This window comes from Amycolatopsis benzoatilytica AK 16/65 (assembly GCF_000383915.1).
Taxonomy (GTDB): Bacteria; Actinomycetota; Actinomycetes; order Mycobacteriales; family Pseudonocardiaceae; genus Amycolatopsis; species Amycolatopsis benzoatilytica.
Map to the genome: position 1 here is coordinate 2492653 of NZ_KB912942.1, position 220615 is coordinate 2713267.

General features: G+C 70.7%; 227 protein-coding genes and 1 pseudogene (2 of these 228 running past the window's edge). 105 read left to right on the plus strand and 123 right to left on the minus strand.

Going from position 1 to position 220615, the window contains the following annotated elements:
• Positions 1 to 447 carry the 5' portion of an alpha/beta fold hydrolase gene (locus AMYBE_RS0111320; protein ID WP_020659486.1) on the minus strand. It extends 402 nt beyond the left edge of the window, so only the first 447 of its 849 coding nucleotides appear in the window; the start codon lies at positions 445 to 447; its stop codon lies beyond the left edge, outside the window.
• Positions 448 to 557: 110 nt separating this feature from the next.
• On the opposite strand from AMYBE_RS0111320, the gene AMYBE_RS0111325 reads away from it, so the two are divergent.
• The gene (locus tag AMYBE_RS0111325; protein ID WP_020659487.1) at positions 558 to 1034 is read left to right on the plus strand and encodes an anthrone oxygenase family protein; all 477 of its coding nucleotides are present in this window, start codon (positions 558 to 560) and stop codon (positions 1032 to 1034) included.
• An 18-nt stretch (positions 1035 to 1052) separates the two neighbouring features.
• Here the strand turns inward: AMYBE_RS0111325 and AMYBE_RS0111330 are convergent, their stop codons facing one another.
• The 5 genes from AMYBE_RS0111330 to AMYBE_RS0111350 all read right to left on the minus strand — a co-directional run bounded on the left by AMYBE_RS0111330 (position 1053) and on the right by AMYBE_RS0111350 (position 4876).
• Positions 1053 to 1541: a GyrI-like domain-containing protein gene (locus tag AMYBE_RS0111330; RefSeq protein ID WP_020659488.1), complete on the minus strand. Its 489-nt coding sequence runs from the start codon at positions 1539 to 1541 to the stop codon at positions 1053 to 1055.
• A 29-nt stretch (positions 1542 to 1570) separates the two neighbouring features.
• Positions 1571 to 1894 carry a YciI family protein gene (locus AMYBE_RS0111335; RefSeq protein WP_020659489.1) on the minus strand — a complete coding sequence of 108 codons (324 nt, stop codon included), beginning with the start codon at positions 1892 to 1894 and terminating at the stop codon, positions 1571 to 1573.
• 8 nt (positions 1895 to 1902) lie between these two features.
• Positions 1903 to 2709, minus strand: coding sequence for an alpha/beta fold hydrolase (locus AMYBE_RS0111340; protein WP_020659490.1), 807 nt, complete (start codon positions 2707 to 2709; stop codon positions 1903 to 1905).
• The gene (locus AMYBE_RS0111345) at positions 2706 to 4022 is read right to left on the minus strand and encodes an RNA polymerase sigma factor (RefSeq protein WP_020659491.1); all 1317 of its coding nucleotides are present in this window, start codon (positions 4020 to 4022) and stop codon (positions 2706 to 2708) included. Before AMYBE_RS0111345 ends, AMYBE_RS0111340 begins: the two co-directional genes overlap by 4 nt.
• Positions 4023 to 4096: 74 nt before the next feature.
• Positions 4097 to 4876: a TetR/AcrR family transcriptional regulator gene (locus tag AMYBE_RS0111350; protein WP_020659492.1), complete on the minus strand. Its 780-nt coding sequence runs from the start codon at positions 4874 to 4876 to the stop codon at positions 4097 to 4099.
• Between the two features lie 166 nt (positions 4877 to 5042).
• On the opposite strand from AMYBE_RS0111350, the gene AMYBE_RS0111355 reads away from it, so the two are divergent.
• On the plus strand, positions 5043 to 7460 hold the full coding sequence (locus tag AMYBE_RS0111355; RefSeq protein ID WP_084470375.1) for a DEAD/DEAH box helicase: 2418 nt from the start codon (positions 5043 to 5045) through the stop codon (positions 7458 to 7460).
• Positions 7457 to 8104: an SWIM zinc finger family protein gene (locus AMYBE_RS0111360; RefSeq protein ID WP_020659494.1), complete on the plus strand. Its 648-nt coding sequence runs from the start codon at positions 7457 to 7459 to the stop codon at positions 8102 to 8104. Before AMYBE_RS0111355 ends, AMYBE_RS0111360 begins: the two co-directional genes overlap by 4 nt.
• 194 nt (positions 8105 to 8298) lie before the next feature.
• On the opposite strand, the gene rox is transcribed toward AMYBE_RS0111360, so the two are convergent.
• The 5 genes from rox to AMYBE_RS41485 all read right to left on the minus strand — a co-directional run bounded on the left by rox (position 8299) and on the right by AMYBE_RS41485 (position 13455).
• Positions 8299 to 9726 (minus strand): rifampin monooxygenase, encoded by a 1428-nt coding sequence (gene rox, locus AMYBE_RS0111365; protein WP_020659495.1) that lies wholly within the window; start codon positions 9724 to 9726, stop codon positions 8299 to 8301.
• 173 nt (positions 9727 to 9899) lie between these two features.
• Positions 9900 to 10544 carry a class I SAM-dependent methyltransferase gene (locus AMYBE_RS0111370; RefSeq protein WP_027927578.1) on the minus strand — a complete coding sequence of 215 codons (645 nt, stop codon included), beginning with the start codon at positions 10542 to 10544 and terminating at the stop codon, positions 9900 to 9902.
• Positions 10545 to 10596: 52 nt separating this feature from the next.
• Positions 10597 to 12213, minus strand: a complete 1617-nt coding sequence (locus AMYBE_RS0111375; protein WP_020659497.1) for an acyl-CoA dehydrogenase family protein — start codon at positions 12211 to 12213, stop codon at positions 10597 to 10599.
• Positions 12197 to 12799 (minus strand): TetR/AcrR family transcriptional regulator, encoded by a 603-nt coding sequence (locus AMYBE_RS0111380; RefSeq protein WP_020659498.1) that lies wholly within the window; start codon positions 12797 to 12799, stop codon positions 12197 to 12199. The genes AMYBE_RS0111375 and AMYBE_RS0111380 overlap by 17 nt, the downstream gene beginning before the upstream one ends.
• A 62-nt stretch (positions 12800 to 12861) precedes the next feature.
• The gene (locus AMYBE_RS41485; protein WP_154676171.1) at positions 12862 to 13455 is read right to left on the minus strand and encodes a hypothetical protein; all 594 of its coding nucleotides are present in this window, start codon (positions 13453 to 13455) and stop codon (positions 12862 to 12864) included.
• Between the two features lie 61 nt (positions 13456 to 13516).
• Between AMYBE_RS41485 and AMYBE_RS0111390 the strand changes: the two genes are divergently transcribed.
• The 3 genes from AMYBE_RS0111390 to AMYBE_RS0111400 all read left to right on the plus strand — a co-directional run bounded on the left by AMYBE_RS0111390 (position 13517) and on the right by AMYBE_RS0111400 (position 16385).
• Positions 13517 to 14227, plus strand: coding sequence for an SDR family NAD(P)-dependent oxidoreductase (locus AMYBE_RS0111390; RefSeq protein ID WP_020659500.1), 711 nt, complete (start codon positions 13517 to 13519; stop codon positions 14225 to 14227).
• A 690-nt stretch (positions 14228 to 14917) separates the two neighbouring features.
• Positions 14918 to 15922 (plus strand): tyrosine-type recombinase/integrase, encoded by a 1005-nt coding sequence (locus AMYBE_RS0111395; RefSeq protein ID WP_020659501.1) that lies wholly within the window; start codon positions 14918 to 14920, stop codon positions 15920 to 15922.
• 4 nt (positions 15923 to 15926) lie between these two features.
• A complete protein-coding gene (locus tag AMYBE_RS0111400; RefSeq protein WP_020659502.1) occupies positions 15927 to 16385 on the plus strand; it encodes an SRPBCC family protein in 459 nt (152 codons plus the stop codon).
• Between the two features lie 286 nt (positions 16386 to 16671).
• Here the strand turns inward: AMYBE_RS0111400 and AMYBE_RS0111405 are convergent, their stop codons facing one another.
• On the minus strand, positions 16672 to 17055 hold the full coding sequence (locus tag AMYBE_RS0111405) for a hypothetical protein (protein WP_020659503.1): 384 nt from the start codon (positions 17053 to 17055) through the stop codon (positions 16672 to 16674).
• A 66-nt stretch (positions 17056 to 17121) separates the two neighbouring features.
• Between AMYBE_RS0111405 and AMYBE_RS0111410 the strand changes: the two genes are divergently transcribed.
• Positions 17122 to 17904: a glycerophosphodiester phosphodiesterase family protein gene (locus tag AMYBE_RS0111410; RefSeq protein ID WP_020659504.1), complete on the plus strand. Its 783-nt coding sequence runs from the start codon at positions 17122 to 17124 to the stop codon at positions 17902 to 17904.
• A 44-nt stretch (positions 17905 to 17948) separates the two neighbouring features.
• Positions 17949 to 18944, plus strand: coding sequence for a helix-turn-helix transcriptional regulator (locus tag AMYBE_RS0111415; RefSeq protein WP_020659505.1), 996 nt, complete (start codon positions 17949 to 17951; stop codon positions 18942 to 18944).
• Here AMYBE_RS0111415 and AMYBE_RS0111420 read toward each other — a convergent pair.
• Positions 18877 to 19578, minus strand: coding sequence for a transglycosylase family protein (locus AMYBE_RS0111420; RefSeq protein WP_051124681.1), 702 nt, complete (start codon positions 19576 to 19578; stop codon positions 18877 to 18879). The genes AMYBE_RS0111415 and AMYBE_RS0111420 overlap by 68 nt on opposite strands.
• 250 nt (positions 19579 to 19828) lie before the next feature.
• Here AMYBE_RS0111420 and AMYBE_RS0111425 point away from each other — a divergent pair, with 250 nt between their 5' ends.
• The 6 genes from AMYBE_RS0111425 to AMYBE_RS43960 all read left to right on the plus strand — a co-directional run bounded on the left by AMYBE_RS0111425 (position 19829) and on the right by AMYBE_RS43960 (position 24561).
• Positions 19829 to 21229, plus strand: coding sequence for an MFS transporter (locus tag AMYBE_RS0111425; protein ID WP_020659507.1), 1401 nt, complete (start codon positions 19829 to 19831; stop codon positions 21227 to 21229).
• A 22-nt stretch (positions 21230 to 21251) separates the two neighbouring features.
• A complete protein-coding gene (locus AMYBE_RS0111430) occupies positions 21252 to 22013 on the plus strand; it encodes a thymidine kinase (RefSeq protein WP_020659508.1) in 762 nt (253 codons plus the stop codon).
• Between the two features lie 225 nt (positions 22014 to 22238).
• Complete coding sequence (locus tag AMYBE_RS0111435) at positions 22239 to 22586, plus strand: RNA polymerase-binding protein RbpA (RefSeq protein ID WP_009078445.1); 348 nt, start codon at positions 22239 to 22241, stop codon at positions 22584 to 22586.
• Between the two features lie 310 nt (positions 22587 to 22896).
• Positions 22897 to 23064, plus strand: a complete 168-nt coding sequence (locus AMYBE_RS41490) for a hypothetical protein (RefSeq protein ID WP_020659509.1) — start codon at positions 22897 to 22899, stop codon at positions 23062 to 23064.
• A 79-nt stretch (positions 23065 to 23143) separates the two neighbouring features.
• The gene (locus tag AMYBE_RS0111445) at positions 23144 to 23488 is read left to right on the plus strand and encodes an ArsR/SmtB family transcription factor (protein ID WP_020659510.1); all 345 of its coding nucleotides are present in this window, start codon (positions 23144 to 23146) and stop codon (positions 23486 to 23488) included.
• Complete coding sequence (locus AMYBE_RS43960; RefSeq protein ID WP_020659511.1) at positions 23485 to 24561, plus strand: SRPBCC domain-containing protein; 1077 nt, start codon at positions 23485 to 23487, stop codon at positions 24559 to 24561. The genes AMYBE_RS0111445 and AMYBE_RS43960 overlap by 4 nt, the downstream gene beginning before the upstream one ends.
• Positions 24562 to 24568: 7 nt before the next feature.
• On the opposite strand, the gene AMYBE_RS0111455 is transcribed toward AMYBE_RS43960, so the two are convergent.
• Genes AMYBE_RS0111455 through AMYBE_RS0111465 form a run of 3 tightly spaced genes read right to left on the minus strand, consistent with a single transcriptional unit; the run spans position 24569 to position 28574 of the window.
• Positions 24569 to 25336 carry a polyprenol monophosphomannose synthase gene (locus tag AMYBE_RS0111455; protein WP_020659512.1) on the minus strand — a complete coding sequence of 256 codons (768 nt, stop codon included), beginning with the start codon at positions 25334 to 25336 and terminating at the stop codon, positions 24569 to 24571.
• A 24-nt stretch (positions 25337 to 25360) separates the two neighbouring features.
• The gene (gene lnt / locus AMYBE_RS0111460) at positions 25361 to 26959 is read right to left on the minus strand and encodes an apolipoprotein N-acyltransferase (protein WP_027927580.1); all 1599 of its coding nucleotides are present in this window, start codon (positions 26957 to 26959) and stop codon (positions 25361 to 25363) included.
• A 10-nt stretch (positions 26960 to 26969) separates the two neighbouring features.
• On the minus strand, positions 26970 to 28574 hold the full coding sequence (locus tag AMYBE_RS0111465; protein WP_020659514.1) for an amidohydrolase: 1605 nt from the start codon (positions 28572 to 28574) through the stop codon (positions 26970 to 26972).
• 119 nt (positions 28575 to 28693) lie between these two features.
• Here AMYBE_RS0111465 and AMYBE_RS0111470 point away from each other — a divergent pair, with 119 nt between their 5' ends.
• Complete coding sequence (locus AMYBE_RS0111470; RefSeq protein WP_020659515.1) at positions 28694 to 30085, plus strand: KamA family radical SAM protein; 1392 nt, start codon at positions 28694 to 28696, stop codon at positions 30083 to 30085.
• Positions 30086 to 30139: 54 nt separating this feature from the next.
• On the opposite strand, the gene AMYBE_RS0111475 is transcribed toward AMYBE_RS0111470, so the two are convergent.
• Genes AMYBE_RS0111475 through AMYBE_RS0111500 form a run of 6 tightly spaced genes read right to left on the minus strand, consistent with a single transcriptional unit; the run spans position 30140 to position 32598 of the window.
• Positions 30140 to 30712: a hypothetical protein gene (locus AMYBE_RS0111475; RefSeq protein ID WP_020659516.1), complete on the minus strand. Its 573-nt coding sequence runs from the start codon at positions 30710 to 30712 to the stop codon at positions 30140 to 30142.
• The gene (locus AMYBE_RS0111480; RefSeq protein ID WP_020659517.1) at positions 30709 to 31236 is read right to left on the minus strand and encodes a DUF6286 domain-containing protein; all 528 of its coding nucleotides are present in this window, start codon (positions 31234 to 31236) and stop codon (positions 30709 to 30711) included. Before AMYBE_RS0111480 ends, AMYBE_RS0111475 begins: the two co-directional genes overlap by 4 nt.
• Positions 31233 to 31640 carry an Asp23/Gls24 family envelope stress response protein gene (locus AMYBE_RS0111485; protein WP_020659518.1) on the minus strand — a complete coding sequence of 136 codons (408 nt, stop codon included), beginning with the start codon at positions 31638 to 31640 and terminating at the stop codon, positions 31233 to 31235. Before AMYBE_RS0111485 ends, AMYBE_RS0111480 begins: the two co-directional genes overlap by 4 nt.
• A 3-nt stretch (positions 31641 to 31643) precedes the next feature.
• Complete coding sequence (locus tag AMYBE_RS45420) at positions 31644 to 31820, minus strand: hypothetical protein (protein ID WP_020659519.1); 177 nt, start codon at positions 31818 to 31820, stop codon at positions 31644 to 31646.
• Positions 31817 to 32143 (minus strand): hypothetical protein, encoded by a 327-nt coding sequence (locus AMYBE_RS0111495; protein ID WP_020659520.1) that lies wholly within the window; start codon positions 32141 to 32143, stop codon positions 31817 to 31819. The genes AMYBE_RS45420 and AMYBE_RS0111495 overlap by 4 nt, the downstream gene beginning before the upstream one ends.
• Complete coding sequence (locus AMYBE_RS0111500) at positions 32140 to 32598, minus strand: Asp23/Gls24 family envelope stress response protein (RefSeq protein WP_020659521.1); 459 nt, start codon at positions 32596 to 32598, stop codon at positions 32140 to 32142. The genes AMYBE_RS0111495 and AMYBE_RS0111500 overlap by 4 nt, the downstream gene beginning before the upstream one ends.
• 128 nt (positions 32599 to 32726) lie before the next feature.
• Here AMYBE_RS0111500 and AMYBE_RS0111505 point away from each other — a divergent pair, with 128 nt between their 5' ends.
• Positions 32727 to 33008, plus strand: coding sequence for a CsbD family protein (locus AMYBE_RS0111505; RefSeq protein ID WP_245573184.1), 282 nt, complete (start codon positions 32727 to 32729; stop codon positions 33006 to 33008).
• Between the two features lie 213 nt (positions 33009 to 33221).
• Here AMYBE_RS0111505 and AMYBE_RS0111510 read toward each other — a convergent pair whose 3' ends face one another.
• Positions 33222 to 33938, minus strand: coding sequence for a GntR family transcriptional regulator (locus AMYBE_RS0111510; RefSeq protein ID WP_020659523.1), 717 nt, complete (start codon positions 33936 to 33938; stop codon positions 33222 to 33224).
• Positions 33939 to 34140: 202 nt separating this feature from the next.
• On the opposite strand from AMYBE_RS0111510, the gene AMYBE_RS0111515 reads away from it, so the two are divergent.
• From AMYBE_RS0111515 to AMYBE_RS41500, 8 genes are all read left to right on the plus strand, one after another.
• Positions 34141 to 35310 carry an acyl-CoA dehydrogenase family protein gene (locus AMYBE_RS0111515; RefSeq protein ID WP_020659524.1) on the plus strand — a complete coding sequence of 390 codons (1170 nt, stop codon included), beginning with the start codon at positions 34141 to 34143 and terminating at the stop codon, positions 35308 to 35310.
• Complete coding sequence (locus AMYBE_RS0111520; protein WP_020659525.1) at positions 35307 to 36146, plus strand: HpcH/HpaI aldolase/citrate lyase family protein; 840 nt, start codon at positions 35307 to 35309, stop codon at positions 36144 to 36146. The genes AMYBE_RS0111515 and AMYBE_RS0111520 overlap by 4 nt, the downstream gene beginning before the upstream one ends.
• Entirely contained in the window at positions 36146 to 37294 is a 1149-nt protein-coding gene (locus AMYBE_RS0111525) for an acyl-CoA dehydrogenase family protein (RefSeq protein WP_020659526.1), read from the plus strand. Before AMYBE_RS0111520 ends, AMYBE_RS0111525 begins: the two co-directional genes overlap by 1 nt.
• 6 nt (positions 37295 to 37300) lie before the next feature.
• Positions 37301 to 38026 carry a 3-oxoacyl-ACP reductase FabG gene (gene fabG / locus AMYBE_RS0111530; RefSeq protein WP_020659527.1) on the plus strand — a complete coding sequence of 242 codons (726 nt, stop codon included), beginning with the start codon at positions 37301 to 37303 and terminating at the stop codon, positions 38024 to 38026.
• The gene (locus tag AMYBE_RS0111535; protein WP_020659528.1) at positions 38023 to 38886 is read left to right on the plus strand and encodes an HTD2 family dehydratase; all 864 of its coding nucleotides are present in this window, start codon (positions 38023 to 38025) and stop codon (positions 38884 to 38886) included. The genes fabG and AMYBE_RS0111535 overlap by 4 nt, the downstream gene beginning before the upstream one ends.
• Complete coding sequence (locus AMYBE_RS0111540; RefSeq protein WP_020659529.1) at positions 38879 to 40093, plus strand: acetyl-CoA C-acetyltransferase; 1215 nt, start codon at positions 38879 to 38881, stop codon at positions 40091 to 40093. The genes AMYBE_RS0111535 and AMYBE_RS0111540 overlap by 8 nt, the downstream gene beginning before the upstream one ends.
• Before the next feature lie 182 nt (positions 40094 to 40275).
• Positions 40276 to 41088 (plus strand): enoyl-CoA hydratase/isomerase family protein, encoded by an 813-nt coding sequence (locus AMYBE_RS0111545; RefSeq protein ID WP_020659530.1) that lies wholly within the window; start codon positions 40276 to 40278, stop codon positions 41086 to 41088.
• On the plus strand, positions 41085 to 42236 hold the full coding sequence (locus AMYBE_RS41500) for a CoA transferase (protein WP_020659531.1): 1152 nt from the start codon (positions 41085 to 41087) through the stop codon (positions 42234 to 42236). Before AMYBE_RS0111545 ends, AMYBE_RS41500 begins: the two co-directional genes overlap by 4 nt.
• A 61-nt stretch (positions 42237 to 42297) precedes the next feature.
• Here AMYBE_RS41500 and AMYBE_RS0111555 read toward each other — a convergent pair whose 3' ends face one another.
• Positions 42298 to 43323 carry a glycosyltransferase family 9 protein gene (locus tag AMYBE_RS0111555; protein WP_020659532.1) on the minus strand — a complete coding sequence of 342 codons (1026 nt, stop codon included), beginning with the start codon at positions 43321 to 43323 and terminating at the stop codon, positions 42298 to 42300.
• Entirely contained in the window at positions 43320 to 44780 is a 1461-nt protein-coding gene (locus AMYBE_RS0111560) for an HAD-IIIA family hydrolase (RefSeq protein WP_020659533.1), read from the minus strand. The genes AMYBE_RS0111555 and AMYBE_RS0111560 overlap by 4 nt, the downstream gene beginning before the upstream one ends.
• Before the next feature lie 98 nt (positions 44781 to 44878).
• Between AMYBE_RS0111560 and AMYBE_RS0111565 the strand changes: the two genes are divergently transcribed.
• The 3 genes from AMYBE_RS0111565 to AMYBE_RS0111575 are packed head-to-tail and all read left to right on the plus strand — an operon-like array spanning position 44879 to position 48409.
• Entirely contained in the window at positions 44879 to 46249 is a 1371-nt protein-coding gene (locus AMYBE_RS0111565; protein WP_020659534.1) for an aldehyde dehydrogenase family protein, read from the plus strand.
• Entirely contained in the window at positions 46246 to 47322 is a 1077-nt protein-coding gene (locus tag AMYBE_RS0111570) for an FUSC family protein (protein WP_020659535.1), read from the plus strand. The genes AMYBE_RS0111565 and AMYBE_RS0111570 overlap by 4 nt, the downstream gene beginning before the upstream one ends.
• Before the next feature lie 28 nt (positions 47323 to 47350).
• The gene (locus AMYBE_RS0111575; protein ID WP_034286939.1) at positions 47351 to 48409 is read left to right on the plus strand and encodes an NAD-dependent epimerase/dehydratase family protein; all 1059 of its coding nucleotides are present in this window, start codon (positions 47351 to 47353) and stop codon (positions 48407 to 48409) included.
• 50 nt (positions 48410 to 48459) lie between these two features.
• Here the strand turns inward: AMYBE_RS0111575 and AMYBE_RS46100 are convergent, their stop codons facing one another.
• The 8 genes from AMYBE_RS46100 to AMYBE_RS0111615 all read right to left on the minus strand — a co-directional run bounded on the left by AMYBE_RS46100 (position 48460) and on the right by AMYBE_RS0111615 (position 56647).
• Positions 48460 to 48999 carry a flavodoxin family protein gene (locus AMYBE_RS46100; protein WP_245573378.1) on the minus strand — a complete coding sequence of 180 codons (540 nt, stop codon included), beginning with the start codon at positions 48997 to 48999 and terminating at the stop codon, positions 48460 to 48462.
• Positions 48923 to 50359: a UDP-glucose dehydrogenase family protein gene (locus AMYBE_RS41505; RefSeq protein WP_084469962.1), complete on the minus strand. Its 1437-nt coding sequence runs from the start codon at positions 50357 to 50359 to the stop codon at positions 48923 to 48925. Before AMYBE_RS41505 ends, AMYBE_RS46100 begins: the two co-directional genes overlap by 77 nt.
• Positions 50352 to 51296: a glycosyltransferase family 9 protein gene (locus AMYBE_RS0111590; protein WP_020659539.1), complete on the minus strand. Its 945-nt coding sequence runs from the start codon at positions 51294 to 51296 to the stop codon at positions 50352 to 50354. Before AMYBE_RS0111590 ends, AMYBE_RS41505 begins: the two co-directional genes overlap by 8 nt.
• On the minus strand, positions 51287 to 51973 hold the full coding sequence (locus tag AMYBE_RS0111595) for an SDR family oxidoreductase (protein ID WP_020659540.1): 687 nt from the start codon (positions 51971 to 51973) through the stop codon (positions 51287 to 51289). The genes AMYBE_RS0111590 and AMYBE_RS0111595 overlap by 10 nt, the downstream gene beginning before the upstream one ends.
• Positions 51974 to 52000: 27 nt before the next feature.
• Positions 52001 to 53362 (minus strand): PfkB family carbohydrate kinase, encoded by a 1362-nt coding sequence (locus AMYBE_RS0111600; protein ID WP_020659541.1) that lies wholly within the window; start codon positions 53360 to 53362, stop codon positions 52001 to 52003.
• Positions 53359 to 53919 (minus strand): D-sedoheptulose-7-phosphate isomerase, encoded by a 561-nt coding sequence (locus AMYBE_RS0111605; protein WP_020659542.1) that lies wholly within the window; start codon positions 53917 to 53919, stop codon positions 53359 to 53361. Before AMYBE_RS0111605 ends, AMYBE_RS0111600 begins: the two co-directional genes overlap by 4 nt.
• A gap of 21 nt (positions 53920 to 53940) precedes the next feature.
• Positions 53941 to 55575: a carbamoyltransferase family protein gene (locus tag AMYBE_RS0111610; protein WP_020659543.1), complete on the minus strand. Its 1635-nt coding sequence runs from the start codon at positions 55573 to 55575 to the stop codon at positions 53941 to 53943.
• Positions 55576 to 55699: 124 nt separating this feature from the next.
• Entirely contained in the window at positions 55700 to 56647 is a 948-nt protein-coding gene (locus tag AMYBE_RS0111615) for an NAD-dependent epimerase/dehydratase family protein (RefSeq protein ID WP_020659544.1), read from the minus strand.
• A 62-nt stretch (positions 56648 to 56709) separates the two neighbouring features.
• Between AMYBE_RS0111615 and AMYBE_RS0111620 the strand changes: the two genes are divergently transcribed.
• The 3 genes and pseudogenes from AMYBE_RS0111620 to AMYBE_RS0111630 all read left to right on the plus strand — a co-directional run bounded on the left by AMYBE_RS0111620 (position 56710) and on the right by AMYBE_RS0111630 (position 59323).
• Positions 56710 to 57579 (plus strand): polysaccharide pyruvyl transferase family protein, encoded by an 870-nt coding sequence (locus AMYBE_RS0111620; protein ID WP_027927582.1) that lies wholly within the window; start codon positions 56710 to 56712, stop codon positions 57577 to 57579.
• Positions 57576 to 58430, plus strand: a pseudogene (locus AMYBE_RS41510) (glycosyltransferase family 2 protein). Before AMYBE_RS0111620 ends, AMYBE_RS41510 begins: the two are co-directional and overlap by 4 nt.
• A 2-nt stretch (positions 58431 to 58432) precedes the next feature.
• Positions 58433 to 59323: a glycosyltransferase family 2 protein gene (locus tag AMYBE_RS0111630; protein WP_020659548.1), complete on the plus strand. Its 891-nt coding sequence runs from the start codon at positions 58433 to 58435 to the stop codon at positions 59321 to 59323.
• A gap of 118 nt (positions 59324 to 59441) precedes the next feature.
• Here the strand turns inward: AMYBE_RS0111630 and AMYBE_RS0111635 are convergent, their stop codons facing one another.
• From AMYBE_RS0111635 to AMYBE_RS0111650, 4 genes are read right to left on the minus strand one after another with little or no spacing between them, the layout of a single operon-like run.
• The gene (locus tag AMYBE_RS0111635; RefSeq protein WP_020659549.1) at positions 59442 to 60653 is read right to left on the minus strand and encodes a glycosyltransferase; all 1212 of its coding nucleotides are present in this window, start codon (positions 60651 to 60653) and stop codon (positions 59442 to 59444) included.
• Positions 60650 to 61588, minus strand: a complete 939-nt coding sequence (locus AMYBE_RS0111640; RefSeq protein WP_020659550.1) for a glycosyltransferase — start codon at positions 61586 to 61588, stop codon at positions 60650 to 60652. Before AMYBE_RS0111640 ends, AMYBE_RS0111635 begins: the two co-directional genes overlap by 4 nt.
• Positions 61589 to 61646: 58 nt before the next feature.
• Positions 61647 to 61823 (minus strand): hypothetical protein, encoded by a 177-nt coding sequence (locus AMYBE_RS44790; protein ID WP_020659551.1) that lies wholly within the window; start codon positions 61821 to 61823, stop codon positions 61647 to 61649.
• The gene (locus AMYBE_RS0111650) at positions 61820 to 63031 is read right to left on the minus strand and encodes a zinc-dependent alcohol dehydrogenase (protein WP_020659552.1); all 1212 of its coding nucleotides are present in this window, start codon (positions 63029 to 63031) and stop codon (positions 61820 to 61822) included. Before AMYBE_RS0111650 ends, AMYBE_RS44790 begins: the two co-directional genes overlap by 4 nt.
• A 125-nt stretch (positions 63032 to 63156) precedes the next feature.
• On the opposite strand from AMYBE_RS0111650, the gene AMYBE_RS0111655 reads away from it, so the two are divergent.
• Complete coding sequence (locus AMYBE_RS0111655) at positions 63157 to 65544, plus strand: molybdopterin oxidoreductase family protein (protein ID WP_020659553.1); 2388 nt, start codon at positions 63157 to 63159, stop codon at positions 65542 to 65544.
• A 6-nt stretch (positions 65545 to 65550) separates the two neighbouring features.
• On the opposite strand, the gene AMYBE_RS0111660 is transcribed toward AMYBE_RS0111655, so the two are convergent.
• Positions 65551 to 67581, minus strand: coding sequence for a CocE/NonD family hydrolase (locus tag AMYBE_RS0111660; protein WP_020659554.1), 2031 nt, complete (start codon positions 67579 to 67581; stop codon positions 65551 to 65553).
• A gap of 72 nt (positions 67582 to 67653) precedes the next feature.
• On the opposite strand from AMYBE_RS0111660, the gene AMYBE_RS46105 reads away from it, so the two are divergent.
• Positions 67654 to 68013 (plus strand): alpha/beta hydrolase family protein, encoded by a 360-nt coding sequence (locus AMYBE_RS46105; protein ID WP_245573185.1) that lies wholly within the window; start codon positions 67654 to 67656, stop codon positions 68011 to 68013.
• A gap of 34 nt (positions 68014 to 68047) precedes the next feature.
• On the plus strand, positions 68048 to 68611 hold the full coding sequence (locus AMYBE_RS46110) for an alpha/beta hydrolase fold domain-containing protein (RefSeq protein WP_245573186.1): 564 nt from the start codon (positions 68048 to 68050) through the stop codon (positions 68609 to 68611).
• 47 nt (positions 68612 to 68658) lie between these two features.
• Here the strand turns inward: AMYBE_RS46110 and AMYBE_RS0111670 are convergent, their stop codons facing one another.
• The 4 genes from AMYBE_RS0111670 to AMYBE_RS45750 all read right to left on the minus strand — a co-directional run bounded on the left by AMYBE_RS0111670 (position 68659) and on the right by AMYBE_RS45750 (position 71506).
• Entirely contained in the window at positions 68659 to 68895 is a 237-nt protein-coding gene (locus tag AMYBE_RS0111670; RefSeq protein ID WP_020659555.1) for a DUF2188 domain-containing protein, read from the minus strand.
• Positions 68896 to 68911: 16 nt separating this feature from the next.
• On the minus strand, positions 68912 to 70183 hold the full coding sequence (locus AMYBE_RS0111675; RefSeq protein WP_020659556.1) for an ATP-grasp domain-containing protein: 1272 nt from the start codon (positions 70181 to 70183) through the stop codon (positions 68912 to 68914).
• A gap of 3 nt (positions 70184 to 70186) precedes the next feature.
• Positions 70187 to 70747, minus strand: coding sequence for a hemerythrin domain-containing protein (locus tag AMYBE_RS0111680; protein WP_020659557.1), 561 nt, complete (start codon positions 70745 to 70747; stop codon positions 70187 to 70189).
• A gap of 111 nt (positions 70748 to 70858) precedes the next feature.
• Positions 70859 to 71506: a DUF2267 domain-containing protein gene (locus AMYBE_RS45750; RefSeq protein ID WP_020659558.1), complete on the minus strand. Its 648-nt coding sequence runs from the start codon at positions 71504 to 71506 to the stop codon at positions 70859 to 70861.
• A 113-nt stretch (positions 71507 to 71619) separates the two neighbouring features.
• Between AMYBE_RS45750 and AMYBE_RS0111695 the strand changes: the two genes are divergently transcribed.
• The 4 genes from AMYBE_RS0111695 (at position 71620) to AMYBE_RS0111710 (ending at position 74651) form a co-directional block, all read left to right on the plus strand.
• Positions 71620 to 71982 carry a hypothetical protein gene (locus AMYBE_RS0111695; RefSeq protein WP_020659559.1) on the plus strand — a complete coding sequence of 121 codons (363 nt, stop codon included), beginning with the start codon at positions 71620 to 71622 and terminating at the stop codon, positions 71980 to 71982.
• Positions 71983 to 72050: 68 nt separating this feature from the next.
• Positions 72051 to 72452 carry a hypothetical protein gene (locus AMYBE_RS0111700; RefSeq protein WP_020659560.1) on the plus strand — a complete coding sequence of 134 codons (402 nt, stop codon included), beginning with the start codon at positions 72051 to 72053 and terminating at the stop codon, positions 72450 to 72452.
• A gap of 176 nt (positions 72453 to 72628) precedes the next feature.
• A complete protein-coding gene (locus AMYBE_RS0111705; protein ID WP_020659561.1) occupies positions 72629 to 73555 on the plus strand; it encodes an anti-sigma factor RsbA family regulatory protein in 927 nt (308 codons plus the stop codon).
• A gap of 97 nt (positions 73556 to 73652) precedes the next feature.
• Positions 73653 to 74651, plus strand: a complete 999-nt coding sequence (locus tag AMYBE_RS0111710) for an SDR family oxidoreductase (protein WP_020659562.1) — start codon at positions 73653 to 73655, stop codon at positions 74649 to 74651.
• A gap of 3 nt (positions 74652 to 74654) precedes the next feature.
• Here AMYBE_RS0111710 and AMYBE_RS44800 read toward each other — a convergent pair whose 3' ends face one another.
• The gene (locus AMYBE_RS44800; RefSeq protein WP_020659563.1) at positions 74655 to 74825 is read right to left on the minus strand and encodes a hypothetical protein; all 171 of its coding nucleotides are present in this window, start codon (positions 74823 to 74825) and stop codon (positions 74655 to 74657) included.
• Between the two features lie 99 nt (positions 74826 to 74924).
• On the opposite strand from AMYBE_RS44800, the gene AMYBE_RS0111720 reads away from it, so the two are divergent.
• From AMYBE_RS0111720 to AMYBE_RS0111730, 3 genes are read left to right on the plus strand one after another with little or no spacing between them, the layout of a single operon-like run.
• Positions 74925 to 75365: a hypothetical protein gene (locus tag AMYBE_RS0111720; RefSeq protein ID WP_020659564.1), complete on the plus strand. Its 441-nt coding sequence runs from the start codon at positions 74925 to 74927 to the stop codon at positions 75363 to 75365.
• Positions 75362 to 76171 carry a SigB/SigF/SigG family RNA polymerase sigma factor gene (locus tag AMYBE_RS41525; RefSeq protein ID WP_020659565.1) on the plus strand — a complete coding sequence of 270 codons (810 nt, stop codon included), beginning with the start codon at positions 75362 to 75364 and terminating at the stop codon, positions 76169 to 76171. Before AMYBE_RS0111720 ends, AMYBE_RS41525 begins: the two co-directional genes overlap by 4 nt.
• Before the next feature lie 2 nt (positions 76172 to 76173).
• A complete protein-coding gene (locus AMYBE_RS0111730; protein WP_020659566.1) occupies positions 76174 to 77994 on the plus strand; it encodes a glycoside hydrolase family 15 protein in 1821 nt (606 codons plus the stop codon).
• Positions 77995 to 78027: 33 nt separating this feature from the next.
• Here the strand turns inward: AMYBE_RS0111730 and AMYBE_RS0111735 are convergent, their stop codons facing one another.
• The gene (locus AMYBE_RS0111735) at positions 78028 to 78489 is read right to left on the minus strand and encodes a hypothetical protein (RefSeq protein ID WP_020659567.1); all 462 of its coding nucleotides are present in this window, start codon (positions 78487 to 78489) and stop codon (positions 78028 to 78030) included.
• Between the two features lie 107 nt (positions 78490 to 78596).
• Between AMYBE_RS0111735 and AMYBE_RS0111740 the strand changes: the two genes are divergently transcribed.
• Positions 78597 to 79388, plus strand: a complete 792-nt coding sequence (locus AMYBE_RS0111740; protein WP_020659568.1) for a SigB/SigF/SigG family RNA polymerase sigma factor — start codon at positions 78597 to 78599, stop codon at positions 79386 to 79388.
• A gap of 14 nt (positions 79389 to 79402) precedes the next feature.
• A complete protein-coding gene (locus AMYBE_RS0111745; protein WP_020659569.1) occupies positions 79403 to 80005 on the plus strand; it encodes a hypothetical protein in 603 nt (200 codons plus the stop codon).
• On the opposite strand, the gene AMYBE_RS0111750 is transcribed toward AMYBE_RS0111745, so the two are convergent.
• Positions 80002 to 80913: a universal stress protein gene (locus AMYBE_RS0111750; RefSeq protein WP_020659570.1), complete on the minus strand. Its 912-nt coding sequence runs from the start codon at positions 80911 to 80913 to the stop codon at positions 80002 to 80004. The two genes, AMYBE_RS0111745 and AMYBE_RS0111750, sit on opposite strands and share 4 nt — an antisense overlap.
• Before the next feature lie 100 nt (positions 80914 to 81013).
• Here AMYBE_RS0111750 and ku point away from each other — a divergent pair, with 100 nt between their 5' ends.
• Positions 81014 to 81916 (plus strand): non-homologous end joining protein Ku, encoded by a 903-nt coding sequence (gene ku / locus AMYBE_RS0111755; protein ID WP_020659571.1) that lies wholly within the window; start codon positions 81014 to 81016, stop codon positions 81914 to 81916.
• Positions 81917 to 81923: 7 nt separating this feature from the next.
• Here the strand turns inward: ku and AMYBE_RS0111760 are convergent, their stop codons facing one another.
• From AMYBE_RS0111760 to AMYBE_RS41530, 4 genes are all read right to left on the minus strand, one after another.
• A complete protein-coding gene (locus AMYBE_RS0111760; RefSeq protein WP_020659572.1) occupies positions 81924 to 83753 on the minus strand; it encodes a transketolase in 1830 nt (609 codons plus the stop codon).
• Positions 83750 to 84868 carry a transaldolase gene (tal, locus tag AMYBE_RS0111765; protein ID WP_020659573.1) on the minus strand — a complete coding sequence of 373 codons (1119 nt, stop codon included), beginning with the start codon at positions 84866 to 84868 and terminating at the stop codon, positions 83750 to 83752. The genes AMYBE_RS0111760 and tal overlap by 4 nt, the downstream gene beginning before the upstream one ends.
• A gap of 237 nt (positions 84869 to 85105) precedes the next feature.
• Entirely contained in the window at positions 85106 to 87067 is a 1962-nt protein-coding gene (locus tag AMYBE_RS0111770; protein WP_020659574.1) for an aconitate hydratase, read from the minus strand.
• Between the two features lie 67 nt (positions 87068 to 87134).
• A complete protein-coding gene (locus AMYBE_RS41530) occupies positions 87135 to 88196 on the minus strand; it encodes an ANTAR domain-containing protein (RefSeq protein ID WP_020659575.1) in 1062 nt (353 codons plus the stop codon).
• 127 nt (positions 88197 to 88323) lie between these two features.
• Between AMYBE_RS41530 and AMYBE_RS0111780 the strand changes: the two genes are divergently transcribed.
• Together AMYBE_RS0111780 and mbp1 are read left to right on the plus strand one after the other, a co-directional pair.
• The gene (locus AMYBE_RS0111780; protein WP_020659576.1) at positions 88324 to 88659 is read left to right on the plus strand and encodes a hypothetical protein; all 336 of its coding nucleotides are present in this window, start codon (positions 88324 to 88326) and stop codon (positions 88657 to 88659) included.
• Positions 88660 to 88700: 41 nt separating this feature from the next.
• Positions 88701 to 88943 (plus strand): microaggregate-binding protein 1, encoded by a 243-nt coding sequence (mbp1, locus tag AMYBE_RS0111785; RefSeq protein WP_020659577.1) that lies wholly within the window; start codon positions 88701 to 88703, stop codon positions 88941 to 88943.
• 276 nt (positions 88944 to 89219) lie between these two features.
• Here mbp1 and AMYBE_RS45425 read toward each other — a convergent pair whose 3' ends face one another.
• On the minus strand, positions 89220 to 89618 hold the full coding sequence (locus tag AMYBE_RS45425; protein WP_020659578.1) for an STAS domain-containing protein: 399 nt from the start codon (positions 89616 to 89618) through the stop codon (positions 89220 to 89222).
• A gap of 223 nt (positions 89619 to 89841) precedes the next feature.
• Between AMYBE_RS45425 and AMYBE_RS0111795 the strand changes: the two genes are divergently transcribed.
• Genes AMYBE_RS0111795 through AMYBE_RS0111820 form a run of 6 tightly spaced genes read left to right on the plus strand, consistent with a single transcriptional unit; the run spans position 89842 to position 99580 of the window.
• Entirely contained in the window at positions 89842 to 91635 is a 1794-nt protein-coding gene (locus AMYBE_RS0111795; RefSeq protein WP_020659579.1) for a thiamine pyrophosphate-requiring protein, read from the plus strand.
• Positions 91632 to 92735 (plus strand): enolase C-terminal domain-like protein, encoded by a 1104-nt coding sequence (locus AMYBE_RS0111800; RefSeq protein WP_020659580.1) that lies wholly within the window; start codon positions 91632 to 91634, stop codon positions 92733 to 92735. Before AMYBE_RS0111795 ends, AMYBE_RS0111800 begins: the two co-directional genes overlap by 4 nt.
• A gap of 9 nt (positions 92736 to 92744) precedes the next feature.
• On the plus strand, positions 92745 to 95696 hold the full coding sequence (locus AMYBE_RS0111805) for an FAD-binding and (Fe-S)-binding domain-containing protein (protein WP_020659581.1): 2952 nt from the start codon (positions 92745 to 92747) through the stop codon (positions 95694 to 95696).
• An 8-nt stretch (positions 95697 to 95704) separates the two neighbouring features.
• Positions 95705 to 96052, plus strand: coding sequence for a DUF6292 family protein (locus AMYBE_RS41535; protein WP_154676173.1), 348 nt, complete (start codon positions 95705 to 95707; stop codon positions 96050 to 96052).
• A 40-nt stretch (positions 96053 to 96092) separates the two neighbouring features.
• Complete coding sequence (locus tag AMYBE_RS0111815; RefSeq protein ID WP_020659583.1) at positions 96093 to 98189, plus strand: catalase; 2097 nt, start codon at positions 96093 to 96095, stop codon at positions 98187 to 98189.
• 38 nt (positions 98190 to 98227) lie between these two features.
• Positions 98228 to 99580: a cytochrome P450 gene (locus tag AMYBE_RS0111820; protein WP_020659584.1), complete on the plus strand. Its 1353-nt coding sequence runs from the start codon at positions 98228 to 98230 to the stop codon at positions 99578 to 99580.
• A 92-nt stretch (positions 99581 to 99672) separates the two neighbouring features.
• On the opposite strand, the gene AMYBE_RS0111825 is transcribed toward AMYBE_RS0111820, so the two are convergent.
• Positions 99673 to 100179: a type 1 glutamine amidotransferase domain-containing protein gene (locus AMYBE_RS0111825; protein ID WP_020659585.1), complete on the minus strand. Its 507-nt coding sequence runs from the start codon at positions 100177 to 100179 to the stop codon at positions 99673 to 99675.
• A 27-nt stretch (positions 100180 to 100206) separates the two neighbouring features.
• Entirely contained in the window at positions 100207 to 101064 is an 858-nt protein-coding gene (locus AMYBE_RS0111830) for an SDR family oxidoreductase (protein ID WP_020659586.1), read from the minus strand.
• A 92-nt stretch (positions 101065 to 101156) separates the two neighbouring features.
• On the opposite strand from AMYBE_RS0111830, the gene AMYBE_RS0111835 reads away from it, so the two are divergent.
• Genes AMYBE_RS0111835 through AMYBE_RS0111865 form a run of 7 tightly spaced genes read left to right on the plus strand, consistent with a single transcriptional unit; the run spans position 101157 to position 105169 of the window.
• Entirely contained in the window at positions 101157 to 101591 is a 435-nt protein-coding gene (locus AMYBE_RS0111835; protein WP_154676174.1) for a hypothetical protein, read from the plus strand.
• Complete coding sequence (locus AMYBE_RS0111840) at positions 101588 to 101839, plus strand: hypothetical protein (protein ID WP_020659588.1); 252 nt, start codon at positions 101588 to 101590, stop codon at positions 101837 to 101839. Before AMYBE_RS0111835 ends, AMYBE_RS0111840 begins: the two co-directional genes overlap by 4 nt.
• Positions 101836 to 102108, plus strand: coding sequence for a monovalent cation/H(+) antiporter subunit G (locus tag AMYBE_RS0111845; RefSeq protein ID WP_020659589.1), 273 nt, complete (start codon positions 101836 to 101838; stop codon positions 102106 to 102108). The genes AMYBE_RS0111840 and AMYBE_RS0111845 overlap by 4 nt, the downstream gene beginning before the upstream one ends.
• Positions 102105 to 102347 (plus strand): Na(+)/H(+) antiporter subunit B, encoded by a 243-nt coding sequence (locus AMYBE_RS0111850; protein WP_020659590.1) that lies wholly within the window; start codon positions 102105 to 102107, stop codon positions 102345 to 102347. The genes AMYBE_RS0111845 and AMYBE_RS0111850 overlap by 4 nt, the downstream gene beginning before the upstream one ends.
• Complete coding sequence (locus tag AMYBE_RS0111855; protein ID WP_020659591.1) at positions 102344 to 103072, plus strand: MnhB domain-containing protein; 729 nt, start codon at positions 102344 to 102346, stop codon at positions 103070 to 103072. Before AMYBE_RS0111850 ends, AMYBE_RS0111855 begins: the two co-directional genes overlap by 4 nt.
• Positions 103069 to 103407, plus strand: coding sequence for a sodium:proton antiporter (locus AMYBE_RS0111860; protein WP_020659592.1), 339 nt, complete (start codon positions 103069 to 103071; stop codon positions 103405 to 103407). The genes AMYBE_RS0111855 and AMYBE_RS0111860 overlap by 4 nt, the downstream gene beginning before the upstream one ends.
• A 4-nt stretch (positions 103408 to 103411) precedes the next feature.
• Positions 103412 to 105169, plus strand: coding sequence for a complex I subunit 5 family protein (locus tag AMYBE_RS0111865; RefSeq protein ID WP_020659593.1), 1758 nt, complete (start codon positions 103412 to 103414; stop codon positions 105167 to 105169).
• Positions 105170 to 105173: 4 nt separating this feature from the next.
• Here the strand turns inward: AMYBE_RS0111865 and AMYBE_RS0111870 are convergent, their stop codons facing one another.
• Entirely contained in the window at positions 105174 to 106004 is an 831-nt protein-coding gene (locus tag AMYBE_RS0111870) for an aldo/keto reductase (protein ID WP_020659594.1), read from the minus strand.
• A gap of 39 nt (positions 106005 to 106043) precedes the next feature.
• Positions 106044 to 106508 carry an SRPBCC family protein gene (locus AMYBE_RS0111875; RefSeq protein ID WP_020659595.1) on the minus strand — a complete coding sequence of 155 codons (465 nt, stop codon included), beginning with the start codon at positions 106506 to 106508 and terminating at the stop codon, positions 106044 to 106046.
• A 115-nt stretch (positions 106509 to 106623) separates the two neighbouring features.
• Between AMYBE_RS0111875 and AMYBE_RS0111880 the strand changes: the two genes are divergently transcribed.
• Both AMYBE_RS0111880 and AMYBE_RS0111885 read left to right on the plus strand, forming a co-directional pair.
• Positions 106624 to 107916 (plus strand): NAD(P)/FAD-dependent oxidoreductase, encoded by a 1293-nt coding sequence (locus AMYBE_RS0111880; protein WP_020659596.1) that lies wholly within the window; start codon positions 106624 to 106626, stop codon positions 107914 to 107916.
• Positions 107917 to 107945: 29 nt separating this feature from the next.
• Positions 107946 to 109037 carry an Rv2629 family ribosome hibernation factor gene (locus AMYBE_RS0111885; RefSeq protein WP_020659597.1) on the plus strand — a complete coding sequence of 364 codons (1092 nt, stop codon included), beginning with the start codon at positions 107946 to 107948 and terminating at the stop codon, positions 109035 to 109037.
• A gap of 69 nt (positions 109038 to 109106) precedes the next feature.
• Here the strand turns inward: AMYBE_RS0111885 and AMYBE_RS0111890 are convergent, their stop codons facing one another.
• A complete protein-coding gene (locus AMYBE_RS0111890) occupies positions 109107 to 109535 on the minus strand; it encodes a CBS domain-containing protein (protein ID WP_020659598.1) in 429 nt (142 codons plus the stop codon).
• 83 nt (positions 109536 to 109618) lie between these two features.
• Between AMYBE_RS0111890 and AMYBE_RS0111895 the strand changes: the two genes are divergently transcribed.
• Positions 109619 to 110239 carry a UdgX family uracil-DNA binding protein gene (locus AMYBE_RS0111895; RefSeq protein ID WP_020659599.1) on the plus strand — a complete coding sequence of 207 codons (621 nt, stop codon included), beginning with the start codon at positions 109619 to 109621 and terminating at the stop codon, positions 110237 to 110239.
• Positions 110240 to 110296: 57 nt separating this feature from the next.
• The gene (locus tag AMYBE_RS0111900; protein ID WP_020659600.1) at positions 110297 to 110881 is read left to right on the plus strand and encodes a hypothetical protein; all 585 of its coding nucleotides are present in this window, start codon (positions 110297 to 110299) and stop codon (positions 110879 to 110881) included.
• 111 nt (positions 110882 to 110992) lie between these two features.
• Here AMYBE_RS0111900 and AMYBE_RS0111905 read toward each other — a convergent pair whose 3' ends face one another.
• A complete protein-coding gene (locus AMYBE_RS0111905) occupies positions 110993 to 111955 on the minus strand; it encodes a TIGR03557 family F420-dependent LLM class oxidoreductase (protein WP_020659601.1) in 963 nt (320 codons plus the stop codon).
• A 124-nt stretch (positions 111956 to 112079) separates the two neighbouring features.
• Between AMYBE_RS0111905 and AMYBE_RS0111910 the strand changes: the two genes are divergently transcribed.
• Genes AMYBE_RS0111910 through AMYBE_RS0111925 form a run of 4 tightly spaced genes read left to right on the plus strand, consistent with a single transcriptional unit; the run spans position 112080 to position 114266 of the window.
• Complete coding sequence (locus tag AMYBE_RS0111910) at positions 112080 to 112493, plus strand: phage holin family protein (RefSeq protein ID WP_027927587.1); 414 nt, start codon at positions 112080 to 112082, stop codon at positions 112491 to 112493.
• Positions 112490 to 112813 (plus strand): DUF3618 domain-containing protein, encoded by a 324-nt coding sequence (locus AMYBE_RS0111915; protein ID WP_020659603.1) that lies wholly within the window; start codon positions 112490 to 112492, stop codon positions 112811 to 112813. The genes AMYBE_RS0111910 and AMYBE_RS0111915 overlap by 4 nt, the downstream gene beginning before the upstream one ends.
• Complete coding sequence (locus AMYBE_RS0111920) at positions 112810 to 113133, plus strand: DUF3040 domain-containing protein (RefSeq protein ID WP_020659604.1); 324 nt, start codon at positions 112810 to 112812, stop codon at positions 113131 to 113133. Before AMYBE_RS0111915 ends, AMYBE_RS0111920 begins: the two co-directional genes overlap by 4 nt.
• The gene (locus tag AMYBE_RS0111925; RefSeq protein WP_020659605.1) at positions 113130 to 114266 is read left to right on the plus strand and encodes a glutathione-independent formaldehyde dehydrogenase; all 1137 of its coding nucleotides are present in this window, start codon (positions 113130 to 113132) and stop codon (positions 114264 to 114266) included. The genes AMYBE_RS0111920 and AMYBE_RS0111925 overlap by 4 nt, the downstream gene beginning before the upstream one ends.
• A 40-nt stretch (positions 114267 to 114306) precedes the next feature.
• On the opposite strand, the gene AMYBE_RS0111930 is transcribed toward AMYBE_RS0111925, so the two are convergent.
• Both AMYBE_RS0111930 and AMYBE_RS0111935 read right to left on the minus strand, forming a co-directional pair.
• Positions 114307 to 115311: a Ppx/GppA family phosphatase gene (locus AMYBE_RS0111930; protein ID WP_027927588.1), complete on the minus strand. Its 1005-nt coding sequence runs from the start codon at positions 115309 to 115311 to the stop codon at positions 114307 to 114309.
• Between the two features lie 47 nt (positions 115312 to 115358).
• Entirely contained in the window at positions 115359 to 116327 is a 969-nt protein-coding gene (locus AMYBE_RS0111935; RefSeq protein ID WP_020659607.1) for an Lrp/AsnC family transcriptional regulator, read from the minus strand.
• 120 nt (positions 116328 to 116447) lie between these two features.
• On the opposite strand from AMYBE_RS0111935, the gene AMYBE_RS0111940 reads away from it, so the two are divergent.
• Positions 116448 to 117860 (plus strand): carboxylesterase/lipase family protein, encoded by a 1413-nt coding sequence (locus AMYBE_RS0111940; RefSeq protein ID WP_020659608.1) that lies wholly within the window; start codon positions 116448 to 116450, stop codon positions 117858 to 117860.
• Here AMYBE_RS0111940 and AMYBE_RS0111945 read toward each other — a convergent pair.
• The 11 genes from AMYBE_RS0111945 to AMYBE_RS0111995 all read right to left on the minus strand — a co-directional run bounded on the left by AMYBE_RS0111945 (position 117818) and on the right by AMYBE_RS0111995 (position 128180).
• Positions 117818 to 118897: an MAB_1171c family putative transporter gene (locus AMYBE_RS0111945; RefSeq protein WP_020659609.1), complete on the minus strand. Its 1080-nt coding sequence runs from the start codon at positions 118895 to 118897 to the stop codon at positions 117818 to 117820. The genes AMYBE_RS0111940 and AMYBE_RS0111945 overlap by 43 nt on opposite strands.
• Positions 118890 to 119360, minus strand: a complete 471-nt coding sequence (locus tag AMYBE_RS0111950) for a hypothetical protein (protein WP_020659610.1) — start codon at positions 119358 to 119360, stop codon at positions 118890 to 118892. The genes AMYBE_RS0111945 and AMYBE_RS0111950 overlap by 8 nt, the downstream gene beginning before the upstream one ends.
• Positions 119357 to 119782 (minus strand): helix-turn-helix domain-containing protein, encoded by a 426-nt coding sequence (locus tag AMYBE_RS0111955; RefSeq protein WP_020659611.1) that lies wholly within the window; start codon positions 119780 to 119782, stop codon positions 119357 to 119359. The genes AMYBE_RS0111950 and AMYBE_RS0111955 overlap by 4 nt, the downstream gene beginning before the upstream one ends.
• A gap of 205 nt (positions 119783 to 119987) precedes the next feature.
• Entirely contained in the window at positions 119988 to 120698 is a 711-nt protein-coding gene (locus tag AMYBE_RS0111960) for a TetR/AcrR family transcriptional regulator (RefSeq protein ID WP_020659612.1), read from the minus strand.
• The gene (locus AMYBE_RS0111965) at positions 120695 to 121942 is read right to left on the minus strand and encodes an MFS transporter (protein WP_020659613.1); all 1248 of its coding nucleotides are present in this window, start codon (positions 121940 to 121942) and stop codon (positions 120695 to 120697) included. The genes AMYBE_RS0111960 and AMYBE_RS0111965 overlap by 4 nt, the downstream gene beginning before the upstream one ends.
• Before the next feature lie 51 nt (positions 121943 to 121993).
• Positions 121994 to 123232 carry a hypothetical protein gene (locus tag AMYBE_RS0111970; RefSeq protein ID WP_020659614.1) on the minus strand — a complete coding sequence of 413 codons (1239 nt, stop codon included), beginning with the start codon at positions 123230 to 123232 and terminating at the stop codon, positions 121994 to 121996.
• Entirely contained in the window at positions 123229 to 123477 is a 249-nt protein-coding gene (locus AMYBE_RS0111975) for a hypothetical protein (protein WP_020659615.1), read from the minus strand. Before AMYBE_RS0111975 ends, AMYBE_RS0111970 begins: the two co-directional genes overlap by 4 nt.
• Positions 123474 to 124124, minus strand: coding sequence for a VOC family protein (locus tag AMYBE_RS0111980; protein ID WP_020659616.1), 651 nt, complete (start codon positions 124122 to 124124; stop codon positions 123474 to 123476). Before AMYBE_RS0111980 ends, AMYBE_RS0111975 begins: the two co-directional genes overlap by 4 nt.
• Positions 124125 to 124217: 93 nt before the next feature.
• Entirely contained in the window at positions 124218 to 124958 is a 741-nt protein-coding gene (locus AMYBE_RS0111985) for a maleate cis-trans isomerase family protein (RefSeq protein ID WP_020659617.1), read from the minus strand.
• Positions 124955 to 126634 (minus strand): (2,3-dihydroxybenzoyl)adenylate synthase, encoded by a 1680-nt coding sequence (locus AMYBE_RS0111990; RefSeq protein WP_020659618.1) that lies wholly within the window; start codon positions 126632 to 126634, stop codon positions 124955 to 124957. The genes AMYBE_RS0111985 and AMYBE_RS0111990 overlap by 4 nt, the downstream gene beginning before the upstream one ends.
• A 25-nt stretch (positions 126635 to 126659) precedes the next feature.
• Complete coding sequence (locus AMYBE_RS0111995) at positions 126660 to 128180, minus strand: FAD-dependent monooxygenase (protein WP_020659619.1); 1521 nt, start codon at positions 128178 to 128180, stop codon at positions 126660 to 126662.
• A gap of 196 nt (positions 128181 to 128376) precedes the next feature.
• Between AMYBE_RS0111995 and AMYBE_RS0112000 the strand changes: the two genes are divergently transcribed.
• From AMYBE_RS0112000 to AMYBE_RS0112010, 3 genes are all read left to right on the plus strand, one after another.
• Complete coding sequence (locus AMYBE_RS0112000) at positions 128377 to 130497, plus strand: hydantoinase/oxoprolinase family protein (protein WP_020659620.1); 2121 nt, start codon at positions 128377 to 128379, stop codon at positions 130495 to 130497.
• Positions 130494 to 132809: a hydantoinase B/oxoprolinase family protein gene (locus AMYBE_RS0112005; protein WP_020659621.1), complete on the plus strand. Its 2316-nt coding sequence runs from the start codon at positions 130494 to 130496 to the stop codon at positions 132807 to 132809. The genes AMYBE_RS0112000 and AMYBE_RS0112005 overlap by 4 nt, the downstream gene beginning before the upstream one ends.
• Positions 132810 to 132878: 69 nt before the next feature.
• Positions 132879 to 133139, plus strand: coding sequence for a hypothetical protein (locus AMYBE_RS0112010; RefSeq protein ID WP_020659622.1), 261 nt, complete (start codon positions 132879 to 132881; stop codon positions 133137 to 133139).
• Here the strand turns inward: AMYBE_RS0112010 and AMYBE_RS0112015 are convergent.
• The gene (locus AMYBE_RS0112015) at positions 133136 to 134821 is read right to left on the minus strand and encodes an AMP-binding protein (RefSeq protein ID WP_027927591.1); all 1686 of its coding nucleotides are present in this window, start codon (positions 134819 to 134821) and stop codon (positions 133136 to 133138) included. The two genes, AMYBE_RS0112010 and AMYBE_RS0112015, sit on opposite strands and share 4 nt — an antisense overlap.
• Positions 134822 to 134835: 14 nt before the next feature.
• A complete protein-coding gene (locus AMYBE_RS0112020; protein WP_020659624.1) occupies positions 134836 to 138021 on the minus strand; it encodes an acetyl-CoA carboxylase family protein in 3186 nt (1061 codons plus the stop codon).
• 78 nt (positions 138022 to 138099) lie between these two features.
• Here AMYBE_RS0112020 and AMYBE_RS0112025 point away from each other — a divergent pair, with 78 nt between their 5' ends.
• A complete protein-coding gene (locus tag AMYBE_RS0112025) occupies positions 138100 to 138720 on the plus strand; it encodes a TetR/AcrR family transcriptional regulator (RefSeq protein ID WP_034286941.1) in 621 nt (206 codons plus the stop codon).
• A gap of 38 nt (positions 138721 to 138758) precedes the next feature.
• The gene (locus tag AMYBE_RS0112030) at positions 138759 to 139616 is read left to right on the plus strand and encodes a BPL-N domain-containing protein (protein WP_020659626.1); all 858 of its coding nucleotides are present in this window, start codon (positions 138759 to 138761) and stop codon (positions 139614 to 139616) included.
• An 83-nt stretch (positions 139617 to 139699) separates the two neighbouring features.
• On the opposite strand, the gene AMYBE_RS0112035 is transcribed toward AMYBE_RS0112030, so the two are convergent.
• Positions 139700 to 140293 (minus strand): TetR/AcrR family transcriptional regulator, encoded by a 594-nt coding sequence (locus tag AMYBE_RS0112035; RefSeq protein WP_027927592.1) that lies wholly within the window; start codon positions 140291 to 140293, stop codon positions 139700 to 139702.
• Between the two features lie 142 nt (positions 140294 to 140435).
• Here AMYBE_RS0112035 and AMYBE_RS41540 point away from each other — a divergent pair, with 142 nt between their 5' ends.
• On the plus strand, positions 140436 to 141059 hold the full coding sequence (locus AMYBE_RS41540; RefSeq protein ID WP_020659628.1) for a chorismate mutase: 624 nt from the start codon (positions 140436 to 140438) through the stop codon (positions 141057 to 141059).
• Positions 141060 to 141084: 25 nt separating this feature from the next.
• Here the strand turns inward: AMYBE_RS41540 and AMYBE_RS0112050 are convergent, their stop codons facing one another.
• Both AMYBE_RS0112050 and AMYBE_RS44805 read right to left on the minus strand, forming a co-directional pair.
• The gene (locus tag AMYBE_RS0112050; protein ID WP_020659629.1) at positions 141085 to 141921 is read right to left on the minus strand and encodes an SDR family NAD(P)-dependent oxidoreductase; all 837 of its coding nucleotides are present in this window, start codon (positions 141919 to 141921) and stop codon (positions 141085 to 141087) included.
• Complete coding sequence (locus AMYBE_RS44805; RefSeq protein ID WP_020659630.1) at positions 141918 to 142076, minus strand: hypothetical protein; 159 nt, start codon at positions 142074 to 142076, stop codon at positions 141918 to 141920. The genes AMYBE_RS0112050 and AMYBE_RS44805 overlap by 4 nt, the downstream gene beginning before the upstream one ends.
• 70 nt (positions 142077 to 142146) lie before the next feature.
• Between AMYBE_RS44805 and AMYBE_RS0112060 the strand changes: the two genes are divergently transcribed.
• Positions 142147 to 143064: a LysR family transcriptional regulator gene (locus AMYBE_RS0112060; protein ID WP_020659631.1), complete on the plus strand. Its 918-nt coding sequence runs from the start codon at positions 142147 to 142149 to the stop codon at positions 143062 to 143064.
• Positions 143065 to 143133: 69 nt separating this feature from the next.
• On the opposite strand, the gene AMYBE_RS0112065 is transcribed toward AMYBE_RS0112060, so the two are convergent.
• Positions 143134 to 143577, minus strand: a complete 444-nt coding sequence (locus AMYBE_RS0112065; RefSeq protein ID WP_020659632.1) for an anthrone oxygenase family protein — start codon at positions 143575 to 143577, stop codon at positions 143134 to 143136.
• A gap of 91 nt (positions 143578 to 143668) precedes the next feature.
• Here AMYBE_RS0112065 and AMYBE_RS0112070 point away from each other — a divergent pair, with 91 nt between their 5' ends.
• Complete coding sequence (locus AMYBE_RS0112070) at positions 143669 to 144247, plus strand: TetR/AcrR family transcriptional regulator (protein WP_020659633.1); 579 nt, start codon at positions 143669 to 143671, stop codon at positions 144245 to 144247.
• Between the two features lie 52 nt (positions 144248 to 144299).
• On the opposite strand, the gene AMYBE_RS0112075 is transcribed toward AMYBE_RS0112070, so the two are convergent.
• Complete coding sequence (locus AMYBE_RS0112075) at positions 144300 to 145472, minus strand: epoxide hydrolase family protein (RefSeq protein WP_020659634.1); 1173 nt, start codon at positions 145470 to 145472, stop codon at positions 144300 to 144302.
• 82 nt (positions 145473 to 145554) lie between these two features.
• Between AMYBE_RS0112075 and AMYBE_RS0112080 the strand changes: the two genes are divergently transcribed.
• Entirely contained in the window at positions 145555 to 146127 is a 573-nt protein-coding gene (locus AMYBE_RS0112080) for a CGNR zinc finger domain-containing protein (RefSeq protein ID WP_020659635.1), read from the plus strand.
• Between the two features lie 30 nt (positions 146128 to 146157).
• Here the strand turns inward: AMYBE_RS0112080 and AMYBE_RS0112085 are convergent, their stop codons facing one another.
• Positions 146158 to 146454, minus strand: coding sequence for a DUF1905 domain-containing protein (locus AMYBE_RS0112085; RefSeq protein ID WP_020659636.1), 297 nt, complete (start codon positions 146452 to 146454; stop codon positions 146158 to 146160).
• Between the two features lie 244 nt (positions 146455 to 146698).
• On the opposite strand from AMYBE_RS0112085, the gene AMYBE_RS41545 reads away from it, so the two are divergent.
• The 3 genes from AMYBE_RS41545 to AMYBE_RS0112100 are packed head-to-tail and all read left to right on the plus strand — an operon-like array spanning position 146699 to position 149078.
• Positions 146699 to 147070, plus strand: coding sequence for a hypothetical protein (locus AMYBE_RS41545; RefSeq protein ID WP_154676175.1), 372 nt, complete (start codon positions 146699 to 146701; stop codon positions 147068 to 147070).
• Between the two features lie 11 nt (positions 147071 to 147081).
• Positions 147082 to 147477, plus strand: coding sequence for a hypothetical protein (locus AMYBE_RS0112095; protein ID WP_020659638.1), 396 nt, complete (start codon positions 147082 to 147084; stop codon positions 147475 to 147477).
• A gap of 50 nt (positions 147478 to 147527) precedes the next feature.
• Positions 147528 to 149078 (plus strand): N,N-dimethylformamidase beta subunit family domain-containing protein, encoded by a 1551-nt coding sequence (locus AMYBE_RS0112100; protein WP_020659639.1) that lies wholly within the window; start codon positions 147528 to 147530, stop codon positions 149076 to 149078.
• Between the two features lie 27 nt (positions 149079 to 149105).
• Here the strand turns inward: AMYBE_RS0112100 and AMYBE_RS0112105 are convergent, their stop codons facing one another.
• Genes AMYBE_RS0112105 through AMYBE_RS44810 form a run of 3 tightly spaced genes read right to left on the minus strand, consistent with a single transcriptional unit; the run spans position 149106 to position 151239 of the window.
• Positions 149106 to 150275 (minus strand): 4-hydroxybenzoate 3-monooxygenase, encoded by a 1170-nt coding sequence (locus AMYBE_RS0112105; protein ID WP_020659640.1) that lies wholly within the window; start codon positions 150273 to 150275, stop codon positions 149106 to 149108.
• A gap of 45 nt (positions 150276 to 150320) precedes the next feature.
• Positions 150321 to 151070, minus strand: coding sequence for an IclR family transcriptional regulator (locus tag AMYBE_RS0112110; protein WP_020659641.1), 750 nt, complete (start codon positions 151068 to 151070; stop codon positions 150321 to 150323).
• 13 nt (positions 151071 to 151083) lie between these two features.
• Entirely contained in the window at positions 151084 to 151239 is a 156-nt protein-coding gene (locus tag AMYBE_RS44810) for a hypothetical protein (protein WP_020659642.1), read from the minus strand.
• 136 nt (positions 151240 to 151375) lie between these two features.
• Here AMYBE_RS44810 and AMYBE_RS0112120 point away from each other — a divergent pair, with 136 nt between their 5' ends.
• Positions 151376 to 151831 (plus strand): enoyl-CoA hydratase-related protein, encoded by a 456-nt coding sequence (locus AMYBE_RS0112120; protein WP_020659643.1) that lies wholly within the window; start codon positions 151376 to 151378, stop codon positions 151829 to 151831.
• A gap of 236 nt (positions 151832 to 152067) precedes the next feature.
• On the opposite strand, the gene groL is transcribed toward AMYBE_RS0112120, so the two are convergent.
• The 11 genes from groL to AMYBE_RS0112175 form a co-directional block, all read right to left on the minus strand.
• Positions 152068 to 153714, minus strand: coding sequence for a chaperonin GroEL (gene groL / locus AMYBE_RS0112125; protein WP_020659644.1), 1647 nt, complete (start codon positions 153712 to 153714; stop codon positions 152068 to 152070).
• A gap of 27 nt (positions 153715 to 153741) precedes the next feature.
• A complete protein-coding gene (locus tag AMYBE_RS0112130; RefSeq protein WP_020659645.1) occupies positions 153742 to 154767 on the minus strand; it encodes an NAD(P)-dependent alcohol dehydrogenase in 1026 nt (341 codons plus the stop codon).
• Entirely contained in the window at positions 154764 to 155495 is a 732-nt protein-coding gene (locus tag AMYBE_RS0112135; protein ID WP_020659646.1) for a metal-sulfur cluster assembly factor, read from the minus strand. Before AMYBE_RS0112135 ends, AMYBE_RS0112130 begins: the two co-directional genes overlap by 4 nt.
• Positions 155492 to 156499 (minus strand): amidohydrolase family protein, encoded by a 1008-nt coding sequence (locus AMYBE_RS0112140; RefSeq protein ID WP_020659647.1) that lies wholly within the window; start codon positions 156497 to 156499, stop codon positions 155492 to 155494. The genes AMYBE_RS0112135 and AMYBE_RS0112140 overlap by 4 nt, the downstream gene beginning before the upstream one ends.
• 87 nt (positions 156500 to 156586) lie before the next feature.
• Positions 156587 to 156925, minus strand: coding sequence for a propane 2-monooxygenase effector subunit MimD (mimD, locus tag AMYBE_RS0112145; protein ID WP_034288438.1), 339 nt, complete (start codon positions 156923 to 156925; stop codon positions 156587 to 156589).
• Between the two features lie 5 nt (positions 156926 to 156930).
• On the minus strand, positions 156931 to 158034 hold the full coding sequence (locus AMYBE_RS0112150) for an aromatic/alkene monooxygenase hydroxylase subunit beta (RefSeq protein WP_020659649.1): 1104 nt from the start codon (positions 158032 to 158034) through the stop codon (positions 156931 to 156933).
• Positions 158035 to 158052: 18 nt separating this feature from the next.
• Positions 158053 to 159096, minus strand: coding sequence for a 2Fe-2S iron-sulfur cluster-binding protein (locus AMYBE_RS0112155; protein ID WP_020659650.1), 1044 nt, complete (start codon positions 159094 to 159096; stop codon positions 158053 to 158055).
• 78 nt (positions 159097 to 159174) lie between these two features.
• Positions 159175 to 160812 carry a ferritin family protein gene (locus AMYBE_RS0112160; RefSeq protein WP_020659651.1) on the minus strand — a complete coding sequence of 546 codons (1638 nt, stop codon included), beginning with the start codon at positions 160810 to 160812 and terminating at the stop codon, positions 159175 to 159177.
• A 162-nt stretch (positions 160813 to 160974) separates the two neighbouring features.
• Entirely contained in the window at positions 160975 to 161301 is a 327-nt protein-coding gene (locus AMYBE_RS0112165) for a putative quinol monooxygenase (protein ID WP_020659652.1), read from the minus strand.
• 43 nt (positions 161302 to 161344) lie between these two features.
• Entirely contained in the window at positions 161345 to 163120 is a 1776-nt protein-coding gene (locus tag AMYBE_RS0112170) for a sigma-54-dependent Fis family transcriptional regulator (protein WP_020659653.1), read from the minus strand.
• Positions 163121 to 163391: 271 nt separating this feature from the next.
• Positions 163392 to 165101, minus strand: a complete 1710-nt coding sequence (locus AMYBE_RS0112175) for a CocE/NonD family hydrolase (protein ID WP_020659654.1) — start codon at positions 165099 to 165101, stop codon at positions 163392 to 163394.
• Positions 165102 to 165374: 273 nt separating this feature from the next.
• Between AMYBE_RS0112175 and AMYBE_RS0112180 the strand changes: the two genes are divergently transcribed.
• Complete coding sequence (locus AMYBE_RS0112180) at positions 165375 to 167171, plus strand: hypothetical protein (RefSeq protein WP_154676176.1); 1797 nt, start codon at positions 165375 to 165377, stop codon at positions 167169 to 167171.
• A 110-nt stretch (positions 167172 to 167281) separates the two neighbouring features.
• Here AMYBE_RS0112180 and AMYBE_RS0112185 read toward each other — a convergent pair whose 3' ends face one another.
• The gene (locus AMYBE_RS0112185; protein ID WP_020659656.1) at positions 167282 to 168355 is read right to left on the minus strand and encodes an alkaline phosphatase family protein; all 1074 of its coding nucleotides are present in this window, start codon (positions 168353 to 168355) and stop codon (positions 167282 to 167284) included.
• Entirely contained in the window at positions 168352 to 169605 is a 1254-nt protein-coding gene (locus AMYBE_RS0112190) for an alkaline phosphatase family protein (RefSeq protein WP_034288441.1), read from the minus strand. The genes AMYBE_RS0112185 and AMYBE_RS0112190 overlap by 4 nt, the downstream gene beginning before the upstream one ends.
• Positions 169606 to 169804: 199 nt before the next feature.
• Here AMYBE_RS0112190 and AMYBE_RS0112195 point away from each other — a divergent pair, with 199 nt between their 5' ends.
• Both AMYBE_RS0112195 and AMYBE_RS44815 read left to right on the plus strand, forming a co-directional pair.
• Positions 169805 to 170413, plus strand: coding sequence for a DUF2231 domain-containing protein (locus AMYBE_RS0112195; RefSeq protein WP_020659658.1), 609 nt, complete (start codon positions 169805 to 169807; stop codon positions 170411 to 170413).
• 31 nt (positions 170414 to 170444) lie between these two features.
• Positions 170445 to 170600: a hypothetical protein gene (locus AMYBE_RS44815; protein WP_020659659.1), complete on the plus strand. Its 156-nt coding sequence runs from the start codon at positions 170445 to 170447 to the stop codon at positions 170598 to 170600.
• A gap of 7 nt (positions 170601 to 170607) precedes the next feature.
• Here AMYBE_RS44815 and AMYBE_RS0112205 read toward each other — a convergent pair whose 3' ends face one another.
• On the minus strand, positions 170608 to 170904 hold the full coding sequence (locus AMYBE_RS0112205) for an EthD family reductase (protein WP_020659660.1): 297 nt from the start codon (positions 170902 to 170904) through the stop codon (positions 170608 to 170610).
• 114 nt (positions 170905 to 171018) lie between these two features.
• Between AMYBE_RS0112205 and AMYBE_RS0112210 the strand changes: the two genes are divergently transcribed.
• Both AMYBE_RS0112210 and AMYBE_RS0112215 read left to right on the plus strand, forming a co-directional pair.
• A complete protein-coding gene (locus tag AMYBE_RS0112210; RefSeq protein WP_020659661.1) occupies positions 171019 to 171699 on the plus strand; it encodes a response regulator transcription factor in 681 nt (226 codons plus the stop codon).
• Positions 171700 to 171704: 5 nt separating this feature from the next.
• Positions 171705 to 173009, plus strand: a complete 1305-nt coding sequence (locus AMYBE_RS0112215) for a sensor histidine kinase (RefSeq protein ID WP_020659662.1) — start codon at positions 171705 to 171707, stop codon at positions 173007 to 173009.
• Here the strand turns inward: AMYBE_RS0112215 and AMYBE_RS0112220 are convergent.
• From AMYBE_RS0112220 to AMYBE_RS0112240, 4 genes are all read right to left on the minus strand, one after another.
• Positions 172998 to 174221, minus strand: coding sequence for a DUF1501 domain-containing protein (locus tag AMYBE_RS0112220; RefSeq protein ID WP_020659663.1), 1224 nt, complete (start codon positions 174219 to 174221; stop codon positions 172998 to 173000). The genes AMYBE_RS0112215 and AMYBE_RS0112220 overlap by 12 nt on opposite strands.
• Positions 174222 to 174227: 6 nt before the next feature.
• Positions 174228 to 175526 (minus strand): DUF1800 domain-containing protein, encoded by a 1299-nt coding sequence (locus AMYBE_RS0112225; RefSeq protein WP_020659664.1) that lies wholly within the window; start codon positions 175524 to 175526, stop codon positions 174228 to 174230.
• A gap of 83 nt (positions 175527 to 175609) precedes the next feature.
• Positions 175610 to 176113, minus strand: coding sequence for a helix-hairpin-helix domain-containing protein (locus AMYBE_RS0112230; RefSeq protein WP_020659665.1), 504 nt, complete (start codon positions 176111 to 176113; stop codon positions 175610 to 175612).
• 287 nt (positions 176114 to 176400) lie between these two features.
• Entirely contained in the window at positions 176401 to 176910 is a 510-nt protein-coding gene (locus tag AMYBE_RS0112240) for a GNAT family N-acetyltransferase (protein WP_020659667.1), read from the minus strand.
• Positions 176911 to 177058: 148 nt separating this feature from the next.
• On the opposite strand from AMYBE_RS0112240, the gene AMYBE_RS0112245 reads away from it, so the two are divergent.
• A complete protein-coding gene (locus AMYBE_RS0112245) occupies positions 177059 to 177973 on the plus strand; it encodes an AurF N-oxygenase family protein (RefSeq protein ID WP_020659668.1) in 915 nt (304 codons plus the stop codon).
• Between the two features lies 1 nt (position 177974).
• Positions 177975 to 179477 (plus strand): FAD-dependent oxidoreductase, encoded by a 1503-nt coding sequence (locus AMYBE_RS0112250; RefSeq protein ID WP_020659669.1) that lies wholly within the window; start codon positions 177975 to 177977, stop codon positions 179475 to 179477.
• A 56-nt stretch (positions 179478 to 179533) separates the two neighbouring features.
• Here the strand turns inward: AMYBE_RS0112250 and AMYBE_RS0112255 are convergent, their stop codons facing one another.
• The 3 genes from AMYBE_RS0112255 to AMYBE_RS0112265 all read right to left on the minus strand — a co-directional run bounded on the left by AMYBE_RS0112255 (position 179534) and on the right by AMYBE_RS0112265 (position 181482).
• Positions 179534 to 179797, minus strand: coding sequence for a hypothetical protein (locus tag AMYBE_RS0112255; protein ID WP_020659670.1), 264 nt, complete (start codon positions 179795 to 179797; stop codon positions 179534 to 179536).
• Entirely contained in the window at positions 179794 to 180213 is a 420-nt protein-coding gene (locus tag AMYBE_RS0112260) for a hypothetical protein (RefSeq protein ID WP_020659671.1), read from the minus strand. Before AMYBE_RS0112260 ends, AMYBE_RS0112255 begins: the two co-directional genes overlap by 4 nt.
• Positions 180214 to 180279: 66 nt before the next feature.
• On the minus strand, positions 180280 to 181482 hold the full coding sequence (locus AMYBE_RS0112265; RefSeq protein WP_020659672.1) for an MFS transporter: 1203 nt from the start codon (positions 181480 to 181482) through the stop codon (positions 180280 to 180282).
• A gap of 157 nt (positions 181483 to 181639) precedes the next feature.
• Between AMYBE_RS0112265 and AMYBE_RS43345 the strand changes: the two genes are divergently transcribed.
• Entirely contained in the window at positions 181640 to 183175 is a 1536-nt protein-coding gene (locus tag AMYBE_RS43345) for a recombinase family protein (RefSeq protein WP_020659673.1), read from the plus strand.
• Between the two features lie 90 nt (positions 183176 to 183265).
• Here the strand turns inward: AMYBE_RS43345 and AMYBE_RS44820 are convergent, their stop codons facing one another.
• The 6 genes from AMYBE_RS44820 to AMYBE_RS0112300 all read right to left on the minus strand — a co-directional run bounded on the left by AMYBE_RS44820 (position 183266) and on the right by AMYBE_RS0112300 (position 188899).
• Entirely contained in the window at positions 183266 to 184447 is a 1182-nt protein-coding gene (locus tag AMYBE_RS44820; protein ID WP_154676178.1) for a hypothetical protein, read from the minus strand.
• A 520-nt stretch (positions 184448 to 184967) separates the two neighbouring features.
• The gene (locus tag AMYBE_RS0112280) at positions 184968 to 187319 is read right to left on the minus strand and encodes a hypothetical protein (RefSeq protein WP_020659675.1); all 2352 of its coding nucleotides are present in this window, start codon (positions 187317 to 187319) and stop codon (positions 184968 to 184970) included.
• On the minus strand, positions 187316 to 188044 hold the full coding sequence (locus AMYBE_RS41555) for a hypothetical protein (RefSeq protein WP_051124683.1): 729 nt from the start codon (positions 188042 to 188044) through the stop codon (positions 187316 to 187318). Before AMYBE_RS41555 ends, AMYBE_RS0112280 begins: the two co-directional genes overlap by 4 nt.
• A complete protein-coding gene (locus tag AMYBE_RS0112290; RefSeq protein ID WP_020659677.1) occupies positions 188041 to 188376 on the minus strand; it encodes a hypothetical protein in 336 nt (111 codons plus the stop codon). The genes AMYBE_RS41555 and AMYBE_RS0112290 overlap by 4 nt, the downstream gene beginning before the upstream one ends.
• Positions 188373 to 188708 carry a WhiB family transcriptional regulator gene (locus AMYBE_RS0112295; RefSeq protein ID WP_020659678.1) on the minus strand — a complete coding sequence of 112 codons (336 nt, stop codon included), beginning with the start codon at positions 188706 to 188708 and terminating at the stop codon, positions 188373 to 188375. The genes AMYBE_RS0112290 and AMYBE_RS0112295 overlap by 4 nt, the downstream gene beginning before the upstream one ends.
• Positions 188705 to 188899 carry a MerR family transcriptional regulator gene (locus tag AMYBE_RS0112300; protein WP_020659679.1) on the minus strand — a complete coding sequence of 65 codons (195 nt, stop codon included), beginning with the start codon at positions 188897 to 188899 and terminating at the stop codon, positions 188705 to 188707. Before AMYBE_RS0112300 ends, AMYBE_RS0112295 begins: the two co-directional genes overlap by 4 nt.
• A gap of 168 nt (positions 188900 to 189067) precedes the next feature.
• Here AMYBE_RS0112300 and AMYBE_RS0112305 point away from each other — a divergent pair, with 168 nt between their 5' ends.
• Together AMYBE_RS0112305 and AMYBE_RS0112310 are read left to right on the plus strand one after the other, a co-directional pair.
• Positions 189068 to 189448 carry a helix-turn-helix domain-containing protein gene (locus AMYBE_RS0112305; RefSeq protein WP_027927595.1) on the plus strand — a complete coding sequence of 127 codons (381 nt, stop codon included), beginning with the start codon at positions 189068 to 189070 and terminating at the stop codon, positions 189446 to 189448.
• Between the two features lie 182 nt (positions 189449 to 189630).
• Positions 189631 to 190764 (plus strand): NsdA family TPR-like regulatory protein, encoded by a 1134-nt coding sequence (locus tag AMYBE_RS0112310; protein ID WP_027927596.1) that lies wholly within the window; start codon positions 189631 to 189633, stop codon positions 190762 to 190764.
• Here the strand turns inward: AMYBE_RS0112310 and AMYBE_RS0112315 are convergent.
• Together AMYBE_RS0112315 and AMYBE_RS0112320 are read right to left on the minus strand one after the other, a co-directional pair.
• Positions 190711 to 191298 (minus strand): NUDIX hydrolase, encoded by a 588-nt coding sequence (locus AMYBE_RS0112315; protein ID WP_020659682.1) that lies wholly within the window; start codon positions 191296 to 191298, stop codon positions 190711 to 190713. The two genes, AMYBE_RS0112310 and AMYBE_RS0112315, sit on opposite strands and share 54 nt — an antisense overlap.
• 9 nt (positions 191299 to 191307) lie before the next feature.
• Positions 191308 to 192474 carry an NsdA family TPR-like regulatory protein gene (locus AMYBE_RS0112320; RefSeq protein ID WP_034286952.1) on the minus strand — a complete coding sequence of 389 codons (1167 nt, stop codon included), beginning with the start codon at positions 192472 to 192474 and terminating at the stop codon, positions 191308 to 191310.
• A gap of 162 nt (positions 192475 to 192636) precedes the next feature.
• Here AMYBE_RS0112320 and AMYBE_RS0112325 point away from each other — a divergent pair, with 162 nt between their 5' ends.
• The 8 genes from AMYBE_RS0112325 (at position 192637) to AMYBE_RS0112355 (ending at position 198623) form a co-directional block, all read left to right on the plus strand.
• Entirely contained in the window at positions 192637 to 192897 is a 261-nt protein-coding gene (locus tag AMYBE_RS0112325; RefSeq protein WP_020659684.1) for a hypothetical protein, read from the plus strand.
• The gene (locus AMYBE_RS0112330; RefSeq protein WP_084469970.1) at positions 192894 to 193802 is read left to right on the plus strand and encodes a Scr1 family TA system antitoxin-like transcriptional regulator; all 909 of its coding nucleotides are present in this window, start codon (positions 192894 to 192896) and stop codon (positions 193800 to 193802) included. Before AMYBE_RS0112325 ends, AMYBE_RS0112330 begins: the two co-directional genes overlap by 4 nt.
• 103 nt (positions 193803 to 193905) lie before the next feature.
• Positions 193906 to 194118: a hypothetical protein gene (locus AMYBE_RS0112335; RefSeq protein WP_020659686.1), complete on the plus strand. Its 213-nt coding sequence runs from the start codon at positions 193906 to 193908 to the stop codon at positions 194116 to 194118.
• Between the two features lie 132 nt (positions 194119 to 194250).
• Positions 194251 to 194562: a type VII secretion target gene (locus AMYBE_RS0112340; protein WP_020659687.1), complete on the plus strand. Its 312-nt coding sequence runs from the start codon at positions 194251 to 194253 to the stop codon at positions 194560 to 194562.
• Entirely contained in the window at positions 194562 to 196280 is a 1719-nt protein-coding gene (locus AMYBE_RS41560) for an alpha/beta hydrolase (protein ID WP_020659688.1), read from the plus strand. Before AMYBE_RS0112340 ends, AMYBE_RS41560 begins: the two co-directional genes overlap by 1 nt.
• Positions 196281 to 196299: 19 nt before the next feature.
• Positions 196300 to 196896, plus strand: a complete 597-nt coding sequence (locus tag AMYBE_RS43970) for an LppA family lipoprotein (protein ID WP_158691351.1) — start codon at positions 196300 to 196302, stop codon at positions 196894 to 196896.
• 227 nt (positions 196897 to 197123) lie between these two features.
• Positions 197124 to 197978 carry a LysR family transcriptional regulator gene (locus tag AMYBE_RS0112350; RefSeq protein ID WP_020659689.1) on the plus strand — a complete coding sequence of 285 codons (855 nt, stop codon included), beginning with the start codon at positions 197124 to 197126 and terminating at the stop codon, positions 197976 to 197978.
• Between the two features lie 102 nt (positions 197979 to 198080).
• Positions 198081 to 198623 carry a cysteine hydrolase family protein gene (locus AMYBE_RS0112355; RefSeq protein WP_027927598.1) on the plus strand — a complete coding sequence of 181 codons (543 nt, stop codon included), beginning with the start codon at positions 198081 to 198083 and terminating at the stop codon, positions 198621 to 198623.
• Positions 198624 to 198631: 8 nt separating this feature from the next.
• Here the strand turns inward: AMYBE_RS0112355 and AMYBE_RS0112360 are convergent, their stop codons facing one another.
• Both AMYBE_RS0112360 and AMYBE_RS0112365 read right to left on the minus strand, forming a co-directional pair.
• A complete protein-coding gene (locus AMYBE_RS0112360; protein WP_020659691.1) occupies positions 198632 to 199255 on the minus strand; it encodes a hypothetical protein in 624 nt (207 codons plus the stop codon).
• A gap of 37 nt (positions 199256 to 199292) precedes the next feature.
• On the minus strand, positions 199293 to 200129 hold the full coding sequence (locus AMYBE_RS0112365; RefSeq protein ID WP_020659692.1) for a lysozyme: 837 nt from the start codon (positions 200127 to 200129) through the stop codon (positions 199293 to 199295).
• A 231-nt stretch (positions 200130 to 200360) separates the two neighbouring features.
• Between AMYBE_RS0112365 and AMYBE_RS0112370 the strand changes: the two genes are divergently transcribed.
• The 4 genes from AMYBE_RS0112370 to AMYBE_RS0112385 all read left to right on the plus strand — a co-directional run bounded on the left by AMYBE_RS0112370 (position 200361) and on the right by AMYBE_RS0112385 (position 205025).
• Entirely contained in the window at positions 200361 to 202169 is a 1809-nt protein-coding gene (locus AMYBE_RS0112370) for a hypothetical protein (RefSeq protein ID WP_020659693.1), read from the plus strand.
• A 184-nt stretch (positions 202170 to 202353) separates the two neighbouring features.
• Positions 202354 to 202692 carry a YciI family protein gene (locus AMYBE_RS0112375; RefSeq protein WP_020659694.1) on the plus strand — a complete coding sequence of 113 codons (339 nt, stop codon included), beginning with the start codon at positions 202354 to 202356 and terminating at the stop codon, positions 202690 to 202692.
• Entirely contained in the window at positions 202689 to 203894 is a 1206-nt protein-coding gene (locus tag AMYBE_RS0112380) for an RNA polymerase sigma factor (protein ID WP_020659695.1), read from the plus strand. Before AMYBE_RS0112375 ends, AMYBE_RS0112380 begins: the two co-directional genes overlap by 4 nt.
• Positions 203895 to 203948: 54 nt before the next feature.
• The gene (locus tag AMYBE_RS0112385; RefSeq protein ID WP_027927600.1) at positions 203949 to 205025 is read left to right on the plus strand and encodes a GDSL-type esterase/lipase family protein; all 1077 of its coding nucleotides are present in this window, start codon (positions 203949 to 203951) and stop codon (positions 205023 to 205025) included.
• Between the two features lie 16 nt (positions 205026 to 205041).
• Here AMYBE_RS0112385 and AMYBE_RS0112390 read toward each other — a convergent pair whose 3' ends face one another.
• The 5 genes from AMYBE_RS0112390 to AMYBE_RS0112410 all read right to left on the minus strand — a co-directional run bounded on the left by AMYBE_RS0112390 (position 205042) and on the right by AMYBE_RS0112410 (position 207756).
• On the minus strand, positions 205042 to 205341 hold the full coding sequence (locus tag AMYBE_RS0112390; protein WP_020659697.1) for a hypothetical protein: 300 nt from the start codon (positions 205339 to 205341) through the stop codon (positions 205042 to 205044).
• On the minus strand, positions 205328 to 205555 hold the full coding sequence (locus tag AMYBE_RS0112395; RefSeq protein WP_027927601.1) for a hypothetical protein: 228 nt from the start codon (positions 205553 to 205555) through the stop codon (positions 205328 to 205330). The genes AMYBE_RS0112390 and AMYBE_RS0112395 overlap by 14 nt, the downstream gene beginning before the upstream one ends.
• Positions 205556 to 205645: 90 nt before the next feature.
• Positions 205646 to 206098: an Lrp/AsnC family transcriptional regulator gene (locus tag AMYBE_RS0112400; RefSeq protein ID WP_020659699.1), complete on the minus strand. Its 453-nt coding sequence runs from the start codon at positions 206096 to 206098 to the stop codon at positions 205646 to 205648.
• Positions 206095 to 207237 carry a M24 family metallopeptidase gene (locus AMYBE_RS0112405; protein ID WP_020659700.1) on the minus strand — a complete coding sequence of 381 codons (1143 nt, stop codon included), beginning with the start codon at positions 207235 to 207237 and terminating at the stop codon, positions 206095 to 206097. Before AMYBE_RS0112405 ends, AMYBE_RS0112400 begins: the two co-directional genes overlap by 4 nt.
• Positions 207238 to 207273: 36 nt before the next feature.
• Entirely contained in the window at positions 207274 to 207756 is a 483-nt protein-coding gene (locus tag AMYBE_RS0112410) for a MarR family winged helix-turn-helix transcriptional regulator (protein WP_020659701.1), read from the minus strand.
• Between the two features lie 75 nt (positions 207757 to 207831).
• On the opposite strand from AMYBE_RS0112410, the gene AMYBE_RS0112415 reads away from it, so the two are divergent.
• Together AMYBE_RS0112415 and AMYBE_RS0112420 are read left to right on the plus strand one after the other, a co-directional pair.
• Complete coding sequence (locus AMYBE_RS0112415; protein ID WP_020659702.1) at positions 207832 to 209907, plus strand: MMPL family transporter; 2076 nt, start codon at positions 207832 to 207834, stop codon at positions 209905 to 209907.
• 31 nt (positions 209908 to 209938) lie between these two features.
• Complete coding sequence (locus tag AMYBE_RS0112420; protein WP_027927602.1) at positions 209939 to 210883, plus strand: 5'-3' exonuclease; 945 nt, start codon at positions 209939 to 209941, stop codon at positions 210881 to 210883.
• A 23-nt stretch (positions 210884 to 210906) separates the two neighbouring features.
• On the opposite strand, the gene AMYBE_RS0112425 is transcribed toward AMYBE_RS0112420, so the two are convergent.
• The 5 genes from AMYBE_RS0112425 to AMYBE_RS0112445 form a co-directional block, all read right to left on the minus strand.
• Entirely contained in the window at positions 210907 to 212124 is a 1218-nt protein-coding gene (locus AMYBE_RS0112425; protein ID WP_020659704.1) for a GNAT family N-acetyltransferase, read from the minus strand.
• A gap of 41 nt (positions 212125 to 212165) precedes the next feature.
• On the minus strand, positions 212166 to 212555 hold the full coding sequence (locus AMYBE_RS0112430) for a DUF4333 domain-containing protein (protein ID WP_020659705.1): 390 nt from the start codon (positions 212553 to 212555) through the stop codon (positions 212166 to 212168).
• A 36-nt stretch (positions 212556 to 212591) separates the two neighbouring features.
• On the minus strand, positions 212592 to 213788 hold the full coding sequence (locus AMYBE_RS0112435) for a GNAT family N-acetyltransferase (protein WP_020659706.1): 1197 nt from the start codon (positions 213786 to 213788) through the stop codon (positions 212592 to 212594).
• Positions 213789 to 213845: 57 nt separating this feature from the next.
• Entirely contained in the window at positions 213846 to 214544 is a 699-nt protein-coding gene (locus AMYBE_RS0112440) for a DUF4333 domain-containing protein (protein ID WP_020659707.1), read from the minus strand.
• Positions 214545 to 214686: 142 nt separating this feature from the next.
• Positions 214687 to 217455: a DEAD/DEAH box helicase gene (locus AMYBE_RS0112445; protein WP_020659708.1), complete on the minus strand. Its 2769-nt coding sequence runs from the start codon at positions 217453 to 217455 to the stop codon at positions 214687 to 214689.
• A 275-nt stretch (positions 217456 to 217730) separates the two neighbouring features.
• Here AMYBE_RS0112445 and AMYBE_RS0112450 point away from each other — a divergent pair, with 275 nt between their 5' ends.
• On the plus strand, positions 217731 to 218894 hold the full coding sequence (locus AMYBE_RS0112450) for an IS30 family transposase (protein ID WP_020659709.1): 1164 nt from the start codon (positions 217731 to 217733) through the stop codon (positions 218892 to 218894).
• Positions 218895 to 219003: 109 nt separating this feature from the next.
• Here AMYBE_RS0112450 and AMYBE_RS0112455 read toward each other — a convergent pair whose 3' ends face one another.
• Complete coding sequence (locus AMYBE_RS0112455) at positions 219004 to 219894, minus strand: diacylglycerol/lipid kinase family protein (protein WP_020659710.1); 891 nt, start codon at positions 219892 to 219894, stop codon at positions 219004 to 219006.
• A 2-nt stretch (positions 219895 to 219896) separates the two neighbouring features.
• Positions 219897 to 220615, minus strand: the 3' portion of a protein-coding gene (gene tatC / locus AMYBE_RS0112460) for a twin-arginine translocase subunit TatC (protein ID WP_020659711.1). Its footprint extends 259 nt past the window's final position; only the last 719 of its 978 coding nucleotides appear in the window; its start codon lies off the right edge, out of view — the gene reads right to left on this strand; the stop codon is at positions 219897 to 219899.

Genomic DNA, 220615 nt, shown 5'->3' on the forward strand with positions numbered 1-220615 from the left:
GAACAGGTTCTGCATCGCTGACCGGTGGTGGTCGGGCAGGTCGGCGTCGACCGGGCCGGGTGCGACCGGGCGGGTGCCGACGAGGGTGAGCGCGGAGAACGCCTCCGGGTGGTCGAGCGCGGCGACCTGTGCGACGAACCCGCCGACCCCGATGCCCGCCAGGTGCGCGGGCCGGTGGTCGAGACGGCGAGCCAGCGCGGCGGCGTCGGCGGCGAGGTCACGCAGGGTGTAGCCGGGCTTGTCCGGGTTCAAGGTGGTCGAGGCGCCCGCGTCGCGCAGGTCGTAGCGGACGACATGCCGTCCGCCTCGGGCCAATGCGGCACACAGCGCGTCGGGCCAGGACAGCATGGTCACGGCGCCGGCGAGCAGCACGAGCGGGTCGGCGGGATCGCCGAAGTGCTCGACGCCGAGTTCGAGGTCGTCGGCAAGACGGACGGTGGACGGCACAGGGACCTCCGGTGAGACGATCGCGCATGACATCGAGCGGACAGCCGATGGATCGTCCAGGGCTGGCTGGGTTGAATGAATTCCGTTCCCGACGGACGGAAGGCCGGGCGATGGTGTTGGCGTCGAAGGTGGTTCTGATGGCGGCGCTGGTCGCGGCCGGGCTGATCGCGGGGGTGTTCTACGCGTACACGGTGTCGGTGATGCCCGGCCTGTCCCGCGCCGACGACCACACGTTCGTGATCGCGATGCGCGAGATCAACGCCGCGATCCAGAACGTCTGGTTCATGCTGTCGTTCCTGGGTGCGCCGCTGCTCGCGGTCGCAGCCGTGGTCCTGCACTGCACGAGCGACGCGCACGGCGGGTTGCCCTGGCTCGTCGCCGGCAGCGTCCTTCTGGTGGCGACGCTCGCGGTGACCGGCGCGGTCAACGTGCCGATGAACAACGCCCTCGACCAGGCCACCGCCGACCTCGCGGTGCTGCGTGCCCGGTTCGAGAAGCCGTGGGTGCGGTGGAACACGGCGCGGACGGTGTTGTCGGTGGCCGGATTCGGTTGTCTCGTCGGTGCGTTGGCGAACCGGGGCGCGTGACCCCGGCCCGCCGGCGGGTCAGTCGGCGAGCCGGAAGCAGAGGTCGGTGTCCCAGTTGTTCGGGTCCGGCTCGATCTGCGGGTGCGTGCGGTAGATCTCCAGCCGGGCGGCCCAGTGCTCGCCGTCGGGCTCGACGGCGCGGTCCCAGCGCACGCCCTCCTTCTCGCCCCAGGCGAGCAGATCGGCGGTAGCCGCGAAGAGGCCCTCGGGCGAGCCGTGGTGGGTGGCCTGCGCGTATTTCCCGGCGGGCAGCACAGCGTTGAAGTACTCGTCGCCGAGGTCGAGCGGGTCGACGACAGGCACTCCTGCTTCGACGGTGACGGTCCGCATGTCCGTGCCGAGAACCAGGTACCGCAAGAACGGTGCGCAGGCAGGCTCGAGGCCGCGTTCGGCGAGTTCGCCGATGATCGCGGCGATCCGGTGCGCTACGTCGGCCATTCCGTCGAAGGCGACCGTCGCGCGGTAGCCGACGTAGCGCTGTTCGCTTCTGTCCACAATGGTGGGCATGGGGTCCTTTCCGGGCTGGGGCGCGGGAGTCAGCCCAGGAGCGGGCGGACTTCGATGGTGCCGTAGGTGGCGGCGGGATGCCGGGACGCATGGCCGACCGCCTCGTCGAGATCGGCGCACTCGAGGACCGCGTATCCGCCGATCTGGTCCTTGGTTTCGGCGAACGGCCCGTCGCTGAGCAGGACGTCGCCGCCGCGGACTCGGACCGAGGTGGCGGTGCTCGGCGGATGCAGGCCGCCCCCGCCGAGCAGGATGCCGCGTTCGAGCAGGTCTTCCGACCAGCCGCCGCAGCCGAGGGCGAGCTGTTCCGGGGTGGGCTCCTCGGACCCGGCGATCATCAGCAGGTAGCGCATCGGTCCTCCTAGTGCTGAGCGAGCGTTTCGACGAGACGGGCGGCGAAGGCCTGAGGTTGCCCGGCGAAGCCGGCGTGGTCGCCCGGGAACGTGACGGGCTCGCTGCCGAGCGCCCGGGCCAGGCCGAGCCCGGCGGTGTGCGCCGGAGTTCCGGCCGCCGCTTCGCCGACCGCGACGACGATGCGGGTGTCGGCGGCGGTGAGCGCGTCGAGGTCGGGTTCCCAGGCGCCGATGGCGGGCATCAGCGTGCCGAAGAACAGGTCGAAGTTGCCGCGCATCCGCTTGCCCTGTTCGATTTCCTCGGCAGTCGGCTGCTCCGGCGCGGGCGGGATGTCGAACCCGCTGGCGGCCATGAACGCGCCGATCGCCGCGTCGACGCCGCGCTCGCGGTGGATCGCCGGAATGTCCGGGAAGTCGGCCAGGAGATCGCCGAGGTAGCGGCTGACCGGTGGTTCGTGCGCGATCAGCGTGCGCACCGCGCCCGGGTAGCGCACGGTGTGCTCCAGCATGGTGATCGCGCCGCCGCTGTTGGCCAGCACCGAGACCGGCCCGGCGTCCAGTTCGGTCAGCAGCCGGTGCACGTCCTCGGCGTGGTCGCCGACCGGGTCGTCGCCGGGCTCGCCGGTGATCGGGCTGCGCGAGATCCCGCGCGGGTCGAACGTGACGACGGTGTGCCGGTCGGTCAGCCGGGGGCGCAGCGCGGCGAATCCGGTGGCATCGGCCGGGCCGCCGGGCACGAGCAGCAGCAGCGGCCCTGCTCCCGCGACGTCGTAGGCGATTTCCGCACCGGGCACGCGGAGGGTCTTGGTGATCATGGCGGTCCTTCCTGGGTTCGGGCCGGTTCGTACTCCCGACGAACGGGCACGGCCGGGACAGACACCTCCGGCGAAGAAATTTCCGAGATTCTCCGGCGCAGGTAGCTGCGCTCGGCTCCGGTGCGGGCGAGAGCGACCGCTTCGGCGTACGCGACCTGGGCTTCTTCAACGCGGCCGAGGCGGCGCAGGAAGTCGGCGCGAGTGGCGGGCAGCAGGTGGTAGTCCGGCAGTTCCCCGGCGAGCCGGTCGGCCAGGGCGAGGCCGGCCGCAGGCCCGAAGGCCATCCCGACCGCGACCGCCCGGTTCAGCTCCACGACCGGCCCCGGCCGGAATCGCAGCAGCTCGGCGTACAACGCGGCGATCTGCGCCCAGTCGGTGTCTTCCGCGCGCGCGGCGGTGGCGTGACAGGCGGCGATGGCGGCCTGCACCTGGTACGGGCCGGGGTCGCGGCGGCGGAGCGCGTTGTCCAGCAGCTCGGTGCCCTCGTCGATCGCGGAAGCGTCCCAGCGGGCGCGGTCTTGTTCTTCGAGCGGGACGAGCTCGCCGCTCGGCCCGGTGCGGGTGCCGCGCCGCGCGTGCTGGAGGAGCAGCAGCGCGAGCAGTCCGGCGGCCTCGGGTTCGTCCGGTAGCAGCCGGACCAGCAAGCGGGCCAGCCGGATGGCTTCGCCGGCCAGGTCGGGTCGTTGCAGGTCGTCGCCTTCGCTTGCCGAGTAGCCCTCGTTGAACAGCAGGTACAGGACGCCGAGGACGGCCGCGGTGCGTTCGGGCAGCAGGTCCGCGGGCGGCACCCGGTACGGGATCCCGGCGGCGCGGATCTTGCGTTTCACCCGGACGAGGCGTTGCGACATGGTCGATTCGGACACCAGGAACGCGCGGGCGATCTCCGCGGTGCTGAGGCCGGCGAGGGTGCGCAGCGCGAGCGCGACCTGGGCTTCGAACGCCAGGGAGGGGTGGCAGCAGGTGAAGATGAGCCGGAGCCGGTCGTCCTCGAGCCCGCTCTGCTCGGCTGGTTCGGAAGGCTCGTCCGCGACGGCCAGGCGCGCGGCCTCCCGGAGCTTTCCCGCTCCGGCGGCTTCCCGGCGGAGCCGGTCGACCGCGCGGTTGCGGGCGGCGGTGGTGAGCCAGGCGCCGGGACGGCGCGGGATCCCGTCGCGCGGCCAGACGCGCACAGCGAGCGCGAAGGCGTCCTGGGCGCATTCCTCGGCGAGGTCCCAGTCGCCGGTCACCCGGATGAGGGTGGCCACGACCGCGCCCCACTCGTCCCGGAACGCCTGCGCGACCGCGGCTTCCACCGCGTCGTGCTGCCCCGTCACCGCGTGCTCCCTTCTCTGGCCGGACCGGTCCCGGCCTTCGCACCGTAAACCGGGGAGCCGACAATTTCTCCCGCTCAGCCGTGTTCGCCCGGTCGGTCTTGGGGCGGCTGGCCGGCGAGCTGCCCGATCCCGTCCAGGATCCGGCCGAGGCCGAACCGGAAATGGTGCTCGGGATCCGACGGCCCGCCGTAGGCGTTGCCCGCGGTGGTCCCGACGCGGCTCGCGCGCGGGAAATGGTCCGGATCGGCGGCCGGGATCTCGGCCAACACCGGGGCGGCACGGCCCCACCAGACCAGATCGGTCATCCCGCTCGCGCGGGTGGCGGTGGCCGTGTCGAGCGCACCGCGCACCGCGCCCGCGACGAGACCGTTGACCAGGCTCACGATCGCGTCCAGCTGGACGTCGGTGAGATTCAGCTCGTCCATCGCGGCGAGTTCCCGCTCGTACTTGGCGAAGGTGTGCGGTCCGAGCGTCGGACGGCCGCCGCGCAGTTCGAGCAGCCACGGGTGCCGGTGGTAGAGCCGCCACAGGTCTTCGGCGACCGCGGTGAGCCCGGCGCGCCAGCCTTCCGGCAGCTCACCGGGCAGTTCGCCGTGCGCGTGGTCGAGCATCAGCTCCAGCAGTTCGTCCCGGCCGGGGACGTAGGTGTAGAGCGACATGGTGGCGACGCCCAGCTCGTCGGCGACCCGGCGCATGGTGACCGCGGCGAGGCCGTCGGCGTCGGCAATCCGGACACCGGCACGGACCACGTCCGGCACGGCGAGTTTGGGTTTCGGGCCGCGTCGAGGGGGACCGGGCACGGCCCACAGCAGCTCGATGGTCCGCCGCGGATCGCCCGGCGCGTCGCCGCCCATTTTTCTCCTCGTACGTCGTACAGGGTTTTCCGGTATAGTAGCCCGGACAGAGCTGCCAGGGGAGGGCGGAGCACTGAATACAGCAATCTCAGCCGTGGTCGAGCCAGGACAGATCGTGTTCTGGCGAGCCGACGGCGCGGAGCCGGCCGTCCCCGGTGCGCCGGGGATGGCCGAGGTCGTGCTGCCCGAAGGCGTCCGCACGGTGCCCGCGCTGCGGCTGCCGACCGCGGAAGCGGTGCCGGTGCTGCGGACGCTGAACAGTCCGGCGGCGCAGTTCTGGGCGCGGGCCGCCGAGGCCGCCGAGCGGCTGGCCGCGGCGGGCTGGACCGGCACGCTCGACCCAGGCGAAGAACGCTGGCTGCGTCGGCTCGCCGACGCGATGCCGCCGCACGCGCACGCGGCCCCGATCCCGGGCGATCCGACCCGGCTGCCCGAACCGTATCCGCTGCTGATGCGGTTCCTCGCCGACGTCACCGGCGTCCGGCCGGCGCTGCGGGTCTCGCTGCGCATCGAGTCGGACGACTTGGCGGGCGGCCGGTTCCGCGCGGTGGTCCAGGTGCACGGCGGGGCCGAGCCGCTGGTCGACGCCGAGGAACTGTGGCGCGGCGACAGCCAGGAGGCACGGCACGAGGTCCTGCTGGCGCTGCGGCACGGCGCCGGGGTCTGGCCGGCGCTGGCGCCGTTGCTGTCCGCAGCCGTTCCTTCGTCGGTGCCGCTGGGCGACCGCGAGATCGCCGAACTGCTCGCAGGCGCCCTCGACGCCGCGGAGCTGTCCGTGCACTGGCCCGCGGAGCTCACCGGGCTCGCGGCGCGGGCGGTGGTCCGGCACGGGGACGCGCCCGCGGACGTGCGGTCCTTCTTCGGCGGCGACCAAGTCCTGCAGTTCGACTGGCAGCTCGCGCTCGGCGACCACGAGCTGAGCGTCGCGGAGCTGGACGCGCTGGCCGAGGCCCAGCGCCCGGTGGTCCGGCTGCGCGACCGGTGGGTGCTGCTCGATCGCACGACCGCCGACCGGGCTCGCGACCGCGCGCTGAAACCGCTGACCGCGATCGAGGCGCTCGGCGTCGCGCTGACCGGCCGGACCGAGATCGACGGCGAACAGGTGGAGGTCCGCGCCGACGGCTGGCTCGAGAAACTGCGCGAGCGGCTGTCCGCCGATCCGGTCCCGGTGCCGCAGCCGGCCGGGCTGGCCGCGCACCTGCGGGACTACCAGCTGCGCGGACTGCAGTGGCTCGACACGATCACCAGCCTCGGGCTCGGCGGATGCCTCGCCGACGACATGGGGCTCGGCAAGACCGTCACGCTCATCGCGCTGCACCTGCATCGCGCCGGCGGCCCGACGCTGGTCGTGTGCCCGGCCTCGCTGCTGGGCACCTGGGAAACCGAAATCCGCCGGTTCGCACCCGGCGTCGCGGTCCGCCGGTTCCACGGCGCGTCGCGGTCGCTGGACGACCTCGACCGCGGCTTCGTCCTCACCACCTACGGCACCCTGCGCACCGACCCGGGCCCCCTCGCCGGGATCGGCTGGGACCTGCTGGTCGCAGACGAGGCGCAGCACGTCAAAAACCATCGCTCGGACACAGCCAAAGCGCTGCGACTGCTGCCTTCCGCGGCGAAAGTCGCGCTCACCGGCACGCCGGTGGAGAACACGCTGACCGAGCTGTGGGCGATCCTCGACTGGACCACGCCCGGTCTGCTCGGCCCGCTCGCCGACTTCCGCCGCCGCTGGGGCAAGCCGGTCGAATCCGGAGCCGACCCGGCGGCCGCCGAGCAGCTGTCCCGGCTGCTGCGGCCGTTCCTGCTGCGCCGCCGCAAATCCGACCCGGGCATCGCCCCCGAGCTGCCGGCCAAGACCGAGACCGACCGGCCGGTGTCGCTCACCTCCGAACAGGCCGCGCTCTACGAGGCGACGGTGCGCGAGCTGATGGCCGACATCTCCGCGAGCGACGGGATGGCCCGCCGCGGCCGCGTGGTCAAGCTGCTCACCGCGCTCAAACAGATCTGCAACCACCCCGCCCAGTACCTCGGCGAGCCGGCCGGCAGCACGCTCGCCGGCCGGTCCGGGAAGCTGGAGCTGCTGGACGAGCTGCTCGACACGATCCTCGCCGAGGACGGCGCGGTGCTCGTGTTCACCCAGTACGTCGTCATGGCCCGGTTGCTCGAACGCCATCTCGCCGCGCGCGGGATCCCGTCCCGGCTGCTGCACGGCGGCACCCCGGTGGCCCGGCGAGAGGAGCTGGTCCGCGCGTTCCAGGACGGCGAGGCTCCCGTGTTCCTGCTGTCGCTCAAGGCGGCCGGCACCGGACTCACCCTCACCCGCGCCGACCACGTCGTGCACTACGACCGGTGGTGGAACCCCGCGGTCGAGGACCAGGCGACCGACCGCGCGTACCGGATCGGGCAGACCCGGCCGGTGCAAGTCCATCGGCTGATCGCGGAAGGCACCGTCGAGGACCGGATCGCGGTGATGCTGCGCGAGAAACGAGCGCTGGCCGACGCGGTCCTCGCGTCCGGCGAAGCCGCGCTCACCGAACTCACCGACGCCGAACTGGCCGAACTCGTCACCCTCCGGAGGCAGCGATGACCGACCGGGTCCGCGGATTCCCCGCGTTCCCCGCCCGCCCCGGCCGCGGCGCGTTCGCCCGCACGTGGTGGGGCCGGGCCTGGGTGCAGGCGATGGAAGACACCGCACTGGACCTGCAGCAGCTCAAGAAGGGCCGCCGGTACGCCGCCGCCGGGATGGTCGGCCCGATCACGGTCAGCCCGGGCCGGATCACCGCGACCGTCGAAGACGCCGACGACGGCCCGTACCGCACCGGCGTGCAGCTGTCCGAACTGTCCAAGCCGGACTGGGACTTGCTGCTCGACCGCGCCGCCGAGCACTCCGGCCACCTGGCCGCGCTGCTCGACCGGCACCTGCCCCCGGAACTGGCCGAGGTGGTGCCGCTGCTGCCCGGCATCGGCGATCTCGACCCGGACTGCGACTGCCCTGGCTGGGAACTCCCGTGCCGGCATGCCGCGGCGCTGTCGTTGCAGGTGGCGTGGCTGCTCGACGAGGACCCGTTCCTGCTGCTGCTCGCCCGCGGCCGGACCGAGCAGGAAGTCCTGGACGAACTCGGACGGCGGACGGCGACCCGGGTCACCACCGGCGCGCCGGCGGCCGAGGCATACGCGAGGAAGGTGCCTCCGCTGCCAGCGCTGGCGGAGTTCGTGCCGCGCACCCGCTGAGGTTCACCCGGCCACGGTGAGCCGATCCGGGCGGCGGTCGCCTGGGCACGCGGGGGATGCGTGCGGGGACATCATCCGTCCCCTTCCCGCTCGTTTCCGGCGACCATGCCTGGCAGCGCCGCTCTTCTGCCCGGTGCTGGCCGCGCCCATCGCCTGGTTCTGCGGCCAGCACCGGACAGGACGGGCAGCCCAGGTCAGCTCGCGCTGCCGAACCACCGAGCCAGCGCCTGGGCCAGTCCCGGTTGGTCCTCTCCGGCCCAGGCGACGTGCCCGTCCGGCCGCAGCAGCACCGCCGGCGCGGCCAGGTCCTCGCTGACGTCCACGGTCAGATCGACCCGGTCCGCCCAACCCGTCACCGAAAGCCGCCCAGTCTGGTCCAGCACCACGCCGCGCCCCCGGTGCAGCAGCTCGTAGAGCCGTCCGTGCTTGAGCACCAGGTCCGGCATCCGCCGGCCGAGCAGCGGATGCCCGGCGCCGAAGTCGTAGCGAACGTCGAGCGCCAGCACCTTCTCCAGCAGGAGCCGGTTCACCTCCTCGAATTCCATCAGCTCGGTCATCAGCCGGCGCATCGCCCGGCCGTCCGGGTCGGGCGACATGAGCACCGACTGGGCACGCACGTTCGTCAGCACCGAGTCGGCGACCGGGTGGCGTTCGGCCCGGTAGGTGTCCAGCAGCCGGTCCGGCGCCCAGCCGTTGACCGCCGCGGCCAGCTTCCAGCCCAGGTTCACCGCGTCCTGGATGCCGAGGTTCAGCCCCTGCCCGCCCAGCGGCGGGTGGACATGCGCGGCGTCCCCGGCCAGCAGCACCCGGCCGACCCGGTAATGCTCGGCCTGCCGGGTGGCGTCGCCGAAACGCGACAGCCAGCGAGGGGAGTGGACGCCGAAATCCGTCCCGGCGTACCCGCGCAACTGCTGTTTGACCTCGTCCAGCGTCGGTGTCCGCGCGGACCGGTCCTCGACCACGCCCGCCGCGGGCACCACGACGCGGTACCGCCCGTTGCCCACGGGTCCGACACCGAACCACAGGTTCGTCTTGCGGATCTCCATCACCACCGCGGTGATCTCCGCGGGATCGGCGGTCGCCTCCATCTCGCCGAGCAGCATTTCGCGGCGCGCCGGTTCACCCGGGAACGCGACACCGAGCGACTTCCGCACCGTGCTCCGCCCACCGTCGCAGCCCACGGCATACCGAGCGGTCAGCTCACTGCCGTCGGCCAGCGCAACGGTCACCCGGTCGGCGTCCTGCCGCAGCCCCGCGACCTCGCAGCCGCGCCGGATCTCCGCGCCCGCCGCGACCGCGTGCTCGGCGAGCAGCCGGTCGGTAACCGGCTGCGGAAGCCCCAGCACATACGGGTGGGTCGTGTTCAGCTGCTCCGGCGCGGGCTTCGCGATGCCGGCGAAAAACCCGCCCGCCGGATGCGTGCTGCCCGCATCGAGGAACGGACCCAGCATGCCGCGCTGGTCGAGCACCTCCATGGTCCGCGAGTGCATCCCGAGCGCCCGCACGAACTCCGGCGGCCGCGCCTCCTTCTCCAGCACCACGACACACACCCCGTGCAACCGCAACTCGGCCGCCAGCATCAGGCCGGCCGGACCCGCCCCGACCACGATCACGTCTGCCATCTACCTGTCCGCCCCTGTCCGGGAGCCGATCCCGCCTGCAGCGTTTCCGCAGGCAGCGGCCCCGGCGAGAGATTCTGGGCGATCACCCGGGTCTTGCCGCAAGCCCTGGGGTGCGCTATACGTTGGAGGGGGCGAGGAAGACCCACGCCCCCTCCAGTTCTCGCCGGGCTCTCTCACCCGGCCTTGCGCGCCACCAGGTACGCCTGGTCCGTCGCCTCGTACTCCGGCCCCGGCTCCCGCACCGTCCGCGCCTCAACGACGAAACCGGCATCAGTCAGCAACTTCACCATGAAATCGACGTCCAGCCGATACGCATCCGCGGAAATCGCGTGACCGTACGCGTTCTCGATCCGCCGACGCACATTCTCGCCGACCTGGAACGCGGTCAGCAGCCGCCCGCCCGGACGCAGCACCCGCGCCAATTCCTTGGCCAGCACCGGAAGCTGCTCCGGCGGGGTGTGGATCAGCGAGTACCAGGCGAGCGCACCGGCCAGCGATCCGTCCGCCAGGTCGAGCGCGGCGATGCTGCCGACCTCGAACCGGATGTCCGGATGCGTCCGCCGCGCCACCGCGACCATTTCCGGGGACAGGTCCACCCCGAACACGTCCAGCCCGAGCGACTTGAGATACCCGGTCAGCCGACCCGGCCCGCAGCCCAGATCGCCGACCGGGCCCTCGCCGGTCAACTCCGCGAACGCGGTGATCATCGCCCGGTCCCAAGTGGCGTTCTTAAGAAAATCCTTGAGCATCTCGGCATAGGACTCGGCAACAGTGTCGTAGGCGGTCCGGGTCTCGGACACGTAAACAGGTTCGGTCACGGGCACGGACCCTAGCCCGCGCCGGCCCGGCCGCACCGCCGAAACACGCCGCCTACACGCGGGCGCGGGCGATGATCGCGGAAGTGTCGGTTCCAGCGGGCAAAGTACCGAAAGCCACGCCCCAGTCGCCGCCGAACCGCGTGCCGCAGAACGCGTCCGCCACCGCACGCGGCGCATGCCGCACGAGCAGGGAACCCTGCAGCACCAACGCCATCGACTCGACCACCCGGCGCGCCCGGAACTCCAGATCGTCCACATCGGACAGATCCTTCTTCAGCATCCCGACGGCCTGGTCCAGCCGCGCGTCGCCGCCCGCAGCCTGCTCGACCTCCGCGAAGAACGCCGCCACCGACTCAGGCTGCCGTCCCATCGCCCGCAACGCGTCAAGCGCGGCGACGTTGCCCGAACCCTCCCAGATCGACATCAGCGGGGCCTCGCGATACAACCGCGGCATCCCCGATTCCTCGACGTACCCGTTGCCGCCGAAGCATTCCAGCGCCTCCGCCGCATGCGCCGGAGCCCGCTTGCACACCCAGTACTTGGTGACCGCCAGCCCCAACCGCCGAAACGCCTGCTCCTGTTCGTCATCGCGCCGATCGCCCGCGGCGGCGAGCCGCATCGACGCCGCCACCGCCGCCTCCGACTCGAGCACCAGATCCGCCAGCACGTTCGCCATCAACGGCTGATCCACCAACGCCTTGCCGAACGCATGCCGGTGCGTCGCATGATGCACCGCACGCACCACGCCCAGCCGCATCCCGGAAGCACTGCCGAGCGCGCAGTCGAGCCGGGTGTTGTTCACCATCTCGATGATCGTGCGCACCCCACGGCCCTCTTCGCCGACCAGCCACCCCACCGCGTCCTCGTACTCGATCTCCGACGACGCGTTCGACCGGTTGCCCAGCTTGTCCTTCAACCGCTGCAACCGGATCGGATTCCGGCTGCCGTCCGGGAGAACCCGGGGGAGCAGGAAACAGGACAACCCGCCGGGCGCCTGCGCGAGAGTGAGGAACATGTCCGACATCGGCGCGCTCGTGAACCACTTGTGCCCCACGAGCCGGTACGTGCCGTCCGCGACCGGCAGCGCCGTCGTCGTGTTCGCCCGGACGTCCGAACCGCCCTGCTTCTCCGTCATCGACATGCCCGCGATCAGGCCGCGCTTCGTCCGCGGCTCACGCAGGCCGAAGTCGTACTCCGTCGAGGCCAGCAACGGCTCGTAAGTCGCCGTCAACTCCGCGTTCGCGCGCAGCGCCGGAACCGCCGCGTAGGTCATCGAAATCGGGCAGGTGTGCCCCGCCTCGGACTGGCTCCAGACATAGAACTTCGCCGCGCGCGCCGCGTGCGCACCCGGCCGCTCGTCGCGCCACGGCGCCGCCTGCAGCCCGTGCGACACCGCCACCTGCATCAAGTCGTGCCAGTGCGGATGGAACTCGACCTCGTCGACCCGATGCCCGTACCGGTCGTGCGTGCGCAGCACCGGCTCGTTCTCGTTGACCAGCCGGCTCCACTCCTGCACCTGCTCGCTGCCGGCCAACCGGCCCAGCTCGTGCAGCTCCTCGGGCACCCAGGCCGCCTCGGTGCGCGAGACCGCCTCCGCCAGCGCCGGATCGGCGGCGACGTCGTACGCCAACGGCGGCACCTGATTGACGACCTCATGCGTGGCGGACATCCGAACCTCCCAAAGACCGCACGACGAACGTGCTCAACTGGCTGACCTCCGCCGACCCGCCGCTGGTCAGCGGGCCGATCAACACCTCCGCCGCGGCGCCGACCAACGCCGCCGCGCTCACCGCCGCGTCCTGCCCGGGCAGCAGCCCCGCCCGGACCCCGGCCGCGACATGCTCGGCCACGACGTCTCGGAACACCCGCCGAAACTCCAACCGCTCGGCCTCGATGACCGCGTCCACCGGCTCCGCCAGCAACGCGTACGCCAGCCGCGGTGCCTTCAACGCCCGTACCGCGAACGTCTCGAAAACGGCGACCACCCGCGCCACCGGATCGTCCGGTCCCGCCGCCGACCGCACCGCGTCCACCTCATGCGACACGACCTGCCGGAACACCCGCACGACGAGATCGGCTTTGGTGGGGAAGTGGCGGTACACCGTCCCGACCGCGACCCCGGCCCGCTCCGCGACCGCAGCGACCGAGCAGCCGGCGTACCCGTGCTCAGCGAGTTGCTGCACGGTGGCGTCGAGAATCGTGTCGCGGAGCGCGTCGAGCCGCTCCTGCACTTTGGGCGTTCGGCGGTAGGCCACGGCAAGAAGTGAACCACCGATTCACAGCTTCCGTCAATGAGCCGGCCATGCGGAGGTGCGACCTACACCTCCACCACGAGCACGCCGCTCAACTGCTTCAGAAACGGCCGCAACGACTCCGCGGATACTTCGCCGAGCAGATCCGGCGCCGGCAGGAACCGGACAGTAGTCCCAGTCGTCCCGTCCGACGGAACCGCCACCAGTTCGCCCGCCGGCACGCCGTAGTGATACCGCTGCGTCCACGCGCCCTCGGCCCGCCGATTCGTGTGCACCAACCACTCGCTCAACGCCGCGACCACCGACAACCCGCGGCGCGGATGACCATCCGGGAGGGGAGTGGCCGGCGGAGAATCGAAGTACCGGAAGTCCTTCGTCGCCATGACCGGCTTCCGGACCGGTCGCCCGTCGTCGTCGAAGACCGTCTGCGTACCGCGGCCGTAGTCCGTCACCGAAACCGAGCCGTCCCGGTGGAACTCGACCACCGCGCGGCCCTCGCCCAGATCCTCCGCCTCGTCCGCGGCATAGGCGAGGACTTCCCAGATCAGATGACATCTCCCGGACGGCGCGTAGCGATCCGGGTTCTCCCGGATCAACCGCAGATGCGCGGGATCGTGATCGCGGGACCAGTCGTGCGTCGTCGACGAGGGGAGAGGCATTCGGTGATCCTTCCACCGCTCCTTGACCTTGTCCGCACTCCAGCTCATAGCGTTGATTCCCATGACCACAACACTGATTTCCGGTGCCAACAAAGGACTCGGCTACGAAACCGCCCGCCGGCTCATCGCCGCCGGGCACACCGTCTACCTCGGCAGCCGCGACGCCGCCAAGGGACAGCGCGCAGCCGAAGAACTCGGCGCACGGACCGTCCAGCTCGACATCACCGACGACAGCTCGGTGGCTGCCGCAGTCAAGATCATCGAAGCCGGCGGGGGACTGGACGTACTCGTGAACAATGCCGGAATCGCCACCGAACTGCTCGACAGCGGCGAGGTGATCGGAGCCGAGGCCGTCACTGCCGACGTACTGCGCGAGACCTTCGAGACCAACACGTTCGGCGCGGTCCGGATGATGCACGCGTTTCTGCCGCTCCTGCAACGCTCAGCCACGCCAGTCGTCGTCAATGTGAGCAGCGCTCTGGGCTCGCTGAGCAGAATGACTGATCCAGCCTCGCATCAGTACGGCTACGCCGGCATCGCGTACCCGGCGTCGAAGGCGGCCCTGAACATGGTGACCGTGCAGTTCGCGAAGGCATTCCCGCGAATCCGGATCAACGCCGTCGAGCCTGGCTACACGCAGACGGACATCAACCACCGCAGCGGAGGCCAGTCGGTCGAGCAGGGTGCCGAGGTGATCGTGCGGATGGCGCAGATCGGCGCGGACGGGCCGACCGGGACGTACGTCGACCTCGCCGGACCGTTGCCGTGGTGAGGGCGGGATCCGGCCGGGGCAGCGCCTGATCTCAGTTACTTGACATAATGTACATTATCGGCGTTAGGTCGACCTGCGAATCAGGAGCTTGAAGAGGGGTTCTCCAAGGCTCTGCGGCGGTCGCGTCGCGCCTTCCGCAGTCATCCGGCTCGCTCACGACACGGCCACGAGTTGAACCGCCGGAAGTCTCGCGACTCGCCTCGGACCGAGCCGCGCCGCGAGGTTTTGCGGCGGCCTGCTTCGGGCCCGCCTGATGTCCGCCGCGGAACGCGTCGGGCTGACGGAAACCTGGCATCCCCGACAGGAGCAGGTGCGACCAGCCAGGCTTAATTCGTCACCGTGACGAATTAAGCCTGGCTGACAGGACGTCGAAGGTGGAGCCGAGACACGTTTTCGGTGCGCTCAAGGAAGATTCAGCCGACCAGAACATCCACTCGAACAGCTGATTGAATGCTGCTGGCCAGCCTGGAATCGACCGCCCGCGCCTTGCCATAGAACCGCCCGGGCGCTGGATGCGCCTCTGGGACGAGTGCCCCGGAGGCGACGGAAAGTGTGATCCCCCAAGGGGATCCGGGCTCCCCTTGACCCTTCTCGAGCCCCTTCCGGACCTCCGTTTCATGCATAATCGCTATTATGCATGATATATGAGATAGCGGCAGTGGTGGAGCGCTGACAGGAATTGTCGGTGCCGTGCGGTACAAGATCCGTATGCTCGTTTCCGAGGCACAGCAAGCGTTCTTCGCGGCACGGCGGCCGCGCAAGGACTCGCCGCACACCACTGCCGCCTATCGGCGGGATCTCGCCGGGATCACCGCTCTCCTGCTGACCGAGTCGGGGCGCGACGAGCTCGAGGTTGAGGAGCTCACCGCGACCGCGCTCCGAGCTGCCTTCGGCGCATTCGCGGACAGTCACGCGAAAAGCTCGGTGTTGCGGGCCTGGTCGACGTGGAACCAGTTCCTGACCTTCTGTGTTTCGGACGGGCTGCTGGCAGGCAATCCGATGGGTGCCGTCGCCCGGCCCAAGACTCCCCCGCTGACCCCGAAACCGTTGCGAGGAGAGGAAACCCCGGAGCAGCTTCTCGCCGCCGCGGCGGACGGGGCGCGGCGCGCGCGGGATCCGTGGCCGGAGCGGGACGTCCTGGTGCTGGCGCTCGGGCTGGTGGCCGGGCTGCGGGCGGCGGAGATGCGGGCGCTCACGCCACGTTCGGTGGTGGGCCGGGACGGCGAGCTGCGGTTGCATGTTCACGGCAAGGGCAGCCGCGACCGGTCGATCCCGGTGCAGCCGGCGATGGCGAAGCTGATCGAGGGTTACACCGCGTCCTGTCGGCGCCGGTTCCCGCAGCAGCGGTTTCCGGCGGGCGAACCGTTGCTGCGAGACCGGGCTGGCAATCCGATTGGACGCGGCGCGCTGGAGTACCTGGTGAAGTCGTGTTACCGGTGGGCTGGCTTGAACGACCGGGTGCCGACCGGCGCGAACCTGCACGCGTTGCGGCACACGTTCGCCACGCGGCTGGCGGAGGACGGTGCGACCGCGTCGGAGATCATGTCGCTGCTCGGGCACGCGAGTTTGGCGACGAGCCAGAACTACATCGAGGCGACTGGCCGGGAGCAGCGGGCCGCGGCGGCGAGCAATCGGACGTACCGGGCTCTCGACGGTTTGACGAGCGCGCAGCGGGAGGCTGATGTGGTTGCATGAGCGGGTGACTGACGAGATCGCGCGCGTGGTGCGCGCCAGCCGGGAAATCTCCGCTCCCGCGGAGCGGATCTTCGAGCTGATCGCCGATCCGGCGCAGCAGCCTTCTTGGGACGGCAACGACAATCTGGCCGAGTCCGCGCCTGGGCAGCGGGTGCGTGCGGTCGGCGAGGTGTTCTCGACGACTCTGACGAACGGCAATGTCCGGTCGAACCATGTCGTGGAGTTCGTGGAGGGCAGGCTGATCGCGTGGCGTCCGTCGGAGCCGGGTGCGGAGCCGCCGGGGCATCTGTGGCGGTGGGAGCTGGTGCCGCTGGCGGGCGGCCGGACCGAGGCGACGCACACCTATGACTGGTCCGGGCTGAACCCGAACGACACGATGCGGGTGGCGCGGGCGCGGGCGACGACGGAGGACGGATTGCGGGCGTCGTTGGAGAATCTGGCGAAGGCTTCGGAGGGCAGGTAGGCAGGCACGCGGCAGCCGGGGACGCCGCGCCGCGAGCGTGATTCGCCGGGGCAGCGGTCGAGTGCGCATCCCGCGCGCGGCCGTGGTCGGGGTTTCCCAGGACTGCCGCTCCCCTGGGCTTCGGGACGCTGAGCGATCGCTCATGGGCCTAGTTGCGGTTCTGCGGGCTTCCTGGGGTGAAAGCAGGGTCGCGGAGGCTCGCCAGACAGTTTGGCACCCAGACTGACCGGGCAGTCTGGGTGCGCTCGCCGGTCGGCGGAGCGGGCCGGAAAGCCCGAGTCCGCCGTCAGCGCAGCTGTTCCAGATCCCGCGCCGATGCCGCGATTTCCGCTGCTAGTTCTCGCAACTCCCCTGCCGACGCGCCGTCCTGCGCTGCGGTCACGATGTCTTCCGCCGCGCAGCGGAGCTGGAACAGCCGGTCCTGCAGGGCGGCGATCTCGGTGTCGGAGAGGACCACTGCGTCCTCCGGCAGTCCGCTGCGCTGCAGCGCGGTTCGCCGTTCGTAGGCGCGCTGGCGGCAGGATTGGCCGCAGTAGCGCCGGCGGCGGCCGACGTTGCCCGCTTCGGGCAGCCGGCGGCCGCACCAGCCGCAGTGTTTCGGGGCGTTGCTGCGGCGCGGGACGACGCGTTCGTCGCCGGTCAGCGGTGGGTCTTCGGCCAGTTCCCTCACCCGCCGGACTCTAGCTGTCCATCACGTTCTCACGACGGGGCCACACCGATAGCGCAGACTGTGGACATGCGACCGCCGTTTCCCTACCTTGCCGACCCGCTGCCTCGCGCCTTCGCTCACCGCGGATGGCATCTCGGCGAACTGGAGGGGCTGGAGAATTCCCTGCCGGCGTTCCAGCGTGCCGTCGCCGAGGGATATCGCTACCTCGAGACCGACGTGCACGCCACGTCGGACGGGGTGGTCGTCGTGCACCACGATGCGACGCTGGACCGCACGACGGACGGCCGGGGCCCGATCGCGGCGCAGAGCTGGGCGCAGATCAAGGACGTGAAGGTCGGCGGGCGGGCTCCGTTGTCGCGGCTGGAGGATCTGCTGGAGGAGCTGCCGGAGGCGTTTTTCAACGTCGACGTGAAGGCGGACAGCGCGGTGGTGCCGTTCGTGCGGACGCTGGAGCGGACCGGTGCGATCGGACGGGTCGCGGCGGCGTCGTTTTCGGACTCTCGGCTGGCTCGGTTGCGGCGGCTGGCCGGTCCGGAGCTGCTGACGGCGATGGGGCCGCGGTCGGCGTTCCTGCTGTGGGCGAACGGGTGGGCTCCGCTGCTGGGGGTGAGCAGGCTGGCGCGGGGCTGGCTCGCGCAGGTGCCGGTGAAGCAGGGTCCGTTGAAGGTGGTCGACCGGGCTTTTGTGAAGTCCGCGGTGCGCAGCGGCTTCGAGGTGCACACCTGGACGATCGACGACCCGGATCAGATGCGGACGTTGCTGGACCTGGGTGTGCACGGCATCGTCACGGACCGGCCGGATCTGTTGCGCGAGGTGTTGCGGGAGCGCGACGCGTGGCAGGCGGTCTGAGGTAGCGGACCAGAGCTGACCTCTTCCGCGGGCAGGATGGACCGGTGCCGAAGACTTCCGGGCGGTTGCTGTCGCTGCTTTCCCTGCTTCAGGCTCGGCGGGACTGGCCGGGTGCGTTGCTGGCGGAGCGGCTGGAGGTCAGTCCTCGCACGGTGCGGCGGGACGTCGACCGGTTGCGGGAGCTGGGGTATCCGATCGTCACGGCGAAGGGGCCGGACGGCGGCTATCGGCTGGGCGCCGGTGCGCGGCTGCCGCCGTTGCTCTTCGACGACGATCAGGCGGTCGCGTTGGCGATCGCGCTTCAGTCCGCGACCGGGGCAGGCATCGAGGAGGCGGCCGGGCGTGCGCTGAACACGGTCCGGCAGGTGCTGCCGGCGCGGTTGCGGCATCGGGTGGACGCGTTGAGTTTCACCGCGGTAGAGCGTCCGGTGCCGAGCGCGGATCCGCGGACGCTGGTCGCGGTGAGCGCGGCGGTCCGGGCTCGGGAGGTGCTGCGGTTCGATTACCGGGACCGGGACGGTCCGCCGCGGCGCGCGGAGCCGCATCATCTCGTGACCTGGGGTCGGCGCTGGTATCTCGTCGCGTGGGATCTGGATCGCGACGACTGGCGGGTTTTCCGCGCGGACCGGATGGGGCTGCGCACGCCGAACGGGCCTCGGTTCGTGCCGCGCGAGTTGCCGGATGTCGCGGCGTTCGTAGCGGCGCGGTTCCAGGGCACTGACGAGAACGGCGACTGGCCGTGCCGGGGCGAGGTGGTGGTGCATCTTCCCGCGTCGGAGGTGGCGAGCTATCTGGCGGACGCGGTGGTCGTGTCGCTGGACGAGGAGCGGTGCCGGGTGAGCATGGGGGCCTGGTCGTGGCGGGGGCTGGCGGGCGCGTTCGGCCGGGTCGACGCCGCGGTGGAGGTCGTCGGCCCGGCCGAGCTGACCGAGGCGTTCGGGGAGCTGGCGGCCCGGTATGCCCGGGCGGGCCTCAGCGCGGAGCCTTGCCCTCCCACGCCGCCGTCCACGTCTTCGGGCCCAGGCGGCCCGAGTCGTTGATGCCGTTGGCGCGCTGCAGGTCCAAGACGGCGGTGCGGGTCTTGTCGTAGTAGCAGCCGGTGCCGTCGAAACCGTAGCCGTAGGCGTTCATCCGCAGCTGGAAGGTGCGCAGGGCCGGGGCGCAGTCGCCGTAGGCGTAGACCACTCCGGGCCACGGGGGCTGGGCGCCGGGCGGCGGTGGCGGCGTGGGCTTCGGGTTCGGGGCGGGCGGAGCGGGCAGGCCGCCGCCGCCGATGTAGGCGGATTCCTCGTAGGAGGGGACGCGCTTGCTGCGTCCGTCGCCGTCGTCGGACAGGCCGAGCATTCCGCCGCACTCCCACGGCTGCCAGCCGCGCATCCGGTAGAGGTAGAGCGCGCGGTAGTCCTGTTCGCCGGGGCTGGCCTGGTCGGGGCGGCCCTGTCCGCCGACGCTGCGCCAGGTTGACAGGTCGAACTGGTAGGCACCGTAGTAGCCGTTGCCGGTGTTGATGGTGTAGCGGCCGCTCGACTCGCACATCCGCAGTTTCGCCCAGGTGCCCGATGCGGGGTCCGCGGAGGCGGCGCCGACGACGGCGAGCTCCATGCCGAGGACGGCGACCACGAGCAGCAAGGCTCGAGCGGCGGCGCGTCTGGCGGTGCGAACACGTGTGGTCATGGCACGCACACTAAGCACGTGACCCATTGACCACAAGAGTCACACCACGCTCACGAGTCTCACATGACACGCCCGGGGAACCCGGCAGCGACACGCCCGGACCGGCGTGTCGCGTTCTCCCCCGCGCGGCGCGCCGCGCGGGGGAAGCGACGAACCGGACACGGTTTGCCCCCTTCGGCGGTACCGACCGGCTCTGAGCCAGTAATCTCCGGCGCGACCTGGAGATTCCTGACCGTTTGAGGAGCCGTGGATGACGCTGGCCGAGACCCGGGACAGCAAGCGGGAGAGGTGGGGCTGGTACTTCTACGACTGGGCCAACTCGCCGTTCTATTCGTCGGTGACGACGGTGTTCGGCGCCCTGTACATGAGCACGGTGGCGGCCTCGGACGCGAAGCAGAACATCACCCTTAACGGGGATCGGGCTTGTCTCGACGCGTCCGGTGTGGACGACAAGCTGAACCACTGCGACGTCTCGCTGTTCGGTTTGCATTTCCCGGCCGGTTCGATGTGGGGCTATCTGCTGTCGGTCGCGACGGTCGTGCAGGTGCTCGTGCTGCCGATCGCGGGCGCGGTGGCCGACCGCAGCCGCAACAAACGGCGGATTCTCGGCTGGTTCGCCGGGCTCGGCGCGGTCGCGTCCGCGCTGATGTTCTTCATGGCCGGTTCGGACTGGCAGCTGGGCGCGGCGCTGTTCATCGTCGCCAACATCGGCTACGGCGGCTCGCTGGTCGTCTACTACTCGTTCCTGGGCGACATCGCGACGCCGGACGAGCGCGATGACGTGTCTGCGAAGGGCTGGGCATTCGGCTATCTCGGCGGCGGGCTCGCGCTCGCGCTGCAGCTGGCGTTCTACCTCAGTCGCGACACACTCGGCGTGGACACCTCGACCGCGGTGCGGATCTGCTTCCTGACCTCGGGTATCTGGTGGGCGGTCTTCACCGTCCCGACGCTGCGGCGGCTCCCCCGGGTCCATGTCCCGGCCGGGGTCGAGCCGGGGGTGTCGGTGCTGCGGTCCGGGTTCCGGGAGCTGCGGCAGACGCTGCGCGAAGCGAAGGCGTATCCGCTCACGCTCGCCTTCCTCGGCAGCTACCTGCTCTTCGCGGACGGGATCAACACGGTGGTCACGGTGTCGGCGCAGTACGGGAAGGACGAACTGAAGTTCGGCGACGAGGTGTTGATCGTCACCATCCTGGTCATCCAGTTCGTCGCCTACGCGGGAGGTGTCCTGCACGGGCTCGCCGCCCGCCGTCTCGGTGCGAAGCGGACGATCCTGGTCAGCCTGGTGCTGTGGGTCGCGGTGCTCGGCGGCGCGTATTTCGTGCAGGCGCGCAAGCCGGTGGAGTTCTTCGCGGTCGCGGTGGGCATCGGGCTGGTGCTGGGCGGGACGAACGCGCTGGCCCGGTCGCTGTTCAGCCAGATGATCCCGGCGGGCAAGGACGCCCAGTACTACTCGCTGTACGTGGTGGGCGAGAAGGGCACGTCCTGGTTGGGGCCGCTGGTGTTCGCCGGGGTCGGGCAGGCGACCGGGTCATTCCGGCTGGCGATCGTCGCGCTGGTGGTGTTCTTCGTCGCCGGGTTCGTGTTCGTGGCGTTGGTGCCGGTCCGGCGCGCGATCGTGGCTGCCGGCAACCGTCCGCCGGAGGTGCTGTGAGGCCCCGATAGGGTCGGGCGTCGTGACCGCTGCAGACGACGTTGTTCTCGACGACCCCACCGACGCGCTTTCCGCGGCCCCGCCGGCCGGGGCCCGGCGCAACGGTCCGGCCCGGGGACGGCTGAAGTTCTGCTACGGCCCGATGGACTGCGGGAAGTCGACGCTGGCGCTGCAGATCGATCACAATCACGCGCGCCAGGGCAGGCGCGGCCTGGTGCTGGTCCGGCACGACCGGTCCGGGGCGCCGCAGATCACCAGCCGGATCGGCATCACCCGGCAGGCGACCGAGATCGCGCCCGGCACCGACGTGCGGGACCTGGTGCGCGAGCAGTGGGCGCGCGGGCAGCACGTGGACTACCTGATCGTGGACGAGGCGCAGTTCCTCTCCCCCGGGCAGGTCGACCAGCTCGCCGATCTCGCCGACGAGGCGGGTATCGACGTGTACTGCTTCGGGATCGCGACCGATTTCCGCAGCAGGCTCTTCCCGGGCGCGGCCCGGCTGTTCGAGATCGCCGACGAGCTGCAGCCGGTCCAGGTGGAGGTGCTGTGCTGGTGCGGGCTGCCGGGCCGGTTCAACGCGCGGGTGCGCGGCGATGTGATTCTCCGTGACGGAGACACCGTTGTGGTGGCAGATACCGAACACTCCGTAGTTGAACCTTCAGCTTCAGCACGATCCGATGCTGAAACGATCACGGTCCGTTATCAGGTACTGTGCCGACGCCACTTCCGCTCGGGTGATCTGGGACCCACTGTGGCCCAGCACGGTCAGTTACGGTTGTCCTAGCGCTAACCTAACTAGCCCGACTGGGGGATATCCGCACTAGGAAGGCGGTATTCGCGTCACGTCGGGCGGCGAAAAGACTCCCTCTGGAGGAAGCTGAAGACCACGGGTGACGCAGCTCATCGTAAGCGGCGACACGGTGCTCCGGGAATCCTTCGGACACCTTGTTCGTTGCATAGGGTGAGCATCACCCTGGCTCCACCCGGAGCTGACTGAAAGGATCCCACTATGGCCGACCGTGTTCTCCGTGGAAGCCGGCTGGGAGCGGTCAGCTACGAGACCGACCGCAATCACGACCTCGCCCCGCGCCGTACCGTGCGTTATTCCTGCCCCAAGAACCACGAGTTCGAGGTGCCGTTCTCCGACGACGCCGAGATCCCGACGGTGTGGGAGTGCCGCCTGCACGGCAGCGAGTCCGAGATCGTCGATGGCGGGCAGCCCGAGCAGAAGAAGGTCAAGCCCCCCAGGACGCACTGGGACATGCTGCTGGAGCGCCGCTCCATTCCCGAGCTCGAGGACCTGCTGAACGAACGTCTCGCCGAGCTCAAGGGACGCCGGACCAGCCGGTCCGCTTGAGTCTTGGCCAGTAGCTGGCTCCCACCAAGAAGAGGAACGGCCCCCGCGACCTCCCCCCGCGGGGGCCGTTCCGCGTCCTCGGCACGATGTCTTCAGCCACGATGACGCCGAGCTGGGCTGGCGGACGGCCGCTGGGCGGCGGCTCGCTGCCCACACCAGGAACGCGCAGGATGCTCGCGCCGGCCCAGCCTGCCGCGGCGAACGCGGCGGTCGTCCCGGCCGCGCCGAGTGCCGAGCCGAGCGAGAGACGGCCGCTTCGGGCAAACGGCAGGTCTACGCCCTGACGTCGGCCGGGCGCGACCTGTTCACGATGGTCGCGGCACTGCGCCAGCGGGGCGAGCGGCACGCGTTCGCTCCGGGCGAGGAGCACTCCGTCCTGGTCGACGAGGCCGGGCAGCCGGTGCCGCCGTTGCGAGCGGCCGGAGCGGACGGCGGCCGAGTCGGCGTCGCGACGACGTCGGTGCGCAAGGTCCGCTGAATCCGCCCGACCTCTTGCTCGACCCTATCGACCGGCTTACAGTCAATGTATCGCTTGATAAAGAGATCGGTTGATAAAGATGCCCGTTGACAATGTCGAGGACCGGCTGGACCGGGCGTTCACCGCGCTCGGCGACCCGATCCGGCGCGCGCTCATCGCCCGTCTTTCCCGCGGCGAAGCGACCGTGAACGAGCTCGCCGAGCCGTTCGCGGTGACGAAACAGGCCGTTTCGCGGCACGTCCAGGTGCTGGAGGCGGCCGGGCTCATCACCCGAAGCCGGGACGGCCAGCGCCGGCCGTGCCATCTCAACGCGGCCGCACTCGAAGAACTCACCAGCTGGATCGACGCCTACCGGCTGACCCGGGAACGCGAGTACCGCCGGCTCGACGACGTCCTCAGCGAGATGAAGGAGCAAGACCGATGACCCCCACCACGATCACCGCCCAGCCCGGCAGTCCGTTCATCGAGGTCGTCCGCGACTTCGACGCGACCCCGGCGCAGCTGTTCCGCGCCTACACCGACCCGGAACTGCTCACCCGCTGGCTCGGCCCGCGCGACGTCGGAATGCGGCTGCTCGAGTTCGACCCGCATTCCGGCGGCGGCTACCGCTACCTGCACCGGGACACCGACGGCGGCGAACACTTCTTCCACGGCGTCTTCCACGCTGTCGTGACGAACGAACGGATCGTGCAGACCTTCGAGTACGAGGGCGCGGCGGGTCACGTCTCGCTCGAAACCGTGTCCTTCGAAGACCTCGACGGCCGGACCCGGGTGCGCACCCAGTCGGTCTACCCGAGCGTCGAAGCGCGGGACGCGATGGTGGCCAGCGGCATGGAGCGCGGGATCCGCGACTCGATGGACCGGCTCGCCGAAGCGGCCGGGCAGCCGGGCACGTCCCGGGTGGTGGTGGACATTTCGATGTCGCTGGACGGCTACGTCACCGCGCCGGGGGCCGGTCCGGAGCACGGTCTCGGCATCGACGGGGAGGTGATCCACGCCTGGGTCCTCGACCAGCGCACGCCGCGCGACGCCGAGATACTGGAGCGTTCCTTCGCCGATACCGGCGCGGTCATCATGGGGCGCAACACTTTCGACGTCGTCGACGGCCCGCAAGGCTGGAGCGACGAGGTCGGCTACGGACACGATCAGGACCAGAGCGCGTCGCCGCCGGTGTTCGTGCTCACCCACACGCCGCCGGACAAGGTGCGCCTCGGCGAGCGGTTCCGCTTCGTCACCGACGGGCTCGAGAGCGCGATCGACCAGGCCCGCGCGGCCGCCGGCGACAAGGACGTGGTCGTCATGGGCGGCGGCTCGGTCTGCGGACAGTACCTGGCCGCCGGGCTCGCCGACATCCTGCGCATCCACCTCGCGCCGGTCGTCCTCGGCGCCGGGACTCCCCTGTTTCCCCAGGGAATCCCGGCGGTGGTGCGGTTCGAACCGCTCGGCTCGGTCTCGACGCCGGGCGCCGAGCACCTCACCTACCGGGTGCTCAAGTAAGGCCGCGTCACCCTCGGCCCAGCAGCCGCTTCAACTGGGCCAGGCGGCGCTGCACGCCCCACTCCGCGACCCGGAAGAACGCCTCCGACATGATCCCGCCGCTCATCTTCGACACGCCGATCTCCCGGTCGGTGAAGGTGATCGGCACCTCGACGATGTCGAACCCGGCGTCCGCGGTGCGGCGGGTCAGGTCGATCTGGAAGCAGTACCCGTGCGAGGCCACCTCGGACAGCGCCAGCTTCTCCAGCACCGGACGGCGGTACGCACGGAACCCGGCCGTCATGTCCGAGACCTTGATGCCCAGCGCGATCCGCGAGTACAGATTCGCGCCGCGCGAGAGCAGCGTGCGGCGCAGCGGCCAGTTCACCGTGCTGCCGCCGGGCACGTACCGGGACCCGATCGACAGGTCCGCGTCGCCGACCGCGTCCAGCAGCCGCGGCAGGTCCTCCGGCGCGTGCGAGCCGTCCGCGTCCATCTCCACGAACGTCGCGTAGCCGCGTTCCAGTCCCCAGTGGAACCCGGCGATGTACGCCTTGCCGAGGCCCTCCTTCGCGGTGCGGTGCAGCACGTGCACCCGCTTGTCCGCCTCCGCGCGCTCGTCCGCGAGGTCACCGGTGCCGTCCGGGCTTCCGTCGTCCACCACGAGCACGTCGACGTCCGGGAGTGCCTTGTGCAGCCGGTCGAGGATCGGGCCGAGGTTGTCCCGTTCGTTGTACGTCGGGATCACCACCAGCACCGGCTCGATCGTTTCGGCCCCCCGCGGCGCCTGCGCCATCCCTATCCTCCGCATCCGGCGGGTTCAGCCCGCCGATTCCCCTGCTGTCGTGCCGCGAGTGCGAAAACGGAGCACGAACCCGCCGACGACACCCGCGATCGCCAATGCCAGCAGTCCGTACTCCGTCCACACGCCTAGTCGATCCGACAGCGTAGTCTGCGTGCGCAGCGGCACTCGGCCGACCAGGGCATCCGCCGTGAAAAGCCCGGTCGAGCTGGTGATCGTCCCGTCCGGGGCGACGATCGCGCTGACCCCGGAGATCGCCGACACCACCACCGCGCGCCCGTGCTCGACCGCGCGCAGCCGTGCCATCGCCAGCTGCTGGTCGCTCATCTCCCCCGGCCCGTACCACGCGTTGTTCGTCGGCACCACGAGCAGCTCGCCGCCCTCCGCGGTCGCGTCGCGGGCCGGGCCGTCGAACGCGGTCTCGTAGCAGATGAACACGCCGACCTTGGTGCCCGCGACCGACAGCGCTGCGTTGGAGCCGTCGCCGGGGCGCATGTCCCGGGTGTCGTCGATGAACGGCGTCACCAGCCGCGCGACGGCGCGGGCAGGCACGTACTCGCCGAACGGCACCAGATCCTGCTTCACGTAGCGCTGGCCCGGCCCGGTCTTCGGGTCCCAGACGACGGCGGAGTTCTCCGCGGCGCCGTCCGGGGTGCGCACGAGCGCGCCGATGATCGCGGGCACCCCGTAGGCCGCGACCATCTGGTCGACGCCCGGGTCGCCGCCCTCCAGCGGCGTCGCGGTTTCCGGCCACAGCAGCAGGTCCGGCTTCGGCACCTGCCCGGCTTGGATCTTCTCCAGGAGCCGGGAGCTCTCGACGAGACTGTTGTCGCGCAGCACCCCGCGCTGGCCTTGCAGCGCCAGCCCGATGTCCGGCGCGTTCCCCTGCACCGAGGCGATGGTGCGGGAACCGTCCTGCGCCTGGGTGCCGACCGTCGGCCAGACCGCGAGCCCGGCCGCGGCCGGGAGCACCGCGAGCAGAACCGGCCACACCAGCGCGCGGTCGCGCAGCTGCCGGGTGTTCCAGAGCTTCGCGAGCACCGCGGCGAGACCGAAACCGGAGAGCACCACGGCGAGCCCGACCAGCGGCGCGCCGCCGACCGACGCCAGCGACAGGAACGCGCCCTCCGGCTGGCTGAACGCGACCCGGCCCCACGGGAACCCGCCGAACGGGAACCAGGTGCGAGGCGTTTCCAGCGCGACGAACACCAGCGCGCCCCAGAGCGGCGCCAGCGGCAGCCGGGACACGACCCGGATCAGGAGCCCGGCGAGTCCGAAGTAGAGCGACAGCGCGATCGACAGGGCCACCCACGGCACCGGCCCGAACTCGCGGCCGAGGAAGTCCTGCAGCCAGACCAGCAGCGGCAGGAAGAACGCGACGCCGAACACGAAGCCGTAGCCGAACGCGCCGCGGAACGACCGTCCACGAAGGACCAGCGCGAACGACGCGAACGCGAGCGGCGCCAGCCACCACAGCGGGCGCGGCGCGAAGCTCAGGTAGTAGCCGTAGCCGGTGGCGGTCGTCACTGCGACGCGGGCGAGCCACGGTTTCCAGGCGCGCTTGCGCTTCTGCTTGTGCGATACGCCCGATTCGACGCCCGCCACGTTCACTGCCACACCCGGAACTCTAAGCGGCCGGTGTGAACTCGTCGTAGATGACCGTCCCGCCGCGGACCGTGCGCAGGCAGCGCGGCAGCGGCGTGCCCGGCTCCAGTCTCGGCAGCGGGGGCACGCCGGAGCGCGGATCGGTCGACCAGCGCTGCACGCGGGTGTCGGCGGTGGCGACGACGAGGTCCGCGGCGTCCCAGATCGCGTAGTGCGCGGGCGCGCCGGGGACGAGGCTCCCGGTCACGCCGTCGTTGACCCCGGCTGCGCGGTGTCCGGCGCGGGTGTGCGCGGTGAAGGCGGCACGGGCGGACAGGCGCGCTTCGGGGGTGTGGTGGTGCACGGCGGCGCGGACCGCGGCCCACGGATCGAGCGCGGTGACCGGGGCGTCGCTGCCGAACGCGAGGACGACGCCCTCGGCGGCGAGCTGCGCGAAGGGATTCAGCGCGGCGGCGCGTGCGCCGAGGCGTTCGGAGTACATCCCGGACCCGCCTCCCCAGGCCTCGTCGAACATCGGCTGCACCGACGCGACGACCCCCCAGCCGGCGAGCGCGCGGGCCTGCTCGGCGGTGACCATCTCCAAGTGCTCCAGCCGGTGGTGGCGCGCGGCGAGCGCGCGCTGGCCGACCTGCTTCTCCGCTCGGCGGAACCCTTCGACGACCTCCGCAGCGGCCGCGTCGCCGATGACGTGGAAGCCCGCCTGCAGGCCGGCCTCGGTGCAGGCGACGAGATGGTTCGCGATGACGGTCGCGTCGGCGTAGAGCGAGCCGGACGTGCCGGGCTCGTCGGAGTACGGGCTGCTCAGCGCGGCCGTGCGGGAGCCGAGCGCGCCGTCGACGAAGAGGTCCCCGCCGACGCCGTGCGCGCCGAGCCGGCGGGCGGTTTCCAGGCCGTTCAGCTCGCCCCAGTAGCCGACCACCTCGGGCAGACCGGGCTCGGCGGCGAGAGCGAGCAGGTCGGCGAAGTCTTCCGGGCCGGAGATGTCCGGGCCGGCGCATTCGTGCACCGACACGATCCCGCGCGCGGCGGCGGCGGCGAGGAAGGCGCGTTGCGCTTCCTGCCGGTGCGATCGGCTGACCGCGTCGCGGACGGCTCCGCGGACGCGATGGTGCGCGTCGCGGGTCAGCGGGCCGTCGGCGGACCAGCCAGCGGCCGATTCGACGCCCGGCGCGAGCCGGGCGAGAGCGCTGGACACCAGCGCGGAATGGACGTCGACGCGGCTCAGGTAGACCGGGGTGTCGCCGGCGGCCGCGTCCAGTTCGGCGCGGCTGGGCAGCCGGGGTTCGGACCACGCGGACTCGTCCCAGCCGTGCGCCAGCAGGACCCGCCCGGGAACGACGGCCTCGCGGACCGCGGCGAGCAGGTCGGCGGCGCTGCGGGCGGCGGTCAGGTCGAGGCCGGTGAGGTGCAGTCCGGTGGACGTGGCGTGCACGTGCGCGTCCACGAACGCCGGTGCGACGAACGCCCCGCCCAGGTCGACCACCTCGGCGTCCGGGTGCAGCGCGCGGGCGGGCGCGTCCTGCCCGACCCATACGACGGTGCCGCCGGAAACCGCCATCGCGGTCGCGTCCGAGGACGACGGGGTGTAGACGCGGCCGCCGAGCAGAAGCGTGGTGCTGTCGTTCACGCCACGAGTCTGCCCTGATCGTCCAGGCCGGCCCGACCGGGTCGTCGTGCGAAAAGATTTACGGTCGACTAACGTTGTGACAGGATATTTTCACGTGTTTCCGACGACGAGGAGTACAGATGACTGCGATCCAGGAACCTGTGCCGACTGCCGCCGCCTTCGACCAGCCGTATGAATACGCGCGCGCCGAGCTGGTGGAACCCGACTGGCGCCGCTTCCCCGGCTGGCACGACGTCACCGAAGCGGAGTGGCGCGACGCCCAGTGGCAGCGCGTGCACTGCGTGCGCAACGTGAAGCAGCTGCGCGCCCTGATGGGCGATCTGCTGGAGGAGCGGTTCTACGAGGACCTGGTCGCCGACCAGCGCGAGATGGCCACCATGTCGATGCTGCTGCCGCCGCAGATGATCAACACGATGGCCCCGCACGCGGGCACCGACCCGGCGAAGGTGACCGAGGCGTTCTACGCCGACCCGATCCGCCGGTACATGCTCCCGGTCCGCAGCGACCGGCACGCGCAGTGGCCGAGCCACCCGCACGCCGAGCGCGACTCGCTGCACGAGGCCGAGATGTGGGTGGTCGAGGGGCTCACCCACCGCTACCCGACCAAAGTGCTGGCCGAAATGATCTCCACCTGCCCGCAGTACTGCGGCCACTGCACCCGGATGGACCTCGTCGGCAACTCGACCGAACAGGTGGAGAAGCACAAGCTCTCGCTCAAGCCGGTCGACCGCCAGGACGCGATGATCGACTACCTCAAGCGCACGCCCGGCGTGCGCGACGTCGTGGTATCCGGCGGCGACGTCGCCAATGTGCCGTGGCCGCAGCTGGAGTCGTTCCTGATGCGGCTGATGGACATCGAGACCGTCCGCGACATCCGCCTCGCCACCAAGGCGCTCGCCGCGCTGCCGCAGCACTGGCTCCAGCCGAAGGTCACCGAAGGCCTGCAGCGGGTGGCGCTCACCGCGCAGGCCCGCGGTGTGAACCTGGCGATCCACACGCACGTGAACCACGCGCAGTCAGTGACCCCGCTGGTCGCCGAGGCGGCGCGCACGGCACTGCAAGTGGGCGTGCGGGACGTGCGGAACCAGGGCGTGCTGATGCGCGGGGTGAACGCGACGCCGGCGGAGCTGCTGGACCTGTGCTTCGCACTGCAGGGCGAAGCGAACATCCTGCCGTACTACTTCTACATGTGCGACATGATCCCGAACGCGGAACACTGGCGCGTCGCGGTGTGGGAGGCGCAGGAACTGCAGCACTCGATCATGGGATACCTGCCCGGGTACGCGACGCCGCGCATCGTGTGCGACGTCCCGTACGTCGGGAAGCGGTGGGTGCACCAGCTGGCCGAGTACGACCGGGAGCTGGGGATCTCGTACTGGACGAAGAACTACCGGACCGGGATCGAGCACGAGGACCCGGAGGCGTTGCAGCGGAAGTACCCGTACTACGACCCGATCCAGACTCTGCCGGAAGCCGGGCGGAAGTGGTGGGCCGAGCAGCCACGAGGCTGAGGTCCGGTCAGCAGAGGGACTCGTGACGAACGCTCACGGGTCCCTCTGCTTCGCTCAGCCCACGCGGGAACGCGCCCGCCGGGTGAACCGGAATTCGAGGGCCACCGGCACAGTGTCGAGTTCCAGCGCTTCGGCCAGCCGGGGAAGTGCGTCCTCGGTGATGCGTTCGCGGATCGCCCCGAGGTCGGCATCCAGCTCCGCAGTGACGACAAGGGCCAGCGAAGGAGCCTCTCGCGGTCCGGCCAGCGCGGCGCGGACCTGGTGCACGCCAGGGTATCCGCGCAGTTCTTCGGAGAACGGCGCGACGGCGGTGTCGGCGCGCAATTCGGTCCGCCCGTACTCGGGATCGGCCTCGAAACGCCAGGTCCTGGTGCGCGGCCGGTGCGCGAACTGGGCCAGCAGCCAGCGCAGTGCGAGGAGCCCGACCAGCACCGCCGCCGCGGCGACTCCGTAGAGCGCCCACACCGGCGGTTCGGCGGTCTTCGGCACGAGCGGCGCCGCGGGATCGAGCAGCCGCAGCACGCGAAAGTGCGTCGCCAGCCCGAATCCGCCCCCGGCGAGCAGCACGAGCCCGATCAACCCGAGCAGAGACCGGTTGAGTCCCGCCGGGCGGTTGAAGCCGGTCATGACGCCTCCCTCGTCGCCCGGACCCGGACGCGCACTGAGGGCCGGCGGGAGGGCGCGATGCTGTCCAGCCGCGCCTCCACCGCGGAGCGGACGGCTTCGGCCAGTCCCTCGGTCCGGGTGCGCGCCGTCTTCACCCGGACCTTCACCGTGCGCCCGCCCGGCGAGAGCCGGGCCTTGTCGACTCCGTCCACCGCGGCGGCGGCAGCGTGCAACGCCGTTCGGTAGCTCGCGCTGTCGGCGCCGGAATCCGGTGTCCCCTCCAACGGGAGGACCCGGCGCTTGCCTGGAAGGAGCGCGGCCAGCAGCAAGATCAGCCCGACGGCGACGACAGCGGCCGAGACGATCGCGGTGAGCGGATCCGCCCAATGCGCGTCGTGCACAGCCGACGCGACCGAGCGGTAGTCCAGCCACGGCGGATGTCCGGTGAGCCGCTGGATCGCGGCGACGGCGAGCAGAACGCATGCCGCCAGCAGGACGCATGCGGTCAAGGTCGCCGGCACGGACCGGCGGGTGCGGCGTTTCATTCGATCCTCCTTCGCACCGGGGCCGGATCGTGCAGCGCGGTCACCGTGATGTCGACCCGGCTGACCGGCATCCCGGTGAGCTCCTCCACTCGCGTGCGCAGGTGTGCGCGAACCCGCTCGGTCGTCGAGGCGACCGGTGCCGGGTAGCTCAGCGACAACCGCACTTCGAGATCCACCTCGCCGCCCGCGACCCGGGCCGTGGCCTTCGCGGAGCGGTCCAGCGCTTCGCCGCCGACGCTGATGCCGAGCGTCCGCCCGGCCGAACCGCCGACCCGGTCGATTTCGTTCACCGCGCGGGCGGCCAGCCGTTCCACCGCGTGTTCGCTGATGGCGAGACTGCCTCGCTCATCCGGTTCCGGCGCGGGCGCGGTCACCGCGCCCGGCGCCTCCGATACGGCGGCCACGGCTCAGCCCCGGCCCCGGCCGATGAGCTGCGACAGGTCGAGCCGGCCGTCCAGCACCCGCCCGACGAGCAGCCCGACCGCGCCGAGCACCAAGACCAGCAGAAATGCGCCGAATCCGCCGATCACGGCGGCCAGGCCCAGCGCGAGGCCGGTGAGCAGCCCCAGAGCAGTCGCGTTCACGACACCGTCTCCTTCCGGTTTTCCGGTTCCTCCGCGCCAGCCCCGGACGGGACCGGCTCTTCCACGCCGGCGATGAGCACGTGCACGGGACGCCCTGGCACGTCGGCCGCGGTCCGCACCGCGGCGGCCACCTCGCGAGCCGAGAACGGCAGGCGGACTGTCACGCCGACGGTGACGTCGTCTTCGGTCACCCGCACCCCGGGCACCCGGCCGCTCGCGCCGAGCGTTGCGAGGTGGCCGAACCGGCCGCTGTGCACGTCCGCCACTTCCGGCGAGGCGAGCACAGCGGCGGCGATCCGGGCCGCCTCGGCGGTCGGGCTCACTGCACCCGGCCGCTCTCGGCGGACGTTTCGTCGTCCTCGTCCGGCAGGTGCAGGTCGCCGACGTTGATGTTGACCTCGACCACTTCGAGGCCGGTCATCCCTTCCACCGCGCTGATGACGTTGCGCCGGATCGAGCGAGCCACGTCCGCGATCGAGACGCCGTACTCCACCACGATCTGCAGATCCACCGCGGCCTGCTTCTCGCCCACCTCCACCGAGACGCCCTGCCCGGCCGACGCGGTGGCGCCCGGGATCCGCTCCCGCAGAGCCGAGAACGCCCGCGCCGCGCCGCCTCCGAGGGCGTGCACCCCGGGGATCTCCCGCGTCGCCAGCCCGGCGATCTTCTGCACCACCACGTCCGCGACCGTGGTCGTCCCCTGCGAACTCGTCAGTGGTCCGGCGTCGATCTTCGCCACGTCCTGGGACTTTGCTGCCGAGTCAGTCGTCGAAGCCATCGTTTTCTCCTCCGGTCGTCATTGCGCGGCCCGCATTCGGCAGGCCGTCTGCGCATTCACCGGTTCGACTCCGCGGACGCGGAAAAGTCACGCCACGAACGAGTGACGACGATCACATGATCGGGTGCGTGACGATCCTGATTCCGCTCGGTCTATCCCACCGACCTGCTTTTCATCTGAGTTCCGAAAAGGAGAAATCCATGTCGGCAGAAGACAAGATCGGCGCCAAGGCCGATGAGCTCGGCGGCAAGGCCAAGGAAGCGGCCGGAGCACTGACCGGCAACGAAAACCTGGAGAACGAAGGCAAAGCCGACCAGGCGAAGGCCGGGATCCGGAAGGCGGCCGAGGACGTGAAAGACGCTTTCGGCGACGCTGCCGACAAAGTCAAGAACGCGCTGAAAAAGGACTGATTCAATAGTGGAGCGCCCGCTGACTGGCCGCACTGGCGTCGCAGGTTAACGGGCTCTCCGGCGAAAGGTGGGATTACCGCCTCGTGAGCCGGATTCCGCGGGCTCGTCGGCCAGGTCGGCCCGGCGAGCCCGCGGGCATTTCCGGGAAATTCATTGCCTGTTCGCGGCGAGTCCCGTACCCGGCGGCCGCGACATCGACCCCGGGCGGCCCGGTCAGTGGTCCCAGAACCCCTGCTTCTCCAGCAACGCCACCGCGCGTTCGCCGGCTTCCGCGAAGTGCTTCTCCACCAGAGTCCGCGCCCTCGCCGGCGATCGTGCCGCCAGCGCGTTGAGGATCAGCCGGTGGTCGTCGTCCGCTTTGCCAGACCAGTCCTCGTGCGCCTCGTAGAACCCGTGCGACACCGTCTTCGACAACATGCCCAGCAGCGAGACCAGCCGCCGGGAGTCGGCGGCGTAGTTGATCCTGCGGTGGAACTCGAAGTTGAGCCGCTCTTTCGCCGCCGGGTCGGGTTCGGCTTCCATCCGCTCGGCGTGATCGGCCAGCGCCTGTAGGCTCGCCGGCGAGAGATTCTTCGCCGCGCGCTCGGCGGCCAGGCCGGAGACCAGGCCGAAGACCCGGAAGTGGTCGCGGATGTCGTCGCGGGTCATCCGGGCGACGAACGCGCCGCGGCGGGCGATGTGCTCGACCACACCCTCGTGGTCGAGCGTGATCAGGGCTTCGCGGATCGGCAGCTTGCTGATTCCCAGTTCGTCGGCCAGCGCGTCCTGGTCGATCTTCGCGCCCGGGCGCAGCCGGCCGGAGAACACCCGCCGCCGGATCTCCTGGGCGGCCATCGCTTTGAGGTTCGCCGGGCCGGTGCGGCGCGGTCCGGCGCCGGCGGTCTCGGGCATCGCCACGACCATCTCCCATCGCTGCGCGGACGACTCCATCCGATGAAGTATTACACAGCTGCGGCAACCGTTCGCCGCCCCGGAACCTCGTCGGCCGCCCGCTCGGTCGCGCGTAGTCATTCGCGTTGAACTGCGGATTTGTCATCCAAGGAGATCATCTTCGAACCAGTCGGCGGGTGAGCTAGCCGATGATTTCTGATAAAGTATTTTCTCAGCGGGTCGGCTGGGTCATAGTGGGGGCATGGCAGCTGCGGTGACTCCCGAGGACTTCCGGCCGATTCTGGAACTGGTGCGCGACTTCGTTCGCGCGAAGGTGCTCCCCCGCGAGCAGGAGATCATGGACGCCGACGCGATTCCGGACGATCTGCGGGCGCAGGCGGCGGAGATGGGCCTGTTCGGCTACGCGATCCCGCAGGAGTGGGGCGGGCTCGGGCTGGACCTGACCCACGACGTCGAGCTGGCGATGGAGTTCGGCTACACGTCGCTGGCGCTGCGGTCGATGTTCGGCACGAACAACGGCATCGCCGGGCAGGTGCTGGTCGGCTTCGGCACCGACGAGCAGAAGGCGCAGTGGCTGGAGCGCATCGCCTCGGGCGAGGTCGTCGCGTCGTTCGCGCTGACCGAGCCCGGCACCGGATCGAACCCCGCCGGGCTGCGCACCAAGGCGGTGCGCCACGGGGACGACTGGGTGATCGACGGCCAGAAACGGTTCATCACCAACGCCCCGCTGGCGGACCTGTTCGTCGTGTTCGCCCGCACCCGTCCGGCCGACGATTCCGGTCCTGGCATCGCGGTGTTCCTCGTGCCCGCGGACACCCCGGGGCTGGAGGTCGGACCCAAGGACAAGAAGATGGGCCAGGAAGGCGCCTGGACCGCCGACGTCACCTTCAGCAATGTCCGAGTGCCTGCCTCCGCGCTCGTCGGCGGGGACGAGGACTCCGGGTACCGCGCCGCGATGACCTCGCTGGCGCGCGGCCGGGTGCACATCGCCGCGCTCGCGGTCGGGACCGCCCAGCGGGCGCTGGACGAATCCGTCGCCTACGCCGCTTCGGCGACGCAGGGCGGTCAGCCGATCGGCGAATTCCAGCTGGTGCAGGCGATGCTGGCCGATCAGCAGACCGGGGTGATGGCCGGGCGGGCGCTGGTGCGCGAGACCGCCGCGCGCTACGTCTCCGGCGAGGACCGGCGGATCGGTCCGTCGGCGGCCAAGCTGTACTGCACGGAGATGGCGGGCAAGGTCGCCGACCTGGCGGTGCAGATCCACGGCGGCACCGGCTACATGCGCGACGTGCCGGTCGAGCGGATTTACCGCGACGTGCGGCTGCTGCGGCTTTACGAAGGCACCAGCGAGATCCAGCGTCTCATCATCGGCGGCGGGCTGGTCCGGCAGGCGAAGAAGGCGCAGAAATGACCAGCCGCGCGGTTGCGCGCGCACGGGAAGCGACCACCCTCCTGTTCGTCCCGGGCGACCGCCCCGAGCGCTTCGGCAAGGCTGTGGCCTCGGGGGCGAGCCTGGTCGTGCTCGATCTGGAGGACGCTGTCGCGCCGGAGCGCAAGGTGTACGCGCGGGAACAAGTGGTCGCGTGGCTTGAGGAGAACCCCGAGTGCGCGGTGCGCGTCAACGCCGCCGGCACCGCTTGGCACGACGAAGACCTCGCCGTGCTCAGGCGGCGCCGGTGCACCGTGATGCTGCCCAAAGCCGAGCCGGCGACGACACGCGCCGCGGCCGAGCAGCTCGGCGTCCTGCCCGCGGTGATCGCGCTGGTCGAAACCGCGCGCGGGATTCTGGACGCGCGGGAGACCGCGACCGTGCCGAACGTGCAGCGCCTCGCGTTCGGCAGCTTCGACCTGGCCGCGGAACTGGGCGCCGATCCGGCGGACCGGGACGCGTTCGTCGCCGCCCGGGGCGCGCTCGTGCTCGCCTCCGCCGCAGCAGGACTGCCCGGGCCGATCGACGGCGTCACCGCGGACCTGGACAACGAAGCACACCTCACCGACGAAGTCCGCTACGCGCGGCGGCTCGGGTTCGCCGGAAAGCTGTGCGTGCACCCGAAACAGGTCCCCGTCGCCGCCGCGGCGCTGCGTCCGACGCGCGAGGAAATCCGCTGGGCGCACTCGATCCTCGACGCCGGTGCGGGCGGGGCGGTCGCGGTGAACGGGCAGATGGTCGACAAGCCGGTGCTGGAGCGCGCGCAGCGCGTTCTCCGGCAGGCACGAGAAGGGAACGGGCAGGTGTCAAATTCCTGATGACGCTCACCGACGACGAACAGCAGATGGTCGCCCTGGTCGCGGAGTTCGTGGACGAACGGGTCCGGCCCCGGGTCCGCGAGTTCGAAGCCGACGACGTCTACCCGGCCGAGTTCATCGACGAGATGAAGAAGCTCGGCTTCTTCGGCCTGCTCGCCCCGGCCGAGTACGGCGGGGTGGACGTCAGCACGGCGTGTTTCGCCCGGGTCACCGAGGAGCTGGCGCGCGGCTGGATGAGCCTCGCGGGCGCCATCGGCGGGCACTCCGTCATCACCTATCTCATCAAAACCTTCGGCACACCCGAACAGCGCGAGAAGTACCTGCCTGCCATGGCTGAAGGCCGAATCCGGGCGACGATGGCGCTGACCGAGCCCGGCGGCGGCAGCGACCTGCAAGCCATGCGCACCCACGCCGACCCCGACGGAGACGGCTACACGATCACCGGCTCGAAGACCTGGATCTCCAACGCCGCGCACTCCGGCCTGATCGGGCTGCTGTGCATCACCGACCGCGACGCGGAACCCGCCCACCGCGGCATGAGCGTCCTGCTGGTCGAACCCAGCGACGGACTCGCCATCTCCAAGAAGCTGCCGAAGCTCGGCTACCGCGGCGTCGAAGCCTGCGAACTCGTTTTCGACGGCCAGCAGGTGCCCGCGGACGCCGTGCTGGGCGGCACGCCGAACGAGGGCTGGTCGCACATGATGCGCGGGCTGGAAGTCGGCCGGATCCAGGTCGCCTCGCGCGCCCTGGGCGTCGGCCAGGCCGCTCTGAACGACGCCATCCGCTACGCCCAGGAACGCGAATCGTTCGGCAAGCCCATCTGGAAGCATCAGTCCGTCGGGAACCTGCTCGCCGACATGGCCACGAAGATGCGCGCTGCCCGGCTGCTCACTTTGGACGCGGCGGAGAAGCTCGACGCGGGCGAGCGCGCGGACATGGAAGCCGGGATGGCAAAACTGTTCGCCTCCGAGACCGCGATGCAAGTCGCGCTCGACGCGATCCGCGTCCACGGCGGCTACGGATACTCCAAGGAATACGACGTCGAACGCTACTTCCGCGACGCCCCGCTCATGATCGTGGGCGAGGGAACCAACGAAATCCAGCGCAACGTCATCGCCGCCCAGCTCATCGCCCGCAACAAGATCTGAGGAACCATGACTCTGCTCAACGGCCGGACCGCCGTCATCACCGGCGGCGCGCAAGGCATCGGACTCGCCATCGCCCAGCTGTTCGTCGCCCAGGGCGCCCGGGTCGTGCTCGGCGACATCGACGGCGAGGCAGCCGCGAAAGCCGCCGAGAGCCTGGACGGGGAAGCGGTCGGCGTCGCCTGCGACGTCACGAAGGGGTCCGATGTGGACAATCTGCTGGCCGCGGCTCCCTCCCCGGTCGACGTGTTCGTCAACAACGCGGGCATCACCCGCGACGCCACCATGCGCACCATGACCGAGGACGACTTCGACCAAGTCATCGACGTCCACCTCAAGGGCACCTGGAACGGCACCCGCAAAGCCGCCGCCATCATGCGCGAACGCAAGAGCGGCTCGATCGTCAACCTGTCCTCGCTCTCGGGCAAAGTCGGCATGGTCGGGCAGACCAACTACTCCGCCGCCAAGGCCGGCATCGTCGGGCTCACCAAAGCCGCCGCGAAAGAGATGGCGCATCACGGCGTGCGGGTCAACGCGATCCAGCCGGGCCTGATCCGGACCGCGATGACCGAGGCCATGCCGCAGAAAGCCTGGGACCAGAAAATGGCCGAAATCCCGATGCGCCGTGCGGGCGAAGTCGGCGAAATCGCCTCGGTCGCGCTGTTCCTCGCCTCCGACCTGTCGTCCTACATGACCGGCACCGTCCTCGAAGTCACCGGCGGACGGTTCATGTGACCGGCTGGGAACCGCGCGCCCTCACCACCGCGGAACTGGTCGACCCCGCCCCGGTCGCCGCGCTGGCCGCCCTGTTCGACAACGGCCTGCCCGCACCGCGCCCGGGCGACGACCTGCCGCCGCTGTGGCACTGGGTCGCCCTCCCCCGCTGGCCCGTCTCCTCCGAACTCGGCCCCGACGGGCACCCCGCCCGCGGCACGTTCCTCCCGCCGGTCGACCTGCCCCGGCGCATGTTCGCCGGCGGCGAGGTGACTGTGCACCGGCCGCCGAAGATCGGCGAACCCGTCAGTCGACGGTCCATTGTGGACTCCGTGACGGAGAAGACCGGGCGCTCGGGCCGGTTCGTGATCGTCGTCGTGCGGACTGTCCTGTCCGGAGCGGACGGCACGCTGCTCGTCGAGGAACGCCAGAACCTGATCTACCGCGGAGCAGGAGCGGTCGCCGAACCCGCACCGGCGGCACCCGCAGTCCTGGCTGGCACACCATTCCGCCGGGCCGACCCGGGCTGGGACTTCGCCACCGACCCCACCCTGCTCATGCGCTTCTCCGCCGCCACCGCGAACCCGCACCGCATCCACTACGACTGGCCGTATGCGACGCAGGTCGAGGGTTATCCCGGTCTCGTCGTGCACGGGCCGCTGATGTCGCTCGCCCTGGCCGAGGTGCTGCGCCTGGACCACCCCGCCGCACGGGTGACCCGGCTGGCGCACCGCAACCTCGCGCCGCTGTTCTGCGGCCAGCCCGCGCACTTGCACACCGAGCCGCGTCCCGGCGGCGCGACCCTGACCCTCGCCGGTCCCGCCGGACCATGCACCAGCCTCGAAGCCGAATTCTCTGAGGAAGGCACTCCCCATGCGTGACGCCGTCATCTGCGAACCCGTCCGTACCCCGATCGGCCGCTTCGGCGGCTCCCTCAAGACCGTCCCCGCCGCCGACCTCGCCACCATCGCGCTCAAAGGCCTGCTGGAGCGCACCGGCCTGCCCGCCGACGCGATCGACGACGTCATCCTCGGCCACTGCTACCCCACCGCCGAAGCACCCGCGATCGGCCGCGTCGTCGCACTTGATGCGGGGCTGCCGGTGACTGTGCCGGGCATGCAGGTCGACCGGCGTTGCGGCTCCGGCCTGCAATCAGTCCTCCTCGCCGCCCTACAGGTCCAAGCCGGAGCCAGCGACCTGATCGTCGCCGGCGGCGCGGAAAGCATGTCCAACACCGTCTTCTACGCCAACGACCTCCGCTGGGGCGCCAGCGGCGCAGGCGTGCACCTGCACGACTCGCTCACCCGCGGCCGCCAGACCGCCGGCGGCAAGCACTACCCGGTGCCCGGAGGCATGCTCGAAACCGCCGAAAACCTCCGCCGCCAATACGGCATCAGCCGCGAAGAACAGGACCGGCTCGCCGCCCGGTCCCACCAGCGGGCCGTCGCCGCACAGCAATCCGGAGTGTTCGCCGAGGAGATCATCCCGGTGCCGGTCGAGACGCGCAAGGGCACCGTCGTCGTGGACACCGACGAGCACCCGCGCCCGGACACGACCGTCGAGACCCTTGCCAAGCTGCGCCCCGTGCTGGGCAAGCAGGATCCGGAAGCCACCGTCACCGCGGGCAACGCCAGCGGCCAGAACGACGCCGCCGCCGTCTGCATCGTCACCACCCGAGAACGCGCCGACCAACTCGGCCTCCGCCCGCTCGTGCGGCTGGTCTCGCACGGCGTCGCCGGAGTCGAGCCCAAGATCATGGGCATCGGGCCGGTGCCCGCCTCCGCGCTCGCGCTCGAACGCGCCGGGCTCAAGATCTCCGACATCGACCTCATCGAACTCAACGAAGCCTTCGCCGCGCAGGCGCTGGCCTGCACCCGCGAATGGGGCTTCGGCGACACCGACTTCGACCGGCTCAACGTCCACGGCTCCGGGATCTCGCTCGGCCACCCCGTCGGCGCCACCGGCACCCGCATCCTCACCACCCTGGCCCGGGAAATGCAGCGCCGCGAAGCCCGGTACGGGCTGGAGACCATGTGCATCGGCGGCGGACAGGGCCTGGCCGCAGTGTTCGAGCGGGTGACGGCGTGACCCGCGTCTTCGGCTCGGCGGAGGAAGGCGGGCACGCGTTCGGGCAGGCGCGGATTGCGCGTTCGCCGAGCTGAAGCGGGCCGCTGCCGGGGTCACGATGACCACGCAGCAGGTGGTGGAACTCGAAGGCAGGAAGTACGACCGCGAGGGCTTGCCCTCGGCGACGGCAGGAAGGGAACGGCATGAGCCGCTACGCACGATTCGAGCACCTGCGCGTGGACGGACCCGACGAGGACGGGGTCCTCGAACTGGTTCTCGACGCCCCGAACCTCAACGCGGTCAGCGAACCCGCACACGCCGATCTCGCCGACATCTGGCGCGAATTCGACCGCGACCCGGCGGTCAAAGCTGTCCTGCTGCGCGGCGAAGGCAAAGGCTTCTCCGCCGGCGGATCGTTCGACCTGGTCGAAAAACTCGCCACCGACTACGAAGCCCGCTCCCGCACCATGCGCGAGGCCCGCGACCTGGTCTACAACGTGATCGACTGCTCCAAGCCGATCGTGTCCGCGATCCACGGCCCCGCCGTCGGCGCCGGACTCGTCGCCGGAGTACTCGCCGACGTCTCCGTCGTCACCGCCAACGCGAAAATCATCGACGGCCACACCCGCCTCGGCGTCGCGGCGGGCGACCACGCCGCCGTGTGCTGGCCGCTGCTGTGCGGGATGGCCAAAGCCAAGTACTACCTGATGACCTGCCGCCCGCTGACCGGCGCGGAGGCGGAGCGGATCGGGCTGGTGTCGATGTGCGTCGAGGACGAGGCAGACCTGCTGCCCACCGCCCGCGAAGTCGCCCACGAACTCGCGGGCGGCGCGCCCGACGCGATCCGCTGGACCAAGCAAAGCCTCAACCTCTGGTACCGCCAGCTCGCCGGCGCCATCTTCGACACCTCGCTGGCGCTGGAGTTCTACGGCTTCGCCGGCCCCGAGGTCCGGGAAGGGCTCGCCTCGCACCGCGAACGCCGCAAGCCCGACTTCACCCGGGTCCACGACGCATGAACCCCGCCCTGCTGGCCGGGCTGCGGGTCGTCGAGCTGTCCGGCTACGTCGCCACCCCGCTGTGCGGGCTCACCCTCGCCCAGCTCGGCGCGGACGTCGTACGGGTAGAACCGCTCGGCGGCGCCGCCGACCGCACCCGCTGGCCGCTGTCCGACACCGGGACCAGCCTCTACTGGTCCGGGCTGAACAAGGGAAAACGCGCGGTCGCCGTCGACCTGGAATCGGAAGAAGACCGTCGCCGGGTCGCGAACCTGATCGTCGACGGCGGCCCGTGCGCGGTCGTGACGAACACTTCGCGCCACGCCGATCTCGGATACGAAGCTCTGCGCGCACGACGTCCCGACCTGATCCACGTGCTGCTGGACGGCCGAGCGGACGGCGGTGCCGCGGTCGACTACACCGTGCAGGCCGCGACCGGGTTCCCGCTGCTCACCGGCACCGGCCCGGCACCGGTCAACCACGTGCTGCCCGCCTGGGACGTCTGCGCCGGGCTGTACCTGGCCGTCGGTCTGCTCGCCGCCGAACGGCACCGCCAGCAAACCGGGCAGGGCCGGTCGATCCGGGTCGCACTCGAAGACGTCGCACTCGCCACCGCCGGGAACCTCGGCTACCTCGCCGAAGCGCAGCTCACCGACCACGAACGCACCAAATCCGGCAACGACATCTACGGCACCTACGGCCACGACTTCGAAACCGCCGACGGCGCCCGGGTGATGATCGTGCTGCTCACCGAACGACACTGGGACAAGATGCTCGCCGCCACCGGGCTCGCGGACGCCTTCGCCGGACTGGGCAGGGCATTGGGAATCTCGTTCGCCAGCGAATCCGACCGCTACCGCCACCGCGACGTGATCACACCGCTGCTCGCGCGGTGGTTCGGCCGGACCCCATACGCCGAGGTGGCGGAAACGCTGACGCGGCACCGGATTCTGTGGGAGCGCTACCGCAGCTTCGCCGAACTCGGCCGGGACGGCGGGTCCGCTTTGCGCGACCTGGCCTTGTTCGGAGAGGTCGATCAGCCGGGGGCGGGGCGGCATTGGGCGCCGAAGTCGCCGATCCAGGCGGACGGGGAGCGGCTCGGCCCTCAGCGAGCCCCGGAAGTCGGCGAGCACAACGGCGAGGTGCTGGACGCGCCGGCCGACCGCTGACCGTCGAACGGGCGATCGGCATGTCGGCCGCGACGGCAGGAAAGACGGTCGGCTCGCCCGCTCAGCACGACCGCGGCGAAGCCTCGGGCCCGCCCGCCCGCACCAGCTGCCGGACGAGGTCGTCGACCGCGGCCACCACTTCGGCCGGATCGATCCCGTCCAGGCACGGGTGGCCGGGCACCGGACAGGTCCGGGCTCTCGAGCCTCGGCAGGGTGCGTGCTGGTCGCCGAGCAACGCGGCCGGGACGCCGAACGGAGCCCAGCGCGGGGCGGGCACCACCGGCGCGAACAGCGACACCACCGGGGTCCCGACCGCGGCCGCCAAGTGCGCCGGGCCGGTGTTCGGGGCCACGACCGTGCCGGCGCCGGCGAGCACCGCGGCCAGTTCGGGCAGCGTGGTGCGGCCGGTCAGGTCGACGTCCGCCGACGGGGCGGCGTCCCCGGTTTCCCCGGTGACCACGATCCGGTGCCCTGCTTCGGCGAGCGCGTGCGCTATCCGTGCGAGGTGCGCGGAGGACGGCTGGCGCGCCGGGGCCGAGGCGCTCGGGTGCACGACGATGTAGTCGCCCGGGCCGGTCAGCCGGGACACCTCCGGAAGCGGAGGGCGGATCGCGAGCCGGCCGTCGTCGTCCGCTGGCAGCGGGAATCCGGCGGCTTCGGTCAGCGACAGCATCCGCCGTGCCTCCGGCGGGTCGCCCGGCACACGGTGGCGCAGGTCGAGCAGGCTGCCCGGATAGTCCTCGCAGATCGCGCCGATCCACGGCACTCCGGCCAGCCGCAGCACGAACGCGAGCGGCAGCGGCGACTGGTGGAAAGACGTGAACACGAACGCCCGGTCGAATCCGGCCAGCCGCTCGGCCAGCGCGTCGACAGCCGCCCTGGTCACCGGCGGCGGGTCGAGGTCGATCCACGGCGCGCGGAACTCGATCACCTCGTCGACGCCGGGCAACAGCCTGGCGGCCGCCGCGCCATGCGGCCCGGCCAGCACTGTGAGGTGCTCGGCTTGCGCGGCGAGCGCGCGCACCGCCGGACCGGCCAGCAGGACGTCGCCGAGATTGTCCTGCCGCGCGGCGAGAATCCGGGTCACGAGGCGACGCCTGCCCGCCGCAGCGCGTCGGCGAGGTCTCGGGCGAGGAATGCTTCCCGGCGGGCGCGGACGACCTCCACCGGGCGGGTGCGCGCGGTCGGCACCAGCACTGCCCGCGCCCCGGCCGCGAGGGCCGCGTCCACGTCCGCGCCGGTGTCGCCGATGACTACACACTGCGAGGGATCGACCGACAGTTCCCGCGCCGCCCGGCGGACGAGCTCGGGAGAGGGTTTGCGGCAGCCGCAACCGTCCGCCGCGTCGTGCGGACAGACCTGCCAGGTGCCGAACCCGCCGAACAGCTCGTCCACCCGGGCGTTCACCGCGCTGAGCTGATCGGGACTGATGAGTCCTTTCGCGACTCCGGACTGATTGCTCACCACGCCCAGCCGCACGCCGGCCTGCCGCAGCGACCGCACCGCGTCCACCGCTCCGTCGATCGGCCGGACCAGTGCCGGATCGGACAGGTACGGCACGTCGTGGATCAGCGTGTCGTCGCGGTCGAACAGCACCGCGCGCGGCCGGTCCGGGCGGCGCGCGGCGATCTCCCCTCGAAGGCGGTGCCAGCAGGCCGCGGGCGGGATCAGCACGCTGGTCAACGCCATTCGCGCGATCTCGCCCGGCGCGGCCGGCCCGGAACGAATGCGCTGCGCGGCGAACGCACCGGTCAGCGTCGCCCACGCGGTCAACGCGAGGCGGCGGCTGCCCGGCACGAGCGCGGCGAGACCGGCCGCGACGGTGAGCGCGTGCCGCCCCAGCATTCCGGTGCCGGCACCGGTTCGCTGCCGCCACAGGACGCCGTGTTTGAGGCGCATCCGCGCGTTGTCGGCGTTGCCGCGTTGCGCGCGCACGCTCGCGAAGAACCCGGCCCGGCGCGCGGGGTGGACGGTGACCCGCTCGCCGCGATCGATCCAATGGCCGTTCAGCACTACTCGCAGCGCCAGGTCAGAGTCTTCGCGGAAGGCGCGCGGGAACCGCTCGTCGAAGCCGCCCGCTTCGGCGAGAGCGGTGCGCCGGTAGGCCATATCCGCGGTGATCCATCGCGCGGTGGCCAATCCAGCGGTGCCGCGTTCGTCGTCGGTCGGCTTCCGGCCCGCCGGCAGCGGAACGACGATCCGCGCCTGCGACGCGGCGGCCTCCGGCGGCACCCGCGCCAGATCGGCGACGAGCTGCGCTGGCCAGTCCTCCGCGAGCACCACGTCGTCGTCCACGAACGCGATCCACTCCGACTTAGCCGCGCGCCAGCCGACGTTGCGCGCCGCGGCCGGTCCGCGGCCGCCCGAGCGCAGCACCCGCACCCCGGCCGGCAGGCCGAGGTCTGACCCTTGTAGACGGTCGTCGACCACGATCACTTCCGTCGGGCCGGGTCCGAGGCCGGCGCGCAGCGTCTCCAGCAGGGACCGCAGCGCGGGACGGCCGGTCGTCGGGATCACGACGGTGTAGTCCGGGAACGTGTTCACCGGCCCCGGAATACCCGGCGACGGAGCGGGCAAACGGTGCGCATGGGCGCACCGCCCCCGGGGTACTCGCTGCGCGCGACCTACTGCAGGGAGATGCGATGACCATGCTGGACAGTCCAGCCGCCGTGCTCGACATCGCCGACCCGGCCGACGGCAGCCCGGTCGGCACGGTGCCGATGGCCAGCTCCGACGAACTCGACGCCGCGCTGCGGCTGGCGCACCGCGTCCAGCCCACCTGGGCGCGCACCCCGGCGGCCGAACGGGGCGAAGCGCTCCGCGCCGCCGCGGACCGGCTGCGCGCGCACGCCGACGACCTGGCCGAGATCAACTGCCGGGAGACCGGGAAGCCCGTCGACGAAGCACGGGAAGGCGTCCTTGCCGGAGCCGGAACCCTCGGCCAATACGCCGAACTGGGGCCGGTCCACCGCGGCCGCAGCCTGCTCGGCGATTTCGACGCGACCGACCTCATGGTCCCGGAACCACGCGGCGTGGTCGTCGCGCTGACCCCGTGGAACGACCCGGTGGCGGTTGCCTGCGGCCTGCTCGGCGCGGCGGTCGCCACCGGCAACACCGCAGTGCACAAGCCCAGCGAACGATGCCCGCACACCGGTGCGCTGCTCGGCGAAGTGCTCGCCGGGGTGTTCTCGGGCGGCGTTCTGCAGACGGTGCAGGGGGACGGCCGAGTCGGCGCCGCGCTCGCCGCGCGAGCCGACGTGGACGTCCTCGCGCACGTCGGCAGCACCGCCGCCGGGCGCTCGATCGCCGAGAGCGCGGCCGCGACCGGAGCGAAGGCGCTCCTGGAAAACGGCGGAAACGATGCGCTGGTGGTGGACGAGGACGTCGACCCGCGCTGGGCCGCAGACCAGGCAGCGCTCGGCGCGTTCGCGAACTCCGGCCAAATCTGCGTCGCCGTGGAACGCATCTACCTGCATCGCGCGGTGGCCGAACCCTTCCTCAAAGCTCTCACCGCCGCTGCCCGCGAGCGACAGCTCGCGCCGCTAGTCGACCCCCGCCACCGCGACCACGTGCATTCCCACGTCGAGAACGCGGTGTCGCTCGGTGCCGAGCTGCGGACCGGCGGAGCGATCCCGCCGGGACCGGGCGCGCATTACCCGGCGACAGTGCTGACCGGGTGCACCAACCGGATGCGAGTGCTGCGCGAGGAAACGTTCGGCCCCGTCGCGCCGGTCTGCGTCGTCGATTCGTTCGAGCACGGGCTCGCCGAGGCCGCCGACGACGCATACGGCCTCGCCGCGACCGTGCTCACCGCGTCCATGGAGCACGCGCAGCACGCCTGGCGCGAGCTGGCGGTCGGAACGGTCAAGGTCAACGCGGTCTTCGGCGGGGCTCCCGGCGGAGCGGCCCATCCCCGGCGCAGCAGCGGCACCGGCTACGGGTACGGCCCGGAGCTGCTCGACGAAATGACCCAGACCAAGGTCGTCCACCTCGCCCCGCCAGGCCGCCGGTGAGCTTCAGCCTCGACCGGACCCCGCTCGGCTGGGCGGCCCGGGCGATCCGGGTTCCGGGCAGCGAACGGCGGATCGTGCTGCAGGCGGCGAAAGCGACGATCGCCGCGGTGGCCGCCTGGCTGCTCTCCACCCAGGTGCTCGGCCTGTCCCAGCCGTTCCTGGCGCCGTATGCCGCGGTCTTCCTGGTGGAAGCGACGGTCTACCGGAGCTTGCTCGGCTGGGCGCAGCAGGTCGGCTCGGTCGCGGCCGGGGTGCTCCTCGCCGCGGCGGTCGCGCATCTGCTTCCGGAGCAGACCGCGACCCTCGCCGTCGTCGTCTTCGTCGGGCTGTTGCTCGGCTCCTGGCGGCAGTTCGGCAGCTCCGGCGTGTGGGTTGGCGTGACCGGGATGCTGCTGGTCACCTACGGGACTGCCCGCAGCTCGGAGCTCCTCGGCGACCGGCTGCTCGAAACCGCGCTCGGCGCCGCGGTCGGGCTCGCAGTCAACAGCCTGCTGTTCCCGCCGCTTTACGGCGAACGCCTCGCGGAAGCAGCGCACCGGCTCGCGGAAGCTCACGCGGGCCTGCTGGAAGACGCCGCCGAATTGGTGCGCACCGACGAACCGCCCGCCGACCTGGAAAGCTGGCTCGGCCGAGTCGGCGATGTGCGCAGCCTCGCCCGCGCCGCCGAGGACGCCTCCGGCCTCAGCCGCGAAGGCCGGTTTCTCAACCTCCGCAAGCGAAGCCGCCACGCCGGGCGTCAGCTCGACCGTCCACTGCGGACTTTGGTGACGCTGTGGCCGGCCGTCGAGCAGCTCGCCGAAGCGGTCCGTACCACCGCCGAGGGACGCGAGCCGTTCATCTACCCGTGGCCGGGGGCACGCGACGTCCTCGCCGACGTGTTGCGGGAGCTCGCGACCGCGGTCCGCCTCGCCGCGACGCCCGGCCGCGAACCCGAGCTGGCTCGGTGCCGATCGCTGGTGTCGCAGGTCGAGGATCGGCTGGTCTCATCGCAAGACGGGGTGACCGCGACGCTCGGACTGGGCGCGTTGGCGCTGCCGGCCCGCCGGCTGCTCCGGCAGCTCGACGGCGAGTGATTCCGTCCCTGGCGGGTACCCGGCTCCGATGACAACGCAGCAACCACAGCGGATCGCCGTGACAGGCGCGACCGGGAACATCGGCACGGCGACCGTGCGCGCGCTCGCCGCCGCACCCGAAGTCGCCGCCATCACCGGCATCGAGCGACGACCTGCCGGAGTCCCGCCGCCCAAGACCGAGTACGTCGCCGCCGACGTGGCACGGGACGACCTGACACCGCTGCTTCGCGACGCCGACACGGTAGTCCACCTGGCGTGGCTCTTCCAGCCCACTCATCGGCCCGACGTGACTTGGGAGGCCAATGTCCTCGGTTCGCTCCGGCTGTTCGAAGCCGCCGCGGCGGCAGGCGTGTCGACGCTGGTGGTGGCGTCTTCGGTCGGCGCCTACTCGCCCGCGGCTGACGACAGCCCGGTCTCGGAGGACTGGCCGACGCACGGCTGGCCCGGTGCCGCGTATCCGCGCGAAAAGGCATATGTGGAGCGGTGTCTCGACTCGTTCGAGCGTGCGCACCCGGAAATCCGGGTGGTCCGCGTCCGGCCCGGGTTCGTCTTCCAGCGGGCCGCCTCGACCGAGCAGCGGCGGCTGTTCGCCGGGCCGTTCGTGCCGGGCAGTCTCGTCCGGCCGGGCCTCGTGCACTTCCTGCCGGACATCCCCGGCCTGCGGTTTCAGGTCGTGCACGCGAACGACCTGGCCGACGCGATGCGCCGCTGTGTGCTGCGCCCGGTCTCCGGTGCGTTCAACATCGCCGCCGATCCTCCCGTCGACCCGCGCCTGCTGGCCCGCCTGCTGCGGGCCCGGCTCGTGCCGGTCCCGGCGGGCCTGCTCAAGCCGGCGCTCACGGCGGCGTGGCGCATGCATTTGCTGCCCGCGACCCCGGGGCTGTTCGAGACCGTGCTGCGGCTGCCCACCATGGACACCGCGCGCGCCCGGTCCGAATTGGACTGGCGACCGGACTGGTCCGCGGCCGAAACGATGGAAGAGTTCCTGCGCGGACTCCGGCACGGGGAGGGCGCGGACACCCCGCCGCTGGCGCCGGACGAGCATCGCCGGCACGAGATCGCCACCGGAGTCGGCCAGCGGCCGTGACAACTGCACCTGGCCGGGCTGCTGCAGGGGGCGGCCCGGCCAGGGAGCGGTCACGACGCCGGATATTGCTGCTTTCCCACCAGCTCCGCCAGATGCATCGCGTTGCGCACCAGCGTGGCGTTCGTCGAGGCGACTGCCTCCGGCGTTTCGTCCAGGTCCTGGTAGTCGCCGCCGTTCATGGCTTCGCCGTTCCAGTAGGTGCCGCCTTGGGCCGGGATCGTGAAGCCGATGTCGTTGAGGGCCTGGAAAAGGTCGGCAGTCACCTTGTGCGCGCCGTCCTCGTTGCCGACCACCGCCACCACGCCGACCTTGCCGAACATGCCGGGCCGGCCCTCGCCGTCGGTTTCGGACTGTTCGGCGTTCAGGCGTTCCACCACCCGTTGTGCGACGCTGGACGGGTGCCCGACCCACGTCGGCGTCGAGACCAGCAGGATGTCCGCGGCCGCCACCTTGCGCCGGATCTCCGGCCACTCGTCGCCGTCGCCGGCGTCGGCTTCGATGCCGGGGCGCACGTCATGGTCGACGACCCGGACCAGTTCGCCGGTCGCCCCCCGCTCGGCGAACAGGTCGAGCAGCTGCCGGGCGATCAGATCGCTGCTGGAGCGGGCCGGCGAGCGCTTGAGGGTGCAGCCTAGGGCGAGAACACGCATCAGGAACCTCCATCGGGGTGCCGACACCGACCCGGGCGAACCCGGCCTCGGCGACAGCGAACGGATCGAGCACATTGCGGGTGTCGACCACGACCGGACGGTCCGCCGCGGCGGCCAGCCGCCGCCAGTCGAGGTCGCGAAATTCCGGCCATTCGGTGAGCACGGCCAGTGCGGCCGCGTCTTTCGCCACCAGATACGGGTCGTCCACGACGAGATATCCGTCCGCGTCGGACCGGACGGCCGGGTCGTAGGCGGTCACCTCGGCGCCTCGCCGAGCGAGCTCGGCGGCGACCGCGACCGCCGGGGATTCGCGCAGGTCCGCGGTGCCGGCCTTGAACGCCAGCCCCAGCACACCGATCCGCACGCCGTCGAGCGAGCCGTCCGGGCTGCCGGTCGCGGCGGACCGGATCGCCCGGACCATCCGCGCGCGCTGCCGGGCGTTGGCTCGCACCGCGTCCCGCAGCAGGCTGAACTCGACCCCGGCGGCATCCGCGGCCTGCAGCAGCGCGCTGGTGTCCTTCGGCAGGCAGGATCCGCCCCAGCCCGGGCCCGGGGCCAGGAAGTGCGGACCGATCCGCGGGTCGAGGCCCATCACCGCGGACACCTCACGGATATCCGCGGCGTACTGCTCGCACAGTTCGGCCACCGCGTTCGCGTACGAAGCCTTGACTGCCAGGAATCCGTTGCTGGCGTACTTCGCCAGTTCGGCGCTGGCGCTGCTGGTGCGCACGACGTCCGCTCCGGTCGGGGCGTAGAGCTGCGCGACCCGGCAGGCGGCGGGCGAATCCGGCGGATCGGCGCCGACGACGACCCGGTCCGGATGGCGAAAGTCGTGCACGGCATGGCCTTCGCGCAGGAACTCCGGGTTGCTGACCACCGGAAGATCGGCCCGGCCGAGGAAGCCCGGAAGGCGCCCGGCGGTCCCGACCGGCACGGTCGACTTCGTCACTAGCACGGTGCCCGGGGAAAGGATCCGGCCGAGGCGGCGCAATGCGTCGCGGAACGGCCCGAGGTCCGGCGCGCCGTCCTCGCCCGGCGGCGTCGGCAGGCACAGGAACACCAGCTCGCGCCCGGCCAGCGCATCCAGGCCGGTTCCGAAGGCCAGCGTGCCCGCCCGGGTTCCTTCGGCGACCAGTCCGGCCAGGCCGGGTTCGGCGAGATCCACCTCGCCGGCATCCAAGCGGGCGATCTTCGCCGCATCGATGTCCACAGCGGACACCTGGTGGCCCATCGCGGCGAAGCAAGCCGCACTCGTCAGCCCGACGTAGCCCGCGCCGAGCACTCCGATCCGCTCAACCATGCGACACCCCCTTGCGCACTACCGCATGCGCGGCGGCGAGCACCCGGCCCGGACTCAGCAGCAGCAGCCCGGCGTCCGGCTCGGCTCCGTGCGGGTCGCCGACGTCGCCGACCCACAGCGCGACGTGCTGCGGCGCATCCGGCGGCGGGCCCCAGCACCGGGGCGGCGTCGGCCCGAACAGCAGCACGGACGGCGTACCGAAGGCCGTCGCGAGGTGTCCGACGCCGGTGTCCCCGCACACCACCAACGCCGCCCCGGCGACGAGCGCGGCAAGCCCGGCCAGGTCCGTTTCGCCGGCCAGCACCGCGTCCGCGGGCAGCCCTGCGCCCTCCGCGACTTCGTTCGCCAGCGGCTGCTCGGCGGCGGTGCCGGTCACCACGACCCGATGGCCCGCAGCCGCCAAGTCCCGCGCCACCTCGGCGAACCGTTCCGGCGGCCAGCGTCGCGCCGGAAACGCCGCGCCCGGATGCACGACGACCGCACCGGGCGCGGGACTCGGTCCGGGCGGCGCAGGGAGGCGCAGATCTGCTCGGTCGGCGACCGCCCCTCCGTATTCGACGAGCCGGCACCAGCGGTCGACCTCGTGCAGTCCAGGCGCCCAGTCCAGGCCGGGCACCTCCGGGAGAGCCGGATGCCGATGCGTGAGCAGCGCGTCCGGCTGAACCGCCAGCAGGTCGCGGATGCTCTCCGGTCCCCTGCCGTGCAAGTTCGCCGCGAGCCGCGGCGGCGGACCGGGCCAGGCGAGCTGTCCGAGGCCGGCAGTGGGCAGCAGTTCGTCCACCGCGCCGACCAGCTCGACCAAGTCCCGCAGCGGTTCCGGAGCGGCCAGCACCAGCCGTTCGCCGGGGTATGCCCGGCGGAGTGCGCGCAAGGCCGGCACCGCGGTCAGCAGGTCGCCGATCCCCAGGGCGCGCAGCACGAGCACACTCACGGCCACGACCCTTCCTCTGACGCGCACGCCACGAGTTCGCGGACTTCGGCGTCCGGTGGCTGCGACAGCGCGAACACCACGGTGCCCGCCACATGTTCCGGCCGGTTGAGCTTCGCGTCGGCGGGCGGACGGTACTGCTCGGTCCGGTCGTCGAAGAAATGCGTCCACATCCCGCCGGGCACCAGCAAGGTCACCCCGACCCGGCCGGCCAGTTCCGCGGCCAGCGCGCGGGTGAAGCCGACTACGCCGAACTTCGAGGCGCAGTAAGCGGTCGCGTCGCTGACTGCTTTCAGCCCGAGCGTCGATGCGACGGTGACGACTCGCCCGTGCGAGCGCTCGAGGTACGGCAGCGCGGCTCGCACTACCGCGACGGTGCCCAGCAGGTTCACGTGCACCACCCGTTCCCAGTCCTTCGCCGGAACCGCGCCGAGCGGACCGCAGGCGTCGGTCCCGGCCGCGGTGACCACTCCGTCGAGACCGCCCGCACGCTCGGCCACCTCCCGCACCGCTTGCTCGGCCGCGGCCGAATCCGCGAGATCGGCCTGTACGCAGTCGACGCCGTCGACCGGGCGCACGCGGTCGATGACCCAGGGCGTGCCGCCTTCCGCCCGGACGGCGTCCACTGTCGCCGCGCCGAGACCGGACGCACCGCCGGTGATCAGGACATTGCCTAGAGAACGCATCGGGCTCCTCTCTTTCCGAATCGGGACTCACCTGCCGGCCGCCGCGGCGACCAGCTTCGTCGTCGAATAACCGGGCAAGGTCGCCACCAGCGCGATCTCCCCGCCGTGCCGGCGCACCACCGCCCGTTCGGGCAGATCCGCTTCGGTGTAATCGCCGCCCTTCGCCCACACGTCCGGCCGCAATCGCTCCAGCACCTCGGACGGCGAGGGCTCGTCGAAGATCACCACCGCGTCCACAACGGACAGTGCGGACAGCAGCCGGGCCCGGTCTCCGGCGGACAGCAACGGACGGCCCGGGCCTTTCAGCCGGCGCACCGAACTGTCCGAGTTCAAGCACACCACGAGCGCGTCGCCGAGCGCCCGCGCGCGCTGCAGCAAGCTGACGTGGCCGGGGTGCAGGAGATCGAAGCAGCCGCCGGTCGCGACCAGCCGGCCGCCGGCCGCCCGAACCCGCGCGGCCACCGCGAACGCGTCCTCCTCCGGGGAAACCGCGACGGTGCCTGGACGGTCCTCGACGGACAATGCGCTCGCCCCGCCCGCGGCCACGAACCGCGCCGCCGACTCGACCGCGACCCGCACTGCCTCGCCCACCGGCGCACCGTCGAGCAACGCCGCCGCGGCCGCCGCAGCGAACCGGTCTCCCGCCCCGCAGGTGTCGGGGGCGGCGCGACCAGTCACGTGCGCGCGCTGCGGCACCGGCACCCGCCGGACCGCCGAGCCCTCCGCGACCAGCGCGCCCCTCGCTCCGAGGGTGACCGCGACCGCGTCCGCACGCCAGCGCTCCCGCAACAGGCCCGGCATCTCGACGGCGTCCGGGACGAGCGCCGTGGCCTCGCTCGCGTTCGGAGTGACCAGCCGCGCTCCCGGCACCGGCGCCGCGCCGCGCGGATGCGGATCCCACACCACCGGGACCCGGGACGCCATGTCGGCGAGCACCGCCCGCAGCCGTGGGTTCCGGGTGAGTCCGCGGCCGTAGTCGGCGACCAGGATCGTCCCGGCCCGCCGCAGCATTCGTTCGGTGCGCTCGGGCAGTGTCTGGCCCGAGGCGATTCCGTCCCCGGAATCCAGTCGCAGCAACGATTGCCCTGCGGCGCGGACACGCGTCTTCGACACGGTGGCACCGCACAGCGGTACCGGAGCCAGAGTCACTTCCGGCTCCAGCAGTCCCACGAGCGTGCGCGCGGCCAGGTCGTCGCCGAACGCGGCCACCAGCACCACGTCGGCGGCGGAGCGGGCAGCCAACACCGCGGCGAGACCGGCGCCGCCCGGGCGCAGCCACCGCCGAGCCACGTCGACGACCGGTACCGGTGCGTCCGGGCACAGCCGATCCGCGGTGCCCTCCGTGTCGACGTCCAGGAACACGTCGCCCACCACCACCAGCGGCTTCACGCCGGCACCCCGAGCGCGTCGTCCAGCGCTTCGCACAACGCGTGGATGAGGGCGAGGTGCAGCTCCTGCACTGTCGCGACGCTCGGCGCATCGACGGCCACCGCGTCGTCGCACAACGCGGCGAGCGGGTTCGGTGCCGGTCCGGTGAGCGCCCACGTGGTCACGCCCAGCTCGTGCGCCGCCTTCGCGGCCGCCACGACATTCTGGCTGGTTCCGCTGGTGGACAAGCAGACCAGCACGTCGCCGTGCCGGCCGTGTGCCTGCACCTGGCGCGCGAACAGCTCCGAAGCCGGGTAGTCGTTGCCGATCGCGGTCAGCGCCGAAGTGTCGGCGTGCAGCGCGATCGCGGACAGCGGACGGCGTTCGCGCCGGAACCGGCCCACCAGTTCGCCGGTCAGATGCTGGGCTTCGGCGGCGCTCCCGCCGTTCCCGCAGGCGAGCAACCGTCCGTCGTTCTCGAACACCCGCGCCAGGCACGCGCCCCACGCCGCGATCCGCGGGGAGGCGAAGCGCAGGCGCTCCGCGGCCGAACACAGGTCGGCGAAGTGGTCTGCCATGGAAAGCACCTCCTCGTAACGTCAGCGATTTCGGTGGCGCCGGACCAAGAACGGTCCCAGCGCCAGTACGTCCACCGGAGCCGAACCGAAGCACTCCAGTGCGTCCCGCGGCGAATCGACCATCGGCCGTCCCGCGGTGTTGAGACTGGTGTTCACCACGACCGGCAGCCCGGTCCGGTCCGCGAACCCGGAAAGCATCCGGGCGGTCCGCGGATCGTCGGCCGGCTCGACCGTCTGCACGCGGGCGGTCCCGTCCACATGGGTCACCGCCGGCAGCCTCGGCCGCCAGGCATCGGCGACGTCGTGGACGAACAGCATGTACGGGCTCGGCAGCGGGCCCCGGGAGAAGATCTCCGCCGCCCGGCCGGCCAGCACCATCGGCGCCACCGGCCGGAACTGCTCGCGGCCTTTGACGTCGTTGAGCCGTTCCAGATTGCCCGCCCGGCCGGGATGCGCGAGCAGCGAACGATGCCCGAGCGCGCGGGGACCGAACTCGGCCCGGCCCTGGAACCACGCGACGATCTCGTCGTCGGCCAGCGCCTGCGCCACCGACTCCGCGACGTCGTCCGGCCGTTCGTAGGCCACGTCTGCTTGTCGCAGCGCGGATTCGAGTTCGTCGTCGGTCCACTCGCGCCCCAGCGCGGCACCGGGCATCGGCTCGATTGGCTCGCCGGCGTCGGCCGCCAGCTGCAGTGCCGCGCCCAGCGCGGTCCCCGCGTCGCCCGCGGCGGGCTGGATCCAGACCGACTCGAACGGGCCCTCGGCGTGCAGCCGGGTGTTCGCCACGCAGTTGAGCGCGATGCCGCCGGCCAGCGTCAATCTCTCCTGCCCGGTCTGCTCGTGCAGCCACCGGACGAGGTCGAGAAGCACTTCCTCCAGCACACACTGGACGCTGGCAGCGAGATCGGCGTGCCGCCGGGTCGGCTGCTCGCCGCGGGCGCAACGAGCGGCGAGGGCGGCCCAGTCGATCGGCTCGGTGCGGAATCCGCCGTCCCCGGTCGCCCGGACGCGTTCGCGAAGGTAGTCGAGATGCACCGGAGAGCCGTAGGACGCCAGCGCCATGACTTTGTACTCGTCGCTCGACCGAGCGAAACCCAGGTGCTCGGTCAGGTCTTCGTAACACAGCCCGAGCGAATGCGGAAGCCGTTGCGCGGCAAGTTCTTTGAACCGGCCTGCCCGGTATTCGCCAGCGAGATAGGACGTGCTTTCGCCGCGTCCGTCGGCGACCAGCACCGCGGAATCGCCCGCGGGTGCGGCCAGCGCGGCCGACGCGGCGTGCGCCACGTGATGACGGACGAACCGGACCTTCGCCGGGTCCAGCCCCGGCAGTTCGGTGCGCAGGAATGCCGGCGCGCGACGCGCGAATTCGGTCCGCAGCTGCTCGCCGCTGGGATCGTGCCCGGCCAGCCCGGACTCGACCAGGTCCGGATCGTAGGAGAAGCCGACCGCGTCGAGGTCGGCCGCGGTCAGCCCGGCCCGCTCGAGGCACCACCGCGCGGCCTGGCCCGGCTGCTCCCACGTCGAGAAAGGCACCGCCTGCTTGCCGTGCTTGCGCCGGCTGAACCGTTCCTCCTCGGCCGCCGCGACGACCCGGCCGTCCGCTACGAGCGCGGCAGCCGGATCGTGGAACACCGCGTTGATTCCCAGGAAACGCACCCGCTCACCCCTTCGCCGGCGGGCGGACCCCGTCGATCCGCCGTCCCCGAAGCGCTACCCGGCGCAGTCGCGGATAAACGGATTTCCGGGAAAAGCCCAGGACGTCGCTACTGCGCGCAGCGGCTCAGACGGCGACGCGCCGCGCGGCGAACCAGTCCGCGGTCCGCCGCAGCCCCTCGCCGGCCGACACCCGCGGCGTCCATCCGAGCACCCGCCGAGCGAGCGAGATGTCCGGGCATCGGCGGCGCGGATCGTCCTCGGCGGCGGCGACGTGCACGATCCGCGACCGCGAACCGGTGATCGCGAGCACCTGCTCGGCGATCTCGCGCACCGAAAGCTCGTGCGGGTTGCCGAGGTTCACCGGCCCCGGATGTCCGGACGCAGCGAGCGCCAGCAGGCCCGCGACCGTGTCGTCGAGGTAGCACAGCGACCGGGTCTGCCGTCCGCTGCCCTCGACCGTCAGCGGAGCTCCGCTCAGCGCCTGCGTGACGAACGCCGGGACCATCCGGCCGTCGTCCGCGCGCATGCCCGGTCCGTAGGTGTTGAAAATCCGCGCTATCGCGGTGTCGGTTCCCTTGCTGCGCCGCGTCGCGCTGGCAAGGGCTTCCGCGTAGCGCTTCGCCTCGTCGTACACGCTGCGCGGTCCGATCGGATTCACGTTGCCCCAATAGGATTCGCGCTGCGGGTGTTCGAGCGGGTCGCCGTATACCTCGCTGGTGGACGCGAGCACGAAGCGCGCGTGCTGTGCCGTCGCGATCGAGAGCGCGTTCTCGGTGCCTGCCGAGCCCGCCCGCAGTGTCGCGAGCGGACGGTCCAGGTAGGCCCGCGGAGAAGCGGGCGAGGCCAGGTGGAACACCGCGTCGACCGGCCCCGGCACCGGGATCGGTTTTGTCACGTCGTGGTCCAGCAGCCGGAATCGCGGATCTTCGATCACCGGGTCCAGCGCGCCCGGCGGGGCGGTGGAGAAGTTGTCGACGGCGGTCACTCTCGTGCCCTGGGCAAGCAGCTTCGCGCACAACCGCGCGCCGACGAACCCGGCACCGCCGGTGACTACCGCGTGGGAGAAAACCATGCCCCGCCGGGTACCCGGGCAACGCCGCGTTAACCGTTGTGACGTGCGGGTACCCGGTCGGCATGAGAGTGCTGCTGACCGGCTGGGCAAGCTTCCGCCGCGGCGAGGCGACCGCGGGCGACGTGCTGAGCCTGCGTGCGGTGAGCGATGTGCTCGCCGAGGCCGGGGTCGACCATGTGACCGCGTGGAGCCCGGGGTTCCGGCCCGAGGGACCGCATCTGGAGGACGCGCACCCGGACGCGTTCAGCCATGTCGTGTTCGCGTGCGGGCCGCTGCACGGCGCGCAGTTGAACGAACTGCACGAGCGCTACGCGCATTGCCGGCGGGTGGCGGTGGGGGTTTCCGTGCCCGACCCGCACGATCCCGCGGCGACCGGGTTCGACGCCGTGCTCGCCCGCGACGACGGCGACGCCAGCACGGCCGACCTCTCGCTCGCCGCCTGGCTCGAAGCGCCACCGGCGGTCGGCGTGCTGCTGGCACCGGACCAGCCCGAATACGGAGCAGACCGGCGGCACCAGGACGTGCACGAGACGCTCACCGGATGGCTGCGAGACCTCGATTGCGGCCGGGTGGAGCTCGACACCCGCCTCGCCACCGACGATTGGCGGCACTGCTCGACGCCCGACCAGTTCGTGAGCGTCGCCGCTCGGCTGGACGTCCTCGTCAGCACCCGGCTGCACGGCCTCGTGCTCGGTCTGAAGGCGGGCGTCCCCGTGCTCGCGGTGGATCCGGTAGCGCACGGCGGCAAAGTGACCGCACAGGCCGCCGCGCTCGGCTGGCCCGCCATCCTCCCCGCGGCCGCCGGTCGAGCCGAGCTGGACGAGTGGTTCGAGTGGTGCTGCTCCGCCGAAGGGCGCGCCCGGGCCGCCGGCGAGCACCCGTACCCCGGACCGCTGGCCGAACTCGTCGGCGAACTGAAGGGCCTGCCGTGAACCAGACGACCGTGGTGATCGCCACCCGGAACCGGGCGGACGAGCTGGCCGGCACCCTGCGCGAACTGTCCGCAATGGACTCTCCGCCGCCGGTCATCGTGCTGGACAACGGTTCTGCCGACCACACCGCCGAGGTCGCCGCATCATTTGACCAGGTCCGGGTGATCCGCAGCCCGCGCAATCACGGCGCAGCCGCCCGCAACCAAGGCGTCATCGCGGCGCAGACCCCGTACGTGGCGTTCAGCGACGACGACTCGTGGTGAGAACCGGGTGCCCTCCGCCGTGCCGAAGCACTCTTCGCCGCCCATCCCCGGCTCGGTCTGCTGGCCGGCCGGACGCTGGTCGGCCCGGAAGAACGCGAGGACCCGATCACCCCCGCGCTCGCGCACAGCCCGCTCGGCACACCGCCGGACGCTGCGGGTCCGCTCGTGCTCGGCTTCCTCGCCTGTTCCGCCATCGTGCGGCGGTCGGCGTTTCTGCAGTCCGGCGGCTTCAGCACGGTGCTGCACTTCGGGGCCGAGGAGCAGCAACTGTCCTACGACCTCGCCGCGGCGGGCTGGCAGCTCTGCTACCGGGCCGACATCGTCGCGCACCACCATCCTTCGCGCTCGCGGCCATCGCCCGGCTGGCGTCGGCGAATGGAGGCGCGCAACCAGCTGCTCATCGCATGGCAGCGGCGGCCGGCCGACGTCTGCGAGGCGCAGCTGCGGCGCTTGCTCGCCCGCGCCCGCCGGGAACCGGGCCTGCTCGGGGCGCTGATCTCCGCCGCCATCCGGCTGCCGTCCGCACTGGCCCGCCGCCGGCTCTTGCCCGCCGCAGTCGAACGGCAAGCACGCTTGCTGGAGGGGTGACCATGGACCGAGCATCGGTTGTCGTGATCACACACAACCGTCGCGAGCAGCTGCGGGGGACGCTTCAGCGCCTCGCCGCGCTCCCGGAGCGGCCGCCGATTCTGGTGGCGGACAACGCCTCCACTGACGGCACCGCCGATCTTGTCGCACGGGAGTTCCCCGAGATGCGGTTGCTCCGTCTCGACGAGAACCTGGGCGCGGTCGGCCGGAACCTCGCGGTCCGCGAGGTGACCACGCCCTACGTCGCCTTCTGCGACGACGACACCGCTTGGCAGCCCGGAGCCTTGGCCCAGGCCGCCGATGTGCTCGACGCGCATCCCGGCCTGGCCTCGGTGACCGGCCGCTGCCTCGTCGAACCGGACCTGCGGGAGGACCCGATCACCCCGGAGCTGCGGTTCTCGCCGGTGCCTGGCCCGCCGTGGCTGCCCGGCCCCGCGCTGCTCGGCGTGCTGGCCGGACTGACCATGATCCGGGTGTCGGCCTTCCGCGAGGCGGGCGGCTTTTCGTCCCGGCTGTGGCTCGGCGGCGAGGAAGAACTGCTCGCTCTGGACCTCGCCGCCCGCGGCTGGTGGATGTGCTGGCGGGGAGACGTCGTCATCCACCATGCGCCGTCGCGGTTGCGCGATCCGCGCCGTCGGCGCGGCCTGGGGATCCGGAACACGTTGTGGACGCTGCTGCTGCGCCGTCCGTGGCGCTCGGTGTTCCGCCGCGCGGCTGCGGTGCTGTCCGAAGCCCCGCGCGACCGGACCACCGCCGCCGCGGTGGCCGAGTGCTTGCGCGGGCTGCCTTGGGTGCTCCGGGAACGTGCGGTCGTGCCGGCGGAGGTCGAACGCGGGCTGCGGATGCTGGAAGAGTCCCAGCGCAGGTCGCAGGCGCGCCGCTACGTCGGTTGAGGCGGGCTTCGCGTGGCGGTCCAGGAAGGGTCATCGAGGGGCCCCTCGATGACCCTTCCACCCCTCTTCCCGGACTTCCGGGAGAACGTCGTGGCCGGAAGGGCATGACGCACCGCGGTCACTGCTCGGCGACCCGGCCGACCTCGCGCACCGATACCACCTTTTCGTACGCTCGCACTGTTTCCGACGCGATCCGGTCCCACGAATACCGCGCTTCGACTCGCTCGTGCCCGGCGGTTCCCAGCGCCTCCAGCTCGGCCGGCTCATCGAGCAGCGCCCGCAGTCGCGCCGAAAGCCGCACCGGGTCGCGCGGTGGTACCAGCCTGCCGGTCACCCCGTCGACGACAGTGTCGGTCAGCCCGCCGACAGCAGTCGCCACCACCGGCACGCCACAGGCCATCGCCTCCAGCGGGACGATGCCGAACGGCTCGTACCAAGGCGTGCAAAGCACCGTGTCCGCCGAGCGCAGCAAGGCCGGCATGTCCGCACGGCTCACCTGCCCGACCAGCTGCACGCGGTCGGCGACCCCCAGCCGGGCGGCGAGTTTCCGCAGCCGCCGCGCTTCCGGATCGCCGGACAGCGCCCCGGAGGCTGGACCGCCGGCGATCACCAACTCGGTGTCCGGGACCAGCGGCAGCGCGGCGATCGCGAGGTCGAACCCCTTGCGCGGCACCAGCCTGCCCACCGACACCAGCCGCCGACGGGCGGATCGGGAGGCCACTGGCCCGTCGATGCCGAACCGGCTGAGATCCACCCCGCACGGCACCACCGAGACTCGCCGCCGCGGCACGCCCTGGCGGACCAGCTCGAACACCTCGTCGGAACATGTCGCGACGATGCGATCAGCTTGCCGGCCGACCATCCGTTCCAGCCGGATCCGGTCCGGCGGACTGGTGTCGGCGCTGCCTTGGTGCCGTCGCTTCACAACGCCGAGCGCGTGGAACGTCTGCACCGCCGGGACGCCGGTCTCCCTCGCGGCGAGCGCGGTCGCGACCCCGGACATCCAGAAATGCGCGTGTGCCAGGTCCGGCGGATTCTCGGTCCACCGATCGCGCAGCCAGCTGCCGAACTCGCCCATGTGCGGCAGCAGCTCGTCCTTCGGCAGCCGCCGTGCCGGTCCGGCCGGCACGTGCACGACCCGGTAGCCGCCCGGCGCATCCACGGTGGCCGGTGCGGACCGGTCGTCGCGTCGCGTGTAGACAGTGACGTCGTGGCCGCCGCGGCTCAGCGCGGCGGACAGTTCGGCCACATGGACATTCTGACCGCCTGCGTCTTCCTCGCCGAGCGCGGCGAGCGGGCTGGCGTGCTCGGACACCATCGCGACCTTCATCGGGCCGCTCCTTCCACTGCCGGGGCGGTTTCGGTCAGCAGCCGGTCCCAGCGCGCCAGGAAGGCATCAAGCCCGAAGTGCGCCAGCGCGTGCTCTCGGGCCGCCTTCCCGGCGAGCACGGCGAAGTCCGGCTCGTGCACCAATTCCCGGAACCGGCGGGCCAGCACTTCGATATCGGCCGACACCACGCCCGCCTCCGGCGGCACCGCGCCGGGCGCGGCGGTCGAGGCCACCGCGACGACCGGCATGCCCAGGAGCATCGCTTCCAGCAGCGACAATCCGAGCGACGTCCACCGCGCGGTGTGCAGATACACCCGGTGCCGGGCGAGCTCGTCGTACAGCCGCGGCGGCGGCACGTCCCCCTGCCCGCCGGGCAGGCCGGCCGTCCCCATTCCGAACAGCCGCACCGGCGCGATCTCCCGGAACGCGGGCAGCAAGTCCGCCCCGGTCACCCTCTCCCGCCGCCGCGGCTCGTTGATCATCGCGGCGCCCGCGGGCAGCTCGCCGGTGTAGCGCTCACCCGGGTCCGGGATGCCGTGCGGGACGACGGTGACCGGTGCGATCCCGTTGTCCCACATCAGCGCGTTGTACGAGGTGACGTGGACGATCGGGATCGCGTCCTGTCCGGCCATCGGGTGCCGGGACACCGCCGCGCCGTGCCGCGGCGCGTTGTGTTCCAGGTAGATCTGGGGCACCCGGGTGCCGAGCTGCGCCCCGACGAACGCCGCTTCCTCGACGCGCTGCAGCACGACCACGTCCGGCTGGGCGTCCGCTAGCCGGTCCAGCGGAACCTCGGTCACGGCCGGCCACTGCCGCCCGGCCCGGCCCAGGCCCCACGGGGCGCCCTCCGGGCTCGCCGGGACGAAATACTCGTGGCCGCCGCGTACGAACGCGTCGGTCCACGAACCGTGGACGTGCCAAAGCAGAATCCTCATGCGACTCGATTAGCCGACGCATCCGAGGTTAAACACCGCGCCGCACTGGGTACACCGCTCAGTTCTCGCCGCGGAAATTCTCGCCCAGCCGCGGATGCCCGCGCCGCGACCGGCCTTCCTCGTCCTCCAGCTCGCTCTTCGGCTCGGGCCGCCGAGGCGGGCGTTCCTCGTCGTTGTCGATCTGGGTGCGCCGCGGGTTCGCGGTCTGCTCCTGATCCGGGTGCCGCTCGGTCATGCCGCCTCCAGCACTGTCTTGAGCCAGCCTTCTTCTCGCCGGTCGAACGATTCGTACGCTTCGATCACGGCGGCCGGCTCTGGCCTGCGGGTGATGAACGCGGTCGGGTCGACCACGTCAGTGCGCACCAGGTCCAGCAACTCCGGCAGGTAACGCCGGTGGTTGCAGTTGCCCATGTGCACGGTCAGGTTCTTGTTCATCGCTGTCCCAAACGGGAAGCCTTCGAAGCCGGGCGGGTAGACCCCGATCACGCCGATGCTGCCCGCCTTAGCGACGGAGTCCACCGCCCAGCGCGCCGCCTGGCTGGGCGCGTCGCCAGGCACCCACAGGTCGCCGTCCGGCGAGGCGTCGGGCGCGACCGCGGCGCGCTCGCGGTCGAACTGTTCCGCCTGCTCCCGCGCCGCTTCCGCGGCCGGACCGGACTTGGGTCGCTCGGCGTCCACGCCGACCGCGTCGATCACCCGGTCCACGCCGATCCCGCCGGTCAGCTCCCGAACGAGGGCGACCGGGTCTTCCCGGTTGAAGTCGACGGTCTCGGCATTCTGCTCGCGCGCCTTGTCCAGCCGGGACTCGATGCCGTCCACGACGAAGACCCGGCCCGCGCCCTGCCGTTTCGCCGAGGCGATCGCGAACTGGCCGACCACGCCCGCGCCGAGCACGAGCACGCTGTCGCCCCGGCTGACCTCGGCCAGCCGAGCGCCGAACCACGCGGTCGGGAAGATGTCCGACAGCAGGATGGCCTGGTCGTCGCTCACCGCGTCCGGGATCCGGACCAGCGACGTCATCGCGAACGGGACCCGCGCGTACTCCGCTTGCAGCCCGTCCACCGAGCCGGTGGCTTCCGGGCCGCCGAAGAAGCACGTTCCGGCGGACGGGCCGTTCGGGTTGGCCCGGTCGCATTGCGCGTAGTAGCCGGCGCGGCAGTACGAGCAGGTGCCGCACCCGATGGTCGACGGGATCACCACCCGGTCGCCGGGGGTGAAGCCGCGCACCGCGGGTCCGACCTCCTCGACCACGCCCACCGCCTCGTGCCCGAGCACTGTCCCCTCCGCCATGCCGGGCATGGTGCCACGCACCAGGTGCAGGTCGGTGCCGCAGATCGCGCTGCGTGTGATCCGCACGATCGCGTCGCTCGGTTCGAGGATTTTCGGATCGGGTACCTCGTCGAGCCGGATGTCCCCGGTTCCGTGCCACACCACAGCCTTCACAGTTGTCCTCCTGTCGCGGTTCTCGGGCCGTTTCGGGCCGCGTACCCCGCGCCTCGCGACCGAAACCCGCGTTTGCCCCGGCCGCGCCCGGGTATCCGCGTGCATCGACCGGGCTAGGAGGCAGCGTGCGGGACGGAATCGCCGAACCATGGGGAACGCGCACGCCGTACGGCGCGGGCGAAGGCTGGCCGATCCGGGTGGACGAACACCTCGCCGACGGCTTGACCGACGGCGACATCGACCGCTGGGTGCGCACCGCGGCAGTCCTCCACTCCAACGGCGACGGCTTGGACATCGCGGTGAAGGACGGCCGGATCGCCGGGGTGCGCGGCCGCGCCGACGACCGCGTCAACCACGGCCGGCTCGACCCGAAAGACCTGTTCGGCTGGCAGGCCAACAACGCACCGGACCGGCTGCGCACCCCGCTGGTGCGAGACGACGGCGCGCTCCGCGAAGCCACCTGGGACGAAGCGATGGACCGCATCGTGCGCCGCAGCCGCGAACTGCTCGAAACCGACGGGCCCGGTTCGCTCGGGTTCTACACGAGCGGCCAGCTTTTCGCCGAGGAGGACTACACGCTGGCCGCGATCGCCCGCGGCGGCCTCGGCACGAACCACCTGGACGGCAACACCCGGCTCTGCACCTCGACCGCGGGCGAGTCGCTCAAGGAAAGCTTCGGCTGCGACGGGCAACCGTCGTCCTACACCGACGTCGACCACGCCGACGCGATCGCGCTGTTCGGGCACAACGTCGCCGCGACGCAGCCGGTGCTCTGGTCCCGCATCCTCGACCGGCTCGCCGGGCCCGAACCGCCTCGGCTGCTGTGCGTCGACCCCCGCGAGACCCCGGTCGCGAAGGCAGCCGAGCTGCACCTGGCACCGCTGCCAGGCACGAATGTCGCGTTGATGAACGGAATCCTGCACGAGATCGTGGAGAACGGCTGGTGCGACCGGGCGTGGATCCAGAAGCACACCGTGGGCTACGACGATCTCGCCGCCACCGTCCGCGAGTATCCGCCCGAGCGTGCGGCGGCGATCTGCGGGGTCGGCGCGGACGAGATCCGGGCGGCGGCCCGCCTGGCCGGGACCGCGGAACGGCTGCTGTGCACCGTCCTGCAGGGCTTTTACCAGTCCCATCAAGCGACCGCGGCCGCGGTGCAGGTCAACAATCTCGTCCTGCTGCGCGGAATGCTCGGCCGGCCGGGCTGCGGCGTCCTGCAGATGAACGGCCAGCCGACCGCGCAGAACACCCGGGAGTGCGGCGCGGACGGCGACCTCACCGGGTTCCGGAACTGGCACAACGACACGCACGTGAGCCAGCTGGCCGAGCTGTGGAACGTGCCGGCCGAGCGGATCCCGCACGACGGCCCGCCGACTCACCTGATGAAGATGCTCAGTCTCGCCGAAACCGGCGACCTGCGGTTCTGGTGGATCTCCGCGACCAACCCGGCGGTGTCGCTGCCCGAACTCGCCCGGGTGCGCCGCATCCTCGGCCAGGACCGGCTGTTCGTCGTGGTGCAGGACGCGTTCCGCACCGAGACCGCCGAATTCGCCGACGTCGTGCTGCCAGCGGCGATGTGGGGCGAAAAAACCGGGACCTTCACCAACGCCGACCGCACGGTGCACCTGTCCGAGAAAGCGGTGGAGCCGCCCGGGCAAGCACGACCGGACCTGGACATCTTCCTCGACTACGCGCGCCGGATGGACCTGCGAGACAACGCCGGGGAGCCGTTCCCGCCGTGGCACGACGCCGAATCGGCGTTCGCCGGCTGGCAACGAGCGTCCGCCGGCCGACCGTGCGACTACACCGGGCTGTCCTACGAGAAGTTGCGCGTGAAAAGCGGAATCCAGTGGCCGTGCGACGAAGCCCATCCGGACGGCACCGAACGCCTTTACCCCGACGGACAGTTCTTCGCCGCTCCGGACTACTGCGAGGACTACGGCAAGGACCTGCACACCGGAAAGCCGCTCGAACCGGAGGAATACCGCGCGTTCAACCCCCGAGGCCAAGCGATGCTGAAGCCCGCGCGCTACCTGACCCCGCACGAACCGCCCACCGCCGAGCACCCGTTCGCGCTGATCACCGGACGGACGCTGTATCACTTCCACACCCGCACGAAGACCGGCCGCGCGCCGCAGCTGGAGGACGCCGCCCCGGAAGTCTGGGCGGAACTGTCCCGGCGGGACGCCGAACGCGCCGGGATCGCCGAAGGCGATCTGGTGGAAATCCGCACCGCCCGCGGCCGGGTGGTGGCCAAAGCGCGCCCGTGCGGCATCCGCGACGGGGTCCTGTTCCTGCCTTTCCACTACGGGTACTGGGACACCGCCGACCCGACCGGCCACAACGGGCACCGCGCGGCCAACGAGCTGACGGTCACCGACTGGGACCCGGTGTCGAAGCAGCCGCTGTTCAAGACCGCCGCGGCCGCCTTGCGGCGGCTGTCCGCCGCCGGAGCGCCGAGCCCGGTCGCCGCGGCCGGCGGCCGGACGGTCTCCGAGCGCGTCGTCCAGTGACCGGGCTCAGAGCAGATCGCGCGGCACGATGCGGTGCCAGTTGCGCGAGACCAGTCGGCGGTCGCCTTCGTAGCCGTCCAGCTGCGCGTCGATCACGAACTCCTCCGGTGTGCAGCTGACCCGGGTGCGCGTTTCGCTCCGGACGCGCCAGTCGTCCCGTTCGAACGTGACCGTCCACGAGGTCTCCGCGGCCGGGGAACAGAAGTCGTCCGCGGTCCAGGTATAGCGCTCGTGCACGTCGCGGGTGATCTCCAGGCCGATGTCGTCGTAGCGGATGGTGCCGGAGTTCTTCACCACGTCCAGCGCCGAGTGGTACTCGACCAGGTCCCGCGAGACCGTCCACTGCTGCTCCGGGCGGCTCACCTGGGTGGTCGGCAGCGGCGGCGCGCCCTCGGGCTCGCCGAACGCCGGCGAAGGCATCTCGTCCGGCTCGGCGGTCGGCCGCACCGGAAGGGTCAGCGTGCTCGCGCCGGTCCGGACGGACAGCGTGACCGGCTCGGGCGGCGGCCACGCGAGCGGCCAGTACGAAGTGGACAGTGCGAGCCGGATCCGGTGCCCGGCCGGGAACGCCTGCGCCACCCCGTTGAGCTCGAACTCCACGGTGCAGCTCTCGCCCGGGCACAGCGGACGCGGTTCCTCGTGGCCGTCGCGGTGGGTCAGGTTCAGCAGTCCATACGTCACCCGGGTCGCCCGGCCGTCCGGGGCGACGTCCGAAAGCCGCGCGGCGACCATCGCGACCGGCCGGTCCGCGGACACCACCAGCCGGACCTTCGGGGCACCGAGGATTTCGCAGCGCTCGGCGAGCGCGTCCGTCTCGAACACGAGCGACCCGCCGTCCTCTTCGCGCTGGTCGTAGGGCAGGTCGGGCGGTGCACTGTAGGACGCCCACTTGCCGGCGAACTGCCCGACCGACAGCGGCGAGGCCACGTCCAGCGATTCCTCCGGCACGGACTCGCCGGGCCGGGCGATCCGGTGCCGGGCCAGTGCTCGCACCGAGGGCCGCACGTGCGGCGAGGGCCACGCCGTCTCGCCGACCCATCGCCCCGGACGGTCCTCATAGGACGTCGACGGCGGGACGCTTTCCTGCATCCAGGTCCGCAGCACCGGACCGTCCATCGCGCCGTTCGCCTCGCCCTTGAGCCAGAAGTCCCACCAGCGGACCACTTCCTGCAGATAGCCGATCGCCGGCCCGGGCTCGCCCAGGTGCGGGTACTTGTGCGACCACGGCCCGATCAGCCCGCGGCACGGCACCCGCAGGTGCGCCAGCAGCCGGGCGACTGCGTTCGAGTACCCGTCGGCCCAGCCGCTGGAGGCGAGCACCGGGCAGCAGACCCGGGAGTAGTCCTCGGAGACCGAGGCGTGCCGCCAGTACCCGTCGCGCCGCTGATGGCGCAGCCACTGCTCGGCCCAGAGGCTGCATTCTTCGAGCCGTTCCCGCCACATCTCCCGCCAGCGATCCCCCACCAGCGCCGGGTCAGGCGGCATCGTCGCTTCGCCGAACATGGTCCCGGATTCGGCGATGTTGTCCGACAGCAGGCAGCCGCCCATGTAGTGCATGTCATCGGCGAACCGGTCGTCGGTGAACGAGGAGATCACGATCGCACCGAGGCTCGGCGGCTGCCGCGCGGCGGTCTGCAGCGCCGCGAACCCGCCCCACGAAATGCCCATCATGCCGGTGCGCCCGCTGCACCACGGCCGGTTCGCGATCCACTCCAGCACGTCCTCGGCGTCCCGCTGCTCCTGTTCGAGGTACTCGTCGGCCAGCACCCCCTCCGATTCCCCGGTGCCCCGCAGGTCGACCCGCACGCAGGCGTACCCGTGCCCGGCCAGATACGGATGGTGGACCGAGTCGCGGACCGAGGTCAGGTCGCGCTTGCGATAGGGAATGTATTCGAGGATGCCGGGCACCGGCATCGACTCGGACCCGGAGGGCCGCCAGATCCGCGCCGCCAGCCGAGTGCCGTCCGACACCCGGATGCGGACGTCTTCGTCCTCGATGACCTCGTACGGCAGTGACGAAAGTGCGCGCGTGATCATCTGCGCCGGGTACCCTGGCCACTGGTGCTGAAACGGTGTTGCCCGGCGGGTGCGAACGGGTACCCGGGAGACATGATCAGCATGAAAGCACGGCTGTATCAGGCATATCTGCGCGCGACCGGGCAGAAACAGTTCTACGACGACGCCCGGGTGCTGCATCAGCGCCTGCACCGGCATCAGCGACCCAGCCAGGCTCGGCCGCCCCGGAACCTGCGCCGGAACTTCGCCGTCGAACGCCGGGACGTACGGGGCTTTCCGTGCTGGACGGTGCGGCCGCGCACCAGCGCCGGCATGCACGTGTTCCACCTGCACGGCGGCGGGTACGTCGAGGAGATCGAATCGCACCACTGGCGGTTCGCCGCCGATCTGGTGGGCCGGCTCGGCTGCGCCGTGACGCCGCCGATCTGGTGGGCCGGCTCGGCTGCGCCGTGACGCCGCCGATCTGGTGGGCCGGCTCGGCTGCGCCGTGACGCTGCCGATCTATCCGCTGGTTCCTCGGCACAGCAACACCGAAACGCTGCCGATGGTGCAAGCCGCGTTCGATCAGGCCGTCGGTGACGAGACCGCGGTGCTGTCCGGCGATTCCGCCGGTGCCGCGCTCGCGCTGGCGATCGCGCAGCGATTGCGGGACGAGGGCCGGCCGCAGCCGAAGCAGACGCTCCTGCTCTCGCCGTGGCTGGACGTGACCCTGGAAGATCCGATCTCGGTGGTGCTGGACGAGCACGACCCGATGCTCGGCATCACCGGCCTGCGGGAAGCGGGGCGGATGTACGCCGAAGGCACCGATCCGCACGATCCGCGGATCAGCCCGTTGTACGCGAACTTGGCCGGGCTCGGGCCGTTCAGCCTGTTCATCGGGACACGCGACGTGCTGCTCCCGGATGCCCGCCGGTTCGCCGGCCGGGCCAGGGACGCGGGGATCGACGTGGATTACGCCGAGTACCCGGGAATGTTCCACAACTGGATGATGCAGCGGATTCCGGAGGGGCGGCAGGCGCGAAACCACCTGGAGCGGATTCCGCGGCGGTAAGGCCGCTTATTCGCCGCGCCAAACGGCGCGGCGAATAAGCGGACACGTCAGGCCGGCTCCGGTGGCAGCGGAACGCCGCGACGACTCGTCCGGTAGTCGTCGCGGCGTTCGACTTCGCCCGCCTCGGACCGGACAATGTGGACTGAGCGCCGCGCCTTCGCCATGTGGCGTCCGGTTTTCACGGCTTCTTCGCGGGACTTCGCGGTGTTCGAGGCACGCACGTTCCCGTGCAAGCGGTTCTTCCACAGCTCGTTCTCGTATACCGTTTCCACGTCGCCGTCCACGCGATGTCCTCCCCGCTCATTCCTCGAATTCGAACCTCAGCCGTTCTTCGCACCGGCGATACTTGGCCTCCAGTTCCTCCTCCGAAACCGCGCCGATCACCAGTTCCGCCAGTTCGTAGGAATAGCTGTCCTGCTCCGGCAGATCGGACAACCGCTGCCCCTCCTGCGGCGTGATCGAGACGGTGGTACCGCCGAGTTCCTCGCACAAGTCGGCGATCTCGTCGTCAGACGGGATCCGGGTCACCGTGGCGTCGCCCTCGAACCGGCGCAGATAGCAGCGCCCGGCGATCCGGTAACGCCCGCGCCGGTGCGGGAACCGCGGCTGCTGCCCGAGCCCGAGCCGGACCATGATCTCGTGGTTGGCCGTTCCGTCCACCAGCTCGAACAGCTCCGCGTGCGACTGCGAATGCCGTGGGTTCACCTCCAGCAGGCAGACCTGCCCGGTGCGCGGATCGCAGAAGAACTCGACGCTGAACGTCCCGTTGGCGAAACCCACCCGCTGGAGCACCCGCTCGGCGACGTCGGCCATCCGCCGCACCGTCTGCCTGGGCAGCTGCGACGGGTACTGATGCCGCAGAAACGACGACCGGCCCGGAAAATCGACCGAATCCAGCGCGCCGTACACGGACACGTCGCCGTTCCAGGCGTACCCCTCGACCGCGGCTTGGACGCCGTGCAGCTCCGCCTCGGCCAGGCACGCGGCACCGCCCACCTCGGCGATCTCGGCAGGCAGGTCGACCTGTTTCAGCGCGTCATCGAACGGGTCGCCGACCCGGCCGACGCCGTCGCGCAACTCGGCGACGGCGTCCGCGAACCCCTCCTCGTCCCGGACGTGAAACGCCAGCTCCGAGGAGAAGCCCTTCACCGGCTTCAGCCACATCGGGAACTCCACTCCCGGTGGCGGCTGGGGGTCGGTGTCCAGGTCGACGATGCCGAACGCGGGCAACTCGTCGATCACCGTCTGCTGTTCGAGCCGGCTCCAGTACTTGTGCTCGCACTTGAGCACGGCGGGCAGCGGGACGTGCGGAAGGCCGCGTTCCTCGCACAACAACGGAGCCAGTGCCGCGGCCGGGAAGTCCCAATAGGTCACGATCGCTGCCGGGTCGCCGTCGAAGGCGTCCAGCAGCTGCCGCGCCTTGTCCAGCAGATCCGGGAAATCGATCTCGCCGTGCTGCAGCTCGTCCGGGGTGAGCAGCGGACGGAACCGCAGGCCGGCCGCGACCGGCAGGCGGCGCAGGATGCGCTCGTTCTTCTCGTCGAGCCCGAGCACGAACACGTCGGCGGACATCGGTCAGCTCGGCCGTCCGGCCAGCGCGTCGCGGATCTTGTCCACGAACGCCACGCCCGGCGCGAGCACGAGGTTCGCCGGCGGAGTGCTCGGCGACGCCGGATGCGGCCGGGTCGGCGCGATCTTCTTGGCGGCCAGCACCTGCTTGCCGAGCCGTTCCAGCTCTTCAGCCGAACACGCCGACCGAAGCCGCGGCAGCAGGTCGGTCTCCTCCTCTTCGATGTGATGGCGGACGTCGGCGATGAGCTTGCCCAGCAGTTCCTCGAACTCCGGGTCGCCGGGCTTCTTGCGCTCCAGCTGTTTCATCACCTTCTCTGCTTCGCCGTGCTCCTCGATTTCGTGCTCGGCGATCCGGTCGCCGTCGTCGAGGAACCGGCGCGCCGCCGGATACATGAACTGCTCCTCGGCGACCGAATGCCGGACCAGCTCGGCGATCACGTGGTCGACCACGTCCTTGCGGTTGCCCGCCGCCGGTTCGCGTTCCAGTTCGCCGAACACCCGTTCCACCTGGCGATGGTCGTCGGTGATGACGGTGATGAGGTCGGTGTCGGTTCGGGTGGCCATCGCATTCTCTCCTCGATTTCGGGAACTGATTTCGGGAACCCCCGGTTACCCGCCGTCGGCGCGGCGCAACCGCCGGGACGCGGACCGTCCTTTGTGCACTAGCAGGCCCGGTCAGCCGGCGAGCCGGCTTCCGCCGGCCGCGAGAAGGGGCCGCAGCTGCTCCGGAACCGCTTCCTGGAGCTGGTCCGCGACGTGCACGGTCACCTCGCCGAGCACCTCCAGCACCACGCCCGCCTGGTGGATCGCTTCGGGCTCGCTGAGCCCCGCCCGCTCCGCCACCCGGCCGACGAACCCGGCGAGCTCACGATCCGCGCCGGAGGCCGGCGTCGCGACCGGACGGACGTCGTCGGCGAGTTCGGCGGGCAACTGGGCGGCGAGCCTTCCGGCGGTGCCTGGCGGGATCAACTCGGCCAGCGTCCGCAGCACCGCGCGCACGATGCGTTCGGCGTCGTCCCGCTCGGAGAGGAACATCCGCCGTCGCATCAGTTCGACTGTCTCGTCTTCGCTCATGGCGTCCGGATACCCGCGGTCGCCGCCCGGAACCCACCGGAACGTGCGGTGCTCCACCACTTCCCCGTCGCCGCGGCTCCGGTGCTCGCTGTGCACGAAGTGGTCCACCCGGTGCGCAGCCGCCATCTCGCGGCCCACTGCCACCGCGTCGCCGCGGCACACCGCCGTGTTGACCACGCGCCTGCCGCCCTCCACCCGGTTCGCCCACAATCCGGATTCGCGGTACGTGTGTACGTCCCCGTGCGTCATCCGCGTCCTCCGCTGCCGACTCGGTTTGCCTTGCGGCCGAACGAATACCCGCCGGTCCGGAGATCACTCGCGATCGCTGGGTTAGCCCGCCCGGACCCGGGTATCCAGCCCGCATGGACATTCCTCCGGCAAGCTCCGCGCCGGCTGAGCAGGCGCAGGGCGCATTGCGGCAGCTTCGGCGTGACCTGATGACCGGCGGCCACGACTCGCCGGCAGAGCTCTACCGCACCCTCGGACTGCTCAGCCTTCTCGCCAACGACCTGTCCGAACTGCTGCCTTCGCTGCGCGACCGTCTCGAGAACGGCGTGCTCGACGGGCGCGTGCGGCACGTCGGGGCCGGCGACACCCTGCAGGAGACCTGCGACGCGATCGCCACCGCGGGACACAGCATCGCCCTCGCCCATTTCACCGCGCTCCTGATCGGCCAGGAGTTGGAGAACGCCCAAAGCGCCGTCCGCGACCTGGCCATCGCGTGAGCTGACCGGGTTTTCTCCCGGCGCCAGCGGGTACGCCGGGAAGGCAGTACCGCGAAGGAGGGAACACAATGGCCGACCCCGACCGGGCCGAATCGGAGACGCTTGTCCCCGCCGAAGCACTGGACGAAGACGACCTGCGGGTCGATCCGCTGGAGGCGGGCATCGAGCCCGCAGAGCGGTGGAGCCCGGCGGTCCGGCACGGCACCACCCCCGCCGAAGCGCGCGAAGGAGAACCGCACGGGCAGCGCCTGGCCCAGGAGCAACCCGACGACCAGCCCGATCCGGTGCCCGAACGCCCGACCGCGGTGACCCCGGCCGCCGACCTGGACGAGTCCGTGGACGCCCTAGCAGCCGACGTCGAACCGGTCGTACCCGCCGACAGCATCCCGCGCCGCCGCGCGGACCCGGATCCCGACGAGCACGCGGACGAAGCCGGCGGCTCGGTCGCGGACGCGCTGCGCACCGAGTAGGGGCCGGGCAACCGGCAAGGTTGACGGCAGATCGCTCCGGCTGACTATCATGCGCGTGCGACGGCGGTGCCGCCTGGCGCGGCTCGGCCGAAGCAAGCGGGAAAGCCGGAGCGCCGTGAGGAAGTGACCGCCATGCTCTCGACCACAATCGAGCGTTGTTTCTGGTCTGAAACTTAATGCCTGCCGGGCGAGCGTTTCTCCATCCGGCGGTTTTCTACCGCGGTGCCGGGGAGTTCCTGTCCGGCACCGTGCCGTTCGTGGAGGGCGCGCTGGCCGCCGCCGAACCGGTCGCGGTCGCGGTGCCACCGGGTAATCTGGGCCTGCTGCGAGAAGAACTGGGCGCCGACGCCGCCCGGGTGCGGATGATCGACATGGTCGAAGAAGGCCGCAATCCCGGCCGCATCATCCCAGGCGTGCTGCGGGCGTTCGCCGACGAGCATCCCGGCCGGCACGTCCGGATCGTCGGCGAGCCGTTGTGGGCGGGCCGGACCAGCGCCGAATATCCCGCCTGCGCGCAGCACGAAGCCCTGATCAACCAGTCTTTCGCGGGTCGGTGGGCGACGATCCTCTGTCCCTACGACACCGGTTCGCTCGGCCAGACGGCGCTCGCGGACGCCGCCCGGACTCATCCATGGCTGATGGACGGAGCCGGAGAATGGCGGACCAGTGCCGGGTACGCACCGGATGAGGTGTTGCGCGACTACAACCGGGAGCTTCCCGCGCCGCCCGCGGCGGACGTGCTGACGGTCGAGGACGGCGACCTCCCGCTGCTGCGCTACGCCGCGGCATCGGTGGCGGTGCGGGCCGGCATCACCGCGGGCCGGCTCGAGGATTTCGTCCTGGTCGCCTCCGAGCTCGCGTCGAACAGCATCGAGCACGGCAGCGGCGCCGCGGTCGTCCGGCTGGCGATCGTGCGGGGCCAGCTGGTGTGCCAGGTCCGCGACAACGGATGGATCGACGATCCGCTCGCCGGGCGGCGGCCCGCGGCGACCGGGCAGGTGCGCGGTCGCGGGCTGCTGCTGGTCAACCACGTCGCCGACCTCGTCCGAATGCACTCGACCCCGGCAGGCTCCACCGTCGAAGCACGGTTCGACTTGTACTGAGCGCCCGCACCGTCCACAACGGACGGCGACGGCCGGTGTTTGCGCGCGGCGCGCCCGGGTACCCGGCAGCGCGAATCCGCACGAGGAAGGGACTTCCATGCCGTCGCAGCGCGTCATCGTCGTGACCGGAGCCAGCGCCGGAGTGGGTCGGGCGGCGGCCCGCGCGTTCGGACGGCAAGGCGAATGCGTCGCATTGCTGGCCCGTGGCGAGAAAGGCCTCGCGGGAGCGGCGAACGAGATCCGCGCCGAGGGCGGCACCGCGCTGGAGATCCCGACCGACGTCGCCGATTACCAGCAGGTCGAAGCGGCCGCGGCGCGCACTGAGCGCGAGCTCGGCCCGATCGACGTCTGGGTCAACGTGGCGTTCAGCTCGGTTTTCGCCCGGTTCGCCGACGTGCGGCCCGAGGAATACCGGCGGGTGACCGAGGTGAGCTACCTGGGCTACGTGCACGGCACGATGGCCGCGCTCTCCCGGATGCGGCCCCGCGACCGCGGGACGATCGTCCAAGTCGGTTCGGCGCTGGCCTACCGCGGGATCCCGCTGCAAAGCGCCTACTGCGGAGCCAAACACGCCATCCAGGGCTTCACCGAATCGCTGCGCTGCGAACTCCTCCACGAGCACAGCCGCGTCCGCATCACGATGGTGCAGTTGCCTGCCGTCAACACGCCGCAGTTCACCTGGCTTCGGTCTCGGCTGCCCGAGCACGCCCAGCCGGTTCCGCCGATTTACCAGCCAGAGACAGCGGCCCGGGCGATCGTGCACGCCGCCGCCCATCCCCGCCGGCGCGAGTACTGGGTCGGCGCCAGCACGGCGGCCACGCTCCTCGCGAACGCGGTCGCGCCCGGCCTCCTCGACCGCTACCTGGCCCGCACCGGGATCGCCTCGCAGCAGACCGGCGAGCCGCAGCCGCACCAGGCGGGAAACCTCTGGGAACCGGCGGATCGCGAAACCGGCCACGACTACGGCGCGCACGGCGAGTTCGACCGGCGCGCGAGGTTCGGCGGGGTTCAGCCGGCGCTGAGCCGCCACCACGGAGCGGTCGCGCTCGCCCTGCTCGCCGGCGGGGCGGCGGCCCTCGGCCGCCGGTTCCGCTGAGCGTCACGCGGGCGGCCAAGTTTCGTCGTCATCGTCGTCCGCCGCGCGGCGCTGCTGTTCGGCGACGTCGGCTGGGTCGGCCTCGACGGTGTCGAGATCCGGTTCCGGCTCCTCCTCGTCCTCCGGGCGTTGCTGCTCGGCCAGGTCGTTCTCAGGGATCTGATCTCCGGGCACGGTCCTCCTTACCATGGTCGCGCGCCTGGTTACCCGCGTTCCGCGGCCGGCAAACCTGGCCGCGCCCATGATTGGCGATCCGCCGGATCGGGTAGTGAGATGTACGTGGATCACTGCGTGCGCCCCAATCCGGACGCGGTGCCAGCGTCCGAGCCCCCGGTGGAGTTGCGCCTGCCGGCGGACCGGAACCTGCTGTTCCTCGCCCGCCTGGTGGCCGAGGGCATCGCCGGCACCGCGGAGTTCAGCCTCGACGACATCGCGGACCTGCGGATGGCGGTCGAGGAAGCGGTCGTCGCGCTGGCGGTCCGCGCGGACGACGGCGCGGTGCTCGACTGCGCGTTCCGCACCGCCGGCCGGATCACGATCACGGTCGCCACGTCGTCCTCGGCGATGCAGCCGCCCGGCCCGGACGAGGTCGGCTGGCACGTCCTGCGCGCGCTGACCGATTCCGTCGCCGCCTGGGCCGAGCCCGGCAACGGGCGGCACGGGTGGCGGTTGTACCTCGAGTTCACCAAGGAGCCCAGGACAGGAGGACCATGAATACCGTCGTTCGACCCCATACCGACGGCTACGCGCACTGCGCGCCGTGGTTCGACGAGCTGAGTGCCCTGCCAGAGCACGACGAGGGACGGGAACGGCTGCGCCGCAAGCTCATCGAGGAACACCTCCCGCTCGCCGAACACATCGCGCAGCGATACGCCGGCCGCGGCGAACCGCACGACGACCTCGTCCAGGTGGCCAGGCTCGGCCTGATCAAGGCGGTCGACCGGTTCGACCCGGACCGCGGCGGCGAGTTCCTGTCTTTCGCGGTGCCGACAGTGATGGGCGAAGTCCGGCGCCACTTCCGCGACACCGGCTGGTCGCTGCGCGTGCCGCGGCGGCTCAAGGAACTGCACCTGGCGGTCGCCCAGGCGACCGCGGCCCTCACCCAGCGGACCGGGCACGCGCCCACCGCGCGCGAACTCGCCGAGTACCTGCAAGTCGGCCTCGACGAAGTGACCGAAGCGTTGGCCGCCGGCCACGCGTATCAAACGAATTCGCTGGACTGGCCGCACGGCGACGAACCGGACTCCGCATCACTGGCCGACCTGCTCGGCGAGGACGACGTCGAGTTCGAGCGAGCCGAGATCCACGAAGCGCTCCGGCCGATGCTGCGGGAGCTGCCCCCGCGCGAACGGGCGATCCTCGCGATGCGCTTCTTCGAGAACATGACCCAGTCGAAGATCGCCGAACGGGTCGGCCTCTCGCAGATGCACGTCTCCCGCCTGCTTGCCCAGACCCTCGCGAAACTCCGCGAGATGCTGGAGGACAACCCCAGCGCGGCGTCCGCCGAATCGGAACACTGACCGTGCCCGCGCCAATCGAGGACTACGCGCTGCTGGGTGACTTGCACACCGCGGCCCTGGTGTCGCGCAGCGGTGCGATCGACTGGCTGTGCCTGCCCCGCTTCGATTCCCCCGCCTGCTTCTCCGCGCTCCTGCACGACGAAAGCGCGGGCACCTGGCAGCTCGCCCCCGCCGGTGCCGGCCAGGCGACCCGTCGCGCCTACCGCGGCCATTCTCTCGTGCTGGCCCAGGAGTGGGACACCGGCCAGGGTGCCGTACGGGTGCTCGACTTCATGCCGCCGCGCACCGGTTCCGCCGCTGTCGTCCGGATCGTCGAAGGCATCGACGGGCGGGTTCCGATGCGGATGAGCTTGCGGCCGCGGTTCGGCTACGGTTCCATCCGGCCGTGGATTCGCCCCGAGGAACGCGGGTTCGAAGCGGTCGCCGGCCCGGACGCGGTCTGGCTGGACACGACGGTTCCGCTGACGCACCGGGGTTGCGCGACGTACGCCGAGTTCGACGTGCGTACCGGGGAACGATTCTCGTTCGTGCTCGCCTACCGCCCCTCCCACCTTCCCCGCCCCGAGCCGGTCGACGCCGGCGATGCGTTGGCGGACACCGAAAAGTTCTGGGCGGACTGGATCGGCCGCTGCCGCTACCGGGGCCGCTGGCCCGACGCGGTCCGGCGGGCGCTGATCACGTTGAAGGCCCTCACCTACGAACCGACCGGCGGGATCCTGGCCGCCCCCACGACATCGCTGCCGGAAGAGCTCGGCGGCGAACGCAACTGGGACTACCGCTACTGCTGGTTGCGCGACGCGACGTTCGCGCTTCAAGCGCTCGTCGGCACCGGATACGCCGACGAAGCCCGTGCATGGCGCGAATGGCTGGTCCGCGCCGTCGCCGGCGACCCGGCCGACCTCCAGGTCCTGTACCGGCTCGACGGCGCCCGCCGCGTGCCCGAGTCCACACTGGACTGGCTCGCCGGCTATCGCGGTTCCGCCCCGGTCCGCATCGGCAACGCGGCGGCCGGCCAGGTGCAGCTCGACGTCTGGGGCGAAGTCCTCGACGGCCTGCACCTCGTCCGCGAAGCCGGCCTGTCGGTGACGCACCCGGCCTGGGATCTGCAGCGCGGGTTGCTCGACTTCCTCGAAGGCCACTGGGACCAGCCCGACCACAGTCTTTGGGAGGTCCGCGGCAAACCGCAGCACTTCGTGCATTCGAAGGTGATGGCCTGGGCCGGCGCGGACCGGGCAGTGCGCACAGTGGAACGCCATCGACTCGACGGTCCGGTCAGCCGGTGGCGTGCGCTGCGCGACCGCATTCATGCCGAAGTCTGCCAAGAGGGCTACGACGTGGACCGCGGCACCTTCACCCAGTTCTACGGGTCTCGCGGCCTGGACGCGGCCCTGCTGCTGATGCCGCGCGTCGGGTTCCTGCCCAGCGACGATCCGCGGATCCGCGGCACCGTCCTCGCGGTCCGGGATGCGCTGTCCGAGGACGGGTTCGTGCGTCGCTACGGCCCGGACGCGGACGGCGGGCGTGAATTGCGCGGGAGCGAAGGTGCATTCCTTCCGTGCAGCTTCTGGCTGGCTGACGGGCTGCACGGCATCGGCCGGCGCGACGAAGCGCGCGAGATCTTCGAACGGATGCTGGCGGTGCGCAACGACGTCGGATTGCTGAGCGAGGAATACGACGTCGCTGCCGGGCGGCAGCTCGGGAACATGCCGCAAGCGTTCAGCATGGTCGGTTTGGTCAACACCGCCCGCCTTCTCGACGGCGCGGAAACCGCCACCCATGCGACCGGCGCCCAGCAAGCACTGCGGCAGCGAGGAGAGCCGTGACACCGGTGCGGCGCCACGGCTCTCGCGCTCGGATCACGGTGCCGTGTAAGGCGAACGGTTCTCCAGCGACGGGCTCACGTCGGGACGCTGTCCTTCCTGGCCCGGCACCGGTGTCACCGTCACGCCGTCCGGACGGCGCAGCGGCAGCCCGCCGCGCCGGATGAACTCCTCGGTCTCGCGCTCGCCGCGCATCCGGGCGAGCGCGGCCACAGTGACCGCGTGCGCGAGCGCGAGGACCAGCAGCAGCACCCCGAGCCGTCCGACGACACCCGGCAGATCGCTGCCTCCGACGTCGATCGTCGAGATCAGGGCCAGCACGCCCAGCGTCGCGAGATAGAACAGGACCGTCACCAGCCGCGCCATCGACGCCGCCGCGGCCGGGTTGCCGTCGATGTTCCCGAGGTACCGCTTGCCGCTGCGGTAGATCACCTGGCCGTCCAGCAGAACCAGTGCGATTCCGACGGCCAGAAACGACAGGTACGCGTTGAAGGTCATGCCCGGCGCTCCTTTCTGGGTACTCCTACCGGCTACCCGGCCGCCCGCTCGCGGCAAACCCGGCCCGGCGATGATTGACCGGCCGCCGCAGCGGGGACCCTCTGAGCATGAAGACTTCCGCTCGACCCCACACCGACGGTTACGAACACTGCGCCGGATGGTTCGACGAGCTGAACGCACTGCCCGCCGACGCGCGGGGACCGCGCGAGCGCCTGCGTCGCAAACTGATCGAAGAGCACCTGCCGCTCGCCGAGCACATCGCGCAGCGGTTCGGCGGCCGCGGCGAACCGCGCGACGACCTCGTGCAGGTCGCCCGGCTCGGCCTGGTCAAGGCGGTGGACCGGTTCGACCCCGGCCGCACCGCCGATTTCCTGTCGTTCGCGGTGCCGACGGTGATGGGCGAGGTCCGCCGCTACTTCCGGGACGCGGGCTGGTCGTTGCGTGTACCGCGGCACCTGCAGGAACTCCACCTCGCGGTGGCTCGGGCCACTGGCACGCTCTCGCAGCGGCTCGGCCACCCGCCCACTGCCGGCGACCTGGCCGAGCATCTCGGCCTCGACGCCGGCGAAGTGGCCGAGGCGCTCGTGGCCGGCCAGGCCTATCAGGCCGGTTCGCTCGACTCGGAGCTGCTCGCCGAACCGGACGCCTCGACACTCGGCGAGGTACTCGGCGAGGACGACATCGAGTTCGAACGAGCCGAGATCCACGAGGCGCTGCGGCCGGTCTTGCGCCAGCTGCCCGAACGCGAACGGTCGATCATCGCGATGCGCTTCTTCGGGAACATGACGCAGTCGAAGATCGCCGAACGCGTCGGGCTGTCCCAGATGCATGTCTCCCGGCTGCTTTCCCAGACGCTGGAGCAGCTTCGTAAGCTGCTGGACCAGCCGGTGCCCGGCTGAGAGGGAGGCGAACGATGGGCAGAGCGGACGAACTCCTCTCCGAGTACGGCACGACCTACGCCGCCGAAGCCGGGATCAAGCTGTCCGACAAACCCCAGCCGCTGTACCGGCTTCTCGTCCTCACCACGTTGCTGTCCACCCGGATCAGCGCCCGCCTTGCGGTCGCCGCGGCGCGCGAACTGTCGCAAGCCGGCTGGCGGTCCCCCGCCGCGATGCGGGCTTCCACCTGGCAGGAGCGGGTCGACGCGCTCGGCCGGGCGCATTACGTCCGGTACGACGAGAGCACCGCTCAGCACCTCGGCGAGGGCGCGGAGTTCATCCGGGACCGCTACCACGACGACCTGCGCCGGATGGCGGACGCCGCCGAAGCGGATCCCCGACGCCTGGAGAAGCTTCTCGCCGAGTTCCCCCGGATCGGCCCCACCGGCGCGCAGATCTTCTGCCGCGAAGCGCAAGCGGTCTGGCCGTGGCTGCGCCCGTACTTCGACCGGCGCGCGCTGGACGGGGCGGAGAAGGCCGGGCTCCCGAGTGATCCCGAGCAGCTGGCGAAGCTGGTGCCGGGCGACGAGCTGGCCCGGCTGGCGGCCGCGCTGGTCCGGCGCAGTTTTCAGCGCTAGCTCGGGTACTCCTGGACGTCTTCGCGGACGATCGCCACCGGGCACGGCGCGTGGTAGGCCATCGCGTGGCTCACCGAGCCAAGGAAAGCACCGCTCAGCGCACCTCGTCCGTGCCCGCCGACCACCAGCAGCGCCGCGCCCTCGGCGTGTTCCAGCAGGACCACCGCGGCGCGGCCGAGGCCGATCTCCCGCTGCACCACGACGTCCGGGTACCGCTCGGCCAGGCCGGTCAGCGACTCCGCCAGCAGCCGTTCACCCCGCTCCCGCACGGTGGGCCAGCCCTCGTCGCCCGGCCCGACCGGTTCGAGCAGGTCGTCCACCGGATCCGTCCAGGCGTGCACTGCTTGCAGCGGGCAGCCGTGCCGATCCGCGAAGTCGAAGGCGAACCGGACCGCCGCGATGCTGGCGGCGGACCCGTCCACCCCGACGACCACCCTCCGCGCGTCCGGCTCGGCGCCCCGGACCACGACGACCGGGCGGGCGCTGGTGTGCACCACCTGGGCGGCCGTGGACCCCAGCAGCAGCCGGGGCAGCCCACGCCGGCCGGAGGCGCCGACCACGATCAGGTCCGCTTGCTTGCCGGCGTCGGCCAGTTCCCAGCTCGCCCGTCCGACCCGGACGTGCGTGCGCACCGCCAGGCTCGGATGCTGTTCCCGCAGCACAGCCGCGACGCCGGCGAGTTCCTTCTCCGCGTAGTCCACATACGCCTGGCCCTCGAGCATCTCCCCGGCGCTCGGCGCGACCGTCCCCGGGACGAAATCCAGGTTCGGCATCGGTGCCGGCACCGCCCGCACGACGACCAGTCGCGTGCCCCGCGCCTGCGCCTCCGCGGCCGCCCAGTCAATCGCCCGGCGGGCCCCGTCGGACCCGTCGTCGCCGACCACCACCCCCGTTTCCGCCTCGTCCATCGCCGATCCCCTTCCGCTGCCGGAACTCCGCGGCCTGGGTACCCGGTTCCCGCGCCGGGCAACCGGGTACCCGGCACGGACGGCGAAAGGAGGACGGCCGATGCGTCCGGTGTGGCAAGGAGCCCTGTCGTTCGGGCTGGTCAACGTCCCGGTCCGGCTCTACAAAGCGGTCGAGGACCACGCGGTGCACTTCACCCAGTTCCAGCGCGGCACCCGCGACCGGATCCGCTACCGGCGGGTCAACGAACGCACTGGCGACGAGGTGCGCTACGACGACATCGTCCGCGGCCGGGAGGTCGGCGGCGACGAGTACGTGCTGGTCGAGCAGCAGGAACTGGACGAGATCGCGCCAGGCCGCTCCCGGTCGCTGGAAGTGGAAAGCTTCGTCGACCTCGCCGAGGTGGACCCGGTGTACTTCGATCGCGCGTACTGGCTTGCCCCGGCGAAGGAAGACGCCCAGCGGCCGTATGCCTTGCTGCTCGACGCGCTGGCGCACCGCGACAAGGCCGCGGTCGCGAAGTTCGTCTTGCACGGCCGCGAGCACCTCGCGCTGGCCCGGGCCGGGGACGGCGTGATCGTGCTCAACACGCTGCACTACGCCGCCGAAGTCCGCGATCCCGCCCAGGGCGTGCCGCAACTGCCGGTGGACGCCAAAACGAACCAGAAGGAACTCGACCTGGCGGTCCGGCTGATCGACGCGATGACCGAGCCGTGGCGGCCCGAGGACTTCCACGACACCTACCGCGAGCGGGTCGACGAACTCATCGCCGCCAAGAAGGCCGGGAACACCGTCACGCCCGCCGCGGCACCGGAAGAGCCGACGAAGGTGACCGACCTGATGGAGGCGCTGGCCAAGAGCGTGCGCGGCAGCCGCCGGCCGCGCACGCCGGACCTTTCTTCCCTGTCGAAGGCGGATCTTCAGAAGCTGGCGAAGGAACGGGACGTCAAGGGCCGGTCCAAGATGTCCCGCAGAGACCTCGAAACCGCGTTGAAGGCGTCCTGACCGGCGTTCAGCCGGCCAGGAGCTTCTTCGCCGTCGCCGCGATGGACTCCGCGTCGATCCCCGCGGCGCGGAGCAGTTCGGCCGGCGTCCCCGAGGTCGGCATCTCCCGGACGGCGAGCTTGTGCACCGGGACCGAACGGCTCGCCAGTGCGTCGAGCACGGCGTCGCCAAGGCCGCCTTCCGGCCAATGGTCTTCGACGGTCAGCACCAGCCGGGTCTCCGCGCCCGCTTCCCGCACCGCGGCGGTGTCGATCGGCTTGATCGAGTAGCAGTCCAGCACCCGAGCCGAAATTCCGTCCTGGGCGAGGAGATCGGCCGCGTGCACAGCTTCGTCCACAGTGGTCCCGCAGCCGATCAGCGTCACGTCGTCCTGATCGCTCGAGCGCACCAGGCGGCTGCCTCCGATGCGCACCGTCTCGTCCGGGCGGGTGCGGACCGGGGTCTTGCCTCGCAACGTCCGGAGGTAGGAGATGCCGGGCTGATCGGCCATCTGCGCGACGAGCTGCGCGGTCTGGTTCGCGTCCGAAGGATACAGCACGGTGCTGCCGTGCACGGCGCGCAGCGCGGCGAGGTCTTCCAGCGCCATCTGGGACGGGCCGTCGGCGCCGATCGCCACTCCGGCGTGCGATCCGGACAGGCACAGGTCCGCCCGGGAAATCGCGGCCATCCGAACGAAGTCGTAAGCCCGCGACAGGAACGCGGCGAAGGTCGAGGCGAACGGGGTCCAGCCGCGCGCTTGCATCCCCACCGCGGCGGCGACCAGCTGCTGCTCGGCGATGTACATCTCGAAGTACCGCCCGGGATGCGCCTTGGCGAACAGATCGCTGTGCGTCGAGTTCGACACCTCGCCGTCGAGTGCCACGATGTCCCCGCGGCCGCTGCCGAGCGCGGTCAGCGCCTCGCCGTACGCCTCGCGCGTCGCGACCTCCTCGCCGACGTCCCACGACGGCATGCTCAACGCGCCGGACGGGAACTGCGGCACAGGCGGGGAAGTGTCCGGCGTCGCCACCGACACCGTCAGGTTCCGGCGGCCGCCCAGCTCGGCGATCGCTTCCTCGGGATCCTCCAACGGCTTGCCGTGTTTGCCCGGCAAGTCCTCCACGGCCGCGACGCCCTTGCCCTTCTTGGTCTTGGCGAACAGGACCGTCGGCTTTCCGGTGGTCCGCTCGGCATCCGCGTACGCCGCCTCGATCGCGTCGACGTCGTGCCCGTCCACGGTGATCGCGTGCCAGCCGAACGCGCGCGCCCGCGCGGCATAGGTGTCCAGGTCCCAGGCGACCATCGTCTCGGTGGTCTGGCCCAGCCGGTTCACGTCGACGATCACGGTCAGGTTGTCCAGCCCGTAGTGCGCCGCGTGCTCGAACGCTTCCCAGATCGAACCCTCGGCCATCTCCGAGTCGCCGCACAGCACCCACACCCGGTACGGCAGCCGGTCGAGGAGCTTCCCGGCAAGCGCCAGCCCGACGCCGATGGGCAGGCCCTGCCCGAGCGAGCCGGTGGCCACGTCGGTCGGCGGGATCCTCGGGGTCGGATGGCCTTCCAGCCTGCTGCCGAACTTCCGGTAGGTGCGGAACTCGTCCTCGTCGATCGCGCCGGCCGCCCGCAGCATCGAGTAGTACAGCGGCGAGGCATGTCCCTTGGAGAAGACCAGATGGTCGTTGTGCGGGTCCGCGGGGTGCGCGTAGTCCAGCCGCAGATGCCCGTCGAGCAGGACGGCCATCAGGTCGGCCGCCGACATCGACGACGTCGGGTGACCCGACCCGGCTTCGCTGCTCACCCGGATCGAATCGACCCGCAGCTGCTGGCCGAGCGCACGGCGGAAATCGGTCGCGATCATGCGCCTGCCCCCTGCCCCGCGAGCAGCTGCCCGCGTTTCCGCTCGATCCCGTCGAGCAGTTCGGCGAAGGAGGTCCGGAACTTCTCCACGCCTTGGCGTTCCAGCAACGCGACGATCCCGTCGTAGTCGATCCCGGCGGCCTGGAACCGCTCGATCGTTTCGCGGGCCGATCCGGTTTCCCGGTCCAGCGTCATGCCGACCCGTCCGTGCTCCAGGAACGCTTCGGCGGTCGAGGGCGGCATGGTGTCCACCGTGCCCGGGCCGATCAGCTGCTCCACGTACTCGACGTCGCGGCGGTCCTCGTCCTTCATCGACGTTGACGCCCACAGGCACCACTGCGGATGCGCCCCGGCCCGGTGCAGGTCCGTCCATTCCGGACCGGAGAAGACCTGCTGGCACGTCTGGTAAGCCAGTCGCGCGTTCGCCACCGCCAGGGTTCCGCGCAAAGCGGCCGGACCGCCCGCCTCGGCCAGTCTGCGATCGGCCTCCGCGTCCACTCGGGACACGAAGAACGACGCGACCGAAGCCACCGTGGAGAGGTCGCCGCCCGCGGCGAGGAACCGCCGCAGGCCGCGCAGGTAAGCTTCGGCTGCCTGCCGGTGCCGCTCGAGCGAGAACAGCAGCGTCACGTTCACCGGGATTCCATGCGCGATCGTTTCCTCGATCGCCGCCAGCCCGGCCTCCGTGCCCGGGATCTTGACCATCAGATTCGGCCGGTCCACGAGTGCGCGCAGACGCCTGGCCTCCGCGACAGTGGCACCGGCGTCGTCCGCGAAGCGCGGGTCGACTTCGAGCGACACCCAGCCGTCTCGGCCGGTGCGGCTCAAGTCGAAAGCCGGCCGCAGCACGTCGCACGCTTCGCGCACGTCCTCGGCGGCCAACGCCAGGAAGACTTCCTTCGGCTCGGTCTCGGTGCGAAACAGCTCGCGCAGCCGGTCGTCGTAGGCGTCGCCGCCGGTGATCGCGTCCCGGAAGATCGTCGGGTTGGACGTCACGCCCAGAACGCCGGCGCGCATCAGCCGGGCCAGCTCGCCGTCTCGGACGAACGGACGGGCCAGATAGTCGACCCACGGGCTCTGGCCGTATCCGAACAGTTGCTGCAATGTGGTTTGCATGCGGGCTCCCCTCAGCGCGGTTCGGGCGGGACGGGCGGTTCCGGAGCGGGCCACGGGCCCGGCCCCGGGCGCGGCGGCGGCGCGGGTTCCGGCGGGAACGGCGGCAGCGGCTCCGGCTCCGGCGGGACGGGCTCAGGTCCGGGCGGGACAGGGTGCACCATCGCGGGCTCCTTCCTCGGCAGGACTCGTCCGAAGCGGTTACCCGCCGTGGCACGGCCGAACACATCGGATCCGCGCTCAGGCGAGTTCCCGTGCCAGCAGCGGGATCCGCCCGCCGGCCCGCACCACGTCGATCTGCCGCGGAGAAAGGCGATGGGCCAGCCGGTACTCCTCGTCGCGAGTGGTGTCGCGCACGGTCAGCTCGCCCTGGTCGAGCCCGTCGTGCAGCCCGGCCAGCACGAGCACGTCGTCGCGGCCGATCCGCGCGTGATCCGCCGGGTCGGCGAACTCCAGCGGCAGCACGCCGAAGTTGACCAGGTTCTGCCAATGGATCCGGGCGAACGAGACCGCCAGCACCGCCCGCAATCCGAGGTACCGAGGGGTGATCGCGGCGTGCTCGCGCGAAGAACCCTGGCCGTAGTTCTCGCCCGCCACCACGAAATGCACCGGTGCCGCGGCCGCTCGCGCCGGATACTCCGGGTCGATGCGGGTGAAGGCGAACTCGGCGAGCTTCGGGATGTTCGAACGGTACGGCAGCGCCCGCGCCCCGGCCGGCGAGATTTCGTCGGTGGACACGTCGTCGCCCGCCGTCAGCAGGACCGGGCCTTCGAGCCGGTCCGGCAGCGGTTCGAAATCGGGCAGGCCGGCCACGTTCGGGCCTTTCACCAGCTCCTCGCGCGCCGCCTCCGCCGGCCGCAACGGCGGCGTCAGCGCGGCGCCGACTTCGGCCGAGCGCGCCGGAACCGACACCCGCGGATACGCCAGGCGCTGCTCGGCCGCGTAGTCCCGGGGATCGGTCAGCACGCCGGTCAGCGCGGACACCGCGGCGGTTTCCGGCGAGCACAGCCACACCGAATCGTCCACGGTCCCGGACCGGCCGGGAAAGTTGCGGGGGAAGGTGCGCAGCGAGTTGCTGCCGGGCGCGGGCGCCTGGCCCATCCCGATGCAGCCCAGACAGCCCGCTTGGTGCACCCGCGCGCCGGCGCCGATCAGATCGCTCAGAAAGCCGGTGCGGGCCAAGTCGACCAGGATCTGCCGGGATGTCGGGTTGACGTCGAAGCTGACCGAGTCCGCGGTCTGGCGGCCCCGCACGGTCGCGGCGGCCACCGCGAAATCGCGGAACCCCGGGTTCGCGGACGACCCCAGGACCACCTGGCCGATCGGCGTACCGGCGACCTCCCGCACCGGCTTGACGTTCCCCGGCGACGACGGCGCGGCCACCAGCGGTTCCACTGTGGACAGATCGACGTCCTCTTCGAGGTCGTAGACCGCGTCCGGACCGGCCGCGAGCGGGAGGAAGTCGCCTTCGCGGCCCTCCGCGCGAAGGAACTCGCGGACCGCTTCGTCGGAAGGGAACACCGACGCGGTCGCGCCGAGCTCCGCGCCCATGTTGGCGAGCACGTGCCGGTCCATCGCGGTCAGCCCGGCAAGTCCGGGCCCGTGATACTCCAGGATCCGATTTCGGCCGCCGCTGACCCCGTGCCGCCGAAGCAGCTCCAGTACGACGTCTTTCGCCGAGACCCACGGCGGCAGCTCGCCGTGCAGGCGGATGCCCCAGATTTCCGGCATCCGCAAGTACAGCGGCTCTCCGGCGATGGCGAGCGCCACCTCCAGCCCGCCCACGCCGACGGCCAGCATTCCCAGCGCGCCCGCCGCGCAGGTGTGCGAATCGGAACCGGCAAGGCTCTTTCCGGGGACGCCGAACCGCTGCATGTGCGTGGGATGCGAGACGCCGTTGCCCGCCTTGGAAAACCACAGTCCGAAGCGCCGGCAGGCGGAGCGCAGGTAGGCGTGGTCTTCGGCATTCCTCTCGTCGGCCTGCAGCAGGTTGTGGTCGACGTACTGGACGCTCAGCTCGGTTCGCGCCCGGTCCAGGCCCAGTGCCTCCAGCTCCTGCATCACCAGCGTGCCGGTGGCGTCCTGAGTCAAGGTCTGGTCGACGCGGAGGCCGATCTCGGTGCCTGGTTCCACCTGCCCGGCGACCAGATGCGCGGACAGCAGCTGACCGGCGAGCGTCTGCTCGCGTGCCACGGCGATCACCTCCTGGACGAGCGCGGCCCGAGACCGGTTACCCGGTCGCGGTGCGGTCAACACTCCAGGGAGGAACTCAGACCGGGTCCGGCTCGTCCGGTGCCAGCTCGGCGCCGTCCAGTTCGCCGTCCAGTTCGCCGTGCCGCTCCGCCAGCGTGCCGGCGAGGTGCACGAGCTTCACGTTGAGCTCTTGGGACGTGCGGCGCAGCAGATCGAACGCCTCGTCCGCGTCCAGGCCGCGACGCGCCATGATGATGCCCTTCGCCTGACCGATCACGTCCCGGCTGTCCAGCGCGGTGCGCAACTGGGCCTGGTGCAGCTCGTCGCGCGTCAGCGCGTCGGTGCCGGCCACTGCGAGCGCGGCATGGCTCGCCAGCAGGAGGAGGATGTCCCGGTCGGCTCCGGCCAGCCCGCCGGGACTGCGGGAGTAGAGGTTGAGCGCGCCGGAAAACCGTGTCAGGGCTTCGTCGGCCAGCGCCGTCGCCAGCACGCTGCGCCAGCCGTCCCCAGCCGCGGCCGGCGCCCAGTCCGGCCACATCGGTGCGGCGCGCAGATCGGCGCATTCGACGAACTCGGCGCTGTCCGGCTGCGCGGCATCGTGGCAAGGCCCCTCGCCCAGCTCGTATTGGAGCCGGTCGAGGTCCGCGGCCGCCGGGTCGGTGTAGGCCGCGGTGTGGAACCGGCCGTCCGGCGCGAGCAGCGTGATCGACACCAGGTCGGCCTCGGGGACCAGGGACGCGGTCGCGTCCACGACGAGCTGGAGTACCGCGCCGACCGTCGGCGCGGCGAGGAGCAGTTCCGTCAGCGACCGGAATTCCGATCCGCACGGGCCGAGCGGATCGTCTTCGCCGGCCAGGGCCGCGACGGCGGAATCGGCGACCGGCAGGCCCGCGTCCGCCAGCACTCGCCGCGCCACGCCGCCGGGCCGGCAGGCGAACACTGCCCGGGCCGCTCCCGCCGACTCTCGCAACATCGTCAGGTCCTCAGCGGAGAACGCGGTGAGCCCGCTCAGCTCGAAGATCACCGAGCGCGGCGCGGCCGCGAGCACCCCGGCCAGCTCCGCACCGGCCCCGGTCGGGTCGCCGCTCAACCGCACTACCGCCGAATGCTCGATGGTGACTCCGGTTTCCGGTTCCACTCCTCGCCTCCCGCTGGCACGGACTCCTTTCCAACGTACCCGCGCCGCGCGACCGCTGCGCACCGCCAATGTTTCACCGGCAACCGGTGCGGAAACCCGATGGACCGCGATACCGGAAGGAGCCGAAATGCCGCAGCAGGCATGGAACAGCCGACGGGAACGCCAGTACGAACACATCAAGAAGTCCCAGGAGGAACGCGGCACGAGCGAAGACCGAGCCGAGGAGATCGCGGCCCGCACGGTGAACAAGAACCGGGCGCGGGCCGGAGAGTCCGAGCGCGCCAGCCGGACCTCATTGCGCGGCAAGTCTCCGCAGGAGCGGGGCGGGCATCGCTCCGGCAAGCGGCTCGGCCCGGGCGGGCCGACCCGCGAGCAGCTCTACAACGAAGCACGGCAACGCAACGTCCACGGCCGCTCGAAAATGACGAAGAACGAGCTGGCCAAGGCGCTGGGCCGGACCTGAGCGCGACCACCCCGACCAGGAACGCGGAAAGGAGCACGACTGTGCCGGAACACCGGACTGACACGTCGGAAGCCGTCAAAGGAACGGTGGAAGATGCCAAGGGGAAGCTGAAGGAGGCGGCCGGCGCCGTCGTCGGCAACGATTCGCTGCACCGGGAAGGCCGGGAGCAGCAGGACAAAGCGGACGCGCAGCAGGAGGCAGCCGCCAAGGAAGCGGACGCTGAACGAGCCCGCGCCGAAGCGGAGCGTCGCGAAGCACGGGAAGCTGCTCAGCAGCGCCGGTGACCGGGCGTGGCAGGGGGTGACCGGGCACGCCCGGCAAACGCCGGCGAGTCCGCGGGCAGAATCAGCCCGCGGACTCGCCGGCGCTCCTTCGGCTGCGGCAACGGAGCCACGCGCCCGAGCCGCGACCCGAAGCGGACAAACGAACGCCTCGGCAGCACGCGAGCGGTCGGACCGGTCGGCAGCACCCCGCTAATCGGCGCTGGTCGCCAGCACACGGGTAGTCGGCGCGGCCGGAAGCGCCTGGCCAGATGCACCAGCGACGCCCCGGCCAGGCGGTCAACTCACCTCAGCCGCTGTCCGCCGCGCGGCGGACACCAGCTCGACCGCCTCCGCGACGCTGCGGGCTAGCGTCACTTCGGCGTCGAGCCGAAGGACCCGGATCGGCCGCAGCACCGCGCGCTGGCCAGCCGCCAGCACGAACGCCACGCCCGCGGCTTCGGCGAGCCTGGCAGCCTCCGCCAGCACGCTGAGCCCGGCGACCGAACAGAACGTCACCCGGGTGAGATCGACGATCAGCCCGCGAGGCCGCAGCGCCAGCTCGTCGGCCAGCCGTTCACGCAGCTGGGCGGTGGACCGCAAGTCCAGTTCCGCCGCGACCGCGACCACCGTCTCGTTCGCGGTCGCGGTGATCAGAATTCTTGCCGGCGTACCCGGCACATCGGTTTGTTGCGTCATGGTGCCCTCCTCGCGACACGCGAGGCCGGACCCGATGTGCGCGGCCCGGCCCGGGACCCGCTGAGGCGGGCCGCTCTGGGTCGGACAACGGCACGTGGGCTGAACCGCTCCCGCCTCGACCGTAGCGCAGTCCGGCCGCAACCGCACTGCCTGGCGAAGACGTGTAGGCCCGGACCGGCCCGGGTAGCCGGAGACCCGATCACTACGCACGGGAAGGACTGCCATGACCGAAACTGTCGGCGACTACCTGCTCGCCCGGCTGCGCGACTGGGGCGTGGAGCAGGTGTTCTCCTATCCTGGCGACGGAATCAACGGACTCGTCGCTTCGTTCGGCAAGGCGGACAACAAACCGCGGTTCGTGCAGGCTAGGCACGAGGAGATGGCCGCATTCGCCGCAGTCGGGTACGCGAAATTCAGCGGCCGCGTCGGCGTCTGCATGGCCACCTCCGGGCCGGGCGCGATCCACCTGCTGAACGGGCTCTACGACGCGAAACTCGACCACGTCCCGGTCGTCGCGATCGTCGGCCAGACCGCGCGGACCGCGATGGGCGGCAGCTACCAGCAGGAGGTCGAACTCCAGACGCTGTACCGGGACGTCGCGAACGAGTACTGCGTCGAGGTCAACGTCGCCGAGCAGTTGCCCAACGCCCTCGACCGCGCGATCCGGGTCGCCCAGGCCTCGCGCACGCCGACCGCCGTGATCATTCCGGCGGACCTGCAGGAAGAGCCGTACGAACCGCCGCAGCACGTGTTCAAGCAAATGCCGTCGAGCCCGCCCGGGACGGCCTGGCCCAACCCGGTGCCGCCCGAGTCCAGCATCGACGAGGCAGCCGAAGTGCTCAATTCCGGCGAGAAGCTCGCCATCCTGGTCGGGCAAGGCGCGCGCGGCGCCGCCGAGGAGGTGCGCCAAGTCGCCGACACCACCGGTGCCGGGGTGGCGAAAGCATTGCTGGGCAAGGACGTCCTCTCCGACGAGCTCCCCTATGTGACCGGCGCGATCGGCCTGCTCGGCACCCGGGCGAGCTACGAGATGATGCGCGACTGCGACACCTTGCTGATCGTCGGCTCCAACTTCCCGTACAGCCAGTTCCTGCCGGAGTTCGGCCAGGCCCGCGCGGTGCAGATCGACCTGGACGGCCGGTTCATCGGGATGCGCTACCCCACCGAAGTCAACCTGGTCGGCGATTCCGCCGCGACTCTGCGCGCGCTGCTGCCGAAGCTGCGCCGGACAGAAAACCGTTCGTGGCGCGAAACGATCGAGAAGAACGTCGCCGAATGGTGGGACACCATCGACCGCCAAGCCGAGGTCGACGCGAAGCCGGTCAACCCGATGCGGATCGTGCACGAGCTGTCCCGCCGCATCCCGGACGACGCCATCGTCACCGCCGATTCCGGCTCCTCGACCAACTGGTACGCGCGCAACCTCCGGATCCGCGGCGACGTACGAGGTTCGTTGTCCGGAACGCTCGCCACGATGGGCCCGGGCGTGCCGTATGCGATCGGTGCGAAGTTCGCTCACCCGGATCGGCCGGTGATCGCGCTCGTCGGCGACGGCGCGATGCAGATGAACGGGATGGCCGAGCTGATCACCATTTCCCGCTACCACGGGCTGTGGTCGGATCCGCGGTGCATCGTCTGCGTATTCCACAACAACGACCTGAACCAGGTCACCTGGGAGCTGCGCGCCATGGGCGGTGCGCCGAAGTTCGAGGAGTCGCAGGCGCTGCCGGACGTCGACTACGCCGGTTTCGCCCGCAGCATCGGGCTCGCCGGGATCAACGTCGACGAGCCGGGCGAGGTCGGGCACGCCTGGGACGCCGCGTTCGCCGCCACCGGCCCGACCGTGCTGGACGTGCGGTGTGACGCCGAAGTGCCGCCGATCCCGCCGCACGCGACCTTCGAACAGATGAAATCGGTGACCGAGGCGGTGCTCAAGGGCGATCCCGAAGCGTTCCATCTGGTCACTCAGGGGGCCAAGACGAAGATTCAGGAATTCCTGCCCGGACACTCGCGATGACGGCCACCGCGGCACCGCGCGTCGAGCACGTCGAAGCGACCGCTTACCGGGTGCCGACGCCTGCCCCGGAGGCCGACGGCACCTTGAGCTGGGACGGAACCACGCTGGTCGTGGTCCGGCTCCACGCCGGCGCTGCGGACGGACTCGGCTGGACCTACGCCGACGCGTCGTGCGTACCGCTGATCGAACAGAAGCTCGCGCCGGAGATCACCGGACTGCCCGCGCTCGATCCTCCGGCCTGCTGGAGCGCCATGCAGCGGGCGGTCCGGAATCTCGGCCGCGTCGGGCTCGTCTCGTGCGCGCTGTCCGCGGTGGACATCGCAGTCTGGGACGCGGCCGCGAAGCTGGTCAGCCTCCCGCTGGCGCGGTTCCTCGGCCGGGTTCACGAACACGTCGACGTGTACGGCAGCGGCGGCTTCACCTCGGAGGACGACGACCGGCTGGCCGAACAACTCGACGAGTGGGTGCGCCGGAGGCGGATCCCGCGCGCGAAGATCAAGATCGGCGAAGCGTGGGGAAGCCACGTCTCCCGCGATCTGAGCCGGGTGCGGCTGGCGCGGGAGACCGTCGGCGACGACACCGAGCTGTTCGTGGACGCCAACGGCGGCTACTCGATCGGGCAGGCCCGCCGGATCACCGGACCGCTGCGCGAGTTCGGCGTGACCTGGTTCGAAGAACCGGTGTCCAGCGACGACCTGGCCGGGCTCGCGCAGCTGCGCTCCCCGGACGGCCCGGACATCGCGGCCGGCGAATACGGCTACGACCTGCCCTACTTCGCCCGGATGCTGCCCTCGGTGGACTGCCTGCAGGTCGACGTCACCCGCTGCGGCGGATACACCGAATGGCGTCGCGTCGCCGCGCTCGCCGCCGCGGCCAACCGCGACGTCTCCGCGCACTGCGCGCCGAACCTGTCCGCGTCCGCCGCGGCCGCCACGCCCAATTTCCGGCATATCGAATGGTTCGCCGACCACGACCGGATCGAAAGCGAACTGTTCGACGGCGGCCTGGATCCCACCGGCGGCACGGTCGCGCCGTCCATGTCCGAGGCCGGGCACGGGCTGCGCCTGCGCACCGCCGCGGCCGCCGAATACGCGCTCTGAAGGAGGGCCATGGGCACCACTGAACTCCCCGACCCGGTCGTGCGGCAGCCACCGCCGCCCGACCTCGATCTCGACGCACTGGCCGCGGCGCTTCGGGAGCGCGTCGAAGGCCAAGTGCGTTTCGACCCTGGCAGCCGCGCCGCCTACTCCACCGACGCGTCGAACTTCCGGCAGGTGCCGATCGGCGTGGTCGTCCCTCGCTCCCCGGAAGACGCGGCCGAAGCGCTCGCGACGGCAAGGGAATTCGGCGCACCGGTGCTCTCGCGCGGCGGCGGCACCAGCCTGGCCGGGCAGTGCACCAACACCGCGCTGGTGCTGGACTGGTCGAAGTACTGCTCGAAGCTGGAGTCCGTCGACGCCGACCGCCGGACCTGCGTAGTGCAGCCGGGCATCGTGCTGGACGACCTCAACCGCCAGCTCGCCGACACCGGCCTGCGGTTCGGCCCGGAGCCGGCCACTCACTTCAACTGCACGCTCGGCGGGATGATCGGCAACAACTCGTGCGGCGCGACCGCGCAGCGCACCGGCAAGGTGGTCGACAACATCAAGGCGCTGGAAGTGCTGCTGCCGGACGGAACCCGGTTCTGGTGCGGCGAGACCAGCGACGCGGAGTACACCGAGATCGAGCACCACGGCGACCGCCGCGCCGCCGTCTACCGGCAGCTGCGCCGCCTCCGCGACGAGTACGCGGACGAGATCCGCCGCCGCTTCCCGGACATCCCCCGCCGGGTGTCCGGCTACAACCTCGACTCGCTCCTGCCCGAACACCGCTTCGACGTCGCCGGCTTGCTCGTCGGCAGCGAGTCGACCCTGGTCACCGTGCTGCGCGCGGAGCTGGAGCTGGTTCCGGTGCTGCCCGGACGCACACTGGTGGTGCTCGGCTACCCGGACATCGCGACCGCCGCCGACGCGGTGCCGGCCATCCTGCCGCACGAACCGATCGCCCTCGAAGGCGTCGACCACCGGCTGCTCTACGACGAACGGATCAAGCACCTGAACGAAAAGGCGCGCGAAAGGCTGCCCCGCGGCCGGGCGTTCCTGATGGTCCAGTTCGGCGGGCAGAACACCGAGGAAGCGGATGCGCAGGCCCACCGGATGATCGAGGCGTTGCGCGGCACCGAAAACGCTCCGGACGTCCAGTTCATGGATGACCCCGCGCGGGAGGCCGAGCTGTGGCAGGTCCGCGAATCCGGGCTCGGCGCCACCGCGCACATACCCGGCGAGCCGGACACCTTCGAAGGCTGGGAAGACTCCGCGGTCGCCCCGGAAAAGCTCGGCGACTACCTGCGGCGGCTCGACGCGCTCTACGCGGAATTCGGCTACGCCAGCGAAACCGGTCCCAGCCTGTACGGCCACTTCGGGCAAGGATGCGTGCACACCCGCATCCCGTTCGACCTCTACACCGCCTCCGGCGTCGCGACCTACCGCCGGTTCATGGAACGCGCCGCCGACCTGGTGGCCGAGTTCGGCGGGTCGTTCTCCGGCGAGCACGGCGACGGGCAGAGCCGCGGCGAACTGCTGCCGCGGATGTTCGGCAACGACCTCGTTACCGCGTTCGGCAGGCTCAAGGCGATCTTCGACCCGGACGACCGGATGAATCCGGGCAAGGTGGTCGCGCCCGCCGGACTGGACGAGCACCTCCGGCTGGGCTCGTCCTGGTCGCCCGCCGAGCCGGACCGGCTCTACTTCCGCTTTCCGCACGACGGCGGCTCGTTCTCCCAGGCCGCAAACCGCTGCGTGGGCGTCGGCCGCTGCCGGCAGACCACCACCGAAAGCGGCGACGTGATGTGCCCGTCCTATCAGGTCACCGGCGAAGAAGAGCACTCCACGCGCGGGCGGACCCGGCTGCTGTTCGAGATGCTGGACGGGCATCGTGACGGCCCGCTGGCCGACGGCTGGCGCTCCACCGAGGTCCGGGACGCGCTCGACCTCTGCCTGGCCTGCAAGGGCTGCAAATCCGACTGCCCGGCAGATGTGGACATGGCCACCTACAAAGCGGAATTCCTCGCCCAGCACTACCGGCGGCGGCCCTGGCGGCGGCCGCGCTCGGACTTCACGATGGGCTGGCTGCCCGTGGCCGCCCGGCTGGTCGGAGGCGCGCACTTGGCGCGGCCGGTCAACCTGCTCACCCGGTCGCGGCTCGCCGGACGCGCCGCCGGCGTCGAGAGCCGGGAGATCCCCCGGTTCGCGCCCACCACGCTGCCACGGTGGTTCGCCCGGCACCGCCCGTCCGGCACCGGTGCCCGCGGCACCGTCCTGCTCTGGCCGGACACGTTCACCGCCTACTTCCAGCCGCAGGTCGGCCAGGCCGCCGTCCGAGTGCTGGAGGACGCCGGATGGCGCGTCGAGCTGCCGGAATCCTCACTGTGCTGCGGGTTGACCTGGATCTCCACCGGTCAGCTGGGAGTCGCGAAGCGGGTGCTCACCCGCACCGTGCGCGCGCTCGCCGGGCACCTGCGCGAAGGCGGTCTCGTGCTCGGCCTGGAACCCAGCTGTACCGCGGTGTTCCGTTCCGACGCCGCCGAACTGTTCCCCGGCGATCAGGACGTCCGGCGGCTGCGAGAGCAGACCGTCACGTTCGCGGAGCTGCTGACCCGCCACTCGCCTGGCTACCGCCCGCCCCGCGTCCCCGGACGCGCACTCGCCCAGGTGCACTGCCACCAGCACGCCGTCCTCGGCTGGGAAGCCGACCGGGAGCTTCTTTCCGCCGCCGGAACCGACGTGGAGCGGCTGGACTCCGGCTGCTGCGGACTGGCCGGCAACTTCGGGTTCGAACGGGGTCATCTCGAAGTCAGCCGCGCGTGCGCGGAACGGGTGCTGTTGCCGCGTGTCCGGGCGGCCGACCCGGACACGGCCGTCCTGGCGGACGGGTTCAGCTGCCGGACCCAGCTCCACGAGTTCGACAGCGGCGGCCGCGAGGGACGTCACCTGGCGGAACTGCTGGCCGCCGGGCTGGAGTGACCGCTGCGATGTCCTTGATCAGGAAGCCGGAGTTCCCGGCCGAGGACGAACGCGCACTCGCCGCGTACGTCCGCGCGGTCGGCCAGGCGCTCGGTGTGCCGGCCGCCGACACCGCCAGCGAGGTCACCGACCTGGTCTGCGGCCACGTCTTCCTGACCAGCCTCCGTCCCGGTCATCCCGCCCGGGAGCTCGTGCTGCTCTGGGACGACACGAACGGCTGGCGGCTCGCGCGCGAAACCGGCCCAGCGGGCGGCCTCCGCGTGGTCGCGGCGTTCTCCGGCGAGCTGTATCCGGATCCGGCCGCGGTCGCCGCGTTCGTCCACCGCGCTCCGTTTGACCGCGAGTGCACCGGGTAGCCGGGCGAAAACACAGCCGAAACAGCGGGAAGGCGACGACGTGACCGAGCACGACGCGAAACAGGACCAACTCGACTCGTACCGGAGCGACCCGGAGGGCTCGTTCCTCACCACTCAGCAGGGAGTCCGGGTCCAGCACACCGACGATTCGCTCAGCGCCGGTGCACGCGGACCGACGCTGCTGGAGGACTTCCACGCCCGGGAGAAGATCACCCATTTCGACCACGAGCGCATCCCCGAACGCGTGGTTCACGCGCGCGGCGCGGGCGCCTACGGGTTCTTCGAAGCCTACGACGACTCGCTGCGCGACTACACCACCGCAGAATTCCTGACCAGCGGCGAGAAGGTTCCCGTGTTCGTGCGGTTCTCCACCGTCGCCGGCTCGCGCGGCTCCGCCGACACGGTCCGCGACATCCGCGGCTTCGCGACGAAGTTCTACACCCGCCAGGGCAACTACGACCTGGTCGGCAACAACATCCCGGTGTTCTTCATCCAGGACGGCATCAAGTTCCCGGACTTCGTGCACGCGGTCAAGCCCGAGCCGCGCGACGAGATGCCGCAGGCCGCGTCCGCGCACGACACGTTCTGGGATTTCGTTTCGCTGCAACCGGAAACACTGCACACCGTACTGTGGCTGATGTCCGATCGGGCGCTGCCGCGCAGTTACCGGATGATGCAGGGCTTCGGCGTGCACACCTTCCGGCTGGTCAACGCCGAGGGCCTGGGCACGTTCGTGAAGTTCCACTGGAAGCCGGTGCTGGGCACGCATTCCCTGGTGTGGGACGAATGCCAGAAGATCGCCGGCAAGGACCCGGACTTCAACCGGCGCGACCTGTGGGACGCGATCGAGGCCGGCCAGTACCCGGAATGGGAGCTGGGCGTGCAACTGGTCGACGAGTCCGCCGAGCACGAGTTCGCCTTCGACCTGCTGGACCCGACGAAGATCATCCCCGAGGAACAGGCGCCGGTGCAGCCGGTCGGACGGCTGGTGCTCAACCGCAATCCGGACAACTTCTTCGCCGAGACCGAGCAGGTCGCCTTCCACACCGCCAACGTGGTGCCGGGCATCGACTTCACCAACGACCCGCTGCTGCAGGCGCGCAACTTCTCCTATCTGGACACCCAGCTGATCCGGCTGGGCGGGCCGAACTTCGCGCAGCTGCCGGTGAACCGCCCGGTCGCCGAGGTCGCCACGAACCAGCGCGACGGCTACGGCCAGCAGACCGTGCACCGCTCCCCCACCAGCTACTACCGCAACTCGCTCGGCGGAGGCTGCCCGGCCGCCGGCGGATCCGGTGCCTACCGGCACTACACGGAGGCGGTCTCCGGCCACAAGATCCGCGAACGCAGCGAGAGCTTCCAGGACCACTACAGCCAGCCAACGCTGTTCTGGAACAGCATGAGCGAGGTCGAACGCGAACACATCGTCGCGGCGTTCCGGTTCGAGCTCGGCAAGGTGGGCGACCGGGCGATCCGCGAGCGGACCGTCGGGCATCTCGCACGGGTCGACCACGATCTCGCCTGCCGGGTGGCCGCCGGAATCGGCGTGGCGGCGCCTGCGGATCTCGGCCCGCACCATCAGGACGCTTCGGCCGCGCTCTCCCAGCTGGACCAGCCGAATCTCACCGCGCAAAGCCGGAAAGCCGCGATTCTCGCCGCGGACGACGTGGACGCGGTCGGCTTGCGCAAGGTCCTCGACGCGTGTGCCGACGCCGGGGTCACGGCGGAAGTCCTCTCGGTCGCCGACGGCGAGCTTCGGCCCGCCGGGGACGGCAAGGCGCTGCCGGTCGACCGGCAACTGTCCACAATGTCCTCGGTCCTCTACGACGCGGTCGTGGTGGCCGGCGGGCCGGGCAGTGTCGATCAGCTCAGCCGGGACGGCGAGGCGGTGCACTACGTCACCGAGGCGTACAAGCACCTCAAGCCGGTCGCCGCGTTCGGCAGCGGCGTCGACCTGCTGCGCCAGGCCGGCGTGCCCGTTCCGGACACCGACGACACCAGGGTCTCGATCGAGCAGGGCGTGGTGACCACCGCGTCCGCCAGCGGGGCGCTGCCGGACGAGTTCGCCGCGTCGTTGCTGGCCACGATGGCCGACCACCGGGCATGGCATCGGCGCACGGAAACAGTTGCGGCGTAGCGACGTTTCGCCGGTCCGGGCCCGGGTACCCGGCTTTCATGGCGACCACCCGCGTGACCGCGAGCCCTGACCTGTCCGAACTGCCCCCGGCCGACGTCCGCCCGGCGCGGGCCTCGGCCCTCGACATCGGGCGCGTCGCGGCGAGGGTGGTCGTCCCCATGGCCGGCATCGGCCTGATCAAGCGGCGGCCGCGGGCGATGAGCGTCGCGCAGCGGCTGCAGCCCGACCGCTCGGCCATCCGCCTGCTCGGCGACCTGCGCGGCCGGTACGGACCGGGCCCGCTCGACGTGTCCGTCCCCGGCCGGCCGTTCCAGCTGCTGCTGGATCCGGCACAGGTCGGCCGCCTATTGGCCGACGCGCCGACCCCGTTCAGCCCGGACACCACGGAGAAGGCGGCCGCGCTGCGGCATTTCCAGCCGCACGGAGTGCTGATCTCCCAGGGCGACACCCGCGCCCGTCGCCGCGACCTCAACGAATCCGTGCTCCAGCCCGGCCGGGCCGCTCACGAACTGGCCGGTTCCTGGACGAAACTCGTCCGCGACGAAGCGCAGGAAATGCTCTGCGACGGCCCGGAGCTCGACGCGACCCGGTTTACCGAGCATTTCTGGGCGATCGTCCGGCGAATCGTGCTCGGCGGCGACACCACCGCGGACCGGCGCGTCACCGATCTGCTGGGCCGGCTCCGTCTCGACGCGAACTGGGCGTACGCCCATCCGCGCCGCGGGGACGAGCGCCGACGGTTCCTGTCCCTGCTCACCCGGCAGCTCGATCTCGACCGGCCGGGCAGCCTCGGCGCGGCGGTGCGCGGACACCCTGCCGACCCGGATTTGGACCCGGTCGGCCAGGTCCCCCACTGGCTGTTCGCTTTCGACGCCGCGTCGCTCGTCACGTTCCGCGCCCTCGCCCTGCTCGTCGCCCACCCCGACGAGCTGGCCCGCGCACATGCCGAAGCCGACCGGGCAGACCTCTCGACCCCGCAGCAGCTTCCCTACCTTCGGGCGTGCGTGCTCGAGTCGATTCGGCTGTGGCCCACCACGCCCGCGCTGCTGCGCGAGAGCACCGAAGACACCGATTGGGGCCCCGCTGGCACCACGATGCTGGTGTACACGCCGTTCTTCCACCGCGACCCGGACATCTTGCCGTACGCGGATTCTTTCTCCCCGGACATCTGGCTCGACGGCCAGGCCGCCGCCAACCCCGCGCTAGTGCCGTTCAGCGCCGGCCCCGCGGTGTGCCCGGGCCGCGACGTCGTGCTTTTCACCACGTCGACCCTGCTCGCCGCGTTGCTGCAGCTGGCGAGTTTCGGACCGCGGGGGAACGCCGCTGACCTGCGGCCCGGGCGGCTGCCCGCGACGTTGGATCACTTCGGGATCCGCTTCGCGCTCACTTGACCCCGGTTCGTCCGTGAAGGGCCCCTTGAGGGAATCCAAGTCCCTCAAGGGGCCCTTCACGGCATCCAGAGGCCCCTTCACGGACAGGCGGCTTACTTCAGCCGTTCCAGCAGGACGTCGCAGAACGCGTCCAGGTCGCCGGGGTTGCGCGAGGTGATCACATCGCCGTCCGCGACGACCTCCCGGTCCACCCACTCCGCGCCGGCATTGCGCAGGTCAGTCCGCAACGACGGCCACGAGGTCAGCGTCCGCCCGCGCGCCAGGCCGGCTTCGGCCAGCAGCCACGGTCCGTGGCACACCGCCGCGACCGGCTTGCCCGCTTCGGCTGTCTCGCGCACCAGTGCGATCATCGACTCGTTCGTGCGGATCTTGTCCGGCGAGTATCCGCCGGGCACCACCACTCCGTCGAAGTCCGCCGCGCCCACGTCGTCCACCGCCTGATCGGCGGTGAACTGGGTGCCGTGCAGAGCGGTCAGCTCCTTCCCGCGCTTCAATCCGACCACGACCGGCTCGTGCCCGGCCGCGCGCAGCCGTTCGCACGGCACCCGGAACTCGTCGTCCTCGACCATCTCGTCCACCAGCACTGCCACTCGTGCCATGCTTCGCTCCTTTCTTCGGGGTTTCCGTTACCCACCAGGCGTGGTTTCCCCGCCCAGCGCTGCCAGCACCTCGCCGGTGTAGTACGACGAAAGCTTGTTCGCGGCGAGGAACACATACGAAGGGGCGAGATCGTCCGGGTGCGCCGCGCGCTGCATCGGCACCTGCAGACCGAATTTCTCCACCTTCTCCGGCGGGAACGTCGACGGGATCAGCGGTGTCCACACCGGACCCGGCGCGACGCAGTTCACCCGGACGCCGCGGCCGGCCAGCGCCTGCGCCATCGCGTAAGTCCAGGCGTGGATCGCGCCCTTCGTGGCCGAGTAGTCGATGAGCGATTTGTTGCCGCGCAGCCCGTTCACCGAACCGGTGTTGACGATCGTCGCGCCTTCCTTCAGGTGCGGGAGGGCAGCGGCGGTCACTCGGAAATAGCTGTGGATGTTCACGTCGAACGTGTGCAGCCACTGCTCTTCGGTGAGGTCTTCGGGCCGGTCCACCGGCCACTGCGTCGCCGCGTTGTTGACCAGGATGTCCAGCCCGCCCAGCCCGGTCAGCGTCTGCTCGACGACGTCCCGGCACTGCTGCGGCTGGGCCAGGTCGCCGGGCAGCAGCAGGCATTGCCGGCCTTCGGCGCGCACGCGGCCCGCGGTGTACTCGGCGTCTTCGTGCTCGTTCAGATACGCGATCGCGACGTCGGCCCCCTCTTTGGCGAACGCGATCGCGACCGCGCGGCCGATCCCGGAATCCCCGCCGGTGATCAGCGCGCGCTGACCGGCGAGCAGGCCCCGCCCCTCGTACTCGGTCATCGAATCCCGCGGTCGCGGGTCCATCTCGGCCGTGCTGCCTGGCGGCTCCTGCCGCTGCGGCGGGCGAATCCGGTCCGTCATGCGGTCCTCCCACAGAGTTGGCTGCGCTCCGGTTACCCGATCGGCCACGAGGCAATCGGACGGTTATGCGGCGGCGGACGGGGTATCCGCCGGTGGTGCGTCGAGAACTCGTGTACTGGTGGCTGGTACTCGTGGCGGTGTGGCTGTGCACCGCCGCGAGCCTGAGCTTGCCGGAGGCCGTGGCAGCAGCGGTCGCGGCGCTCCCCTGCGCTCTTCTCGCCGCAGCCTCGCGAAGAGCTCTACGCGGAGTGCCTCGTCCGCGGCTGCGCTGGTGGCGGTGGTTCACCCGGGTACCGCAGACCGCGGTGGCCGAAACCGTTGCCGCGCTGCGCACTTCAGGACCAGGGCGGACCGAAGAGCTGGCGCTGCCTCGTGATCGCCTAGCCGCACGCCAGGCGGTCGCGACTGTCGCGATCGGACTCTCGCCGGGCACGATCGTGGCCGACGTGCCGGAACGAGATGCGGCGGTGCTGGTGCACCGGCTGGTCCCGGGCCGTTCGCGAATACTCGACCGGGTGCGGCGATGACCGGCTGGCTGATCGTCGCGGCGGTGTTGATCGCGACCGGGCTCGGCCCGGCATTGCTGCTCGCCGCGCGCGGCGGACCAGTCGAGCGGCTGATCGGCCTGGAACTGTCCGCCTCGATCACCGTCCTGGCACTGCTGTGCCTCGTGCAGGCGTACGGTCCCGCCAGCGCGCTGATCCTGCCGCTGGTCCTGGTCGTCCTCGCGTTCGCGGGCACGCTTGTGTTCACCCGGCTGCTCGGTTCGCGATGAACCCCGTCGCCGCGGTCCTCACGTTCGCCGGCGCGGCGGTCGTTCCCTTCGCGGCGTACGGCGCGCTTCGCGCCCGCGGCGCGCTCGCCCGCCTGCATTTTCTTTCCCCGGTCACCACGATCGCCGGGCCGCTGATCGGGCTAGGACTGATAGTCGAAGTCGGCTGGAACCTCGCGTCCGCCCAGATCGCGGTCACCGTCGCGCTGCTCGCGATCACCGGTCCGGTACTGCAAACGGCGACCGCCCGGCTGGAACGGGACCGCCGGTGACCACCGTGCTGTCCCTGCTCCTGCTGGCGCTTGCCGCGGCGGCGGGCTTCGCGGTCGTGCGCACCTCCGACCCGGCTCGCCAAGCACCCACTCTCTCGGTCTACAGCCTCGTGCTGACGCTGCTGTTCGTCGTGCTCCAGGCACCGGACGTGGCACTGTCCGAGCTGGCCGTCGGCTCGGCGATCGTCCCGCTCCTGGTACTGCTGACACTTCGCAAGGTCCGCGGAGGAAAGCCGTGACCCGCCGTTTCCGCACGATCCTGGCGTTCGCCGGAGCGCTGGCGCTCGCCGTCCTGCTCGGGGCCGCGTTCGCCCGGACCCCGGCCGCGACCCAGGTCTACCTCGCTCTCGCCCGCCCGGCCGGCCGGGCGCACGAGACGCCGAACCTGGTGTCCTCCATCAACTTCGACCTGCGTGCTCTCGACACCCTCGGCGAGGAGACCATCGTCGCGGCTGCCGTGGTCGGCACGCTGTCGCTGCTGTCGCTCTCTCCCGGCGAACGACGCCGGCTGAACCCGGACCACCGCCCGGTGCTGCCCGCGGTGCGCATCTTCGGCTACGTCCTGCTGCCGATCACGTTCCTGCTCGGCATCGACGTCGTCCTGCACGGGCACCTCACCCCCGGCGGCGGGTTCCAGGGCGGCGTCGTACTCGCCACCGGCTGGCATCTGCTGTACCTGGCAGGCGACTACCCGGCACTCGCGCGGCTGCGCCCGATCGCCTGGTGCGAATACGCGGAAGCCACCGGCACCGGCCTGTACGTGGTGACCGGGCTGGCCGGCCTCGTCGCGGCCGGCTCATTCCTGACCAACTTCCTTCCGTTCGGCAGCTGGACCGCGCTGCCGTCCGCGGGCACCGTGCCGCTGCTGAGCTTTTTCGTCGGGGTCGAGGTCGCGGCCGGTTTCGTCGTCCTGCTGGCGCGCTTTCTGGAGCAGGGTTTGCTGCCGGACAAGGAGACCGCGTGATCACCGCCTACAGCTGCTACGCCGTCGCCGCCTGGCTGCTGCTCGTCGGCAGCCTCGGCATCGTGCACAGCCGCGACCTGGTGCACACCGTCGTGTCGCTGTCCGTCGCGCAATCCGGCACCTACGTCTTCCTGCTGGGCATCGGGTTCCGGCCGGCCGCCAGCCCGCCGATCCTGCCCGCCGGCCCCGTGGTCGACCCGATGGTGCAGGCGATGACCCTGACCGACATCGTGGTGTCCGCGACGATCACCGCGCTGCTGCTCGCCATCACCGTCCAGGTCTCCCGGCGGCACGGCACGATCGTGCCCGACGAGCTCCGCGCGCTGCGGGGATGACGCCGTGCTGCCCGCCCTCACGATCGCGGTGCCGCTGCTCGGTGCGTGCCTGCTTCTGGCCACCGGCAGGTTCCTGCCTCGACCGGTGGTCGACGCGCTCGCCACCGCGCTGTCCGTCGGCACCGCGGGTCTGCTCTTCGCACTGGTGCTGGTTTGCCGGCGGGGGCGGGTCGTGGACTGGGTCGGCGGTCACGGCCCTCAAGGCGCCCGCTCGGTCGGCACGGTGCTGGTCGCCGACGAACTGTCCGCACTGCTGGGCCTGGTCGCCGGTCTGCTCACCGTTTTCGCGCTGCTTTACAGCTGGCGGTACTTCGCCGTCGCGGAGGCGCGGTTCCACGCGATGATGCTGCTCTTTCTCACCGGCATGCTGGGGTTTCTCTTCACCGGCGATCTGTTCACCCTGTTCGTCTTCTTCGAACTGATGAGCGCGGTCGCGTACGCCCTCACCGGGTACCAGGTCGAGGAAGCCGAATCCGTGCAGGGCGCGCTGACCTTCGGCGTGGTCAATTCCCTCGGCGCGTACTTCTCTCTGATGGGCATCGGCCTGCTCTATGCCCGCACCGGGCAGCTCGGGCTCGCACAGCTCGGCGCTGCCCTCTCGCACGGACCGCGGGATCTGCTCGTGGTGGCCGCGTTCGCGTTCGTCTCGACTGGCCTGCTGGTCAAGGCCGCCGCGGTGCCGTTCCATTTCTGGCTGGCCGACGCGCACGCGGTCGCGCCTACCCCGGTGTGCGTGCTGTTCTCCGGAATCATGGTCGAACTCGGCCTGTACGGGCTCTTCCGGGTACAGCGCATAGTGTTCGACCCGGTGCTGCCCACCGCACTGCCGCACGTCGCGACTGTTCTGGGCATCGGCACCGCCGTGCTCGGCGCGGTGCTCTGCTGCACCCAGCGCCACCTCAAACGGCTGCTCGCTTTCTCCACCGTGGCGCACACCGGGGTTTTCCTCGGCGGACTGTCCGCTGCGAACGCTTCGGCGCTGGCCGGATTCGGGCTGTCGGTGGCCGGCCACGCAGGAGTCAAGGGCACGCTGTTCCTGCTCACTGGCATCCTGCGTGACCGCTACCGCAGCGTTGACGTGGACGATCTGCACGGGCGAGTCGAACACTCCCGGTTCGAGGCGGTGCTGTTCCTGCTGGCCGGGCTCGCGCTCGCCGGGCTGCCGCCGTTCGCCCTCGCCCTGGGCAAGGCGACCGCGGAAGACGCTGGGCCGAGCTGGCTGCTGCCGGTCTCGGCTCTCGTTTCGGTCGCGACCGCGGGTGCGGTGATGCATGCGGGTGCCCGGATCTACTTCGGACTCGGCGCCCCGCCGCCGCGCGACGCGGAGGACACCACAAGCGGTGAGCACGAGGAACCGGAGACCGGCAGGCGGATCGCCGGAACGCCCGCGGTGATGGCAGCCTCCGCGGCCGGACTTCTGGCGCTGGCGCTGGCGGCGGGCCTTCTGCCGGCGGTCCGCGAGTGGGCTTCGATCGCCGGGGCTCAGGCCGCCGACCGGATCGGCTATCTCCACGCCGTCCTGCCCGCGCTGCCCGCTGGCGCCGCACCCGATCCGGCAGACGCGGACGCGAGCTGGCGGACTTCGGGAGTCGTCACCGGCCTGCTGACCGCGTCGGCCGGGGCCGCCGCGGTGGCGTTCTGGCACCGCTGGCGGGTCCCGGCGTGGCCGAGCCTGCACCGGCTCCACTCCGGTCACGTCGGCGACTACGTCGCCTGGCTTCTCGCCGGAGTGCCGCTGCTGGCGGCATTGGTGCTGGCCTGAGGGGTCAGCCCTCGAACGTCGACGGGTCCGGCCCGAGCCGGCGTCCCTCGTCCAGCCCGTCGATCGCCGCCAGCTCAGCCTCGTCCAGCTCGATGTCCGCGACGTCCAGATTCTCCCGGATCCGCTCCGCGTGCACGGACTTCGGGAAAACCACCCGGCCGCGCCGCAGGTGCCAGGCCAGCACGATCTGCGCCGGGGTCCGGCCGTGCTTGCCGGCCAGGTCGGCCAGCACGGCCGCGCCGAGCACCCGGCCCTGCCCGAGCGGGCTCCAGGCTTCGGTGACGATGCCGTGCGCACGGTGGTATTCCGACAGTTCCCGCTGCTGGAAGGCCGGATGCAGCTCGATCTGGTTGACCTCGGGCAGCGGGCCGCCGTGTTCGGCGAGCCGGTCCAGGTCCTCCGGCCGGAAGTTGGACACCCCGATGGCCCGGGTCTTGCCCGCCTTCTGGAGTTCGTCGAACGCCTCCCAGGTGCGGAGGAACTTGCCCCGGCCGGGAAGCGGCCAGTGGATCAGGTAGAGGTCGACATACTCGGTTCCGAGCCGCTCCAGGCTGCCCTCCAGCGCGGTGATCGCGTTGTCGTGGCCGTGCGCGTCGTTGGCCAGTTTCGTGGTGACGAAGACATCCTCGCGGGCCAGCCCCGAATCCCGGATGCCCTGCCCCACCCCCGCCTCGTTCCGGTACATCTGCGCGGTGTCAATGTGGCGGCAGCCCGCCTCCAGGGCCGTCCGGACGACGTTCGCGGTGTCGTCCGGCGGCACCTGGAACACGCCGATTCCGATCTGCGGCAAGCTGGCCCCGCCGGGCAGCGGGACGCTCGGGATGTCAACAGCCATGCCGAACGCATACCCGCGCCCGGCGGAGACCGAAACGTCTCACTGGCCAGGCCGCGGCACCTCGCCCCGCCAGGCCCCGGTCGCCCGGCCGCGCTCTTCGACGTAGTGCTTGAACCGGGCCAGGTCTCCCTTCACCCGCCGGTCCAGGACGCCCAGCTTGTCCGCGGCCTGCTCGGCGAAACCGTCGGGATCGAATTCCATCTGCGCGGTCACCCGCGTCCGGGTGTCGGCGAGGCGGTGGAAGGTCACCACGCCGGCGTGGTCCGGGCCCGAATCTGCCCGCCAGGCCACCCGCTCGTCGGGATGCTGCTCGGTGATGGTCGCGTCGAATTCCCGGCTCACCCCGCCGAAACGGGTGACCCAGTGCGTGTGCGTCGCGTCGAGCTGGCGGACTTCCTCCACCCCCTCCATGAATTCGGGGAAGGACTCGAACTGAGTCCACTGGTCGTAGGCGGTGGTCACCGGGACTTCGACGTCCACGATTTCGGTGATCGTGCTGCTCATGCGCTCCTCCTCGAACGGGGCTTTCCCGCTACGGCTTGCCCGGCCGCACCCCGCCGAAACCCGCGTGATTGCCCGCTCTCGCCACGGGTACCCGGGCGGCGGAAGGAGGCCGCCCATGCGAGTCGTGATCGTCGGCGGCGGGTTCGCGGGCTACCACGCCGCGGAAACGCTGCTGCGGACTCTCGGCGACCGCGCCGAGATCGTCGTCTTGAACCCCACTGACTACTTCCTCTACCTCCCGCTGCTGCCCGAGGTCGGCACCGGGATCGTGGACCCCCGGCACGTGTCCGTGTCCATTCCGGACACTCTGCGCGGCGTGCGGCTGGTCCTCGGCACCGCCGCTTCGGTCGACTTCGATGCCCGCGAGGTCGGCTATACCGATCCGGAAGACCAGGAACGGACGCTGAGCTACGACCGGCTGATCCTGGCCGCGGGCAGCGTCAACAAGCTGCTGCCGATTCCCGGCGTCGCCGAGCACGCACATGGATTCCGCGGCCTGCCCGAGGCGCTGTACCTGCGCGACCACGTGACGCGGCAGATCGAACTGGCCGCCGCCACCGACGACCCGGCCGAGCGCGACGCCCGGTGCAACTTCGTCGTCGTCGGAGCCGGATACACCGGAACCGAGGTCGCCGCGCAGGGCCCGGCGTTCACCAGCGCGCTCGCGCGGCGGCATCCGGAGCTCGCCGGACAGCCGATCCGCTGGCAGCTGCTCGACATCGCCGACCGGGTGCTGCCTGAGCTGGACCCGCGGCTCGGCGCCACCGCGGACCAGGTGCTGCGCGAGCGCGGCGTCGAAGTCCGGATGAAGACTTCCGTCGACCGCGCCGACGCGGAAGGCGTCACGCTCACCACCGGCGACTCCGTGCCCACCCGCACTCTCGTGTGGTGCGTCGGCGTCCGTCCGGACCCGCTGGTCGCGCATCTCGGCCTGGAAACCGTGCGGGGCAGGCTGGTCGTGACCCCGGAGCTGACCGTACCCGGCCGAACTGACGTGTTCGCCTGCGGCGACGCCGCCGCGGTGCCCGATCTCACCCGTCCGGGCGAGACCACTCCGATGACGGCACAACACGCGCAACGGCAGGGCAAACTGGCCGGCCGCAACGTCGCCGCATCGCTCGGCACCGGCCGCCCGCGCCGCTACCGGCACCGGGACCTCGGCTTCGCCGTCGACCTCGGCGCCCGCGCGGGCGCGGCGAATCCGCTGCACGTCCCGCTCGCCGGCCGCGCGGCACGGCTCGTGACCCGCGCCTACCACCTGTTCTCGCTGCCGGGCAATCGCCTGCGCACCGCCGCCGACTGGGCGTTCGAAGCGGCGAGCCACCGCCAGACCGTCCAGCTCGGACTGGTCCGCGCCGGCGCCGTGCCGCTGGACACCGCCTCGCCCGAGCTGCCGCGAACCAGGTGACGCCCCATCAGGACCGGAGGAAATCCACAGTGGACACAGCGGAACTGCACGCATTGCTGACCGACGGACCGTTCGTCTCCGTGCACTTCGACGAATCGCACGACACCGAGGACGCCGCCAAGCAACTTCGGCTGCGGCTCAAGGAGATCGATGCCGCGCTGGACGAGCAGGGCGCGGACCGGCCGACCGCGGAAGCCGTCCTGCACACGGCAGCCGCCGACCCGCCGCCGGTGGGCCAAGGCGGACGCAGCCTGGTCGCCGCGCACGGCGCCGTCCTGCTCGACCGGCGGCTCGCCGCCCCGCCGCCCGCCCAGGAGGCGCGGTACTCGGCGCTGCCATACTTTCTGCCGACCGTGACGCACACCGACGACGTGCCGGTCCACTTGGTGGTGCTCGTCGACCGGGTCGGTGCGGACATGGAGCTGCACCGCGCCGACGGCAGCGTCGAGACGGAGACCGTACGAGGGCAGGATCATCCCGTGCACAAGGTCCGGGGCGGCGGCCCGGCACACCGCGACATCCAGTCGCACGCCGAGCAGACCGCCCACCAGAACCTCGCCGAAGTCGCCGACCGGGTGGCCAAGGCCGCCGAACGCGCCCGGCCGCGGGTGATCGTGCTGGCCGGGGAGGTGCAGGCGCGCGCCGAGCTGCACGACCGCCTTTCCGCGCCGGTCCGGGCGATCACCGCGGAAGTCGACACCGGCGGACGCGCTCCCGGCGCCGACCGCGCCGAGCTGGACCGCTCGGTCCGCGAACTGCTGGCCGGACGGCGCCTGGTCGAGCTAGACGACCTCGCCGAACGCTTCCGGGCCGAGTCCGCCCGCCGGTCGGGCTTGGCAGCGAACGGTCTGCCGTCGGTCGCCGGCGCGCTCGCCGCGGCGAACGTCGACACTCTGTTGATCAGCGACCCCGGCGACGCCGCGGTGTACACCGGCCCAGAGCCCGCGCAGGTCGGCGTCCGCGCGGGCGACCTGGAAGCCAGCGGGGTCGACCATCCAGTCCGCCGCCGAGCAGACGAGGCCTTGCCGTACGCGGCGGTGGCAGTCGGAGCGGACGTCGTGGTGATGGACGAACGGCTCGAACTTGCCGACGGGTTCGGCGCGATCCTGCGCCACGCGTAGTGCTGATCATCCGCCAGTCGTGACTGAGGTGAGCCCAGGCCTCCCCGGCTTGGGCTCACCTCGCGGTCGTCAATCGTAGGACAGGGCTTCCACCAGCACCCCGGTGTCCGGGTTCGGCATGGCCCGGGCCACGTCCGCCTGGGCGACGATGCCGACCAGTTCGTGGCCGTCGATGACCGGCAGCCGGCGGACCCGGTGCTGCGCCATCGTCTGCAAGATCTCGGTCACGTCGTCGTCCGCGCCGATCGTGACGGCTTCGCCCTGGGCCAGCTCACCGGCGTGCACCGCACGCGGGTCCTTGCCCTCGGCCAGCACTTTCACCACCAGGTCGCGATCGGTCAGCATGCCAGTCAGCCGGCCGTCCTCGCCGCAGATCGGCAGCGAGCCCAGTTGCTCGCGGGCCATCGTCTGGGCCGCGTCGTGCGCCGTGTCCGACGCGCGGACGCACACCGGGTCGGCGGTCATCAACGCGCGGGCCGTGGTCGTCGCGTTCGTCATCGCGCACTCTCCTTTCTTCGACCGGACACCGGCTACCCCGCTGCCCCGGGTTTACGCCTACCCGCCGAGGGAATCCCGGACCGGTGCCGGAACTCGACGGAGCCCGGCCGCCCCGGACGGCCGACCTGCGCCGTCTCCAGGAGGCGGCGGCGCAGTGCCAAGGTTGTGAGCTGTACCGCGACGCCACGCAGACCGTGTTCGGCTCCGGACCGGCGACCGCGGACCTGTTCGTCGTCGGCGAGCAACCCGGGGATCGTGAGGACCGCGCCGGGGAACCGTTCGTCGGCCCGGCCGGGCAGCTGCTCGACCGGGCGCTGCGGGAAGCCGGTTTCGACCGCGCGCACCTCTACCTCACCAACGCCGTGAAGCACTTCAAGTTCGTCCGTGCGGAACGCGGCAAACGGCGGCTGCACCAGAAACCCGGCCGCGCCGAGGTCCGCGCCTGCCGACCGTGGCTGGAGGCCGAGCTGCGCGCGGTTCAGCCCCGGCTGATCCTGGCGCTCGGCGCGACCGCGGCGCAGGCCCTGCTCGGGCCTGCGTTCAAGCTCACTGCCCATCGCGGCGAACCGATCGCGTCGGATGAGCTGGTCCCGGCGGTCATCGCGACCGTGCACCCCTCCGCCGTCCTGCGTGCCCCCGATCGCGACGTTGCCTACCGCGCTTTCCTCGCCGACCTCACCGCGGCGCGGTCGGCCCTCGACTGACTGTCCACAGCGGACTCGTGCCCGCGACGCCTGTCCGTAGCGAGAAAGGAGCAGCACATGCCCGACGCGACCCCGGCCGACCCGATCCGCGGCGATGGGCCGCCACTGGTCACCGCAGGACAGCCCGGCGCCCGGCGGCTGATTGTGCTGGACCCGGCGGGCTCGGCCAAACACGACGGCCTGCCCGCGACCTGGCGTCCGCTGGCCGACGACCACGAGATCCTCTGGTGCCGGCTGCCCGTGCCCGGCGCCTGGGACAAGTGCGCGGAGGTGCTCGCCGAGCCCGCTGGGCCGCTGCGTCTGAGCGATCTCGTCGCCAGCGGCCCGGTCGCGACCGAAGCGTTGCGGGCCGCCGCCCGCTTCCCGTCCGCGCTGCGGTCGGTACTTCTCGTCGACCCCGCAGCGGAGGGCGTGGTGAGCCCCGGCGACGCGGCCGCCGAAGACCAAGCCTGGTTCGCGAAGCACGGCAACGAGATCGCGGTGCTGCGCGAATCAGGTACCGAAGTCCGGGTGATCGCGCACAGCACGGAAACCCCCGACGACCAGGTCCCCGCACCGCTGCCGCTTGGGCACGGACGGGTCGTCCAGGCCCTGCGCGAAACCCTTGACGACCTGCCCGCGATCCGCCGTCCGGACTTCTGACCCGCTCCGGAAAGTCCGTGAAGGGCCCCTTCAGAGAATCCACGTCCGTGAAGGGCCCCTTGAGGGAACCCAAGCCCCTCAAGGGGCCCTTCACGGACGTGGGGCGAAATATCACCGCAGCGCGGGAAGCAGCTCCTGGCGCGCGAACTCCAGGAAACCGGGTTGCCGCTCCGCGCCGCCGACCTGGACCAGCGCCAGATCAGTGAACCCGGCCTCGGCGAACCGCGCCGCCGCCTCCCGGATCGGCTCGACGTCCGGCCCGCACGGAATGCCTGCCGCCACGTCTTCTTCGCGCACGTACTGGGTGGCTTCGGCGAACGCCCGGGTGCCCGGGAGCTCGGCGTTGACCGGCCAGCCGCCGCCGAACCAGCGGAACTGCTCGTGCGCCCGCCGGACCGCCGCGTCGCGGTCCGGGTCCCAGCACACCGGCAGCTGCCCGATCTTGCGGGTCGGCGGACCGAGCCGGGTGCGATCCCATTGCGCGCACAGGGACGCGTCCGGTTCCACCGCCACCATCGCGTCCGCCACCGGGGCGAACCGCCGCACCGATCGCGCGCCGGACACCGCGATCGCGATCGGGACCCGCGTCGAGTGGAGGTCCCAGAGCTTGGCGGCATCCACCCGGAAATAGTCGCCCGCGTAGCTGAAAACGCCGCCGTCGAAGAGCCCGCCGATGATCTGCACGGCCTCGGCGAGCCGGTCGTGCCGCGCGGAAACCGCGGGCCAGTCCCGGCCGACCACGTGTTCGTTCAGGTTCTCCCCGGAGCCCAGTCCCAACGTGAACCGGCCGCCGGACAACAGCTGCACAGTCGCCGCCTTCTGCGCCACCACCGCGGGGTGGTAGCGCATCGTCGGGCACGTAACCAGCGTCATCAGCTCCACCCGCGCGGTCGCCTGTGTCACCGCCCCCAGCACACTCCACGCGTACGGCGCGTGGCCCTGTTCGGCCAGCCAAGGCGAATAGTGGTCGCTGCAGACCTCGAAGTCGAAGCCGGCCTCCTCCGCGGCGGCCGCACCGCGGACCAGTTCCCGCGGCCCGGTCTGTTCGGTCATCAAGGTGTAGCCGATGCGCATGGTTTCCCTTCCGGATGGCTCGCCGATCGCGTCCGCGGCACGGCTACCCGCTGCCCGCTCGCTTCACCCGCGCGCGTTTGCCCTCCGCTGGCACGGGTACGCGAGACAGGTGAAGGGAGAAACCGTGTTGGAGGAAATGAACCGGACGCCCGCCCGCGAGAAGTCCACTGCGGAGCTGGCGGCTGATCTGAGCGTTGAGGTCCGGCACCTGATCAACGACGAGTTCCGGCTCGCCCAGGCGGAACTGCGCGGGAAGGCCAAGCGGCTCGGCATCGGAGCTGGCATGGCCGGTGCGGCCGCGACGGCGGCGTTCTTCGGCGGTGGCGTGCTTGTGGCCGCTGCCGTGCTCGGACTCGCCCTCGTGCTGCCGGCGTGGCTGGCCGCGCTGCTGATCGGAGCGGCGCTGCTGCTGGCCGCTGGTGTCGCCGCCCTGCTCGGCAAGAAGCAGGCTCAGCGCGCGGTGCCGCCGCTGCCGGAGGAAGCCGTCGAAGGGGTCCGAGAGGACATCGACGTCGTCAAACGGGAGGTGCGGTCATGACGGAGCAGAAACCGTTGCCGTCCGAGGCAGATGTCGCGCGCGCCGACCGCGACGTGACGCGGGAAGAGCTGGCGGAGACACTGGACGCGCTGGGCCACAAGCTCGATGTCCGGTCCCGGGCAGCGGAGCGGGTCGACGCCACGATCGACCAGGCGACCGCGAAGGTCGCCCAGACCGTGCCGCCGCCCGCAGCCGAGACGTTCCGCGCGGGAGCGCTCGCTGTGCGCAACAAGCCAGTTCCGGTGTTCGCGGCGGTGTTCGCCACGGTGGTGCTGGTCCGGCTGCTCGCCCGTCGCCGCCGCGGGCGGCGGGAACGGTGACCGCCTCGCGGCCGGAGGGTCGTCCAGCGCTGTCAGAAGGAGAGCAGCTCGCGCTCCGGGCCATTGAGCGCGACCTGCGCACCACCAATCCCGAACTCGCCAGCGCGATCGCCCGCGGGATTCGCAGCCAGCATTGGCGCTGGAAGGCGATCCTGGTGCTGGCCGACGTGACCGGCGTGCTGCTGGTCGCCAGCGGCGTGCTGGCCGGGGAAGCCGATCTCGCGACCCTGGGAGTGCTGGCGCTGGCCGCGCTCATCGGGACGCCGATCGTGGTGCGCCGCAAGAAAATCCGCCGCCTCGCCGAGAGGGAGCGAACATGAAGGCAGTGCGTTACCGGGGCCCGCGCAGCATCGAGCTGGCGGAGGTCCCCGAACCCGCGATCCGGGAACCGGCGGACGCGATCGTCAAGATCACCACGACCAACATCTGCGGTTCCGACCTGCACATGTACGAGGGACGCACGGATGTCGAACCGGGCAAGATCCTCGGCCACGAGAACATGGGCGTGGTCGTCGAAGTCGGCGGCGGCGTCGCGCGGCGCAAGGTCGGCGACCGCGTGTCGGTGCCGTTCAACATCGCCTGCGGCACCTGCCGCAACTGCTTGGCCGGCTGGACTTCGTTCTGCCTGCGCACCAACCCCGTCGACGGAGTGGACGGGGCCGCTTACGGCTATGCCGGGATGGGGCCCTACGACGGCGGCCAGGCGGAGTACCTGCGAGTGCCCTACGCCGACTTCAACCTTCTCGAGCTGCCGCCCGGCCTCGAATACGAGAATGATTTCACGCTGTTGTCCGACGTGTTCCCGACCGGCTGGCACGGAACCGAACTGGCCGGCCAGCGCCCCGGCGACCGGGTAGTCGTGTTCGGCGCCGGCCCGGTCGGCTTGCTGGCCGCTCACAGCGCGCTGATCCGCGGCGCCGCGGAAGTGTATGTCGTGGACAAGGAACCCGACCGGCTCGCCCTCGCCCGCGAGGCGGGCGCGACGGCGATCGACCTCGCCGAAGCCGACCCGGTCGACCAGATCCTCGCCGCGACCGGCGGAGAGGGCGCGGACTGCGGTGTCGAAGCGGTCGGCTACCAGGCACACGACCAGACCGGCCAGGAACATCCGGAACTGGTGCTGGACAACCTGATCGAATGCGTGCGCTCCACCGGGGGCGTCGGCGTCGTCGGCGTCTACCTGCCGCAGGACCCAGGCGCGGCCACCCAGAACGCGCAAGACGGCCGGATCGCCTTCGACTTCGGCCGCGCGTTCCAGAAGGGCCTGCGCATCGGCACCGGCCAATGCCCGGTCAAGCGGTACAACCGGGAACTGCGGGACTTGATCATCTGCGACCGCGCGAGCCCGGCGTTCGTCGTGTCGCACGAATTGCCCCTGGACCAGGCGGCGGAGGGCTACGAGCGGTTCGATCGGCGCGAGGACGGCTGGACCAAGGTTCTGCTGCGCCCGTGATCCCGGGACCGGCGGTCGGCGCGGATCCAGACCGGCGCGGTCAGGAGGTCGCGGCCAGCTCCAGCACGGTTTCCGGGGCGGCGGGCAACGTGAGCGGCCGCAGCGGCATCGCCGCGCGAGCAGCAATGTTCTCCAAGTGGCACAACATGATTCCTTCGCGAAGCGCCCACGGGCATACCTCGACCGAATCCAGTCCCAGCGCGGTCATCGCGGCTTCGGCGACCACCGCGCCGGTCACGATCTGCCGGGACCGCGATTTCGACACGCCGCGCAACTTCCCGCGTTCGACGACCGACAGCTTGGCCAGCCGCGGGACCAGCTCCCGGAGATCGCTTCGGCGCAAGGTCCGGCTGGTGAACGGTCCGTGCCGCTGGGGCGCTGCGCCCGCGAGACGGGCCAGCTGCTTGAACGTCTTGGATGTCGCGACGGCCCGGCGCGGCTCCCCCTCCCAGCGCATCCGGTCGACGACCTTGGCCAGTCCGTCCCGGGTGTGCCGGCGAATCGCCTTGAGCTGCCTGGCCGTCGGCCGATCGGCCGGTGCGAGGTCCCGGGTCAGCTTTCCCGCGCCGAGCGGCAACGACACTGCCATCGCGGGATCGACGTCGCGCCCGAGCACGACCTCCATCGAGCCACCGCCGATGTCGACCACCAGCAGCTGTCCTGCCGACCAGCCGTACCAGCGGCGGGCCGCGAAGTAGGTCAGCCTGCCTTCGTCGGACCCGGAGAGATACTGCGGCCGGACGCCGGAAACCTCCTCGATCCGGTCGAGCACCTGGTCCCGGTTCGTGGCGTCACGCACGGCCGCGGTGACGAACGGGTAGAGCAGCTCGGCCCCCAGCCGGTCTGCTGCCAGGACGCCGCGCCCTGCCGCGGCCGCGACCTGCTCCATCCCGGCTGCGCTCACCGCACCGTCCGCGCCCAGTTCTTGGGCGAGCAGCGTCGGTTCCTTGACCGCCTGCAGCGGCAACGGCGGTGCGCCGGGTGCCAGGTCGGCGACTTGCAGCTGAGCAGAATTCGATCCGATGTCCAGCACGGCGAGTCTCATCGCACTGGGATACCCCGGCCGGTGCGCGATAACCGCCGATCTGCTTGTCAGTCCTCCGGACGGACGCGGCCCGCGCGTTTGACCGAGCTGAGAATCGGCGTCACTTCCAGGTCTCGGATACCGGCGAGCGATCCGACCGTTTCGGTGAGGAACCGGTACAGCCCGTCCAGGTTTTCTGCCGCGACCGCCACGAGCAGGTTCGCCGATCCGGTGGTCGCGGCGGTGAAGCGTACCTGCGGATGACGGCTGACCGTGTCTCCGATCGCGCCCAGTTCGCCGGGGCTGGCGGAGATCCACAGCAACGCCTCGCTGGCGATGCCGAGCAGGCGGAGATCCACTTCGCAGGTCAGCCGTATCAGGTGCGCGGCGAGCAGCTGGTCGAGCCGGCGGCGCACGGTCGAGGCCGAGGTGCCCAGTCGGGCCGCCAGTTCGTGGTAGCTGGCGCGCGCGTCGAGCGACAACTCGGCGATGAGCGCTTCGTCCAGCGGCTGGATCGGCGGCGCGTCGGCCGGCGGGTGCGAAAACGACGCGAGTGCGGCGAATTCGTCCGGGTGCAACAGGCCCGCGCTCCAGGCGAAGCCTGCCGTGAACACCCGCATCAGGTCGTGCGCCTCCCACGACTGCACGTCCGCGGTGGCGGGCAAATCCCGCAGCAGGAGCGCGTTTCGCGCTTCTGGTCCGTCCAGGAAGAGCACGGTGCTGATTTCGTTGCCGCCGCCCAGAATGTCCACCCACACCGTGTCCGGTCGACGAGCGAGCCCGGCGGCGATCGCCTTGATCCGGCTCGGGCGGCACCGGATCCGCAACGCCATCGGCACGATCCGGGGAAACCGCGCGGGATTGCGGACCGCCGTGGGCCGCAGCGTCCCGTCGTGCAACAGCGGCGAGGCCCGGCGGAGCACCGTGCGCTCCGACAAGCCCAGTACCTCGGCGACGGCCCGCCACGACGCCCGCGGCGACGCCATCAGCACCGCGGCGATCCGGCGGTCGATCTCATCCACGAGGACCTGTCCCATATCACGCATAATCACATACTTGCTGTCGTAACTCCGTCATTATCAGTGCGGTTGTCGCTGGTTTCGTGCGTTCCCCGGTAGACCGAGGAGGTCCCGCACCGACACCGGAAGGAAGCGCCGATGACGAACCGCCCGCTCGTGGAGACCGAATCGGGGGCTGTCCGGGGCATCGTGGAGGACGGGGTCGCCGCGTTCCGGGGCATCCCGTACGCCGCGTCCCCAACGGCTGAACTGCGATTCGCCGCTCCTCAGCCGCACCCCAAGTGGTCCGGCCCGCGCGATGCCTCCCGGCCCGGCCCGTCCGTCCCGCAGAGCGCATCGCGGTTGGAGGCAGTCATGGGACCGCGGACCCCGGACTCGGCCGAGGAGAACTCGCTGACTGTCAACGTGTGGACGCCGCACCTGCCCAGCGCGCGGCCGCTGCCGGTGCTCGTGTGGTTCCACGGCGGCGGATTCACCAGCGGCTCCGGCGGCTGGGACTGGTACGACGGCCGGAACCTCGCCGCGGCCGCGGAGATCGTCGTCGTCACCGCCAACTACCGGCTCGGACCGCTGGGTTTCCTGCATCTGCCGGAGCTGGGCGTCGACAACCTCGGTGTGCAGGACCAGGTCGCGGTCGTGGAATGGGTTGCGCGCAACATCGCCGGCTTCGGCGGGGATCCGGAGTCGGTTACCGTCGGCGGCCAGTCCGCCGGTGCGTTCTCCGCCGCGTATCTCGCCGCCGCACCGGCCACCGGCACGCGGATCCGGCGAGTCATCGCCCAGAGCGGCCCGTTCGGGCTGGCCCCACAGGACCCCGGCGACGCCGCCGAGCACTCACGCCGCTTCCTCGAAATCCTTGGCCTGACCGGCAGTCTGGACCTTCTCGCCGGACTGCGCACCGTCCCGGTGCAGCGGCTGCTGACCGCCTACGGACAGCTCGCCGGCGAACTGGCGCGACCAGGCAACGTGGCCCCGCCGCTCTACCCCGTTCTCGGCGGAGCTGGCATTCCGATGTCCTGGCAGGAAGCGCTGGCCGCCGGTCGGCTGAACGGTAAAGGCTGGCTCACCGGTACCACGCGGGACGAAATGACCGCCTTCTTCGCTTTCGACCCGCGAGTAAAGGCGATCACCGCCGAGCAAGCCCGCCAGCTGGTGACCGACGGACGGTACGCCGACGCCGCCGCTCGGATGCCGGGAGCCGCACCCAGCGAGGTGCTGACCGTGGTGGAGACGGGCTCGCTCTTCCGCGAGGGCACCCTCGCCATCGCCGGGCAGCTCGCATCCGCCTATGTCTACCAATTCGACTACCAGCCGACGCCTGACCCTTCGCGGCTCGGCTCAGCCCATTGCGCGGAACTGCCGTTCTTCTTCGACACCCTCGACGCCTACCCGGACAGCCCGATGCTCGGCACGCCGACCGCGCACGCCCGCGACCTCGCCGCGACGTTCTCGCGCGCGGTTGCCGGGTTCGTCGCGACCGGGAAGCCCGCCGACGCCCGATGGCAGCCCTACGAATCCGGCGACTCGGCGACAGTGCGGCATTTCGCCTGACGGGAGAATCCGCCGACGGACGCCATCTCTTCCGCGACCTCGCACAGGAACGCGGTGTCGCTCGCCAGGTCCGGTCCGCCGGCGACCGGTTCGGTCCGGGCCGGTTCGACTCCCCCGGCGCGAGCCTCGATCGCGGCGGCGATGACCGCGGCCTCGACCTCCGCCGGGCCGGCCGCCCGTTCCCGGGCCGCTCCCGCGACGTCCGCGTCCCGATACGGCTGCAGGTCGAGCAGCCCGTCCCGGATCTCGATCACCCGCCGGTACACCCGCAGCCGCATGTTCCACCAGCCGACGCGTGGATTCAGCGCGATCGAGGGTTCGGCGGCCGCCAGCAGCTGCCAGAGCGGACGCAACTGGGTGTACTGGCGATAGCGCCGCCGCCACGCGGCCACCGCTGGGATCGCGGCGCCGAGCAGCACCAAGGCGTGCGCCGCATTGGGCGCCACCGCGCTCACCCAGAACTGGTACCCGAGCCGGTACTGGTAATCGAACCGGCCCGCGCCGACCCGGACGACGCGGTTCACCAGGTAGACCAGCGCCAGCGCCGTGCCGCTCACGATCAGGTGCAGGCCCACGCGCAACGCACGGTCCGAGGTGGCACGGGCGAAGCGGAGGCCGAGCCGGATGACGTTGCCGAACGCGGGCGTCAGCGTCAGCAGGTAGGCGACCCAGTACTCGAACACCCACGGCGACTGCGGCAGCAGGTTCGGCTTCAGCGCGAACAGCACGCACATCACCGCGAACATGCCCGCCGTCCACCACTTGCTCCAGCGGCTCCGGCGCAGGCCGTTGAGATGTGCCAGGAAGTCGTGCGCCGACCACGCGACGAGCACCATGCCGGCGTGTCCGAGCAGCCGCACGAAGTCGTGCTCCCCGGTCACCGCCGCCACTGCCGACTGCCCGGCCGGGGTCAGCACGGTCAGCGACACCGCGAGCCCCAGCCACAACCGGCGGATCGCGTCGTCCTGGCTGCGCCAGACGAGCACCAGCAGCCACGCCGCGACCGGCGGCAGGTAGCGGATCAGCAGCTCACCCATGCAAACCGTCGAAGGCGGAGCGAAGCCGGTCGGCCAGCGTCGTGCCGGTGTGGACGCGCTGGCGGATCAGCGTGGCCAGCATCTCCGCTTCGCGCTCCTCTTCGGTGGAGTACCCGGCCCGTCCCAGCACCCGGCGCACCAGCGCGGGAGAGAGGCTCGGCAGCAGGTCTTCGGCGTGCGCGGCGAGATCCGCGGACACCGGATAGTGGTCGCACAGCACATGGCTCAGCTCGTGCAGGACGATGTGCTCCTGATGGGCCGGGGTGGTGTCCTTTTCGTAGAACACGAGGTCGGCCGCCTCGGTGGCGATCCAGAGTCCGCACACCCCGGTGAGTCCCGCGCTCGGCAGGAGACGGATCGGGCGGCCGCGCCGTGCCGCGATCCTCTCGGCGAAGGCCCCGACCTCGAACGGCACCGGGACGTCCAGGCCGCGCAACAGCTTTCGCAGGCGGCGCGGGTTCACGACTGGCCGTCCGCCTGCGGCAGTCCTTCGAGCTCGCGCACGCGCTCGACCATGTCGGCGATGGTGGCGAGGCTCTTCTCCGACAGTCCCCGGGCGCGCAGCGCGAGCTGCCGCACCGGAGCGTCCCGCAATGCGTTGAGCAGCACCAGTTCCGCGTCGATCCGGGCTGCTTCGGCGTCGTCGAAGAAGTACGCGGGCGGAACGCCGAAGAACCCTGCCAGCGCCTCCACGTGCCGCTTCGTCGGGTTGTCCCGCACGCCCTTGCGCAGCTGCCAGAGGTAGGTGGCCGAGATCGTCGGCCCGCCCTTGCCCCGGATCGCCTCGGCGACCTCCTCGAAGGTGTACTCGCTGCCGTCGTCCGCCCGCACCGTGCGGAACAGATGGTCGACCCGCGCGGCCAGCACCCCTTCGGCTTCGGACATGGGCGACATCCTACCGCCGGCCGTCAGCTGCGGTGGCATGCGCACCGGCCAGCTCGTCCATGCCAGTTGACAACGGCCGTACATCTCAGTTTACTTTGGACGGCAGCTCATCAACTGAGGTGTCGGGGGAGGACGCAGGGGGCCGGCGGGCGACCGCCGGCCCCCTGCGTAATACCCAGCCTGAGCCCGCAATGGAGTCGCGCCGCTAACGGTCGAGAATCCGCTCCAGGCGATCGATGTCCTGGCGCAGAAGTTTCAGTGCCGCGGCGGGGCTTTCGTCCTCGACGGCGCGGTGCTCGGACCGTTGCAGGGCGCCGACGGCCATGTCGGCGAGCTGCTCGGTCACCCCGGCCGCGGAATCGCGGCCGCCGGGGGCGAACCACCAGGCGACCCAGTTGCACATGCCGAGCACGCCCAGCGCCGCGACGCGCGCGTCGACCGGCCGGAACTGACCGCCGCGCACCCCGCCTTCGATCACGCCGGCGATGGTCTTCAAGACTGCCCGGCGGCCCTGGTCGTAGGCGTCGGACAGTTCTTCCGGCAGTTCGGCTTCCGAGCGGACCAGCAACCGGAACCGTTCCGGCTGCGACGCCCGGCGCCCGACCAGCACCTCGACGATCCCGCGCAGGGTGGCGAGCGGGTCGAGCCCGCGGGCGGCGAGTTCCTTCAACTCGTCCAGCGGGCCGCTGGTCACCTCGGTGACCAGCTTCGCGAGCAGCTCGTCCTTGCTCTTGACGTAGTAGTAGAGCGCGGGACGGGTCATCCCCATCGCGTCCGCGACATCCTGCAGGCTGGTCCCGGCGAAGCCGCGCTCGGCGAACAGCCTGGTGGCGTGCTCGTACAGCTCGTTCTCGACCAGTTCCCGGCGCGCCGTGCTCGCCGTGCTGCGTTTGCGTCCGGACCCGTTGCCGCTCATGAGCTGATCGTAAGGCCCGGCTGCTCCGGGACCGTCGAAGCGGCCGCTCGCGCGCGCGGCACGAGCACGACCAGCACCGCACCAGCAAGGGCCGGGATCGCGAACCCGTAGAAGAGCATCGCGGTGGGCAGGTGCGCGGAGAGCAGTGCGCCGCCGTAGAGCGGCCCGAGGATTCCGCCCAGCCGGCCGACCGACAGCGTCAGCCCGACCGCGGTGGCGCGCGTGTGCACCGGGTACCGGCTCGCCACGAACACGTTGATCAGAATCTGCGTGCCCACGGTACCGACTCCGGCCAGGACCACGGCGACGTAGAGGACCATGGTCGGCAAGGGGTAGCTCAGCACCGAGATGCCCACGACGGCGAGCAGGAACGACCCCGCGATCGCGCGCTGCGATCCGATGCGGTCGGCGAGGCGGCCCACGAGCAGCGGGCCGACCGCGGTGCCGAGGTTGAGCACGATCAGGAAGCCCAGCGCGGAGCCCAGCTGGTAGCCCGCGGACCGCATCAGCTGCGGCAGCCAGGTGTACAGGCCGAAGAGCACCAGGAGCGACGCGAAGGTGGTCAGGCAGAACAGCACGGTGGCGACCAAGTGCGCCCGCGCGAACAACACGGCGAACCGGGGCTTGGCCGGCTCCTGCTGACCCGCGAGGAAGACCCGTGATTCGGGCAGCGAGCGAAACGCCACCGGGAGCACCGCCAGCGCGCCCAGGCCGCCGATCAGGTACTCGGCTCGGAAACCGAATCCAGGGACTGCGGTCGCCGCCACGATCGCGGCGAGGGCACCGCCGAGCCCGACACCGGCGAACGCCAGCGCGGTGTTCAGATTGCGCCGCCCCTGCGGCGAATATTCGTAGACCAGCGCGGCGATCGAAGGCAGGACGCCGCCGACGCCGAGCCCGACCAGGACCCGGCCGATCGCGAACAACGGAACGCTCGGCACCGCCGCGCACAGCAGCATCGCCGCCGAGAACAGCGCGACGCTGGCCAGCACGAGCCGACGCCGGCCGACGAGATCGGTCAGGACGCCGACAAGCAGGGCGCCGGCGAGCATCCCGATCGGGGTGAGAGTTCCGAGCAGGCTCGCCTGCCCGATGCCGAGGTGCCAGGTTCGGTCGGCGAGCATCGCCGGCAACGCCGCGCCGTAGGCGATGACGTCGTAGCCTTCCAGGGTCATGCAGGCGAGGCAGAGCAGCAGCACGCTCGCGGGGGTGCGGGTCGGCGGCGGGGACGAGGGCATGGACATGGCGGCGTTGCCTTTCCAGTGGTCCGCAATGGACAGTCGAGCCGGGTTGGGTCAAGCGAGTTCGTAGCGTTTGGCCAGCCAGCTGACGATTTCGGCGGCCGCCAGCTCGTTGCCGGTGGGCTCGCCGTCGCCGATCGGCCCGCCGAAGTGCAGACCGCGCACCGCGACCGCGGTGAGGTCGTCAGCACCGAGCGCGCTGATCATCGCGCGGGAATCGGCGGGGAACGCGGCCTGATCGCCAGTGACTTCGACGAACAGCGTCGGAGCCGCGACTCGCGGCGCGCAGCGGACGAAGTCGGCGTTGGAGCTCAGCCCGGACCAGGTGGACAGCCAGGCTTCGGGCGTGGTGACCCGGCCGAAGCCGACCTGTCCGTAGTTGATGAGGTCGGGCCGCTTGCCGAACAGCGACCCGTACGGGCGCTCGCTCGGGTCGAGGGCAAGGTCGACGGTCCGAGGATCGGCGTCGGTGCGGTACACCGCCATGATCCGCGGTGCCAGCGAACGACGGCGGTCGACCGCGTCGCGGCTCTTTGTGAAGGATGCGCGGGATTCTCCGGCGCGAGCCAGGTGTTCCCGGGCGACCGCGTCGATCCTCGCGACCCGATCGCGCTGCGCCGCGCGATAGCGGGCCAGGAACTCGGGCGAGTACGAGGAACTCGCGGGCGGCTCCGCGAACCCGTTGGCCGGGCTGAACGGGTCGAGGTCCGGTACCACCGAGAGCGGATCGCGCTCGTCGGCGACGGACGGGTCGATGCAGGCGAGCAGGAGCTTGCCCTGGCCGGGATGCGGCGCGAGGAAGATCGCGCCGTCAGGCAGCGGCATCTCCGTTTCGGGGAGGGGGACCGGGCGGCCGCCGGGGGCGAGCGCGATCCGCTCGGCGGCGGGCAGCCCGGCTTGCTCGTGGTAGAAGGCGTAGAGAGTTCCGCCACCGGAGTGTCCGAGCGTGACGATCGCCCGGAAATCCCGCTCCCGCAAGAACATCATCCCGGCGGCGACGTCCAGCAGCGCCTGTTCGTGCACCAGGGCGAGGTCGTTGTTGACCGACCGGGTGTGCTGAGTCCAGACCGCGGCCCCTGCCCGCAGCAGCAGCGGCACGAGCGGATGGTGCGTGAGGTCCTGGCGAGGGTGCATCAAGCAGACCACCGTGGTCGCCCCCGGCACCGTGGACAGTGCGCCGCGCACCGTCGAACCGTCCTCGGTGGACAGTTCGTGCAAGGTCGTGAGCGAGTTGTCCGGACGCTGCCCGGCCGCGAGGTACCGGCCCGCGCCCAGGCGTTCGACGCCCGTCATATCCGCTCCACGCGCAGCGCGTTCTTGTCGTGCTGGGTGATCTGGCTGCCGCGGGAAACCCCGGCGATGGCGCTGTACCAGACCGCGTGCCGGCAGCCGGTCGCCCGCCGGTCGACCACAATCGGGCCCTCCGCGCTCACCTCGAAGTACGGGCCGATCCGGTCGACGGTGACCGCCGGGTCCTCGGCGGCGACCTTCACGACCGGGGTGTTCTCCGGGACGTCGAGGACGTAGAGCTTGGTCACCGCCCGGCCTCCTGCGAGTTCCGGGCCAGCTCCCACTCGGCAGCGCGGTCCACGATCAGCTCCGCCTTGCGCGCCAGCAGCTTGCCGAACGTCGGCTCCGGCTCGGCCACGACGTCCAGCAGCGCGTCGATCGTCAGGCTCGCGTCGAGGTCTTCCTGCGGCGTCACCGGGCGCATCGCGCGGGTGATCTCGAACATGTAGCCGTTGGGGTCGTGGGTGTAGATCGACTCGATGGTCTCGTGCTGGACCTGCATCTCCACCGGCCAGTCGCTGACGTCCAGCCGGCGGCGGTACTCGAGCAGGTCCTCCTCGCTCTCGACGTGGATCGCCAGGTGCCGGGACCGCACGAAGAACTCCGGCACGTCCTCGCCGAAGCGCGCGTAGACGTCGCCCTTCGCGCCCGGCGCGCCGGCGATCTCGCGGTGCGCGCCGAAGTAGTAGAAGAACGCGATCCGGTCGCCGTTGCCGATGTCGAAGAAGAAGTGGATGAAGTCCGGGTGGTCCTCCGGGCCCCAGCCAGCCGCGCAGATCGAGTGCACGACCGGGAAGCCGAGCACATCCCGGTAGAAGCGCACCGTCGCCGCGGGGTCGAAGGTCGGGAACGCCACGTGGTCGACGCCCCGCACCCGATGGTCCAGCTCCGTCATGGCCAACCTCCTGGGTAGATCGAATCTCGTTGCAGGGCAACGCTACCGTTGCCTTGACGCGCACGTCAATAGTTTGACGTAGGCGACAACCACTCAGCGCGCCGCGGCCAGCAGGCTGCCCGCCCCGGGCAGCTCCGTGGCCAGGCCGAGGTGCCGCAGCAGCGTGAACGCGCCCGCGGTCGCCGCGGACAGGACCGGGACGCCGAACTCGGCCTCGGCCGGTCCGACCAGGTTCAGCGACGGCATCTGCACGCACGCGGAAATGACGAGCGCGTCCACGCCGTCAAGATTCAGCCCGCGCGCGGCCGCCATCACCCGCTCGCCTGGAATGCAGCCGACCTCGGCGTTGTCGCCCACTTCGAGCGCGGCCCAGTCCCGCACCTCCAGTCCCTCGGATTCGAGATACCCGACGACCTGTTCCGCCAGCGGCCGCAAATACGGCGTGACCAGGGCGATCCGGCGAGCGCCGAGCGCGGCGAGCCCCTCCACCAGCGCGCCCGCGCTGGAGAGCACCGCCGGATGTTGGCCGGCGTTCGCCAACTGCTTGACAACAGCGGCTTCGGTGCGCTGGTGCTCGCCCGGTCCCTGCGCCATGAGCGCGACCAGGCAGGCGTAGAGCAAGGCGTCCACACTCGCGTCCGCCAGCTCGTCGATGCACCGTTCGCGCTGCGCGTTCATCGCGCGCAGCTCTTCCGGCGACACCTGATGCATCCGCATCCGGCTGGAGTGGAAGGAGAACCGCGCTTCGGCATGCCGGCCGAGCAACGCCGGGACCTCCGTTTCCACCGTGACATTCGAGCTGGGGACGACGAGTCCGATGCGATGGACGGTCACAGTGTTCCTCCAGAGCTGAGTTCGGCGGCGACCTTTTCGGCGATTTCCGCGTGCAGCCGCTTCTTGTCCATTTTCCCGACGAGAGTGCGGGGCATTTCGGCGAGCAGTTCGACGCGTTCCGGCCATTTGAACTTCGCCACGTCCAAGCTGGCGAAGTGGCGCTGGACGTCGGCCAGCGCGAGCGGCTCGCCGCGCACGACCAGGTAGGCGCAGCTACGTTCACCGAGCCGCGGGTCCGGCATGGCGACGACTGCGGCGGCGGCGATACCGGGGTGGCGGAGCAGCAGCGACTCCACCTCCTCGGCGTTGATCTTCTCTCCCCCGCGGTTGATCAGGTCCTTGATCCGGCCTTCGATCGTCAGGTACCGCTCTCCCCCGATCTCCCGCAACGAGGCGAGATCGCCGGTTCGGTAGAACCCGTCGGAGGTGAAGGCGCGTGCATTGTGCTCCGCGGCATCGAAATATCCGCGAAGGGTGTACGGACCTCGGCAGCACAATTCGCCGACCTCTCCAGCGGGCAGTTCGTCCTCGGTCCCCGGGTCAAGGATCCGGACCTCGTCCATCTCGGACAGCGGCGTGCCGACTGTGTCCGCCCGAGCCTCGCGCGGCGCACCCGGCCGGGTCCTGGCGAAGAATCCCTCGCCCATTCCGAACAGCTGGCCCGACCAGAGTCCCCGGCGTTCCAGCTCGGCGAAGAGCACGGCCGGCACCTTCGTGCCGGAGAGCACGACCTGACTCGTCGATCGAGTCGCGGCCGCGAACTCCGGTCGCTCGACGGCCTTGAAATGGCCGTGGCCCAGGAGAACGTGTGTGGCCTGCTCCTCCGCCATCAGCGGCAAGGAGGTGTCCAGGTCCGCCGTGCCCAGTATCAGGCAGGCGCCAACGCTGTGCGGCCCGTGCACCGCGCACACGATCCCCGCGTTGTGAATGACTGGAATCAGGTGGGCGACCCGGGTTTCCGGCGTCCACCCCCACGAGCGCGCGTACTCAACCGCGTTGTACCAGTATTCGGCGTGCAACCGCGGGATCACCTTCGGCACCCCGGTAGTTCCGCCGGACAGCTGGAAGACCGCGACGTCGTCGGGTCCGATGCCGCGCTGGATCCCTTCGACGGTCGCCCGGGCCGCCCGCGGGCCGATCCCGTCGCCGAGCGATTCGACCGCAATCCCGGCACTGTCCGAGTCTCCGCCCAAGACCAGCACGTGCGTCAAGGTCGGGTGGTCTCGCCGCTGTTCCACCGCGAACCCGACCAGATCGAACCTGCGGGCACCTGCCTCCACCAGGTGCGCCACCGCGCCCACGCGCCGGCTGATCTCGCCGATCTCGTGCCCGCGGTGCGCGGCCAGCGTGCACACCGGCACCAGCCCGGCTTTCAGCACGCCGTACCAGGCGACGATCGCGCCCAGCCGGTTCGTGACCTGGAACAGCACCGGGTCGCCGGGCACCAGGCCGAGTCCGGCAAGACCGGCGGCGAGGCGATCGGTGCGCTCGTCGAGTTCGGCGTAGCTGAGCCGCCCGTCGAGCGCGACCACCGCGTCCCGGTCCGGATGGGCGAGCGCCACCGCGTGCAGTTCGTCCGCGATGGTCCGCTCTCCCCATAATCCGGCCGACCGGTAGCGGCGGGCCGCGTCCTCGGGGTAGGCCACGACCCGGTCGCCCCACCGGCTGCTGTTCATGCCACCTCCTGGTAAAGACATCGGCTCAGCCGGTGAACGAGACAAGGTCGCAGCGGCCGCTGAGCAGACCGGCCGCGAGATCGGCGCGCAGGCTCTCCGGACCGTCCACAATGACCAGTCCGCCCACCTCCGTACGCACTCGCTCGGCCAGGTCCAGCCGCGTCAGCACGTCCGGCCGGGCGGCGGGGCCGCGGAACCGGAAGACGTCCGCGCCGCTTCGCCGCGCCTGCGCGACGACCGCGTCCCCCGCCTCGTTCCACGGATCGGCCACGGCCGCGTCGAAGACGGTGATCGCGAGCTCGTCGGGCACGGTCGCGACCACCCGCCGACTGAACTCGGTTCCCCGGTGCCGCAACGGTTGTTGCAGCACCCAGCCGACCGGATCGGCGGTCGGCGGCGGTGCGGACGCGTAGTGCGCCGACGCCGCGGCGACCACGTCCGGGCTGCTGTCCGCGAAGCGGTCCAGCGGAACGTTCCCGGCTCTGGTCATGTAAGCGACCATGAGCTGTTCGACCGGAATGTCAAGCCGGGACGGAAAGGACTCCCACCACAGCCGGCTGCGCCGCGCTAGCTCCTGCAGCCGCTCGACAGCAGGCCGGCGCACCGTCTCGTACCGCGAGAAGGCCGCCTCCGCGTCCGGTTCCTCGCGCAGAGCTTCGACCAGGCCGATCGCGTCTTCCATGGCGAGCTTGGTGCCCGATCCGATGGAGAAGTGCGCGGTGTGCGCGGCATCGCCGAGCAGGACCGTGCGCCCGTCCGACCAGCGGTCGCAGCGCACGGTGCGAAACCGCGTCCAGCGGGTCCGGTTGCCGATCAGCGAACTCCCGCGCAGCTGCTCGGCGAACACGTCCTGCAGCCAGTTCAGCGAAACCGCGTCTGATGCGTCCGGTGGAGTCGCTTCGGTCGACCGGTCGAAGCCAGCACGCTGCCAGGTCTCCTCGTCTGTCTCGATCAGGAAGGTGCTGCGGCCGCCTGCGTACGGGTACGCGTGCGTCACGAACACGCCGTGCTCGGTCTCGACCGGGGCGAACAACGCGTCCGGCAGCGCGAAATCCGCTCCGCACCAGAGGAACAGGCCGCGCCCGACGTCGACGCTCTCGCCGAACTCCCCCGCCCCCCGGGTGGCGCTGCTGATCCCGTCCGCGGCGATCACGAGGTCCGCGTCGAGCTCCGCGGCCGTGCGCCGCGCCCCGTACTCGATGCGCACGCCCGCCTTCTCGGCGTGCCGCTGCAGGATCGCGAGCAGCTCCGTCCGGGCGATGCCGATCAGCCGGTCGTTGCGGACCCGGACCTGCCGGCCGCTCACCGCCATCGTCATGTCGTGCCGGCATCCGGCGCCGAGGATGTCGTGGAGCGTGTCCGCGTCCGCCGCCTCCAGTTTGCGTTGCGTGCCCGCGGCCAGCCCGACCCCGAACCCGAATGTGGTGCCGGGTTCGCCCTGCTCGTGAACGACCACCTCACAGGACGGCTGGGCCAACTTCAGCAGACGTGCCGCGTAGAGGCCGCCGGGGCCTCCGCCGAGCACCGCGGCGCGGCGTACATGCATCCTGACCTCCCATTTCCCGGTTGGTTACGTCGCCGTAGACTATTCAACGTATTCGACAAAAGTCAACGGCCCGGACCCTTGACTTCAAACTCAAACGTTCAATAGTCTACGGCCCCGTAACCACTCGCGGAGCCTGGGCGTCTTGCCCTCTCGCCGGCTCCCCTGCGACCGTTTTCCGCGCAAAGGAGCGTGAGTCATGGCGTATGTCATCGGCGTGGACGTAGGCGGCACGTTCACCGATGCCGTCCTGGACGACGACGCGGGGACCGTTCTCGCGGCGAAGTCCCCGTCCACCCCGCCGGACTACTCCCGGGGCGTCCTGGACGTGCTGGAACTGCTGGCCGAGCAGCTGGACAAGACGCTGCCGGAGATGCTGGCCGAAACTCACCACATCGCGCACGGCACCACCTCGTCGCTCAACGCGCTGGTGATGGGCAACGTGCCGCCCGTCGGCTTCCTGACCACCAAGGGCCACCGCGACTCGATCTTCATCATGAACGTCGAGGGCCGCTACCTCGGCCGGTCTCCGCACGAGCTGCAGAACGTGCTGGACCAGGCCAAAAACCACACGCTGCTGCCGAAACGGCACGCACTGGAAGTCACCGAGCGGATCGATCGCGACGGCCGGATCGTCGTCGGGCTCGACGAGGACGAGGCGCGCGCCGCGATCGCCGCGCTGCTCGCCGACGGAGTCCGCGCGATCGCGGTCTCGCTGCTGTGGGCGTTCCGCAACCCGGTGCACGAGCGGCGGCTGCGGGAGCTGGTCGCCGAACAGGACCCGGGCGTCTTCGTGGCGGTGTCGTCGGAAGTGAGCCCGCGGATCCGGGAGTTCGCCCGCAACGCGACCACGATCATGAGCACGCAGATCGGCCCCGGCCTCCGCGATTACCTGACCACGCTGGAAAACCAGCTGCGAGACAACCGGCTGTCCGGGCCGCTGCTGGTGATGCAGAGCAACGGCGGCGCGGTCGCGGCGAAGGAAGCCCCGGCCACCGCGATCAGCACGGTCGGGTCCGTCCTGACCGGCGGCGCGGTCGGGTCGGTGGCGCTCGGCCGCCAGCTGGGCCACCGCAACATCATCTCCACCGACGTCGGCGGCACCACTTTCCTGGCCGGCCTGGTGGTCGACGGAGAACCGGTGCGCGACACGACCACGGTGATCAACCACCACCCGATCAACGTGCCCACTCTGCGGGTCGACGCGATCGGCTCGGGCGGCGGCGCGATCGCCTGGCTCGACGCGGGCGGCAACCTGCGGATCGGGCCGCGCAGCGCGCAGGCCGTCCCTGGTCCGGCCTGCTACGGCAACGGCGGCTCGGAACCGACCAACACCGACGCGAACCTCGTGCTCGGCATCCTGCCGGAAAAGGGACTCCTCGGCGGCCGCAAGCCGCTGTCGAAAGACCTGGCGCGGCAAGCGATCGACACCCAGATCGCCAAGCCGCTCGGCCTCTCGGTCGAGGAGGCCGCCGCGGCGATCTACGCCGTGCAGAACGCCCAGACCGGCGACCTGCTGCGCAAGACCGTCGTCGAAGCGGGACACGATCCGCGCGACTTCGTGCTGTACGCCTTCGGCGGAGCGGGCCCAGCGCACTGCGCCCGGTATGCCGCCGAGGTCGGGGTGGACGAGGTGGTGGTCCCGCTCGGACCGGTCGCCTCCGCGTTCTCCGCCTACGGCCTCGCATCGTCGGACATCGCGCTGTCCGCCGAACTGTCCGACCCCGCCGTCGTTCCGTTCGACCCGGCGCAAGCCGAGCGCAACTTCCGCGATCTGGAGAAGCAGGTCCGGGAAGGACTCGACCGCCAGGGCGTCCGGTTCGACACCGTCAAGTTGTACCGCGAGATCGACATGCGTTACTCGATGCAGCTCGCCGAAGTGACCACTCCGGTCCCCGGCGGCGCGCTGGACATGGCTGCCGTCGAAGCCTCGGCCGCCGCGTTCGAAGAGCGTTACGCGGCGTTGTACGGCAAAGACGCCGGCTTCCGCGAAGCAGGCATTCAGGCCATTACCTTCCGCGTCCGCGGCGTCGGCGTGCTGCCGTTCAACCCCGCGCTGCCGCCGGTTCCCTCCGCGAGCGCACCGGATCCCGCCGAAGCCGTGGCGGGCCGGCGGCCGGTCTGCCTCGACGCCGCGGCCGGCTACGTCGACACCCCGGTCTACGACTACCGCAAGCTGCGCGCCGGCCACCAGCTGACCGGCCCGGCGATCGTCGAGGTCCCGACCACGACCGTCGTCGTCCCGGGCGGCACCACCGCGACGGTGGACTCGCTCGGCAACCTGATCATCCGCCGCACCACCGCCGGGAGCGTCTCATGAGCATGCCCATCCTCGGTTCGGAGCAGTTCTCCAGCCGCCCCGTCGACCCGGACGCGCTGCGTCGTTCGCTGCCCTCGTCGCTGCCGACACACACCGTCACCCAGGAGCAGATCGACAACCTCGACCCGCTCACCTACGAGGTGGTGCGGCACCGGCTGTGGTCGGTCACCGACGAGATGGGCGAGGCGCTCAAGCGCATGTCCGGCTCGCCGATCGTCACCGACGCCAACGACTTCGACTTCGCGGTTTCCGACGAACTCGGCCAGGAAGTCCAAGTCGGCCTCTACAACACCATGCTGGTCGGCGCGGTCGACCTGGCGATCTACTGGACGCTGCGCAACCGGGCGGCCAATCCGGGCATCGCCGAAGGGGACATGTTCCTCACCAACGACCCGTGGGTCGGCGGCGGCCTGCACCAGAACGACGTGATGGTGTACCAGCCGGTGTTCCACAATGGACAGCTGTTCGCCTGGACCAGCGCGATCTGCCACGAACCGGACCTCGGCGGCGTCGGCCTCGGCTCGTTCTCGCCCGCCGCGCAAGACGTGTTCTCCGAATCGCTGCCCACCCCGCCGGTCAAGGTGGTCCGGGATTTCCAGCTGCAGAACGACATCGCCGACGTCTGGGTGCGCCGGTCGAGGGTGCCAATGCTGGTCGCGCTCGATCTGCGCGCCAAGATCGGCGCGAACAACGTCGGCCGCGAACGGCTGCACGCGCTCATCGAGCAGTACGGCGCGGACACTGTGAAGGCGGTGATGAAACGGATGATGAGCGACGCGGAAACGCGGCTGCGCGACAAGCTCGGCGCACTGCCGGACGGCAGCTGGAGCGCGACCGGCTACCAGGACCAGTCCCACGAGGGCGACCGCGGCCTGCACAAGATCACCGTCACCACCACGAAAACCGGCGACCACCTGAGCTTCGACTTCACCGGCACCGACCCGCAGTCCGGCGTGGTGAACTGCACCTACGCCGGGATGCGCGGCGGCGTGATGCTCGCCCTGCTGCCGATCCTGGCCGGTGACATCCCGTGGTCCGCGGGCGGGCTGATGCGCTGCTTCGACCTGGTCAGCGAGGAAGGGACGCTCAACAACGCGACCTACCCGGCCGCGGTCGGCCGCGGCCCGATCGGACCGGCCTGGCTCACTGGGAACCTGGTCGCCGAATGCCTGTCGCAGATGCTCGACCGGGATCTCGAACTAGGCAAGAACGTCCAGGCGACCTGTTGCGGCACCTGGGACACCGCGGTCATCGCCGGCCTCGACGAACGCGGTGAGCGGCCCGCCCCGTTCCTGAACATCGTCATGGAGCCGATGTCCGGCGGGTACGGCGCGCGCCCGCACGCCGACGGCATCGACACCGGCGGGCTGTTCTGCATCCCGATGGGCCGCATTCCGGACGTGGAGATGACCGAGTTCCTCTATCCGGTGCTGGCCCTGTGGCGGCGCGAGGTGCCGGACTCCGGCGGGCCTGGCCGGCACCGCGGCGGCGTCGGCGCGTCGATCGCGATCACCCCGCACGGCACCAGCGTCCCGATGGGGCTCGTGCTCGCGTCGAACGGCAAAGCGGTGTCGCAGAACGGCGGCCTCGCCGGCGGGCACCCGGGCAACACTGGGCTCGACGTCCTGGCCCGCAACAGCCGGGTCACCGAGTTGCTGGCCGCCGGCACCCTCCCCGCCGACCTGTCTGAACTCGGCGATTCTCTGGAGCCTGGGCAGAACTACGCGTCCAGCTACCTCGCGCCCGGAGAAGTGTTCGTGATGAGCTGGCAGGGCGGCGGCGGCTACGGGGACCCGTTGCGCCGTGCCCCGCAAGCCGTCGCGGACGATCTCCGGGAACAGAAGATCACCGAGGCCGCGGCGCGGGAGGTCTACGGCGTGGTGCTCGCGGACGCCTCGGTGGACGAGGCCGCGACTGCCGACGAGCGGGCGCGCCTGCGGGCGCAGCGGCAGGAACGGTCCCGGTTGCTGCGTGTGCCGGAGGGCCGAAAGGCCGACCCGGCGTCGGAGAAGCGCGTGGACGACAACCTGGTGGAGGCGGTCGACGGGACGCGGACGGTGGTCGCGTGCGGGCACTGCCACGAGATTCTCGGCGAGAAGGACGGCGACGAGAATCTCGCGGTAGCGGTCTATGAGGGTCCGGCCACGGACGCCGGCCCGCAGATCGTGGCGAACGCGGCGGACTACGTGGACCCGCCGGTCGTGTTCCGGCAGTACTGCTGCCCGTCGTGCTGGACGGCGCTCGGCTCGGCGGTGGTTCCGGCGGACCATCGGGACACGCTGAGCGGGCGCGGGCTGACGGCAGTCCGCTGAAGCGGGAGCTGGCCGGGGGACGGTGCTGTCCCCCGGCCAGTTTTGCCGGACGCGCCTAGAGTCGTAGTCATGGCAGGTTCCAGGTCGCGGTGGTGGTGGCTGCTGGGAGCCGAACTGGCGGTTTGGGCGGGCAGCTGGCGGATCATGCACCTCGAAGTGCATCGCTGGCATCACCTTGGTCCGACGCTGCGCTTCACCCCGCCGCCGGTGCCGCCCGGCACCCCGCAGCCGCGTCCGGGACTGCCCGTGCGCGGCATGCGGGCGGTCGCCGTCGCCGCGCCTGCGCTGGCCGCCGCGACCGCGGTCCGTCTCTGGCGCCGCACGGATTAGTTCCCGTCCGCCACCCGCTGCGCTCGATCGGCGAGTTCGGTCTTCCGGATCTTCCCGGTCGCCGTCATCGGGAATTCCGTCACGACTTCCACCACCGGCACCTTGTACGGCGCCATCGCCGTCTTCGCCCAAGCGCGCAGCTCGGCCGCCGACACCGGCTCGGTCACGCTCACGAACGCCACCGGCACCTGGCCCCACTCCGGATGCGCGGCAGGCACCACGGCGGCAGTCCGGACCGCGGGATGGCGGGCCAGCAGCAGTTCCACCTCCGCCGGGAACACGCTCATCCCCTTCACCTTGATCAGGTCCTTGTCCCGGCCCAGGTAGTGCAGGCAGCCGTCCTCGTCGAGCCGCCCGTTGTCGCCGGTGTGCAGCCAGCCCTCGACCAGCTGCGCGGCAGTTGCGTCGGGGCGGTTCCAGTAGCCAGTCATCACCGACGGGCTGCGGACCACGATCTCGCCCGCCTCGCCCAGCGGCAGCGGGTCCAGCGTGCCGAAGCGGACGACGGCGATCTCCGTCTCCGGCATCGGCACTCCGCAGAACACCGGTTCCGCCAGGAGGTCCTTGTCCTCGTCCGACATCCCGTACGGCGTCGCGTCGAACGTGTGTGTCTCGGTCATCCCGTACGCCGCCTCGCACAGCATCGAGTGAGCGCCGACCTTTTCCAGCCACGCGGCGCGCACGTCCTGAGTCAGCTTCCGCACGAACGACACGGCCATCGGCATCCTCAGGCTCGACAAGTCACGCTTCGCGAGGCCGGGCAGTTCCAGCAGTTCGAGGTAGTTCTCCACGGTGCCGACCATCGACGTGACGCCGTGCTGTTCGATCGCGGCCAGCGCCGCTTCGGCGTCCCAGCGGCTCATCAGCGCCGACGTCCCGCCGAGCACAAGCGGGTTCAGAATCCCCAGGTCTTCCCCGGCGATCCAGAAGATCGGCAGGTAGCACAGCGGCACATACCCGGTTTCGACCGTATGGCCGGTGGCCGCGGCGGAGGTGGCGGCGGTGTAGAGCATGTGCCGCTGGGTGTGCTGGCAGCCCTTCGGCAGGCCGGTCGTCCCGCCGGTGTAGTTCAGCGCCGCGAGCGCGTCCAGGTCAGCGGGGTGCTCCGGAGCCGGGTCATGCGCGGCCGCTTCCGCCCACGGCGTGCAGTCCAACCCGTCCGGGATCTCCGGCCGGCCACCGGCGGCGGACAGTTCGCCGAGCGCCGTGACGAGGACTCGCCGCACCTGCGTTTCCGGCAGCGCCGAAGCGACCACCGGCAGCACGGAGTCCGCCGCGACCAGCACACTCGCCCCGCTGTCGGCCAGTTCGTAGACCAGCTCCGCGTGCTGGAACATCGGGTTCACCGGCACGTGCACCGCACCGAGCCGCAGGATCGCGAGCATCGCCACCGTGAACTGCGGACAGTTCGGCAGGTCCACCGCGACCCGGTCGCCCGGCCGTACGCCCACGGCGGCAAGCCATCCCGCTACGCGCGCGACCAGGCCGGCGAGTTCACGGTAGGCGATCGCCCGGCCTTCGTAGACGATCGCGGCCTGCTCGGGCCGCACCCGCGCCCAGTGGTCGAGGTGCCCGGGCAAGCTCAGTTCCCCGAGCGGCAGCACGACGTGGTCCGGGGTGTTCGCGGGCCGCACCCGCGCCTGCCGGGCGCGGACGTCGTCGAGGTAGGTCTCGAGGTCCATGTCGGTCTCCTTCGTCACCAGGTGTCGATGCGCTTGCGCGGGCCGGCGGGGCGGTCGCCCGGCAGCGCGCGGGTGATCCACCTGCGGGTGTCGGCCGGGTCGATCACGTCGTCCATTTCGAACACCGCCGCCGCGGCGAGCGCCTTGCCGCGCTGATAGCTCTCGGCGAGCAGCCGGTCGAATTCGCGCTGTTTCTCGCCGTGGTCGGCGATCGCGTCGAGTTCGCGGCGGTAGCCGAGACGCACCGCGCCCTCCAGGCCCATCCCGCCGACTTCACCGCTCGGCCACGCGACCATCGCCGCCGGCACCCGGAACCCGCCGCCGACCATCGCCATCGCGCCGAGCCCGTACGCCTTGCGCAGCACGACTCCCACCATCGGCACGTCCAGATGACCGCCCGCGACGAACATCCGGCCGAACTTGCGCACCGTCGCGGTCCGCTCGGCGTCCGGGCCGACCATGAACCCCGGAGTGTCGACCAGCGAAACCACCGGCAAGCCATGCGCGTCGCACAGCTGCAGGAACCGGGCGGTCTTGTCCGCGGCGTCGGCGTCGATCGCGCCGCCGAGATGGCGGGGGTTGTTCGCGATCAGGCCCATCGGACGGCCTTCGATGCGCACCAGCGCGGTCACGACCCCCGCGCCGAATCCGCGGCGCAGCTCCAGCACCGAATCGTCGTCGGCGAGCAGTTCGATCGCGCGCCGCACGTCGTAGACGCGGACGCGGTTCTCCGGCACCACGTGCCGCAGCCGTCGCTGGTCCGGTGCCGTCCACTCGCGACGGTCGCCCTGGAAGTAGGACAGGTAGCGGCGCGCCAGGTCCACCGCCTCGGCCTCGTCGGCGGCGACCAGGTCCAGCACCCCGTTCGGTTCCTGCACCGAAACCGGGCCGACCTCCTCTGGCCGGAACACGCCGAGGCCGCCGCCTTCGATCATCGCCGGACCGCCCATGCCGATCGTGGCGTCCGCGGTCGCGATCACGACGTCGCAGACGCCCAGCAGGGCGGCGTTCCCGGCGAAGCACCGGCCGGCCGCGATGCCGACCGTCGGCACCAGCCCGTTGAGCCGGCCCATCGCCGCGAAGGTGTCGAGATCGAGCCCGCCGGCGGTGACCACGTCGGTGTCGCCCGGCCGCCCGCCGCCGCCCTCGGCGAACAGGACGACCGGAAGCTGCTGGCGTGCAGCGAGATCCAGCATCCGGTCGGTCTTCTCGTGGTTCATGAAGCCCTGCGTGCCGGCCAGCACCGTGTAGTCGTAGGACAGCACGACGCACCGTCCGTCGCCGGCGTGCTCGGCGTTGACGGTGCCGATGCCGGTGACCATGCCGTCGGCCGGGGTGTTGGCGATCAGGTCCTCTTCCGTCCGGCGCTGGCGCTGCGCGGCGATCACCAGCGCGCCGTACTCCAGGAAGCTGCCGTCGTCGCACAGATCCGCGATGTTCTCCCGCGCGGTGCGATGGCCGCTCCGGCGGCGCTTGGCGACAGCTTCCGGCCGTGCCTCGTCGAGGCCGATCCGGTGCCGCTGCACCACTTCTTCGAGGTCCGGGCGCACTTCCTCGGGGTCTGGCTCGGCCCGCCCGGCGTTTCCCTCGCCCGGATCGGCGTCCGGGATCAGGTCGACGAGCGACTGCCCAGCCCGCGCGAGGTCGCCGACACCGATCCGGACCGCCCGCACCTCGCCGGGGTACGGCGCGGCGAGGACATGCTCCATCTTCATCGCTTCCAGCACGACCACCGGATCCCCGGCCGCCACCCGGGCACCCGGGTCGGCCACGAACACCACCGTGCCGGCGAAATCCGCCGCCAGCCCGGCACCGTCCGCGGCGGCCGGGGCGGGCACCGGGACCAGTTCCGCGAGATGTTCGTCCACAAAGGACGTCGTTGCCCGGCCCTGCCGGACTTCTTCGCGGGCGAGCAGTTCCCGCAGGAATTCCACGTTCGTCCGCAGGCCCTCGACACGCACCTCGGCCACTGCCGACCGAGCGGCGTCGAGCGCCGCCGCCAGCTCGGCGGACGGAACGTGCGTAATGATCTTCGCCAGCAACGAGTCGTAGACCGTGGTCACGACCTCACCGGCGTGCGCGGCCGTGTCGACCCGCACGCCCGGACCGCCCGGCAGGTCCAGCGCTTCGATCCGGCCGGCCGTCGCGTGCGCGGCTCCGTCCGGGCGCAGCTCTTCCGCGTTGACGCGGCACTGCACCGCTGTCCCTTGTGCCGGCGGGATCGCGTCCTGAGCCAGCCCGAGTTCGGCCAGCGTCGCGCCGGCCGCGATCCGCAACTGTGCGGCGACCAGGTCCAGCCCGGTCACCGCTTCGGTGACGGTGTGCTCGACCTGGATCCGCGGATTCGCTTCCAGGAACGCGAACCGCGCCGGATCGTCCGCGTCGACCAGGAACTCCACCGTGCACAACCCGCGATAGGAAACCGCGGCCGTCATCCGGACCGCGGCGTCGCGCAACCGCTCGCGGCACGCCTCGGGCACCGTCCGCGCGGGCGCGACCTCGACCACCTTCTGCTGCCGCCGCTGCAGGCTGCATTCCCGGTCCCAGACGTGACTGACCGCTCCGGTGCCGTCGCCGACAATCTGCACCTCGACGTGCCTCGCCCGCGAGACCAGTTCTTCCACGAAGACGGTGTCGTCGCCGAACGCCCGCAACGCCTCCGACCGGCACCGTTCGATCGCGCCCGCCAGGTTCGCCGGGTCGAGCACTCGCCGCATCCCGCGTCCGCCGCCGCCCGCGACCGCCTTCACCATCACGCCCCGCCCCGGGCCGAGGCCGGCCAGGAACTCGCTCGCCGCGTCGACGTCGGCGCAGGCTCGCAGGACCGGCACGCCGAGCTTCTCGGCCAGCTGCCGCGCGCCGCCTTTGTCACCGAACGTCCGCAGTACTGCTGCTTCCGGCCCGACGAACCGGATCCCGCGCGCCTCGCACCCGTCCGCCAGCGCCGCGCTTTCGGACAGGAAGCCGTACCCGGGATGCAGCAGCTCGCATCCGGCGCGTTCCGCCGCCGCGACGAGCTGGTCCGCGTCCAGGTACGGCCGTTCCCCTGCGAGCACCACCACCTCGTCGGCCAGCCGGTGCACCGGGCCGTCGGCTTCTTCGGCGGCCTTCACGGCGACCGCGCGCCAGCCGAGGGCGCGTGCGGCGCGCAGGACGCGGAGGGCGATCTCGCCACGGTTGGCGATGAGAACGGAAGGCAAGGCGTGCTCCTCGGGGAACGGGACGTGCCCTCATCGTGCTTTGACATTGACGTCAACGTCAATAGGTATGCTCCGGGGATGGCATCCGGAACCTGGGCGGTGCGCGAGAAGCTCGACCGTGCCGACAGCGCGACGCGGCACGCGCTGCTTGCCGCCGCGCGCCGCGTGTTCGAGACGAAAGGGTTCGCGCTGACCACCATCGCGGACATCGCCCGCGAGGCCGGCGTCGGGCGAGCGACCTTCTACGTGTACTTCGCGGACAAGGAAGAGGTCTTCGCGCACCTGGCGCGCCAGGTACGCGACCAGCTGGTCGAAGCCCAGGAGCTGAGCGGTCTCGACCCGGACGACCCGTGGGCGGTGGCCGCCGCGACCACCGCCGCGTACCTCGACGCGTACGCGGAGAACCTGTCCTTCCTGACCGTCCTGGACCACCAGGCGATCGCCGACCCCGCGATGGCGGAGCTCCGCGAGGAGATCCACGAACTGCCCACCAAGCGCGGCGGCCGCTACATCCGGCGGCTCGCCGAGCGCGGGCTGGCCGACCCCGCCGCCGACCCGGAAATCGTTTCGCTGGGCGGCGGCGGCCTGGTCGCCGTTCTCGCGCCGGTGCTGGCCCGGCATCCGGAACGCCGGGAGCAACTGCTCGCCGACCTGACGCAGATGTACCTGCGGCTGCTAGGAGTTCCGCCGAAGCCGTGACACCTCGGCCCGGCCGGCCCGCCTGGTACCGTCGGAACGTGATCTTGCTGCCCGGACAGCACGGCGGAGACGAACCGGCACCCGGCGCGAACCCCGGCAGCCGCCGCGCCCTCGTCGACCGGCGCAGGCTGCTCTTCGGGCTCCTTCCGGCCGCCGCCCTGCTGGCCGCTTGCACTCCCCCGGACAACCCAGCACCTGCCCGGCCGCAGGCCCGGACCACCGGTAAGCCGCTGGCGCTGATCTACAACGGACCGCAGGGCTGCACCGACTGCGCCCCGACCATGGCGGAGGTGTTGCACACGGCGCCGCAACCATTCGAAGTCGCCTATGTGGGGCCGGGCACTGGCACTCCGCTGACCGCGTCCGCATTGGCGCCGGCGCAGTTGTACGTCCAGCCTGGCGGCGGAGCCGACCTGGACGCGACGTGGCGCGATCTGAAGGGTTCCGCCAAGGCGCTCCGCGACTGGGTGCACGGCGGAGGCTGCTATCTGGGCCTGTGCTTCGGGGGCTATCTCGCCGGCCGCAACCCGGGATTCGAGCTGCTGCCCGGCGACACCCGGGGGTACACCGACACGCCGGACGCGACCGTCCTGGACGCACGCGACACGGTCGTGCCGGTGACCTGGAAAGGCAAGCCACGGCACATGTATTTCCAGGACGGGCCGGCGTTTCTGCTCGACGACGGCGCGGACGCGACCGTCCTCGCGACTTATCCCAACGGGACCGCCGCCGCGGTCGTCGCGCCCTACGGCAAGGGGCGGGCAGGCGTCTGCGGACCGCATCCGGAGGCCGACGAATCCTGGTATGCGGACGAAGACCTCACCAACCCGGACGGGGTCCGGCTCGATCTGGCGTATGAACTGATCGACGCGACGCTCGGCCGTACCGCTCGCTGACCGACGCCGTCGTATCCAACTGCGGTCGTCGATGTTCAGGCGGCGAGCCGGTCAGCGATCCGGCGCATCGAACAGCAGTTGTGCTACTTCGCCGAAGAGCCGAGGCGGAACCGCAGGATGCTGTCGATGCCCCGCAGGAACGTTTCGCCGACCTGGGCCGGGTCGGCGAGACAGCCCGACGCCATCGCGCCGTCGCGCAGCAGCACGAAATGCCGGCCGGCCGGCTCCGGCGAAGTCTCGCCGGCCTTCGCGAGCAGGTCCGTGATCGTGCGGAGGAACCATTCCCGGTGTGCCAGAACGGCTTTGTGCACCGGATGGGCCGGGTCCGGATACTCCGCCGCCGCGTTGAGGAACGCGCAGCCGCGGAAATGCGCGGACTGGATGCTCTCCGCGATCGACGCGGCGATCGCGCGCAGCGCGTCCTCCGCCGGCAGGTCTCCGGCCAGGATCTTCTCGATGCCCGCGCGCTCCATCTCGGAGACGCCGCGCAGATACGCGACGACCAGGTCTTCCTTGCCCGGGAAATGCCGGTACAGGGTGGCACGGGTGACCTTCGCTTCCGCCACGAGCCGGTCGATCCCCACCGAATGCAGGCCCTCGGCATAGAAGATCCGGGTCGCTGTCGAGAGCAGCCTCGCCCGCGCCTGCGACACCTGGCCCTTGGCCTTCTGCACCATGCCGGCCACGCTAGCAAAGAGAACGGCCCGTCTCGCGGACCAGAAGTACCCCGAGTTCGGCAAACGCCACCCAGGCGGCCGCGATTGTCGGCAGAATCGGAGCCGCCCCCGACGCCTGAGCCCGGAGAAGCGAGGCACCCCAGTGAACGCACGCAACAAGACAGCTCGTGGCATCGCGGTTGCCGCGCTGACCGTCGCCGCCACCGTCACCTTGACCGCCGCTCCGGCCATCGCCGCGCCTGCCTCGGCGCTGTACGCGCCCGCCGCGAGCCATGCCATCGGCAGGCTCGGCCCGCTGGTCGGACTCGTCGTCGAGCGGCTGCAAGTCAGCGACGACGTGGCTGCCGCGAAGTTCGGCACCGGGTCGCCGATCGACGACCCGGCTCGCGAACAGCAGGTGCTCGACCAGGTGCGCAAGCAGGCCACCGCACTCGGGCTCGATCCGGACGCGGCGGCGGCCTTCTTCCGAGACCAGATCACCGCGAGCAAGACGGTGCAGCGGGGCCTGTTCGCCCGCTGGACCGCGCACCCGGACCAGGCCCCGACCACCCGCCCCGACCTGGGCCAGATCCGGATCCGGCTGGACCGGTTGACCACCGAACTGCTGGCGCAGCTCAAGTCCACCGCCCGCTTCCGCGCCGAGCCGATCGGGTGCACCGTCCAGCTGGCGCTGGCGGCCGGTTCGGCGACGGTGCTGGACCGGCTGGACGGGCTGCACCGCCGGGCACTCGGCACCGCGGTGCATTCGGTGTGCGCCCGCCGGTAGCGCGAACGCCCTCGAGGGCGGGATGTCAGCTGTCGAACGGAGACCACGGCAAGACTTTGCCGAACCGGACCAGTTCGCCGTAGTGCGCCGGGTCGACCGGGTTCAGTGCCAGATCCGCCAGCGGGACCGCGGCCTGCGCGGGCGTCTGCGCGGTGCTGACGTCCCACCAGAGCGCCGAGGTCGGCGTGTTGATCATTCCCGGGCAGACCGCCGCCAGCAGGATGCCGCGGCGCTCGTCCTCCGCCCGGCGCTCGGACGCGAGCGCCCGAACGGCCGAGACCTGGGCGATCTTCGACGGGATGTTGACGAACCCGGGCCACGCGCCGGAACGGGCGCTGCCGTCGCGGACCGCGTCGCGCCAGGCGGACACCTGCTCGTCCACTTCGTCCAGAGAGGACAGTGCGGCGAATCGGTCGTGCAGCACCGGGGCCAGGTGGTGCAGCCGGCCGAGGCTGCTGGCGACCACGATCAGCCGGCCGTCGTCGCGCAGCAGCGGGGCGAACGCACGCAGCACCCGAGTGGTGCCGAAGTTGTTCACCTCGGTGTACGCCTCGACGATCTCGCGCGGGTCGTCGTCGGGGCCGACTCGCATCACGGCGTTGTTGAACACGATGTCGACGCCGCCGTGCCGTTCGCACAGCAGTTCGGCGAATCGCGCCGCCGCGTCCGGCACCGAGACATCGAACACCTCGCCGCGCACTCGCGCGCCGCCGGCAGGCAGTGTTTCGACGGCCTGCTGCACGCGGCCGGAATCCCGGCCGGTGAGGTACACCGTGTCCTCCGCGTTCATTCGTTGCGCCAGACCTTCGACCAAAGCGAGGCCGAGCCCTTGGGTCGCTCCGGTGACCACGGCGACCTTCATGCTCCCGCCGCCAGCTTCGGTGCGACGCGAATCCCGGTGGCGACGAGCGTGGACGAACCGCCGGTGACTACCGCGCGGCGGCCGGAAAGGTCAATGCCGGCAACGACTTCGGCGGCAGTACCGGCGAGGCCGAACGGTGGCTGGAACAGTGTCATGTCTCCACGGTAAGCAGCTTTCGCTCATGTAGACAGCGAAAAATTCTCAACCGTGGTATGCGTAAACGTCATGGCCTTCACCGACGCGTCACTGGTCGCTCTCCGGGTGTTCCGGGAGGTCGCCGAACGCGGCACGCTCACCGCGGCGGCCACCGCGCTCGGGTACACGCAGTCCGCGGTGTCCCGGCAGATCGCCTCGCTCGAACGGGCAGCCGGTGCGGCACTGCTCGAACGGCGCCACGACGGCGTCCGGCTGACCGCGGCAGGCCGGATAGTGCTGCGCCGCGCCGCCGACGTCATCGACCAGATCGACGCCACCGCGCGTGAACTGGCTGGCTTGCCGGAGGAATCCGGCCACGTCCGGCTCGGCTGGTTCGCCACCGCCGGCGCGGTCATCGTCCCCCGCGCGCTGGCGCTGCTCCGGGAAACGCACCCGGCGATCGTCGTGACCAGCCGCGAAGGCAGCAGCCCGGCTCTGGTGCGCGCGCTGCGGGCCGGGACGATCGACCTCGCCGTGCTCGCCGCCGCTCCCCCGTACCGGCCGCTGGACACCGAAACCCCGGAACTGCGGGTGCAGGTGCTCACCGAGCGCAGCCTGCACGTCGCGGTGCCGGCGACTCATCCGCTAGCCCGCGGCGAATACCTCGACGTCGCGGACCTGCACGGGCAGCGCTGGATCGCAGGAGCCGCGCAAGAACTTCAGATGGGGGCGTGGCCGGGCCTCGCCGAACGGCCGGTGATCGCCCACACCGCCCGCGACTGGCTCGCGAAACTCCAGCTTGTCGCGGCGGGCTGCGGGATCACGACGGTCTCGCGGCTGCTCGCCTCGGTCGCCCCGCCCGGGGTGCGGATCCTCCCGGTCCGCGGCGGACCGTCGGAGCAGCGCCGGGTCCTGCTCGCTCGGCTGCCGCAGCCGATGCCGGACGCGGTCGCCCGCGTCGCGGCGGCGGTTCGGGAGGCGGCGCTGGAGGCCGGCGGAGCCCGGTGAACCGCTGGGGCCCCTGGCTCCGGCGGCTGTTGTTGTCGCGGACCGGCGTCGCACCAAGCGAAACCGCTCTCAGACGAGGGCGGCGGCCAGGCAGACGAACGCGGCCACAATGACGGCAACGCGGGCGTAGTGGTAGCGGTCCCAGCGGCTCATCTGCTCTTTCCAGTCCGCCGGCCGGGTCTGCGCGGTCCACTTCTTGCCCTGATTGTTGATCGGGACCAGCAGCAGCACCGACATGACCACGCTGACGATCAGCAAGGCGGCGCCGGCCACGACCAGCCCGGTGCCCGAGCCCCATCCGGCGACCGCCCAGATCGCGGTCAGCAGCAGCGAACCGAAGTACCAGAACGGCATGACCGCGCCGAGCATCCGGCCGCCATGGGAACGGGCGGCCTGATTGCTGTCGTCGGGAAGCGCGCTGAAGATGCGGTTCATGACGAAGGCGACCGAGAACTCGACCCCCACCATCATCCCGACGATGACGACAGTGCCGACCTCGAGCGTGCTGAGCATGGTGTCCCTCCAGAAGATCTAGCAATGCTAGGTGATGAAGCGATGCTAGTACTACTGCCGCTCGGTTGTCTAGCGGTGCTAGACTCCAGTCATGTCGGTACAAGAACGCAAGCAGCGCGAACAGGCGGATCGCGAGCGGCTCATCGTGGCGACGGCCCGCGAGCTCGCCGAACAGCAGGGCTGGGACGCGGTCACCACCCGCCGGCTCGCCGAGCGCATCGAGTACAGCCAACCCGTTCTCTACAGCCATTTCCGGGGCAAGCGAGAGATCATCGGCGCGGTCGCGCTGGAGGGCGCGAGCGAATTGGCGGCCGCGGTCCGGGCCGCGACCTCGGCCGCCGACGGCCCGCGCGCCCGGGTCACCGCATTGGCCCGCGCCTACCTCGACTTCGCCGCCCGCAACCCGGCCGTCTACGACGCGATCTTCCAGCTCGACGGCGGACTCGCGTTCGCCGAGGAGGAAACGCCGGAACCGCTGAAGGACGCCTTCGCGGCGCTGATGGAGACCCTCGGCGAGGCCGCCGGGAACGGGGTCCATCCAGGACTGTTCACCGAGGTGTTCTGGGCCGCATTGCACGGGCTGGCCACGCTGAGCCGGGCCGGACGGCTCCCGCCGGAGCTCGCCGAGCAGCGGGTGGCGCTGGTGGTCGACCGGCTCGCCGTGCTGTGAACCGCGCTCCGGCGCCGCTGCCGGGTAGCGCGGTGCCATCGGAATGCAGCGGTCACCGACGCTCGGCGAGCACCGCCCCGAGCCCCTCTCGCAAGTCCTGGACGAAGTGCCCGGGGACCTCCAGCGACGGGAAATGCCCGCCCCGGTCCGGCGTCCGCCATCGGACGATCCGCCGGTACCGTTCCCGCGCCCAGGGAAGCGGATACTTCTCGATGTCGCGGGGGTAGACGGTGATCGCGGACGGGACGTCGACGCGGAGTTCCGGATCCAGCGAGTTGTGGCTTTCGTAGTAGATGCGGGCTGCCGAGGCGCCAGTCCGCGTCAGCCAGTACAGGGTGACGTCGTCGAGGATGCGGTCCCGGGAGATCGTCTCGAACGGGCTGTCTTCGGTGTCCGACCATTCGGCGAACTTGTCGAGGATCCAGGCGAGCAATCCGGCCGGCGAGTCGACCAGGGAGTAGCCGATGGTCTGCGGCCGGGTCGCCTGCTGCTTCGCATACGCCGCGCGGTGGCGCCAGAAATGGCGGGTTTCCTCGGTCCACGCGCGCTCGACGTCGGTCAGCCCGTCCGTGGTCAGCCCGGGCGGCCCCTCCGCGAACGTGGTGTGGATGCCGAGCACGTGCTCGGGGAACCGGCCGGCGAGCACCGTGGTGATGTTGCCGCCCCAGTCGCCGCCGTGCGCGAGGAAAGCGCGGTAACCGAGCCGCCCCATCAGTTCCGCCCAAGCGGCCGCGATCTTTTCGGTACCCCACCCGGTCGTCGCCGGTTTGTCGCTGTAGCCGAAGCCGGGCAGCGACGGAACCACGACGTGGAACGCCGGAGCGCCGGCGTCTTCCGGATCGGCCAGATCGCCCGCCACGTCGACGAACTCGGCGATGCTGCCTGGCCACCCGTGCGTCAGAAGCAGCGGAGTGGCGTCGGCGCGCGCGGACCGGCGATGCAGGAAGTGGATGCCCAGGCCGTCGATCGTCGTGCGGAACTGGCCGATCTCGTCGAGGCGCGCTTCGAAGGACCGCCAGTCGTACCCGGTACGCCAGTAGTCCACCACCTCGACCAGGTCGGCGAGCGGAACTCCTTGGTCCCAGCGGTGCCGGCCCGGCGCGGCGCCCCGGACCGTCTCGGCCTCCGGCAGCCGCGCAGCGGCCAATCGGGCGCGCAGATCGTCGAGATCAGCCTCCGGCGCGCGGGCCTGGAACGGATGCACGTCGCTCGCAGGATGGGACATGAGACCTCCTGACCATGGAAGAACCAGCTAAGCCGGTTCTAGCACGGCGGCCGGGCGGCGAGCAACCGGCTAAGCTGGTTCCATGCCAACTGAGTTCCCCGACTTCCGCCTCGGCACGGTGCTGGCGACCAGCTTCACGGCGACGTTGACGGAACGGCGCGGCGATCCGGTGGAACGCATTCCCACCCCGCAGCGGCTGGCCGACTGGCTTGCGGTGAGCGGCCTGGCCGTGGACGCCTGCACCGCCGCCCAGCTCGAACACGCCCGGGAACTTCGGGAATCCATTCATGCCGCGGCGACCGCCGCCGCGGTCGGCGAAACTCTCCCGGCGGAGGCAGTCCGCGTCATCAACGACTGCAGCACGCGAGGCCGGGCGGCGGCGGTCCTGACGCCCGAAGGCAGTCGGCGATGGCAGCTCGGCTCGGCGTCGGTCGAGGACGCTCTCAGCGTGATCGCCGCCGACGCAGTCAGCGTCCTCTCCGGCGAGCGGGACGGGCGGCTTGCCTTGTGCGCGTCGCCGACGTGTCAGGCCGCGTTCTTCGACACCAGCCAGAGCAGGACCCGCCGATGGTGCGAGATGAACACGTGCGGGAACCGGCAGAAGAAGAAGCGCTTCAACGCCAATCAGCGCAAGAACGGGACGGCCGCTCGCTGAGCCGGACTGCCCGGTCCGCACCGGCCGTGGTCAGCGAGCGAGCCGTTCCAGCAGGACGACGGTCACCGTGTCGCCGGCTTCCTTGCCGATCGCCTTGCGAATCTCAGCGTTGACCGGAAGCTTGTGCGTGCCGTCGCCCAGCGCCATGAACGAACTGCGGAACGGCTCGCCGTCGACCGTTCCGCGCACTTTCACCAGGCCGCGGGTGCCGAAGTAGGCCACCGACTCGGGCCAGACCAGGTAGGTGTGGCCGCCCTTGGCCGGGCTTTTGCGCAGCGTGGCGGTGAATTCCTTGGCGAGCTCTTCGGCGGTGGTCATGGCAGTCATTCTCCCTCGTTTTCGGATGTTCACTGGGAGGTACGTACCGACGCCCCGGATTTCGACACGCGCACTGGATCATGCGGCGGTGCGCCGCCGATGAGAGACCGGACCTGCCGCGCCTACGCCGCCGCTACGTCCGCTGACGTACTGCCCTCCCCCGCACTGTCGCTTCTCGCCCGATGCCGCTACTCCCGCCGCCCGATGACACTGGGCGCCGAGTCAGTTCCCACGGGCTAAGAGGGGGCGTCGGATGAGGCTTCGTACCGTGCCGGGGCGCGCGAGCGGGGTGCACCGCGTGTTGCTGATCGGCACCTGCGTCGCGCTGGTCGTCGCCGTGGTCGGCGACGAGGCCACCGGATACGACGGGCCAGGGCCGTTCGTCTGTCTGGCGCTCGCGCTGATCGTGGGTTTCGTGCCCGGGCGGTACACACCGCTCGGCGCGGCCGCGGTGAGCGGTTTCCTCCTCGTCGGCGGGCTGGCTTCGTCCGCGTTCACGGACCGGCTGTTCGACGCCGGCCGGATCGGGCCGTTGGCGGCCGGCTGGGTGCAGCTGGCCGGGTTGACCGTCGCGGCGGTGAGTGCGGTGGCGGCGGTCGCCATCGGCCGTCGCTCTGCTGAGTGAAGGAGTGCCTCATGATGCGCCGTCTGAACCGCCACACCCTGCTCGCGTTCGCCGGGCTCGCCGTCGGGATCGTCGGGCTGCTTGTCCAGTGGACAGCCGATCCGGGGAAGTTCTCGGCGGCGCAAGGGTTCTTCGGACTGGCTTTCCCGCCCGGGATCCTGTTCATCGCGGTCGCGGGCGCGCTCAGCGCGGCCACCGCGCGCTGGTGGTGGCACGCCGTCTTCAGCGTCTTCATCGCGTTCTGGATCGCTGGGGTGGGCGGGATTTCCGGGCAGCTCACACCGAATCTGCTGTCGTCCAATCCGGGGACGGTCGCCGGCAACGTGGTGATGACCGCCGGACTGCTGCTCGCATTCGCCGCCGGGATCGCGAGCATGCTGCGGGCGCGCCGGCTGGCCCGGGCCTGATCTTCGCACCGCGGGTGCGCGCCGGCCCGAATCAGCCGACACTGGCCGGTATGAAGAAACGCTGGAGATCCGCGGCCCTCGTCGCGGTGCTGCTGTCGGCGAGTTGCAGCGCCGCGCCGGAGGCCGCTCCGCCGGTCAGCTCGAAAGCGCCGACCGCGCCCGCCCGGCCGGCCGTGCAGAACGGCACTCCCGGCTGGGAAATCACTCACCCGGGCCCAGCCCATGCGATCGAAGGCTTCGCCGACCGCAGCAGCGTCCTGCCGGGCGCGCCGGTGCGGCTCTTCGTGAGCACAACCGCCGCGCATTACACGGTCACGGCGTTCCGGATGGGCGCTTACCGCGATTCGGCCGCGCTTCAGGTGTGGAAATCGTCGTCGATGGCTGGATCCGTGCAACCGGCGGCAGTCGTCCAGCAACCGACGCGCACGGTCGTCGCTCCCTGGCGGCCGTCGCTCGATCTGCCGACGCGGGACTGGCCGCCCGGGGACTACCTGCTGCGGCTGGACGGCGACAACAGCTCCGCGCAGTTCGTCCCGCTGACCGTGCGCAGCCCGTCCAACGCCGGGAAGATCGTGCTGGTCAACGCGGTCACGACGTGGCAGGCCTACAACGAATGGGGCGGCTACAGCCTCTACACCTCGCCGAATGGGTCCAAAGCGGCTCGCTCTCGTGCGGTGTCGTTCGACCGGCCGTATCAGGCGCAGGACATGCAGGGCGCGGGCGATTTCCTGTACTTCGAACTGGCCCTGGTGCGGTTCGCGGAAAACCTCGGCGTGCCGCTCGGGTACGCCACCGACACGGATCTGCACGCCGATCCGCACCTGCTCGACGGCGCCCGCGCCGCGATCACCCTCGGGCACGACGAGTACTGGTCCGCCGCCATGCGCCAGAACACCACCGCCGCCCGCGACCACGGCGTGAACCTGGCTTTCCTGGGCGGCAACGAAATCTACCGGCACATCCGGTTCGCGCCGAGCGCGGTGGGACCGGACCGGGTGGAGATCGACTACAAGTCGTTCGCCGAGGATCCGTATCACCAGACCAATCCGCTCGAAGCGACGCCGGAATGGCGTTCGCCGCCGTTCCCGCGCCCGGAAAGCGTGCTGCTGGGCAATTTCTACCGCTGCAACCCGACCCGCGGGAACCTCGTCGCCGCGAACGCCGGGAACTGGCTCCTGTCCGGAATCGTCCACAACGGACAAAGCCTGCCCGGCCTGGTCGGCAACGAGTACGAGCGGGTCGATCTGTCCGTGCCGACCCCGCGCCCGATCGAAGTGCTCTTCCACTCGCCGGTGACCTGCGGCGGCCGCCCGGATTTCGCGGACACCAGCTACTACACCACGCCCAGCGGGTCCGCGGTCTTCTCCGCCGGAACCCAGTACTGGATCTGCGCGCTGGACGCCGGTTGTCCGGAAGACCACGCGGACCCGGTCGCACACGCCGCGATCACCGCCATCACCGAGCGGCTGCTTCGGGCCTACGCCGCCGGGCCGGCCGGCCGCGCCCATCCGGCTCAGGACAATCTCGCCGCGCTCGGGGTACCCGGCGCGAAGCCCGATCCGCAACCGACCCAGCCGCCCGACCATCCCGCGGGCCAGTGATCCGCCCGGTCGCGGGCAGCCGCGTGGTCAGTACCCGAACGGCAGACCGGCGTAGTTCTCCGCCAGTCCGGTCGCCCCCGCGGTGCTGGCCGCCACCCAGCGCAGCTGGGAGAGCTGAAGCTGGGTGTCGAACGGGTCGGCGGAGGTGTGCAGCATCGTGGTCATCCACCAGGAAAAGTGCGTGCATCGCCAGACGCGCCGCAACGCGGTGTCGGAGTAGGCGTCGGCCAGCTCGGGGTTCTTGTCGCGGAGCAACGCGGCGAGCGCCGGCGCCAGCAGCGCGACATCGGCGACCGCGAGGTTGAGCCCTTTCGCCCCGGTCGGCGGGACGATGTGCGCGGCGTCGCCGGCCAGGAACAGCCGGCCGTGGCGCAGCGGCTCCTGGACGAAGCTGCGCATCGGCAGCACGGATTTTTCGGTGATCGGGCCGGGGGTGAGAGTCCAGCCGTTTTCGCCGTGCCCGAGCCGGGTGGCCAGCGCCTCCCAGATCCGGTCGTCGGACCAGGTCTCGACCTCGGTGCCGGCCGGCACCTGCAGATAGAGCCGGGAAACGGTCGACGAGCGCATGGAGTGCAGCGCGAACCCGTCAGGATGCCAGGCGTAGATCAGTTCGTCCGTCGACGGCGCGACGTCGGCGAGGATGCCCAGCCAGGAGTACGGGTAGACCCGCTCCCAGACCGACGGGTCAGGCATGGCGCGGCGGCAGGGTCCGAAGGATCCGTCGCAGCCCACGACCACGTCCGCGTCGAGCCGATCGGGCCGGCCGTCCGGGCCGATGAAGGTGACGTACGGTCGGTCGGTCTCGATGTCGTGCACGGCGGTGTCGGCGACCTCGTAGACGATCTGCTGCCCGGCCGCGTCGCGCGCCCGGCCCAGGTCCTTGGTCACTTCGGTCTGTCCGTAAACGGTGACCGTGCGGCCGACCAAGTCGACGAAGTCCACGTGGTGGCGGTGCCCCGGCCACTGCAGGTGGATGCCGCGGTGCACGTCGCCCTCGCGGTCCAGCCGCTCGCCCAGCCCCGCCGCGCGCAGCAGGTCCACAGTGGATTGTTCGAGGATGCCGGCCCGGATACGGGCCTCCACGTATTCGCGGGACCGCGTTTCCACGATCACCGACTCGACACCCGCGCGGTCCAGCAGGTGCGAAAGGAGCAGTCCGGCCGGGCCGGCGCCGACGATGGCGACTTGAGTGCGCATCCGCCGAGTCTGCCGCCCGCTGCCCGCTCCGCCCAGCCCGATCTCTCACTCAGTGGAAAGCACCCGGCCGATTCCCGCGGCCGCGACCCGCAGGGCGGCCACCAGCTGGCCCCGGTTGCGGCGCAGATCGGGGACGACTACGCCGAGCGCGGCGATCACCTCGTCGCGGCGGCGGACCGGAACGGCGACCGAACAGGCGCCGAGGCTCATTTCCTCACTGGTCTGCGCGAACCCGTCCCGTCGGGCACGCTCCAGCTGGCCGCGGAGGATCCGAGGCTGCACCACCGTGTACGGCGTGATGCGGGGCAGTTCGCGCAGCACCGCGCGCTGCACGTCGCCGGGCGCGTACGCGAGCAGGATCTTGCCGACTCCGGTCGCGTGCAGAGGCAGGGTCCCGCCGACCCTGCTGACGACCGGGACGGTGGCCCGGCCGGACAGCCGGTCGAGATAGAGCGCCTCCTGCCCAGCCCGCTCCGCGAGATGAACGGTGGCTTGCGTGGCGGAATAGAGGTCCTGCAGGAACGGCGCGGCGGCCTGGCGCAGTTCGGCCTGGACCGGGGCGAGCAGGCCCCAGTCCCACACTCGGCGGCCGATGACGTAGCCCGCGGCGCGGCGTTCGAGCACGCCCAGAGCCGCCAGCTCGACCGCGAGCCGGTGCGCCGTCGCCAGCGGGAGCCCGGCGCGCCGGGCCAGCTCGGCACCGGTCAGCACCCGGTGGTCGACGTCGAAGGCGCCGAGCAGCGCGACCACCCGGGACGCGACAGTGGCGCCGGGACGGGACAGGTTTCCGGGCATGGCACCATCTTGACTACCCGGCGCGCATCCGGCTCGTCTCGGCCCGCCGCTCGATCTGCCAGCCGGTGCCGGCCAGTGCCCGGCGGGCCAGTTCGAGGCATTCCCGGTGCCCGGAACCAGTCGGCTGAGGAGCGTCGACGCGGTGCGAGGGATCATCTTTTTCGGGCATCGGGGCACGCCTTTCCGGGAGTTTCTGGACTGCCACCACACCACAGCGGCGGGCGGGCGGAGATCTCGTTCTGAGACAGAACGCGGCTCCCGCCCGACCTACTCTTCGGCAACGTCGAGTACCAGGAGGCCGGGCCATGCTGGAATACCGGAACGGAACGGTCGTGCTGCGCTTGCGGACCGGGGAAGCCGGCCTGGACACGGCTGCGCTCGACGCGCTCGTCGCAGCACTGGCCTACGCCGGGCCTCGGCCGATCGTGCTGACCGGAGCGGGCCGCCGGTTCGCGCCCGATCTCGCGGCGGGCGTCGAGCGGGCCGCGCTCACCGCAGCGCTGGCCGCCGTGCGCCGCCACCCGGCACCGGTCGTCGCCGCGATGAACGGCGACGCGGTAGGCGCGGGCTACGCGCTCGCCGAAGCCGCCGATCTCCGCATCATGTCCGGCGGCGTGGTGCACCCGGACGGCTGGCCGCAGCCGGTCGAAGCGGCCGCCGCGACCGCCGCCGGACTCGTGGATCTCCAGTGCCCGCCCGCGCGGTTGCTCGGCTTCGCCGTCCGGCTGGCCGCCCGCATTCTCCCCTCGGCCGCGGCGTAGTCCCGCGCCCTCCCCTCGGCCGCGCCGTAATCCCGCGCCCGTCCCTCCCAACGGCCGCGTAGTCCCGCACGGACCCCGCGACGGCGCAACCCCGCACGCTGTCCACGGCCGCGTAATGCCGCACCCTCCCCACCCCACGGCAGCGGCGCAATCCCGCACCCTCCCATCGGCCGCGGCGTAGTCCACTGCGCCGGGTCCGCTCGCAACGAGCGGACCCGGCGCAGGACCCCCGGCACCTAGTAGATGTTGGACGGGCGGACCATGCCCTCGGCGAGATCGCCGAAGCCCGGCGCGATGATCGCCCCCGGGTTGACCAGGACCTGCTCGACGATCGCGGTCTCGGTGGTGATCACCAGCGCCGCGATGGACGCCGCGCTCTCCAGCGCGGAGCGTGTCACCTTGAGCGGATCGATGACGCCCGCGGCGAACAGATCGCAGTACTCGCCCGCCAGCGCGTCGAACCCGTTGCCGTTGCCCAGTCCCGCCACGCGTTCCCGGATCTCGGCCCCTTCGTACCCGGCGTTCTCCGCGATCCAGTGCAGCGGCTCGCCCAGCGCCCGCAGCACGATGTCGCGGCCGTGCGCCGCGTCGCCGGTCAAGTCCAGGTCGACCTGCGCCGCCGCCTGCGCCAGCGCCGAGCCGCCGCCGGCGACCACGCCTTCCTCCAGCGCAGCCCGCGCCGCGGCCAAGGAATCCTCGACGCGCAGCATCCGCTCCTTGAGCTCGACGCTCGTCGCCGCGCCGACCCGCACCACCGCGATCCGCCCGGACAACCGCGCGATCCGCAGCCGCAAGCTGTCCTGGTCGTGTTCGATCCGCGCGCGTTCCAGCTGCTTCTCCAGCTGACTGATCCGGGCGCGCACCTCCGCCTCGGGCCCGGCGCCGCCGAGGATCGTCGTCGAGTCCTCGGTGATCGTGATGTGCGCGCATCGGCCCAGGTCGCGTTCGGTGACCTCGGCCAGCGTCACGCCGGAGTCCTCGCTGACCACCCGGCCGCCGAGCGCGGCGGCGAGATCCTCCAGCTCGGCGATCCGCCGGTGCCCGAAGCCGGGTGCGCGGACCACCGCGGCCGCGAACGTCCGGTGCACGTTGCCGCTCACGAGCAGCTGCAGTGCCGGGCCGTCGACGTTCTCCGCCAGCACCACCAGCGGCCGGTCCAGCCGGCGAGCCGCCTCGATCGTCGGCATCAGGTCCTGCACCTGGCTGATCTTCTTGTTAGTCAGCAGCAGCACCGGGTCGGCGAAGCTCACCTCCATCCGGTCCCGGTCGGTGACCATGTACGGCGAGGTGTAGCCGTGGTCGAATTCGATCCCGTCGGCCAGCTCGACGCTCAGTCCCGGCTGCTCCGATTCCTCGACCTCCACCACGCCCTCACGGCCCACCGCGGCGAGCGCCTGGGCGATCACCCGGCCGATCCGCTCGTCGTCGCTGGCAGCCAGCGTCGCGATCCGCTCCAGCTCGGTTTCGCCGGACACCGCGACCGCCGATTTGCGCAGGTACTCCACGACCGCTTCGACGGTTTCCTCGATCCCCCGCCGCACCCGCATCGGGTTCGCCCCGTCGCCCAGTGCGGCGAGACCTTCGCGGACCATCGCCTGTGCGAGCACGGTGGCGGTCGTCGTCCCGTCGCCCACCGCGCCGTTGGTCTTCATCGCGACTTCCTTGACCAGCTGGGCGCCCATGTTCGCGAACGGCTCCGCCAGCTGGATCTCCCGGGCGATGGTCACCCCGTCGTTCGTGATCGTCGGCGGACCGGTCAGCTTCTCCAGCACCGCGTTGCGGCCCTTCGGGCCCAGCGTCGCTTTCACCGCGTCGGCCAGGGTGTTGACCCCGAGCTCGAGCTGTCGCCGCGCGTCGACGCCGAACCTCAGCTCCTTCGCCATGATGGTCTCCGTCCTTTCCTTGCGGTTTCAGGGAATGAGGATCGCCCGGCCGCGGACCCGGCCGGCGCTGAGATCGTCGATCGCCTGCTGGAAGTCGTCCAGCCGGTACTGCGCGGTGTGCAGCTTCACGCGGCCCTGCGCGGCCAGGACCATCAGGTCCTGCAGATCGGTGTACGAGCCGACGAGGTTGCCGACGAAGTTGATCTCGCTGGAAATAATGTCGATCGTCGGCACGTCGATGTTCTCTCCGTAGCCGACGACGTAGTAACTGCCCGCGCGCCGGAGCATCCGGACGCCCTCGGCGGTCGCGCCGCCTTCGCCGACGAAGTCCACCACCGCTTCCGCGCCGTGGCCTCCGGTCAGGTCAAGCACCGCGTCCACGTGGGAACCGTCCGCGACCACCGTCACGTCCGCGCCGATTTCCTTCGCCAACGCCAACGCCGCCGGGTTGCGGTCCAGCACGACGAGCGTCGCCGCGCTCATCGCTTTCAAGCACTGGATGCCGATGTGGCCGAGTCCGCCGGCGCCGATGATCACGCAGACGTCGCCGGGCCGCAGCTGCCGCGCCGCCTTCGCGGCCGCGTGCTGGGCGGTGAGCCCGGCGTCGGCGAGCGCGGCCACATCGGCCGGTTCGAGGCTGTCCGCCAGTTTCACGCACGACCGCGCGGACGTGCGGAGGTATTCCGCGTAGCCGCCGTTCGTGTCGATTCCGGGGAAATCGGACTGCTCGCAGTGCACGTCGTCGCCGAGCCGGCAGGCGCGGCAGAGCCCGCAGGTGATCAGCGGGTGGAGGATCACCTTGTCCCCCACCGCGACATTCGTGACCGCATCGCCGACGGCGTGCACCCAGCCCGCGTTCTCGTGGCCGATCGTGTAAGGCAGCGCGACGCCGGTTTTCTCCGCCCACTGGCCTTCGAGGATGTGCAGGTCGGTCCGGCAGACGCCGGCCGCCCCGACTTTCACGACCACGTCGAGCGGACCGGCGACTTTCGGTTCCTCGACGTCGCGCAGTTCGAGATTCCGGTGGTATCCGGTGACCTGGACGGCTTTCACGATCGGCTCCTCGAATTGACGACGACCGGCGCGGCCCCCTCGGGATCCGCGTACCGGGTGGCGAGCAGGCCACGGCAGAAATGCGCGTTGCCTTCGATGGAAATGCGGGTCGCGGCCGCCAAGCGCAGCCACAAAGCGGTGTCCTGCTTCCTGATCGGAGCGCCGGTGTGGTCGACGGCCACCCGTGCGTGCGAGTCCGTCGGCAGCCCGATCGCTTCCCGCCGACGCAGCAGGGCGATCTTCAACCGGTCCTCCGGCAGGTCGAACAGCTCCAGCAGCGGCAGCTCTTCAAGCGTCCACGCGCCGCCGGCCAGCACCGCCCGACAGCAGCGTTCGACCGCGGCCAGATGCGCTTTCCGCTGGAACGTCCGGCGGAGTTCGTCCAGGCTTTGCTCCGCTTCGACCCCGAACGTGCCGACATACCCGGCACCTGCCGCCACTCCGCTGTTGATCTTCGCGGAGTCGTGGTGGTCGTCCAGCAGCACCCGGACCCGGCGCGCGTCCGGAAGCGCGGCCAGCGCGTCGTAGGCGTCCGAGACCATCAGGTACGCGAAATTCGGCGCACAGAACGACGTCGGCAGCCGCAGGTGCACCTCGATGCCCTCGTCGTCGATCGTCACCGAGCGGACGAAGCCGAGTTCGGTCACCGGCTGGTCCAGCTCGGGATCGAACACGGTCGCCAGCGCCGACAGAACGGCGTGGTCCAGGGACAGGGCCGCGGTGGTCATTGGGCACCAGCGGCGGTCTCCGCGGGCAGTCGCAGCTGCTGCGGCACGTCCAGGTCGTACAGCGCGGCGGCGTTCAGCCCGAGGATTTTCTTCTTCTGCGCCACCGTGATCTGCGGGTACTCCGGCAGGTCCGCGGGCATTTGGAAGTCCACGAACTTCTCCACCAGCCACTGCGGCGTCCACAGCGCGTAGTCGCTGCCGAAGAGGATCTTGTCCTCGCCCAGCCAGTACAGCAGTTCGCCGATGATCTGCGCGAAGTAGCGCGGGCGGGCGTGGATGAACGGCATCGCCACCGCCAGGCCGCCGTACACATTGGACTCCTGGGTGGCGATCCAGCAGAAGTCCTCCAACCGCGGCAGGCCGACGTGCTCGACGATGAAGTTCAGGTCGAGGTAGTCGGTCGCGACGTGGTCGATGTCGGCGACGTCGAACGCGTCGCGGTCCAGCGGCCGGATCGTCGGTCCCTTGTGGACGTGGATGTTCTTGATGCCCAGCTTCAGGCATTCCTCGAGATAGCGACGGGACCACGGGTCGTCCAGCCGGTAGCCGCGGGAGTCGCCGTGCCACTCGGCGGTGTAGAGCTTCACGCCCTTGAGCTGCATCCGCTCGGCGTCGCTGCGCAGCTGATCAAGGCCGGCCTCGCCGTCGCGCGGGTCGTAGGCGTGGTTGTAGGTCAGCTTGCCCGGGTGCTGCTGGGCGAGGCCGAACGCTTCCTCGGTCTGTCCGAAGCAGTTGTGGTAGAAGTCCCGCAGCAGCGTGGCCTGGAAGACCGCGTGGTCGACGTGGCCGTCGCCGAACACGTCCTTCATGAAGCGCTCCGGGCCGTAGTAGCTGTAGGTGTCGTAGTCCCAGACCACCTCCTCCGGGCTGAGGTTGCGGTGGTAGTCGTAGAAGCAGTCGATGAACTGCTTCCCGTGGATGTTCTTGATGTTCGACTCCCGCGCGTCCCAGATGTGGACATGCCCGTCGACGACGTAGTACTGCTCGCCATCCTTCTCATACATCGGAGATCCTCGCCCTTCGTTGGTGCGGTGCGGTGGAAACGCGGCGGCGGACGGCTCGGTCCGCCGCCGCGCGGTTCAGGTCCGGCCTCAGCCCTGCGCCAGCAGGTCGAAACCGATGTATTCGGCGGCGTCTTCGGGGTTGGCGAAGAGCAGGGTGCGGTCGTCGAGGTGCACCATCCGGCCGTAGTGGGTGGAGCTGATCTCCTCGAAGATCGACCCGTCGAACTCCTGGCCGAGTGCCTCGGTCAGCTCGGCGTAGTCGAATTCGAGCAGCCGGGTGCCGTCGACCCGGATCATCGACGGGTACTCGACGAGTTCGACGCCCTTCTTCGACCCCATGACGTCGGCCACGACCCGGCCGATCGGGGTGTTCATCAGGGTGACGCCGCACATGTTCGAGATTTCGGTTTGCGCACCGAACTGCATGTCGCTCACTTCTCCAGCTCCTTCGGAACGTCGAGCCCGATCTCCTCGAGGAGCTGGGCGAACTTCTCCTTGCTCGCGGCGAGCGAGTCGGCGAACGTGCGCGCCTTCTCCGCCGGCTGCGACCAGATCGGCTGCAGCGCCTCGGCCGCGGTGAGGCACTTGGGCACCCAGGTCGACAGCCACTCGCCGAACAGCTCCTTGTTGGCGGCGCCGTGTTCGTCGTCGCGGGTGAGCAGCTGGAACAGCGACCGGGTGTAGGCGAGGTCGCGGCTGTAGTCGTACTCGCCGGTGCCGACCAGCGTCGGCGTCACGTAGTCGCCGTTCGCGGCCGAGATCTGCATGACCAGCTCAGACCGGAACAGCTGGCCGACCAGCTGCTCGAACACGACGTTGGTGGCGAAGAGCAGTTCCGCCCAGTCGCCGACCGCGGTCAGCTCCTCGACCACGCGGCGGGTGGGCTGCCATTCCTCCGCCGACTGCCAGACCTCCCGGTGCGCGCCGCCGTCGAAGCTCTCCAGCGAGTCGGACAGGTCGAGGTTGAACAGCGCGAGGTCCTGCGCGAAGCGCATCTTGTGCGCCGCTGTGACCGCCACCGCGGTATTGATCATGTTGGTCGGGCCGGAGCGCTGGATCGAGGTGAACACGTGCAGCGCCATGCCGTTCTCGGCGTGCATCCACGCGCCGAGGTTGCGCGCGATGAAGGTCTGCCAGGCCGGCTTCCAGTTGCCGTAGGCGTTGGCGCGCTTGGCGTTCTCCAGGCTCAGCGAGACCTGGCGCACGACCGCCGAGTTGTTGCGGTAGAGCGTCTGCTCCCACTCCTCGTTGGGGTCGAGGAACGCGTGCCAGTTCGAGGACTTCGCCCGCGTCCACTCGTGCGGGTAACCGCCCGGGCCGTCGCCGAAGCCGTAGATCCAGCCTTGGCTCAGGTGCCGGTCCGGGTCCGGCTGCACGTCGACGGTGACGTCCTCGTACACCGTCGCGCGGAGCTTGGCGGGCTTGAAGTAGTTGTACGTACGGCTCTTCGAGCTGGGGAATTCCAGCGCCCCGGCCTCGGAGTCGGTGAACTCCACCTTCGGGAAGCTCCGGGTCGCTGTTGGATTGCTCGCCATGCGATTTCTCCTTGTTCTCTACTCGTCTCGAACCGACGTGGTGAACTTGTCGAAGAACACCTGATCGTCCGGAACTCCTTGCCGTGCCGCGAGTTCCAGCGCGGCGTCGACCATCGGCGGCGGCCCGCAGAGGTACACCTCGGTGCGGTGCAGCTCGGGCTCGCGTGCTTCGACCACGGTGGTGACCATTCCGGAATCCGCGGTGACGCCGAGATCGTCGGCGCCCTCCACCGACTCGGAAAGGGCCACCACGAACTCGAAATCGTTCAGCCGGTCGCCCAGGGCCTTGATCTCGTCCAGGTAGAACAGATCCGCCACGGTGCGCGCGCCGTAGTAGAACCGGATCCGCCGCGGGTCTTCCGTTTCGCTCAAGTGCCGCAGCAGGCTGAGCACGGGAGCCATGCCCGCGCCGCCCGCCATCAGCACCAACGGCAGTACGTGCCCGTTCTTGAGCGTGAAGTTGCCGTACGGCCCGGTCAACCGGATCGTGTCGCCGACGGAGATTCCGTCGTCGAGCAACGCCGAGAACTTGCCGCCCGGGTACTTCTTGATCACGAATTCGACGTGGTCAGCGCCCGGAATCGTGGCCATCGAGAACGACCGGTGTTCGTCGGTCCCGGGGATGGTCACGTCGGCGTACTGCCCGGCCTTGTACTCGTAGGCCGGCGGGTCCACCGGGCGAAGCTTCAGGCCGACGATGTCGTGCGTGTGCTCGACGAGCCCGACCACCTCGGTCGTGACCTCCTGCAGCGGAGCGGAGTTGAGCAGCTCTTCCTCGTCGAAGTTGAGCAGCTCGATGGTGCAGTCGCTGAACGCGTGTGCCCGGCACAGCAGCACGTAGCCTTCCTCGACCTCCGCGTCGTTGCACGCGAACGTGGAGTACCGCTCCATTTGCAGGTCGCCTTCGAGCACATAGGACTTGCACGCCGAGCACTGCCCCTCGCGGCAGCCGTGCATGAGGTGGATGCCCTGGCGGAAGGCGGCGTCCAGGACGTTCTCCTCCTCGCCGACCTCCATCTCGATGTCGACCGGTTCGAAAGAAATGCGATGCTTGTCGGCCATTGGCCTCTCGATTCTCGAGCTCGAGGGGCACGGCCGGCGGGCGTTCGGCGCCCGCCGGCCGCAGGATCCCCGGGTCCGTCAGGCAGCCGTGACGTTCGGGTTGGCGCGGTAAGCCGCGGCCCACGCTTCGCGTTCGGCGTCGGTCATCTCGTTCAGCGTGACGTTCGGGCTGCCGAACTGGATGCCCTTCAGATCGGCCAGCGTCCAGAGCTTCTTGGGGTCGTCGAGGTCCAGGTGCGGCTGCGGGATCAGCGTCTTCCCGTCGTCGCGCACGTAGCCCAGGTCCTTGACGATGTCGGCGAGGTCGCGGCCGTGGTGCAGGGTCTCCCACTCGCGCTGCCCGGTGAGCCGGCCCATGTTCGGCGTCGGCCGGCCCTCGTACTCGGGCCGGAACGCGACCTTGTCGGTCCAGGCGCAGGTCTCCGAGCAGTAGGTGCGCCACTGGTTGTCGACCTTGTCGACCACCATGTCCTCGCGGATGAGCGCGGGGACCATGCAGGTCCAGCAGCGGTGCGGGTACTCGTAGCCGACGTCCTCGAACGCGATCGGCTTGTTCCGGCCCGGGTAGCGCAGCCGGTTGTAGGCCTCCCACCACTTGCCGAACTGGTCGTACCAGCCCGGGTACTTGTCCTCGAACCACTCGAAGTCGGCATCGGTCATGCCGTCGATGCGCCAGTAGTTCACCGGCCAGCCGGTCGCGAAGAACTGCGCGACGCGGTGCACGTAGTGCTTGTTGGTGATCCGGTTCCACGCTTCCTCGACGAGGTCGTGCGGGATCACCAGGCCGTACTTCTCCAGCGGCAGCAAGTAGCTGCGGTAGTAGTCGTCGTAGATCCAGCGCCGCCACATCTCGGCATAGGATTCGCGGTTCTTGCGGCGGTCCTTGGTGCCGTACTCGATGAACGTGCCGATCGCGGCGTCGACCACGCAGTGGTTGTTCCACCACGCGTAGCGCAGGTCGCGCTCCAGCAGCGGCCGGTTGCGCTCGTCGGCCAGCGCCATCAGCAGGATCGAGTAGCCGTTGCTGATGTGCCGCGACTCGTCCGACTGCACCGAGTGGAACACCGTCGGAAGCAGGTAGTCGCCGTTGGCCGCCGCCTCGTCCGGCATCGCGACGAACAGGGTGTTGGTGAACGCGGTTTCGGCGACCACGGTCAGGTAGATGTTCGCCGCGGTGATCGCGTCGCCGGTGATGAAGCCTTCACCGAACTGGCGGCCGATGGTGCCCGCGTAGTTGTTCGCGAACGCCTTCTCGGTGATGTCGAATCCGGCCGGGTCGATGTAGTTGTTCATGTAGAGCTTTTTGAGGTTCATCTGGATCGTCGAGTGCCGGACCTCGTCGATCATCTGAACCGCGAGCCCGTTGTGGATCTCCGGGTTCGGCACCGCGTCGATCGCCATCGGCATCGCCCGGGCCGCGGAGATCTCCGGGAACGGGATGATCGAGAGGAACAGCTTCTGCCATTCCAGCCAGCGCTGCTGCACCTGCCGGAACATGTTCCCGCGGATCGCGCCGTCCATCGCGCCGAAGACGCGGTTGTCCTTTTCCTCCTCCATCGGGAAGTAGGACCGCATGATCTGCTTCAGCGGGTCCTTCTTCGGCGCCTTCTCGAACGTGTAGTCGGTGCCGAACCGGGTCGCCGGCGTGGCGAACGTCGGTTCCCACGACAGTTCGGTGATCTTGTTGTGCGCCTTGGTAAGGCTCTGCCTGCTCACTGGGGCCTCCTGGAACCGGCGGCATCTCCGCCGCTGTCCGTCTGACCGGCAAAGTGTGTCCCCGGCGGCGACTGTGTTCTATCTCATTCTGAGATGGGGTCCCCAGGCACGAAAAAACCCGCTCTTGCCGAAGGCAAGAGCGGGTCGCCAAACAGCCCCGGGTCAGCCGGTGACCGCCATTTCGCCGAGTTCGGACCAGTCGCCCTGATCCACCTCCGCATGCACGATGCGCGGCGTTTCGGCCAGATATCCGGGAAGAACCTCCTGCGCTTTCCGGAAATGCGCGGACTGGACGTGCGCGGCCCCGGCTTCCGGATCAGCGAACGCTTCGACCAGTACGTATTCCGCCGGATCGGCGAGGCTGCGCGACCAGTCGAACCACTTGCACCCCGGCTCGGCGCGAGTCGACTCGGTGAACTCGCGCGCGATGGCCGGCCATTGACCGGCGTGCTCTGGTTTGACCCGGAACTTGGCGGTGATGAAGATCATCTTCTTTTCCTTTTTCTGCGAACGGACGTCCGGAATCCCGGAATCAGCACGCTTCGTCGACGATTCCGAAGGCGCGGATTTTGCGGTAGATAGTGGCCCGCGACATGCCGAGATCGCTCGCCGCGCGTTCTTTGCTGCCGCGATTCGCGGCCAGACTGCGGACGATCGCGTCGCGTTCGATGGTCTCGAGCTTGGTGAGCCGGCGCCGGGTGAACGTGCGGCATTCGGCGGGCAGGTCCGCGACGTCCAGCACGCCGCCGTGCAGGTGGTGCGCCGCGGCGGCGAGTACCCGGTCGAGCTGGCGGACGTTGCCCGGCCAGGGCAGCCGCATCAGCTGCCGGACGCACGCGTCCGAAGCGGACAGAGTCCGGCTGCCCGCTCGACGGCCCAGCAGGTGCGGCACGAGCCGCTGCACGTCCTCGATCCGATGGCGCAGCGGCGGGACGTCGATCTTGCGGGCGAAGAACGCCATCACCGTGCCTTGGACGCCCGGACCGGCCGGCTCGCTGCCGACCGTCGCCACGACCCATGCGGGAGCGTGCTGAGCGGGGTCGTTCTGCCATGCGGTGAACAGGTCGGCCAGCGCGGGCAACGCACTGTCGTCGAGCGCGTCCAGGTGTTGCAGAAGCACGACCGGCGGGTCACTGCAGGCCGCTTCTTCAGCGAGCGCGGGCAGCCATTCCTCGTCGGCGTCCACCGAAGCGCAGTCGACAACCACTTGGCGTCGTCCGTGCCGCAGCGCGACCGCGCGGGCGATGGCCGTCTTCCCGACGCCGGGCTCCCCGCTCAGCGCGAGCCACTGCCCGCCGCCGAGGCTCGCGTCGGCGGCCGCGCTGGCCTGTCGCCACGCCGGGCTCGCCCCGGCCAGGCCGGGCAGCTGGAGCTCGGCACGGGCGGAGGCGCGCCGCGGACCGGTCTGGTTCTTGACTCGGAAGATGCCGCCAGCGAGCGTGCTGCCGTTGAATACCGGCCGGTATTCGAGGCGCGCGCTGACTCCGGACGGCAAATCGGCCAGCACTGTCGCGGGTTTGGCGGAACCGGCGAGATCCGTGGCGTGGGTGATCAGCGCCGAGCGATCGGTGACGTCGTAGCGCTCCTCGGCGTGACTGTTGACCATGACGACGTCGTGGTTCACCGCCAGGACTGCCCCCGAGCCACGCTGGCACGCGGCGAGGTACTCCCGGAAGAGGGCCAGTTCGCGCGCACCGGTGCTGGCGAGCATCGCTTCTTCGATGCGCTTCGCGGTGGTGCGGGCCAGCGTCAGCAGGAGCGGGCCGGATGCCTCGGCCCACGACGTGAGGTCGAGAACGCCCGCCAGATGGCCCCGGATCGGGTGCACGATCGGCGCGCCGGCGCATTCGAAGCCGGTCAGTTCGCCGTTGAAGTGCTCGAAGCCGGACACCAGCACGGACTTCTGGCATTCGAGCGCGGTGCCGATGCCGTTGGTGCCCACCGACTCCTCGGCGTAGCTGTAGCCCGGGGCGAGCCGCACCTCGTCGAGTCCGGCGGTGAGCGCGTGATCGGGGCTGAACCGGTCGACCACCAGGCCGTTCGCGTCGGTCAGCAGGATCGCGGTCGGATGGCCGGCCAGCTCTTCGGACAGATTCGCCAGCACTGGCGCCGCACTGTGCGCGAGCAGGCTCTCCTCGTCGCGATCGGACACGTAAACCGGCTCCGGCCGCTCGACGTCGACCCGGTTCTCGAGCGCCCGCTGCCAGGACGCGGTGATGACGTCGCGCACTCCCGACATCTCGGGTGTCCGCCGGGAGAGGAACAGCTCCCGCAGGTCGCGCATGGTCTCGTTGCCTCGAGTCGCCACCACCGTCTCCTTTGACGTCCAGTGCCGGGGGGTCGTGTCCACCCTACGGGCAATTATGGTGCACTCGTGGCACGCATCACTCTGTCTCATAGTGAGACAACCGGTGGTCAGCGCCAAGGCAGCGGCGGCGGTGGGGGGCGCTGGAGAACGTCCTGATGAGGTGGCGGCATCGGTCACAGCTGTCTGTGAAGGACCCCTTGAGAGACTCAAATTCCCTCAAGGGGTCCTTCACAGACGAGTCCGCCCGCCCTGCTTCGCGGCGGGCAGCGGTTCAGCTCGTCGTGGGCAGGGTGAGGACCTGGCCGGAGTCGCCGGTGCTGACCGTCACCGGGGCGAGGGCGAGCCCGCCCCGGTAGTTCAGGTCGCCGCTGGCCAGCATGACGCGGATGGCGTGGCCGGCGGCGAACTGGTGCACGATCGCGGGCAACGTGATGTGTACCGGTGCGGTCGGGTCCACGACTCGCGCGGGCGCGATCAGGTTGTGCACCAGGCTTTCCGTGCCGTCCGGCGCGACGTCGTAGATCTTCGCGAACAGCACGAGCTGTCCGGCCGGTCCGCTCGGGCTGCTCAGGACCGCGGTGGGAGCCTGCACCCGCACGTCGAGCGTCGGCGCACCGGCCACGTCGACCGCCGCTGGCAGCGCGGCGCCGGTCCAGGACGCGTAGGTGCCGGGAAGGTTGTAGTCCGGCGGCAGGTTCGGCGAGAACGCGTCGATGCCCGAGGAGCTGGTCGGGAATCCGGCCGGCGGGGTGACGAAGCTTTGCGAACCGGCCGCGATCCGAGCCGGATCGGTGACCAGGCCGGTGCCGGAGAGGTAGTACTGCGTCGGGTTGCCCGCCGGGTAAGCCGGCGCGGTGCCGTAGGCCGGGGTCGCGATCCCGGTGTAGGACACCCAGTCGCGGAAGTAGGCGAAGTCCGGGGAGGTGTCGGCGGGGCCGTCGGCGAGGTACTGGCCGAACCAGCTCGCCACCCGGGCCGTCTCGTACTGCGTGCCCGGGTCCGGATTGGACAGATCGAGTTCGCCGGGCGCGGGCGTCGAGCCCGAGTGGCCCCAGGACTGCCAGACCATCTTCACCGGCGTGCCCTGTGCTTTCAGCGTCTGATAGGTCGCGGCTGCCTCGTTGAGGTTGAACAGCGTGTCGTTTTCTCCCTGCATCAGCAGCACCGGGACGTGGATCCGGTCGGCGTAGGTGCTGACCGAGGCGTGCCGCGTCAAGGCCAGCAGATCGCTCGTGGGATAGCCGAGCGTCCCGGCCGCGGCGAGCCCGGTGCAGACCTCGGTCGGGAAGTTCGGGCAGCCGATCACCCGCGACGGGTCGTACTGGAAGCCGGTCGCGCTGTCGAGCAGCGCGCCCTCCGAGAAGAACAGCAGCGGCCAGGTCAGCTTGGTGACGCCGGATCCGTTGGAGGTCACGCCACTGCGCACGTCAGTGTTGTTCGGGGTCAGCGAGTACGAGAGGTCGTTCCAGGTGATCAACGGGACGAGCGTGTCGATCCGGGGGTCGACCGAAGCCGCCGCGAACTGCACCTCGCCGCCGTAGGAGCCGCCGATCATGCCGACCCGCGGATCGTATTGGTCGTGGTTGCCCGCGTGGTCGACCTGGTCGTGCACGACGGAGTCGAGTCCCGCCACCGGCTGCGTGTGCGCGGCGTCGGCGTAGGCGATTCCGTTCTGGCCGCCGAGGAAGCTCACCAGCTGGCTCGCCGCCTGCCCGTCCCAGTCCGGATCGTCGAGGGTGATCTTGCACCCCGAGCCGCCGAAGCCGAGCCCGGAGTAGGACAGCACCGCGTAGTCCTGTCCGGCGAAGTACCGCGCGAGCCCGGCCTGGTCGTCCTTCGAGCCGCCGAACCCGTTGGTGGTGAGAACAGCCGGGACCCGGTGTCGCGAGTTCGCGTCGGCGGGCAGGTAGAGGTCGCCGACGATGTCGCAGCTCTCCGCTCCGCCCGGTCCGGCCAGCACGCTGAAATGCAGTGTGGTCACCGAAAAACCCGAAACATCCGCCGCGGCTGTGCTCGGTACCGCAGAGAGCAGTATCGCCACGGCTGCCAGTGCCCAGGTTCGTCGCATCACGCCCGCCTTCCGCCGCTGTCCCCAGCACCACACCAACGGGCGGGCGGCGAATCGGTTACGCACATTCACACCCGGAATGTTCGATAGTCACAATCGGGCGACAAACCTGGTAATTCGTTCAGGTGAATGTTTACGGTCCTTCGCACTTTTCCGATCACCATCCGCGACAGCGAGGAGATCGTCATGCGTTCGCGGGCCTTGATCTTTCCCCTGACCGCCGTAGTAGTGCTGAGCTGCGCGAGCGCCGCCGCCGCGTCCACCCCGGCGGCACAGACGGTGACCCCGTCGACGACCTCCGGCGGACAGGTGGTGGCGACCTGGACCGGCACTCTGCCGGGCGGGGTGAATCCCGGCTCCGACTGCACCACCTCGGCGTCCGACAGCCTCAACGACCACCACGGCATCGATCTTCAGCTCCCGGCCGGCTTCTACCCGACCCACCAGCTCACCGCCGCGTTCACGATCACGCCGGACGCGCCGGATGCCGACGTGGTGCTGACGGTGACCCGCCCGGACGGAACCCACAGCAACTCCGACAACGGCGGTGTCGGAGCGGCTGAACAACTGGTCGTGGCCGACCCCGCTGCGGGCAACTACGACGCGACGGCCTGCGTCTTCGCCGGCGGTCCCACGACCTACACCGGCAAGCTGGTGCTCACGACGGATCCGCCCGGCGCGGTTCCCGGCGGGTTCGGCTCGCCCGGAACCGTCAGCCCCGGCTACCGCGATTACTCCTCCCCCGCCGGCCTCGGCGATTCCGCGGGCGAGCCGTCCATCGGCGTCGACTGGACCGCCGACCAGAGCGGCAACGGCGGCGCCGCGATGTTCCAGGCAGGCACGCAGACGCTGCGCCTGACCTTCGACCAGTCCGGCAATGCCTCGTGGAGCGACGTCACCGCGCCCGTCGAAGGCATCACGACCCTCGACCCCATCCTGGACACCGACGCGGCGCACGGACGCACCTTCGTCGCCCAGCTCGCCGGAACGCAGAGCCTGTTCTCCTACACCGACAATGACGGCGCCAGCTGGGTCGGCCCGACCCAAGGCGGCGCTCCGTCCGGCGTCGACCACCAAACCGTCGGACACGGGCCGTACCCGGCCGGCCTCTCCGGGCTGACGTTCCCCGACGCGGTCTACTACTGCTCGCAGTATCTGCAGGGCGCGTTCTGCTCGCGCAGCGACACCGGAGGGCTCACCTTCAACGGACCGCGGCCGGTCTACGACAGCATCACCAGCGGATGCGGCGGATTGCACGGCCACCTGCGGGCGGCCCCGGACGGGACCGCGTACTTGCCGAACAAGAGCTGCAACGGCCACCAGGCCGTCGCGGTGTCCTCCGACGGAGGCGACAACTGGCAGGTCCGCGAGGTCCCGCTGTCCACCTCGGGCACCAGCGATCCCTCGGTAGCCGCGGACCAGCAGAACACCACGTACTTCGGGTTCGTCGACGGGACCGGCCGCCCGGAGATCGCCACCTCCGCCGACCACGGCCAGACCTTCGGCACGCCGGTCGACGTCGGTGCGGCGCTCGGCCTCCAGAACGCGGTGTTCCCCGAGGTCATCGCCGGCAGTGGCGGCCGCGCCACCTTCGGGTTCCTCGGCACCACCACGCCCGGCGACTTCCAGAACTCCGCGTTCGGCAAATCCGCCGACGGCAGCACCTACACCGGCGGCGAGTGGCACCTGTACCTCGCCACGACCTACGACGGCGGCAGCACGTGGAAGACGGTCGACGCCACGCCGAAGGACCCGGTACAGCGAGGTTCGATCTGCCTGGAAGGCGTCGGGTGCTCGGGCAACGACCGGAACCTGCTCGACTTCAACGACATCACCGTCGACAAGTACGGACGCGTTCTGTTCGCCTACGCCGACGGCTGCACCGGTGCCTGCGTTACCTCCCGTGCGGTCGCCGACAATTCCCACACCGCCAAGGCAGCGGCCGTCCGCCAAACCGCGGGCACGGGCTTGTTCGCCCAGTAGGACAACGGCCAGAACAACTAAGCCCGGACCGGTGTCGCCCGCCGCGGGAACTCGTGCCCGCGGCGGGCGGACTGGTCGTCGCTTTCCGGCAGGGCGGCCCCGCCGCCCGGTCACCGGTTGAAGACATCCAGTCCGAACGCGGTCACGCCGCTGCTCGCCGCGTATCCCAGCCGGGACAGTCCGAACTGGTTCTCGATGCTGGCCAGCAGGCTGTAATGGTTGTACGGACGGTCGTTCCAGCTGCCGGGCGCGGTGTATTTCGAGAGCACCAACGCTCCGGTGCGGCCGCCGCCGAGCCCGGTGATCCCGGGCAGCGGGGCGTTCGGGCCGGGGCCTTCGCCGCAGCACGCGCTGGAGTCCGAACTTGGCCCGTCGGATTCGTCGAAAGCGATCACCAGCATCCCGTCGCGGCCGAAGGCGGGCGACGAGGTGATCTGCGGGACCCACTGGCGCAGCCAGGCGTCCGCGGAGACCAGGCCGCCGGGTTCCCCGTCCACACAGGGCGCGTCGTGCGCGTCGTGGCACAGGTTCGGCGTGATGTAGGTGAGATTCGCCGTTGTCTGCGGCGAGGACAGGTCGCCGGGCAGCGCCGAGAGGTCGACGTCGGCGGCGCACGCCGGGGTGTCGATCACCGAATGGAAGTAGACGAACGGGTTGTGCCGGGCCGCGTACTGGTCGCCGACCTTGGCCTTCTGCGTGTCGTCGACCGCGCCGATCGCCGGGTGGCGGCACGAGGTGCCCATGTCCTCGAGGTACGCCTTCCAGGTCAGGCCCGCGGCGGCGAGCTGACCTGGCAGCGTCGGCACGGACGCCGGGTAGACGCAGCCCTGGCCGACCGCCTGGCCCGGAGCGACCGAGCCGACCTGCTGGAACTCGTCGTAGACCTGGCAGTCCGCCTGCGTTTCGGAATTCGGTCCCTGCCCGGAAATCTGCGCGACGTAATTGTCGAGGCTGTTGTGCCCGATCCCGTAGTACTGCGTCAGCAGGACGCCCTGCGCGCGCAGGGTCTGGCTGAGATAGGGCGCGGCCGACCCGGGGCCCCAGGTCTCGTCGTATCCCTTGTTCTCCAGGTTGATCACGAACACGTGCCCGATCGAGGGCAACGTCGAGGCGGCGCTCGCGGAGCCCGCGACGACGACCGAAGCCGCCGCCAGCACGGCCGCGGCCAGGTATTTGCTTCTCATGGCAGCGTCCAGCCGTTGTCGAGTGCCAGTTCCTTCAGCGCGAGCCACTGCTCGTAGTCGACGTACTGGCTGAGCGCGCACGGCGTCCCGACCACCTGCGGCACTGGCCAGCGCGGCGCTGTCAGGTCGGGAGGGTTCGAGAAGTCGAGCACTTCGGCGAGGTTGCGGGCGCCCGCGTCGCGCACGGTCAGCGGCGCCAGATTCCATCGCCACTCCACGGCCTTGAGAACCGAGGTGTGGTCGTAGACGTTGTGCGCCACGTAACCGCGCCGCGCGCGCGGCGAGATCACCAGGCACGGCACCCGGAAGCCGCGCAGCCCCCAGGCCGGGTTGGCGTCCGGAGCCACCGTGGGCGGCACATGGTCGAAGAAACCGCCCCACTCGTCGTAGTTGATCACGAGCAGGGTGCGTTCCCAGGCCGGTCCGCCGGTCACCGCGCGGTACACCTCGTCCAGGAAGGACTGTCCGGCCCGGATGTCGGCGTGCGGGTGGTCGTCGGCGGAGCTGCCCGAACCCTCGTCGAGGAATTTGGGATCCACAAAGGACACCGCGGGCAGGGCTCCGGTTCCGCAATCGCTCAGGAACTCGGCGTAAGGCCGGCTGATCGGCTGGTACTTCGCGCCCCACAGCGCGGTGAACGGCGTGTCGCAGAAGTAGTACCGGCCGGTCACGCCGGCCTCGGCCAGCCGGTCCCAGATCGTCGGGAGCGTGGAGACCGTATTCGAGTTGTGGATCCGGTCGGTCTGCGCGGCGTGCTGGTAGAAGCGGTTCGGGTAGGTCTCGGCCATGATCGCCGAGAAGTAGTTGTCGCAGACCGTCCAGTACGGCGCGGCGCCGCCGTAGAAAGGCAGGTCCTGCTGTTGGTAGTAACCGATGCTGAACACGTCGTTGCTGCCCGCGCGCAGCCAGCCGTCGCACTGGCCGTTGTTGTACTCGACGCGTCCGCCCTCGAAGCTGTGGTCCGGGTCCGGATGCGCGCAGCCCTGGAAGTCCTCGAGGTGATAAGTCCGGTGCGCCGCGCCTAAGGAGTCCACATAGGACAAACCGGACTGTTTGCCGTCGGCTCCGGGAAGCCAGCCGAGGAAATGGTCGAACGAACGGTTTTCCATCATGACCACGACGATGTGGTCGATCCCGGACGATTCAGGCGGCGGGAGCGGCGAGGACGCGGCTGCCGCCTCGGGCGCCAGCGTCGCGGCGACCGCGGTGGACACGGCGCCGGCGAGGAACTGTCGTCGCGAAGAAGTCACCCGGAAGTTGTAGCCCAGCCCCGCGGCCAGGACTATCCCCCGCGGCGAATGTTCAGCACCCGGCAACCTGTCGCGCCGGGCGATCGCGTCCGCGGTGCCGCCGTGATCGTCCCGAATCAGCCTGATTGCCCCCGGCCGGCCGCGGCGGCTCGGCATACCGCTCCCGTTTGCCCAGGCGGAGAACGGGTACCGCCCAAGCATGACTGCCACCTCGCGAAACCACGGCTCCCAGCGAGAGCAGGCCCCGGTGCAGCGCCTGCTCGAACGCCTCGAAACCGCCGATGCGCTCGACCGGCCCGCCTCGAAGATCGCCGGCGCGGCGGAACAGTTCCGCGGCCGTCCCGGCCGGATCCTGCGCGGCCAGTGGCTGGGTCACCCGCTGCATCCGGTCGCCGTCACCGCGCCGATCGGCGCTTGGCTGACGGCTGCGGTATTCGACTGCTTCCCCGGACAGGAGCGCGCGGCGGAGCGCTCCCTCGGGCTCGGCCTCGCCGCCGCGCCCGCGGCCGCGGTGCTCGGGCTCGCCGACTTCCGCGACCTCGACGCGCGGCAACGACGGGTGGGCCTGCTGCACCTGGCGGCCAACGCTGTCGCGACCAGCCTGTGCACTGCGTCCTACGTCGCCCGTCGCCGGGGGCGCCTCGGAGCCGGCCGGCTGCTGGCACTTGGCGGGCTGGCCGCCGCGGCTACTGGCGGCGCTCTCGGCGGCCATCTCTCCTACGCGCTCGGCGCGGGCGTGTACCGGTGGCAGAACCGGGGACCCGCGCAACGGCCGCAAGAGGTTTCGACGCACGCCAGCGGGGTATAGCCGGAATCAGGGAAAGCCGTAGGGAGGCACCATGACCCAGGCACCTGAACAACCGCAGCCGCTCCCGCTCGACACGTGGGTCGGCGACCACGACCCGGCGGACCAGAACTGGCTGGAGCACGGCGACGAGATCCGCCTCGCCGCCCAGCGGGCCGGACGGGAGCGGCAGCAGCCGGAAACCGACTGACCGCGGGTCAGTCGTACTGGACGAACATGGTCGCGCCACCGTCCGCGAAGTTGTCCAGGTCGGCGGCAGCCGCCTGCCCCTCCGGCGAGGAAAGCCCGGCAGCGAGCGCCTCGGCGGACCGGAACGACAGCTCGGCGAGCAAATAGTAGGGCGGTTCGCCGCCGTCGAGCGCCGCGCACCGCCGGGCGGAGAATCCGGCCAGCTCGGGCACCTTCTCCACGAGCGGCCGGTGGGTGCGCGCATAGTGTTCGTCGAACGCCGCGGGGTCGCTGGGATGTCCATATGCGACCGTCAGGATGTGCATGCCGGATCTCCTTCGTTCGGACGGGCCTGCTCCCACCGTGGCCGCCCGGGCCGCTGCCGTCAATCCGGTCGGCCGGGCTCCGGCATCTCAGTGCCGGGCGCCTAGACTTCGGCCATGGTGCTGGGCGAGCCGCGGATCCTTGTCGTCGAGGACGCCGAAGCGATCCGGGTTTCGGTGGAAGTCGCGTTGCGGGGAGCGGGCTTCTCGGTGCGCGCGCTGCCCGACGGCGAGCGGCTCGAAGAAGAACTCGCCCGGTTCCGGCCCGACCTGGTCGTGCTCGACGTGCTGCTTCCCGGCCGCGACGGGTTCGCGCTGCTGCGGGTCGTCCGGCGGCAATGCGCGGCCGGGGTCCTCATGCTCACCGCGAGGGACGGCGTCGAGGATCGGCTGCGCGGGCTCGGCGAAGGCGCGGACGACTATCTGGTGAAGCCGTTCGTGCTGGCCGAACTCGTCGCGCGGGTCACCGCGGTGCTGCGCCGGACCGGCCGCACGCGGCCGGCCATCGAGATCGGCGACCTCGTGGTCGACCTCGACGCCGGGCTGGCGCTGCACCGGGGCACGCGGATCGACCTGACCGTCACTGAGTGGAAGCTGCTGGCCTATCTCGCCGCCCATCGCGACCGGGTCGTCGGCAAAGCCCAGATCCTCAGCGCGGTGTGGGGCTACGACGAGTACAGCGCGAATCTCGTCGAGGTCAACGTGAGCACGCTGCGCCGGAAACTCGAAGCGCACGGGCCGCGGCTGCTGCACACCGTGCGCGGGCAGGGCTACGTCCTGGGCGGCGAGCGCCGGTGAGCCGGATGAAGACGACCTCGCTCTACCGCCGGGTCACCGTGACGGCGCTGATCGTGCTGATCGCGGTCCTAGCGCTTGTCGGGTTCGTCGTGTTCGCGGTCTTCCGCTCCCAGGCCGAGCAGGACGTGAACCGCGTGCTGGCCGGGCGCGTCCAGCTCGCGCAGCAGCTCGCCCGCCAGAACGTGCCCCCGCGCAGTCTGCTGCGCCGGGTCGAAACGACCGGCGTGCACGGACGGCTCACGTTGCCGGACGGCACGGTCGTCGGGGAACCGGCGCCGCCGCCGGGATCCCGGTTGAAACAGGTCAAGGCGACGCTGACCGGTCCGGCCCGGATCAACGGCGCGAAACTGACCCTGATCGCGGACGATTCGATCGTGGCGGGTGCCGAGCAGCGGCTGGAGAAGCTGCTGCTGATCACCGGGCTTTCCGCCATTGTCGCCACCGCTCTGCTGCTGCTCGTCGGCGTCCGGCTGGCACTGGCGCCGCTGGACGCGATGACCCGGCTCGCCCGCTCGATCGTGTCCGGCGGGCGCGGCGGACGGCTGACTCCTACTCGGGCCAGCACCGAACTGGGCCGGGCCGCGGAGGCATTCGACTCCGCGCTCGATGCGCTGGAGGGGGCCGAACAGACAGCCCGGGACTCGGAAGAACGGACTCGCCGGTTCGTCGCCGACGCCGCGCACGAACTGCGGACGCCGATCGCCGGCGTGCAGGCGGCGGCCGAGGCGTTGGTCCAAGCTCCGGGCGATCCGGAGCACACCGCGCAGCTCCAGCTGCTGCTCGCCGGCGAAGCGCGGCGGGCGGGCAAGCTCGTCAGCGACCTGCTCGACCTCGCCCGGCTCGACGCGGGTGCCGATCTCGTCCGCGAACCGGTCTCGCTGGCCGCGCTGGCCCGGGCACAAGCCGAGCGGATAGCCCTGCTGGCACCGGAAACCCGGGTCGAAGTGACCGGATTGGACACCATCGTGCTCGGCGACGCGGACCGGCTCACCCAGATCCTGTCCAACGTGGTCGACAACGCGGTACGGGCGATGCACGGCCAGGGCACCCTCGCCGTGGCCGTCACCGCGGACGGGTGCACCGTGTCCGACACCGGGCCGGGCGTCCCGGAAGCGCAGCGGGAGCGGATCTTCGACCGGCTCGTCCGGCTCGACGACGCCCGTGGCCGCGACACCGGCGGCTCCGGCCTCGGCCTGCCGATCGCTCGCGGCTTCGCGCGAGCGCACGGCGGCGACCTCACCTGCCGGGAAGCACCCGGTGGTGGCGCGCAGTTCGTCCTGTCCGGGCTGCAGACGGTCTCAGGCGAGTAGACCGTCGAGGCGGCCGGAGTGGCCGGGCAGGACCCGGCCGGCGTCGGCACCGAGGACCTGCTCCAGCATCGTCGCGTAGACGTCGCGGAAATCGGTGGTTTCCTTCAGATCGCCGTCGGCCAGGTCGGTCAGGCTCGGCTCGTCGCCGTGGAAGCCGCCGCGCACCCCGTTGCCGAGCACGAAAACCGGTCCGGCGGTGCCGTGGTCGGTGCCCTCGCTGGCGTTGGCGGTGACCCGGCGGCCGAATTCCGAGTAGACGAGCACGACCGCCTGCTTGCCGCGGTCGGTGCGGCCGAGCCGCTGCACGAACGGCGTCAACGCTCCGTCCAGCTCGGTCAGCAGGCGCTGTTGAGTGCCGCGCTCGTCGGCGTGCGTGTCGAAACCGCCCAGCGACACCGAATACGCACGAGTCGGCACTCCGGCTTCGATCAGCCCGGCGACGACGTCCAGCTGCGCGGCCAGCGCACCGTCCCGGTGACCGTTCTTGGCCTGGTGTGCACCCTTGGCCGGATGCGCGGCCGCACCCAGCACCTGCTCGGCCCGGTAGAGGTCCGCGATCGACCGCGCCGCCTTCGCCTGCCAGTAGCCCTCGCCGTTCTGCGCGGTGCCCAGTGCCTGGAAGGCTTTGCCCAGGGTGCCTTTCGGCACCGTCAAACCGCCGACCGGCATGGACGCCGCGGCGGTCTGGGCACCGGCCAGCATCGGCGGCAGCACCGGCTCGACCGACAACGCGCGCAACGGGTCGTCGCCCGAAGCGTCGAGCCAGCGGCCGAGCCATCCGGTCGGCACCGGGGTGTCCGGCGACGCGGTCTGCCAGATCGCCATCGAACGGAAGTGGCTGTGGTCCGGCTTCGGATAGCCGACGCCCCGCACAATCGCCAGCTCCTTGTTGTCCCACAACCCTTTCAGCCCCTTCAAACCGGGGTTGAGGCCCAGCCCCTCGCCCAGGTCGAGGACTTCGTCCGGTCGGTAGGCAAGCTCCGGCCGGGCACTCTGGTAGGCGCGGTCGCTGGCGGGCACGACGGTGTTGAGGCCGTCGTTGCCGCCGTACAGCGTCACGACGACCAGGACGCCGTCCTTCGGGTCGAGCGGGGTCTGCTGGGCCGCGGACATCAGGTGCGTCCAGTCGACCTGGGTGGCACCGGCCGCGAGCGCTCCGGCGGCCGTCACGCCGCTCGCGAGGAGGAATCGCCGACGAGTCAGTTTGTTCATGCTCTCCTACCCACTCACGACGTACTCGGGCGCGCACGCGGCGATAGCCGCCAGCTGCCGGGGATCGTTCGCGACGCCGCCGAGGCAGGCGCGGGTCCGGTCGGACCATCCGTCGACGCCCAGCAGGTCGCCGATCGCGGCAGGCTTGTCCTGCGCTTTCGCCACCGAGCCGAGGTCGGCGTGCTGGGCGACCAGCTGCGCCAGGTGCAGCCGGGCCAGCCCGGCCGACGTCGTCAGCCAAGCGCCGCCGGCCGCCCAGCCGCCCACGCTCGGCGGCTCGAACGGCAGTTGGCCCATCCCCCGCAGCCCGGTCAGCAGCTGTTTCCCGGTCTTGGCGTCCATCGCCGACGGCCGCACCCGCAGCGCGCGCAGCAGTCCGGCCAGCCATTCCACCGGCTGCTTGACCAGGGACGTCGCCGAGTCGTGGAACGCGTCCTCCTTGACCAGCGCGGTCAGCAGAGACCGGATGTCGCGGCTGGGGCCGTAGGCGGCGACCATCCGGGCCAGCGCGTCCGCGGTCGGCGGGGTCGCCGAGACGAGCCGGAACCAGAGCCGGCCGACCACGAACGGAGCCGAGGAGGGCCGGGACAGCACGAGGTCGACGAACGAGGGCGCATCGAAGTTCGCGGTCTGGCCGAGGATGGTCTTCGGGGTCGTGTCGTGCCGGCGGGCCGTCAGGCGAGCTGCGGGGTTCTCGCGGGTCGCGGTCCATCCGGTGAGGGCGCGCGCGGCTTCCCGGACGTCGGTCTCGCTGTAGTTCCCTACGCCGAGGGTGAACAGCTCCATGAACTCGCGCGCCAGGTTTTCGTTCGGCTTGCCGGCTTTGTTGCTGTTGCCGTCCAGCCACAGCAGCATCGCCGGGTCGGTGATCATCGCGTGCGCCAGCTGGGTGAAGCTGCCCATGCCGAGCGTGCGCAAGGTCTGGTTCTGCGTGAGCATCAGCCGCGGGCTGCGCACCTTTTGCTCGCTGGTCGCGAAGTGCCCGTGCCAGAACCAGGTCAGCCGCTCGACCACGGGCAGGTCGGCGGCCGCCATCCGGTCCAGCCACCAGAGCGCGGCGTGCGAAGCCTGCGCTTGAAGTTGCTGCGCGGCTTGGGCTTTCGCTGTTTTGTCCGCCTTCGCGGGCCGCTGCGGCGGTGCGCCGACGTCCGGCATCGGCGTCGCCTGGGCACCCGCGTCCGGCCCGGCGGACAGCAGCCGGGCCGTGGTCGCGGCGAACCCGGCGTCGAGATCTCCCGGCCGAGGACCGAACCCCAGCCGATCGTGCAGACGCCGCACCGCCGCGCGCTCGGAAATGACCGCCATGCACCGATCATCGGGAGCGGTCCGGCGGATTGCCAGCTGCCAGGCGCTTCCTTAAGCGGACCCACAGCTTGCCGGCGCGGGCCTCAGCCCAGTGCGTCGCGCAGCAGGCGAACCGCCTTCGGCCCGACGCCGTGCAGCGCGAGGAGTTCGGCGTCCGGCCGCTCGGCGATCTGAGCGAGCGTGGTGATCCCGGCCCCGTGGAGCGCGCGGGTGGCCGGGCTGCCGATCGCCTTGGGCAGGTCGCCGACTTCTCCCGCCACCGCCAGCCCGGCCGCCGCCACCGGCGCGGCCAGGCGTTTCGGCGCGCGAGACAGCCACGCCCGGCGCACCCAGTGGTTCAGCTCCTGGCCGTTGAGGTCCGCGATCGGGAGCCGGACCCCGGCGCGGGAAACCCGGCGCGCGCTCGCATGCGCCGAATGCGCCTCGTCCGCGTCCGACGCAGTCATCCGCAGCACGACTTGCCGATCCGGCCGCAGGGCGGCGAACTCCTTGCCCTGCACGGTGAACGAGACCGTGCCGCCGTCCGCGGCCTCGGCCGTTTCCGGATAGGACAGTGCCGTCCTGCGCAGCTGGGCCAGCGAGGTCATAAGGCCAGGTTGGCACGGCCTGGCCGCCACGGCCATCTCGGAGTGGCTCGGACCGCTCCCAGGAAGCCGAACACCGCTGCGCACGAGCTGCTCGACGCCGGGGACCAGCACGTCGTCCTGCCCGGTGAGGAACCGCGTGGGCGCGGACGGGACGGCGCGGGCCGCCTGCGCCCGCTGCAACCGTTCGCCGCGGTCGATCTCGCGGCGGCCCGGGGCGGCTGTCGAACGGGCTGTCCGCGGCGGACCCGCTGACTGCGGCGATCGCGGGCATGGTCTCCGCCGGACCGCTACCTGCCCGTCCCGCCGGAGGTGAACACCAGCTGACCGTCGGTCTCCCCGACGGCCCGGAACCCGGCCTTTTCCAGCACCCTTGAGCTGGCCGGGTTCCCGGGCAGCACGTACGCGCGCAGTTCGGCCGCCAGACCGGGCTCTGGATGTTCCTCGTGCCATCGCCGCAATGCCCGAGCCAGTTCCGTCGCCAACCCCTTGCCCCACGCCGTGCGGGCCAGGACATAGCCGAGCTCCCGGTGCCCGGTGCGGTGCGCGACCCCGAATCCGGCGCGCCCGAGGAATCCGCCTTCGCCCGCTACTCGCCACTTCGACCAGCCCCGCTGACGGTGCTCGGCGATGAACTCCGCCAGCCGGACCCGCGTCGCGGTGCGGTCCTGCGGTCCGCTCGCCATCTGCCGCATCACCGCCTCGTCGGCGTGCAGCGCGGCGAGGTCGTCGAGGTCCTCCGGAAGCCACGTGGTCAGCCGGAGCCGGGCGGTACGCAGGATTTCCGAGCGACCGGTCACCCGGGCATCTTCGCAGGTCAGCGCGTCATCGTCAGCGGCGCGACACGCGGTTCGCTCCCACCTCTCGCGATACGGCCGATTAGGTGTTACCTTAGGTAACAGTGAATCGCGGTAACGCCTAATCGATGTGGATCCGGGAGGACCGAAGATGACCGCCGACGTGCAGCACGCACCGGAAGCAGCCCCGTCCGGCCGGCACGAGACCGCGCAGCGGCTGCTCGATTCCTCCGCGACGCTCTCCTACGACCCGGCCACCGAAGTGGACTGGGAAACCCCGCTGGACAAGGACTTCCACGGGGCCAGCCCGGAGTGGAGCACGCTCTACGGCACCCGTTACTGGGCCGAGATGACCCCGGAGCAGCAGAAGGAACTGACCCGCCAGGAGGCGGCGTCGGTGGCGAGCACCGGCATCTGGTTCGAGATGATCCTCCAGCAGATGGTGCTGCGCGATTTCTACGCGAAGGACCCGACCGACCCGGCGTTCCAGTGGGCGCTGACCGAGATCGCCGACGAATGCCGGCACTCGATCATGTTCGCCCGCGGCGCCGCGAAGCTCGGCGCTCCCCCGTACCGTCCGCGCAAGCTCGCCGTCGAACTCGGCCGGGTCTTCAAGGCCACTGCCAGCGGCGAAGCGGCGTACGCGGCGATTCTGGTGGCCGAAGAGGTCCTCGATGTGATGCAGCGCGACTGGATGCGCGACGAGCGCGTGGTCCCGTTCGTCCGGACCATCAACAACATCCACGTGGTCGAAGAGTCGCGGCACATGAAGTTCGCCCGCGACGAGACGCGTAAGCAGTTGGAGGGCGCCGGTTTCGTCCGCCGCCACATCAACGCGCTGGTGATCGCCATCGCGTCGTACTTCATCGTCAGCAGCATGGTCAACCGCGACGTGTACCAGCACGCCGGGCTCGACTCCGAGCGCGCGCTGCGCGAGGCGAAGGCCAACGAGCACCACAAGTCGATGATGCGGTCGAGCTGTGCCGGGCTGATGGAGTTCCTCGGCTCGTGCGGGCTGCTGACCAAGCCGGCACTGGTGTTCTACAAGCGAGCGAACCTGATCTGACATGGCCTTCGCGATCACTCAGACCTGCTGCAACGACGCGACCTGCGTGTCGGTCTGCCCGGTCAACTGCATCCACCCGACGCCCGACGAGCCGGACTTCGGCACCACCGAGATGCTTTACGTGGACCCGAAGTCCTGCATCGACTGCGGCGCCTGTGCTGACGCCTGCCCGGTCGACGCGATCTTCCCGGTCGACCTGCTCACCGATTCGCTGAAGGTGTACGCCGGGATCAACGCGGATTTCTACGCAGACCGCGAGCCGGCCGCCGCGAACCCGGCGCCGAACTTCCACCGGTGGGGTCCGCCGGCCTTCGACCGGGACATCCCGAGCGACTTCGCGCCCGCGGACATCGCCGTGGTCGGCACCGGCCCGGCTGGCATGTACGCGGTGGAAGACCTGTTGCTGCACACCAACGCGCGCGTCACGCTCATCGACCGGCTGCCGGTCGCGGGCGGTCTCGTGCGCTACGGCGTCGCCCCGGACCACCCGGACACCAAACGGATCGGCGAAGCGTTCGAGCGATTCCACAACCACCCGCGGCTGCGCCTGAAGCTGGGCGTGGAAGTCGGCCGTCACGTCACCGTGGACGAACTGGCCGCCCGGCACGACGCGGTGATCTACGCCGTCGGCGCGTCCGCCGCGCGCAGCCTGGGCGTCGAGGGCGAAGACCTGCCCGGCAGCCTCGCCGCGACCACCGTCGTCGCCTGGTACAACGGCCACCCGGACGTCTCCGCGCACGCGATCGACCTGTCCGCGGAACGAGTCGTGCTCGTGGGCACCGGCAACGTCGCCCTCGACGTCGCCCGCATCCTCACCGCCGATCCGGACGACCTGGCCGGAACCACGATCGCCCCGCACGCGCTGGAACAGTTGCGCTCCAGCAAGGTCCGCGAGGTAGTCCTGCTGGCCCGGCGCGGTCCGGAGGATGCCGCCTACACCTCGCCCGAGCTGATCGCGCTGTCCCAGCGCGCCGGCGTCCCACTGGTGGTCGACGCCGACGACCCGCGCACCGCCGAGGCGATCGCCGCCGGCACGGGCAAAGCCGCGCTGCTGCGAGGCCTTGCCCAGGAAACGGTCGACTGGACTGCCCCTCCGGCCGACGGCACCCGCCGGATCGTCCTGCGCTTCCACTCCGCGCCGCTGTCGGTCACCGGCGACCGGCAGGTGCGCGGGCTGCGCGTCTCCGGCCCCGGGGAGCCGGTCGAGATCGCCGCCGGCCAGGTCGTGCGGGCAGTGGGCTATCGAGGCCGCCCGGTGCCCGGCTTGCCGTTCGACGACGCTTCCGGAACCGTGCCGCACTCCGCCGGCCGGGTCGAGGGCCGGGCCGGAACGTACGTGGTCGGCTGGATCAAGCGCGGCCCGTCCGGCGGGATCGGCGCGAACCGGACCTGCGCCCGGGAAACCGTGGCGACGCTGCTGGAGGACATCACCTCCGGCCGGGTCGCGGTCCGCCCGCGCCGCTCGCGAGTCGCCGCACTGGCCGCCCGGGTCCGCGGCCGGTAACCCCAGACTGCTGGCCTCCGCCCCGGCTGCAGGGGGCGCGGGGCGGAGGCCAGCGGCTATGCCAGTTCCTTGAGTTCTTGTTTCTCCGCGAGCAGATGCTGCATGTGCTCGTGCTGCTCGACAAGCTCGCGGTCGTCGCTGTCGGGGGCCTCGGGCGGTTCGGTCTCGGTCCCTTGCGGCGGGGGCGAAGGCGGGATGGTCAGCCCGCCGCCTCGTCGACCGCCGAAGCTCCCTCCGAAGAACGGGAACACCAGCGCGCCGCCGAGCAGGGCGAACCCGCTGCCGCCGAGGATCGCATAGAGCACCTGCGTCACGTTCATGCGCTCGTGGCCTGCTCTTCCGCTTTCGCCTTGCGGCGCCGTTTCGGGGCGGCCGGGATCCGGGTGCCGGCGTTCATCCGGGCGGCGAAGACCAGCAAACCCACCGCTCCGGAGAGACAGCCCAGCAGCGAGAACCCGGACACGTCGGCCTTGATCTCCTGCTTCAGCATCGCCATGGCGAACACGGCAAGGAACCCCGCCGCACTGGCCCCGGTCCCTTTGGCCACACCGAGGACCCTGTCGCGTTCCCATTCGAGGAGCTTGAGGTAATGGTGGTGCGCAGGGTCGACGAACAGCTGCGGCGTCCCGATCCACCGGAACAACAGCACGGCCAGCGGGCCGACTACGGTGAATGCGGCGCCGACCGTCACCCATTCCGCCCAGCCGTGCGGCCAGAAATGCGCTGTCGCGGTCATGTCCCGTCCACCTCCCCTGGTCGCGGCTCATTGTCTGCCCCGCGCCCGACTGGGGCAACACCCCGCTCATCGCCCAGCGCAACCCTGCGGGACCGGCACCGCGACGGGCGTTCGCCCGCCCGGTTTCCGGAACAACGTCGCAGTCCCCCGCTCCACCGCCAGTGCGCCCAGCAAGGTCACCCCGGCGATCACCAGCACCGAAACCGCCACGCCGACCGCCGCCGACAGCGCACCAAACGCCAGCGGAGCCACCGCCGCGCCGCCGAACAGTCCTAACTGGACCGTCGCGCCCGCTCGGGCGGCCTGGCCGGGCAGCACTCGCATGACCGCGGTCAGCAGCAGGCCGGTCCAGCCCCATCCACCGGCTACCGCGAGCGCCGCGCCGAGGACGAACGTGACCGGGTGCCCCAGCGAGATCAGCACCAGACCGAGCGCGCCACTCGCCATCATCACGGCCACTGCCCGCGGGTTGCGCCGCGGCGCACGGTCGGCGCGGATCCCGGCTGCCACCCGAACCGCGATCGCCAGCGCGCTCGAAACCGAGAGCATCGTCCCGGCCAGTGCCGGCGACAGGTGCGCGGTCGTGCCGAGCTGCACGAAGAACGACGCCACCGCGTTCGAACCGATCGTCGCCAGTGCCGCGCCGACGGTCCACCAGACCAAGCCTCGCCCCACCTTCCGTGGCGCAGCCGCTTCGGCGGCAACCGGCGCGGCGATGCCTGCCTTGGCCAGCGGCGAAACGGCCGCAGCGGCAACCGGTACGACGATCGCCACAATCAGCGCGGCGCGCCAGCCGTAGGGTTCCGCGACCAGTCCGGCCAGCAGGCCCGGCAGCAGCGGTGCGGCACCGAGCGCGGCACCGGTCAGGCCGGTCGCGACCGACAGCCGGTGATCCGGGATCCGCGCCGCGATGTACCGCGCGGCGGCTGGTTGGGTCAGTGTGTTGCCCGCACCGGCGAGCAGCAGGGCGATCGCGAGCCCGACGACGCCGCGAGTAGCGAGTACCAGCGCCACCACCGACACCGCGCACATCGTCAGCAGCAGGATCGGCACCGGGAACCGGCCGGCGACGCGCCGGGCGACCGGCGAGCCCAAGGCGGTCAACGCGTAGAAGCCGCTCAGCAACAAGCCGAAACCGACTCCGCTGAGGTGCAGTTCGTGTTCGACCGGGGTGGCCAGCGACGCGACGGTGAACACCGGCGTCATGGCCGCGACGAGACCGAGAACGACCGCGCCGAGCCCCGGCCACGGATTCGCGTGCGTGTTCATGGCACCAGCCTTGCGCGGGGACCTGGGTACGAGCCAAGACCCATGGTGATTCCTGGCAGGCATCACGAGTACCGTGGCCAGGTGCTGGATGTGTCGTCGCGGCTGCTGCGGTATTTCGTGACTGTAGCTGTGGATGTTCTAGTGCACACTGGATGCCATGGGTGTTTCGCAACCACGTCGTGAGCGGGGCCGGACGCTGATCGAGCGCGACCCTGACCAACTGGTTTGGGTGCTGCTGGCCCGCGAGTCGCGGGAGGCAGGCGCGGAGGGCGACGAGCAGGTCAACTATCAGCTCGGCGACCTGCGGGAGTTCGTTGCCGGGATCGGCGGGCGCGTTGAGCGCGAGGTGCCGGAATCGAACGTGTCCTCGTTCAAGCGGCGGCGGGTCATGCTGCCGGACGGCACGTACGGATACCGGGTGGTGCGTCCGGACTGGGAAGCCACCATGACGGCATTGCGGCGTGGCGAGGCCAACGCGTTGGCCGGGGTCGACATCGACCGGCTGACCCGCGATCCGCGCATTCTGGAAGACTTGATCGACGCGGTCGAGCTGTACGGCATTTACGTCGCGAGCATGACCGGGAACATCGATCTTTCCACGGACGCGGGTATTTCGGCTGCGCGGGGTCTGGTGAATCAGCGCAACACCGAGTCGCGGAATACCTCGCGGCGCGTGTCGGACGGGAAGCGGCGCGCGGCAGCGCGAGGCCAGCACAACGGTGGTCGGATGCGGCCGTTCGGATGGCGAAAGGACCGGGTCACGATCAACAAGCGGGAAGCCGCGCACATCCGGCGGGAGCTTCCGCGCATTCGCGCAGGAGTTTCGCCGTTGACGCTGGCGAACGAGTGGAACAAGCGTCGAATTCCTACGGTGACAGGTGTACCGTGGCGCGCAGGGACGGTCCGCAACATGTTTCTCCGGCCGCGTATGTGCGGCCAGGCTGTGTATCGCGGCGAGGTCGTGAAAGACGAACAAGGGAAACCCGTTCGCGGCAGGTGGGAGCCGATTCTTACTGATGACGAGCACGCGGAAGTGGTGCGCGCGTGGGGGCCGTCCGGACCGGAGTCGCATTCCCGGCTCGGAGGCAAGGGCCGGGGCTATCGCACGAACCATCTCCTGTCGCCGTTCGTGCGATGCGGCAAGTGCAACGCGCGCATGATCGGTTCATCGCGCCGAGACCAACGCACCAAGGAGCTTGTGGAGATCTACCGGTGCCCGACGAAAGGACAGGGCGGGTGCGCGGGCATCGCGCGCAGCGCCGAACCGGTGGATGCGTACGTGACTGCGTTGGTGCTGGCCGAGCACGAGAAGATCCAGTCTCGGAAATTCGAGGACCTGCCCCCATGGCCGAAACAGAAGGAACTGGATGACGCGGAGGACAGGATTGCCGAATCCACGCGCGAGTATGAAGCGGGTCGCTACTCGGCGGAGCGGTACTTCCCGAGCCTGGCGCGGATGGAAGCGCAGGTTGCAGAGCTGCGGCGCGAGGCGCGCAGGTACGAGCGACGGCGTGACTCGCGCCGCGCTGTGGTCGCGAACCTGCGGAAAGAGTGGGACAAGCCGGACTTCACGATCGAGCAGAAACAGGCCGCGATCGCGAAAAGCTTGGTAGCCGTGGTCATCGGACCTGCGAACAAGGGCGGCCGGTTCCACCCGGACCAGATCACGCCGATCTTCCGCGATGACGCGTGAAGTGCTAGACAGAAGTAGGCGGCCCCATGCTCCCCTCCCCCTCAGAGCATGGGGCCGCCTTTCGTACGCCAGAGACGGGGCCGTGAACCGTCACACCATTTGCTTGAGCGCGTCGTAGAGCCCGTTTCCCGCCGCGCCTATGATCAGCTGACTGGCCACGCCCAAGATCACTGTCACAGCTCTGCGCACTGCGTCCGTGACCGGCGCGTTCTGTTCAACGGCCGTGGCGATCGTCTCGGTCTCTCGTTCCACGGTAACGAGCGCGTGTTCGTTGAGTTGCGCTCGCAACTCCGGCTGCCGGAGAACTCCGAGCAGTTGGCGCAACGCAGCAAGTTCCGGTTTTGATACGCCCTCGGTCGAGTGGTGAACGTTGCTCGCGGTGCCCGAGTCCCGAGCAACGAAACCCACGTTGTGGTCGCCGAACTGCATAACGCCGTCGTTGTTGATGGTCATCGGTCGTCGCTCCTCTGCGTCCGGGATTAGTTCGATGCCGCGCCTGCGTTCGCTCGATAACAGCCACACCTTGCCAGCACCAGTCAGGGTCAATCGCTTAGCGTCTAGGCCGATCATTCCCAGCCGAGCAGCAGCGTCCATCGCACGCCGGGCAAGGTCTTCCGGCCATCCGGCCCTGCCCAGCTTAGTCAAGCAGTCTTCCGCCGACAGGCCGGGACGATCCTTCCATAACATGCGGAGGAACGCCGTGACAAGCGGCTCCAGTTCCTCAAACTGGGATTTCACGGGCTTCGGCTTACGGAACCGGGCCATGGGGTCAGTCAGCTTGAACACGACCAGCTTCTCAAACGGTAAGAACTCGCCGTGGCTTCCAGAGACGTATCCAACTCGACGGCAGTGTGCCTTGCCGTGATGTACAAAAGTGGCAGCGATCTGCGTTACTTGAACGGTGCCGTGTATCCGGAATTCGCCCGGCTCGGCGAAAGCCTTGGGTGCCGGAGCCAACACCCACATTCCGGGCAGCACCGAATCGGCTGCCATCCATTCCCACCGCACACCAGGCGTGAACCACATCGTAGCCAGCAATAAAAGGCCGGTTCCGCCTGCAATTCCCCCGGCAAGGCCGAGTCCGGCTGTCACTCCAATAGTGCCTAGTCCGAATAACGCGATCGCAACGCCCGCCACGTTGCCTAACTGCACGGCTGTACGGCAACGCCCCAACGGACGCCTGCCACCGTTCGGCAAGTAATGGTCGAAATTCGGACAGGCAGCCACGTCGAAGCGAACGATTGCACCCGCCGCATGCCCAAACAACCCCATGGCAACCCTCCCCGGTTACGAGCTACGGCGTGGATCTTACGTGCTTGTACCCGCAACCGGGCGGATTTCGGCGGCCGAAACGCTGAGTCTCCGGGGACAGAAGCCGCAGCCCGCACCCCGTGCGGGCGCGGGCTGCGGGTCCGGCGGATGTGCTGGTCCGCTTCCTGGGGATTGTCAATCAGCGAGATCGAGTCCGTAGATTCCCGCTACCTCCTTGGCCCATTGGCGGGATCGTTCGGGGGCGTTGAGCAGTTGTTGCTGTGCCCACTGCTCGGGCGTCGGGAGCGCAGGCACCGCGTCAGGGGTGTCGCACCGGGCGCGTCGCGCGGCGGCGGTCTGCCGGTTTCTGCTCTGCGTTTTCGGCGGACTCTCCTGCTGCGCATTGTCCCCATCTTCGCCGGTACCGTCGGTGTCACCGCTGCTGGCGGGTTGAGGCTCGTGGGTGAGGCCATCGTCGCTGCCTTTCGTCCTGCTGTGCGGTGTCGTCGGTCGGCGGGTGGCCCCGGCGGTGCCGGGTGATTTAGGCACCATCGGCAGCCGTGGGGAGGGAGTCCGGCCATGCGGTTTCCCCGCCGTGATTCGAGGGGCTTCCGGCGGCGTCCCGGGAGGTGTCGAAGCGCCTCCCCTTGCCACGTTTTCCCTGCTCGGAGGGGGGAGTCGGGGTGTTTCCGCGGTCGGGGAGAACTCCCCGGCTCCCCTCGCCCTCCCTGGGCTCTTCCCCCTCTTGTTCGTCCTCCCGCGTGGCGAGCGCGGATGACACGTCGTCGGCGCGTACAACCATGACACCATGGGATTTGGCCGGGGCCAGACCGTGCCGGGTGAGGGCGGCCGAGAGGTCGGTCAACGTCCATCCGCCGTACTCGTCGGGGTTGTGAGCGATGAGCCGGGCGAGCACGGTTTGCGTCCTGACCCGCTTCTCCCCGGCGCACGCCTCCGCGATGTCGGCTAGGTGGTCGGCCGGTGCCGGTTGTTCGTTCTCCTTTGCTGTGGTGAGGGCGACCGGCCGCCCGTGTTCGGCGAGCAAGGCCATAGCGCGGGCGACGACCGGAGTCACCAGGTCGGTTCCGTCCTCAAAGGTCACGTAGAAGGTGCGGACCAGTTCCCACGGCTCGTCGGTGATTCCGACGGCCACACACGTGCCCCGGTCGGTCTTCATCCGCAGTTCGGTCGCGCGGATGCCCGCCCGATACCGGCCGGCGCCCAGCAGCCCGTCATTGGCGATGTGGTCGGCCACGGCGAACGCCACCCCGCACGAGACGTTGCGGGTGATCTCCTTGGGAATGCTGTCTTTCGTGGGCGACTGCGTGGCTAGAAGAAGGATGATCCCGTACTTGCGGCCGCGTTTGATCAACCGCACGGCCAGTTCTTCGGCCTGCCGCCCGTATTTTTTGTGCTGGAACAGTTCGTGACACTCGTCGATGGCCAGGATCAGCGGGTGCAGCCCGAGCCCCGGCCGGTCGGCGAGCTTGCGCGAGACCTTCGGCGGCCGCCCCGGCTGGGAGCCCAACGTTCGGCCGCGTCGTTCCATCTCCTCCGTGAGGTCCCTCAACGCCGTCACGGCATCGGCCGCGACTGAGTCGTCCATCCCCATCCGGTAGCGGCTCAGGCGCGGGGCCAGCGGTTCGAAATCGGGACTCTCGCCCATGACGAAGACCCACAGTTCGGCGGTGGGGTCCAGAGCTGCGCCGAGCAGCAGCGTCCGCATCGCCGAGGTCTTGCCCTGCCCCGGACGGCCGCCGATGAGCCAGTTCGCTTCGAGCAGCGGCGCGTTGACGATCAGGCCGCGCTGAGTCAGCCCGAACGGCACGCCCATGAACACGTCGGCTACGCCGTCGTGCAACAGCGGCCAGTCGCCTGCCCCGCCTTGCAAGGTGCCCTTGTCGGCCACCCAGAGATCCAGCACTCCGTCTTCATCGCCTTTGGTGGGCCAGGTTTCCAGTGATGCGCGCCCGAGGTTGGCGGCGAGCGTGGGACGGCGGTCGGCGACCATGTCGGCGGTCACCCCGAGCGGCAGGCGGATGCGAGCGAAGGTGCCGTCCCCGTCCTTGCGCGCAGCAGTGAGGTAGACGAGTTCCCCGCCGCTCTTGAAGAACGCGTTCAGAGGTGCGACCCCAAGATGCGCGAGGGCACGGGAGATCAGCCGTTCGTCCACCCAGGAATCGGCGTCCGCCCGGTCCGGCTGAGTCAGCCACGCTGCGCCGGGGGTGCGGTCGCGTCCTTCCCACACTGCCGCCACGGCCCAGCCGATCGGCCCGAGAGCTGCCAGCCACGAGACCGTGAACCGGACCGCTGCCACGCAGAAATCCCGCACGTCGTAGACCGCGACGAGCCAGCGCGGCATGTCCGCCCGATCGACCAGCATCTCGACCAGTGCGAGCAAGACCAGCACCACTGTGAGCACGGCGGCCGTGACCAACGCCCGGCGCATCCCGATACCGAGTTTTGCCCATCGCGCTTTGGCATCTGCGCGGATGGTCTCCTGCGCGTCCCGGCGGGCTTGAGTATCCCCCGACATCCGGGCTTGCCGCACGTCGCTGCGTAGATCCGCGTAAGTGGCCCCCGTCCAAGCTTTCGCGACCCACCGGCCGTGCCCGCGCAGCAAGAACCACAATAGCCGCGCCACATCGACCGGGAATTTCCGCACGCGATAGGCGAGCAGACCCCGCCACCGTGCGACCCGCCCGGACTCCCGGACGCGGCCGATCAGGTACCCCGTGCACTCGATGAACGCCCGACGCACCACGGGTACCGGCCGCCGCTCCGCCCTCTCTGCATTCTGCCCGGTGTCGGACACGACTTCCGCGTCATAGATCTTCGGCACTAGCTCGCCCGTGCGGTTCTCCGTGCTCTGCGGGTTCTCGGCGGCGTTCATCGGGCATCGCCCCCGTTCTCAGTGATGAGGGTGGCGGCCAGACGGGAGGACAGCCCGCGTGAACAGCCGGTGACCTCCCGTACCCATGCCGGGGAAACCACCGTCTCCGGCGTCCGAGCCTCCCGAGCAACGGTCAGGTATTCCGTGAACGACGTGCGGTGCCGACGCTGCGAGTCCTTGCCCGCCGACCCACCCGGACCAGGCGCGGAAAGATCGGTCTCAACTTCGGCCGGCGCCGTTGCGGCCGGGCGCGCACTTGTCTGAAGAGCGGCGTTCATGAACGCCGCCGACCGGGACACGGCCATGGCAGTGCCGAGCTTGTCCCGCAGGTCGGTCACTGCCTCGGCGGCGACGAACACCACCAGCGGCGGCACCGAATGCAACACCACCCCGGCTGGGCTCCCGGCGGTGAACGCTTCCCACGTGTTCATGACGTACGTGGCCGCGAGCGTGAACCACTTGGCCGCCCGCACCCACCGACCGGTGCCGACCCCGTGCCGTGCGGTCACCTGCTCGGCACGCAGGATCGCAAGCAGCACCACCGACACCATCGGGTCCAGCAGCCACGCCGTGCACCACGGCAGCGACCAGGCCGCCGCACCCTGCGCGGCGAACTGCTGGACGTTGGTCATCGTGAACGCCAGCCCAAGCAACACACCCGACCAGCACAAACGATCCACCTGTACCGCAACCCGGTCCACCGATTCGGCCCCAACAGCGTTCATCGGCGCTCACCGCCTCGGCGGCGTCCCGTGGTGTCGAGAGACGTGACCGTCAGGACGCGGGTCAGGACGTAGGCGGCGATCAGGTCCGGCGCGCCGAGGACCACCAGCACCAACGCCGGGTTGTGCGCATGGGTGATCACCAGCCACTGAACGCCCATGAACGCCGCGCCCATGAACAGGACACGCCCGGCGAGCGAGACCACGCGGGAGCCTTCGCGAGCCGCATCCGCTGCCCGCCGTGCCTTCCGCGCGCCGTACCGCCACACCATGAAAAGCGCCGTCAGCGCACCGGCTCCGACGAGAATCTGTGTCGACGTCAGGTTGAGCGTCATCGCGCATCACCGCCTTGGCGGCGGTGGAGCCACACCGGGCAGAGGGCACGCCGGTCGGTGTCCGGCAATGCACCCCACACGCCAAGCGCGTCCGACCCGGCAGTGCGAAGGTCCAGCTCCCGGCACTCGTCGATCACCGGGCAACCGGCACACATGCGGAACGCCAGCTCCCGGTCCGGCGTAGTTTCGCCGGACAGCTGGGGAAAGTCGGCCCGGTCGAACGCCCAGAAGCACAGGCCGTCGCGGGCTACCACTTCGCTCAGGACGTCGTCCGGAACTTCGGCGTACCGGTCGAGCTGAGCAGCCATCTCCTCGTAGTCGTAATCGGTCATCGCGCACCGCCGTCGAGCACGCGCCGCAGTTCGGCGGCGGAGATGACGAGCCGGGAGCGCCGACGCTCCGCGCGGAGCGTGCCGACCCGGATTGCGCGGCTTACCTCGTCTCGGTCGACGCCGAGAATCCACGCGGCATCGGCCAGGGAGTAGAACGCCGGTCCACCGGCGTCAGGAGAGTTCTTAGTCATTAGTTGAGTCCCTTGAAGTCACGAACGATAATTTCATCGCGAATATCACGCTGATTTAGTCGCTTCGGAGCACGCGAATAGTCCGAACGCGCGACGCGGTGTCGATCTCGACCCCGCGGATTCCGTTAAGCGCTAATGTCGGCGCTGAGGCGGACCACGGAGGAATGGGTGTCGGAAGACTGGGCGGCGGTCGCGAGGGCCATCAACGAGCGCGTCCACGAGCTCGGCTGGAAACAACGCGAACTGGCCGAACGCGCGCAGGTCTCCCAGGCGATCGTCCGCGAAATCCAGAACCACACCGTGGAGCGCAAGCGCAGCGATCGGACGCTCGAAGCGCTGGCCCTGGCCCTCGACCTGCACCCGCAACACCTGGTCGCCGTGCTGCACGGCCGCATCCCGCCGGCGCCCGGCCAACCGCGCGAGGACATGGAAGACGCCGTGTCCGCGCGGCTGGCGGTCATCGAGCGCAGGCTGTCCGACATCACCGACGAACTGGCGGCGCTGCGCGGCGACATCGCCGACGCACTGAGTCGGCCCGACAGGCATTAGGAGCGCCATGCCTGGGGGCGGCGACGGCCTTTGCGTCCGGCGAATCGGTTCGTTTCCGTTTGCGTTCATGCCTCAAGGAAACGGCACCGGGACACGTTTTCGCAGGTGGCTGAGGTTAACCGCGGCTCCATTAACTGCAATTAACTGCGCAGGTCAAAGCGGTTATCAGCGGGGTGGAACCGTTGGCTGAGACAAGGCTTCAAGCGGTTCGCCGCAACCTCGGATACAAGGCCGACGACGTCATCAAGATGCTTCTTCGCCGAGCCGACACGCTTGCTGTTCCCGTCATGTCGGCGACCAGCCTCAAAACCAAGTTGTCGCGTTGGGAGAACGGCCGCGAAGCGGTCAGCCAGCCGTACCGGCGACTCTTCCGCGACGTCTACGGCCGGACCAACGAAGAACTCGGCTTCCCCGAAGAGGAGGCGAACGACGAAGCGGACGAGCTGATCTCACGGCTAGCCCAAGCCCGCTCGGTCGACGCCGGGACAGTCGAGATCTTCCGGCGACAGGTCGACCAGGCTCGACATGTCGACCGCCGGTTCGGAGGCGTCGCACTGCTCGATCAGCTCCGCAGCAGCATCGAGCAGATTCAAGACCTACTGGCCTTCAGCACGACGCACGGGCAACGCCATGCATTGGCTGGCGTGCTGACCGAGGCTTCCGCGCTAGCCGGGTGGGAAGCGCTCGACCGCAACGCAATCCGTCAATCGTGGGAGCACCACGAGACCGCGAAGGCGGCCGCGCGCGAAGCTGATTCGCCGATCCTGCTCGCGCACTCAACGGCGCAACAGGCATTCATCTTGATCGACCTCGGCGAAGTCGAGTCGGCCGTCGGCCAGCTGGCCGAAGCGCGCGCACTTGCGGCACGCACGGCTCCGCCGGTGCTCCGCGCATGGATGGCAGCAGCGCACGGGGAAGGGCTTGCGGCGGCAGGGCAGCGGGACGCCGCGCTCAGGGCGTTCGACTCAGCGGGTACGCAACTGCCCGCTGACCCTGTGGACCCGGCGTTGCCGTTCCTCTTTCTTGGCGGAGCGCACCTTGACCGGTGGCGCGGCAACGCGTTGAGCAAGCTCGGCGAACCGGATGCGATCCAGCAGCTTGCCGCCGCGCTGCCTCGCCTTCCGCCGGACTTCATCCGCGCCAAAACCGGAATGCTGGTCGACCTGGCTTTCGCTCACGCGGCGGCTGGCGATCGAGACGCCGCGCTCGATCACGCGCGGCAAGCACGTCGGCTTGCCGCGCAGATCAAGTCAGACCGTCAGCTACGCCGTCTCAGCGGACTGATCTTGCCCGGCAGCGCCTCCGCCATTGCGTGACGCGATGTAGTACAGCAGCGGAACCAGCGCTCCCGCGCCAAGGATTTCCTTACGCAGAGCCAGTTCCGGAATCCTGGACAGCGGAACCCACTCCAGACGACCGACTTCCTCAGTATCGGTCGGCTCGCCGACCTTTTCGGCCTCGCGCCACAGATAGACGTCGGTCGGTGCCGTCACCTGGCCCGGCAGCGGCTCGAAGCCGATCAGGTGCTCGGCCTCTCCGATTGGCTGATAGCCGCTTTCCTCGCGGATCTCACGCGCGGCCGTTTCGGCGGGGTCCTCGCCGTCCTCCACCAGGCCGCCGAGCAGTTCGTACCCCCACTGCTCAGTGGCGAACCGGTAGCGCCACAGCATCAGGACCTGGTCCTGATCGTTCACAATCAGACCGATCGCGATGGGGGCCAGATGGACAACGTGGTACTCCCAGCGCTCCCCGTTCGGTGCTTGAACGTCTGTCAGCCCGAGGCGCACCCACTTGTTGTCGTAGACGGTCCGTTCGCCGAAGGTCTCCCAGGACCCAACCTCGTCAGTCACCCCGGGAGCCTAGCGCGATTCGATGCGAGCCTTAAGACGTTCAAGGCGGCGATGCTGGCGCGCCGAACCGATGTCGGCTGCGAGGGTCTGCGCGCGGCGGATGTGCGCCCTGGCTTGTTCGTGTTCCCGCATCGCGACAAACGCCGTCGCCAGGTCAACCCGCAGCGCGGTCTCCGCTCGCACGAACGTCGGATCGAGCCGGTTGAGCGCGTCCGTCAGCACATCAACCGCTTCCGGCTCACCAATCCTGGCCAGTGCGTGGCCTCGCCAGCGCCCCAGGTGGACCGCGTCCAACGCGAGATACGGTCCGGTGTCCTGCTGGTCGTCGCCCACCAGCAGCGAGGCAGCGTGATCGAACGCGCGCAGGCTCGCCGAGCGCTGGCCGTCAGCGGCGAGCACCTCGCCGTGCGCGGCGGCCAGCCATGACCTGAGCAGGCGGTTCGTACTGCGGTCCGCGTCCCGGCGAACGGTCTCCATTAAGTCGACCGCCGCCGCCGAATCTCCTATATCCAGCAACACGAACGCCTGGCCCGCCCGCGTGTGCGCCTCGAACGCGGGGTCCGCCGGTTCCTTGGCGGCCGCCGTCCCGCGCTCATAGTGCTGCCACGCTTGTGACACATTGCCCAGGTCAAGCGCCTGCCAACCGGCGAGCGTTCGCAACTCTGAAAGCAAGGCCGCCAGCTTTTCGCGTGTGGTCGGCATGACGCTGTGACCCGTCAGCTTGCCGACCTGATCGATCTTCGCGACCACCTCATCGTGCGCGAGGATCGCGCCCAACTGCCGGTCAAGCCGACGCGTGACGTTGAGCTGATCCCGCAAGAAGCCAAGCAGCGTGTCATCAACGCGGGCAGACGCCCGGAGCAAGGCCCGGAACTCCCCGTCGTCGGTGGTCTTCCGGGATTCCCGAGGCGGGGCAAGCAACTCGTCAATTCCGACGCCGAAGATCCTCTCCAGTAGCCTCGCAGTGGCGGGCTGAGGTCGGCCTAACGGCTTGCCGCCGTCACCGCGCCCGGAGGCGAGCCGCTTCACATGCCGCGCACTGAGCGTGCCGGGTTCGCCGCAGTCCTTCCCGAAGTTCGTCGCGAACGTGGAGAACTCTTCATAGGTCTCGTGCCGCTCGCGGATGAGGTGTTCGAGCACAGTGCGCGGAGGGCGTGACTCCTGCTCATGGCCCATCCCGCACTCCCGTCCTGCCGTGGCCCCTCCGGGGCACCGCGGTGGCCCTTCCATGACCTTTCGATGAAATCAGTCTAACTGCGACGCTGATGTCAGCGCAGCTAGTGGCGCCGGCCAGTTGGATCACCGACTGCGGAAGGCCTGGTGGATCGGAGGTTTCTCATGGGCTGGTGGATCAGCTACGACGGCACAGAGATCGACACAGATCCGGACACCGGTTCGGTCATCTGTGAGGACCAGACTGTCCGGATCTTCGCCGAGTCCATGCTGAGCCACATCCAGCGAGGCATCACCGTCAAGGCGCTTGCCGAGCGGACCGGGCTCGACGAGTTCCTGATCGGCGTCGCGCTCGACGTCGCCCGGGAACATCGGCTCTGGGCTGACACTGGCGAGATCATCGCTGCGCACGGGCTGGCCGAATGAAGCAACGCCACAACCGCAGCGGCGGATGCCGCGCACGGTCGGCGCTCCTCGGCGTAGAAATACGCGCCGCGCGCGAAGAGAAGCAATACGGAGTGAGGGAACTAGCCCGGCGAATCGGCGTGAACCCGGCGCAGCTCAACAGTTGGGAATCGGCCCTGCGGAGCCCCGACATGATGGACGTCGCCGGAATCCTCGGCGCTCTCGGAGTGGTCGGCGACCGGAAGCAACGCATCTTGGAGGTCGCCAGGCTGGCCGAGTCCGAAGCTGTCGTGCTAGGCCAGGCAGGCAAACCGCGTCACATTGCGGCTGCGGAGTCATGTGGCCGCATGGCGCGCAGCATTGTCGACTGGCACCCGTTCCTGATTCCGGACATCGTGCGCACTCGTGCCTATGCCGAAGCTGCGCTCCGCCTCAGCGCGTTCCCTCGCGAGGCCGTGAATGAGGACCTGCTCAACACGCGGACGCTGGCCGCCGTGGGTCACCTTCACGAAAACGCAGACGTCGCTATCTTCATCGGCGAGCGAGCGATCACGCATACCATCGGCGATCCGCTCCTCGCCTCGCAGCAACTGGAGTTCCTGCGCCTGCTGGCCGATCCCCAACGCACGCCGAACGTCACCATCAACATCGTGCCCAGCCACAACGGTGGAGCGGAGCAGGCATTTACCCGCTACTACACCCACGCAGGGCCGATCACCTACGTCTCCCACGGATTCTGCGGCTCGTTCACGCTCGACCATCAGGAACTCTACGGCGCGGTCATCGACCAGCTCGCCGCCACGGCCTGCAACCCCAGAGAGTCAGCGATCCTGATCGCCGAACACGTTCGGCGGCTTCATCGCGGGCTTCCCGCTGAGAACCGCGACGCCGATGCGTTGTCCGGCGAGGCGGAGCCAGGCACCTGAGCCCACGGACCAGCGGATCTTGCCCTGCTGCCGGAGCCAGCCGCTGACCTGCGGAAATGCGAGCGCACGGAATTGATGCGACGAATGAAAGGAACACGACGATATGGCGTCGGACAAGCCGGAAATATCGGCGGAGGAACGAGAGGCTGAACTGCGTGATGTCCTGGGAGCTGCGGCCGAGAAGCTGCGGCAGGCAGTAACCGCGCGCGAGGTGCCACCTCGAATCGGAGCATCGCTCGCGGAGTGCTTGGACGCGCTCACCGCACAATTGCCCGAACTCCGGGAATCCGGCGGCGAGCACGCGGCGGATGAGTAGAAGTACTCACCCGCCGCGTGAGTAGTCGTGCCTGAGTGAGAGGGTAGTGTCACCCGACTGTGCCCACAGGCGTGTATCGCCTCGTCCCGTTCCCGTATCCTGTGACGGAACGGTCACGGGGAGGGATCGAGTATGGGTTTCACGACGGTGCCGGATGCCTTGCGCGGGGCGCGCAGCGCGGCTGGCGAGAAGGTGGGCAGTCTGCGCGGCACGGACTACGTGGAGCCGGTCGGCCGGGTGGCGGGTGCCGTGCAAGGCGGTAGTGCGGCGGCAGCCGCAGCGCACTGTCAGGACGCCTTGTCCGCCACGTTCACCAAATGGTGCGCCGATGCGCAGCGCCTCGCCGATCACCTCGGCGTGGCCGCCGACCGGTATCAGCAGGGCGACCACACGGCGGCCGGGGTGTTCCCATCCGCCGCGCCGACGATGCACGGGCCGCGCTGATGGTGTCGCTAGCCGATGTCCGTGCCTGGAATCCCGGCACGCTGGACGAGATCTGCTCACTCTTGCAGGCCCGGGCACAGGTCCTCGTCCACGACGGGGACGACTACGGCAAGGTCCTGCCCGTCGAGGGCTGGAGCGGGCCAGCGGCCGACAACGCGGCCGAACAGCACCGGGCGTTGATGCGGCAACTGGACACGATCGCCGCCGGAGCCACCGCGATGGGCAAGGCCATCGGGCAAGCGTCCGACGCCATCACCGGTGTCCAACACGCGCTGGCCAACGCCGACGAACTGGCCCGGAAATACGGATTCCAGATCACCGATGCGGGCGGCATCACCGACACGTATGCGGGCAAGCAACCGCCGCCGGAGATGCACCCCGAAGACCGGGAACGTACCCACACGCAATTGGTCGACGAGGTCGCGCAGATCCTGCGCACAGCGAACGACATCGATGCCGATCTCGCGTCAGTGCTGGACCGCGCGGCGGCGGGCCAGTTCGGCACCGGTGACGAATCCACCGTCGCCGCAGCAGCCGCAGACGGGGTCAAAGACCCTGGCCTCACGCTGCCGGAACCGCCGCCGAACGCGACCGCGTCGCAGAACGCCGCCTGGTGGGCCACCCTCTCTGAGGCGGGGCGGAACATCCTGTTGCGAGATCATCCCGATTGGCTGGGAAACCGTGACGGCCTGCCCGGCGATGTCCGCTCGAAGGCGAACATCGCCCGGATCCCCGGCGAGCGGGCCGACCTTCAACGTCAGCTTGACGAGGCAAAGAAGAACCTCGAACTCGTCAAGGACCAGTCCTACCGGCCTCCTAACATGCTGCCCGACGCACTAGCCGACGTCCGTAAAATCGAGGCGAAGCTCGCGTCCCTGAACACGATCGAAACTACGCTCGCAAAGGGCGACCGGCAGCTACTTACCCTGGACGCATCAGGAGACAGGCTAAAAGCCGCGATAGCAGTCGGCAATATCGACACAGCGAAGCACGTCGCTGTCTTCACGCCGGGCTTTACTTCCACAGTGGACCACAGCATGGCTGGCTATGACACCGATATGGAGAATCTCCAGAAGCACACACAGTTGATTTCGTCTCGGTACGGTGACGGCGCTCAGGTCGCCACTGTCGCATGGCTGGGCTATGAGGCTCCACAGAACGACGATGTGATCAACGGCAACCTATCGGTGGGATCTGACCATCTTGCGCAGATTGGCGCAAAGAAGCTCGACGGCTTCCTCAACGGGATCGGTGCATCCCATGAAGTGCAGAACCAGCCGTTGCACCTGACCGCGCTCGGCCACTCCTACGGAAGCCTCACCACCGGCATCGCACTGCAACAATCGACGCCCGTGAACGACGCGGTCGTTTTCGGCTCCCCGGGGCTTGATGCCCAGCAACGCGGCGACCTCCAAGTGCCGCAGGGTCATCTGTTCTCCGCTGGGGCCGATCAGGACTCGGTGCCGAAACTTGACGTCGCCAACCACTTCGGGGTTTCCCCCTACGACATGCCCGGCATCGACCGCATGAGCACCGGCGATGCAGTCACCGTGGACGGCACACCTGTGCACGCGACCCACACCCACGGCCAGTACCTCGACGACGGCTCGACATCGCAGTACAACATGGCCGCGATTACGGCAGGTCGTCCTGACCTTCGTGTCAACTACGTCGCGCCTCCACCGCCGCCTCCGCCCCACATGCCCACCCATCGATGACAAAGGCCACGTCGATCACATGAAAAACCACCTCATTCGCGGACTGGCCAGCGGAATCGTCGTTCTCGCGCTGGCCAGCTGCACTAACCCGGGCACGCAGGAGCCAACTATGAACTCGGACGAGAAGACTGCGGCTCAGCAGTTCAGCCAACTCATGCAACGTCCGGATATCAACCAGGTGGCAGCGCGCTACGACGAGATGTTTCAGAAAGTTCGGGAACAACTGGCGGCCAAATTCCCGGCACTCCACTGGAAGCAGACAGATCAGCCTGGCCGGGCTGGCTGCAGCCAAGAATTCGCGGCAATCGATGTCTCTGGACGCGCCGACGCCGAGACGCACAGCTTTCCCATCTGGACAGCTCCAGGAAATCTGCCCGATGCGGAATGGCAGCAAGCCGCGGCCGACGTTCGTGAAATCGCTCGAAACTACGGCTTCGACGCCGGACAAGTCACCGTACAACGACCTAACGATAACGAGATTGTTTTTCGTGACCAGTACCGAGCTGAGCTTAACTTCGGCTCCGCCATCAACACGACGCTACTGGTTCGCACCGGGTGTCATCTGACGGCAGAAGCCAAGAAGCGGGGCAGCCTCGCACCCATCCCTTCGTATTGAGATCCGCGTAATCCTGCCACCCAGTACGGCCGAGCGGAGCGAACAGCGGGCTAAGTTCGGGAGCGAGCGCGTGATTTGGGTCAGTGCAGGCTCCGCCCGGGTGTCTCCGGCCAGAACCGAGATGTAGGCGCTCACCCCATCGTTCTCGCCAGTCGAGCGGTACCACTGTGCTGCACATGAGCATCTGTGCAGGTGGAAGGGTAGGTGTGGAGTGCACTAGAAGACTCATGGTTGTCGCCGAAGAACTGCATTTCACTCAGGCTGCGGAGCGGCTGCACGTCGCTCAGCCCGCGCTGTCCAAGGCGATCCGCCGATTGGAGAGCGAGCTGGGCTTTCCGTTGTTCGCGCGAAGCCGGCATTCAGTGGCGCTGACGTCGGCCGGACTGGCGCTGCTGCCCGGGGCGCGCGCGGTGCTCGCCGAACTCGACGCGGCGGTGCGGGTGGCCCAGACCGCGCATCGCAGCGCCGCGCACGTGCTGCGCGTCGGGTATCACTCCAGCGTCGGGTCCGACCTGCTCGGGCCGATCATCGACGAGTTCCGCCGGCTGCGGCCCGGCTGGCAGGTGGAGCTGCGTGCCGGGGACTGGTCCGATCCGGCCGGCGCGGTGCTGGCCGGACGCAGCGATCTGGTGCTGCTGCGTCCGCCGGTGCCCGGGCAGGAGGACCTCGACCTGGCGGTTCTGCGCAGCGACGACCGGTGGGTCGCGTTGCCCGCCGGGCACCGCCTCGCCGACCGGGAGGTCGTGCGTCTGGCCGAGCTGGCCGGCGAACCGTTCGTGGCTATGCCTGCCGAATCAGGTCCGTTCCGGGATTTCTGGCTGGCTCGCGACCGGTTCGCCGAACCGCCGGTAATCGGTGCCGAGGTGAACAACACCGACGACTGGCTGGAGGCGATCGCCACCGGACGCGGCGTCGCGCTGCTGTCGGAGACCAGCGTCCGGATCCACCGCCGCCCCGGGCTGGTCTACCGGCCGGTGCCGGGCGCGGGCCGCAGCGAGCTGGTGGTGGCGTGGCGGTCCGGCAGCACGGACCCGGTGCTGCGCGATTTCGTGCGTGCGGCAACGGAAATCTCCGGCGGCTGAGCGCGTGCGGGGCTCGCCCGCGCGCCGGTGTTTGCCGGTAGTTTCGGCCAGGCACACGTTCGTTCTTCAGGCCGCCCCGGCGCGGCCGGACGGGAGCTCGGCTTGAGGACCGCATTGATCGTCGGCGACCTGCAGCGCGGCATCACCGGCAGCTACCCGTTCGCGAAACAGGCCGCCGGGCCGGTCGCCGACCTGCTGCCGCGGGCTCGCGCGGCCGGCGTGCTGGTGGTGTTCGTGCACTTCGCGTTCCGCGGCAACGGGGCCGATCTGGTGCCGGGCAGCGAGTTGTACCGGTCGTTCTTCGACGCGGGCGAAGCCTTCCACGAGGGCTCCCCCGGCACCGAGATCGACCTTCCGGCGGCCGAGGAGGACGTCGTGGTGCTCAAGCGCCGCGCCAGCGCGTTCGCCGGCACCGACCTCGACCTCGTGCTCCGCGCCCGCGGCGTCGACACGGTCGCGATCGCCGGGGTGGCGACCAGCGCGATGGTCGCGGCAACCGCCTACGACGCTTCCGACCGCGGCTACCACGTCACCGTCCTCCGCGACGGGTGCGGCGACGACGATCAGTCGGTGCACGACTTCTTCGTGGACACGGTCTTCCCGCGCCGGGGCTTCCGAGTCGTCCCCTGCGCCGGACTGGCCTGACCGGCGGGTCAGGCCGCGTCCCGCGACAGCGCCAGCTTTTCGTCGAAATCCTCGGCCCAGAAAGACAATTCCAGCGTCTTCAAGCTGGCCCAGTGTGCGAACATCCGGTGCTGCACGATCATCGTCGGGCACAGGACGCCGAACAGCACCGCGCTGCCCGCCGCGAACCACGGCTTCGTCCCGGCGAACAGCTCGACCACGGCGGCCACGAATCCGAGCGCCATCGCCGGGCTGGCGCTCCGCAGCATCAGCCCGGTGCTGCGGGTGCGCGTCACCTCGGTGGCCGCGTCCGGTTCGTGCATCTGCAACGCCGCGAACAGCAGGAACGAGTCCGCTTCGACGAACGCCCGCCCACGCGCCGCCGGGTTGCGGCGGAGAAATTCGGCCCGGACGTCGCGGGTGCGGCGGCGCGGCAGCCACCTGCTGAACCGGGCGCCGAGCGGATAGGCGAGGTAGCCCAGCAGGTAGCTCGCCACCACGACTCCGGCGACCACCAGCACCGCCGGGCCGCGGGTGAGGGAGGCCAGGTCCAGCCAGTGCAGCCGGCCCGCGACGTAGGCCAGCAGCGCCAGGTACAACGCGCCCGGGATGGCGTAGGTGAACACTTCGAAGAGTCCGACGGCGAAAGTCACCCGCCGATCCAACTAGGTCCCGGACCGCCGGACAAGGTCAGCCGCGGGCCAGCGCCTGCACCCGGTTCATCGGGCCGTTGTAGTAGTTCTGGTCGCCCGGCAGCGTGCCGCCGCGGGCGAACTGCCAGATGCTCTGCTTGTCCCAGCCCGCCGGGAGTTCCCCGATCTGGGCGGCGTACCGGGCGAGCCACAGCGGGTTCGTGTCGCCGAACCGGTCGGTGTTGCCGGTGCAGAGCTTCCACCAGGACGTCGAGGTGTAGATGACCGCGCTGCGGCGCTGGGTGGCCAGGTAGCGGCGGGCGAAGTCGGCGATCCAGGCGGTCATGTCGGCCTGGCTCTTGCCGTAACAGGCGTCGCCGTACGGGTTGTACTCGATGTCGAGCGCGCCGGGCAGCGTCATCCCGTCGCGGCGCCATCCGCCGCCGTGCGCGATGAAGTAATCGGCTTGCTGCGCGCCGCCCGAGACGTCCGGGCGGGCAAAGTGGTAGGCACCGCGGATGATGCCGGCGTTGTGCGCGCCGTCGTACTGCTGGGAGTACTGCGGGCTGACGAAACCGGTTCCCTCGGTCGCTTTCACGTAGGTGAACTGCGCGCCGGCGTCGCGGGCCTGCCCCCAGTCGATCGGACCTTGGTGGCCGCTGACGTCGTGGCCGAGCGTCTGTGCGACGTCCGGGTCGAACCTCGGCGTGCCCTGTGCGCCTTCGTGCAGGTAGATCTGCGAGCCGGCGACAGTATCGGCGGCCTTCGAGTAGTCGGCCGCCGAAGCCGGGCCCGCGATCGCGAGGCCGCAGATGAACGCCAATGCCGACACGGTCGCGGCCAACCCGAGCCGGCGGCGCGCCGCCCGGGATTTTTCCGGTGCTGTCCGGGTCATCGCGTCGCTCCGATCTCCGCGGCGGCAGGTCCACCGTCATCGTGCGGGACGAATCGGCGGGCGGCGCGGCGCGTCACCCGGACGTGAACGAGTTTCCGGTAGCCGGAATTCCGGCCGGTGGTCCAGACAACTGTGACCGACTTGTGACCCGCGTCACGGACCGGGGGATCTAATTTGTTGTGACCAACCACAAACTGGTGGGTAAATCCCCTACCCCGGAGGTGTCCTCACGTGAACCGGACTAGCCGACCGCCCGGCCGGCACCGGCCGACCGCCGTCCTCGCACTGGCGCTGCTGGCCGCCGCAGGACTGGCCGTCCCCGCCGCCGCCGCCCCCTCCGCCGCTGGTCAGGCCGGCTGCACCGGGCAATCCGACCAGCCGGACTTCGGGCCGAACGTGCACGTGTTCGACCCGTCCATGCCGGCCGCGACGATCCAGGCGCAGCTGGACAAAGATTTCGAAGCGCAGAAAGACACCCAGTCCGCGCAGTTCGGCCCGGGCCGGGTGGCGCACCTGTTCAAGCCCGGCACGTACGGAATTCACGACAACGTCGGCTTCTACACCTCGGTCGCCGGCCTGGGCCAGAACCCGGACGACATCCAGATCAACGGCGACATCACGGTGGACGCGTTCAACCCGTCCGACGGCGGCTCCGCGCTGCAGAACTTTTGGCGGTCCGCGGAGAACATGGCGGTGACGCCTTCCAGCGGGAGCGACCGCTGGGCGGTCTCGCAGGCAGCGCCGTTCCGCCGGATGGACATCAAGGGCGGGCTGCAGCTGTTCCCGGCCAGCTACGGCTACGCGAGCGGCGGGTACGTCGCGGACACCCGGGTGTCCGGCCAGGCCGCATCGGTCTCGCAGCAGCAGTGGTACACGCGGGACTCGGCGCTGGGCAGCTGGGACGGCGGCGTGTGGAACATGGTCTTCTCCGGGACCAGCGGTGCGCCGGCGAACTCGTTCCCGAACCCGCCGGAGACCACACTCGCCACGACGCCGGTGTCCCGTGATGTGCCGTACCTGTACGTGGACAGCGGCGGCAACTACCGGGTGTTCCGTCCCGCAGTGCGCACCAACGCTTCCGGTCCGAGCTGGGCGAACGGCGGCACGCCCGGCGATTCGGTGCCGATGAGCCAGTTCCGGGTCGTCAAGCCCGGCGACTCCGCGGCGAGCATCAACAGCTCGCTCGACGCGGGCTGCAACCTCTTCTTCACCCCCGGCATCTATCACCTGGACCAGACGCTGAACGTCACCCGTCCGGACACGACAGTGCTCGGCATCGGCTACCCGACGCTCATCCCGGACAACGGCGTGGACGCGATGCACGTGTCCGATGTGGACGGGGTGCGGGTGAAAGGCCTGCTCTTCGACGCCGGGACGCAGAACTCGCAGGCGCTGTTGACGGTCGGCGAAAGCGGCAAGCACACGAGCCACGCCGCGAACCCCGTCTCGCTGCAGGACGTGTTCTTCCGCGTCGGCGGCGATCAGGCCGGGAAGGCGACGAACAGCCTGGTGGTCAACAGCGACGACACGATCGTCGACCACGTGTGGGCCTGGCGCGCCGACCACGGCAACAGCGGGACGGTCGGCTGGACCACGAACACCGCCGACACCGGCTTGCTGGTCAACGGCGACAACGTGACCGCGACCGGGTTGTTCGTCGAGCACTACCAGAAGTTCCAGGTGGTCTGGAACGGGCAGAACGGGAAGACAGTGTTCTTCCAGAACGAGATGCCCTACGACGTGCCGGACCAGGGTTCCTGGAACTCCGCCCCGGGAACGGCCGGGTACGCCGCGTACAAGGTGGGCGCGGGCGTCACCACGCATGAGGCGTGGGGTCTCGGGAGCTACTGCTTCTTCGACACGAACCCGGCGGTGTCGAGCTACCACGCGTTCGAGGTGCCGCAGAACGGCGGGGTGAAGCTGCACAGCCTGCTGACGGTGTCGCTGAACCACCGGGGTTCGATCACGCACGTGGTGAACGACGCGGGTGCCGTGACGCCGGACGGGACCAAGCCGTCGAACCTGCCGAACTACCCCTGAGCCGTCCCCGACCGACGGTCCGTGAAGGGCCCCTTGCCGGACTTGGATTCCCTCAAGGGGCCCCTCGCGGAATCGGCAGCGACCCGGCAACCCGGGAGTTAGGCTCTCGACTAGGCGGCCGACGTGCACGTCAGCGAGGTGCTCGCGCGTCCGGCCCGGCAGCGCTGACTGACGGAGGTGTCCCATGCCGCAGTACCTGCTCGGGATCTACCAGCCGGACGGCGGGGTCCCGGACGCCGAGACCCTCGCCGACATCGTGGCGCGTCTCAACGCGGTCACCGACGAGATGAAGTCCGCCGGCTCCTGGGTGTTCTCCGGCGGCCTGCGCCCGCCTGCCGACGCCACGGTGATCCGGGCGTCCGGCGGCCGTGTCCTGCACACCGACGGGCCGTTCGCCGAGGGCAAGGAACACCTGGGCGGCTTCACCATCGTGACCGCGCCGGACCGGGCCGCGGCGGCGGAGTGGGCGCGCCGGATCTCGGAGATCACCACGCTGCCGGTGGAGATCCGGCAGTTCCAATGACCAGTCCGGCGGTGCTCGACAGGGTCGTCCGGGCCGAGCGCGGCCGCGCCGTCGCAGTCCTGACCCGCGTCTTCGGCGATCTCGACCTCGCCGAGGACGCGGTCCAGGAGGCCTGCGCGATCGCCGCCGAGAAGTGGCCGGCCGATGGGCTGCCGCCAAGCCCCTCCGGCTGGCTCATCACCACTGCCCGCCGGCGCGGCATCGACCGGCTCCGCCGTGATTCGGCTCGGCTGGACCGGCACGCGCAGGCAGCGCTCCTGCACGCGGACGAGCCTTTCGACGAGGGCGCGGTGCCGGACGACCGCCTGCGGCTGATCTTCACCTGCTGTCACCCTGCGCTCGGGATGCCCGCTCGCGTCGCGCTCACCCTCCGCTTGCTGGGCGGGCTGAGCACGGGCGAGATCGCGTACGCGTTCCTGGTGCCGGAGCCGACGATGGCGCAACGCATCGTGCGGGCGAAAGCCAAGATCCGCGACGCCGCGATCCCCTACCGGGTCCCCGCCGAGGCCGATCTGCCGGACCGGCTCGACGGCGTGCTCGCCGTGCTGTATCTGATCTTCACCGAGGGACACACCGCCAGCGCCGGCGCCGAACTGGGCCGTCCGGACCTGGCTGCGGAGGCGGTCCGGCTGGCTCGCGTCCTGGCCGCGCTGCTGCCCGGCGAACCCGAGGTGCTGGGCCTGCTGGCGTTGCTGCTGCTCACCGAATCCCGCCGCGCTGCCCGGCTCGGCGCGGACGGCGTCCCGGTGCTGCTGCCCGACCAGGACCGGAGCCGCTGGGACCGGGCGTTGATCGCCGAGGGCCAGGACCTCGTCCGGGACTGCCTGCGGCTCGACCGGCCGGGCCGCTACCAGCTGCAGGCGGCGATCAGCGCCGTGCACAGCGACCGCACCGACTGGGTCCAGATCCTCGCGCTCTACGACCAGCTGCTCGCTGTGCAGCCGACGCCGGTTGTCGCGCTCAACCGGGCGGTCGCGGTCGCCGAGGTCGACGGCCCGGCGCTCGCATTGGCCATTGTGGACGGTGTGGAGCTCGGCGACCGGCACCTGTTCCACGCGGTCCGGGCCGATCTGCTGGCCCGGCTCGGCCGCTGCGCCGAATCGGTACGGGCCTACGACGAGGCGCTGCGACTGGTGGCCAACGACGCCGAACGCCTGCTGCTGGCCAGGAAACGCGCCGCGGTGGCGTCCGGCGGACAGTGATCGCAGTCGCAGGCCCCGGCCGGCGGTCCGGGTTCTCGCTAGACTCGGGAGGCGATGCGAAGATTCCGGTGGTGGTGGGGAGCGCTGGTACTCGCCTGCGTAGCGGTGCTCGTGGGCTTTTTCGTCTTCTTCGGCACAGAGAGCCGCAACGGGCAGCCGCATCCGCGCCCGGGCCCGCCCGGCCGGGGCCCGTTGACGGTCGTGGCGATGGGCGACAGCACTGTCTCCGGCGAGGGCGCGGGCGACTACAGCGCGGACACCGACGGCCGCAACGGCGACTGGTGCCATCGTTCGGCGAACGCGTTCGTGCAGAAGGTCCGGATTCCGGGCATCGCCGCGCGCGTGAACCTGGCCTGTTCCGGCGCGCCGGCCGCGCAGGTCGCGCTCGGCGACACGAAGCAGTGGGGCGAGCGCTCACAGGCCGCGCAGCTGGCCGATCTGGTGAAAGACCACCGGGTGTCGGTCGTGGTGATCGCGGTCGGCGCGAACGACGACCCGAAGTTCTCCGCGCAGGTGAGCCAATGCTTCAAAGCGTGGTTCTCCGCCGACGGCCCGTCCTGCAACGTGGCGCTGCAGAGCACCTGGAAGTCCAAAGTGGACGCGATGGTGCCGAAGGTGGCGAACGCGGTCGGCGACGTGAAGAAGGTGCTCGCGCGAGCCGGCTACGTGCCCGCGGACTACCAGCTGGTGCTGCAGTCCTACGCCACCCCGGTCGGCCCCGGCATCCCGCCGGAACTGCAGAGCCTCGACGGCTGCCCGTTCCGCTCCGACGACCTGCAGTGGATCTCGACCGCCGGGATCAGCGCGCTGTCGGCAGGCGTCAAGCAGGCCGCCGCCCAGTCCGGCGCGCGGTTCCTGGACCTGTCGCGCGCCGGCGAGCACCACGAAGCCTGCTCTGGCGGTGCGAATCCGACGGCGGAGTGGTTCACCCGGCTGACCCTGCATCTCGACGATCTGTCGCAAGCGGACCGGGCGCCGCACGCGTTGCAGGAGTCCTTCCACCCCAATGCCGCCGGTCATGCCGCGATCGCGGACTGCCTGTCGGACTTCCTGACCCGGGGGGACGGCAACGCGACCTGTCTGGCCGGGCCGGACGGGAAACTGCACGCGGTCGGCGAACCGGCCGGCTGATCCCGGCGGCAGCGGCTCAGAGGTCGAGCGCGGCCCGGAGCGCGACGTCGATCTGTTCCTGGACGTCCTGGTCGACCTCGGCGATCCGCTCGGTCAGCCAGGGCCGGTAGAGCCGGGTCACGTTGAGCGTCGACACCCAGTAGCGGGCGTCGACGGCCACGCCGAGGATGTCCTGCGGGTCGCGGTCGAGCAGTTCGGTGCCGAGCAGCCAGGGCCGTTCGGATTCGTTCACGCCGTCCGAGGACAGCAGCACCACGGTGCGCTGCCGCGCGGGGTCGGTCGGCGGGTGGTACGTCCAGACTTCACCCCTGCGCACGCATGTCCTTTTCCGCCGCCGCCCGTTCGGCCTCGTCTTCCTCGGCGGCCGGGGCGACCGGCGCGCGCTGCGGGGTGTACCCGGTCCGGACTGCCTCGCGCCGGGCCGCCTTCGACAGCCAGGACGAGACCGAGACGCCGTGTGCCTTCGCGGCCCGCTCGGCGAACTCGAGCGCACCGCTGTCGAGCGAGAGTGTCACCTTACGTGTTGCCATACTTTTTACCGTACCAGCGATGGCACCGTTCGGCGCCGATTCAGCCGTCCGGCCCAGCGCCGGTCCGCCGGACCGGACCGATCCCCCTCGCTACAGCGTCGGGGACCGCCCCTCGAACGGCGTCGAGAGCACCACCGTGGTCCGGGTCGAGACCTTCGCCGCCTCGCGGATGCGGCGCAGCAGGTCCTCGAGCCCGAGCGGCGACGCCACCCGGACCAGCAGGATGTAGGACTCGTCGCCGGCGACCGAGTAGCAGGACTCGATCTCGGTGATGTGCTGGATCCGCTGCGGGTAGTCGTCCGGGGCGGCCGGGTCGTTCGGGGTGAGCGAGATCAGCGCGGTCAGCGGGAGCCCGATCTGCTCGCCGTCGAGCCGGGCGGTGTAGCCGAGGATGACGCCGCGCTGTTCGAGCCGGCGGACGCGCTGGTGCACCGCCGACACCGACAGCCCCACCCGCTCGGCCAGGTCGGTGAAGCTGCGCCGGCCGTCGGCCGCGAGCTCCTGCACGATCGCCTGGTCGAGCGGTTCCAGCGGGCTGCTCATGCGTCCAGCACGACCAGCTCGTGCGGCCGCGTGTTCACCGCCTCGACGCCGGTTTCGGTGCAGATCACGATGTCCTCGATCCGGGCGCCCCAGCGGCCGGGCTGGTAGATGCCCGGTTCGACGCTGAACGCCATGCCCGGCTCCAGCGGCAGCGTGTTGCCCGCGATGATGTAGGGCTCCTCGTGCACGTCGAGGCCGATGCCGTGGCCGGTGCGGTGGATGAAGTACTCACCGAACCCGGCGGCGTCGATGACGTCGCGGGCGGCCTTGTCGATGCTCTCCGCGGTGACGCCCGGACGGACCGCGTCGACCGCGGCCTGCTGCGCGCGCTGGAGCACGGCATAGGTCTCGGCGACGTCGGCGTCGCGCGGTTCGCCGATCGAGTAGGTGCGGGTGGAGTCGGAGTTGTAGCCCTCCGGGACCGGGCCGCCGATGTCGATCACGACGACGTCGCCGCGCTCGATGACGCGGTCGGACACGTCGTGGTGCGGGCTGGCGCCGTTGGGCCCGGAGCCGACGATGACGAAGTCGGCGTGCGTGTGGCCCTCTTCGACGATCGCGGCGGTGATGTCCGCGCCGACCTCGGCCTCGGTGCGACCGGCGCGGAGCCACTCGCCCATCCGCGCGTGCACCCGGTCGATCGCCGCACCGGCCTTGCGCAGCGCGTCGATTTCGGCGGCGTCCTTGCGCATCCGCAGCTCGCGCACGATCGGTCCGGCGAGGATCTGCTCGGCGTCGCCGAACGCGGCGCGCAGCGACAGCACGTGCAGCGCCGGGGTGAAGTCGCTGACCGCGATGCGGCCGGGCTTGCCGAGCCGGTCGGCGACCAGCCGGTACGGGTCGTCGCCGTCGACCCAGGTGAGGACCTCTACGCCGAGTTCGTCGGTGGGCACGTCGGCGTAGCCGGGGGCCTCCAGCTTCGGCACCACGAGCGCGGGCGTGCCGTCGGCGGGCACGACGAGAGTGGTCAGCCGCTCGAACGAACCGCCGGCCTGCCCGAGCAGGTACCGCAGATCGGAGCCGGGCGCGACGAGCAGTGCGTCGGTGTCCGCGGCAGCGGCCGCTTTGGCGGCACGGTCGAGACGGGCGCGGAGCGCGGCGGCGTCCGGTGCAGGCGTGTGGAGGGATCGGCGCGACATGCCGCCGAGCCTAGTACCCGGGGGCGAGGCGGCCGCTCACCCTGTCGCGGATTGACTGGGCCGGTCCTCGCGCAACCCGGTGATCAGCTCGACCAGCTGGGCGCGGAACTGTTCGTTCGCCACGGCGGCGCCGAATGCCCCGGTCCCGTCTCGTTCCGCGCGGACCGCGCGGGCGTGCACCGCGCGACCGGCAGCGGTGATCTGGACCAATCGGCGGCGGGCATCGGCCGGGTCGGCCGCGCGGGCGACGAACCCTTCGCGCGAAAGCCGGTCGAGCGTGCGGCTCATCGTCTGGTCGGTGACTTCGCAGCGGCGAGCCAGCTCCCGTTGCGCCAGCGGGCCGTGCTTGAGCAGGTGCAGCACGATCAGCCCGGCGTGGGTGAGCCGCATCCCGGCGAGCACCGCGGTCCACCGCTGCTCGACCAGCCGCGCCGCGACCGCCAGCAGCCGCCCGGTCGGCCAGGACGCCAGCTCGTCCCCGCCGTCGCCGGCGGCCGGCGCGGTCCTTGCTGTGTTCATTCTGCCCTCCGCCGTACAATACGTTCAGCTTGCTGAACGTTTCCTTGGCCGCACGCATGAAGGACTGTAGTGACTATGACTGAGCAGGGTTCTTCGCTTCCGGCGCGGCGCACCCGCTGGGTGCTGCCCGCGTTGCTCGTGGTCGTCTGGCTCGCGGTCGGCGGGATCGGCGGGCCGTTCGCGGGCAAGCTGAGCGAAGTCGCGAAGAACGACAACGCGGCGTTCCTGCCCCGGTCCGCCGAGGCGACTCAAGTGCAGGACGAGCAGAAGGCGTTCGTCCCGCGCCCGACACTGCCCGCGACCGTCGTCGCGGAGCGCGGCTCCGGGCTCAGCGCGGCCGATCGCGCCTATCTGGGTTCGCTGCCGGCACACCTGGCCAAGGTGCCCGGCGTGGCCGCACCACTGGCGCCGCCGACCTTCTCGGAAGACCGCGAAGCAGCGCGACTCGCCGTTCCGGTCGACGCGGCCGGCAATCCGGCGAAGATCGTCAAATCGGTCCGCGAACAGCTGGCCAGCGCCCCGGGCGGGCTGACCGTGCTGGTCACGGGGCCGGGCGGGCAGGTCGCGGACCTGGTCTCGGCGTTCGGCGGGATCGACGGCGTGCTGCTGATCGTCGCGGGCGCGGTCGTCGCGCTGATCCTGCTGGTGGTCTACCGGAGCCCGCTGTTGCCGGTGCTGGTCCTGGTCTCCGCGGTGTTCGCGCTCGCGCTCGCCAGCCTGGTGGTCTACTTGCTCGCCGACCACGGTGTGCTCGCGCTCAACGGACAGAGCCAGGGAATCCTGTCGATCCTCGTGTTCGGCGCCGCGACCGACTACGCGCTCCTGCTGGTCGCGCGGTTCCGCGAGCAGTTGCGCGACACCCCGGGCCGCTTCGAGGCGATGCGGCTGGCCTGGCGGGCCACCTTGGCGCCGGTCGCGGCGTCCGCGGGCACAGTGGTGCTCGGGGTGCTGTGCCTGCTGTTCAGCGATCTCAACTCGAACAAGGGCCTCGGCCCGGTCGCCGCCATCGGGATCGGCGCGGCGCTGCTCGCTTCGACCACGTTCCTGCCTGCCGTGCTCGTCCTTTTCGGGCGCGCCGTGTTCTGGCCGTTCCGGCCGCGGCATGGCTCGCCGCATCCGGAGACCTCCGGGATGTGGGGGCGGATCGCCCGCGCGGTCGGCGCCCGCCCGCGCGCGATCTGGGTGCTGTCGGCGCTGGTGCTCGTGGCCGGGGCGGCGTTTCTCCCCCAGCTCAAAGCGTCCGGCACCGCTCAGTCGGACGTGTTCTTGGCCAAGGTGGATTCGGTGACCGGCCAGCAGGTGCTGGGCCGGCATTTCCCGGCCGGAACAGCGGCGCCCGCGGTGATCGTCGCCAACGCGGCCGAGGCCGGGCCGGTGGCTGAAGCCGCCCGGGTGCCCGGGGTCGCGACCGTCGTGCCGCTCACCGGGCCCGATCAGCGGCCGCTGCAGGTCGGCGGCCGGGTCGAACTGCTCGCGATCCTCACCGCGCCAGCCGATTCCGAAGACGCGGTGGCGACCGTCGGCCGCATGCGCGACGCAGTGCACGCCGTGCCTGCCGCGGAGGCGAAGGTCGGCGGCCAGACCGCGATCCAGCTCGACACGCAGGAGACTTCGAAGCGAGACCGGGCGCTGATCATCCCGATCGTGCTCCTGGTGATCTTCGCCGTGCTGGCGCTGCTGTTGCGCGCCTTGCTGGCGCCGCTCCTGCTGATCGCCACGGTCGTGCTCTCGTTCGCGGCCACGATGGGAGTCTCGGCCCTGGTGTTCAACCACCTGCTGGGCTTCCCCGGCGCGGACCCGGTGGTGCCGCTGTTCGGGTTCGTGTTCCTCGTCGCGCTCGGGATCGACTACAACATCTTCCTGATGACCCGCGTGCGCGAGGAGACGAAACGGCGCGGCACCCGCGACGGCACGTTGCACGGGTTGGCGGTGACCGGCGGGGTGATCACTTCCGCGGGCGTCGTGCTGGCGGCTACGTTCTCCGCGCTCGCGGTGATCCCGATCCTGTTCCTCGCCCAGATCGCGTTCATCGTGGCGTTCGGGGTGCTGCTGGACACGCTGCTGGTGCGGTCGCTGCTCGTACCCGCGCTGACGGTCGACCTCGGCAGCCGGATCTGGTGGCCGGCGCGGCTGGACCGGCGCGTCGGATGAGCCGATGCGCCCGGCGTGGCAGGCTGTCCGGGTGACCGGACCTCTCGCTCTCCTCGACTCCGCGAGCCTCTACTTCCGCTCGTTCTACGCGCTGCCCGATTCGATGACCGCGCCCGACGGGACGCCGGTCAACGCGGTGCGCGGGTTCGCCGACACCATCGCGCGGATCCTCACCGACCGCCGTCCGGCGCGGCTGGTGGCGTGTCTCGACGCGGACTGGCGGCCGAAGTTCCGCACCGACCTGCTGCCGAGTTACAAGGCGCACCGGGTGGCTGAGGCCGGGGACGGCGGCGCGGACGTCGAGGAAGTGCCGGACACGCTCACCCCGCAGGTGCCGATCATCCTGGAGCTGCTGGAGGCGTTCGGGTTCGCCACCGCGGAGGCGGCCGGGTACGAGGCCGACGACGTGATCGGCGCGCTCGCCACCCGCGAGCAGGACGCGCCGGTCGAGGTGATCACCGGCGACCGGGACCTGTTCCAGCTGGTGCGGGCGACGCCGACACCGGCGCATGTGGTGTACGTCGGGCGGGGCTGGGCGAAGGCGGAAGTGCTGGGGCAGCAGGAGATCGCCGAGAAGTACGGGGTACCGGCCGAACACGCCGGACCGGCCTACGCGGACATGGCGGCGTTGCGCGGCGACCCGTCGGACGGGCTGCCCGGGGTCGCCGGGATCGGCGAGAAGACCGCGGCGAAGCTGATCAGCCAGTTCGGTTCGCTGGAAGAGCTGGTCGCGGCTGCCTCGGCCGGGGATTCCCGGGTGCCGTTGAAAACCCGGCTGCGGCTGGCCGAGGCCGCGGACTACCTCGCCGTCGCGCCCACTGTGGTGCGGGTCGCGGTGGACGCTCCGGTCGAGCAGTCCGGGCCCGATGCGGTGCCTGCCGTGCCCACCGATCCGGAGCGGGTCGCGGCGCTTGCCGAGAAGTGGAACCTGGGTCGCTCGGTGGAGCGGCTGCTGGCCGCGCTGCCGGGAGCCTGACCGGCAGCGCGGCCGCGCGGGCCTCAGAAGTGCGTGCCGGACCAGGGCGGCTGGCCGGTGCCGAACAGCGCGTCCACCCGGGCCAGCGTCTCGGCGCTGGCGCCGGTGATGCGGCCGGCGAGAGCCAGCGGGCCGGCCTGCCACGCGCCCAGGTACAGCATCGCCAGCGTGTCGACGTCGAGCACCAGGTCCGCGTCCGCGTCGGTGCGTTCGACGCCGGTGCCGCCGACGCGGTAGCGGCCGCGGTTTTCCGGCAGCATCCGGTCGTCGACTTCCAGCACCACCGGTTCCGCCGAGCCGTAGGCGCGGGCGGCGAGGGCGGCCCGCACGTCGATCAGCCGCAGCCACAGTTCGTCGTCGACGCGGACGGTGGCGGCGCGCCGCGGGTTGTCGAGCAACAGGCCGATCGGGTCGTCGACCGGGCGGCCGCGGACGTTGACCACCTCCATCAGGTCGACGGACAACAGGAACCGCCACAGTCCGGCTTCGGCTTCCGGGCTCGCCGCGTGGAAATCGCGGACTTCGAGCGCCGCGCCGTGGTCCGGGTCGAGGTAGCTGTTCTGCGGGACGTTGCGGAACAGCGCGAAGCCGTCGTCGCCGCCTGGTCCACTGTGGACGGCCAGTCGCCAGCTGCCGCCGTCGCGGGTGAAGCTTCGGTCGAACTGGATCGGCCACCACTTTTCCGGCCGGGCGATCATGCCGGCGCGGTGCGCGCCGATTCGCTGGTACAGAGCGGGAATGGTCTCGATCGCCTCTTCGGCGGAGAGCAGCCGGGTCCGGCCGGGAGCGGCGACCCCCTCGCGGAACCGGGCCGGGTGGTGGACCTGGTAGGTGGCGCTTCGGGTGGCGACGCCGTAGCCGAAACGGCCGTAGATCACCGCTTCGCTGGCGTGCAGGCCGGCCACCGCGTAACCGCGTTCGACGAAGTCGCGCAGCTGAAAGTCCATCATCGCGGTGAGCACGCCGCGGCGGGTCCAGTCGGCTCGGACGCCGACGCCGTCGACCGCGCCCATCGGCACCGCCGCGCCGCCGGGGACGGTCAGTTCGGTGCCGAACGAGCTGGCGATGCCGATCGGCTCTTCGCCGTGGAACGCGCCGGTCCGCCCGTCGGCCGCCCAGGAACCGGAGATCAGCGCCCAGGACTCGTCGGTGACCGGAACTCCGTTGAGGGACCGGATCAGCAGGTTCAGCGTCGGGCGGCATTCGGCATCGGTGATCGGGCGGACGACGTAATCGCTCATCCTTCGATTCAACCAATTCGACCGGTCCGAAAGCGACCGCTTTACCGCGGTGGGTCCACTTTGTACTCGCCGCTGGTTCCGGTCACGGCGATCGGCACGTGTTTCCGCGCACCCGCGATGTCCACAGTGCACTGGAACTTGGCACCGTCGGCGACCGGCTGCCGATCCGGGCAGACGACCGCGCCGATTCCCTGGACCTGGTAAGTTTCGGCGAGCAGCCGGCGGACCGACGACTCCATCGTGCGGGCGTCGAACACTCGCGCCGGAGGCTGGCCGGACGAGGGCCCGGACGACGACGGCGAGGACGAGGCAGGCGGCGAGGCGCTGGGCGTGACGGTGACCGTCTGGACCGACGGCGCGGGTGTCGCGCTGTCGCAGCCCGCGACAACGAGCATGCCCAAGCCGCACAGCAGCAGCCCCACCGCGCGCATGTGTCCGCCCCTCTGCGCGAAACCTCTGGTCAACGGTCAGAAGAAGGTACCGCACCACACCGATTCGCGCGTCTCGAAGAGCTCGTCCGCGGCAGCGGCCGCCGCCGGGTCGAGCAGCTCGATCCGGCCGGTCGCGGCGAGCGCCGACGCGTGCCACGTTCCGAAGTAGAGCATGGCGAGCGTGTCCACGGACATCCGCAGCGCGGGTTCGGCGCCGGTGCGCTCGGCGCCGTCCGGGCTGATCCGGTAGCGGCCGTCGTTGGCGGGCAGCGTGCGGTCCTCGACCTCGATCACGACCGGGTCCGCCGACCCGTAAGCGCGACCGGCGAGAGCGGCCTGCACGTCGACCAGGCGGAGCCAGCTTTCGTCGTCGGTGCGTTCGGTCTTGGCCATCCGCGGGTCGGCGAACAGCAGCGCGCTCGGTTCGTCCAGCGGACGCATCGGGAGCACGATCTCGTCAACCAGGTCGACCGACAGCAGGAACCGCCACAGTCCGGCGAACGCGGCCGGGTTCGAATAGTGGAGCACCTGCACTTCGAGTTTCCCGCGTTCCTTGGCGTCCTCGACGTGGTAGGTCAGGTATCCGTCGACGCCGTCCGGGCCGCGGTGCACGGCGGTCTGGACCAGCTGGGACTGGCGGCGCATCCAGGATTCGAACCCGGGCCAGTAGAGCTCCGGCCGGGTCATCGCGGCGAGCCGGCCCATTCCGGTCGCGGCGTAGAGCTCCGGCCATTTCGGTGCGGCCTCGTCGATGCCCAGGACCTCGACCTCTCCCCCGGCCGGCACGTCCGGGCGCAGCCGCGCCCGGTGCCGGTCCACCACGACGCGGTGCGCGAGGGTCGCGACGCCGTAGCCGTAGCGGCCGTAGATCGCGCCTTCGGATGCGTGCAGCAGCGCCAGCGGGACGCCTCGTTCGGCCTGGTCGTTCAGCTGTGCGTGCTGCAGCGCGGTGAGGACGCCGCGGCGGGTGCGTCCGGCCCGGACCCCGACCCCGGTGACCGCCGCGACCGGCAGCAGCGCGCCGCCGGGAACGACGATTTCCGCGTCGAACGACCGGGCAGTGCCGATGAGGTCCGGTTCGAAGACGCCCCAGCCGCGTTCGGCCTGGTGAGACGTCTCGACGCGTGCCCAGTCTTCGTCGGAGCCGGTCGGGACGTGCAGCGCGGCCCGGAACAGGTCCCAGGCCGCGCGGTGCTCGTCGGGGCGGAGGATGCGGACAGTGCGGTCGGTCATGTCCCGATCATCGCCGGGCGGTGGGTCCGGACGCGACTGATTTCCGTCCGCGCCGCGTCACTGCGCCGCGGGCGGCGAGACCTCGTAGTTGCCGTCGGTGCCCTTGACGGTGATCGGGACCTGCTGCGGCTTGCCGTTGACGGTGGCGGTGCAGGTGAACTTCGCGCCGTCCTCGACCTTCTGCTCGGCCGGGCAGGTCACGCCGCTGACGCCCTGGATCTTGTAGGTGTCGGTGAGCAGCTTCGCGACGTCGGTCTGCATCGTCTGGTTGTTGAACACCTGAGTCTTGAAGAACCCGGGCGCGACGAAGCCGAGGATCGCGACTACCGCCACCACGACGACGAGCGCGCCGATGCCGATGAACAGGCCTTTCTTCGACCCGCCGGAGCTGCCCGCGGGATCGGCGGCCGCTGCGCCGGCAGGCGCCTGGCCGTAGTCGAACTGGCCGGGCTGCTGGCCGTACTGCGGCTGGCCGTAGGGCTGTTGCGGCTGCCCGTACTGCTGCTGTTGCGGCTGGCCCCACTGCGGCTGCTGCGGCTGCTGTTGCGGATAGCCGCCCGGCTGCTCCCCGTACTGGGGCTGCTGGCCGTACTGAGGCTGTTGGCCGTACTGCTGCGGCTGCCCCTGGTACGGCTGCTGCTGCGGCCCGCTTTGCGGGTATGCGCCGCCCGGCTGCTGCCCGTAGTTCGGGTCTTGGCCGTAGGGCTGCTGCCCGTACTGCTGCTGCGGGTCGTTGCCGCCATACGGCGTGCTCATCCTGGCCTCCGCCTTCGTCTCGGTGCCTCCGCGGCCGCCCGGGGGCGGGCTCGTGGCCGCGGTGTCGTGCGCGATCCAACCACAGGTAGGGCGCCGAGCACACCTGCCCACGCGCGCCCGATCGGCGAGTCTGCCCGGCCGGTCACGCCCCGCCCGCGGCAACGACGCCGCGGCGCAGCGCACGCACCGCCTGGGCGGCGGCCGCGCCGACCGGGTCGGCTTTGCCGAGCACATCGCGGACCTGGTCGAGCAGGTCGATCACCTGGCGGCACCAGCGGACGAAGTCGCCCGCGGACAGTTCCTGCCCGTTGGTCTCGGCCGCGGTGAGGACCTTCTCCAGCGATTCGCCGCGGGCCCAGCGATAGACCGGCCAGGCGAATCCGGCGTCGGGTTCGCGGGTGCGATCGAGCCGGTGGCGGCGTTCGTCCTCGGTGAGCTCGACCCACAGCCGGCTGGTCTCCTGCCAGGCCGCCGGCACCGCGCCGCCGGGGAGGCGCGGTTCTCCGGCGGTGTCGCGGCGGGCTTCGAACACCAGAGTGGACACGACCGCGGCGAGTTCGGCCGGGCCGAGCCCGGCCCACACGCCGTGCCGGATGCATTCGGCGGCGAGCAGGTCGGATTCGCTGTAGAGGCGGGTGAGCCGACGGCCGTGTTCGGTGACCCGGTCCTCGCCTTCGCCCTCGCCGAGGTAGCCGCGTTCGGCGAGCAGCCGGAGGATCCGGTCGAACGCGCGGGCCAGCGAATGCGTGGTGGCGGCGACTTTCCGTTCCAGCTGCTCGGTTTCGGCGGTGAGCCGCTGATAGCGCTCGACCCAGCGGAGATTGGCTTCGCGTTCGGGCATCGCGTGGCAGGGGTGGGCGCGCAGGGCGCGGCGAAGCGAGGCGAGCTCGGCGTCGTCGGCGGCCGCGGTGCGGCGGCGCTGGCGGCCGGGCAGGGCGATGCCGGAGTCGCGCAGCGCGGAGGCGATGTCGCGGCGGGTTTTGGGCGAGCGGAGTTCGAGGTGTTTGGGCAGCCGGATCCGGCCGAGCGCTTCGACCGGGGCCGGGAAATCGGCCACCGAGAGCGGGCCGGACCAGCGGTCTTCGGTGACCACCACCGGACGGGGTTCGCGGATCGGGTCGAGTCCGGGGTCGACGACCACGGCGAGCCCGGAGCGGCGCCCGGCCGGGACCGCGATCACGTCGCCCTTGCGCAGTTTCTCCAGCGAGGCGGCCGTTTCGGCGCGCCGGGAGGAGGTGTTCTGCCGGGACAGCGCCTTCTCCCGGGCGGAGATCTTCGCGCGCAGCTCGACGTACTCGAGGACCTGCTCGAGGTCGCCGGTGATCGCGGCGGCATAGCCCTTGAGGGCTTCCTTGTTGCGTTCGATCCGGCGGGCGGTGCCGACGACCGAGCGGTCCGCCTGGAACTGGGCGAACGACTGTTCCAGCAGGTCGCGGGCGGAGTCCGCGCCGACCTGGGCGACCAGGTTGACGGCCATGTTGTAGCCGGGCCGGAACGAGGACCGCAGCGGGTAGGTGCGGGTGGAGGCGAGGCCCGCGACGGCTTTCGGGTCGACTCCGGGCTGCCACGAGACGACCGCGTGGCCCTCGATGTCGATGCCGCGGCGCCCGGCGCGGCCGGTGAGCTGGGTGTACTCGCCCGGCGTGAGGTCGACGTGCGCCTCGCCGTTGTATTTCACGAGCCGTTCGAGGACGACGGTGCGGGCGGGCATGTTGATGCCGAGCGCGAGGGTTTCGGTCGCGAACACGACCTTGACCAGGCCGCGGACGAACAGTTCCTCGACGGTTTCCTTGAACGCCGGCAGCAGGCCGGCGTGGTGGCCCGCGAAACCGCGCTCCAGCCCTTCGCGCCATTCCCAGTAGCCGAGCACGCCGAGGTCGCCTTCGGGCAGGTCGGCGGTGCGCGCATCGACGATCCGGCGGATTTCTTCGACCTGGTCGGGTCCGTTGAGCCGGAGGCCGGAGCGGACGCACTGGGCGACCGCGGCGTCGCAGCCGGCCCGGGAGAAGATGAACACGATCGCGGGCAGCAGGCCGGCGTTGTCGAGCCGTTCGACGACCTCGACGCGCGAGGGCGGGCGGAACCGGGGGCCGCGCTGCGGGGCGCCTCGGCGGCCGCCGCGGGGCCCGCGGAAGCCGGCCGGCGCGAACCGGCCCATGTCTTCGGTTTTGCGCAGCAGGGTGGGGTTGATCCGCAGCTGCTCCCCCGGGTCGGCTTCGTTCTGGCCGGCGAACAGGTCGAGCAGCTGGTTGCCGACGAGCATGTGCTGCCACAGCGGGACCGGGCGGTGCTCGTCGACGACGACGGTGGTGTCGCCGCGGACCTCGACCAGCCATTCGCCGAATTCCTCGGCGTTGCTGACGGTGGCTGAGAGGCCCACGACCCGGACGTACTCGGGCAGGTGGAGGATCACTTCCTCCCAGACCGCGCCGCGGAACCGGTCGGCGAGGTAGTGCACCTCGTCCATGACGACGTAGCCGAGTTCGGGGATGGCGGAACTGCCCGCGTAGAGCATGTTGCGCAGCACCTCGGTGGTCATCACGACCACTTGGGCGTTGCCGTTGATCGAGGTGTCGCCGGTGAGCAGGCCGACCGCGTCCGCGCCGTAGCGTTCGACGAGGTCGGCGTACTTCTGGTTGGACAGCGCCTTGATCGGCGTGGTGTAGAAGCATTTGCGGCCCTCGGCGAGGGCGAGGTGGACGGCGAATTCGCCGACTACGGTCTTGCCGGCGCCGGTGGGGGCGCAGACCAGGACTCCGTGGCCCTCTTCGAGCGCTTCGCAGCCGCGGATCTGGAAGTCGTCGAATTCGAAGGACGATTCTCCGGAGAACCGGGTCAGCTGGGGGTGCTTGGCGCGGCGCTGGGAGACCGCGTAGGCCTCGGCCGGCGATGGGGAAGGGCTAGTGGCCACCTGGTCAGGGTTCCACATGCCCCCGACAGTTCGCACGCGGTATCGCGGGTGTCGCCGCTGTCCGTCAGCGTTCGGCCCCGGCTTGACGTGAAGCTCGCCGCGGCCGGAGCCGGGTGCGCGGTCCGTGAAGGGCCCCTTGCGGGACTTGGCTTGGGTTCTAGTGGTGGTTGCAACGCCTGAGTTGTTGAGGGGTTGCCGTGGCGGGGGTCCGGGAGGTTGCAGCGTCGCGGGGTCGGGGGAGGTTGGCGGCGGAACGCCGCCGGTATTTTGATCTTGTGGCGGAAGGCGTGGGCACTGTCGAGGCGTGCCGGGTTGTCGGGGTCGACCGGCGGACCGGGCACCGGTGGCGGCACGGGCGGCCGAGCCGGGCGGGGCGGACGGCCGTGCGGTCGCCGGCCCCGCCCTCGCGTCCGGCCCCCGTCGCCGATGCCCGCCCCGAGGCGCAGTCGCGGTTCCTGACCCAGGACGAGCGGCTGGCGATCGCCGACCTGCGCCGGGCAGGGGCCGGGGTCCGCGCGATCGCCCGGGAACTGGGCCGCGATCCCGCCACGATCAGCCGCGAACTGGCCCGCAACGCCCGTCCCGGCAGCCGCGGCTACCGGCCCTACGCCGCCCAGGCCCGCGCCGACGCGCGCCGCAAACGGCCCAAGACCGGCAAGATCGCGGCCTGTCCCGAGCTGCGCGACCTCGTGCAGGGCATGCTGCGCAAGAAGTTCAGCCCGGAGCAGATCAGCCAGCGGCTGCGCCGCGACCACCCCGACCGCCCGGAGCTGCACGTGACCCCCGAAACCGTCTACCAGGCCCTCTACGTCCAAGGCCGCGGCGAACTGCGCCGCGAACTGCACCGCGCGCTGCGCACCGGCCGCGCCGTGCGCAAACCCCGCCGCACCGGCGAAGCCCGCCGGCCCCGCTTCGCCGAACCCATGGTCATGATCAGCGAACGCCCCGCCGAAGCCGCCGACCGCGCCGTCCCCGGCCACTGGGAAGGCGACCTGATCATCGGCAAGGACGGAGCCTCCGCCATCGCCACCCTGGTCGAACGCGCCACCCGCTACACGCTCCTGGTCCCCCTGCCCCACGGCCGCGNCGCCGACGCCGTCCGCGACGCCCTCGTCACCGCCATGCACACCCTGCCCGACCACCTGACACGGTCCCTGACCTGGGACCAAGGCTCGGAAATGGGCCGACACCGCGAATTCACCATCGCCACCGGCATCCCCGTCTACTTCTGCGACCCCCACAGCCCCTGGCAACGCGGCAGCAACGAAAACACCAACGGCCTGCTGCGCCAGTACTTCCCCAAAGGCACCGACCTCTCCCTCCACAGCCCCGAACACCTCGCCGCCGTCGCCGCAGAGCTCAACTGCCGCCCACGCAAAACGCTCGGCTGGGACACCCCAGCCGAACGCCTCGCTACACTCCTCACCGAAACCAGCTAATCCAGCCTGTGTTGCGACGACCCCTCGAATCCGCCTGGATTCCCTCAAGGGGCCCTTCACGGACTTGCGGGGGCGGAGACTGGGACAGCACGTCTCGCAGGTGTCCGGTTCAGCGGGGCGGCGCGACCATGGTGAGCGCGCCCGGCACGCAGGTCGCCTCGACCGGGGTGCTGCCCTGGTCTTCGCCGTCGGCGTAGACCGGCCAGCCGGCTGCTTCGATCCGCAGCGTCCGGGTGCGGAAGGTTTCGACGCTGGGTTTGCGCACGTGTTCGCCGGTGCGCAGGTGCGGGAGCATGCGCAGCAGGCGGGCGCGGCCGGGGGCGCGGATGAGGGTCACGTCGAACAGGCCGTCGTCGGGGGCCGCGTCCGGGCAGATCGGGATGCCGCCGCCGTAGTAGGGGGTGTTGCCGACCGCGATCAGGGTCGAGTCGCCGGAGACGGTGCCTTCGTCGGTGTGGACCACGATCGGGCGCGGCTTGAACGACGCGAGTTCGGCGAGGATCGCCAGGTCGTAGCGACGGGGTCCGGTGGGCCAGCGCATCGCGTTGGCGCGGGCGTTGACCGCCGCGTCGAAGCCTGCGCACAGCACGGTGGCGAACCAGGTTTCGCCGGAGCGGCCGAGGTCGACGGTTCGGCGGGTGCCGTCGCGCAGCGCGTTGGCGAGGACGTCGGCGGCCGCGCGGGCGTCGGCCGGAATGCCGAGTGCGCGGGCGAAGTCGTTGCCGGTGCCGGAAGGGACGAGCCCGAGCGCGACGCCGTGGTCGGCGCAGAACTGGACGCCTTGGTGAGCCGCGCCGTCGCCGCCCAGGACGATCAGCACGTCGAGCCCTTCGGCATGCGAGGACCGCATCAGGGCGTGGGATTCCTCGACGCTGGTGGCGGTGAGGACGTCGAGGCGGTCCACGGCGGGCCGAAGCCGCGCGGCGACGGCTTCGGTCATCCGGGCGGCCGCGCCGCGCCCGGACGCCGGGTGCACAGCCAGTGCTGCGTTCAGGCCCATGCTCAGGTGATGTCGTCCATCGAGCCGGTGCGGCCGGTCTGGCCCTTCGCGGCGGGTTCGTCTTCGCCGTCGGCGGTGCTCGGCGTGTAGGTGAACGGCGCGGCTTCGTCGTCGGCGAGCTTGTCCCAGCCCTCGTCTTCGCGAGTGCGGTCGAGCTTGCGGTCGTGGAAGCGGGCGATCTGGATGGACAGCTCGAACAGCACGGTGAGCGCGCCGGCGAGGCCGAGCATGGAGAACGGGTCCGAGCCGGGCGTGGCGAACGCGGCGAAGACGAACAGCGCGAAGATCAGCCCGCGCCGCCACTTCTTCAGCATTTGGTACTTGAGGACGCCGACCCGGTTGAGCATCACGACGAGCAGCGGGAGTTCGAAGCTGACGCCGAAGATCACCAGCAGCGACAGGATGAACGAGATGTACTTGTCCGCGGTGAGCGCGGTGACGAACTGGTCCTGCCCGAAGCCGGCGAGCAGCGCGAGCGCGTGCGGGACGAGCAGGTAGGCCAGCACCGCGCCGGCTGCGAAGAGCACCGAGGCGAAGCTGACGAAGATCATCGCGTAGCGGCGCTCTTTGGCGTAGAGGCCGGGAGCGATGAACGCCCAGAGCTGATACAGCCACGCGGGCGAGAGGAGGACGGCACCGGCCGCGACGCCGACCTTGAGGCGGATCATGAACGCTTCGAACGGCACCGTCTGCAGCAGGCGGCAGCCGGGCTGGTCGCCGG

Bases quoted from the DNA above. Each gene is read 5' to 3' on its own strand.
- AMYBE_RS0111325 (WP_020659487.1), top strand. From the start codon at position 558: ATGGTGTTGGCGTCGAAGGTGGTTCTGATGGCGGCGCTGGTCGCGGCC.
- AMYBE_RS0111330 (WP_020659488.1), bottom strand. From the start codon at position 1,541: ATGCCCACCATTGTGGACAGAAGCGAACAGCGCTACGTCGGCTACCGC.
- AMYBE_RS0111335 (WP_020659489.1), bottom strand. From the start codon at position 1,894: ATGCGCTACCTGCTGATGATCGCCGGGTCCGAGGAGCCCACCCCGGAA.
- AMYBE_RS0111340 (WP_020659490.1), bottom strand. From the start codon at position 2,709: ATGATCACCAAGACCCTCCGCGTGCCCGGTGCGGAAATCGCCTACGAC.
- AMYBE_RS0111350 (WP_020659492.1), bottom strand. From the start codon at position 4,876: ATGGGCGGCGACGCGCCGGGCGATCCGCGGCGGACCATCGAGCTGCTG.
- AMYBE_RS0111355 (WP_084470375.1), top strand. From the start codon at position 5,043: ATGGCCGAGGTCGTGCTGCCCGAAGGCGTCCGCACGGTGCCCGCGCTG.
- AMYBE_RS0111360 (WP_020659494.1), top strand. From the start codon at position 7,457: ATGACCGACCGGGTCCGCGGATTCCCCGCGTTCCCCGCCCGCCCCGGC.
- rox (WP_020659495.1), bottom strand. From the start codon at position 9,726: ATGGCAGACGTGATCGTGGTCGGGGCGGGTCCGGCCGGCCTGATGCTG.
- AMYBE_RS0111375 (WP_020659497.1), bottom strand. From the start codon at position 12,213: ATGTCCGCCACGCATGAGGTCGTCAATCAGGTGCCGCCGTTGGCGTAC.
- AMYBE_RS41485 (WP_154676171.1), bottom strand. From the start codon at position 13,455: ATGCCTCTCCCCTCGTCGACGACGCACGACTGGTCCCGCGATCACGAT.
- AMYBE_RS0111390 (WP_020659500.1), top strand. From the start codon at position 13,517: ATGACCACAACACTGATTTCCGGTGCCAACAAAGGACTCGGCTACGAA.
- AMYBE_RS0111410 (WP_020659504.1), top strand. From the start codon at position 17,122: ATGCGACCGCCGTTTCCCTACCTTGCCGACCCGCTGCCTCGCGCCTTC.
- AMYBE_RS0111420 (WP_051124681.1), bottom strand. From the start codon at position 19,578: ATGACCACACGTGTTCGCACCGCCAGACGCGCCGCCGCTCGAGCCTTG.
- AMYBE_RS0111425 (WP_020659507.1), top strand. From the start codon at position 19,829: ATGACGCTGGCCGAGACCCGGGACAGCAAGCGGGAGAGGTGGGGCTGG.
- AMYBE_RS0111435 (WP_009078445.1), top strand. From the start codon at position 22,239: ATGGCCGACCGTGTTCTCCGTGGAAGCCGGCTGGGAGCGGTCAGCTAC.
- AMYBE_RS41490 (WP_020659509.1), top strand. From the start codon at position 22,897: ATGGTCGCGGCACTGCGCCAGCGGGGCGAGCGGCACGCGTTCGCTCCG.
- AMYBE_RS0111445 (WP_020659510.1), top strand. From the start codon at position 23,144: ATGCCCGTTGACAATGTCGAGGACCGGCTGGACCGGGCGTTCACCGCG.
- AMYBE_RS43960 (WP_020659511.1), top strand. From the start codon at position 23,485: ATGACCCCCACCACGATCACCGCCCAGCCCGGCAGTCCGTTCATCGAG.
- AMYBE_RS0111455 (WP_020659512.1), bottom strand. From the start codon at position 25,336: ATGGCGCAGGCGCCGCGGGGGGCCGAAACGATCGAGCCGGTGCTGGTG.
- AMYBE_RS0111470 (WP_020659515.1), top strand. From the start codon at position 28,694: ATGACTGCGATCCAGGAACCTGTGCCGACTGCCGCCGCCTTCGACCAG.
- AMYBE_RS0111475 (WP_020659516.1), bottom strand. From the start codon at position 30,712: ATGACCGGCTTCAACCGCCCGGCGGGACTCAACCGGTCTCTGCTCGGG.
- AMYBE_RS0111480 (WP_020659517.1), bottom strand. From the start codon at position 31,236: ATGAAACGCCGCACCCGCCGGTCCGTGCCGGCGACCTTGACCGCATGC.
- AMYBE_RS0111500 (WP_020659521.1), bottom strand. From the start codon at position 32,598: ATGGCTTCGACGACTGACTCGGCAGCAAAGTCCCAGGACGTGGCGAAG.
- AMYBE_RS0111510 (WP_020659523.1), bottom strand. From the start codon at position 33,938: ATGGAGTCGTCCGCGCAGCGATGGGAGATGGTCGTGGCGATGCCCGAG.
- AMYBE_RS0111515 (WP_020659524.1), top strand. From the start codon at position 34,141: ATGGCAGCTGCGGTGACTCCCGAGGACTTCCGGCCGATTCTGGAACTG.
- AMYBE_RS0111520 (WP_020659525.1), top strand. From the start codon at position 35,307: ATGACCAGCCGCGCGGTTGCGCGCGCACGGGAAGCGACCACCCTCCTG.
- AMYBE_RS0111525 (WP_020659526.1), top strand. From the start codon at position 36,146: ATGACGCTCACCGACGACGAACAGCAGATGGTCGCCCTGGTCGCGGAG.
- fabG (WP_020659527.1), top strand. From the start codon at position 37,301: ATGACTCTGCTCAACGGCCGGACCGCCGTCATCACCGGCGGCGCGCAA.
- AMYBE_RS0111540 (WP_020659529.1), top strand. From the start codon at position 38,879: ATGCGTGACGCCGTCATCTGCGAACCCGTCCGTACCCCGATCGGCCGC.
- AMYBE_RS0111545 (WP_020659530.1), top strand. From the start codon at position 40,276: ATGAGCCGCTACGCACGATTCGAGCACCTGCGCGTGGACGGACCCGAC.
- AMYBE_RS41500 (WP_020659531.1), top strand. From the start codon at position 41,085: ATGAACCCCGCCCTGCTGGCCGGGCTGCGGGTCGTCGAGCTGTCCGGC.
- AMYBE_RS0111565 (WP_020659534.1), top strand. From the start codon at position 44,879: ATGACCATGCTGGACAGTCCAGCCGCCGTGCTCGACATCGCCGACCCG.
- AMYBE_RS0111575 (WP_034286939.1), top strand. From the start codon at position 47,351: ATGACAACGCAGCAACCACAGCGGATCGCCGTGACAGGCGCGACCGGG.
- AMYBE_RS41505 (WP_084469962.1), bottom strand. From the start codon at position 50,359: ATGGTTGAGCGGATCGGAGTGCTCGGCGCGGGCTACGTCGGGCTGACG.
- AMYBE_RS0111595 (WP_020659540.1), bottom strand. From the start codon at position 51,973: ATGCGTTCTCTAGGCAATGTCCTGATCACCGGCGGTGCGTCCGGTCTC.
- AMYBE_RS0111605 (WP_020659542.1), bottom strand. From the start codon at position 53,919: ATGGCAGACCACTTCGCCGACCTGTGTTCGGCCGCGGAGCGCCTGCGC.
- AMYBE_RS0111615 (WP_020659544.1), bottom strand. From the start codon at position 56,647: ATGGTTTTCTCCCACGCGGTAGTCACCGGCGGTGCCGGGTTCGTCGGC.
- AMYBE_RS0111620 (WP_027927582.1), top strand. From the start codon at position 56,710: ATGAGAGTGCTGCTGACCGGCTGGGCAAGCTTCCGCCGCGGCGAGGCG.
- AMYBE_RS0111630 (WP_020659548.1), top strand. From the start codon at position 58,433: ATGGACCGAGCATCGGTTGTCGTGATCACACACAACCGTCGCGAGCAG.
- AMYBE_RS0111635 (WP_020659549.1), bottom strand. From the start codon at position 60,653: ATGAAGGTCGCGATGGTGTCCGAGCACGCCAGCCCGCTCGCCGCGCTC.
- AMYBE_RS0111640 (WP_020659550.1), bottom strand. From the start codon at position 61,588: ATGAGGATTCTGCTTTGGCACGTCCACGGTTCGTGGACCGACGCGTTC.
- AMYBE_RS44790 (WP_020659551.1), bottom strand. From the start codon at position 61,823: ATGACCGAGCGGCACCCGGATCAGGAGCAGACCGCGAACCCGCGGCGC.
- AMYBE_RS0111660 (WP_020659554.1), bottom strand. From the start codon at position 67,581: ATGATCACGCGCGCACTTTCGTCACTGCCGTACGAGGTCATCGAGGAC.
- AMYBE_RS46105 (WP_245573185.1), top strand. From the start codon at position 67,654: ATGATCAGCATGAAAGCACGGCTGTATCAGGCATATCTGCGCGCGACC.
- AMYBE_RS0111675 (WP_020659556.1), bottom strand. From the start codon at position 70,183: ATGTCCGCCGACGTGTTCGTGCTCGGGCTCGACGAGAAGAACGAGCGC.
- AMYBE_RS0111680 (WP_020659557.1), bottom strand. From the start codon at position 70,747: ATGGCCACCCGAACCGACACCGACCTCATCACCGTCATCACCGACGAC.
- AMYBE_RS45750 (WP_020659558.1), bottom strand. From the start codon at position 71,506: ATGACGCACGGGGACGTACACACGTACCGCGAATCCGGATTGTGGGCG.
- AMYBE_RS0111695 (WP_020659559.1), top strand. From the start codon at position 71,620: ATGGACATTCCTCCGGCAAGCTCCGCGCCGGCTGAGCAGGCGCAGGGC.
- AMYBE_RS0111700 (WP_020659560.1), top strand. From the start codon at position 72,051: ATGGCCGACCCCGACCGGGCCGAATCGGAGACGCTTGTCCCCGCCGAA.
- AMYBE_RS0111705 (WP_020659561.1), top strand. From the start codon at position 72,629: ATGCCTGCCGGGCGAGCGTTTCTCCATCCGGCGGTTTTCTACCGCGGT.
- AMYBE_RS0111710 (WP_020659562.1), top strand. From the start codon at position 73,653: ATGCCGTCGCAGCGCGTCATCGTCGTGACCGGAGCCAGCGCCGGAGTG.
- AMYBE_RS0111720 (WP_020659564.1), top strand. From the start codon at position 74,925: ATGTACGTGGATCACTGCGTGCGCCCCAATCCGGACGCGGTGCCAGCG.
- AMYBE_RS41525 (WP_020659565.1), top strand. From the start codon at position 75,362: ATGAATACCGTCGTTCGACCCCATACCGACGGCTACGCGCACTGCGCG.
- AMYBE_RS0111735 (WP_020659567.1), bottom strand. From the start codon at position 78,489: ATGACCTTCAACGCGTACCTGTCGTTTCTGGCCGTCGGAATCGCACTG.
- AMYBE_RS0111740 (WP_020659568.1), top strand. From the start codon at position 78,597: ATGAAGACTTCCGCTCGACCCCACACCGACGGTTACGAACACTGCGCC.
- AMYBE_RS0111745 (WP_020659569.1), top strand. From the start codon at position 79,403: ATGGGCAGAGCGGACGAACTCCTCTCCGAGTACGGCACGACCTACGCC.
- AMYBE_RS0111750 (WP_020659570.1), bottom strand. From the start codon at position 80,913: ATGGACGAGGCGGAAACGGGGGTGGTGGTCGGCGACGACGGGTCCGAC.
- ku (WP_020659571.1), top strand. From the start codon at position 81,014: ATGCGTCCGGTGTGGCAAGGAGCCCTGTCGTTCGGGCTGGTCAACGTC.
- AMYBE_RS0111760 (WP_020659572.1), bottom strand. From the start codon at position 83,753: ATGATCGCGACCGATTTCCGCCGTGCGCTCGGCCAGCAGCTGCGGGTC.
- tal (WP_020659573.1), bottom strand. From the start codon at position 84,868: ATGCAAACCACATTGCAGCAACTGTTCGGATACGGCCAGAGCCCGTGG.
- AMYBE_RS0111780 (WP_020659576.1), top strand. From the start codon at position 88,324: ATGCCGCAGCAGGCATGGAACAGCCGACGGGAACGCCAGTACGAACAC.
- AMYBE_RS45425 (WP_020659578.1), bottom strand. From the start codon at position 89,618: ATGACGCAACAAACCGATGTGCCGGGTACGCCGGCAAGAATTCTGATC.
- AMYBE_RS0111795 (WP_020659579.1), top strand. From the start codon at position 89,842: ATGACCGAAACTGTCGGCGACTACCTGCTCGCCCGGCTGCGCGACTGG.
- AMYBE_RS0111800 (WP_020659580.1), top strand. From the start codon at position 91,632: ATGACGGCCACCGCGGCACCGCGCGTCGAGCACGTCGAAGCGACCGCT.
- AMYBE_RS0111805 (WP_020659581.1), top strand. From the start codon at position 92,745: ATGGGCACCACTGAACTCCCCGACCCGGTCGTGCGGCAGCCACCGCCG.
- AMYBE_RS41535 (WP_154676173.1), top strand. From the start codon at position 95,705: ATGTCCTTGATCAGGAAGCCGGAGTTCCCGGCCGAGGACGAACGCGCA.
- AMYBE_RS0111820 (WP_020659584.1), top strand. From the start codon at position 98,228: ATGGCGACCACCCGCGTGACCGCGAGCCCTGACCTGTCCGAACTGCCC.
- AMYBE_RS0111825 (WP_020659585.1), bottom strand. From the start codon at position 100,179: ATGGCACGAGTGGCAGTGCTGGTGGACGAGATGGTCGAGGACGACGAG.
- AMYBE_RS0111830 (WP_020659586.1), bottom strand. From the start codon at position 101,064: ATGACGGACCGGATTCGCCCGCCGCAGCGGCAGGAGCCGCCAGGCAGC.
- AMYBE_RS0111840 (WP_020659588.1), top strand. From the start codon at position 101,588: ATGACCGGCTGGCTGATCGTCGCGGCGGTGTTGATCGCGACCGGGCTC.
- AMYBE_RS0111845 (WP_020659589.1), top strand. From the start codon at position 101,836: ATGAACCCCGTCGCCGCGGTCCTCACGTTCGCCGGCGCGGCGGTCGTT.
- AMYBE_RS0111870 (WP_020659594.1), bottom strand. From the start codon at position 106,004: ATGGCTGTTGACATCCCGAGCGTCCCGCTGCCCGGCGGGGCCAGCTTG.
- AMYBE_RS0111875 (WP_020659595.1), bottom strand. From the start codon at position 106,508: ATGAGCAGCACGATCACCGAAATCGTGGACGTCGAAGTCCCGGTGACC.
- AMYBE_RS0111880 (WP_020659596.1), top strand. From the start codon at position 106,624: ATGCGAGTCGTGATCGTCGGCGGCGGGTTCGCGGGCTACCACGCCGCG.
- AMYBE_RS0111890 (WP_020659598.1), bottom strand. From the start codon at position 109,535: ATGACGAACGCGACGACCACGGCCCGCGCGTTGATGACCGCCGACCCG.
- AMYBE_RS0111900 (WP_020659600.1), top strand. From the start codon at position 110,297: ATGCCCGACGCGACCCCGGCCGACCCGATCCGCGGCGATGGGCCGCCA.
- AMYBE_RS0111905 (WP_020659601.1), bottom strand. From the start codon at position 111,955: ATGCGCATCGGCTACACCTTGATGACCGAACAGACCGGGCCGCGGGAA.
- AMYBE_RS0111915 (WP_020659603.1), top strand. From the start codon at position 112,490: ATGACGGAGCAGAAACCGTTGCCGTCCGAGGCAGATGTCGCGCGCGCC.
- AMYBE_RS0111925 (WP_020659605.1), top strand. From the start codon at position 113,130: ATGAAGGCAGTGCGTTACCGGGGCCCGCGCAGCATCGAGCTGGCGGAG.
- AMYBE_RS0111930 (WP_027927588.1), bottom strand. From the start codon at position 115,311: ATGAGACTCGCCGTGCTGGACATCGGATCGAATTCTGCTCAGCTGCAA.
- AMYBE_RS0111935 (WP_020659607.1), bottom strand. From the start codon at position 116,327: ATGGGACAGGTCCTCGTGGATGAGATCGACCGCCGGATCGCCGCGGTG.
- AMYBE_RS0111940 (WP_020659608.1), top strand. From the start codon at position 116,448: ATGACGAACCGCCCGCTCGTGGAGACCGAATCGGGGGCTGTCCGGGGC.
- AMYBE_RS0111945 (WP_020659609.1), bottom strand. From the start codon at position 118,897: ATGGGTGAGCTGCTGATCCGCTACCTGCCGCCGGTCGCGGCGTGGCTG.
- AMYBE_RS0111955 (WP_020659611.1), bottom strand. From the start codon at position 119,782: ATGTCCGAAGCCGAAGGGGTGCTGGCCGCGCGGGTCGACCATCTGTTC.
- AMYBE_RS0111960 (WP_020659612.1), bottom strand. From the start codon at position 120,698: ATGAGCGGCAACGGGTCCGGACGCAAACGCAGCACGGCGAGCACGGCG.
- AMYBE_RS0111965 (WP_020659613.1), bottom strand. From the start codon at position 121,942: ATGTCCATGCCCTCGTCCCCGCCGCCGACCCGCACCCCCGCGAGCGTG.
- AMYBE_RS0111970 (WP_020659614.1), bottom strand. From the start codon at position 123,232: ATGACGGGCGTCGAACGCCTGGGCGCGGGCCGGTACCTCGCGGCCGGG.
- AMYBE_RS0111980 (WP_020659616.1), bottom strand. From the start codon at position 124,124: ATGACGGAGCTGGACCATCGGGTGCGGGGCGTCGACCACGTGGCGTTC.
- AMYBE_RS0111990 (WP_020659618.1), bottom strand. From the start codon at position 126,634: ATGAACAGCAGCCGGTGGGGCGACCGGGTCGTGGCCTACCCCGAGGAC.
- AMYBE_RS0111995 (WP_020659619.1), bottom strand. From the start codon at position 128,180: ATGCATGTACGCCGCGCCGCGGTGCTCGGCGGAGGCCCCGGCGGCCTC.
- AMYBE_RS0112000 (WP_020659620.1), top strand. From the start codon at position 128,377: ATGGCGTATGTCATCGGCGTGGACGTAGGCGGCACGTTCACCGATGCC.
- AMYBE_RS0112005 (WP_020659621.1), top strand. From the start codon at position 130,494: ATGAGCATGCCCATCCTCGGTTCGGAGCAGTTCTCCAGCCGCCCCGTC.
- AMYBE_RS0112010 (WP_020659622.1), top strand. From the start codon at position 132,879: ATGGCAGGTTCCAGGTCGCGGTGGTGGTGGCTGCTGGGAGCCGAACTG.
- AMYBE_RS0112015 (WP_027927591.1), bottom strand. From the start codon at position 134,821: ATGGACCTCGAGACCTACCTCGACGACGTCCGCGCCCGGCAGGCGCGG.
- AMYBE_RS0112025 (WP_034286941.1), top strand. From the start codon at position 138,100: ATGGCATCCGGAACCTGGGCGGTGCGCGAGAAGCTCGACCGTGCCGAC.
- AMYBE_RS0112035 (WP_027927592.1), bottom strand. From the start codon at position 140,293: ATGGTGCAGAAGGCCAAGGGCCAGGTGTCGCAGGCGCGGGCGAGGCTG.
- AMYBE_RS0112050 (WP_020659629.1), bottom strand. From the start codon at position 141,921: ATGAAGGTCGCCGTGGTCACCGGAGCGACCCAAGGGCTCGGCCTCGCT.
- AMYBE_RS44805 (WP_020659630.1), bottom strand. From the start codon at position 142,076: ATGACACTGTTCCAGCCACCGTTCGGCCTCGCCGGTACTGCCGCCGAA.
- AMYBE_RS0112060 (WP_020659631.1), top strand. From the start codon at position 142,147: ATGGCCTTCACCGACGCGTCACTGGTCGCTCTCCGGGTGTTCCGGGAG.
- AMYBE_RS0112065 (WP_020659632.1), bottom strand. From the start codon at position 143,577: ATGCTCAGCACGCTCGAGGTCGGCACTGTCGTCATCGTCGGGATGATG.
- AMYBE_RS0112070 (WP_020659633.1), top strand. From the start codon at position 143,669: ATGTCGGTACAAGAACGCAAGCAGCGCGAACAGGCGGATCGCGAGCGG.
- AMYBE_RS0112075 (WP_020659634.1), bottom strand. From the start codon at position 145,472: ATGTCCCATCCTGCGAGCGACGTGCATCCGTTCCAGGCCCGCGCGCCG.
- AMYBE_RS0112080 (WP_020659635.1), top strand. From the start codon at position 145,555: ATGCCAACTGAGTTCCCCGACTTCCGCCTCGGCACGGTGCTGGCGACC.
- AMYBE_RS0112085 (WP_020659636.1), bottom strand. From the start codon at position 146,454: ATGACTGCCATGACCACCGCCGAAGAGCTCGCCAAGGAATTCACCGCC.
- AMYBE_RS41545 (WP_154676175.1), top strand. From the start codon at position 146,699: ATGAGGCTTCGTACCGTGCCGGGGCGCGCGAGCGGGGTGCACCGCGTG.
- AMYBE_RS0112095 (WP_020659638.1), top strand. From the start codon at position 147,082: ATGATGCGCCGTCTGAACCGCCACACCCTGCTCGCGTTCGCCGGGCTC.
- AMYBE_RS0112100 (WP_020659639.1), top strand. From the start codon at position 147,528: ATGAAGAAACGCTGGAGATCCGCGGCCCTCGTCGCGGTGCTGCTGTCG.
- AMYBE_RS0112105 (WP_020659640.1), bottom strand. From the start codon at position 150,275: ATGCGCACTCAAGTCGCCATCGTCGGCGCCGGCCCGGCCGGACTGCTC.
- AMYBE_RS0112110 (WP_020659641.1), bottom strand. From the start codon at position 151,070: ATGCCCGGAAACCTGTCCCGTCCCGGCGCCACTGTCGCGTCCCGGGTG.
- AMYBE_RS44810 (WP_020659642.1), bottom strand. From the start codon at position 151,239: ATGCCCGAAAAAGATGATCCCTCGCACCGCGTCGACGCTCCTCAGCCG.
- AMYBE_RS0112120 (WP_020659643.1), top strand. From the start codon at position 151,376: ATGCTGGAATACCGGAACGGAACGGTCGTGCTGCGCTTGCGGACCGGG.
- groL (WP_020659644.1), bottom strand. From the start codon at position 153,714: ATGGCGAAGGAGCTGAGGTTCGGCGTCGACGCGCGGCGACAGCTCGAG.
- AMYBE_RS0112135 (WP_020659646.1), bottom strand. From the start codon at position 155,495: ATGACCACCGCGGCCCTGTCCCTGGACCACGCCGTTCTGTCGGCGCTG.
- AMYBE_RS0112140 (WP_020659647.1), bottom strand. From the start codon at position 156,499: ATGTATGAGAAGGATGGCGAGCAGTACTACGTCGTCGACGGGCATGTC.
- mimD (WP_034288438.1), bottom strand. From the start codon at position 156,925: ATGCAGTTCGGTGCGCAAACCGAAATCTCGAACATGTGCGGCGTCACC.
- AMYBE_RS0112150 (WP_020659649.1), bottom strand. From the start codon at position 158,034: ATGGCGAGCAATCCAACAGCGACCCGGAGCTTCCCGAAGGTGGAGTTC.
- AMYBE_RS0112155 (WP_020659650.1), bottom strand. From the start codon at position 159,096: ATGGCCGACAAGCATCGCATTTCTTTCGAACCGGTCGACATCGAGATG.
- AMYBE_RS0112165 (WP_020659652.1), bottom strand. From the start codon at position 161,301: ATGATCTTCATCACCGCCAAGTTCCGGGTCAAACCAGAGCACGCCGGT.
- AMYBE_RS0112180 (WP_154676176.1), top strand. From the start codon at position 165,375: ATGCGTTCGCGGGCCTTGATCTTTCCCCTGACCGCCGTAGTAGTGCTG.
- AMYBE_RS0112185 (WP_020659656.1), bottom strand. From the start codon at position 168,355: ATGAGAAGCAAATACCTGGCCGCGGCCGTGCTGGCGGCGGCTTCGGTC.
- AMYBE_RS0112195 (WP_020659658.1), top strand. From the start codon at position 169,805: ATGACTGCCACCTCGCGAAACCACGGCTCCCAGCGAGAGCAGGCCCCG.
- AMYBE_RS44815 (WP_020659659.1), top strand. From the start codon at position 170,445: ATGACCCAGGCACCTGAACAACCGCAGCCGCTCCCGCTCGACACGTGG.
- AMYBE_RS0112205 (WP_020659660.1), bottom strand. From the start codon at position 170,904: ATGCACATCCTGACGGTCGCATATGGACATCCCAGCGACCCCGCGGCG.
- AMYBE_RS0112210 (WP_020659661.1), top strand. From the start codon at position 171,019: ATGGTGCTGGGCGAGCCGCGGATCCTTGTCGTCGAGGACGCCGAAGCG.
- AMYBE_RS0112215 (WP_020659662.1), top strand. From the start codon at position 171,705: ATGAAGACGACCTCGCTCTACCGCCGGGTCACCGTGACGGCGCTGATC.
- AMYBE_RS0112220 (WP_020659663.1), bottom strand. From the start codon at position 174,221: ATGAACAAACTGACTCGTCGGCGATTCCTCCTCGCGAGCGGCGTGACG.
- AMYBE_RS0112225 (WP_020659664.1), bottom strand. From the start codon at position 175,526: ATGGCGGTCATTTCCGAGCGCGCGGCGGTGCGGCGTCTGCACGATCGG.
- AMYBE_RS0112230 (WP_020659665.1), bottom strand. From the start codon at position 176,113: ATGACCTCGCTGGCCCAGCTGCGCAGGACGGCACTGTCCTATCCGGAA.
- AMYBE_RS0112245 (WP_020659668.1), top strand. From the start codon at position 177,059: ATGACCGCCGACGTGCAGCACGCACCGGAAGCAGCCCCGTCCGGCCGG.
- AMYBE_RS0112250 (WP_020659669.1), top strand. From the start codon at position 177,975: ATGGCCTTCGCGATCACTCAGACCTGCTGCAACGACGCGACCTGCGTG.
- AMYBE_RS0112255 (WP_020659670.1), bottom strand. From the start codon at position 179,797: ATGAACGTGACGCAGGTGCTCTATGCGATCCTCGGCGGCAGCGGGTTC.
- AMYBE_RS0112260 (WP_020659671.1), bottom strand. From the start codon at position 180,213: ATGACCGCGACAGCGCATTTCTGGCCGCACGGCTGGGCGGAATGGGTG.
- AMYBE_RS0112265 (WP_020659672.1), bottom strand. From the start codon at position 181,482: ATGAACACGCACGCGAATCCGTGGCCGGGGCTCGGCGCGGTCGTTCTC.
- AMYBE_RS43345 (WP_020659673.1), top strand. From the start codon at position 181,640: ATGGGTGTTTCGCAACCACGTCGTGAGCGGGGCCGGACGCTGATCGAG.
- AMYBE_RS44820 (WP_154676178.1), bottom strand. From the start codon at position 184,447: ATGGGGTTGTTTGGGCATGCGGCGGGTGCAATCGTTCGCTTCGACGTG.
- AMYBE_RS0112280 (WP_020659675.1), bottom strand. From the start codon at position 187,319: ATGAACGCCGCCGAGAACCCGCAGAGCACGGAGAACCGCACGGGCGAG.
- AMYBE_RS41555 (WP_051124683.1), bottom strand. From the start codon at position 188,044: ATGAACGCTGTTGGGGCCGAATCGGTGGACCGGGTTGCGGTACAGGTG.
- AMYBE_RS0112290 (WP_020659677.1), bottom strand. From the start codon at position 188,376: ATGACGCTCAACCTGACGTCGACACAGATTCTCGTCGGAGCCGGTGCG.
- AMYBE_RS0112295 (WP_020659678.1), bottom strand. From the start codon at position 188,708: ATGACCGATTACGACTACGAGGAGATGGCTGCTCAGCTCGACCGGTAC.
- AMYBE_RS0112300 (WP_020659679.1), bottom strand. From the start codon at position 188,899: ATGACTAAGAACTCTCCTGACGCCGGTGGACCGGCGTTCTACTCCCTG.
- AMYBE_RS0112320 (WP_034286952.1), bottom strand. From the start codon at position 192,474: ATGGGCCATGAGCAGGAGTCACGCCCTCCGCGCACTGTGCTCGAACAC.
- AMYBE_RS0112325 (WP_020659684.1), top strand. From the start codon at position 192,637: ATGGGCTGGTGGATCAGCTACGACGGCACAGAGATCGACACAGATCCG.
- AMYBE_RS0112330 (WP_084469970.1), top strand. From the start codon at position 192,894: ATGAAGCAACGCCACAACCGCAGCGGCGGATGCCGCGCACGGTCGGCG.
- AMYBE_RS0112335 (WP_020659686.1), top strand. From the start codon at position 193,906: ATGGCGTCGGACAAGCCGGAAATATCGGCGGAGGAACGAGAGGCTGAA.
- AMYBE_RS0112340 (WP_020659687.1), top strand. From the start codon at position 194,251: ATGGGTTTCACGACGGTGCCGGATGCCTTGCGCGGGGCGCGCAGCGCG.
- AMYBE_RS41560 (WP_020659688.1), top strand. From the start codon at position 194,562: ATGGTGTCGCTAGCCGATGTCCGTGCCTGGAATCCCGGCACGCTGGAC.
- AMYBE_RS43970 (WP_158691351.1), top strand. From the start codon at position 196,300: ATGAAAAACCACCTCATTCGCGGACTGGCCAGCGGAATCGTCGTTCTC.
- AMYBE_RS0112350 (WP_020659689.1), top strand. From the start codon at position 197,124: ATGGTTGTCGCCGAAGAACTGCATTTCACTCAGGCTGCGGAGCGGCTG.
- AMYBE_RS0112365 (WP_020659692.1), bottom strand. From the start codon at position 200,129: ATGACCCGGACAGCACCGGAAAAATCCCGGGCGGCGCGCCGCCGGCTC.
- AMYBE_RS0112375 (WP_020659694.1), top strand. From the start codon at position 202,354: ATGCCGCAGTACCTGCTCGGGATCTACCAGCCGGACGGCGGGGTCCCG.
- AMYBE_RS0112380 (WP_020659695.1), top strand. From the start codon at position 202,689: ATGACCAGTCCGGCGGTGCTCGACAGGGTCGTCCGGGCCGAGCGCGGC.
- AMYBE_RS0112385 (WP_027927600.1), top strand. From the start codon at position 203,949: ATGCGAAGATTCCGGTGGTGGTGGGGAGCGCTGGTACTCGCCTGCGTA.
- AMYBE_RS0112395 (WP_027927601.1), bottom strand. From the start codon at position 205,555: ATGGCAACACGTAAGGTGACACTCTCGCTCGACAGCGGTGCGCTCGAG.
- AMYBE_RS0112400 (WP_020659699.1), bottom strand. From the start codon at position 206,098: ATGAGCAGCCCGCTGGAACCGCTCGACCAGGCGATCGTGCAGGAGCTC.
- AMYBE_RS0112405 (WP_020659700.1), bottom strand. From the start codon at position 207,237: ATGTCGCGCCGATCCCTCCACACGCCTGCACCGGACGCCGCCGCGCTC.
- AMYBE_RS0112410 (WP_020659701.1), bottom strand. From the start codon at position 207,756: ATGAACACAGCAAGGACCGCGCCGGCCGCCGGCGACGGCGGGGACGAG.
- AMYBE_RS0112415 (WP_020659702.1), top strand. From the start codon at position 207,832: ATGACTGAGCAGGGTTCTTCGCTTCCGGCGCGGCGCACCCGCTGGGTG.
- AMYBE_RS0112425 (WP_020659704.1), bottom strand. From the start codon at position 212,124: ATGAGCGATTACGTCGTCCGCCCGATCACCGATGCCGAATGCCGCCCG.
- AMYBE_RS0112430 (WP_020659705.1), bottom strand. From the start codon at position 212,555: ATGCGCGCGGTGGGGCTGCTGCTGTGCGGCTTGGGCATGCTCGTTGTC.
- AMYBE_RS0112435 (WP_020659706.1), bottom strand. From the start codon at position 213,788: ATGACCGACCGCACTGTCCGCATCCTCCGCCCCGACGAGCACCGCGCG.
- AMYBE_RS0112440 (WP_020659707.1), bottom strand. From the start codon at position 214,544: ATGAGCACGCCGTATGGCGGCAACGACCCGCAGCAGCAGTACGGGCAG.
- AMYBE_RS0112455 (WP_020659710.1), bottom strand. From the start codon at position 219,894: ATGGGCCTGAACGCAGCACTGGCTGTGCACCCGGCGTCCGGGCGCGGC.